159 protein-coding genes, 1 tRNA gene, 1 rRNA gene and 1 pseudogene are annotated in these 180,370 nt (G+C 74.4%); 120 read left to right on the forward strand and 42 right to left on the reverse strand.

The window, feature by feature from the left end:
* Positions 1 to 48: 48 nt before the first annotated feature.
* From ICW24_RS05010 to ICW24_RS05025, 4 genes are all read left to right on the forward strand, one after another.
* Complete coding sequence (locus ICW24_RS05010) at positions 49 to 453, forward strand: YraN family protein (protein WP_307781293.1); 405 nt, start codon at positions 49 to 51, stop codon at positions 451 to 453.
* Positions 450 to 2,027 carry a YifB family Mg chelatase-like AAA ATPase gene (locus tag ICW24_RS05015; protein ID WP_226344616.1) on the forward strand — a complete coding sequence of 526 codons (1,578 nt, stop codon included), beginning with the start codon at positions 450 to 452 and terminating at the stop codon, positions 2,025 to 2,027. Before ICW24_RS05010 ends, ICW24_RS05015 begins: the two co-directional genes overlap by 4 nt.
* Positions 2,024 to 3,319, forward strand: a complete 1,296-nt coding sequence (dprA, locus tag ICW24_RS05020; RefSeq protein WP_226344617.1) for a DNA-processing protein DprA — start codon at positions 2,024 to 2,026, stop codon at positions 3,317 to 3,319. The genes ICW24_RS05015 and dprA overlap by 4 nt, the downstream gene beginning before the upstream one ends.
* Before the next feature lie 303 nt (positions 3,320 to 3,622).
* Positions 3,623 to 4,579 carry a tyrosine recombinase gene (locus ICW24_RS05025; protein WP_372360499.1) on the forward strand — a complete coding sequence of 319 codons (957 nt, stop codon included), beginning with the start codon at positions 3,623 to 3,625 and terminating at the stop codon, positions 4,577 to 4,579.
* Positions 4,580 to 4,644: 65 nt separating this feature from the next.
* Here the strand turns inward: ICW24_RS05025 and ICW24_RS05030 are convergent, their stop codons facing one another.
* Both ICW24_RS05030 and ICW24_RS05035 read right to left on the reverse strand, forming a co-directional pair.
* A complete protein-coding gene (locus ICW24_RS05030) occupies positions 4,645 to 5,361 on the reverse strand; it encodes an alpha/beta hydrolase family protein (RefSeq protein WP_226344618.1) in 717 nt (238 codons plus the stop codon).
* Positions 5,358 to 6,197, reverse strand: a complete 840-nt coding sequence (locus tag ICW24_RS05035) for a PhzF family phenazine biosynthesis protein (protein WP_226344619.1) — start codon at positions 6,195 to 6,197, stop codon at positions 5,358 to 5,360. The genes ICW24_RS05030 and ICW24_RS05035 overlap by 4 nt, the downstream gene beginning before the upstream one ends.
* Positions 6,198 to 6,314: 117 nt before the next feature.
* Between ICW24_RS05035 and ICW24_RS05040 the strand changes: the two genes are divergently transcribed.
* The 3 genes from ICW24_RS05040 to ICW24_RS05050 all read left to right on the forward strand — a co-directional run bounded on the left by ICW24_RS05040 (position 6,315) and on the right by ICW24_RS05050 (position 8,472).
* The gene (locus ICW24_RS05040) at positions 6,315 to 6,776 is read left to right on the forward strand and encodes an NUDIX domain-containing protein (protein ID WP_226344620.1); all 462 of its coding nucleotides are present in this window, start codon (positions 6,315 to 6,317) and stop codon (positions 6,774 to 6,776) included.
* Positions 6,777 to 6,918: 142 nt separating this feature from the next.
* Positions 6,919 to 7,458 (forward strand): mycothiol transferase, encoded by a 540-nt coding sequence (locus tag ICW24_RS05045; protein ID WP_226344621.1) that lies wholly within the window; start codon positions 6,919 to 6,921, stop codon positions 7,456 to 7,458.
* A 147-nt stretch (positions 7,459 to 7,605) separates the two neighbouring features.
* On the forward strand, positions 7,606 to 8,472 hold the full coding sequence (locus tag ICW24_RS05050; RefSeq protein ID WP_226344622.1) for a DUF3152 domain-containing protein: 867 nt from the start codon (positions 7,606 to 7,608) through the stop codon (positions 8,470 to 8,472).
* A gap of 37 nt (positions 8,473 to 8,509) precedes the next feature.
* Here ICW24_RS05050 and ICW24_RS05055 read toward each other — a convergent pair whose 3' ends face one another.
* Positions 8,510 to 9,133, reverse strand: coding sequence for a murein hydrolase activator EnvC family protein (locus ICW24_RS05055; protein WP_226344623.1), 624 nt, complete (start codon positions 9,131 to 9,133; stop codon positions 8,510 to 8,512).
* A 223-nt stretch (positions 9,134 to 9,356) separates the two neighbouring features.
* On the opposite strand from ICW24_RS05055, the gene ICW24_RS05060 reads away from it, so the two are divergent.
* On the forward strand, positions 9,357 to 10,793 hold the full coding sequence (locus tag ICW24_RS05060) for an APC family permease (RefSeq protein WP_226344624.1): 1,437 nt from the start codon (positions 9,357 to 9,359) through the stop codon (positions 10,791 to 10,793).
* A 40-nt stretch (positions 10,794 to 10,833) separates the two neighbouring features.
* On the opposite strand, the gene ICW24_RS05065 is transcribed toward ICW24_RS05060, so the two are convergent.
* On the reverse strand, positions 10,834 to 12,006 hold the full coding sequence (locus tag ICW24_RS05065) for a pyridoxal phosphate-dependent aminotransferase (protein WP_226344625.1): 1,173 nt from the start codon (positions 12,004 to 12,006) through the stop codon (positions 10,834 to 10,836).
* A gap of 292 nt (positions 12,007 to 12,298) precedes the next feature.
* Here ICW24_RS05065 and rpsB point away from each other — a divergent pair, with 292 nt between their 5' ends.
* From rpsB to ICW24_RS05100, 7 genes are all read left to right on the forward strand, one after another.
* Positions 12,299 to 13,306 (forward strand): 30S ribosomal protein S2, encoded by a 1,008-nt coding sequence (rpsB, locus tag ICW24_RS05070; RefSeq protein WP_226344626.1) that lies wholly within the window; start codon positions 12,299 to 12,301, stop codon positions 13,304 to 13,306.
* Positions 13,307 to 13,435: 129 nt separating this feature from the next.
* Entirely contained in the window at positions 13,436 to 14,269 is an 834-nt protein-coding gene (gene tsf / locus ICW24_RS05075; RefSeq protein WP_226344627.1) for a translation elongation factor Ts, read from the forward strand.
* A gap of 156 nt (positions 14,270 to 14,425) precedes the next feature.
* Entirely contained in the window at positions 14,426 to 15,154 is a 729-nt protein-coding gene (pyrH, locus tag ICW24_RS05080; protein ID WP_226344628.1) for a UMP kinase, read from the forward strand.
* Between the two features lie 141 nt (positions 15,155 to 15,295).
* Positions 15,296 to 15,853: a ribosome recycling factor gene (gene frr, locus ICW24_RS05085; protein ID WP_226344629.1), complete on the forward strand. Its 558-nt coding sequence runs from the start codon at positions 15,296 to 15,298 to the stop codon at positions 15,851 to 15,853.
* 158 nt (positions 15,854 to 16,011) lie between these two features.
* A complete protein-coding gene (locus ICW24_RS05090; protein ID WP_226344630.1) occupies positions 16,012 to 16,890 on the forward strand; it encodes a phosphatidate cytidylyltransferase in 879 nt (292 codons plus the stop codon).
* Positions 16,891 to 16,984: 94 nt separating this feature from the next.
* Positions 16,985 to 18,304 carry a 23S rRNA (adenine(2503)-C(2))-methyltransferase RlmN gene (gene rlmN, locus ICW24_RS05095; RefSeq protein WP_226344631.1) on the forward strand — a complete coding sequence of 440 codons (1,320 nt, stop codon included), beginning with the start codon at positions 16,985 to 16,987 and terminating at the stop codon, positions 18,302 to 18,304.
* A gap of 59 nt (positions 18,305 to 18,363) precedes the next feature.
* The gene (locus ICW24_RS05100) at positions 18,364 to 21,267 is read left to right on the forward strand and encodes an FAD-binding and (Fe-S)-binding domain-containing protein (RefSeq protein ID WP_226344632.1); all 2,904 of its coding nucleotides are present in this window, start codon (positions 18,364 to 18,366) and stop codon (positions 21,265 to 21,267) included.
* Between the two features lie 32 nt (positions 21,268 to 21,299).
* Here the strand turns inward: ICW24_RS05100 and ICW24_RS05105 are convergent, their stop codons facing one another.
* Positions 21,300 to 22,415: an LOG family protein gene (locus tag ICW24_RS05105; RefSeq protein WP_226344633.1), complete on the reverse strand. Its 1,116-nt coding sequence runs from the start codon at positions 22,413 to 22,415 to the stop codon at positions 21,300 to 21,302.
* A gap of 232 nt (positions 22,416 to 22,647) precedes the next feature.
* Here ICW24_RS05105 and ICW24_RS05110 point away from each other — a divergent pair, with 232 nt between their 5' ends.
* Both ICW24_RS05110 and ICW24_RS05115 read left to right on the forward strand, forming a co-directional pair.
* Positions 22,648 to 23,214, forward strand: coding sequence for a hypothetical protein (locus tag ICW24_RS05110; protein ID WP_226344634.1), 567 nt, complete (start codon positions 22,648 to 22,650; stop codon positions 23,212 to 23,214).
* Positions 23,215 to 23,311: 97 nt separating this feature from the next.
* Positions 23,312 to 25,210, forward strand: a complete 1,899-nt coding sequence (locus tag ICW24_RS05115) for a propionyl-CoA synthetase (RefSeq protein ID WP_226344635.1) — start codon at positions 23,312 to 23,314, stop codon at positions 25,208 to 25,210.
* Between the two features lie 52 nt (positions 25,211 to 25,262).
* On the opposite strand, the gene ICW24_RS05120 is transcribed toward ICW24_RS05115, so the two are convergent.
* Together ICW24_RS05120 and ICW24_RS05125 are read right to left on the reverse strand one after the other, a co-directional pair.
* Complete coding sequence (locus tag ICW24_RS05120) at positions 25,263 to 25,649, reverse strand: type II toxin-antitoxin system death-on-curing family toxin (protein WP_226344636.1); 387 nt, start codon at positions 25,647 to 25,649, stop codon at positions 25,263 to 25,265.
* Positions 25,646 to 25,849 (reverse strand): CopG family transcriptional regulator, encoded by a 204-nt coding sequence (locus ICW24_RS05125; RefSeq protein ID WP_226344637.1) that lies wholly within the window; start codon positions 25,847 to 25,849, stop codon positions 25,646 to 25,648. Before ICW24_RS05125 ends, ICW24_RS05120 begins: the two co-directional genes overlap by 4 nt.
* A gap of 187 nt (positions 25,850 to 26,036) precedes the next feature.
* On the opposite strand from ICW24_RS05125, the gene ICW24_RS05130 reads away from it, so the two are divergent.
* The 5 genes from ICW24_RS05130 (at position 26,037) to ICW24_RS05150 (ending at position 31,882) form a co-directional block, all read left to right on the forward strand.
* Complete coding sequence (locus tag ICW24_RS05130) at positions 26,037 to 27,485, forward strand: gamma-aminobutyraldehyde dehydrogenase (RefSeq protein WP_226344638.1); 1,449 nt, start codon at positions 26,037 to 26,039, stop codon at positions 27,483 to 27,485.
* 218 nt (positions 27,486 to 27,703) lie between these two features.
* A complete protein-coding gene (locus ICW24_RS05135) occupies positions 27,704 to 28,930 on the forward strand; it encodes an ABC transporter substrate-binding protein (RefSeq protein WP_226344639.1) in 1,227 nt (408 codons plus the stop codon).
* Positions 28,930 to 30,132 (forward strand): ABC transporter ATP-binding protein, encoded by a 1,203-nt coding sequence (locus ICW24_RS05140; RefSeq protein ID WP_226344640.1) that lies wholly within the window; start codon positions 28,930 to 28,932, stop codon positions 30,130 to 30,132. The genes ICW24_RS05135 and ICW24_RS05140 overlap by 1 nt, the downstream gene beginning before the upstream one ends.
* A complete protein-coding gene (locus tag ICW24_RS05145; RefSeq protein ID WP_226344641.1) occupies positions 30,129 to 30,980 on the forward strand; it encodes an ABC transporter permease in 852 nt (283 codons plus the stop codon). The genes ICW24_RS05140 and ICW24_RS05145 overlap by 4 nt, the downstream gene beginning before the upstream one ends.
* Before the next feature lie 107 nt (positions 30,981 to 31,087).
* Positions 31,088 to 31,882 carry an ABC transporter permease gene (locus ICW24_RS05150; RefSeq protein WP_226344771.1) on the forward strand — a complete coding sequence of 265 codons (795 nt, stop codon included), beginning with the start codon at positions 31,088 to 31,090 and terminating at the stop codon, positions 31,880 to 31,882.
* Between the two features lie 33 nt (positions 31,883 to 31,915).
* Here ICW24_RS05150 and ICW24_RS05155 read toward each other — a convergent pair whose 3' ends face one another.
* Positions 31,916 to 32,083, reverse strand: coding sequence for a hypothetical protein (locus ICW24_RS05155; protein WP_226344642.1), 168 nt, complete (start codon positions 32,081 to 32,083; stop codon positions 31,916 to 31,918).
* Positions 32,084 to 32,246: 163 nt separating this feature from the next.
* On the opposite strand from ICW24_RS05155, the gene dxr reads away from it, so the two are divergent.
* Together dxr and ICW24_RS05165 are read left to right on the forward strand one after the other, a co-directional pair.
* Positions 32,247 to 33,503 carry a 1-deoxy-D-xylulose-5-phosphate reductoisomerase gene (gene dxr / locus ICW24_RS05160; RefSeq protein ID WP_226344643.1) on the forward strand — a complete coding sequence of 419 codons (1,257 nt, stop codon included), beginning with the start codon at positions 32,247 to 32,249 and terminating at the stop codon, positions 33,501 to 33,503.
* Complete coding sequence (locus ICW24_RS05165) at positions 33,500 to 34,870, forward strand: M50 family metallopeptidase (protein WP_226344644.1); 1,371 nt, start codon at positions 33,500 to 33,502, stop codon at positions 34,868 to 34,870. The genes dxr and ICW24_RS05165 overlap by 4 nt, the downstream gene beginning before the upstream one ends.
* Positions 34,871 to 34,915: 45 nt before the next feature.
* Here the strand turns inward: ICW24_RS05165 and ICW24_RS05170 are convergent, their stop codons facing one another.
* The 3 genes from ICW24_RS05170 to ICW24_RS05180 form a co-directional block, all read right to left on the reverse strand.
* Entirely contained in the window at positions 34,916 to 35,653 is a 738-nt protein-coding gene (locus ICW24_RS05170; RefSeq protein WP_226344645.1) for an AAA family ATPase, read from the reverse strand.
* 11 nt (positions 35,654 to 35,664) lie between these two features.
* On the reverse strand, positions 35,665 to 35,937 hold the full coding sequence (locus ICW24_RS05175) for a DUF2277 domain-containing protein (protein WP_226344646.1): 273 nt from the start codon (positions 35,935 to 35,937) through the stop codon (positions 35,665 to 35,667).
* A 244-nt stretch (positions 35,938 to 36,181) separates the two neighbouring features.
* Positions 36,182 to 36,802 (reverse strand): histidine phosphatase family protein, encoded by a 621-nt coding sequence (locus ICW24_RS05180; RefSeq protein ID WP_226344647.1) that lies wholly within the window; start codon positions 36,800 to 36,802, stop codon positions 36,182 to 36,184.
* A gap of 772 nt (positions 36,803 to 37,574) precedes the next feature.
* On the opposite strand from ICW24_RS05180, the gene yaaA reads away from it, so the two are divergent.
* On the forward strand, positions 37,575 to 38,381 hold the full coding sequence (gene yaaA, locus ICW24_RS05185; RefSeq protein ID WP_226344648.1) for a peroxide stress protein YaaA: 807 nt from the start codon (positions 37,575 to 37,577) through the stop codon (positions 38,379 to 38,381).
* Between the two features lie 578 nt (positions 38,382 to 38,959).
* On the opposite strand, the gene ICW24_RS05190 is transcribed toward yaaA, so the two are convergent.
* Entirely contained in the window at positions 38,960 to 39,691 is a 732-nt protein-coding gene (locus tag ICW24_RS05190; RefSeq protein ID WP_226344649.1) for an SDR family oxidoreductase, read from the reverse strand.
* A 111-nt stretch (positions 39,692 to 39,802) separates the two neighbouring features.
* Here ICW24_RS05190 and ICW24_RS05195 point away from each other — a divergent pair, with 111 nt between their 5' ends.
* From ICW24_RS05195 to ICW24_RS05210, 4 genes are all read left to right on the forward strand, one after another.
* Positions 39,803 to 40,513, forward strand: a complete 711-nt coding sequence (locus ICW24_RS05195) for a TetR/AcrR family transcriptional regulator (protein WP_226344650.1) — start codon at positions 39,803 to 39,805, stop codon at positions 40,511 to 40,513.
* A gap of 247 nt (positions 40,514 to 40,760) precedes the next feature.
* Positions 40,761 to 41,354 (forward strand): TetR/AcrR family transcriptional regulator, encoded by a 594-nt coding sequence (locus tag ICW24_RS05200; RefSeq protein ID WP_226344651.1) that lies wholly within the window; start codon positions 40,761 to 40,763, stop codon positions 41,352 to 41,354.
* A gap of 111 nt (positions 41,355 to 41,465) precedes the next feature.
* The gene (locus ICW24_RS05205) at positions 41,466 to 42,551 is read left to right on the forward strand and encodes a medium chain dehydrogenase/reductase family protein (RefSeq protein WP_226344652.1); all 1,086 of its coding nucleotides are present in this window, start codon (positions 41,466 to 41,468) and stop codon (positions 42,549 to 42,551) included.
* A 162-nt stretch (positions 42,552 to 42,713) separates the two neighbouring features.
* The gene (locus ICW24_RS05210) at positions 42,714 to 42,872 is read left to right on the forward strand and encodes a P-loop NTPase family protein (RefSeq protein WP_226344653.1); all 159 of its coding nucleotides are present in this window, start codon (positions 42,714 to 42,716) and stop codon (positions 42,870 to 42,872) included.
* A gap of 231 nt (positions 42,873 to 43,103) precedes the next feature.
* Here the strand turns inward: ICW24_RS05210 and ICW24_RS05215 are convergent, their stop codons facing one another.
* The gene (locus tag ICW24_RS05215; protein WP_226344654.1) at positions 43,104 to 43,322 is read right to left on the reverse strand and encodes a hypothetical protein; all 219 of its coding nucleotides are present in this window, start codon (positions 43,320 to 43,322) and stop codon (positions 43,104 to 43,106) included.
* Between the two features lie 466 nt (positions 43,323 to 43,788).
* Here ICW24_RS05215 and ispG point away from each other — a divergent pair, with 466 nt between their 5' ends.
* From ispG to ICW24_RS05230, 3 genes are all read left to right on the forward strand, one after another.
* Positions 43,789 to 44,952, forward strand: a complete 1,164-nt coding sequence (gene ispG, locus ICW24_RS05220) for a flavodoxin-dependent (E)-4-hydroxy-3-methylbut-2-enyl-diphosphate synthase (RefSeq protein ID WP_226344655.1) — start codon at positions 43,789 to 43,791, stop codon at positions 44,950 to 44,952.
* Between the two features lie 112 nt (positions 44,953 to 45,064).
* Entirely contained in the window at positions 45,065 to 45,916 is an 852-nt protein-coding gene (locus ICW24_RS05225) for a GNAT family N-acetyltransferase (RefSeq protein ID WP_226344656.1), read from the forward strand.
* A gap of 141 nt (positions 45,917 to 46,057) precedes the next feature.
* Complete coding sequence (locus ICW24_RS05230) at positions 46,058 to 47,860, forward strand: proline--tRNA ligase (protein ID WP_226344772.1); 1,803 nt, start codon at positions 46,058 to 46,060, stop codon at positions 47,858 to 47,860.
* 71 nt (positions 47,861 to 47,931) lie between these two features.
* On the opposite strand, the gene ICW24_RS05235 is transcribed toward ICW24_RS05230, so the two are convergent.
* The 4 genes from ICW24_RS05235 to ICW24_RS05250 all read right to left on the reverse strand — a co-directional run bounded on the left by ICW24_RS05235 (position 47,932) and on the right by ICW24_RS05250 (position 53,737).
* Complete coding sequence (locus ICW24_RS05235; protein WP_226344657.1) at positions 47,932 to 49,857, reverse strand: alpha-amylase family protein; 1,926 nt, start codon at positions 49,855 to 49,857, stop codon at positions 47,932 to 47,934.
* Between the two features lie 114 nt (positions 49,858 to 49,971).
* Complete coding sequence (locus tag ICW24_RS05240; RefSeq protein ID WP_226344658.1) at positions 49,972 to 52,146, reverse strand: xanthine dehydrogenase family protein molybdopterin-binding subunit; 2,175 nt, start codon at positions 52,144 to 52,146, stop codon at positions 49,972 to 49,974.
* Complete coding sequence (locus ICW24_RS05245) at positions 52,143 to 53,153, reverse strand: FAD binding domain-containing protein (RefSeq protein WP_226344659.1); 1,011 nt, start codon at positions 53,151 to 53,153, stop codon at positions 52,143 to 52,145. The genes ICW24_RS05240 and ICW24_RS05245 overlap by 4 nt, the downstream gene beginning before the upstream one ends.
* Positions 53,150 to 53,737 carry a 2Fe-2S iron-sulfur cluster-binding protein gene (locus ICW24_RS05250; protein WP_226344660.1) on the reverse strand — a complete coding sequence of 196 codons (588 nt, stop codon included), beginning with the start codon at positions 53,735 to 53,737 and terminating at the stop codon, positions 53,150 to 53,152. Before ICW24_RS05250 ends, ICW24_RS05245 begins: the two co-directional genes overlap by 4 nt.
* A 190-nt stretch (positions 53,738 to 53,927) precedes the next feature.
* Between ICW24_RS05250 and ICW24_RS05255 the strand changes: the two genes are divergently transcribed.
* Positions 53,928 to 54,296, forward strand: a complete 369-nt coding sequence (locus ICW24_RS05255) for a YidH family protein (protein ID WP_226344661.1) — start codon at positions 53,928 to 53,930, stop codon at positions 54,294 to 54,296.
* Complete coding sequence (locus ICW24_RS05260) at positions 54,296 to 54,667, forward strand: DUF202 domain-containing protein (protein ID WP_226344662.1); 372 nt, start codon at positions 54,296 to 54,298, stop codon at positions 54,665 to 54,667. Before ICW24_RS05255 ends, ICW24_RS05260 begins: the two co-directional genes overlap by 1 nt.
* 20 nt (positions 54,668 to 54,687) lie before the next feature.
* On the opposite strand, the gene ICW24_RS05265 is transcribed toward ICW24_RS05260, so the two are convergent.
* Positions 54,688 to 55,350, reverse strand: a complete 663-nt coding sequence (locus ICW24_RS05265; RefSeq protein ID WP_226344663.1) for an HAD family hydrolase — start codon at positions 55,348 to 55,350, stop codon at positions 54,688 to 54,690.
* 245 nt (positions 55,351 to 55,595) lie between these two features.
* Between ICW24_RS05265 and ICW24_RS05270 the strand changes: the two genes are divergently transcribed.
* Positions 55,596 to 58,007 (forward strand): glycoside hydrolase family 65 protein, encoded by a 2,412-nt coding sequence (locus tag ICW24_RS05270; RefSeq protein ID WP_226344664.1) that lies wholly within the window; start codon positions 55,596 to 55,598, stop codon positions 58,005 to 58,007.
* Positions 58,008 to 58,109: 102 nt separating this feature from the next.
* Here the strand turns inward: ICW24_RS05270 and ICW24_RS05275 are convergent, their stop codons facing one another.
* The gene (locus ICW24_RS05275) at positions 58,110 to 58,484 is read right to left on the reverse strand and encodes a transglycosylase family protein (protein WP_226344665.1); all 375 of its coding nucleotides are present in this window, start codon (positions 58,482 to 58,484) and stop codon (positions 58,110 to 58,112) included.
* A gap of 175 nt (positions 58,485 to 58,659) precedes the next feature.
* Between ICW24_RS05275 and ICW24_RS05280 the strand changes: the two genes are divergently transcribed.
* Positions 58,660 to 59,355: a response regulator transcription factor gene (locus ICW24_RS05280; protein ID WP_226344666.1), complete on the forward strand. Its 696-nt coding sequence runs from the start codon at positions 58,660 to 58,662 to the stop codon at positions 59,353 to 59,355.
* 58 nt (positions 59,356 to 59,413) lie between these two features.
* Here the strand turns inward: ICW24_RS05280 and poxB are convergent, their stop codons facing one another.
* The 7 genes from poxB to ICW24_RS05315 form a co-directional block, all read right to left on the reverse strand.
* The gene (gene poxB, locus ICW24_RS05285) at positions 59,414 to 61,138 is read right to left on the reverse strand and encodes a ubiquinone-dependent pyruvate dehydrogenase (protein ID WP_226344667.1); all 1,725 of its coding nucleotides are present in this window, start codon (positions 61,136 to 61,138) and stop codon (positions 59,414 to 59,416) included.
* 169 nt (positions 61,139 to 61,307) lie between these two features.
* Positions 61,308 to 63,299, reverse strand: coding sequence for a hypothetical protein (locus tag ICW24_RS05290; protein ID WP_226344668.1), 1,992 nt, complete (start codon positions 63,297 to 63,299; stop codon positions 61,308 to 61,310).
* A 300-nt stretch (positions 63,300 to 63,599) separates the two neighbouring features.
* The gene (locus ICW24_RS05295; RefSeq protein WP_226344669.1) at positions 63,600 to 64,346 is read right to left on the reverse strand and encodes an alpha/beta fold hydrolase; all 747 of its coding nucleotides are present in this window, start codon (positions 64,344 to 64,346) and stop codon (positions 63,600 to 63,602) included.
* A gap of 104 nt (positions 64,347 to 64,450) precedes the next feature.
* A complete protein-coding gene (gene tpx / locus ICW24_RS05300) occupies positions 64,451 to 64,948 on the reverse strand; it encodes a thiol peroxidase (RefSeq protein ID WP_226344670.1) in 498 nt (165 codons plus the stop codon).
* Positions 64,949 to 64,971: 23 nt separating this feature from the next.
* Positions 64,972 to 66,222, reverse strand: coding sequence for an ATP-grasp domain-containing protein (locus ICW24_RS05305; protein WP_226344671.1), 1,251 nt, complete (start codon positions 66,220 to 66,222; stop codon positions 64,972 to 64,974).
* A 40-nt stretch (positions 66,223 to 66,262) separates the two neighbouring features.
* Positions 66,263 to 67,009: an esterase family protein gene (locus tag ICW24_RS05310; protein ID WP_226344672.1), complete on the reverse strand. Its 747-nt coding sequence runs from the start codon at positions 67,007 to 67,009 to the stop codon at positions 66,263 to 66,265.
* Positions 67,009 to 68,286 carry an alpha/beta hydrolase-fold protein gene (locus ICW24_RS05315; protein WP_226344673.1) on the reverse strand — a complete coding sequence of 426 codons (1,278 nt, stop codon included), beginning with the start codon at positions 68,284 to 68,286 and terminating at the stop codon, positions 67,009 to 67,011. The genes ICW24_RS05310 and ICW24_RS05315 overlap by 1 nt, the downstream gene beginning before the upstream one ends.
* A 254-nt stretch (positions 68,287 to 68,540) precedes the next feature.
* Between ICW24_RS05315 and ICW24_RS05320 the strand changes: the two genes are divergently transcribed.
* The 4 genes from ICW24_RS05320 to ICW24_RS05335 are packed head-to-tail and all read left to right on the forward strand — an operon-like array spanning position 68,541 to position 71,330.
* Entirely contained in the window at positions 68,541 to 69,287 is a 747-nt protein-coding gene (locus ICW24_RS05320; protein ID WP_226344674.1) for an energy-coupling factor ABC transporter permease, read from the forward strand.
* A complete protein-coding gene (locus ICW24_RS05325; RefSeq protein ID WP_226344675.1) occupies positions 69,284 to 69,691 on the forward strand; it encodes an energy-coupling factor ABC transporter substrate-binding protein in 408 nt (135 codons plus the stop codon). The genes ICW24_RS05320 and ICW24_RS05325 overlap by 4 nt, the downstream gene beginning before the upstream one ends.
* Complete coding sequence (cbiQ, locus tag ICW24_RS05330; protein WP_226344676.1) at positions 69,688 to 70,470, forward strand: cobalt ECF transporter T component CbiQ; 783 nt, start codon at positions 69,688 to 69,690, stop codon at positions 70,468 to 70,470. Before ICW24_RS05325 ends, cbiQ begins: the two co-directional genes overlap by 4 nt.
* Positions 70,467 to 71,330 carry an energy-coupling factor ABC transporter ATP-binding protein gene (locus ICW24_RS05335; RefSeq protein WP_226344677.1) on the forward strand — a complete coding sequence of 288 codons (864 nt, stop codon included), beginning with the start codon at positions 70,467 to 70,469 and terminating at the stop codon, positions 71,328 to 71,330. Before cbiQ ends, ICW24_RS05335 begins: the two co-directional genes overlap by 4 nt.
* Positions 71,331 to 71,350: 20 nt before the next feature.
* Here the strand turns inward: ICW24_RS05335 and ICW24_RS05340 are convergent, their stop codons facing one another.
* Positions 71,351 to 72,241: an aminoglycoside phosphotransferase family protein gene (locus tag ICW24_RS05340; protein ID WP_226344678.1), complete on the reverse strand. Its 891-nt coding sequence runs from the start codon at positions 72,239 to 72,241 to the stop codon at positions 71,351 to 71,353.
* A 239-nt stretch (positions 72,242 to 72,480) separates the two neighbouring features.
* Between ICW24_RS05340 and ICW24_RS05345 the strand changes: the two genes are divergently transcribed.
* Positions 72,481 to 72,690, forward strand: coding sequence for a type II toxin-antitoxin system VapB family antitoxin (locus tag ICW24_RS05345; RefSeq protein WP_226344679.1), 210 nt, complete (start codon positions 72,481 to 72,483; stop codon positions 72,688 to 72,690).
* Complete coding sequence (gene vapC / locus ICW24_RS05350) at positions 72,687 to 73,094, forward strand: type II toxin-antitoxin system VapC family toxin (protein WP_226344680.1); 408 nt, start codon at positions 72,687 to 72,689, stop codon at positions 73,092 to 73,094. Before ICW24_RS05345 ends, vapC begins: the two co-directional genes overlap by 4 nt.
* Positions 73,095 to 73,179: 85 nt before the next feature.
* Here vapC and ICW24_RS05355 read toward each other — a convergent pair whose 3' ends face one another.
* Positions 73,180 to 74,229: a DUF4439 domain-containing protein gene (locus ICW24_RS05355; protein WP_226344681.1), complete on the reverse strand. Its 1,050-nt coding sequence runs from the start codon at positions 74,227 to 74,229 to the stop codon at positions 73,180 to 73,182.
* A 267-nt stretch (positions 74,230 to 74,496) separates the two neighbouring features.
* On the opposite strand from ICW24_RS05355, the gene rimP reads away from it, so the two are divergent.
* The 8 genes from rimP to ICW24_RS05395 all read left to right on the forward strand — a co-directional run bounded on the left by rimP (position 74,497) and on the right by ICW24_RS05395 (position 83,295).
* Positions 74,497 to 75,195 (forward strand): ribosome maturation factor RimP, encoded by a 699-nt coding sequence (rimP, locus tag ICW24_RS19635; RefSeq protein ID WP_226344682.1) that lies wholly within the window; start codon positions 74,497 to 74,499, stop codon positions 75,193 to 75,195.
* A gap of 1 nt (position 75,196) precedes the next feature.
* Positions 75,197 to 76,270 carry a transcription termination factor NusA gene (gene nusA / locus ICW24_RS05365; RefSeq protein ID WP_226344683.1) on the forward strand — a complete coding sequence of 358 codons (1,074 nt, stop codon included), beginning with the start codon at positions 75,197 to 75,199 and terminating at the stop codon, positions 76,268 to 76,270.
* A 152-nt stretch (positions 76,271 to 76,422) separates the two neighbouring features.
* Entirely contained in the window at positions 76,423 to 76,770 is a 348-nt protein-coding gene (locus tag ICW24_RS05370) for a YlxR family protein (RefSeq protein ID WP_226344773.1), read from the forward strand.
* Between the two features lie 60 nt (positions 76,771 to 76,830).
* Positions 76,831 to 79,848, forward strand: coding sequence for a translation initiation factor IF-2 (gene infB / locus ICW24_RS05375; protein ID WP_226344684.1), 3,018 nt, complete (start codon positions 76,831 to 76,833; stop codon positions 79,846 to 79,848).
* A 164-nt stretch (positions 79,849 to 80,012) separates the two neighbouring features.
* A complete protein-coding gene (rbfA, locus tag ICW24_RS05380; protein ID WP_226344685.1) occupies positions 80,013 to 80,546 on the forward strand; it encodes a 30S ribosome-binding factor RbfA in 534 nt (177 codons plus the stop codon).
* A gap of 12 nt (positions 80,547 to 80,558) precedes the next feature.
* Positions 80,559 to 81,560: a tRNA pseudouridine(55) synthase TruB gene (truB, locus tag ICW24_RS05385; protein WP_226344686.1), complete on the forward strand. Its 1,002-nt coding sequence runs from the start codon at positions 80,559 to 80,561 to the stop codon at positions 81,558 to 81,560.
* Between the two features lie 107 nt (positions 81,561 to 81,667).
* Entirely contained in the window at positions 81,668 to 82,204 is a 537-nt protein-coding gene (locus ICW24_RS05390) for an ASCH domain-containing protein (protein WP_226344687.1), read from the forward strand.
* Between the two features lie 11 nt (positions 82,205 to 82,215).
* Entirely contained in the window at positions 82,216 to 83,295 is a 1,080-nt protein-coding gene (locus tag ICW24_RS05395) for an alcohol dehydrogenase catalytic domain-containing protein (protein ID WP_226344774.1), read from the forward strand.
* An 85-nt stretch (positions 83,296 to 83,380) separates the two neighbouring features.
* Here ICW24_RS05395 and ICW24_RS05400 read toward each other — a convergent pair whose 3' ends face one another.
* The 3 genes from ICW24_RS05400 to ICW24_RS05410 all read right to left on the reverse strand — a co-directional run bounded on the left by ICW24_RS05400 (position 83,381) and on the right by ICW24_RS05410 (position 86,779).
* Entirely contained in the window at positions 83,381 to 84,334 is a 954-nt protein-coding gene (locus tag ICW24_RS05400) for a carbohydrate ABC transporter permease (RefSeq protein ID WP_226344688.1), read from the reverse strand.
* Positions 84,331 to 85,311 carry a carbohydrate ABC transporter permease gene (locus tag ICW24_RS05405; RefSeq protein ID WP_226344689.1) on the reverse strand — a complete coding sequence of 327 codons (981 nt, stop codon included), beginning with the start codon at positions 85,309 to 85,311 and terminating at the stop codon, positions 84,331 to 84,333. The genes ICW24_RS05400 and ICW24_RS05405 overlap by 4 nt, the downstream gene beginning before the upstream one ends.
* Positions 85,312 to 85,432: 121 nt before the next feature.
* Complete coding sequence (locus tag ICW24_RS05410; RefSeq protein ID WP_226344690.1) at positions 85,433 to 86,779, reverse strand: ABC transporter substrate-binding protein; 1,347 nt, start codon at positions 86,777 to 86,779, stop codon at positions 85,433 to 85,435.
* A 188-nt stretch (positions 86,780 to 86,967) separates the two neighbouring features.
* Here ICW24_RS05410 and ICW24_RS05415 point away from each other — a divergent pair, with 188 nt between their 5' ends.
* On the forward strand, positions 86,968 to 88,041 hold the full coding sequence (locus ICW24_RS05415) for a bifunctional riboflavin kinase/FAD synthetase (protein ID WP_226344691.1): 1,074 nt from the start codon (positions 86,968 to 86,970) through the stop codon (positions 88,039 to 88,041).
* 42 nt (positions 88,042 to 88,083) lie between these two features.
* On the forward strand, positions 88,084 to 90,099 hold the full coding sequence (locus ICW24_RS05420; protein ID WP_226344692.1) for a TIGR03960 family B12-binding radical SAM protein: 2,016 nt from the start codon (positions 88,084 to 88,086) through the stop codon (positions 90,097 to 90,099).
* A gap of 79 nt (positions 90,100 to 90,178) precedes the next feature.
* Here ICW24_RS05420 and ICW24_RS05425 read toward each other — a convergent pair whose 3' ends face one another.
* From ICW24_RS05425 to ICW24_RS05435, 3 genes are all read right to left on the reverse strand, one after another.
* The gene (locus ICW24_RS05425; RefSeq protein ID WP_226344693.1) at positions 90,179 to 90,715 is read right to left on the reverse strand and encodes a YbaK/EbsC family protein; all 537 of its coding nucleotides are present in this window, start codon (positions 90,713 to 90,715) and stop codon (positions 90,179 to 90,181) included.
* A 126-nt stretch (positions 90,716 to 90,841) separates the two neighbouring features.
* A complete protein-coding gene (locus ICW24_RS05430; RefSeq protein ID WP_226344694.1) occupies positions 90,842 to 92,155 on the reverse strand; it encodes an ABC transporter permease family protein in 1,314 nt (437 codons plus the stop codon).
* On the reverse strand, positions 92,152 to 92,982 hold the full coding sequence (locus ICW24_RS05435) for an ABC transporter ATP-binding protein (RefSeq protein WP_226344695.1): 831 nt from the start codon (positions 92,980 to 92,982) through the stop codon (positions 92,152 to 92,154). Before ICW24_RS05435 ends, ICW24_RS05430 begins: the two co-directional genes overlap by 4 nt.
* Before the next feature lie 498 nt (positions 92,983 to 93,480).
* Here ICW24_RS05435 and ICW24_RS05440 point away from each other — a divergent pair, with 498 nt between their 5' ends.
* The 4 genes and pseudogenes from ICW24_RS05440 (at position 93,481) to amaB (ending at position 98,791) form a co-directional block, all read left to right on the forward strand.
* The gene (locus ICW24_RS05440; protein ID WP_226344696.1) at positions 93,481 to 94,386 is read left to right on the forward strand and encodes a LysR family transcriptional regulator; all 906 of its coding nucleotides are present in this window, start codon (positions 93,481 to 93,483) and stop codon (positions 94,384 to 94,386) included.
* Between the two features lie 116 nt (positions 94,387 to 94,502).
* Positions 94,503 to 95,990, forward strand: a complete 1,488-nt coding sequence (hglS, locus tag ICW24_RS05445) for a 2-oxoadipate dioxygenase/decarboxylase (protein WP_226344697.1) — start codon at positions 94,503 to 94,505, stop codon at positions 95,988 to 95,990.
* A 53-nt stretch (positions 95,991 to 96,043) separates the two neighbouring features.
* A pseudogene (locus ICW24_RS05450) lies at positions 96,044 to 97,146 on the forward strand (NAD(P)/FAD-dependent oxidoreductase).
* 106 nt (positions 97,147 to 97,252) lie between these two features.
* On the forward strand, positions 97,253 to 98,791 hold the full coding sequence (gene amaB, locus ICW24_RS05455) for an L-piperidine-6-carboxylate dehydrogenase (protein WP_226344698.1): 1,539 nt from the start codon (positions 97,253 to 97,255) through the stop codon (positions 98,789 to 98,791).
* Positions 98,792 to 98,946: 155 nt separating this feature from the next.
* Here amaB and ICW24_RS05460 read toward each other — a convergent pair whose 3' ends face one another.
* Positions 98,947 to 99,186 carry a hypothetical protein gene (locus ICW24_RS05460; protein WP_226344699.1) on the reverse strand — a complete coding sequence of 80 codons (240 nt, stop codon included), beginning with the start codon at positions 99,184 to 99,186 and terminating at the stop codon, positions 98,947 to 98,949.
* A gap of 10 nt (positions 99,187 to 99,196) precedes the next feature.
* Positions 99,197 to 99,433 carry a BrnT family toxin gene (locus tag ICW24_RS05465; RefSeq protein ID WP_226344700.1) on the reverse strand — a complete coding sequence of 79 codons (237 nt, stop codon included), beginning with the start codon at positions 99,431 to 99,433 and terminating at the stop codon, positions 99,197 to 99,199.
* A 407-nt stretch (positions 99,434 to 99,840) separates the two neighbouring features.
* Here ICW24_RS05465 and ICW24_RS05470 point away from each other — a divergent pair, with 407 nt between their 5' ends.
* From ICW24_RS05470 to ICW24_RS05520, 11 genes are all read left to right on the forward strand, one after another.
* Complete coding sequence (locus ICW24_RS05470) at positions 99,841 to 100,596, forward strand: TIGR03936 family radical SAM-associated protein (protein ID WP_226344701.1); 756 nt, start codon at positions 99,841 to 99,843, stop codon at positions 100,594 to 100,596.
* A gap of 150 nt (positions 100,597 to 100,746) precedes the next feature.
* A complete protein-coding gene (locus ICW24_RS05475; RefSeq protein ID WP_226344702.1) occupies positions 100,747 to 104,304 on the forward strand; it encodes an Rne/Rng family ribonuclease in 3,558 nt (1,185 codons plus the stop codon).
* 228 nt (positions 104,305 to 104,532) lie between these two features.
* Complete coding sequence (gene rplU / locus ICW24_RS05480; protein WP_226344703.1) at positions 104,533 to 104,841, forward strand: 50S ribosomal protein L21; 309 nt, start codon at positions 104,533 to 104,535, stop codon at positions 104,839 to 104,841.
* Between the two features lie 43 nt (positions 104,842 to 104,884).
* Positions 104,885 to 105,139, forward strand: coding sequence for a 50S ribosomal protein L27 (gene rpmA, locus ICW24_RS05485; RefSeq protein ID WP_226344704.1), 255 nt, complete (start codon positions 104,885 to 104,887; stop codon positions 105,137 to 105,139).
* A 182-nt stretch (positions 105,140 to 105,321) separates the two neighbouring features.
* Positions 105,322 to 106,836: a GTPase ObgE gene (gene obgE, locus ICW24_RS05490; RefSeq protein WP_226344705.1), complete on the forward strand. Its 1,515-nt coding sequence runs from the start codon at positions 105,322 to 105,324 to the stop codon at positions 106,834 to 106,836.
* Between the two features lie 45 nt (positions 106,837 to 106,881).
* On the forward strand, positions 106,882 to 107,868 hold the full coding sequence (locus tag ICW24_RS05495; RefSeq protein WP_226344706.1) for an LLM class F420-dependent oxidoreductase: 987 nt from the start codon (positions 106,882 to 106,884) through the stop codon (positions 107,866 to 107,868).
* A gap of 166 nt (positions 107,869 to 108,034) precedes the next feature.
* Entirely contained in the window at positions 108,035 to 108,469 is a 435-nt protein-coding gene (locus ICW24_RS05500; protein ID WP_226344707.1) for a hypothetical protein, read from the forward strand.
* Positions 108,470 to 108,646: 177 nt separating this feature from the next.
* A complete protein-coding gene (gene proB, locus ICW24_RS05505; RefSeq protein WP_226344708.1) occupies positions 108,647 to 109,768 on the forward strand; it encodes a glutamate 5-kinase in 1,122 nt (373 codons plus the stop codon).
* A gap of 68 nt (positions 109,769 to 109,836) precedes the next feature.
* Positions 109,837 to 110,337, forward strand: coding sequence for a GNAT family N-acetyltransferase (locus tag ICW24_RS05510; RefSeq protein WP_226344709.1), 501 nt, complete (start codon positions 109,837 to 109,839; stop codon positions 110,335 to 110,337).
* Positions 110,338 to 110,412: 75 nt separating this feature from the next.
* Positions 110,413 to 111,726 (forward strand): glutamate-5-semialdehyde dehydrogenase, encoded by a 1,314-nt coding sequence (locus ICW24_RS05515; RefSeq protein ID WP_226344710.1) that lies wholly within the window; start codon positions 110,413 to 110,415, stop codon positions 111,724 to 111,726.
* 52 nt (positions 111,727 to 111,778) lie between these two features.
* Entirely contained in the window at positions 111,779 to 112,474 is a 696-nt protein-coding gene (locus ICW24_RS05520) for a class I SAM-dependent methyltransferase (RefSeq protein WP_226344711.1), read from the forward strand.
* Here the strand turns inward: ICW24_RS05520 and ICW24_RS05525 are convergent.
* Positions 112,411 to 113,805, reverse strand: a complete 1,395-nt coding sequence (locus tag ICW24_RS05525) for a glycosyltransferase family 2 protein (RefSeq protein ID WP_307781294.1) — start codon at positions 113,803 to 113,805, stop codon at positions 112,411 to 112,413. The genes ICW24_RS05520 and ICW24_RS05525 overlap by 64 nt on opposite strands.
* Before the next feature lie 177 nt (positions 113,806 to 113,982).
* Between ICW24_RS05525 and ICW24_RS05530 the strand changes: the two genes are divergently transcribed.
* The 7 genes from ICW24_RS05530 to ICW24_RS05560 all read left to right on the forward strand — a co-directional run bounded on the left by ICW24_RS05530 (position 113,983) and on the right by ICW24_RS05560 (position 119,467).
* The gene (locus tag ICW24_RS05530) at positions 113,983 to 114,276 is read left to right on the forward strand and encodes a hypothetical protein (RefSeq protein WP_226344712.1); all 294 of its coding nucleotides are present in this window, start codon (positions 113,983 to 113,985) and stop codon (positions 114,274 to 114,276) included.
* Between the two features lie 17 nt (positions 114,277 to 114,293).
* Positions 114,294 to 114,929, forward strand: a complete 636-nt coding sequence (gene nadD, locus ICW24_RS05535) for a nicotinate-nucleotide adenylyltransferase (RefSeq protein WP_226344713.1) — start codon at positions 114,294 to 114,296, stop codon at positions 114,927 to 114,929.
* Between the two features lie 52 nt (positions 114,930 to 114,981).
* Positions 114,982 to 115,455, forward strand: a complete 474-nt coding sequence (gene rsfS, locus ICW24_RS05540; protein ID WP_226344714.1) for a ribosome silencing factor — start codon at positions 114,982 to 114,984, stop codon at positions 115,453 to 115,455.
* Positions 115,452 to 116,141 carry a histidine phosphatase family protein gene (locus ICW24_RS05545; protein ID WP_226344715.1) on the forward strand — a complete coding sequence of 230 codons (690 nt, stop codon included), beginning with the start codon at positions 115,452 to 115,454 and terminating at the stop codon, positions 116,139 to 116,141. The genes rsfS and ICW24_RS05545 overlap by 4 nt, the downstream gene beginning before the upstream one ends.
* A 38-nt stretch (positions 116,142 to 116,179) precedes the next feature.
* Positions 116,180 to 116,252, forward strand: a tRNA-Ala gene (locus ICW24_RS05550).
* A 141-nt stretch (positions 116,253 to 116,393) separates the two neighbouring features.
* The gene (locus ICW24_RS05555; protein WP_226344716.1) at positions 116,394 to 117,176 is read left to right on the forward strand and encodes an IclR family transcriptional regulator; all 783 of its coding nucleotides are present in this window, start codon (positions 116,394 to 116,396) and stop codon (positions 117,174 to 117,176) included.
* A 161-nt stretch (positions 117,177 to 117,337) separates the two neighbouring features.
* Positions 117,338 to 119,467 (forward strand): oxidoreductase, encoded by a 2,130-nt coding sequence (locus ICW24_RS05560; protein ID WP_307781295.1) that lies wholly within the window; start codon positions 117,338 to 117,340, stop codon positions 119,465 to 119,467.
* A gap of 90 nt (positions 119,468 to 119,557) precedes the next feature.
* On the opposite strand, the gene ICW24_RS05565 is transcribed toward ICW24_RS05560, so the two are convergent.
* The 4 genes from ICW24_RS05565 to ICW24_RS05580 form a co-directional block, all read right to left on the reverse strand.
* Positions 119,558 to 120,334, reverse strand: coding sequence for an IclR family transcriptional regulator (locus tag ICW24_RS05565; protein ID WP_226344717.1), 777 nt, complete (start codon positions 120,332 to 120,334; stop codon positions 119,558 to 119,560).
* A gap of 158 nt (positions 120,335 to 120,492) precedes the next feature.
* Positions 120,493 to 122,790 (reverse strand): transglutaminase TgpA family protein, encoded by a 2,298-nt coding sequence (locus tag ICW24_RS05570; RefSeq protein WP_226344718.1) that lies wholly within the window; start codon positions 122,788 to 122,790, stop codon positions 120,493 to 120,495.
* Between the two features lie 166 nt (positions 122,791 to 122,956).
* A complete protein-coding gene (locus ICW24_RS05575; protein WP_226344719.1) occupies positions 122,957 to 124,300 on the reverse strand; it encodes a DUF58 domain-containing protein in 1,344 nt (447 codons plus the stop codon).
* A 4-nt stretch (positions 124,301 to 124,304) separates the two neighbouring features.
* Positions 124,305 to 125,363: an AAA family ATPase gene (locus tag ICW24_RS05580; protein ID WP_372360514.1), complete on the reverse strand. Its 1,059-nt coding sequence runs from the start codon at positions 125,361 to 125,363 to the stop codon at positions 124,305 to 124,307.
* A gap of 342 nt (positions 125,364 to 125,705) precedes the next feature.
* On the opposite strand from ICW24_RS05580, the gene mraZ reads away from it, so the two are divergent.
* The 22 genes from mraZ (at position 125,706) to dnaE (ending at position 152,916) form a co-directional block, all read left to right on the forward strand.
* On the forward strand, positions 125,706 to 126,137 hold the full coding sequence (mraZ, locus tag ICW24_RS05585; RefSeq protein ID WP_226344720.1) for a division/cell wall cluster transcriptional repressor MraZ: 432 nt from the start codon (positions 125,706 to 125,708) through the stop codon (positions 126,135 to 126,137).
* 576 nt (positions 126,138 to 126,713) lie between these two features.
* On the forward strand, positions 126,714 to 127,778 hold the full coding sequence (rsmH, locus tag ICW24_RS05590) for a 16S rRNA (cytosine(1402)-N(4))-methyltransferase RsmH (protein ID WP_226344721.1): 1,065 nt from the start codon (positions 126,714 to 126,716) through the stop codon (positions 127,776 to 127,778).
* Positions 127,775 to 128,335, forward strand: coding sequence for a cell division protein FtsL (gene ftsL, locus ICW24_RS05595; protein WP_226344722.1), 561 nt, complete (start codon positions 127,775 to 127,777; stop codon positions 128,333 to 128,335). The genes rsmH and ftsL overlap by 4 nt, the downstream gene beginning before the upstream one ends.
* 5 nt (positions 128,336 to 128,340) lie before the next feature.
* The gene (locus tag ICW24_RS05600) at positions 128,341 to 130,581 is read left to right on the forward strand and encodes a peptidoglycan D,D-transpeptidase FtsI family protein (protein ID WP_226344723.1); all 2,241 of its coding nucleotides are present in this window, start codon (positions 128,341 to 128,343) and stop codon (positions 130,579 to 130,581) included.
* 46 nt (positions 130,582 to 130,627) lie between these two features.
* Entirely contained in the window at positions 130,628 to 132,193 is a 1,566-nt protein-coding gene (locus ICW24_RS05605) for a UDP-N-acetylmuramoyl-L-alanyl-D-glutamate--2,6-diaminopimelate ligase (protein ID WP_226344724.1), read from the forward strand.
* On the forward strand, positions 132,190 to 133,680 hold the full coding sequence (locus ICW24_RS05610) for a UDP-N-acetylmuramoyl-tripeptide--D-alanyl-D-alanine ligase (protein ID WP_226344725.1): 1,491 nt from the start codon (positions 132,190 to 132,192) through the stop codon (positions 133,678 to 133,680). The genes ICW24_RS05605 and ICW24_RS05610 overlap by 4 nt, the downstream gene beginning before the upstream one ends.
* The gene (gene mraY, locus ICW24_RS05615) at positions 133,677 to 134,768 is read left to right on the forward strand and encodes a phospho-N-acetylmuramoyl-pentapeptide-transferase (protein WP_226344726.1); all 1,092 of its coding nucleotides are present in this window, start codon (positions 133,677 to 133,679) and stop codon (positions 134,766 to 134,768) included. Before ICW24_RS05610 ends, mraY begins: the two co-directional genes overlap by 4 nt.
* Positions 134,765 to 136,321, forward strand: a complete 1,557-nt coding sequence (gene murD / locus ICW24_RS05620; RefSeq protein ID WP_226344727.1) for a UDP-N-acetylmuramoyl-L-alanine--D-glutamate ligase — start codon at positions 134,765 to 134,767, stop codon at positions 136,319 to 136,321. Before mraY ends, murD begins: the two co-directional genes overlap by 4 nt.
* 52 nt (positions 136,322 to 136,373) lie before the next feature.
* Positions 136,374 to 137,630 carry a putative lipid II flippase FtsW gene (gene ftsW, locus ICW24_RS05625; RefSeq protein ID WP_226344728.1) on the forward strand — a complete coding sequence of 419 codons (1,257 nt, stop codon included), beginning with the start codon at positions 136,374 to 136,376 and terminating at the stop codon, positions 137,628 to 137,630.
* On the forward strand, positions 137,627 to 138,748 hold the full coding sequence (murG, locus tag ICW24_RS05630) for an undecaprenyldiphospho-muramoylpentapeptide beta-N-acetylglucosaminyltransferase (protein WP_226344729.1): 1,122 nt from the start codon (positions 137,627 to 137,629) through the stop codon (positions 138,746 to 138,748). Before ftsW ends, murG begins: the two co-directional genes overlap by 4 nt.
* Entirely contained in the window at positions 138,745 to 140,205 is a 1,461-nt protein-coding gene (murC, locus tag ICW24_RS05635; protein ID WP_226344730.1) for a UDP-N-acetylmuramate--L-alanine ligase, read from the forward strand. Before murG ends, murC begins: the two co-directional genes overlap by 4 nt.
* A 245-nt stretch (positions 140,206 to 140,450) precedes the next feature.
* On the forward strand, positions 140,451 to 141,116 hold the full coding sequence (locus tag ICW24_RS05640; protein ID WP_226344731.1) for a cell division protein FtsQ/DivIB: 666 nt from the start codon (positions 140,451 to 140,453) through the stop codon (positions 141,114 to 141,116).
* A gap of 304 nt (positions 141,117 to 141,420) precedes the next feature.
* A complete protein-coding gene (gene ftsZ, locus ICW24_RS05645) occupies positions 141,421 to 142,821 on the forward strand; it encodes a cell division protein FtsZ (protein WP_226344732.1) in 1,401 nt (466 codons plus the stop codon).
* A 239-nt stretch (positions 142,822 to 143,060) separates the two neighbouring features.
* Positions 143,061 to 143,855 (forward strand): peptidoglycan editing factor PgeF, encoded by a 795-nt coding sequence (pgeF, locus tag ICW24_RS05650; RefSeq protein ID WP_226344733.1) that lies wholly within the window; start codon positions 143,061 to 143,063, stop codon positions 143,853 to 143,855.
* A complete protein-coding gene (locus tag ICW24_RS05655) occupies positions 143,852 to 144,601 on the forward strand; it encodes a YggS family pyridoxal phosphate-dependent enzyme (RefSeq protein ID WP_226344734.1) in 750 nt (249 codons plus the stop codon). Before pgeF ends, ICW24_RS05655 begins: the two co-directional genes overlap by 4 nt.
* Before the next feature lie 144 nt (positions 144,602 to 144,745).
* Positions 144,746 to 145,402, forward strand: a complete 657-nt coding sequence (locus ICW24_RS05660) for a cell division protein SepF (protein ID WP_226344735.1) — start codon at positions 144,746 to 144,748, stop codon at positions 145,400 to 145,402.
* A 60-nt stretch (positions 145,403 to 145,462) separates the two neighbouring features.
* On the forward strand, positions 145,463 to 145,762 hold the full coding sequence (locus ICW24_RS05665; protein ID WP_226344736.1) for a YggT family protein: 300 nt from the start codon (positions 145,463 to 145,465) through the stop codon (positions 145,760 to 145,762).
* Between the two features lie 147 nt (positions 145,763 to 145,909).
* Positions 145,910 to 147,088: a DivIVA domain-containing protein gene (locus tag ICW24_RS05670; RefSeq protein ID WP_226344737.1), complete on the forward strand. Its 1,179-nt coding sequence runs from the start codon at positions 145,910 to 145,912 to the stop codon at positions 147,086 to 147,088.
* 144 nt (positions 147,089 to 147,232) lie between these two features.
* On the forward strand, positions 147,233 to 147,676 hold the full coding sequence (locus ICW24_RS05675; protein WP_226344738.1) for a TraR/DksA family transcriptional regulator: 444 nt from the start codon (positions 147,233 to 147,235) through the stop codon (positions 147,674 to 147,676).
* 125 nt (positions 147,677 to 147,801) lie between these two features.
* The gene (gene lspA, locus ICW24_RS05680) at positions 147,802 to 148,305 is read left to right on the forward strand and encodes a signal peptidase II (RefSeq protein WP_226344777.1); all 504 of its coding nucleotides are present in this window, start codon (positions 147,802 to 147,804) and stop codon (positions 148,303 to 148,305) included.
* Positions 148,302 to 149,231, forward strand: a complete 930-nt coding sequence (locus ICW24_RS05685) for an RluA family pseudouridine synthase (protein WP_226344739.1) — start codon at positions 148,302 to 148,304, stop codon at positions 149,229 to 149,231. Before lspA ends, ICW24_RS05685 begins: the two co-directional genes overlap by 4 nt.
* Before the next feature lie 97 nt (positions 149,232 to 149,328).
* The gene (gene dnaE, locus ICW24_RS05690; RefSeq protein WP_226344740.1) at positions 149,329 to 152,916 is read left to right on the forward strand and encodes a DNA polymerase III subunit alpha; all 3,588 of its coding nucleotides are present in this window, start codon (positions 149,329 to 149,331) and stop codon (positions 152,914 to 152,916) included.
* A gap of 165 nt (positions 152,917 to 153,081) precedes the next feature.
* Here dnaE and ICW24_RS05695 read toward each other — a convergent pair whose 3' ends face one another.
* Positions 153,082 to 154,677 (reverse strand): SDR family oxidoreductase, encoded by a 1,596-nt coding sequence (locus ICW24_RS05695; RefSeq protein ID WP_226344741.1) that lies wholly within the window; start codon positions 154,675 to 154,677, stop codon positions 153,082 to 153,084.
* A gap of 328 nt (positions 154,678 to 155,005) precedes the next feature.
* Between ICW24_RS05695 and ICW24_RS05700 the strand changes: the two genes are divergently transcribed.
* The 24 genes from ICW24_RS05700 to ICW24_RS05815 form a co-directional block, all read left to right on the forward strand.
* Complete coding sequence (locus tag ICW24_RS05700) at positions 155,006 to 157,216, forward strand: S9 family peptidase (RefSeq protein ID WP_226344742.1); 2,211 nt, start codon at positions 155,006 to 155,008, stop codon at positions 157,214 to 157,216.
* Between the two features lie 173 nt (positions 157,217 to 157,389).
* Positions 157,390 to 158,796: a histidinol dehydrogenase gene (gene hisD / locus ICW24_RS05705; RefSeq protein WP_226344743.1), complete on the forward strand. Its 1,407-nt coding sequence runs from the start codon at positions 157,390 to 157,392 to the stop codon at positions 158,794 to 158,796.
* On the forward strand, positions 158,793 to 160,010 hold the full coding sequence (locus ICW24_RS05710) for a histidinol-phosphate transaminase (protein WP_226344744.1): 1,218 nt from the start codon (positions 158,793 to 158,795) through the stop codon (positions 160,008 to 160,010). The genes hisD and ICW24_RS05710 overlap by 4 nt, the downstream gene beginning before the upstream one ends.
* Positions 160,007 to 160,636: an imidazoleglycerol-phosphate dehydratase HisB gene (gene hisB, locus ICW24_RS05715; protein WP_226344745.1), complete on the forward strand. Its 630-nt coding sequence runs from the start codon at positions 160,007 to 160,009 to the stop codon at positions 160,634 to 160,636. Before ICW24_RS05710 ends, hisB begins: the two co-directional genes overlap by 4 nt.
* 271 nt (positions 160,637 to 160,907) lie before the next feature.
* Positions 160,908 to 161,387: a hypothetical protein gene (locus ICW24_RS05720; protein WP_226344746.1), complete on the forward strand. Its 480-nt coding sequence runs from the start codon at positions 160,908 to 160,910 to the stop codon at positions 161,385 to 161,387.
* Between the two features lies 1 nt (position 161,388).
* Positions 161,389 to 162,069 (forward strand): imidazole glycerol phosphate synthase subunit HisH, encoded by a 681-nt coding sequence (gene hisH, locus ICW24_RS05725; protein ID WP_226344747.1) that lies wholly within the window; start codon positions 161,389 to 161,391, stop codon positions 162,067 to 162,069.
* 114 nt (positions 162,070 to 162,183) lie between these two features.
* Complete coding sequence (gene priA / locus ICW24_RS05730; RefSeq protein ID WP_226344748.1) at positions 162,184 to 162,990, forward strand: bifunctional 1-(5-phosphoribosyl)-5-((5-phosphoribosylamino)methylideneamino)imidazole-4-carboxamide isomerase/phosphoribosylanthranilate isomerase PriA; 807 nt, start codon at positions 162,184 to 162,186, stop codon at positions 162,988 to 162,990.
* Positions 162,987 to 163,784, forward strand: a complete 798-nt coding sequence (locus ICW24_RS05735; RefSeq protein WP_226344749.1) for an SseB family protein — start codon at positions 162,987 to 162,989, stop codon at positions 163,782 to 163,784. Before priA ends, ICW24_RS05735 begins: the two co-directional genes overlap by 4 nt.
* A 364-nt stretch (positions 163,785 to 164,148) precedes the next feature.
* Positions 164,149 to 164,748, forward strand: coding sequence for a translation initiation factor IF-3 (gene infC / locus ICW24_RS05740; protein ID WP_372360519.1), 600 nt, complete (start codon positions 164,149 to 164,151; stop codon positions 164,746 to 164,748).
* Positions 164,749 to 164,830: 82 nt separating this feature from the next.
* The gene (gene rpmI, locus ICW24_RS05745) at positions 164,831 to 165,025 is read left to right on the forward strand and encodes a 50S ribosomal protein L35 (protein ID WP_226344750.1); all 195 of its coding nucleotides are present in this window, start codon (positions 164,831 to 164,833) and stop codon (positions 165,023 to 165,025) included.
* A gap of 109 nt (positions 165,026 to 165,134) precedes the next feature.
* Entirely contained in the window at positions 165,135 to 165,515 is a 381-nt protein-coding gene (rplT, locus tag ICW24_RS05750; protein WP_226344751.1) for a 50S ribosomal protein L20, read from the forward strand.
* 86 nt (positions 165,516 to 165,601) lie between these two features.
* Positions 165,602 to 166,369, forward strand: coding sequence for a TrmH family RNA methyltransferase (locus ICW24_RS05755; protein ID WP_226344752.1), 768 nt, complete (start codon positions 165,602 to 165,604; stop codon positions 166,367 to 166,369).
* A gap of 188 nt (positions 166,370 to 166,557) precedes the next feature.
* Positions 166,558 to 167,646 carry a phenylalanine--tRNA ligase subunit alpha gene (gene pheS, locus ICW24_RS05760; protein ID WP_226344753.1) on the forward strand — a complete coding sequence of 363 codons (1,089 nt, stop codon included), beginning with the start codon at positions 166,558 to 166,560 and terminating at the stop codon, positions 167,644 to 167,646.
* Positions 167,646 to 170,279 (forward strand): phenylalanine--tRNA ligase subunit beta, encoded by a 2,634-nt coding sequence (gene pheT / locus ICW24_RS05765; RefSeq protein ID WP_226344754.1) that lies wholly within the window; start codon positions 167,646 to 167,648, stop codon positions 170,277 to 170,279. Before pheS ends, pheT begins: the two co-directional genes overlap by 1 nt.
* A gap of 97 nt (positions 170,280 to 170,376) precedes the next feature.
* Positions 170,377 to 171,447 (forward strand): N-acetyl-gamma-glutamyl-phosphate reductase, encoded by a 1,071-nt coding sequence (gene argC, locus ICW24_RS05770; protein WP_372360523.1) that lies wholly within the window; start codon positions 170,377 to 170,379, stop codon positions 171,445 to 171,447.
* On the forward strand, positions 171,444 to 172,010 hold the full coding sequence (locus ICW24_RS05775; RefSeq protein WP_226344755.1) for an ACT domain-containing protein: 567 nt from the start codon (positions 171,444 to 171,446) through the stop codon (positions 172,008 to 172,010). Before argC ends, ICW24_RS05775 begins: the two co-directional genes overlap by 4 nt.
* Complete coding sequence (argJ, locus tag ICW24_RS05780) at positions 172,007 to 173,158, forward strand: bifunctional glutamate N-acetyltransferase/amino-acid acetyltransferase ArgJ (protein ID WP_226344756.1); 1,152 nt, start codon at positions 172,007 to 172,009, stop codon at positions 173,156 to 173,158. Before ICW24_RS05775 ends, argJ begins: the two co-directional genes overlap by 4 nt.
* 206 nt (positions 173,159 to 173,364) lie before the next feature.
* A complete protein-coding gene (gene argB / locus ICW24_RS05785) occupies positions 173,365 to 174,363 on the forward strand; it encodes an acetylglutamate kinase (protein WP_226344780.1) in 999 nt (332 codons plus the stop codon).
* A complete protein-coding gene (locus ICW24_RS05790) occupies positions 174,360 to 175,580 on the forward strand; it encodes an acetylornithine transaminase (protein WP_226344757.1) in 1,221 nt (406 codons plus the stop codon). The genes argB and ICW24_RS05790 overlap by 4 nt, the downstream gene beginning before the upstream one ends.
* Before the next feature lie 5 nt (positions 175,581 to 175,585).
* Positions 175,586 to 176,239: an arginine repressor gene (locus tag ICW24_RS05795; RefSeq protein WP_226344758.1), complete on the forward strand. Its 654-nt coding sequence runs from the start codon at positions 175,586 to 175,588 to the stop codon at positions 176,237 to 176,239.
* Entirely contained in the window at positions 176,236 to 177,705 is a 1,470-nt protein-coding gene (argH, locus tag ICW24_RS05800; protein WP_226344759.1) for an argininosuccinate lyase, read from the forward strand. The genes ICW24_RS05795 and argH overlap by 4 nt, the downstream gene beginning before the upstream one ends.
* 7 nt (positions 177,706 to 177,712) lie before the next feature.
* Positions 177,713 to 178,408, forward strand: coding sequence for a DNA-3-methyladenine glycosylase (locus tag ICW24_RS05805; RefSeq protein WP_226344760.1), 696 nt, complete (start codon positions 177,713 to 177,715; stop codon positions 178,406 to 178,408).
* Positions 178,409 to 178,497: 89 nt separating this feature from the next.
* Positions 178,498 to 179,757: a tyrosine--tRNA ligase gene (gene tyrS, locus ICW24_RS05810; RefSeq protein WP_226344761.1), complete on the forward strand. Its 1,260-nt coding sequence runs from the start codon at positions 178,498 to 178,500 to the stop codon at positions 179,755 to 179,757.
* 507 nt (positions 179,758 to 180,264) lie between these two features.
* Positions 180,265 to 180,370 (forward strand): 16S ribosomal RNA (locus tag ICW24_RS05815); the annotation flags it as partial.

Genomic DNA, 180,370 nt, shown 5'->3' on the forward strand with positions numbered 1-180,370 from the left:
GGCACGTCAGCGTCCTGGGGGTGACGCGCTCGCCGGACGTGCCGCGCCGTGCCCACCGTCAGGGTGGGCGCGGAGGTGATCGTCATGGCGACGAACGGCAACCGCGCGCTCGGCGAGTACGGCGAGCGGATCGCGGAGAGATACCTGATCGACCAGGGGCTGCGCGTCATCGACCGCAACTGGCGCTGTCCCCAGGGGGAGATCGACATCGTCGCCCTCGAGGGGCGCTGCCTCGTCGTGTGCGAGGTGAAGACCCGGCGCACCCGGGCGTTCGGTGAGGCGGTCGAGGCGGTCGTGCCCGCCAAGCTGGCCCGGCTGCGGCGGCTCGCCGGGTGCTGGCGCGAGGCGCACCCCGAGGTCTCCGTGGACGACATGCGCATCGACGTGGTCGGGGTCCTGCGCCCCCGCTCGGGGCCCGCACGGACGACGCATCTGCGGGCGGTGGGCGCGTGAGCGTCGGACGCACGCGGACCGTCGCGCTGCACGGCATCACCGGCGAGGTCGTCGACGTCGAGGCCGACGTCGTCTCGGGACTGCCCGCGTTCACCATCGGGGGTCTGCCCGACACGGCCTGCCGGCAGTCGAGCGACCGCGTCAAGGCGGCGGCGTCGAACAGCGGGCACCCCGTCCCCGCCAACCGCATCACCGTGAACCTGTCGCCGGCCTGGCTGCCCAAGACGGGGTCGGCCCACGACCTCGCCATCGCCGTCGCCGTGCTCACCGCGACGGGCACCATCCCGGGAGCGGTGGTCGACCGGGTCGTGCACATCGGGGAGCTCGGCCTCGACGGCCGGGTCAGGCCCGTGCGCGGCGTGCTGCCGCTGGTGCTGGCCGCCGTCGACGCCGGGTACGAACGGGTCGTCGTCGCCACCGCGAACGCGCGGGAGGCGGCGCTCGTCACCGGCGCGCAGGTCACGGGCGTGCGCCACCTGCGCGAGGTCGTCGGGCGGCACGTGCTCACCGGCGGTGGCGACCCGGGGGAGGGCTGGGACGAGGACGCGACGGGTGACGACGCCGGTGACGCCGGCTCCGTCGGGCCCTCCACCGCGCCGGGGACGGCCCCGTCGACGCGGGACCTGTCGGAGGTGGCCGGTCAACCGGAGGCGCGGTTCGCCCTCGAGGTCGCGGCGGCGGGCGGGCATCACCTGTTCATGGTCGGCCCGCCCGGGGCGGGCAAGACGATGCTCGCCCAGTGCCTGCCGACCCTGCTGCCCGACCTCGACGACGCGGCGGCCCTCCAGGTCACGGCCGTCGAGTCGGTGCTCGGGCAGCTCGCGGCGGGGTCGCTCGTCCGGCGCCCGCCGTTCGTCGCCCCGCACCACAGCGCCACGCAGGCCTCGCTCATCGGGGGCGGCAGCGGCGTCATCCGACCCGGCCTCGTCTCCCGCGCCCACCGGGGCGTGCTCTTCCTCGACGAGGGTCCCGAATTTTCGAGCGCCACGCTGCAGGCGCTGCGCCAACCGCTCGAGTCGGGCCAGGTGAGCGTCGCCCGCTCACGCGGCCTGCACACGTTCCCGGCCCGGTTCCAGCTCGTCGTCGCCGCCAACCCGTGTCCGTGCGGGATGGGCCACGGGAAAGCGGCGCACTGCTCGTGCCCGCCCCGGGCGCTGCGCGACTACCTCGGGCGACTCGCCGGGCCCCTGCTCGACCGCGTCGACCTGCAGCTCCAGGTCGCGGCCGTGACGCGGGCCGCCCTCCTCGACGGCGGCGGTGAGTCCTCGGCGCAGGTCGCGGCCCGGGTGGCCGCGGCCCGGGCCGCGCAGGCCGCTCGGCTCGCCCGTACCCCGTGGCGGCTCAACGCCGACGTCCCCGGCCCCCGCCTGCGCGAGCGCGACCTGCGGCTGCCGCCCGCGGCGACGGCGGACCTGGACCAGGCCCTCGACCGGGGCATCCTCACCCTGCGCGGCTACGACCGTGCCTTGCGGATCGCCTGGACGCTCGCCGACCTGTGCGGGCGAGACCGCCCCGACCGCGACGACGTCGGCCAGGCGCTCACGCTGCGCACCCACGCGGCGGTCGCGGCATGAACCTCCGCCCGACGCCGGCCACCCTCCCGTTCGACCTCGGCGGCCCCGGGTCGCCGGCGCCTGATCGCCCGCCGACGCTGCCCGTCCAACTGCCCGTCGAGGTGCCCGTCGAGCTGCCGGTCGAGCTGGGCATCCGTGGGACCGACCACCAGCGCGACGACGTGTCCGTCGAATCGACGTCCCGACCGCCCGCGGGTCCCTCCGAGCCCGCCGCGCCGAGGGCGAGCCCCCAGGCGCGGGCCGCGCGGGCCGCGTGGAGCCGTCTGGCGGAGCCGGGCGACGCCGTCGCCCACCGCCTCATCACCGCCCTCGGCCCGATCGGGGCTCTGGAGGCGCTGCGCACGCGGGGGGAGTCGGCGCTCGACCGGTTCCGGCCCCGACTCGCGAACCTGGACGTCGAGCGTGACCTCGCCATCGCCGAGCGGGTGGGGGCCCGGATCGTCGTCCCCGGCGACCCCGACTGGCCGACCGGGCTCGACGACCTGCCCCGGCCGCCCTACTGCCTGTGGGTCCGCGGGCCCCGCGCCGCCCCGGTCGACGGCGTGGCCGTCGTCGGCGCCCGGGTGTGCACGCACTACGGGCAGACCCTCGCCGCCGACCTCGCGGCCGGGCTCGCCGGGCGGGGGCACACGGTCGTCAGCGGGGCCGCCTTCGGCATCGACGCCGCCGCCCATCGGGGGGCGCTCGCGGCACCCGGGCCGACCGTCACCGTGCTCGCCTGCGGGATCGAACGGCCCTATCCCGCGGCCCACCGCGAGCTCATCGAACGGATCGCCGCCGAGGGACTCGTGGCGACCGAGGTGCCGCCGGGGTCGGCCCCCACGAAATCACGTCTGCTGCAACGCAACCGGCTCATCGCGACGATGACCTCGGCCACGCTCGTCGTCGAGGCGGGCCTGAGGTCCGGTTCGCGGCATACGGCGGGGGTCGCGGCCGAGCACCACCGCGTCGTCCTCGCCACCCCGGGACCGGTCACGTCACGGGCGTCGGCGGGGTGCCACGAGATGATCCGCGCCGGCCTCGCGGCCCTCGTCACCGACGTCGACGAGATTCTCGAGATGATCGGCCCCGTCGGCGTCGACCTCGCAGCCCCGCGGCGCGGACCCGACCGGCTCGGGGACGACCTCGCGCCCGAGGACCGGCGGGTCTTCGAGGCCCTGGCCCGCCGCCCGCGCCCGGTGGTGCACCTCGCGCGGGTGGCCGGCCTCGGCGAACGCGAGGTGACCTCGGCCCTGGGGCGCCTGAGCCTGCGCGGGCTCGCGCACCGCGACGGAGCCGACTGGCGCCGCTGAGGGGCCGGGTCTGCGCCCGGCCGACCGTGCGGCGTGCGGGGCCCTGACCCCGGTCGGCCCCGCCGGGCGCCTTCACCTGCGTCATCCGACCCGGCCTCGTCTCCCGCGCCCAACGCGGTGTGCTCGTCCTCGACGAGGCACGCAGGATGACTGTGACATCCGGTTCTGCCGGACTGAACAGTGCCGAATCGGTGCCGAGGGCTGTGCGCCCTTCGGCGACACGGCGCTGTGGACCTGGTTGTCGAATGGCCACCCCGGCCGCGCCTGCCGGGCCGGGCCGGGCGGGCGTGGCAGCGTGGGGGCGTGGACGAGCGGGCCGGCGAGGCGTCCGCCCCGGCGGCCGGGACCGGCCTCGGGGCGGTCGGCGAGCACGCCCTGGCCGGGTTCGAGACCCACCTTCGCCTGGAACGGGATCGGTCGCCGCACACGGTCCGCGCGTACGTCCGCGACGCCCGCGACGTGCTCGCCTTCGCCGCCGGGCGCGGGCACGCCGCCCCCGAGCACGTCGACGTCGCCGACCTGCGCGCCTGGCTGGGGGCCCAGGCGGCCGCCGACGCCGCCCGTTCCTCCATGGCCCGTCGGGCCGCCTCCGCCCGCGCCTTCTTCGCCTGGGCCCACCGGGCCGGCCTCGTGCCCGCGGACCCCGCGATGCGCGTGGTCGTCCCGCGGCGCGGCCGCACGTTGCCGGGGGTCCTCAAGGCCGAGCACGCCGCCGGTCTGCTCGACGTCGCCGGCGTCCGGGCCGACGACGGCGACCCCGCCACGGCCCGCGACCGGGCGGTGCTCGAGCTGCTGTACGCGACGGGCGTGCGCGTCGGCGAGCTCGTGGGCCTCGACGTCGACGACGTCGACCTCGACGAACGCACGGCGCGCGTCATGGGCAAGGGGTCCAAGGAACGCGTCGTCCCGTTCGGCGTCCCGGCCGTCGCGGCGCTGCGCGCCTGGCTCGCCGCCCGCCCGGCCCTGGCCACCGCCCGCAGCGGGCCGGCGCTCTTCCTCGGACGCCGCGGGGGCCGGCTGGGGGACCGGGCCGTGCGCGAGCTCGTCCACGAGCTGCTCACCCACGTGCCCGACGCGCCGGACCTCGCGCCGCACGGGCTGCGCCACAGCGCGGCCACCCACCTGCTCGACGCCGGCGCCGACCTGCGGACCGTGCAGGAGCTCCTCGGGCACGCGAGTCTCGCGACCACGCAGCTCTACACCCACGTCTCGCTCGAACGGCTGCGCGCCTCCTACGAGCAGGCCCACCCGCGCGCCTGAGCCCCCTGCGTCCGAAACCTTCCGCGCGCCGACGTCGCCGGCCGACCCCGCCGTCAGCCCAGCCGTCAGCCGGGGCGACGCGGGCCGGTCACCTCGGCCAGCCAGGGCGCGACGACGTCGCGGACGGCCGCGCGCGAGGCCGCGGTCCGCAGCGCGTGGTCGCCGGGGACGAGCACGAGCCGGTGGCCCGCGGGCAGGTCCGCCGGGTCCGGATGCCCGAACGGGTCCCGCTCGCCGCAGACGACGAGGGTCGGCACGCCGGAGGCGACGAGCTCGGGCAGGCGGGTCCGCTCCGGCCCCCGTCCGGGCGGCACGGTCGGGAAGGCGAGGCAGAGGACGGCGTCGCTGCCGGTGGCGGCGGCACCCCGGCAGGCGACCCGGGCCCCGAACGAGCGGCCCCCGGTGACGAGCACCCCGTCGGGGTGGCGCCCGCGCAGGTCGGCGACGGCGGCCGCCCACGCCTCGTCGACGGCGGGGCCGCGGGGCGGGATCCGGCGCCCGGCGACCCGGTAGGCCTGCTCGAGGAGCGCGACGTGCAGGCCGGCCTCGAGGGCGAGGGCCGCGACCACCCGCAGGTCCGGGGCGTCCACGCCGCCGCCCGACCCGTGGGTGAGGACGACGAGACCGGCATCGGCACCGGCGCCGACCGCGCGGTCCCGGGACAGGGCGGGGACCGCGGGCGGCGCGAACACCCACGCGCGGGCCGGGCCGTCGGGCGTGGCGACGGTGCGCGGGGCCACGTCGGCGAGGTCGACCGCGGCCGGTCCCGCCGCCCGGGTCACGGCAGCTCCACCTCGCCGCCGACCACGGTGGTCACGGCGCCGCCGACCCAGATGGCGTCTCCCTCGCGCGACACCTCCACCCGCCCGGCCCGGCCGAGCACCGTGCCCTGGGCCGCCGTGTACCGGTCCGGGAGCACGCCCGCGCCGATGAGCCAGACGGCGAGACCCGCGTTGAGGCTCCCCGTCACCGGGTCCTCGCCGACGCCCCCCGACGGGACGAAGGCCCGGACCTCCACGTCGGCGGGACCGCCCGCGGGGTGGGCCCCGAGGACCCCGAGTTCGACGTCGCCGAGGGCGGCCAGGTCCGGGCGCAGCGACAGGACGGTGTCGGCGCTGTCGAGGCGCAGCCCCAGCCAGCCGGGACCGTTGTCGACCCACGCGGCGTCGAGGACCTGGTCGGGCCGCAGGCCGCACGCGGCGGCCACGCGCTCGACCTCGGCGGGTTCGACGGGCCCGGAGCGCAGCAGCTCGGGCGCGGCGAACGACAGGGTGCGTCCCTCGCGCCGCACCCGCACGAGACCGATCCCGCACTCCTGCACGACGGTCCCCGGGGTGTCCGAGCGGCCGCCGGCGGCCAGCCACGCGTGGGCGCTGCCGAGGGTGGGGTGACCGGCGAACGGCAGCTCGCCGCCGGGGGTGAAGATGCGGACGCGGTAGTCGGCCTCACCCGTGGTGGGCGGGAGCAGGAACGTGGTCTCGGACAGGTTCGTCCACCGCGCGAAGGCGGCCATCGTCTCCTCCGAGAGTCCCTCGGCGTCGTGCACGACGGCGAGGGGGTTTCCCCGCAGGGCCTGGGTGGAGAACACGTCGACCTGGCTGAACCGTCGCGGGATCATGGCGCTGAGTCTACGGTCGGGACAGGCCGCCGCCGAGGCCGTCACGGACCCGGGTCGTTCGGGCCGGCAGGGGCCGAGCGGCGGCGGGCGGCGCAGCGACGAGGAACGGAACGAGCCATGGCGAGGACGAGCGCGGGTCTCCTGCCGTTCCGGCACACCCCCGAGGGGATCGAGGTGTTCGTCGCCCACATGGGCGGGCCGTTCTGGGCCCGCCGGACCCGGGCCTGGTCGATCGTCAAGGGCGAGTTCGACCCGGCGACCGAGGACGGCGCCGCGGCGGCGGCCCGCGAGTTCGCCGAGGAGACCGGGGCGCCGGCGCCCCCGGCCCCCTGGCTCGACCTCGGGACGATCCGCCAGAGCGGCGGCAAGGTCGTGCACGCCTTCGCCGTCGAGGCGCCGCAGGTCGCCTTCGTCGCCTCGAACGAGATCGACATCGAGTGGCCGCCCCGATCGGGGCGGACGATGCGCGTCCCCGAGGTGGATCGCGCCGACTGGCTGGGGCTCGAGGCGGCGCGCGACGTGCTCGTCGCCGCCCAGGCAGAGCTGCTCGACCGACTCGCCGACCTGGCGGCGGGCTGACCGCGCGCGGCTGACCACGCCGGGCGTCCGGCGGGACCGGGGGGACGGACCCGCCGGCGCCCTCGGCGGTTCGCCCTGGGCGTCGAACCCCGGCGTCGCCCCCGGGTGGCCGGTCCCGCCCGGGCCGACGGATGCTGGGGGGATGACCGACATCGACGCCCGCGCGATCCTCCTCGACTCCTTCGACCGCGTCCACGAGCAGTACCCGACGCTCGTGCAGGGACGGACCCGTGCCGACCTGCTCTGGCGTCCGGACGCCGAGGCGAACTCCGTCGGCTGGCTGCTCTGGCACGGTGCCCGGGTCCAGGACGATCACCTGACCGGGCTGGCGACGGCCCTGGGCCGCCCGCGGGCCCAGGCCTGGGACGCGTTCGCCGACCGGTTCGCGCTGCCCTACGAGCACGAGGACACCGGTTACGGCCACTCCGCCGACCAGGTCGGGGCGTTCGAGGCCGTGGGCGACGATCTCGGCGAGCTGCTGCTCGGCTACCACGAGGCCGTGCACGCCCTCACGGTCGAGGTGCTCACGGCGCTGCGGCCGCAGGAGCTCCCGACGGTCGTCGACCGCTCCTTCGACCCGCCGACGACCGCGGCCACCCGCCTCGTCTCCGTCGTCGGCGACCTCCTCGCCCACCTCGGCCAGGCCGACTACGTCGCCGGCCTGCGCAACCGCGCCGCCTGAGAGCCGGCGCCCGGCCCGCGTCGGGCCGGGCGGGCCCCGGTGCGCCCCCTATCGGCGCGTGTCGGCGCCGTTGCGCGCCACGGATGCCGTGGGCGCCCGGGTGGGCTCGCTACCATCGGGTGTCGCCGTCCCCCGAGGAGATCCGCCGTGCCCGCACATCCCAGCCCCGCCGGGGAGCCGCGCCTGCGGTGGCGGTGGGGGCGACTGGCCGTGGTCGCCGGCGTCCTCGCGGCGATGCTCGTCGCGCTGGGCGCCGTCCTCACGTCGAAGACGGGATCGGACGCGACGCCCGCGGCCTCGACGTCGACCCCGGTCGCGTCCCCGGCCACGACCTCGCCGGCCGCCCCGGCCACGGGCACGTCGGGTAGCGCCACGTCGAGCAGCGCCCTGTCGGGCACAGCGCCGGCCGGCACGGACGGCACCGACGGCGACCTCGAGGTGGGCCCGATCCCGCGCACCGTGCCCCGCGCCGGCAGTGGAAGCACGACGGTCCTCCCCGTCCCGGGTACGGACTCCGACCGCGAGGGGCGCCGGGTGCGCTACACCGTGGAGATCGAGGGCGGTCTCGGCGTCTCGCCGACGTACTTCGCCGCGAAGGTCCGCGAGGTCCTCACGGACGAACGCGGCTGGGAGCCCAGGGACGGCATCCACTTCGTCAACGTCTCGCCGCAGCAGCGCGCGGCGGGCGCCGCCACCGACATCCGGATCATCCTCGGCAGCCCCGACCTCGTCGACGAGTACTGCGCCCCGCTGCGCACCGGCGGGCGGCTCTCGTGCCACGCCCGCGGCAAGGTGATGCTCAACGTCGATCGCTGGGCCCACGGCGCCGACACGTACGGCGAGGACGTGAAGAACTACCGGATCTACCAGATCAGCCACGAGGTCGGGCACGCCGTCGGCCACGGCCACCAGGGCTGCCCCGCGCCCGACGCCCCCGCCCCGGTCATGGTCCAGCAGACGAAGGACCTCTTCGGCTGCCGGCCCTGGCCCTGGCCGACGCGCCCGACCGGCTGACCCTCGCCGGGGCGCGGCCGCCGCACCGGTGGGCGACCTACGGGGGCAGCAGCACGATCTCGACGGTCCCCAGCAGGAGCAACGGGTCGACGTAGTCCCGCCCGCGCCGGGCCCCGACGTGCACCGACGACCCGGCCACGCCGTGCGCCGGCGCCGCCGCGACCCGGCCGACGACGTCGCCCCGCCGCACCGCCCGACCCGCCGGCACGTCGGCGACGACCGGCTCGAAGGTGGACCGGAGCCCGTCGGCGTGGTCGATCGAGAGGACACCGCGGCCGGCAACGACGCCGGCGAACGCCACCACCCCGTCGGCCGGCGCCCGGACGGGAGCCCCCGGCGCCGCGGCGAGGTCGACGCCGCGATGCCCGGCCGACCACCGCTGCGCCGGAGGGTCGAAGCGGCGCAGGACGCGCGGTGGCCCGCCCGAGGTCGCGGTCACCGGCCAGGACCACCTCCCGGACGCGGCCGCGGGCCGGGGCGGCGTCGGACCGCCGGGGGAGGAGGAGCCGGGGACCGCGGCTCCGGGTGGGCGGGTCTCGACCGCCGTGACGCCCCGGCCGGTCCCGAGCCCGTCCGCGGGCAGGGTCGAGGGGAGCGCCGCGGCCATGGCCGGACCGGCGGCGACCGCGAGGGTCAGGGCGAGGGCGGCGAGGGAGGGCACGCCACCAGGCCAGCACCCCGGAGGGCACCGCCGTGCCGGAGGCGCCCGAGCCGGTGGACCGCAGGCGGGGTCCCTCGGCCGCGCGACCCGGTGTGGACTCGGGCGCCTCGTGGGACACGGCACGTCACGGAGGTCGTCACCGCGCCGGTGCGTCGATTGCCGACGGTGACGCGGGTCACATACCGTGGGCCGACCGATCCGGCACGACCCAGGAGGACCCGTGGTGAGCACCGACGTCCAGGACAGGGAGGCGGCGCCCGAGTTCAAGAAGGCCCTGAGCGCCCTCGACTCCTACGCGCTGGGGTTCGGCGCGATGATCGGGTTCGGCTGGGTCGTCCTCACCGGAGGATGGATCGAGGACGGGGGCACGCTCGGGGCCGCGCTCGCCATGGTCGCGGGCGGCCTGATCATGTCCGTCGTGGGGCTGGTGTACGGCGAGATGACCGCCGCCATGCCCAAGGCCGGAGGCGAGCACCACTACCTCATGCGTGGACTCGGGGCCCGCTGGTCGTTCATCGGGTCCTGGGGCATCACGGGCGGCTACATGACCATCGTCGCGTTCGAGGCCGTCGCCCTGCCCCGCACGATCGAGTACATCGCCCCCGGCATCAGCCGGATCCCGCTGTGGAGCGTCTTCGACTCGCAGGTCACCCTCACCTGGGCCCTCATCGGCTCGGTGGCGGCCCTCGCCATCACGGCCCTCAACTACGTCGGCATCAAGGCGGCCGGTCTCACCCAGACGTTCGTCGTCCTGTTCCTGCTGCTCGTGGGGGTCGTGCTCGCGTTCGGGTCGGCCACGCGCGGGTCGATCGAGCACATGGAGCCCTTCTTCACCGACGCGCGGGGCCTGTTCACCGTGCTCATCGTCGTGCCGTTCCTCTTCGTCGGGTTCGACGTCATCCCGCAGGCGTCCGAGGAACTGCGGATGGAGCCTCGCGGTATCGGCCGGCTCATCGTCGTCTCGGTGCTCATCGCGACGCTCTGGTACGTGCTGACGATCGTGACGACGTCGTCCTCGATGCCCCTCGACCGGTTGCGCGAGTCCGACCTCGCCACCGCCGACGCGATGGGGACCCTGTTCGGCAGCCCGGTCATGGCCAACGTCCTCATCGCCGGGGGCATCGCCGGCATCCTCACGTCGTGGATCGCCATGCTCATCGGCGCCTCGCGGCTCCTGTTCGCGATGGGACGCTCGGGCATGCTGCCGAGCTGGTTCGGCCGCCTGCACCCGCGGTTCCAGACCCCGGGGAACGCGATCCTCTTCGTCGGCGCCCTGTCCATGATCGCCCCGTTCTTCGGCGAGGGGATGCTCTCGTGGCTCGTGGACTCGGGCTCGCCGAGCATCGTCCTCGCCTACCTGCTCGTGTGCGTCGTCTTCCTCGTGCTGCGTCGACGCGAACCCGGCATGGAACGCCCGTTCCTCGCCGGCCGGGGGCGGCTCGGCGTCGCCGTCGGCGTCGCCGGCGTCGTGCTCACCGCCGGACTCCTGTCGCTGTACATCCCCGGCATGCCGGCCTCGATCCACCCGGTGTCCTACCTGCTCTGCGCCCTGTGGTGGGTGCTGGGGTTCGTCTTCCTCGCCCGCATCCCGCGCGGCATCGCGCCGGGTGAGCACGCCGAGGAGGAGTTGCTCGCCGAACTCGACCGGCGTCGGCGCTGACGGGCGCCCGGCGGGAGGCGCCCGGCCCTCGACGCCGGCGTCAGCCCGCGCGGGGCGACCGGCGCAACCCCGCGAGTCGGCGCGCGGCCTCGACGAGGACGTCGTCGCGCTTGCAGAACGCGAAGCGCACGAGGGTCTCGAATCCGGGGGAGTCGCAGAACGCCGAGACCGGGACGCCGACGACGCCACAGCGGTCGGGCAGTTCCCGGCAGAACGCGGCGGCGTCGTCGGCCCCGAGGTCGGCGGCGTCGGCGACGACGAAGTAGGTCCCGGCCGGCCGGGAGACGGTCGTGCCGGCCGCGGCCAGGGCGTCGCAGAGCAGGTCGCGCTTGCGGCGCAGGTCGTCGGCGTACGCGGCGAAGACGCGGTCGGGCAGTCCGAGCCCGGCCGCGACCGCCGGCTGCAGCGGCGCGGCACCCGAGAAGGTCAGGTACTGCTTGACGGTGCGGACCGCCGCCACGAGGTCGGCGGGTCCGCTGATCCACCCGACCTTCCAGCCGGTCGCCGCGAACGTCTTGCCCGCCGAGGAGATCGTCAGGGTCCGCTCGGCCATGCCGGGCAGCGTCGCCAGGGGGACGTGCGTCGCCCCGTCGAAGGTGAGGTGCTCGTACACCTCGTCGGTGACCACGAGGAGGTCGTGCTCGACGGCGACGCGGGCCACGACCTCCAGCTCGGCGGGAGAGAACACCGTGCCGGTCGGGTTGTGCGGCGAGTTGAGCAGGAGGATCCGCGTCCTGGCGGTGACCGCGTCCCGCAGCGACGCCTCGTCGAGCGCGAAGTCGGGGAACCGGAGCGCGCTCGTGCGCCGGACCCCGCCGGCGAGCGCCACGGCCGCGGCGTACGCGTCGTAGTACGGCTCGAACATGACGACCTCGTCGCCGGCCCCGCACAGCGCGAGCATGGTCGCGGACAGGGCCTCCGTGGCCCCGAACGTGACGAGGACCTCCGCGTCCGGGTCCACCTCGAGCCCGTAGAAGCGCCGCTGGTGCGCGGCGATCGCCGCCCGCAGCCCCGGATCGCCCGCGATGGGCGGGTACTGGTTGACCCCGGAGTGCAGCGCCCGCGACGCCTCGTCGAGGAGGATCGCGGGGCCGTCCTCGTCGGGGAACCCCTGCCCGAGGTTGATCGCGCCGGAGGCCGCGGCGAGCGCGCTCATCTCGGCGAAGATCGTCGTGCCGAAGGCGGACAGGGCAGCGTTCGGGGTCGGCCGCATCGACGCAGGATATGCGCCCGCGCGCCGGCCGACCGCCCGCCGGCGGGGGCGATTCGCCGACCGTGGCCCCGCGCGCGTATCCTTGAGCGACCGCCTGAGTGCCCGCTGCCCGGAACCACGTTCCGACGCGGCGGCACGACGCGGAATTCGCGCGTCATCTCCCGTGGTCCTCGCGGGGCGGCTCGCCGGCGGTCCGACGTCACGTCGGCGGCGAGCGGTCATGACGCCAGGCGTGCCGACGCAATCCCGCGGTCGGTGCGAAGAACCGGCAACGAGCAGAAGGAGACACGGCATGGCCGTCGTCACCATGCGCCAGCTCCTCGAGAGCGGCGTCCACTTCGGGCACCAGACCCGTCGCTGGAACCCCAAGATGAAGCGCTTCATCATGACGGAGCGCAACGGCATCTACATCATCGACCTGCAGCAGTCGCTGACCTACATCAACGACGCCTACGAGTTCGTCAAGCAGACGGTCGCCCACGGCGGCACGATCCTGTTCGTCGGCACGAAGAAGCAGGCCCAGGAGCCCGTCGCCGAGCAGGCGACCCGCGTCGGGATGCCGTACGTCAACCACCGCTGGCTCGGTGGCATGCTCACCAACTTCAACACGGTGCACAAGCGGCTCGAGCGCCTCAAGGAGCTCGAGGACATCGACTTCGACGACGTGGCCGGCAGCGGTCGCACGAAGAAGGAGCTCCTCGTCCTGCGTCGCGAGAAGGACAAGCTCGAGCGCACGCTCGGCGGCATCCGCGACATGGCCCGCGTCCCCTCCGCCGTGTGGGTCGTCGACACGAAGAAGGAGCACCTCGCGGTCACCGAGGCGCGCAAGCTCGGCCTGCCGGTCATCGCGATCCTCGACACGAACTGCGACCCCGACGAGGTCGACTACAAGATCCCGGGCAACGACGACGCGATCCGCTCCGTCACGCTGCTGACCCGCGTCGTCGCCGACGCCGTGGCCGACGGCCTCGTCTCCCGCAGCCAGGGTGCCTCGGGCACCGGCGACGCCGTCGACGGCGGCGCCCCGGCCGAGCCGCTCGCCGAGTGGGAGCGCGAGCTGCTCTCCGGCGACCAGAGCGCCGGCGAGGCCGCCGCGGACGCGACCGACGTCGAGACCGGCCCGACCTCCGTCGAGCAGGCCGCCGAGGCCACGGCCATCGCCGACGTCCTCGACCCGGCCGAGCAGGCCGCCGTCGCCGAGGCGACCGAGAAGGCCGCCGCCGACGTCGCGGGGGTCGAGGAGGTGCCCGCGCAGGACGCGGCCGCCGAGTCCGACGCCGCCACCACCGAGCAGGCCTGAACGATCCGGGCGTGACACGACGGACAGGCACGGACCGCCCGGCGGGACGTGCCTGTCCGCGTGTGCACCGCACCCGGGATCCCCACGTACAGACGCGATATTCCTCCACGCGAAAGAGAGTGAGAAGCGATGGCGAACTACACCGCTGCCGACATCAAGGCCCTGCGCGAGCAGACCGGCGCCGGGATGATGGACGTGAAGAAGGCCCTCGACGAGGCCGAGGGCGACAAGGGCAAGGCCACCGAGATCCTGCGGGTCAAGGGCCTCAAGGGCGTCACGAAGCGTGAGGGCCGCTCGGCCTCCAACGGTCTCGTCGCCGCGAAGGTCGCCAACGGCATCGGCACCCTCGTCGAGGTCAACTGCGAGACCGACTTCGTCGCGAAGAACCCCCGCTTCATCGAGCTCGCCGAGAAGGTGCTCGACCAGGCCGTCACGGTCGGGGCGGGCGACGCGCAGACGCTGCTCGACTCCGAGCTCGACGGCCAGACCGTCAAGGACGTGCTCGACCAGGCGAACGCGACGATCGGCGAGAAGATCGAGGTCCGCCGGGTCGCCCGCGTCGAGGCCCCCCAGGTCGTCGCTTACCTGCACAAGACGAACCCCGACCTGCCCGCGCAGATCGGCGTCCTCTTCGGCTACACCGGCGGCGACGAGCAGGTCGGCCGCGACGTCGCGATGCACATCGCCGCGTTCAGCCCGACCGTCCTCACCCGCGACGACATCTCGGCCGACACGGTCGAGAACGAGCGCCGCATCGCCGAGGAGACGGCCAAGGAGGAGGGCAAGCCCGAGGCCGCCCTCCCGCGGATCGTCGAGGGTCGCGTCAACGGTTTCTACGCCGAGAACGTCCTCCTCGAGCAGAAGTACGCGAAGGACCAGAAGAAGCAGGTCCAGGCCGTCCTGTCCGAGGCCGGCGCGCAGGCGACGTCGTTCGCGCGGTTCCGCGTGGGCGCCTCCGCCTGAGCCGCATCGGCACGTCACGACACGGCGCCCGCCGACCCTCTCGGGGTCGGCGGGCGCCGTCGTGCGTCGTCCCGGCGAGGGTGCGTCGTTCGGCGCGGCGCCCACGCCGTGTGAGAATCGGACGACCGATCGTGTGCCCATGAAGGGGAGAACTCTGTGTCCAACGAGGCCAACCGCTCGTACCAGCGCGTCCTGCTCAAGCTGTCCGGCGAAGCGTTCGGCGGGGGCGCGGTGGGGGTCGACCCCGGCGTCGTCCGTGAGATCGCCCGGCAGATCGCGACGGCCGCCAAGGCGGGCACGCAGGTCGCCGTCGTCGTCGGCGGCGGGAACTTCTTCCGCGGCGCCGAGCTGCAGCAGCGGGGGATGGACCGGACGCGCGCCGACTACATGGGCATGCTCGGCACCGTGATGAACTGCCTGGCCCTACAGGACTTCCTCGAGAAGGAGGGCATCGACACCCGCGTGCAGAGCGCGATCGCCATGGGCCAGGTCGCCGAGCCGTACATCCCCCGCCGCGCCATCCGCCACCTCGAGAAGGGCCGCGTCGTCATCTTCGGCGCCGGCGCCGGCATGCCGTTCTTCTCGACCGACACGGTCTCGGCGCAGCGCGCGCTCGAGATCCGCTGCGACGCGGTGCTCATGAGCAAGAACGGGGTCGACGGGGTCTATGACGCCGACCCGCGCACCGACCCGTCCGCCCGCAAGCTCGACCGCGTCACGTACGCGCAGGCCCTCTCCGGCGGGCTCAAGGTCGTCGACGCCGCCGCGTTCAGCCTGTGCATGGACAACCGCCTCCCGATGGTCGTCTTCGCGATGCAGGGCGACAACACGATCACGCGGGCCCTCCAGGGCGAGCGCATCGGCACCGAGGTGTACGCGGACTGATCTCCTCCCGGCGCCGCGGCAGCGGGCCCGGCCGCTGGAGTGTGACGGGGCCGGTCGCCGGGCCGCTGGGTAGGGTGGCGACCGAGAACGTGGTCGGCGCGGGTGCGCCGGCGCGACAGACGAGCAGCGAAGGAGCGGGCGATGTTGGACGAGACGATGTTCGAGGCCGAGGAGAAGATGGACAAGGCCGTCGAGGTCGCCAAGGAGGACTTCGCCGGCATCCGCACGGGGCGGGCGACGGCGGGCATGTTCAACAAGCTCCTCGTCGACTACTACGGCGCCCCGACCCCGCTGCAGCAGCTCGCGTCGTTCCAGACGCCGGAGGCCCGGACGATCCTCATCTCGCCGTTCGACAAGTCGTCGATGAGCGCGATCGAGAAGACGCTGCGCGACTCCGACCTCGGCGTCAACCCGAGCAACGACGGCAACACCATCCGGTGCGTCCTGCCGCAGCTCACGGAGGAGCGCCGCAAGGACTACATCAAGATGGCGCAGCGCAAGGGCGAGGACGCGAAGGTGTCGATCCGGAACGTGCGCCGCTCCGCGAAGGACGCGATCGAGGCGGCCGTCAAGGACGGCGACGTCGGTGAGGACGAGGGCTCGCGTTCCGAGAAGGAGCTCGAGGCGCTGACCAAGAAGCACGTCGACGCCGTGGACGCCCTGCTCAAGGGCAAGGAGTCGGAGCTGCTGGAGGTCTGATGTCGCGACCGGACCCCGGCCGGGCCACGCCCCGCGCCGGGGCCCGCTCCCGGCGTCACCCCGGACGCGCCTCCGCGACGAGCCGAAGGTCAGGCACGAATGAACCGCACGACGACGCCCCGCAGGGCGGGAACGCGTTCGAGCAGGGACCCGCGCCGGTGAACGCGCCCACCGCGTCCCCGGCCACGCCGGCGGGCAAGGCCCCGGCGGCGGGCACGACGGGCCACGGCAAGGCCGGCCGCGACCTCCCGCTCGCCATCGGCGTCGGGCTCGGCCTCGGCGGGCTGTGCCTGGTCAGCCTCCTCGTCGTGCAGTGGGGCTGGCTGCTCGTCGTCACGCCGGCGCTCCTGCTCGGCTCCTGGGAGCTGTGTCAGGGGCTCGCGGCGGGGAAGATCCGCGTGCCCGCGCTGCCGGTGCTCGTCGGTGCCGCGGTGATGATCCCGGCGGCCTACCTCGGCGGGCCGGTCGCGCTCATGGTCGCCTTCGGGCTGACGATCCTCGCCGTCGTGTGCTGGCGTACGACGATGGGGCTGCCGGGCGCGGCCCGCGACATCGGTGGCGGCGCCTTCGTCGCGGCCTACGGCCCGTTCCTCGCCTCGTTCTCGGCGCTCATGCTCGCCGAGGACGACGGGCCGAAACGCGTCATCGCGTTCGTCCTCATCACCGTGTGCAGCGACATCGGCGGGTACGCCGCGGGTGTGCTCGCCGGGAAGCACCCCATGGCGCCGTCGGTGAGCCCGAAGAAGTCGTGGGAGGGCTTCGCCGGGTCGGCCGCCGCCTGCGTCGTCGCGGGCGCGATCACCGTGCCGCTGCTGCTGCACGGGGCGTGGTGGGCGGGGGCGATCGTCGGCCTCGCGGCCGTGCTGCTCGGCACGCTCGGCGACCTCACCGAGTCGATGCTCAAGCGCGACCTCGGCATCAAGGACCTCGGCCGGGTCCTGCCCGGCCACGGCGGCCTCATGGACCGGATCGATTCGCTCCTGCTGGCCGCACCCGTCGTCTGGTTCGTCCTGCTCGTCCTCGTCCCCGTGGCCTGAGCGACCCGACCCCGAGGCACTCGAGAGGCCCCGGCGAGGGCGGTCGTGGGCCGGGCCGTGCGTCGGGCGCGGCGTCCCTGAGAGGATGGGGTCGATGACTGAGCACCCGAGCGCCGACACACCCGCCCCCACCCCCGGCGGCGGGCCCGCGCCGCTGCGCCTGGAACGTCGCCGGCCCGGCCCGGGCCAGATCACGTTCTCGCCCCCGGGCAACCCGATGCCCCCGACGCACCTCGCCGACCTCGACGTCGCCGGTCGGCGCGCGGCCGTGGCGGAGCTCGGCCACAAGCCGTTCCGGGCGGCCCAGCTCTCGACGCACTACTTCGAGCGCCTCGAGTCCGACCCCGAGGCGATGACGGACCTCCCGAAGGCCATCCGCGGTGAGCTCGTGGCGGCCATGCTGCCCACCCTGCTCACGCCGGTGCGGCACTTGCGCGCCGACGGGGGAGCGACCGTGAAGTCGGTGTGGCGCCTGCACGACGGGGCGCTCGTCGAGTCCGTCCTCATGCGCTACCCGCGGCGCGCGACCGTGTGCATCAGCAGCCAGGCGGGCTGCGGTATGAACTGCCCGTTCTGCGCGACCGGCCAGGAGGGGTTCACCCGCAACCTGTCGACCGCCGAGATGGTCGAGCAGGTCGTCGCGGCCGGCCGGATGCTGCGCGACGGCGGCACCGGATCGGGTCCCCTGGGCCGCGCCGAGCTGCCCGCCGGTGCCGCGAGCGCGATCGAGGGGGCGGCGCCCGGGCAGGAGCACGGTCAGGAACTCGGTGGTGAGGACGACGCCGAGCCCGGCGCGGCGTCGCCGACGGATCTCGCGCGGGTGTCCAACGTCGTGTTCATGGGGATGGGCGAGGCGCTCGTCAACTACAAGCGCGCCGTGGCCGCGATCCGCCGCCTGACCGACCCGTCGCCCGCCGGACTCGGGATGTCGGCGCGCGGCATCACGATGTCGAGCGTCGGCCTCGTGCCCGGGATCGACCGGCTCGCGGGGGAGGGCATCCCCGTGACCCTGGCGCTGAGCCTGCACGCCCCCGACGACGAGCTGCGCGACGAGCTCATCCCCATCAACAACCGGTGGAAGGTCGACGAGGCGCTCGACGCGGCCTACCGCTACTACCGGGCCACGGGGCGCCGGGTCTCCATCGAGTACGCGCTCATCCGCGACATCAACGACCACGCGTGGCGCGCCGACCTGCTCGGCGAGAAGCTCAACGCCCGAGGGCGCGGTTGGGTGCACGTCAACCCGATCCCGCTCAACCCGACGCCCGGGTCGAAGTGGACGGCGTCCCGTCCCGGGGTCGAGCAGCAGTTCGTCGAGCGGCTCCGGGCCCACGGCATCCCGACGACGGTCCGCGACACCCGCGGCAGCGACATCGACGGCGCCTGCGGGCAGCTCGCCGCCGCCACCGCCTGACGAGCGGCCCCTCGCAAGGGTCCGGTAGCGTGGCGCGCCCCGGCCCCAGGAGGTTCGTCATGACCGTCGAAGTGCCCACCCACGCCGAGTTGTCGGCGCGCGCGCTCGCCGACCTGGAGGCCGCGCTCGGCCCGGACGTCGCGAGCACGCGGATGCTCGACCGACTGCGCCTGTCGCACGACGCGTCGCACTACCTGTTGCTCCCGCGCGCGGTCGTGGTCGCCCGCGACGGCGCCGACGTGGCCGCGACGGTCGCCGTGGCGGCCCGGCACGGGGTCCCCGTGACGTTCCGGTCGGGCGGCACGAGCCTGTCGGGGCAGGCCGGCACCGACGGCATCCTGCTCGACACCCGGCGCCACTTCCGCGACGTCGAGGTGCTCGACGACGGCGCGCGCGTCCGCGCCCGGCCCGGTGCCACGGTGCGGTCGGTGAACGCGCGGTTGCGCCCCCACGGCCGGGCCCTCGGCCCCGACCCGGCGAGCGAGTCGGCCTGCACGATCGGCGGCGTCGTCGCGAACAACAGCAGCGGCATGCAGTGCGGCACCACGGCGAACACGTACGCCACCCTCGACGCCCTCGAGTTCGTGCTGCCCTCGGGCACGCTCGTCGACACGGCGCGCCCCGACGCCGACGCCCGGCTGCGGGCCGCCGAGCCCCGGCTCTGGGAGGGTCTGGCGCGGCTGCGCGACCGGGTGCGATCCGACGCGGCCGCGCGGGCCCGCATCGAGCACCAGTTCTCGATGAAGAACACGATGGGCTACGGCCTCAACAGCCTGCTCGACCACGACGAGCCGGCCCAGATCCTCGCCCACCTCATGGTGGGTTCGGAGGGGACGCTGGGGTTCGTCGCGTCGGCCACGTACCGGACCGTGCCGGTCCGCCCCCACGTCGCCACCGCGCTGCTCGTGTTCGAGGGCATCGACGCCGCCACCGACGCGCTCCCGGGCCTGCTCGAGGCGGGCGCCCGGACCGCGGAGCTCATGGACGCGGCGTCGCTGCGCGTCGCGCAGGCGGGTCCGGTGCGGGTGCCGGCCCTCGACGGGCTCAGCGTGCGGGGCCACACCGCGCTGCTCGTCGAGCTCTCCGAGGACTCGCCCGAGGAGCTCGACCACGGCGTGGCGGCGATGGCCCGGGTGACGGGCGGCCTGCGGGGGCTCGCGTCGGTGCCCGAGTTCGGCCGCGACCCGGCGGTGCGGGCCGCCGCCTGGTCGGTGCGCAAGGGGCTGTACACCGCGGTCGCCGGGGCCCGGCCGGCCGGCTCGACGGCCCTGCTCGAGGACGTCGTCGTGCCGATGCCCGCGCTCACGGCGACGGTGCGCGGGATCGGCGAGCTGTGCGGCCGGTACGGCTACGACGACGCGGTAATCTTCGGGCACGCCCGCGACGCGAACCTCCACTTCATGATCAACCCCGACCTCGCGGACCCGGCCCAGGTGCGGCGCTACGCGGCCTTCACCGAGGACCTCGTCGACCTCGTCCTCGGCGCCGACGGCTCCCTCAAGGCCGAGCACGGGACGGGGCGGATCATGGCGCCGTACGTGCGGCGCCAGTACGGCGACGACCTGTACGAGGTCATGCGCGGGATCAAGGCGCTCGCCGACCCGGGCGGGGTGCTCAACCCCGGGGTGGTCGTCGGCGACGACCCGCAGGCCCACCTGCGCCACCTCAAGACGTCGGCCCTCGTCGACCCCGCCGTCGACCGGTGCGTCGAGTGCGGTTACTGCGAACCGGTGTGCCCGTCGCGGGACGTGACGACGACTCCCCGCCAGCGCATCGCCCTCCTGCGCGACCTCGCCGTAGCCACCTCGGCCCTGCGGGCGGACCTCGCGGACGAGTACGACTACGCCGCCGTCCAGACGTGCGCCGCCGACTCGCTGTGCGAGGGCGCCTGCCCCGTCGGCATCGACACCGGCGCCTTCATGAAGTCGCACCGGGCGGCCGCGCAGACGCCCGTCTCGGAAGCGGTCGGCGAGCAGCTCGCGCGGCACTGGGGCGCGGTCCTGCCGGCGCTGCGGGCCGGGGTCGGCGCCGCGCGGGTGGTCCCCGACGGGGTGCTGCCCGGGCTGACCGACGCCGCGCGGCTCCTGCTCCCCACCGACCTCGTGCCGCGCCTCGGCGACGACCTGCCCGGCCCGGGTCGCTCGCGGCGCACGCAGGCGCGCCGCGAGCCCGGCGACGTCGTGCTCTTCGCCTCGTGCCTGGGGGAGCTGTTCGGGCCGGCCGCGTCCGACGGACCGGCCGGGCCCGTGGGGCACGACGGGTCGGACGAGCGCGGCGCCGCCCTCGCCTTCCTCGCTCTGTGCGACGCGGCGGGCGTGCGGGTGCGCATCCCCGACGGGATCGAAGGCCTGTGCTGCGGAACCGTCTGGCGCAGCAAGGGACTGCGGCGCGGTGCCGCCGTGATGGCGGAGCGGACCGCCGCGGCCCTGCTCGAGGCGACGGACGGCGGCCGGATCCCGGTCGTCACGGACGCGAGCTCGTGCAGCCACGGGCTCGCCGAGCTCGGGGCGGACCTGCGCGCGGCGGGCCGGGGCGATCTCGCGGTGCGCCTCGAGGCACTGACCGTCCTCGACGCCGTCGCCCACGTCGCCGAGCACGTCGCGCCGCGCCTGCCGGACCCGCCGGCACGGCTCGAGCGCGTCGTCGTCCACCCGACGTGCTCGGACCTCCGCGCCGGCGGCGTCGACGCGCTCACCGCCCTCGCCGCCCGCTGCGCGCGGGAGGTCGTCGTGCCGCCGTCGGCCGGCTGCTGCGGCTTCGCCGGCGACCGCGGGCTGCTCCACCCGGAACTGACCGCCGGGGCCACGCGGCCCGAGGCCCGCGACGTCCGCGCCGCGGAGCAGGCAGGCCCGGTCGACGCGTACGTCTCGACCAACCGCACGTGCGAACTCGGCATGACGCGCGCCACCGCCCGCCCCTACCGGCACGTCCTCGAGGTGCTGGCGGACACGCTGTCCGTCTGACGGGTCGGCCGACCGGTGGCCCAGCGGCAGGGTCAGCGGCCGGTGCCCATGACCGCCGCCGCCTCGGCGAGGTCGTCGACGAGGTGCAGGCTGTGGCCGAGCGGGCGGTCGCGGCCGAGGGCCTGCAGGGCCGGCCACACCGGGATCTCCTGCGTCCAGTGCCGGCGCCCGACGAGGACGAGCGGTGACGTCGCGGCCGGGGTGGGCTCCGTCGTCGCCGCGTAGTAGCGCGGGGTGGCGGCCTGGAAGATCTCCTGCACGGTTCCCGCGGCGCCCGGCAGGACGACGATCCCGGCCGTGCAGCGCGCGAGGAGGCCGTCCTCCCGGACGGCGTTGGAGAAGAACTTCGCGATGCCGTCGCAGAACACGTTGGGCGGTTCGTGGCCGTAGAACCACGTGGGGATGCCGACGCTGCGCGGGGCCGGGCCCGCCGCGGCCCGGGCGGGCGCGAGCTCGGCGAGGACGTCGAGCGCGGCCCGGGCCCACGCCCCGACGTCGGGAACGAAGGACGGGGTGCCGGCGAGGCGGTCGACGGCCGCGTCGAGGGCGCGTTCGGAGGTGGCGTACGCGCCGAGGTTGGCGGCCTCCATCGCGCCGGGCCCGCCGCCGGTCGCGACGAGCAGGCCCGCGTCGGCGAGCCGATGGCCGAGGCGGGCGGCGTCGGCGTACGCGGGCTCCCCGCGGCGCACGGCGTGGCCGCCCATGACGCCGACGACGCGGTGACCGTCGACGAGCTCGTCGAGCGCGTCGTCCATGGCGACGTCGTGCGTGGCCCGGAGCACCGCGACGTACGCGTCGTGTCGCAGGTTCGCGGCGCGTTCCCACGCGTAGGCGCGGGCATCCGGTGTCGCGTCGTACCCGTGCTCGGCCAGGCCGTCGTAGAGCTCGTGAGGGGTGTACAGGTGCGCCCGGTAGGGGTCGACCGGCGCGTGCGGGGCGGGCGGCAGGACGACCGCGCCGTGCCGCGTCAGGTGCCGGCCGAGCGCCGCGGGCATCCGGCCGCCGAGGACGACGAGGCCCTCGATGTCGTCGCGGCCCGTCAGCAGGCTCGCGTGGTCGCGCAGGTCGAGCCCCTGCAGCCGCAGGCGGCCCAGTGGGACGCCGGCGTCGAGGGCCCCGGCCAGCGACTCGATCGACTCGATCTCCATGCCCACGATGATGCCGGGCCCGCGCCGGGGCGCGTCCCACGGGCCCGCGTGGGGGAGCTCCGGGTCCCCGTCGGGCGGCGTGACCGAATCGTGACCCGGCGTGGGGAACCCTCGCGGCGTCCCGGTCGTCGCACACCTCAGCGGTGGGGGGGTCCGCGGACCACGGGGGGTCCGCGGGCCGCTCCCGGCTCGGCCGGGGCACCCCGACGTGCCGCGTACAGGAGGTCTGCACATGCATTCGACCGACACATCGACCACATCGGCGACGTCGAGCACCTCGACCGTCTCGTGCGAGGCCACGCCGAACCCGCCCTCCGGCCGCCCTCGCGGCGTCCGGCGGGCGCGCATCGCCGGTGGGCTGCTCGCCGCCGGCCTGGCCACGGCGCTCGGGGTCTCGGTGGCCGGCAACGGCCCGGGCTCCGTCGCCGACGCGGACACCGCCGCACCGGCGGCCGCGACCGTCGCCCGGACCGCCGCGGTGGCCGCCTCGCCGTCCGCGACCCCCCGGGCCGTGTCCACGCGTCGGCTCGTCATCCGCGCCGTCACCGCCGAGGTCCTCGCCTCGACGGACCTGAGCGCCCGGCAGTTCTCCGTCCGCGACGTGCGGATCTCGCGGACCGACGCGCGCTGGGCCCGGGCCACCCTCGTCCCCGCGAAGGGGGTCGACCTCGACCGGGCCGACGTCCTCGTCAACCGCGCGCGCACCGGATGGGCCGTCGCGGACCTCGGGACCGCCGAGGTCGGCTGCGGCCGGGCCCCGGCCCGCGTGCTCACCTCGCTCGGTCTCGCCTGCGGCTGACCGTCGGTCCCGCTCGCGGCCCACCCGCTCCGACTCCGTCGGATCGTCGCGCTCGACTTCCACCCCACGCAGGGCCGGAGGGCGAGAGGATGGGCCCATGAGCACCGGGGCCTACCGAAGCGTCCAGCAGCGTTGCACGAGCGACCCGGAGGGGTTCTGGTCGGAGGCGGCCTCGGGGGTGACGTGGATCCGACGCCCCACCCGGGCGTTGGACGACACCCGGCCCCCGTTCTACCGGTGGTTCCCCGACGGGACGCTCAACACCTGCTACAACGCCCTCGACCGGCACGTCGTCGCGGGCCGGGCCGACCAGGCCGCCATCCACTACGAGTCGCCGGTCACCGGCACCTCACGCACCGTCACGTACGCGACGCTGCTCGAGCAGGTCGCGAAGTTCGCGGGTCTGCTGCGGTCCCTCGGCGTCGACCAGGGCGACCGCGTCGTGATCTACATGCCGATGGTGCCCGAGGCGATCGTCGCCATGCTCGCCTGCGCGCGCATCGGCGCGGTCCACTCGGTCGTCTTCGGCGGCTTCGCGCCCGCGGAGCTGGCGATCCGCATCGAGGACGCGCGCCCGAAGGTCGTCGTCGCCGCGTCGTGCGGCATCGAGCCGTCGCGGACCGTGCCCTACAAGCCGATGCTCGACGCCGCGATCGAGCGGTCGTCGCACAAGCCCGCCGCCTGCGTCATCCTGCAGCGCCCCCAGCTCCCCGCGGAGCTGGGCGAACGCGACGTCGACTGGGCCGAGGCGATGCGCTCCGACGCGGTGCCGTCGGCCGAGTGCGTGCCCGTGGCCGCGACCGACCCGCTGTACGTCCTCTACACGTCGGGGACCACGGGCCGGCCCAAGGGCATCGTCCGCGACCACGGCGGGCACGCCGTGGCCCTCACGTGGTCGATGCGCAACCTGTACGGCATCGAGCCGGGCGAGGTGTTCTGGGCGGCGAGCGACGTCGCGTGGGTCGTCGGCCACTCCTACATCGTGTACGCCCCGCTGCTCGCGGGGGCGACGACCGTGGTCTACGAGGGCAAGCCCGTCGGCACCCCCGACGCGGGCGCGTTCTGGGCCGTCGTCGAGAAGTACCGCGTCGCGTCGCTGTTCACGGCGCCCACCGCCACCCGGGCCATCAAGAAGGAGGACCCGACCGGCGCGAAGATCCGTGAACACGACCTGAGCAGCCTGCGCCGGCTGTTCCTTGCCGGTGAACGCCTCGACCCCGGCACGTACGAGTGGGCGAGCGAGCAGCTGGGCATCCCCGTCATCGACAACTGGTGGCAGACCGAGACCGGCTGGCCCATCGCGACCAACCCGGTCGGGGTGGAGGAACTGCCGATCAAGCCGGGGTCGCCCACCGTCCCGACCCCCGGCTACGACGTGCGGATCCTCGACGAACGCGGGCAGGAGGTCCCGGCGGGCACCGAGGGCGCCATCTGCATCCGCCTGCCGCTGCCGCCCGGCACGCTGCCCACCCTGTGGGAGGACGAGGACCGGTTCGTGTCGTCCTACCTGTCGGCGTTCGACGGCTACTACCTCACCGGCGACGGCGGGTACATCGACGAGGACGGCTACGTCTTCGTCATGGGCCGCACCGACGACGTCCTCAACGTGGCCGGGCACCGCCTCTCGACCGGCTCGATCGAGGCGGCCCTCGCTGGTCACCCGCAGGTCGCGGAGTGCGCCGTCATCGGGGTCGCCGACGACCTCAAGGGCCAGGTCCCGCGGGCGCTCATCGTGCTCAAGAGCGGCGTCGACCTCGACGAGGCGGGCCAGGAGCGGCTGCGGGCCCAGCTCGTGGCGCGCGTGCGCGACGAGGTCGGGGCGGTCGCGGCGCTCAAGCTCGTCGACGTCGTGCTCGCGCTGCCCAAGACCCGGTCGGGCAAGATCCTGCGCAAGACGATGCGGCAGATCGCCGACGGCCAGCAGGCCATGGTGCCGAGCACCATCGAGGACCCGTCCGTGCTCGACGACCTCGGCCCCGTCCTGCGCCGCGAGTGAGGCGCCGCGCGACGCCCGCGGCGTGGGGCGCGGGCGACTCGGGTCGTGAGGCTCAGTCGGTCCCGAACGGTGCGATCCACCCGGCGAGCACCGGCGCGAGCTCGGCGACCTCCGCCTGCCCCGTGGCCGCCGCGATGACGAGGTCGTACGCCGTGTCGGTGTCCGGCGCGCGGAGGTCGTGGCCGTTGAGGTCGCACAGGGCGACGGCCGCCATCCAGGCCAGGCGCTTGTTCCCGTCCACCAGCGCGTGGTTGCGGGCGATGGAGGACAGCAGGGCGGCAGCCTTGGTCGCCAGGTCGGGATAGGCGTCCTCGCCGAACACCGAGGCTGCGGGACGGTGGGCGGCGGAGTCGAGCAGGCCCGCATCCCGGACCGCAGGTGTGCCGAGCTCGACGGCGAGGAGGGCGAGATCCTCGACGTCGAGATAGAGGAAGGTCACTGGGCGAGCCTCTCGAGAAGCTCGGCGTCCCGCGCCTTGACGCGGGCGGCCACCCGGTGAAGGCGTTCGTTCTTGGAGTCCCGTTCGGCCGCGGCGTCGATGAGGCGCAGCACGGCCTGCTGCTTGCTGACACCCTGGGCGGCCGCGAGGGCGGTGAGCTTGGCGTCGTGGTCGTCGCTGAGGCGGAGAGTCATGGCCATGCCGCCATGGTACCGCCGCGATACCAGTCGTGCCATGGTGTCGGGGAGGGCCGACCATCGGGAGGGCGCCGAGCCGCCCAGGTCGGAATGCGGGCGTGGCCCCGGGGTCGGCGAACCCGGCGCGGGCGGCGGTCGCCGTGGCTACAGTCGAGAGGGCCGACCGGACCACCCTGCCGAGGAGACCACCGTGACGTCCAGCCCCCGCATCCTGCGCAACTTCGTCGACGGCGCGCACGTGCCGGCCCGATCGGGCGAGACGACCGACATCGTCAGCCCGGTGACCGCGCAGGTCGTGGCGCGCGCGCCCCGCTCCTCCGCCGAGGACGTCGACGCCGCGTACTCGGCCGCGGCCACCGCGTTCGAGACCTGGGGGCGGACCACGCCCTCCGAACGGCAGCAGGCGCTCCTGCGGTTCGCGGACCTCATCGAGTCGCACGCCGACGAGCTCGTGCATCTCGAGGCCGAGAACACCGGCAAGCCGTACGCGTTGACCGCGAGCGAGGAGATCCCGCCGATGGTCGACCAGCTCCGCTTCTTCGCGGGCGCGGCCCGCGTGCTCGAGGGGCGGGCGAGCGCGGAGTACCTGGCGGGGCACACGTCGTGGATCCGGCGGGAGCCGATCGGGGTCGTCGGCCAGGTCACCCCGTGGAACTACCCGATGATGATGGCGATCTGGAAGATCGGCCCCGCGCTCGCGGCGGGCAACACGGTCGTCCTCAAGCCGAGCGACACCACCCCGGAGACGACGCTCCGGCTCGCCGAGCTCGGCGCCGAGTGCCTGCCTCCCGGGGTCTTCAACGTCGTCACCGGCGACCGCGAGACCGGCCGCGCCCTCGTCGAGCACCCCACCCCGGCGCTCGTGGCCATCACCGGGTCGGTGCGGGCCGGGATGGCCGTCGCGGAGTCCGCCTCCCGGGACCTCAAGCGCGTGCACCTCGAGCTCGGGGGCAAGGCGCCGGTCATCGTCTTCGACGACGCCGACATCGAGGCCGCCGTCGAGGGGATCGCGACGGCCGGGTACTTCAACGCCGGCCAGGACTGCACGGCCGCGACCCGGGTGCTCGCCGGGGCGGGCGTGTACGACGACTTCGTCGCCGCGCTCGCGCAGTACGCGCGCGAGAACGCCGCGGTCGGCCTGCCGGACGACGAGGACGCCCTCCTCGGGCCGGTCAACAGCGCCGACCAGGCCGACCGCGTCGCCGGGTTCCTCTCCCGGCTGCCCGACCACGCCGACGTCGCCGCGGGCGGGCACCGGATCGCGCGGCTCGGCGACGGGTATTACTTCGAGCCGACGGTCGTCGCGGGGCTGGCGCAGGACGACGAGGCGGTGCAGGAGGAGATCTTCGGGCCCGTCATCACCGTCCAGCGGTTCGAGGGCGAGGACGAGGCGCTGGCCCGCGCCAACGGCGTGCGCTACGGCCTCGCGAGCAGCGTCTGGACCCGGGACTTCGGCCGCGCGATGCGGATGAGTGCGCGCCTCGACTTCGGGTGCGTGTGGATCAACACGCACATCCCGCTCGTCGCGGAGATGCCCCACGGCGGGTTCAAGCACAGCGGGTACGGCAAGGACCTGTCGATGTACGGCTTCGAGGACTACACGCGCGTCAAGCACGTCATGGCCAACACCGAGGCCTGAGGGCCGGTCGGCCCCGAGGCCGGGGCCGGGCGGGTCGGGGCAGGTCCGCCGGGTCGGCGCCGCGGCGACACCCCGAGCCCGAGCCTGCCGGGGCGCGCGGGCCGCGCGAGGGAGAATGAATCACGCCGGGACGGATGCGAGTCCGCCGGTGGGTGCGCGGATCCTCGCGGCCCTCCCGCGGCCCCCCTAGGGCCTTGATCCCTCCCGGAGGCCCGCGCGTGGACGTCCCGCTCGACCCGGCCGTGCGCGCCCTGCGCCGGGCGGCGGCCCGCAGCCTCGCGACCCGCCGAGAGGCGCTGGGTGCGGGGATGGGTCTCGCGGCCCTGGCGGCCGTCGCGGCCTGCGCCCCACCGCCGCCCCCGGCCGGCGGTGGGCTCGACATCCGGGCCCTGCCCGCCGACGTCTCGGCCCGTGATCGCACGCTGCGCTTCTCGAACTGGACCGCCTACCTCGACCTGTCCGAGGACGCGAAGACGTACCCGACCCTGGCGGCGTTCGAGAAGCGGACCGGCATCGACGTCGCCTACGCCGAGGACATCGACGACAACGACACGTACTTCACGAAGATCGCGCCCCAGCTCCGCTCCCGCCAGGACGTGGGCGCCGACCTGTTCGTGTTCACCGACTGGATGATCAACCGGCTCATCCGCGAGCGCCTCGTCGCCCCACTGGAGCTCCTGCGGATGCCGAACGCGACCCACCTGCTCGACACGATGAAGGACGCCCCGTTCGACCCGGGCCGGCACTTCTCCCTCGCCTGGCAGGGCGGCTTCGGCGGCATCGGCTACAACCGGCGCAAGCTCGGGCGGGACCTGAGGAGCATCGAGGACCTGTGGGCCGACGACCTGCGCGGCAAGGTGGTGGCGGTCTCGGAGTTCCGCGACACGGCCGGGCTCGTCATGCTCGCCCAGGGCGTCGACATCACCGGCTCGTTCGGGAAGACCGAGGTCGAGAACGCGTTCGGCGAGGTGGAGAAGAGGATCGCCGACGGGCACATCCGTCGCATCCGCGGGAACTCCTACCTGCAGGACCTCAAGAGCGGCAACGCCCTGGCCGGCCTCGTCTGGAGCGGTGACCTGTTCTCGCTGCGCGCCGAGACCGGCGACGACTCGTGGCAGTTCGTGCTGCCCGACTCCGGCGGCACCTTGTGGACCGACAACGTCGCCGTGCCCGTGACCTCCCCGCGGCGCCGGAACGCGGAGGCGCTCATGAACTACTACTACGACCCGGCCGTGGCGGCCCAGGTCGCGGCGTACGTGACCTACGTCTGCCCGGTCCGGGGCGCGCAGGAGGCGATGGAGAAGATCGACCCCGCGCTGGCGAAGAGCCCGTTCGTCTTCCCCACCGATGACTTCCTGCGCCGGCACGCCCGGGTCTTCCGGGCGCTCGACGCGGACGAGGACGCCGAATACGGAGCCCGCTGGGCGAAGGTGGTGGGCAACTGATGCGCCGGAACCGACGCAGTGCCACGGGCGGCGGGGGCGACCTGCACCTGCAGGCCCTCACCAAGCGGTTCGGGTCGTTCACCGCCGTGGACGCCCTCGACCTGCGCGTGCCCCAGGGGTCGTTCTTCGCGCTCCTCGGGCCGTCGGGGTGCGGCAAGTCGACGACGCTGCGGATGGTCGCCGGTCTCGAGACGCCGACCGCGGGCCGGATCCGCATCGGCGAGTCGGACGTGACGGCCTCCCGGCCGTTCGACCGACCGGTCAACACCGTGTTCCAGAGCTACGCCCTCTTCCCGCACCTCGACGTGCGCGGCAACGTCGAGTTCGGGCCCCGGCGGCGGAAGGTGGCCGACGCGGCCGCGCAGGCGCAGGCCGCGCTCGAGCTCGTCGCGATGGACCACCTCGCCGCCGCGCGCCCGGCGCAGCTCTCCGGCGGGCAGGCGCAGCGCGTCGCGCTCGCCCGGGCGCTGGTCAACCGGCCCGAGGTGCTCCTCCTCGACGAGCCCCTCGCGGCGCTCGACCTCACGCTGCGCCGCCGCATGCAGGGGGAGCTCAAGCGCATCCAGCACGAGGTGGGGATCACGTTCGTCCACGTCACCCACGACCAGGAGGAGGCGATGAGCCTCGCCGACACGGTCGCGGTGATGAACGCGGGCCGCATCGAGCAGATGGGGTCGCCGACCGCGCTGTACGACCTGCCCCGGACCGCCTTCGTCGCCGGCTTCCTCGGGCGGACCAACCTCGCCGACGGGACGATCCTCGGCCGGGACGGCGACTGGGTCGTCGTGCAGGTCGGGGCCCACCGGGTGTGGCTCGACCGGGCCCGCTGCGCCGAGCCCGACGCCCCCGCCCGGTCGGCCGTGCGGGTCGGGATCCGGCCCGAGAAGCTACGCCTGCACCGCGTCGCCCTCGGCGAGGAACCGCCCCGGGGCGGGTTCACCGCCGCGCTGGGTCCGGCCACGGTCGTCGACATCTCGTTCACCGGCGTGAGCACGGAGTACGCGCTCGACCTGCCGGGCATCGGCGGCTGGCGGGTGTTCGAGCAGAACCTCGACATCGAGGACGAGGACCTGCGCCCCGGCGACGAGGTCGTCGTGTCGTGGGACAGCCGGCACGCCTTCGGGCTGAGCGGCCGCGACGAGCCCGCCTCGTCGTCGGCGACGGAGGAGGACCTCGTGGGCGCGCCGGGGGTGATCCGGTGAAGAGGCGCACCTGGCTGCCGTACGTCCTCCTCGCCCCGGGGCTGGCCTGGCTCGCCGTCTTCTACCTCGCGCCCCTCGTCCAGCTCGCGTCGGTCAGCCTGCAGTCGCCGTTCCCGGGCTACCCGGGGTACTACTACCGCAACGTCGACGTCGGCAACTACGTCACCGCGCTCGGCTCGTTCGGGGCCCACTTCGGCCGCTCCGTGCTCTACGCCGCCCTCGCCACGGTGTTCGCCTTCGCGCTCGCCTACCCCCTCGCGTACGCCGTCGCGTTCAAGGCGGGGCGCTGGCGCAACCTCATGCTCGTCGCGATCATGGCGCCGTTCCTCACGTCGTTCATCCTGCGCACGATCGCGTGGCGGCAGATCCTCGCCGACGACGGGTTCGTCGCCCGCACGCTGGGCGTGCTGCACCTGCTGCCCGGGGAGCGGATCACCGAGACGTGGGTCGCCGTCGTCGCCGGGCTGACGTACACGTTCCTGCCCTTCATGGCGCTGCCCATCTACGCCGGCCTCGAGCGCGTCGACCCCCGGCTCATCGAGGCCGGAACAGACCTCTACGCCGGCGCCTTCACGACGTTCCGCACGGTGACGCTGCCGCTGAGCATGCCCGGCGTCCTCGCCGGCACGCTGCTCACCTTCATCCCGGCCGCGGGCGACTACGTCAACGCCGAGCTGCTCGGATCCGACACGGGCACGAAGATGGTCGGCAACGTCATCGAGAGCCAGTTCTTCCGCGTCCTCGGCGGCTACCCGGTCGCGGCCGCGCTCTCGATCGTGCTCATGGGCCTCATCCTCGTGCTCGTCGGCGCGTACGTGCGCCGGTTCGGGACCAAGGAACTCGTGTGAGCGGCCCCACCCACGTGCCCGGCTCCACCGGCCCGTCCGGTCCGGCCCCCGCCCCCGTGCCGCCCGCCCGGGTGCGGCTGGCGCAGTGGCTGGCCGACCGGGCCGTCATGGCGACCGCGATCGCGGTGCTCGCCTACCTCTTCCTCCCGGTGGCGTACACGTTCGCGTTCTCGTTCAACGACTACACGAAGAGCAACATCGTCTGGAACGCCCAGTCGTCGCCGACGCTCGAGCACTGGGCCGATCCCTGCGGGGCGCCCGGCGTGTGCGAGGCGCTCATCACGAGTCTGCAGGTCGGGCTCCTGTCGACGCTCGTCGCGACGGTGCTCGGGACGATGATCGCGTTCGGGCTGGTCCGGCACACGTTCGCCGGCCGGCGCGCGGCCGAGGTCCTCGTCTTCCTGCCGATGGCGACACCCGAGATCGTCCTCGGCGCCTCGCTGCTGACGATCTTCGTGCAGGGGTTCTCGCGGTTCGGGGTCGAGCTCGGGTTCGCCACCGTCGTCGCGGCCCACGTGATGTTCGCGCTGAGCTTCGTCGTCGTCACGGTGCGGGCCCGGGTGGCGAGCCTCGACCCGCGCCTGGAGGAGGCGGCGATGGACCTGTACGCGGGCCCGGTCGAGACGTTCTGGCGGGTGACGCTGCCGCTGACCGCGCCCGGCATCCTCGGGGCCGCCCTGCTCTCGTTCGCCCTCAGCTTCGACGACTTCATCATCACGAACTTCGTCTCGGGCGACACGACGACGTTCCCGGTCTTCGTCTACGTCTCCTACCTGCGCGGGATCCCCGCCCAGGCCAACGTCATCGGGTTCTCGATGTTCGTCGTCGCCGTGGTCCTCGTGCTGCTCGGGCAGGCGCTGGTCTCGGGGCGGGCGCTGCGGACGAGGCGCTCCCGCCGCTGACCCCGGGTCGCGAGCGGCGGGTGGGACCGCCGGTCAGCGCTTGCGGCGCGCTTCGGCCACCTTGGCGGCGCGCTCGGCCTGCAGGCGGGAGAGGGGATCGTTGTGGGAGCCGAGCTGGGCGGGCCCGAAGACCGTCATGACGGCCCGGCGGATGTTCCACCCGATCCGATAGCCCAGGGTCAGCCCGTCGCGGTCGGCCACGTCGTCCTCCTCGTCGTTGTGGGTGTCGCCGCCGTCCGGCCGCCACCCGTCACCTCCACAGTAGGGGGTCGGGCGCCCGCCGATCCGGGCCCTGGGTCCCGGACCCGGGGAGCCGCCCGGCCGCGCCCGGGTGCCGGCCGGGGGCGGGGTGGAGAATGGGGGCGTGACTGCCCCCCGTTCCGTGACCCTCCTCGGCTCGACCGGCTCGATCGGCACCCAGGCCCTCGACGTCATCGGTCGCAACCCGGGCCGGTTCGACGTCGTCGGGCTCGCGGCGGGCGGCTCGGACGTCGACGTCCTCGCGCGTCAGGCCGTCCGGTTCGACGTGCCCGTCGTCGGCGTCGCCCGCGGCGAGGAGGCCGCCCTGTCGGACGCGATCGCCCGCGCCGCCCGCGAGGCCGGCCGGGACGGCTACCGCCCGCGCGTGCACGCCGGCGGTGACGCGAGCACCACCCTGGCGGCGGAGGGCGCGGACGTCGTCCTCAACGGCATCACCGGATCCATCGGGCTGCGGCCCACCCTCGCGGCGCTCGAGGCCGGCAGCGTCCTCGCGCTCGCGAACAAGGAATCGCTCATCGTCGGCGGCGAACTCGTCACCGCGGCGGCGCGGCCGGGCCAGATCGTGCCCGTCGACTCCGAGCACTCGGCGCTCGCCCAGTGCCTGCGCGGCGGACGGGCCGACGAGGTGCGCCGCCTCGTCGTCACCGCCAGCGGCGGGCCGTTCCGCGGCCGTACCCGCGAGCAACTGCGCGACGTGACGCCGGCGGAGGCGCTCGCCCACCCCACGTGGGACATGGGCCGCGTCGTGACGACCAACTCGGCGACCCTCGTCAACAAGGGCCTCGAGGTGATCGAGGCCCACCTGCTCTTCGGGGTGCCGTTCGACGACATCACCGTCGTCGTCCACCCCACCTCCGACGTGCATTCGATGGTCGAGTTCACCGACGGGTCCACCCTGTTCCAGGCGAGCCCGCCGACGATGCTCATCCCCATCGCGCTCGGCCTCGGCTGGCCCGACCGGGTCCCGGGCGCGGCGCCGGCCTACGACTGGACCCGCCCGCACACGTTCGAGTTCCTCCCCCTCGACGAGGAGGCGTTCCGCGCGGTACCCCTCGCCTACCGGGTGGGCCGCGCAGGCGGCGGCTACCCGGCGGTCTACAACGCCGCCAACGAGGAGTGCGTCGAGGCCTTCCACGCCGGGGGGATCGGGTTCCTGGACATCGTCGACACCCTCGAACGGGTCGTCGACGACTGGGCGCGCGAGGGGGCCGGGAACGGAACGGCGGTCCGGAGCGTCGAGGACGTGTTGGCCGCCGAGGACTGGGCGCGCGCCCGCGCGCACGAGGTCCTCACCGACGGGGCCGCCGGCGGGGCATCCGAGGCCGACCGGCCTGCGACGAAGGGGGAGGTGAGCGCGTGACCTATCTGCTCGGTGTGCTCTTCATGATCGTCGGGATCGGCGTGTCGATCGCGCTGCACGAGATCGGCCACCTCGTTCCCGCCAAGCGCTTCGGCGTCAAGTGCACCCAGTACATGGTCGGGTTCGGCCCGACGATCTTCTCGCGCCGGCGCGGCGAGACCGAGTACGGCGTCAAGGCCGTCCCCCTCGGCGGGTACATCCGCATGATCGGCATGTTCCCGCCCAAGCCCGGCTCCGACGGCACCCTCGTCCCGTCGTCCTCCACCGGCCGCTGGGCCGCCCTCATGGACGACGCCCGCGCGCAGTCCATGGAGGAGGTGACACCGGCCGACGAGCACCGCGTCTTCTACAGGCTGAGCACGCCCAAGAAGATCGCCGTCATGCTCGGCGGGCCCCTGATGAACCTGCTCATTGCGAGCGTCCTGCTCACCGGGCTCGTCACCCTCTACGGGCAGCGCGAGGCGCAGGGCGCCGCCGTCGCCGGGGTCGTCGAGTGCGTGCGGCCGGCCGGGGCCGCGAGCGGCGCGCCGACGTCGGCGTGCACGGCCGCCGACTCCCCGTCGCCGGCCGCGGCGGCCGGGGTCCGGCCCGGCGACGTGTACGTCTCCATCGGCGGGCAGCCCGTGCACGACATGGGCGACATCGCGAGCCTCGTGCGCCCGCACGTCGGGCAGCCGCTCCCGCTCGTCGTCGACCGCGGCGGGCAGCAGGTCACCCTCGCGGTGACCCCGATCGCGAACCAGGTCGCGAAGGTCGACGCCGAGGGCGTGCCCGTGCTCGGCGCCGACGGCCGCCCCGAGACGGTGACCGCCGGCTTCATCGGCACGTCCAACCGCCCGGCCCGGATCGTCAACGTGCCCCAGCCCCTCTCGGCCGTCCCCGGCGTCATCGGCGACGGCGTCGCCCGCACCGCGGGCCTCGTCCTGCACATCCCCGAGAAGATGGTCGGGGTCTGGCAGGCGGCGTTCGGCAGCGCCGAGCGCGACGTCGAGGGGCCGGTCAGCGTCGTCGGCGTCGGGCGCATGGCGGGCGAGGTGAGCTCCGGGCAGGCGATGCCGCTGCTCGGCCTCGACTCGAGCACGTCGACCGCCGACCGGTTCGCGCTGCTCGTCGGGCTCCTCGCCAGCCTCAACATCGCGCTGTTCGTCTTCAACCTCATCCCGCTCATGCCGCTGGACGGCGGGCACGTGGCCGGCGCCCTGTGGGAGGCGCTCAAGCGGGCCGTCGCCAGGGCCACCGGACGCCCCGACCCCGGGTACGTGGACGTCGCGAAGGGCCTGCCCATCGCCTACGCGATGTCGATCGTCCTCATCGGGATGTCGGCGCTGCTCATCTACGCCGACATCGTCCGGCCCGTCGGGAGCTGAGACGGCGCCGTCGTGCCGGCGCGTCGTCGTACCGGCCGGCGGGTCTCAGTCGAGCAGGTGGCGCAGGTAGCGCCGCGGGTCGTCGAGGTAGGACCGGTAGTGGCCGACCATCTCGAGGTCGGCCCACTCCCGGCGCGCGTACCCGCTCTCGTCCAGCTCGTAGACGGCCGCGTCGGGCAGCGCCGCGAGGACGGGGGAGTGGGTGGCGAGCAGGATCTGCGCGGCGCCGCTGCCGGCGAGGTCGGCGAGCTGCCCGAGCAGCGCGAGCTGCCCCGAGAACGACAGCGCCGACTCGGGCTCGTCGAAGACGTAGAAGCCGGGGCCGTCGAACCACGTCGTCCCGAGGACGAGCTCGCGGAAGGCCTCGCCGTGGCTCATCCGGTGGAAGTCGGGGCCGTTGTTCTCGACGGAGTACGTGAAGAACCCGTGCATCGTCTCGGCGCGGACGAAGTAGCCCCACCGGCTCGCCCCGGCGCCCCGGACGATGCGCAGCGCCGCGTCCAGGCCGGACTCGCTGTCGTGCGTACGGTGCCGCGCGTGGACCGAACCGCCCTCGGGGTTGAGGCCGTAGGCGGTGGCGATCGCCTCGACGAGGGTCGACTTGCCGGTCCCGTTCTCGCCGACGAGCACGGTGGCGCCCCGCAGGTCGAGGCCGTCGCGCAGCAAGTGCGCGACCGCCGGCACGGTCGCCGGCCAGGCGTCCGGGGCGGGCGGCTGCGCCGAGGGGGAGGCCTCCACGCGGCGCACCGGCCACCGCGACAGGACGGCGTCGTCATGGGTCACCGGCGCGCGGGTCAGGCGGTGCGGCCGAAGCGGGCCGCGGATCGCGCCTTCGCCTTGGCGGCCTCCTCGTCACGGTCCTTCGGCGGGGCGCTCGTCACGAGCTCGCCGAGGAGGCGGTGCACGATCGCCCCGATCTCGTCGACGGCCCGCGCGTAGGCGGCCTCGTTGGCCTTGCTCGGGGCGCCCCCGCCGACCTTGCGGACGAACTGGAGGGCGGCCGCCTCGATCTCGGTGTCGGTGGCGGGCGGGTCGAAGTTGTGGAGCTGGCGGATGTTGCGGCACATGGCCTCAGGGTAGGCCCGTCGTCGCGGCGTCGCCCAGGGCGGCGACGCTCCCTCAGGGGAGTCCCCCGTGCCCCACCGTCGCGGAGGCCGGGCGCCCGGCCGGTGCGGGCGCGGCAGTGCGCCGTTCCGCCCCCGGCGCGTGCGTGTCCATACCCACCACAGTGACCCGCGGGGCCGCAGGTTGTCGTGACCTCCGGACTTTCCTCGGGGAGGTCTCGAGCAGGGGCGGCCCGGTCCTGGCGGGTCAGGCGGGGGCGATGGCGTTCCAGCGCAGGATGGCCGGGTTCTCGTGCTCGTGGCCGAGGACGCTGACCGAGCCGGAGGCGAGGGTAAGGTGCGCGCCGAAGCGGGGGGCCTCCTCCAGCCAGACCGCCGCGAGGACCCGGAGCAGGTGGGCGTGGGCGACGAGGACGACGTCGCCGCGGTGCAGGTCGGGCAGGGCCCGGTCGATCGCGTTGCGGGCGCGGGCCGCGACCTCCTCGACGGTCTCCCCGTTCGGGACGCCGTCGGACCACACGGTCCAGGGGTGGCCGCCGAGGCGCTCCCGGATCTCGGCGGTGGTGATGCCGTCGTAGTCGCCGTAGTCCCACTCGATGAGGTCGTCGTCGACGCGGACGTCCGCGAGGCCGGCCAGCTCGGCCGTGTGGCTCGCGCGGCGCAGGGGAGAGGTGACGGCGGCCACGACGTCGAACTCGGTGAGCAGCGTCGCCGCCCGCCGGGCCTCGTCCTCGCCGCGTTCGGTGAGGGGGATGTCGGAGCGCCCGGTGTGCTTGCGCGTGCGGGACCACTCGGTCTCGCCGTGGCGCAGCAGGATGAGGCGGCCGTCGGGCGTGCTCGGGGGCGTCGTGCTCGGCGTGGTGGTCACGGCCCCAGCGTAGGCAGGCGTGCACCCGGCGGGCCGCGGGTGCGAGATGGCGGGACGTGGCGGCGCACCGCCGGGTGACGGTGGTGCCCGGGCGGTGCGAGGCCGTCGGTCGGGTGCGCCGGCGGTCGACCGTGCGTCCGCCCGACCGGTGTTCCGGCGGTCGGCCGGTGTCGTGCCCGCGTCGAGGAGTCCTCGTCCGCGGTCCTGCTCCCCGCCCCCACCGGGTGGTGCCCCCGGCGCCCCCGTCGCCGGTCCGTGCGTGGCGCCGTGCGCCGAGTGTCACCGTCGCCCGGGATCGTCGGCCACCGACCTCCCCCGAGGCCGGGTCGTGGGTGCTGCGTGCCGCCGTCCCCCGTCGGCGTCGTCCCCCGTGTGCTGTGCTGCGTGCGTCCCGCCGCGACCGTCCCCACGATCGCGGTCCTGGACCCCGGCCCCCACCGGGTCGTACTCGGCGACCCCATCGCCGTGGTGCTCCCGGCCCCCACCGGGTCCTGCGCCGCGACCCCCATCGCCGCGTCGTGCGTCCCGGCCCCCGCCGGTGGTGCTCGGCGACCCCCATCGCCGCTTCGTGCGTCCCGGCCCCCACCGGGTGGCGTTCCGCGATCCCCATCGCGTCCTGCCGACACCAACTGTATCGACCGTCCAGGTCCTTGTTCAAGACGAATGACCTGGTCAGGCGTCCTGAACGGGTCTTCTTGCATACAACGCGCCCAATCCTGTTGCGCCCCAACACCTCGGTGTGCGGGCCGGATCGGGGCGGTAGCGTGCAGGGGTGATCGTCCTGCTCTCCCCGGCGAAGTCCCTGGACCTCGACTCGCCCCTGCCGACCCGCAAGAACAGCCGGCCGAGGATGCTTTCCGAGACCGAACGGCTCGTGGACGTGATGCGCGGCAAGAGCCCGGGGGAGCTGCGCGAGCTCATGGGCATCTCCGACGACCTGGCCCGCCTCAACGTGGAGCGCTACGCCGACTTCGCGACGCCCTTCACGACCCGCAACGCGCGGCCGGCGATCTACATGTTCGCGGGCGACGTCTACCAGGGGATCGCCGCGCGGGAGCGGTTCGACGCCCGCGACCTCACCGAGGCGCAGAAGACGATCCGCATCCTCTCCGGTCTGTACGGGCTGCTGCGCCCGCTCGACCTCATGCAGCCCTACCGCCTCGAGATGGGCACCGCGCTCGTGACCGACCGCGGCGACTCGCTCTACCGCTGGTGGGGGGACCGCATCACGAACGCCGTGCGCGCCGACCTCGCCGAGTCGCCGGGCCCGCAGGTGGTCGTCGACCTCGCCTCGCAGGAGTACAGCCGCTCGGTCGACCTCGCCGCGCTCGCGGCCGACGGCATCCGCGTCGTCACACCGCGGTTCGAGGACCAGGGCCCGCAGGGGGACTACAAGGTCGTCTCGTTCAGCGCCAAGCGGGCGCGGGGTCTCATGGCCGGGTGGCTCGTCACGCATCGCGTTCGCTCGGTGCGTCGTCTCACCGAGTTCGACGAGGCGGGGTACGCCTACGACGCGGCAGGCTCGTCGCGGGACGCGCCGGTGTTCCGACGCGCCCGCGACCGGCACGGGGCTCATTGAGTCGACGGTGACGCCGCAGGCGCCGGGCTCGCGAAGTCCTGGACGGTCGGCCCGGCAGCGCCGCCCCCCCCGGGCGCTGTGAGCTCGAGGTGAGACCACCAGAGGTCCACATCGTGTAGATCTGTCGGGGGCGAGGGTCGAGACGACAGGCGATGAGCATGGCCTCATCAGACCGGCCGGCTGCCGGCCCGCGTCGGCGTCGCTCGCTCACGCCGGAGCAGAAGGCTGACGTTGTGCGGTGGGATGAGGCGCAGTCATGGCGTCGAAGCACCTGCGTGTCGCGGTGGGCTGCGCGCACCTGGGGCGCGGACGGTGGCCGCCGGCTGGTGGTCCGCAACGGCCACCATGACGAACGGCGGGTCACTACGGAGGCCGGCGCGATCAGAGTGCGCGTGCTGCGGGTCGACGACAGCGCATTGATGGGTCAGCGGGGAACGGCGGCGGTCGGTGGCGGTACCCTGCCGCCGTGGGCGCGCGCGTCGCCGCGGATGGTCGAGGGGTTGCCCACCTCTGTCGCCCCACCTCAGGTGTGAGGGGCCCGACGTCGTCGATCGCGCATCAACGCCGGTGGATGCGCCTCAGACGGCCCCGCCGTTGGCGTAGAGGTTCTGGCCGTTGATCCAGCGGCCGGGTCCCGCCAGGAACGACACGACCTCGGCGATGTCTGTGGGCCGGCCGAGCCGTTCCAGGGGGTTCGCCTTGGCCATGGCGTCGATGGTCACGGGGTCTTTGCCGTCGAGGAAGAGCGGTGTAGCGGTCGGGCCGGGGGCGACGGTGTTGACGGTGATGTCGCGGCCGCGCAGCTCCTTGGCCAGCACCATGGTGATCGCCTCCACCGCACCCTTGCTGGCGGCGTAGCCGGCGTAGCTCGGCAGGGCCAGCTTGACCACGCTGGAGGAGAAGTTGACCAGGGCCCCGCCAGGGCGCAGCCGTTGGGCGGCAAGCTGGCTGACCACCAGGGTGCCGCGGACGTTGGTGCGCAGCATCCGGTCCAGCTCCGCGAGGTCGGCCTGGGCCAGCGGGGCCAGCACCATGATGCCCGCGCAGTTGATCACCACGTCGACACCCCCGAACTCGCGCTCGGCGACGGCGAACACCTCTCCGACCGACTGTTCGTCGGCGACGTCGGCCTGCACCATGGCAGCGCGGCCGCCGCGGCCGGTGATGTCGTCGACCACCTGTTGGGCCGTGCCGGCGTCGCGGCCGTAGGTGATCACCACGGCCTGGCCGTCGGCGGCGAGCCGTTCGGCGATCTCCCGGCCGATGCCGCCCGATCCTCCGGTGACGATGGTGACGCGTGCGTCGGTCATGGTCGTTCCCCTCTCGTTGATGTGTACGATGAGTCTACAAAATCACGATGTAGACGTCGCGTCAACATCGCGCGGTGTAGTCAACATCGCGCGGTGTGTGAGAGGAGAGGCATGAGCCCCGAGCGGGACAGCCCAGCCGTCGTCCCGGAGAGATTGAAGGCCGCGCCCCGTCCTGGGCAAGGTCGGCGACCCACCGCGCAGGTGCGCTCGGCGATCCTGGAGGCCGCGGGTCGGTTGCTGCTCGCAGAGGGAATGGCCGGCTTCACCATCGAGCGGGTGGCCGCCCTGGCCGGGGCCAGCAAGATGACCATCTACAAGATGTGGCCGTCCAAGGGAGCGCTGGCTCTGGCCGGATACTTCACCACGGTCGAGCCCGCTCTCGCCTTCCCCGACACCGATGACATCGAAGCCGACCTCATCGTTCAGCTCACCGCCTTCGTGCGGCTGCTCGACACCACCAGAGCAGGGCCGGTGATCGCCGGCCTGATCGGGCAGGCGCAAACCGACTCCGAACTGGCGGCGGCTTACCAACAGCAGTACTCCCGGCCCCGTCGCGCCGTAGCGGTCGAGGCAATCGGGCGCGCCCAGACCCGAGGTCAGATCGACCCGACGGTGGACCCTGAGGTCCTCGTCGACCAGTTGTGGGGTGCCTGCTACCACCGTCTGCTGCTACCCGATCAACCTCTGACCGAGCAGTTCGCCGTGGCCCTGGTCCACAACCTGCTGCACGGTGTGCGGCGGCGTGACGTGGAAGGATCAGAGGCTCGCGAGTCGGCCGCTTGTGCGCGAACCGGGATCGACGTGCCAGCTCGCCCGGGGTGACGTCGACCCAGCATCATCGGGCGTTCGACGTGGTCACGAGGGGCCGTCGACGATATGACAGCGGCGACACGACGACTGCGCGCTCGACGGCGGTGCTGGACGCGCTGTTGGGCGTAGCCGAGCGTCGCCACGATGATCATGGTGCGATCGCCGGGGTCGCGTAGTGCGCGACCCCGGAGCGGGGCAGAAGCCCGAGAGCCCAACGAGCCACTTGACAATGCGGAATAGTGAGTGTTCGATCAGTCACATGGTTGCCGACGTTCCCGCTCCTCGCACGACAGCAGACGCGCGCCGGGCGACGGTTCTGTCCTGTGCGATCGTCGTGTTCGCGCGGGCCGGCTACTACGCCACCCCGGTCGCCGACGTGGCAGCCGCCGCCAAGATCTCTCCCGCGTACGTGTTCCGCCTCTTCCCGAGCAAGCTGGCCCTGTTCGTCGCCGCGCTGAACGCGTGCTTCGCCCGCGTGGTGGCGGCCCTGGAGGCGGGCGCGGACGACGCCGCATGCGACGACCCGGAGAAGCGGCTGGCGGAGATGGGCGATGCCTACGCGCGGCTGATCGGTGATCGCACCCTGCTGATGTTGCAGGTTCACGCACTGTCGGCCAGTGACGTCCCTGAGGTTCGCCACGCCCTACGGCGCGGGCTCGAGCAGGTGGTCACCGTTGCCCGCACGCGCACGGGAGCGTCCCCGGCCGCCGTGCAGCAGTTCGTCGCCTACGGCCAGCTGTGCCACCTGCTCGTCGCCACGGAGCTGGTGGGCACGACGCCTGCCTGGGCGACGGCCTTGACGGCGGGGATGGCCCACCCTGACCCGCCCGCCACCGAAGAGGACGCCGACTAGGAATATCGCCACGTCCTGTCGGCACGACAGTGGCGCCCCGCCCACGTGCCCCCACCTGCAGGCTTTGGTGCCACAGCTGGTGACTGACCAATCACACACACGGAGGATCCGATGAATGACTCGTCCACAGGCCCTACCCGTCCCGCCGCGATGCTGGCGACGTACATCGAACTGCCGGGGATCGTCGAGCCCGACGGTCTGCGGTCCGCCACCCGCACCCTGCCGGAACCCGGCCGGGGTGAGGTTCTGTTGGCTGTCGAGGCCAGCGGGGTCTCCTTCGCAGAACAGCAGATGCGACGCGGCAAGTACTACGATCAGCCGCCCTTCCCCTTCGTCCCGGGTTACGACGTCGTCGGCTGCGTCATCGCCACCGGACCGGGCGACGATACGACCACGGTGGGCGGCCGCTACGCCGCCATCACCAAGACCGGTGGCTGGGCCAGCCACGTCGTCGTCGACGCCGGTGACCTCGTGCCCGTTCCCGACGGCGTGGACCCGGTCGAGGCCGAGACCCTGGTGGTGAACGGCGTGACTGCCTGGCAGATGCTGCACCGGGTCGCCAAGGTCCGGGCCGGGCAGACGGTGCTGGTGCTGGGCGCCAACGGAGGCGTCGGCTCCACCCTGGTCCAGCTGGCCCGGCTCGCCGGAGCGCGGGTCATCGGGACCGCCTCCGCCCGCCACGCCGAAGCGGTCCGCGCCCTCGGCGCCCTCCCGGTCGACTACCGCGACCCCGACGTGTCTGCCCGCATCCGCGAGCTCGCCCCGCACGGCGTCGACGCGGTCTTCGACCACGTGGGCGGGCCGGGTATCGTCGACTCCTACCGGTTGCTGGCCCGCCGCGGCACGCTCGTGGTCTACGGCACTGCCGCAACCCGGGACACCCCCGGCTCTTCCCGGCTGCCGGTGCTGACGATGGTCGCTCGTCTGCTGTGGTGGAACGCGTTGCCGGGGCACCGGGCGCACTTCTTCAACGTGTGGGCCGGCCGACGTCACCGCACCGCATTCCAGGCCCGTGTCCGTGCGGACCTCGGGCAGGTCCTTTCCCTGCTCAACGAGGGTCGGCTCATCGCACAGGTCGCCGCCCGCATTCCGCTCCACGACGTCGCCCGGGCTGTACGACTCGCCGAGTCCGGCACCGTCATCGGCAAGGTCGTCCTCGTCCCGGCGCCCACCGACGCGCAACCCGCGGGCCGCTAGACCCTCCGACAGCCGGTCACGTCCCGAAAGGGAGACGCCACGCCCGTCCCCGTGCTCGCCGCGCGCCCGGTCGCCAAGAGTTGTGGTCACGGCCGCCACCCGATTCGACGCCCTGCGCAAGGTGGTCAAGATCTTTCCCGGTGAGAGCACCACGATCGCCGGTTGGAGCGGCTCCGGCACGTCGACCTCATGCGTCTCGTCGCCCCGCTCGACGTCCCCAGCGACGGCACTGTCGAACTCGACGGCGCCGACGAGGCGTCGATGACCCGATCCGCCCTGAACCGGGCCCGCAACTCGACCTGCGGCGTGGTCTTCCAGTGATTCCTCCTCAGCCCGAGCATGACCGTGCTCGACGACGTCACGTTGCCGTTGCGCACGGGCGGCGTCCGCGGGGCCGAAGGTCTGGCGGCAAGGGATGGCGACGCTCCACCAGCTCGGTCTTCGCCGATGACGCGAAGAACGAGGCCACCGACCTCTCCGGCGGGGAGAAGCAGCGGGTCGTCATCGCCCGCGACCTGGTCACCCATCCGAGCTCCCATCTCCGCCGACGAATCAACCGGCGACCTCGACTCCGCCACCGGCCAAACGGTCGAGGACATCCTGTTCGCGCTCAACGGCACGAGAGGCATCGCCTTCATCGTGGTTACCCATGACGAGGACCTCGCCGCCCGCTGCGACCGCCGGTTGCAGATCCGTGACGGTGCCGTCAGGGGCCACGGCACCCGGATCGGACCGGCGGAGGTCCGCCGACATGAACGGGATCGAGCTCATCCGGGCCGCGCGGGACTGAACGATCACCCCACGCCAGAAGGCGTGATGGGCGTTGGGCCGGGCGGGAGGATGGTGAGGTAGTCGACGATCCGGTCTCTTCGCCGGCCGGCGCCCGGGCGGTGGAGTAACCGACGGGTCGGACCAGGACCAGCTCACCCCACGCGGCGCCCTTGCTGCCAATGGGCGTCCCCTCATAGTCCGAAGAACACCAGCAGTCTGCTCCAACCCGAACGAGCGACGCCGACGCAGGCTGCCCACCAGCCGAGCCGAACAGGTCACGGCATGGCCTGTCATCTCGGCTCTGACCCCGACCAGACCTACACGACACGAACACCTGGGGGTCTCACCCAGGGCTCACAGGGAGCCCCGGCCGGGCGGCGGGCAGCTTCTGCGGGAGAGGCTGCCCGGTGAATCTGCGCGTCTGCCCGCTCAGTCAAGGTCCAGCGGGCCGGGAGATACTGGACGAATGAGCGTCAACCTCGGTATGCCCTCCACCCCGCCTCCCGCCGTGACGTCGATCACGCCGCGCCGGAAGTCGCGGAAGATCAAGGTCGGGTCGGTCGAGGTCGGTGGGGACGCACCCGTCTCGGTGCAGTCCATGACGACGACGCCGACGACCGACATCAACGCGACGCTCCAGCAGATCGCCGAGCTCACGGCCTCCGGCTGCGACATCGTGCGCGTGGCCTGCCCGAGCCAGGACGACGCCGACGCGCTGCCGGCCATCGCGCGCAAGAGCCAGATCCCCGTCATCGCCGACATCCACTTCCAGCCCAAGTACGTGTACGCGGCCATCGACGCCGGCTGCGCGGCCGTGCGCGTCAACCCGGGCAACATCCGCAAGTTCGACGACCAGGTCAAGCAGATCGCCCGCGCGGCCAAGGACGCGGGCGTGAGCATCCGGATCGGCGTCAACGCGGGCAGCCTCGACAAGCGGCTCTACGACAAGTACGGCAAGCCCACGGCCGAGGCCCTCGTCGAGTCGGCCGTCTGGGAGGCGGGGCTCTTCGAGGAGCACGACTTCCACGACTTCAAGATCTCCGTCAAGCACAACGACCCCGTCGTCATGATGGCCGCCTACGAGATGCTCGCCGAGCGGGGTGACTGGCCGCTGCACCTCGGCGTCACCGAGGCCGGCCCGGCGTTCCAGGGCACGATCAAGTCCTCCGTCGCCTTCGGGGCGCTGCTGAGCAAGGGCATCGGCGACACGATCCGCGTCTCCCTATCGGCCCCGCCGGTCGAGGAGGTCAAGGTCGGCAACCAAATCCTCCAGAGCCTCGGCCTCAAGCCGCGTAAGCTCGAGATCGTCTCGTGCCCGAGCTGCGGGCGCGCCCAGGTCGACGTCTACACCCTCGCCGAGCAGGTCACCGCCGGTCTCGAGGGCATGAGCGTGCCGCTGCGCGTCGCCGTCATGGGCTGCGTCGTCAACGGCCCGGGCGAGGCCCGCGAGGCCGACCTCGGCGTCGCCTCCGGTAACGGCAAGGGCCAGATCTTCGTCAAGGGCGAGGTCATCAAGACCGTGCCGGAGGCCGAGATCGTCGAGACCCTGATCGAGGAGGCCATGCGCATCGCCGACGAGATGGGTGAGCCCGTCGACGGCGAAGGCGCCCCCACCGTCAGCGTGGGCTGAGCGCGCTCGGCCCTGCGCTGCGGCAGGATGCTCGCGAACGGTCTGTCGCGCTCATTGCGGCTCGCGCGCTCGCCTTCGTTCGCCGCTGGGTAGACAGGGCAGAATGCACCCCATGCTGCGGACGTCACGTGAGGTCAGGCCGTTGCGTGCGGCCGACCGCGCGGACGCCCTCGCCCTGTGCGCCCGCGACCCCGCATCGTCGGTCTACGTGGCCGCGCGCATCGGCGAGACCGACCTCGACCGCCAGCGGGGCTCCCTCGTCGGGTACTTCCGCGACGGCGGTGCGCTCGAGTCGGTGTGCTGGGTGTCGGCGAACCTCGTCCCCGTCGAGTGCACCCCGGACGCGGCGGTCGCGTTCGCTCACCGGGTCCGCCGGCAGGGTAGCCAGTTCTCGTCGATCTTCGGGCCCGTCGACGCGGTCGAACGACTGTGGTCCATCCTGCGCTCGGCCTGGCGCGACCCCCTCGACATCCGCGCGGCGCAGCCCCTCCTCGCGCTCGGGCCCGACGACCCCCTGCTCGCCGAGCCCGACCCGCGGGTGCGGCTCGCCCGCGTCGACGAGATCGACGTCCTCGGCCCGGCCGCGGCGGCGATGTTCACCGAGGAGATCGGGTACGCGCCGTTCTCCGACGCCCGCGGCCGCGACGCCTACTGGCGGGCGATCCGGACGATCGCCGGCCGCGGACACGCCTTCGTCCTCGTCCAGGACGGCCGGGTCGTCTTCAAGGCCGAGATCGGCTCCGCCGGGGTCGGCGCCTGCCAGGTCCAGGGGGTGTGGGTGGCGCCGGACCGGCGCGGGCAGGGGATCGCCGTCCCCGGCATGGCCGCCGTCACGGCGTACGCCCGCGAGCACGTCGCGCCCCTCGTGACCCTCTACGTCAACGACTACAACGCCGCCGCGCTGGCGACGTACACCCGCGTCGGTTTTCACCGGGTCGGCACGTTCGCCACCGTCCTCCTGTGACGGCCGCGCCCCGCCGCGCCCCCGCCCAGCCAGGGCGCGGGGTGCTGCCACGAGCGCGCCACCGACCCGGGCCCCGCCGGACCGGGCGATAACCTGGCCTCGCCACGCCACATCGAAGGAGACCCCGTGTCGCTCACCCGCATGTCCGCCCTGTTCCTGCGCACGCTGCGAGAGGACCCGGCCGACGCGGAGCTGCCCGGCCACAAGCTCCTCGTCCGCGCGGCCTACGTCCGCCGCGCGGCGCCCGGCATCTACTCGTGGCTCCCGCTGGGTCTGCGCGTGCTCGGCAAGGTCGAGCAGATCGTCCGCGAGGAGATGGCCGCCATCGGGGCGCAGGAGGCGCGCTTCCCCGCCCTGCTCCCGCGCGAGCCCTACGAGGCGACGAACCGCTGGACGGAGTACGGCGACAACCTGTTCCGCCTCAAGGACCGGCGCGAGGCCGACCTGCTCCTCGGCCCGACGCACGAGGAGATGTTCACCCTCACCGTCAAGGACCTGTACTCCTCGTACAAGGACCTGCCCCTGTCGCTGTACCAGATCCAGACGAAGTACCGCGACGAGGCGCGCCCCCGCGCCGGGCTGCTGCGAGGGCGCGAGTTCATCATGAAGGACTCCTACTCCTTCGACGTCGACGACGCGGGTCTGCAGGCCTCCTACGACCGGCACCGCGAGGCGTACGTCCGCATCTTCGACCGCCTCGGCTTCGACTACGTCATCGTGCAGGCGACGTCCGGCGCGATGGGCGGCAGCGCGAGCGAGGAGTTCCTCGCGACGAACCAGCACGGCGAGGACACCTACGTCGTCTGCGACGCGAGCGGGTACGCGGCCAACGTGGAGGCCGTCGAGGTGCCGCAGGCGCCGGACGTGCCCGCCGACGTCGTCGCGGGCACCCCGCCCGCCACGAACGTCGACACCCCCGACACGCCCACGATCGACACCCTCGTCGCCGTCCTCAACGAGCAGCACCCCCGCCACGACGGCCGGCCGTGGACCGCGGCCGACACGCTGAAGAACGTCGTCGTCATGCTCCGGCAACCCGGCGGCGAGCGCGAACCCCTCGTGGTCGGGCTCCCGGGCGACCGGCAGGTCGACATGAAGCGGCTCGAGGCCCAGGTCGCGCCCGCCGAGATCGAGGACTTCACCGAGGCCGACTTCACGAGCCACGTCATGCTCGTCAAGGGCTACATCGGCCCGACGTCCCTCGGACCCAACCCCGGCCTCGACGAGGGCGACGCGCGGCGCATCCGCTACCTGCTCGACCCCAGCGTCGCGCGGGGATCGGCGTGGGCGACGGGCGCGAACACCCCCGGCGTGCACGTCACCTACCTCACCTACGGCCGGGACTTCGAGGCCGACGGGATCGTCCAGGCCGCCGAGGTGCGCGACGGCGACCCCAGCCCCGACGGCGCGGGCGTGCTGCGCTCGGCCCGCGGCATCGAGATGGGGCACATCTTCCAGCTCGGCCGCAAGTACGCCGAGGCGCTCGGGCTCAAGGTGCTCGACGAGAACGGCAAGCTCGTCACGGTGACGATGGGCTCGTACGGCATCGGCGTCTCCCGCGCGGTCGCCGCCATCGCGGAGGACAACTACGACGATGCGGGGCTCGTGTGGCCGCGTCAGGTCGCGCCGTTCGACGTGCACCTCGTCGCCACCGGCAAGGACGAGGCCGTCTTCGCGGCGGCCGCGCAGCTCGCCGCCGAGCTGTCCGAGGCCGGCCTCGACGTCCTCTACGACGACCGCCGCAAGGTGAGCCCGGGCGTGAAGTTCAAGGACGCCGAGATCGTCGGGGTGCCCACCATCGTCGTCGTCGGCAAGGGCATCGCCGCCGACCCCCGCGTGGTCGAGATCAAGGACCGTCGCAGCGGGGAGCGCCGCGAGGTGGAGCTCGACGGCGCGGTCGAGGACATCCTCGCCGAGGTGGGCCTCGGCTCCGTGCCCCGCTGAGCCTGCTTTCGAGCCGGCCCCGCTCCGAGCCCGCGCCCCCGACGGTCCGACCGTCGGGGGCGCGGGCGCGTTCAGCGTTCGGGGGCCACGAGCCAGGCGGCGCCGTAGGGCGGCAGCCAGACGTGCCCGTCGTCGCCGCGGCGTACGGGGGCGCCGGTGAGCGCGTCCGTCGCGTCGGCCAGGCCGTGGTCCTCGAGCCGCCAGGACGGCCAGCTGCGCCATTCGGGAGTGACGTTGTAGAGGCCGACGAAGTCCCCGAGCGGGTGGGCGCGATGGGTGACGAGCACCCCCGGGTCGTCGGGGTCGAGCACGCGGGTGGGCACGCTCGCGTGCAGGTGCGGCAGGGCGGCGCGGACACGGGCGAGGGCGGCGAGGTCGGTGAACGCCCGCCCCGGCACGCTGTCCCGGTCGTGGCGCCGCGCGACGCGGCCCTCCTCGAGCCGGGGGCGGTGCGCCCAGCGGTTGTCGGCCTCGTGGCCCGGCTCGCTCGCCCAGTCGGGGTCGTTGGGCGCGGCCAGCTCGTCACCGCTCCAGATCACCGGCACGCCGCCCCACCCGAGCACCATGGCGTGGGCGAGGCGCAGGCCCGCCAGCGCGAGCTCCGCCTCGCCCTCCACGGGCGCGTCGGCGTCGGCGGGGACGCCGAGCAGGGAGGCGGCCGTGCCGCTGATGCGGCGGTCGCCGGTCGCGGGGTTCTCCTGGAAGACGAGCCCGTCGGCCCACGACCCGGGGAACTGCCCCGAATACCAGTCGGACAGGAAGGCGCGGTGCCCGAAACCGGACGCCCCGACGGCGGCGGCGTCCTCGTCGGAGACGGCCCAGCCGATGTCGTCGTGGCAGCGGGCGTACGTGATCCACGTGGCGGTCGACGGCGCGGGCGGCAGCGCTTGGAGGGCGTGGGTCGCGAGGCGCACGTCCTTGCATGCGAGCATCGACCAGATCTGCACCATGAGGCTGTTGTGGTAGGCGAGGTCGCTCACCTTGCCGGTGTACTTCGTCGTGCCCAGGTAGGCGATGAGCTCGCTCGGCGCGACGATGGCCTCCGCCTTGAACGCGAGGGCGGGGCAGGCGATCCGCGCCATGGCCCGCAGGACCTGGGTGATCGCGTGCACCTGGGGCCGGCCCTGGCAGTTCGTCCCGAGCTCCTTCCACATGAAGGCGATCGCGTCGAGGCGCAGCACCTCGACGCCGGCGTTCGCGAGCGCGAAGACGATGTCGACGAACTCGGCGAGGACGTCGGGGTTGCCCCAGTCGAGGTCCCACTGGAACGCGTTGAACGTCGTCCACACCCAGGCCGACATCTCGTCGTCCCACGTGAAGTTGCCGGGTGCGAAGTCGGGGAAGACCTCCGGGAGCGTCGCCTCGTAGGCGTCGGGCATGGTGCGGTCCGGGTGGACGTGGAAGTAGGCGCGGTAGCGGTCCTCGCCGGCCCGGGCCCGGCGGGCCCACTCGTGCTCGGCGGCCACGTGGTTGAGGACGAGGTCGAGCACGAGGCTGACGCCGTGCTCCCGCAGCCGCGCCGTGAGGTCGCGCAGGTCGTCCATGTCGCCGAGGTCGGGGCGGACGCTGCGGTAGTCGGCGACCGCGTACCCGCCGTCGCTGTCGCCCTCCCGGGGCGTGAGCAGCGGCATGAGGTGCAGGTAGGTGACGCCGAGGTCACCGAGGTAGCCGAGCCGGTCCTGGATCCCGCGCAGGTCACCGGCGAAGCGCTCGGTGTAGGCGGCGTAGCCGAGCATCCGCGGCGACTGCAGCCAGTCGGGCCGCAGGGAGCGACGCAGGTCGAGGCGGCGCAGCTCGGGGTCGCGCTCGGCGAAGGCGCGCCGGGCGGCAGCGAGCAGCCGCGGCGCCACCTGCGCCACCTGGGCGGGAGCGTAGATCTCGCCCAGCCCGGCGAGCACGTCGGGCCACCACCGCTCGACGCGCAGCTCGAACAGCTCGCTGCTCGCTGCGTCCAGGGGCGGGGCGTCGGCGGGGGACGAGGCGTCGATCGCGGGCATGCGAACCATCTTGGTATACCCCGACGGCCACGTCGGACACGGCCGTCACATCCTGTCGGCCCGCGCCGGATCCCGCTCGTCGGGCCGATCCGCGGGCTTACCGGTACCCGCGCGTCACGCGGACGCGTCACCGAGGACGTGATCACGCTCACGCTGGGGGAGCAGTCCGGCCAGCAGCTTGTCGGCGGTGACGGGGAGGTCGCGGACGCGCACGCCCGTGGCATCGAAGACGGCGTTGACGATCGCGGCGGGGCTGCCGACGATGCCGATCTCGCCTGCGCCGCGCGAGCCCATCGGGTTGAGGTGGGTCTCGACGTCGTCGTCGAGCCAGATCGCGTCGAGGTCGGCCACGTCGGCGTTCGCCGCGACGTGGTAGCTCGCGAGGTCCTGCGTGACGACGTGCCCGAACCGCGGGTCCCGGACGGACTCCTCGAAGAGGGCCGCCGACAGGCCCATGACCATGCCGCCGAGGAACTGCGAGCGCAGCGTCGTCGGGTTGACCGCGCGGCCCACCGAGAACACCCCGAGCATGCGCGGCACCCGGATCTGGCCCGTGTCGGCGTGCACCCTCACCTTCGCGAAGTGGGCGCCGTAGGAGTTGAGGGCGTACTCCTGCAGGTCCGGGTTGTCGGGCATGCCCGCGGTGGCGCTCGCGCCCTCGCTCGGCCGGTCGCCGTGCTGCTCCCGGAACGCGCGGGCCGCCGCGGTGATGGCGATGCCCCACGACGACAGCCCCGAGGAGCCGCCCGCCACCGACGCCGACGGGTAGCGGGTGTCGCCGATCCCGAGCCGGATCTGCTCGAGGCCGACGCCGAGCGCGTCGGCGGTCACCTGGGTCAACGACGTCCACGATCCGGTGCCGATGTCGGCGGCGCCGATCCCGACGGCGTAGCAGCCGTGCTCGAAGGTGACGGTGGCCTCGTTGCCCGGCATCGCGTTCGCGGGGTAGGTCGAGCTCGCGACGCCGGTGCCGACGAGCCAGTCGCCCTCGCGCCTGCTGAGGGGCGCTCGCGGGCCTTCCTCCCAGCCGAACCGCTCGGCTCCGCGCCGCAGGCACTCGAGCAGGCGCCGCCGCCCGAACGGGTGGCCCGTCTCGGGGTCGACGTCGGGCTCGTTGCGCACCCGCAGCTCGATGGGGTCGAGGCCGCAGCGGTGGGCGAGCTCGTCCATCGCGACCTCGTGGGCGAACATGCCGGGCATCTCGCCGGGCGCGCGCATCCAGAACGGGATCGCCACGTCGAGGCGGGCCACGCGGTGCGTCGTGCGCCGGTTGGGGGCCGCGTACATGGATCGGGTCGGCGAACCCGTCTGCTCGACGAACTCCTTGATCGCCGCGCTCTGTTCGAGGACGTCGTGCGAGATCGCCGTGAGCCGGCCGTCGGCGTCGGCGCCGAGCCGGAAGTGCTGGATCGTCGCCGTCCGATAGCCGACGAGCGCGAACATCTGCTGGCGCGTCACGGTCAGCCGCACCGGCCGGGGTGCGAGCGCCTTGGCCGCGAGCGCGGCGAGGACCACGTTGACGTGCGGGGCACCCTTGCTGCCGAAGCCCCCTCCCACGTAGGGGGCCACGACCTCGAGCCGCTCGGGTTCGATGCCGAGCACGGGGGCGAGCGAGGAGCGGACCGCGTGCACGCCCTGCGTCGAGTCGACGAGCGTGAGCACCGGGCCGTCGCCGAGCCCGGCGTCCTCCCCGTGCCAGGTGGCGATGGTCGCGTGCGGCTCCATCGGGTTGTTGTGCTCGTACGGGGTGGCGTACGTCTCGTCGACGACGTGCGTCGCCGCGGCGAGGGCGGCCTCGACGTCACCGGCGGAGGTGTCGGACTCCGACCCGTCGCTGAGCTTTTCAGGGGTGTAGAGGCGTGGGGAGTCGGGGCGCAGCCCGACCTCCGCCGGTTCCTCGTCGTACTCGACCGCCACGAGCGCCGCGGCCTCGCGGGCCACCTCGCTGCTCTCGGCGACGACGAGGGCCACCGGCTGGCGTCGGAACCACACCGTGTCGTCCTGCAACGGGGCGAACTCCCGATCCTCCCCGTCGGCGACCCGCGGCGCGTTCGTGTGGTCGAGGACCGCGAGGACGCCGGGCAGGGCGCGGGCGGCGGTGGCGTCGATGCTGCGGACACGTCCCCGGGGGACGGTCGAGGCGACCATCGCCGCTTGCGCCGCGCCCTCGGCCTCGTGCTCGACCGCGTAGGGCGCGACGCCGAGCACCTTCCGGCGCCCGTCGAGGCGCCCGACCGGCCGGCCCATCTGGACCGGGTCGAGCAGCGTGGGGCCGGTGGGCTCGCTCATCGCAGGGTCCTCTCGCCGGTGCTCAGCTCTCGCAGGGCGGCCCGTACCGTCCCCCGGAGCATGGCGCGCTTGTACGCGGTGCCCTCGCTCGTCGTGGCCGCCTCGAGTTCGAGCTCGACGGCGGCGTCGATCGCCTCGTCGGTGAGGCGGACGCCGGTCAGCGCCTCCTCGGCCCGGGTCGCCCGCCACGGCACGTGCGCCACCCCGCCGAACGCGAGGCGTACCTGCGCCGCGTCGCGGGGGTCGCCTGCGTCGCTCGGCACGAGCAGGGCCGCCACGGAGACGAGCGCGAACGCGTAGGACGCCCGGTCGCGCACCTTGACGTACGTCGAACGGGCGCCCGGGGGCGGGGCCGGGAGTTCGACGGCGGTCACGAGCTCGCCGTGGGCGAGGGTCGTGTCGCGCGAGGGGTCGTCGCCGGGCAGCCGGTGCAGCTCGCCGAACGGCAGCCGGCGCTCGCCGTCGGGGCCGAGCACGACGACGCTCGCGTCGAGCACCCGCAGCGCGACCGCGAGGTCGGAGGGGTGCGTGGCCACGCACGCAGGGGAGGCGCCGAGGATCGCGGCGTAGCGCTCGTAGCCGCCGATCGCCGAGCATCCCGAGCCGGGCTCGCGCTTGTTACACGGGGTCGTCGTGTCCTGGAAGTACACGCAGCGGGTGCGCTGGAGCAGATTGCCGGCGGTGCTCGCCTGGTGCCGGATCTGCGGCGAGGCCCCCGCGAGCAGCGCCCGCGCGAGCACGGGGTAGCGCTCGCGCACGCGCGCGTCGGCCGCGGGGTCGCTGTTGCGCACGCCCGCGCCGATGCGCAGCCCGCCGTCGCTCCCGTCCTCGATGCCCGTCAGGGCGAGGCCGGTGACGTCGACGACCTCGCCGGGCGTCGCGACGCCGAGCTTGAGGTGGTCGACGAGGTTGCTGCCGCCGGCGAGGAAGACCGCGTCGGGTCGGCCCGCGACGGCGGCCACCGCCGACGCGGGGTCGTGGGCGCGGGTGTAGGTGAAGGGGGTCACGACCCGGCCGCCTGACGCACGGCCGCGACGATGCCCGCGTAGGCGCCGCACCGGCAGAGGTTGCCGCTCATCCGTTCCCGGATCTCGGCGTCGGAGAGCTCCGGCCGGCCGGACAGGTCGTCGGTGACGTGGCTCGGTTGCCCGGCCGCGAGCTCGGCCAGGGCGCCGACCGCCGAGCACACCTGGCCCGGGGTGCAGTACCCGCACTGCAGGCCGTCGTGGTCGAGGAACGCCTGCTGCACCCGGTGCAGGGGCAGATCGGCGGGGTCCGCGCCGGGCAGGGACGGGGACGACGGTTCTGCCGTATCGGCCGGCGGCCCGGCGTCCGGCGCCTCGTCGAGGGCCGCGAGGCCGCGCGAGGTCGTCACCGTGGCACCGTCGTGCGCCACCGCCAGGCTCAGGCACGTGAGATGCCGACGACCGTCGAGGATCACCGTGCACGACCCGCACTGGCCGTGATCGCAGCCCTTCTTCGGGGCGGTGTGGCCCAGTCGTTCGCGCAGCGCGTCGAGCAGGGTCGTGCGGACGTCGATCTCGATCCGGACGGCCTCGCCGTCGACGTCGAGGCCGATGGTTCTCGTCATGGGGGGCACCTCTCGAACCTGAGCCGTGCGGCGACCGTCGACGGCGTACCTTCGCCGATGCCCCGTCGCGCGCGGGCACAAACCCCCTCCCGCAGCCCGGAGCGGACGGGCGGACCCGCGGGCCCCGGGTGACACCGCGGCCTCGGCGCGGCCACCGCGACGGGGCGGCACCGGCACGTACGATCGCGGGGTGAGCCAGCCCCCACGGAGGTGGCCGCGCCGGGTCTACGGCGTCGGCACCGAACCCGATCCGCGGTTCTCCCTGGCCAACGAGCGCACGTTCCTCGCGTGGATCCGCACGACCCTGGCGTTGCTCGCCGGCGCCGCCGCCATCGACGCCCTCGCGCTGCCCATGCCCCGGCCCGTGCAGCAGACGATCGCCGTCCTCCTCGCCCTCGCGGGGATCGGCTGCGCGATCACGGCGTGGCGCGGGTGGGCGGCCGCCGAGCGGGCCATGCGCCTCGGGCACCCGCTCCCCGGCAACGCGGCGGCCCTGCCGCTCGTGGCCGTCGTCGTCGCGGTGGCGGTCGTCGTCGCCGTGACGGCGCTCGCCGGCTGATGCCGCCCGACCCGCCCGTCGACCCGGGCCTGCAGCAGGAACGCACGGCGCTCGCCTGGCGCCGCACCGGACTCGCGCTCGTCGTCGGCGTCCTCACCGTGGGCCGGCTGTCGATGGAGGCGTTGGGGGCGATCGTCGTGCTGCCGGCCGTGCTCGCCCTCGCCGCCGCGCTGTGGGTCGTCGCGGCGTCGCTGCGCCGGGGCCGCTTCGCCGCCACCTCCGGCGTCGAGGCCGGCTTCCGCGACGTCCTGCGCGACGGCCGGCTCCCCGCGGCGATGGCCCTCGTCGTGCTCGTGCTCTGCGCGGTCGAGCTCGTCACCGCCCTCTCCGGCGCGTTCCCGCAGATCCACCTCGAGATCAGATCGCCCTGACCTCACCGACCGCGCGAGGGTCAGAGGCGCCCGAGCCGTGACTCGCCCAGGTGCGCCAGCAGGTCGGCGGGATCGGCCCACACCTCGACCGCCCCGGCCTCCCTCAGCTCCGCCTCACCGATGCCGCCGCAGGTGAGGGCGATGCACGGCACCCCGGCCCGCTCCGCCGCCTGCACGTCCCACACCGTGTCGCCGAGGGCGACCGAGCGCTTCGGGTCGAGGCCGTGGTCGTCGATCGCCACCTGGATGAGGTCGGGCGCGGGCTTCGCCTTCTCGACGTCGGCGGACGTGGACGCCCCCGACACGATGTCCTCCTCCACGCCGATCGCGGGGAGCATCCAGTCGAGGTCGTCCTTCTGGCCGCTCGTGGCGATGACGACGCGCAGGCCGCGCTCGTGGCAGGCCCGCAGGAGGTCCGCCGCCTTCGGGAACGCGCGGATGTCGTCCTGGAACGCCTCGTAGTGCGAGGTGTGGGCGCTCGAGACGGCGTCGTCCTGCCCGCCGGTGAGGTGCTCGACGAGCTCCCCGCTGGCGATGCCGATCGCGTCGTGGACCTGCTTCATGCTCACGTCGTCGTACCCCCCGTCGCGCAGGGCGCGGATCCACGCGATCGTGTGCAGGTAGTTCGTGTCGAGCATGGTGCCGTCGACGTCGACGACGACTCCGGGCGTGAGGTCGGACATGCGGTGCTCCTGGGTCGAGGGGCCGCCCCGCCGGCGGCGCCGGCGCACTCGAGCTCGTGGTCTCGGGCGGGCGGGGGATCGTGGGTCGATCCTCTCGCGCCGCGTTCGGCGTCGACGCGCCGGCACCCCGGAGTACGCCCGGACGCCCCGCCACCCCCGGCCGCCGACACCGGGCCGCCCTCCCGGGCGGGCCCGGGGTGGGGACCGTAGGTTGGGCGCACCCGCCCACGACCCGAGAGGCACCCATGCCGCACTTCACGTACGACGACCCGTGGCGCCTGCGCGAGACGCGCCTCGACCTCGACGCGCTCGGCGTCGCCGAGTCGGTCCTCGCACTGTCCAACGGCTACGTCGGCGTCCGCGGCACCCTCGACGAGGCGGACCCGGGGCACGCGCCGGGCACCTTCATGTCGGGGGTCTACGAGACGCATCCCCTCAGCTACCCCGAGGGCGGCTACGGCCACCCCGAGGAGGGGGAGGCGATGGTGAGCGTCGCCGACGGGACGCCGATCCGGCTCGAGGTCGACGGGGTGCCGCTCGACGTGCGCACGACCCCGCCCACCAGCCACGAACGCGTCCTCGACCTGCGGGCCGGCACCCTCGACCGCGAGCTCGTCGTCGCCGTCACCGGCGGCCCGCGGGTCCGCGTGCGCTCGCGCCGCGTCGTCTCCCTGACCGATCGGTCCGTGTCCGCGATCCGCTACGAGGTCGCCGCCCTCGACCGGCCGGCCCGGATCGTGCTGCGCTCGGGGCTCGTCGTCGACGAGTGCCCCGTCGAGATCGACAACGGCGACCCGCGGGTGGCGGAGGCGCTCGACCGGCCGTTCGAGGCCGTCGGCTTCGGCCGCCTCGTCGACTGCGGGGGAGCCCTCGTGCACACGACCCGCCGGTCGGGGATCACCGTCGCCGCCGCCGTCGGCCACGACGTCGTCCTGGACCGCGCGGACGACGGGGTCGAGGAGCCGACGGGCCAGGAGGCGCAGGGCACGCCGGTCGGGGGCGAGCCCCGGGTCTCGACGCGGGTCGACGACGACCGGGTCACCACGACGATCAGTGCCGACCTGGAGGCCGGGGACCGGCTCGTCCTCACCAAGTACCTCGCCCACGTCCGGGCCGACGGGTCCGGCGACACGACGCCGGAGACCCTGCGCGAGCGGGCCCTGGCGGCGCTCGAGGGTCACCGGGCGCGGGGCCTGGACGCCCTGCTGGCGAGCCAGCGCGACCACCTCGACCGGTTCTGGGCCGAGTGTGACGTCGAGGTCGACGGGGACGACGAGCTCCAGCTCGCGCTGCGCTACGCCCTCTTCCAGCTCCACGGCAGCGCGGCGTGCACGACCGGGGCGCCCGTGGGGGCGAAGGGGCTGACCGGGTCGGGGTACAGCGGCCACACGTTCTGGGACATCGAGGGCTTCGTCCTGCCGGCCCTGACGCTGCTGCGTCCGGACTCGGCCGCGCGCCTCCTGCGCTGGCGGGCCGGGACCCTCGACCAGGCCCGCGACCGCGCCCGCGTGCTCGACCTCGCGGGGGCGAGCTTCGCGTGGCGGACCATCAGCGGCACCGAGGTCTCGGCCTACTGGCCGGCGAGCACGGCGGCGATGCACGTCAACGCCGACATCGCCCGGGCCTTCGACCACTGGACCAACGTCACCGGCGAGGCGCCGGAGGCCGTCGGCGCCCTCGGGGTCCTCGTCGAGACCGCGCGCCTGTGGGCGTCGATGGCCTCGGTGGACGCCGCCGGGGAGTACCACTTCTACGGGATGACCGGCCCGGACGAGTACACGGGCGTCGTCGACGACAACGTCTTCACCAACCTCATGGCCCAGCGCAACCTGCACGTCGCGGCGCAGACCTGCGCCGACGACCCCGGGGCCGCGGCCGGCCTGGGCGTCACCGAGTCCGAGATCGGGGAGTGGCACGCGATCTCCCGCGCCATCCACGTGCCCTACGACGAGGACCGGCGGGTGCATCCCGCGAACGCGAGCTTCACCCAGTACCGCGAGTGGCCGTTCGAGGACAAGGAGGACGGCTACCCGGTCCAGGAGAACTCGCACTACGCCCTCATCTACCGCCGTCAGGTGCTCAAGCAGGCCGACCTCGTGCAGGCGCTGTGGTGGTGCCGCGACGCGTTCACCCCCGAGGAGGCGGCCGCAGACCTCGAGTACTACGAGGCGAGGACGGTGCGCGACTCGTCGCTGTCGGCCTGCGTCCAGGCCGTCGCGTGCGCCGAGGCCGACCACGTCGACCTCGCGCTGCGCTACCTGCGGGAGGCCGCGTTCGTCGACCTGCGGGACCTGCACGGCAACGCCGCCCAGGGCCTGCACCTCGCGTCCGTGGCCGGGGCCTGGCTCGCGTTCACCGCCGGACTCGGCGGCCTGCGTGAGGACCACGACACCCTCGAGCTCGCGCCGCACCTCCCGGCCGCCCTGAGCCGGACCCGGTACCACGTGCGGTGGCGCGGTTCCGTGCTGCGCGTCGAGACGACCCGGGCGGGGACGACGCTGTCGCTGCCCCGGCCGGCGGACCGCCCCGTCGAGGTCGTCATCGACCGGGACCGCGTGCTCGTCGGCCCCGACGAGCCGGTGCGGGTGCCCCTCCTCGACCCCGCCCCTCTTCGCCCCGAGCCGACCCAACCTCCCGGCCGCGCCCCGAGCTGCTGAGGTCGGGCCCGCCCGCCCGGGACGCCGACGGGCCCCCGCCACCGGGGAGGTGACGGGGGCCGGGAAGGCCGGGAGGCCAGGAGGCCGAAAGGCCGGAGCGGATCAGCCCCAGCAGTGCTTGGAGGGGTTCCAGGGGGACGTGCCCTGCTCGGCGAGCAGCTCGCGGGCGGCGGCGTCCTGGACGGCCTTCGGCGCGTGCTTGGCACGCGAGTAGCCCTCGGAGGCGTCCAGGCCGCGCCAGGTGGCGTTGATCATCTGGTACGCGCCGGAGGCGGAGGAGACCGGGTTCTGGGCCTTGTAGTCCCCACCCGACTCGCACTCGCGGATCTTCGCGAGAACGGAGCTCGAGCCGGCGGTCGACGCGTCGCGCTCGTGGGCGGAGGCGGACAGGGAGCCCCCGATCCCCATCGTCGCCAGGGCGGCGGTGGCACCCGCGGTGAGCATCGTGCGGCGGATCGTCTGTCGAGCGGTCGTCATGCGTGTCTCCTCGTTCGGGGGCGTCGGGGGTGTCCAGGACGTACGTCGCGAACACGAACTCGTCCACCCTGGCGTCGCCCGCATGACACGACGATGACGCGATGCTGGACGAAACCCGGGTAACGCCCCGGGGACCCCGGGCGCGACCTGCGGCGGAAGGGGACATGATGACGGGATGAAAGTCCTCATCTTCGACGCCGATCCCGGCGGCGGGGGCGATTCCGGGATGCGGTTGGGGGAGGCGCTCGCGCTCGAGGGCATAGCCGTCGAGGTGCTCGTCGACCCGGTCGTGGCCGCGCGGACCGTGCAGATGGCGCTGTGCGACGCCGTCGTCGTGTGCGTCACCGGCGTCGACGACCGGGTGCTCGACTGGTGCGCGCGCCTGCGCGAGGCCGAGTCCGGGGTGGCGCTCGTCGTCGTCGCCGACGAGGCCGCCCCCGAGCGGGTCGTCGCGGTCCTCGACGCGGGCGCCGACGACTGCGTGACCCGCCCGGTCCGGCTGAGCGAGATCGCGGCCCGGCTGCGGGCCGTCGAGCGCCGAGGTCGACGTCCGCGGCCGGCGGCCCTCACGGCCGGCTCGCTGACCCTCGACCCCGCGGCGCACCGGGCGTGGCGCGACGACGTCGAGCTCGAGCTCTCCGCCACCGAGTTCGCGCTGCTCGCCGTCTTCCTCCGCCGCCCGGGCGAGGCCCTGTCGCGCGCCGAGCTGCTCGACCTCGTGTGGAACCGGGTGGAGCAGGAGAGCTCGAACGTCGTGGACCGGGTCGTCGCCCGGCTCCGCCGCGTCGTCGACGAGCCGTTCGGCCGGCCCACGATCCACACGGTCCGCGGGGTCGGCTACCGCCTCGACCCCGACGAGCCGGACGAGTGAGCCTGCGGCGCCGCCGGGTGGTCTCCCCGGCGGGCCTGCCGGCCCGCTCGGCCGGGTGTCAGAGGATCTGGCGCAGGTTGGCCTTGGCGAGGTCGATGAGCTCGTCGCCGCGCCCCGACATGACGGTACGGATGGCGTACAGCGTGAAGCCCTTCGCCTGCTCGGCGTCGACGGCGGGCGGGATCGACAGCTCCTGCCGTTCGGTGACGACGTCGAGGATGCCTGGGCCGTCGTGGGCGAGGAACTCGGCCACGGCGTCGGGGAGGTCCTTGGACCGTTCGACGCGGCGTCCGTACATCCCCATCGCCCGGGCGACGGCGCCGAAGTCGGGGTTGGTCAGGCCCGTGCCGTACGTGACGAAGCCCGCCGCCTTCATCTCGAGCTCGACGAAGTTGAGCGAGCTGTTGTCGAAGACGACGACCTTCACCGGCAGACCGTTCTGCACGAGCGTGAGCAGGTCGCCGAGGCCCATCGCGAGGCCGCCGTCGCCGGCGAGGGCGATGACCTGCCGGCCCGGCTGCGCCGCCTGGGCGCCGATGCCCTGGAGGAGGGCGTTGGCCATCGAGCCGTGCGAGAACGAGCCGATGAGGCGCCGGCGACCGTTCATGCGCAGGTAGCGGGCCGCCCAGACGACGGGCGACCCGACGTCGGGGATGAAGATCGCGTCGTCGTCGGCGTGCTCGTCGACGATCCGGGCGAGGTACTGCGGGTGGATCGGGGCGTTCCGCTTCGACGGGGTCGCGAGGTCGTCGAGCCGCTCGCGCGTCTTCGCGTAGTGCGCGCGGGAGTCCTCGAGGTGGCGGCGGTCGGTCTTCGCGGTGAGCCGGGCCCGCAGGGCCGGAGCCGTGTCGGCGATCGTGCCGACGAGCCCGACGTCGACGGGGTGGCGCCGCCCGATCTGCTCCCCGCGCATGTCGACCTGCACGACCTTCGCGTGCTGCGGATAGAACTGCCGGTAGGGCAGGTCGGTCCCGAGCATGAGGAGGGTGTCGGCGCGCTCCATCGCCCGGTAGCCGGACGCGAAGCCGAGCAGGCCCGTCATGCCGACGTCGTAGGGGTTGTCGTACTCGAGGTGCTCCTTGCCGCGCAGCGCGTGCACGATCGGCGCCCCGAGGGTCTCGGCGAGGCCGATGACCTCCTCGTGCGCGCCGGCGCACCCGGCGCCGGCGAGGATCGTCACCCGCTGCCCGGCGTTCAGGATCGCCGCGGCGCGGTCGAGTTCGGCCTCGACGGGGACGACGCTCGACTGCGTGGCGCGGATGGCCACGGTCCGGTCGGTGACGGCCGGGGCGAGGGCGACGTCGCCGGGGATGACGACCACGGCCACCCCGCGACGCTGCACCGCGGTGCGCATGGCGATCTCGAGGACGTGGGGCATCTGGCTCGGCTGGGCGACGTACTCGCAGTACACGGACGCCTCGCGGAACAGCTCCTGCGGGTGCGTCTCCTGGAAGTAGTTCGTGCCGATCTCGGCGGTCGGGATGTGCGCCGCGATGGCGAGGACGGGCACCCGCGACCGGTTCGCGTCGTAGAGGCCGTTGACGAGGTGCAGGTTGCCGGGCCCGCAGCTCCCGGCCGCGACGGCCAGCTCCCCGGTGACGGCGGCCTCGGCGGACGCCGCGAAGGCGGCCGCCTCCTCGTGGCGCACGTGCACCCACTCGATCGTGCCGTCCGTGCGCAGCGCGTCGGTGAACCCGTTGAGCGAGTCGCCGGGGATGCCGTAGACCCGCTTCACCCCGCTCGCGCGGAGCGTGCCGACGATCTGTTGCGCGATCGTGCCCATGCCGTTCTCCTTCGGATCGGCGGGCCCGCGGACGTCACGACCCTGGGGCGCGCGGACTCGCGTGCGGCGCGGGAGGATCCGACGCCGCTGCCCGTCGATCCTGCCACCGCGAGAGGCAGCGACCCCGGGCCGGGGGCCCCGGCGATCGGCAGGGGCCGATCGATCAGGGTCAGCGGCGCGCGAGGCGGTACGCGTCGCGCACGACGTGGCCGGCGGGGGTGTCGCGGACGGCGCGCCAGGCCGGGGTGCGGGCGAGGCGGGCGACCAGCGACGGCGAGGTCGTCGCGGCACGGGCCGCGTCGGCCTGCGCGGTGGCGGCCGCGGAGATCTCCGCCCGCGAGGCCGGCAGGGGCCGCGCCGGCCGGTGGGGGGCGGACCCGCCCTCGACGCCGGCGAGGTGGTCGGCGAAGCTGCCGCGCCACAGCGCGCTGCGCAGCACGCGTTCCTGCCGGGCCGTGGTCTCGCCGGCGCGGGAGGCCCGCCACAGGTCGTGCACGTGCGGCACGTCGAACGCCGCGCCCCACGAGGCGCTGTCCGCGAGGAGGTGCTCGACCCGATCCGCGTCGGAGGCGTCGGCGACGCGGATGACGCGGGGCGGCGCGGCCGGCGTCGGGGCACCCGCGGCCGGCGTCACGGGGGCCGCAGATGACTCGGCGGGAAAGAACGGCACGTCCGCCCACGCGGGCACGAGGCTGCGGATGATGTCGCGGTGCAGGGTGTTGGCCTGCCGGTCCTGCGGGGTCATGGCGAGCGCGGCCTGGATGAAGGCGGGCGAGAGCAGGGGGGAGACCGTGCCGAGGCGTTCGGCGGTCGTGCCCCAGCGGCGGAGGCGTTCGCGCAGGTAGTAGACGTCGAGGACGCTCGCGCCGGTGTGGCCGCGGGCGGCGATGCCCCGCAGGACGGCGAGGACGTGCGCCACGAGCTCGGCCCGGGCGGCGTTCGTCGCGCCGGGGACCGGCGCCTGGCGGGTCACGACGGCGGCGGCGAACCTGCGCAGCCGGGTGTCTTCCGGGAGGGCGAGCAGGGCGTCGAGACCGCCCGGGTAGAAGAAGCCGTGGGCGATCTCGCCGCCGACGCCGCCCACGGCGACGTCGGTCCGCTCGTCGAGCGTGGCGGGCGGGCGGTGGCCGAGGAACGTGCAGGGACGCAGGCCCTCCGCGACGTCGTGCCAGGCGCGGGCGCGCTCGAGCGCGGCGAACGGCGGCGTCTCGACCCGGCCGCCGGTGGGCAGGTGCCGGACGCGGTGCTCGGGCGGGTCGGCGAGCAGGCCGACGAGGGTGCGGGCGCCGTCGAGGTCGCCGGGGACGGCGTCGTGGGAGTGCAGGGTGACGTCGGCGCCCGCGGCCACGAAGGAGGCCGCGACCAGGCGCGAGTCGCGCCCGCCGGAGAGGTCGACGACGGGGCGGACGTCGTAGAGCCGGGACACCGACGCGGCCACGGCGCGCAGGCTCTGCGCGGCGTCGTGCGCGAGCTCCGCCCGGTGCGCCGCGGTGGCCCCGGCGCCGGACCACGAGGCGACGATGTCGACGGCGGAGACGGACAGGCGACCCGCGCGCCCGTCCCAGTGGATCGTGCTCGCGGCGTCGACCGCGCGGACGCCCGCGTACGGGGTGGTCTCGCCGAAGAACTCGTCGGCGACGGCCGACTGCGCCCACCCGTGGGGGTCGGCGGTGGCCGGCAGGCCCGCGAAGCGGAGCGCGGCGACGGGCCGGTTCGACCAGACCCGGCCCCAGGGCGTGGTCACCTCGAAGAGGCGCCCGACGCCGAGCGCGTCGGTGTGCAGGGTGAGGGCGTCGGCCTCGGCGTGCAGGTGGGCGAGGACGAACGGCGGGGCGATCCGCAGCATGGCCGCCGGGTCCGACCGCAGCGCCTCGGCGAGCGCGAGCGGGGCGTCCGGGAGCGGGATCGCACCGACCACCCGCTCCACCCCGAGCGGGGCGTACAGGGAGGCGACCGCCCGCCCCGGCGCCTGGCTCCAGGCGGGCCAGCGCGACGGGGACTCCGCCGCCTCCCACAGGGCGAGCCCGCACGAGGGGGCGCCCGCGCTCTCGCTGCGGGGCGGGACCGCCCATCGGGGGGCGTACCTCGCCTCGACGCGCTCGCGGGCGGCGGCGAGGTCGACGCCGGCGTCGCGGCAGACGTACGCAATCAGGGTGTGCATCGGCAGCTTCGGTGTCGCGGCGGAGGTGGACTCCCAGGCTAGCGGTAGTTATGTCTGATCCGTTGCACGGCAACGATTTTGCGCGGGCCAGACGGACTCGGGCCTGCATGGCGGCGCTGCGGGTCGGAGGGCGCACCCGGGCCACGTATCGACGCCTCGCCGGCCCCCGCGGGGCCGTCGACGCGGCGACCGACGGCGAGCGTGCGAGCCGCAGCGCGCGCGACAGGACGCGTTCGCCTCAGCGGATGCGGGCGAGGAAGTCGAGGAGCGCCCGGTCGAACGCCTCCGGATCGTCGACGTTCACCGCGTGCCCGACGCCCTCGAGGACGACCGCCTCGACCAGGGGGTGGTCGTCCGCGAGGGAGGTCGCGTGCTCGGTCGGCCAGTACTGGCTGCCCGAGCCCGCCACGAGCAGCATCGGTGCCGTCGTCCGGGTGATGACGTCGCGCCGTCGGCCGCGGCGTGATCGGCGAGCAGGGGGAGGGTGACCGGGTCGGCCGCGTCGCGCATCGCGGGCATCGCCCCCGTCTCCTCGACGAGCCGCATGAGCCCGGCGGTCGTCGTGCTCGGGTCGAGGCCTCGTCCGGTCGCCGGGATCCCCGCGGCGAAGAGGGTGCCGAGGTTCTTCCGGGTGAGTCCGTAGAAGCCGTGCTCCCAGCCGTCGCCGTTGAGCATCCGCGGCGTCTGGTCGACCGAGACCATCCCCAGGCAGCGGTCGAACCCGAAGAGGTCGAGGTAGGCCCAGATCGAACTCGCGCCCATCGAACCGCCGACGAGCACGGCCGCGCTCAGGTCGAGGTGGTCGAGGAGTTCCGCGAGGTCCTTGCCGTGCCGGGACAGGCGCTGCCCGTGCGCCGGCGAGGCGGACTCGCCGTGGTTGCGCCGGTCGAACGCGACGACGCGGTAGCCGGCGCCCAGCAGGGCCCGCTGCGTGACGTGCCAGGTCGTCGCCGGCGCGGTGAACCCGGCGACGAGGACGACCGGGGTCCCCGCGCCCTCGTCGGTGTAGGCGAGGTCGACGCCGTCGGTCGTGCGGAAGCGGGGCATGAGCGGCTCCTTCGGGCGGGAGGGTCGGACGTGACGCGTCCGGACACCGCGACCGCCCCCGGGCCGGGTGGCGGCGGGGGCGGTGCGGTGGGTCCGGTCGCGACTCAGGCCAGGGCGGCCATGGCGGCGTCGTAGTCGGGCTCCTGGGCGATCTCCGGGACGAGCTCGGTGTAGGTCACGCTCCCGTCGGCGTCGAGGACGACGACGCTGCGGGCGAGCAACCCGGCGAAGGGACCGTCGGTCATCCGCACGCCGTAGTCGTCGCCGAACCCGCCGCGGAAGGAGCTCGCGGCGGTGACGTTCTCGATGCCCTCGGCGCCGCAGAAGCGCGCGAGCGCGAACGGGAGGTCGGCGGAGACGCACACGACGCTCGTGTCGTCCCGGCCCGCGGCGAGTTCGTTGAACCGGCGCACGCTCTGCGCGCACACGCCGGTGTCGACGCTCGGGAACACGTTGAGGACGACGCGGCGGCCGCGGAGCGAGTCGCTCGTCACCTCGGACAGGTCGGCGCCCACGAGCGTGAACGCGGGGGCGGGCGAGCCGAGCTCGGGCAGCTCGCCGGAGGTCTGGACGGGGGTGCCCTTCAGGGCGGTGGTGGCCATGGGTGTCTGTCTAGCACGCGCGCTCAGGCGCCGGGGACGGGACGCTGGTCGTCGACCCAGGCCCCGAGCAGCCCGCGGAAGTGCGCGAGGAAACGCTCCTGCTCGTGCGGCGGGTACGTGGCCTGGACCGTCTCGCGCAGGATGCGGTCGAACTCGGGACCGCTCACCCACTCGTGCACGGCCTCCGGGAGGTGGCGCAGGTGCTCCTCGCACCACTCCCAGTAGCGCGCCGAGTCGAGCTGGGCGTCGGCGAGCTCGAGGTAGGCCGCGATCTTCGCGTCGTAGTCGAGGGCCGGGTCGTCGGCGATGTCGAAGTACCGGCGCGTCTGCAGGTCGACGCAGCCGCGCCGGCCGGTGACGACGCAGTACGTCGACCAGCGCACGAGCGCCGTCATCGCCCACGGGAAGTAGTAGTGCAGGCTCGTCACGGCGACGTCGGGGCACGCGTTCGCGTAGTCGATCGGGTACACCTCGTCGCCGGCGACGAGCATCTCCGCGGAGTTGAACTCCCACCCGAAGAACGCGTTGACGATGCGGCTGATCGCGCCGACCTCGAACCCCGCCTTCTCCGACAGGAAGTCGTGGTTGACCTGGTAGCGCTCGTGCATGGGCTTCTCGGGGCGGAAGTCCATGACCATCGTCTCGGGGCCGATGCTCAGGGCTCGGGCGAAGACGTCGTAGTCGATCGTCGCCTGCAGGTGCATGAGCATCTCGCCGGACTCGTCGTAGGCGCGGTGCAGGTCGCTCCGGTCGTCCACCCGCGACACCCCGCGCCAACCGCCGCCGTCGAACGGCTTCATGTACAGCGGGTAGCCGAGATCGTCGGCGATCGCGTCGAGGTCGAAGTCGCGGTTGTACGTGCTGGAGGTGTACGCCCAGCGCACGTTGTCGACGGGGTTCTTGTAGGGCACGAGGATCGTCCGCGGCACCTTGAGCCCGAGGCGGAGCATGGCGCAGTAGGCGCTGTGCTTCTCCATCGACTGGAACGTGAACGGGCTGTTGAGCAGGTACGTGTCGTCGGTGAGCGCGGCCTTCTTCAGCCACTCCCGGGGGTGGTAGTACCAGTGCGCGAGCCGGTCGATGACGAGGTCGGTGCGCACGGGGTCGGTGAGGTCGAACGGCTCGATCGTCAGCCGTTCGCTCGCGAGGGTATGCATCGTCCCGTCGGGCCCGCGCACGGGGCCCACGCGCCGCAGGAGGGCCTCGAAGGCCTGCGGCCAGTCGGTCTCGGCGCCGAGGAGCAGGCCGATGAGGTGGGTGGTGCTCGCGTTCACGGGGGACCTCCTGGGCGGGACGGGGGCACTGACCGTTCGGTCAGCAGAATCGGGGGAGGTGGTGGGCGATCTGGACCCGCCACCAGTCCCAGTCGTGGGCGACGTCGGGCCCCCACACGTCGAGCTCGTGGGGGATGCCGGCCGCGGAGAGGAGGGCGTCCATCTCGTGGGCCGCGGGCAGCGAGCGGGTCGGGTGGGTCTCCCAGGCGCCCTGGCCGACGGTGAGGACGACGAAGACGCGCTCGCGCAGGCGCGCCGCGGCCTCGCCGTGCAGGTTCGGCACGTAGTCGGTGGGGTTGGTGAAGTAGGCGTCGTCGCCGCGGTCGCCCCAGCCGCCCCACGAACTCGGGTCGTAGTTGCCGGACTGGCAGATCGCCACGGGGAACAGGTCCGGGCGGGTCAGCGCGAACTGCAGGGCGTGATAGGCGCCGAGGCTGCACCCGGTGACGACGGCGTCGGTGGCGCCGGGGGAGTCCGCCCCCATCCAAGGCACGACGCCCTGGGTGATCCAGCGCTCGTACCCGCGGTGGCGGCGGGCCCGCTCCTCGGTGGAGACGCTCCGGTCCGAGAAGGTGATGTCGTCGAAGGAGTCGACGCAGTAGAGCTTGACGCGCCCCGCGTCGATGAGCGGGGCGAGCGCGTCGACCATGCCGTTGTTCTCGTAGTCCCAGGCGCGGCCCTGCTCGCTCGGGAAGACGAGGACCGGTCGGCCCCAGTGGCCGTACCGGATGACGACGCCGCGCCGGCCGAGGTCGGGCGCGTCGATCTCGCGGTGGACGCGTTCCATCAGGGCTCCTCGGGCGAACCGGTGCTGTCGGGGGTTCCGTGGGTGTCGGGGGTGCCGGTCGCCTCTGCCGCGCCCGGCCCGCCCCACGCGCGGCGCAGGAGGTCGGGCAGGGCGGGGTCGAGCAGGTCGCGCCAGGCCGTGTAGCAGTGACCGTCGCGCACGGTCGCCGTGTCGACGTCCAGGCCGAGGCGGCGCAGGTGGGCGGCCATCGCCTCGTTGTTGCCGAGGTTCTCCTCCGCGGTGCCGCACACGAGCGCGACGGGCGGCGCCGCGGGCGGCCGGTCGGCGGCGGCGACCTCCGCCGTGAAGGACGTGATCGCGTCCCAGTGCGGGAACGACGACTCGCCGGGGTCGAGGGCGGGGGTGAAGTACGACCCCGAGGCGAGGAACAGCCCGGCGAACGTCCCCGGCTGCGTCCACTCCGCGTGCAGCGCGGCGAGCGCCCCGAGGCTCGCGCCGAGCAGCACCGGGGCGCCCGGGGTCGGCCAGCGGCTCGTGAGCACGGCGGTCGCCGTCGCGAGCGTGCGCGCGTACTCGGGACGCGCCGAGTAGCGGGCGTCGCGGTCCGGGCCCGGCGAGAGGAGCGCGACCCGCACGCGCGGGGCGCGCCCGGCCGCCGCGAGGGCGTCGAGGCAGTGCACGAGGCCGCCGAGGGCGTCCATCTCGGGGCCGTCGTGGGCCATGACCATCGGGAGGGCGTCGGCCGGGCCGGTGTCGCGCGGGGAGACGACCCGCACGACGAGCTCGCCGTCGTGGGCGCCCGCCCCGTGCTCGAGGGTCCACGTCTCGACGTGGTGCTCGGCCGGGGGCGTCGCGGTCCAGACCGGCGGGGCGTACCCGGGCATCGGCAGCCACGAGTGGTCGCCGAACGCGCCGCCGACCCGCAGCGGGTTCGTCGGGTCGAGGCCGAGGTGGGTCGGGCCCGCCTCGGCGGCCGCGTCGGCCTCGCCGCCGGCGTGGCCCGCTTCGCGGATCTCCACGAGGTACTCGAGCCGGTCGAGGTCGGGGACGGGCTGCGCCAGCTCCCAGCCGCCGGGCACGGACGCGTACTCCCGCTCCAACGGCGTGCTCAGGTGGGCCCACAACCGCACCCCGGCGAGGGCGTGGTCCGGGTCGGGGAACGTGAGGACGAGCGCCCCGTCCTCGACCCGGGACGCCCGCAGCGTCGGTGCCTGCCCGGCGTCGGCCCGCTCGGCGGCCTCCGGTGCGACGGCGTCCCCGACGGAATCGTCGTCCGGCGTCGCGGGGGCGGCGGGCTCGTCGTCAGGGGCGGACACCCCCGTGACGCTATCGGCTGGGCCGGTCCCGGTCCATGCCGGGCGCGGCCGCCGTGCCGGGCTCCCGGTCGTCCGCGGGTCTAGGCCGGGGCCGCCACCGTGCCATAGTCTGACCGTCCAGCCCGCGAGTCGAGGAACCCGGTGAACAGTCCGGGGCGGTCGCGCCACTGTGAGGCCCGCGAGGGCCGAGCCAGACCCTCGTCCCGCGGTCGTCCGTTCGATGGGGGCGCGTCCACCCCCGAGGGAGTTTCGCCGTGCACATCGCCGACGGGTACCTGCCCGCCACCCACGCCGCGCTCTGGTACGCGGCCTCCGCGCCGTTCGTCGTCCACGGCGCCCGCGCCGTGGTGCTGCAGGTGCGCGAGCACCCCGAGAACCGGCTGCTCCTCGCGGCGGCGGGGGCCTTCACGTTCGTCCTGTCCGCGATCAAGCTGCCCTCGTACACGGGCAGCTCGAGCCACCCGACGGGCACCGGGCTCGGGGCCGTGCTCTTCCGGCCACCCGTCATGGCGTTCCTGTCCACGGTCGTCCTCGTCTTCCAGGCCCTGCTGCTCGCGCACGGCGGCATCACGACGCTCGGCGCGAACGTCTTCGCCATGGGCGTCGTCGGCCCGTGGGTCGGCTTCGCCTGCTGGCGGGCGCTGCGTCGCGTCAGCGCCTCGCTCGCCCTCTTCACCGCGATGGCGCTGGCCGACCTGGCGACGTACTGCGTCACGTCGGTGCAGCTCGCCCTCGCCCACCCCGACGCGGCCGGCGGGTTCGCCGCGGCGCTCGCCAAGTTCCTCGGGATCTTCGCGCTGACCCAGGTGCCCCTCGCCCTCGCCGAGGGCCTGCTCGGGCTCCTGCTCTTCCGCGTCCTGTCCGACGTCGCGGCACCCGAGCTGCGGCGGCTCGGCGTCCTGCCGCACCGCGCGGGCGGCTCCACCGACGCCGGTTCCACCACCGACGCCGCCTTCACCACGGACACCGACTCCGCCGACCCCCGGGGGGCGGCCCGATGAGGCGCCTCGTCGACGCCGCGCTGCTGGCGGGCGTGGTCGCCCTCGTCGTGCTGGGCCTCGTGCTCGGCTCACCGCGCTCGAGCGGCGGTGAGGGGGAGAAGTTCGGCGGCACCGACGCGGCGATCACGCAGGAGCTCGACGCGTCCGGGTACGAGCCGTGGTTCGAGCCGATCTTCGCCCCGAGCTCGGGTGAGGTCGAGGCCGGGCTCTTCGCCGTGCAGGCCGGTCTCGGCGCCGGGGTCCTCGGCTATTGCCTCGGCGCCCTGCGCACGCGGGCGCGGTACCGCCGCGCCGCCGACGCGACCGCCACCCCGAGCGCGCCCGCGGCCGGCGACCCGACCCGACCGGACTCCGCGACCGGTGACCGGGCCCGCCGGGACCTGCGGACCGGCGATCGCCCGTGAGCGCGGGCTTCGCGCTCGACGACGCGGCCTGGGCGAGCCGATGGCGGCATCGCCGCGTCGCCGACAAGGCGGTCCTCTCGTTCGGCCTGCTCGCCTGCGCCGTGGCGTTGCCGCCGTGGCCCGGCGCGGCGGCGACCGGGGTCGCCGCGCTCGCCGTCCTCCTGCTCGGGGCGCGGGTGCGGGCCCGCACCCTGGCCCTGGCCCTGGCCGTGCCCGCCGCGTTCATCGCCACCGGCGCGGTGCCGCTGCTGTTGACGCTCACGTGGGAGTCGGGGCCCCACGTCGGGATCAGCCCGGAGACCGTCGGGGCGGCGGCGTCCGTCGTCGTGCGGGCTCTGGCCGCGACGACGGCCGTGTTCGTCCTCGCGTCGACGACGCCGATGGTCGACGTCCTCGCCGCGCTGCGCCGGGCCCGGGTGCCCGACGCGTGCGTCGAGGTCGCCGGGCTGACCTACCGGTTCGTCTTCCTCCTGCTCGAGTCGGCCGCCACGATCCGCGAGGCCCAGGCCGCGCGCCTCGGCTACACCGACCGGCGACGGGCCCTGCGCTCGTCCGCGCAGCTCGTGGGGGCCGTGCTGCTCCGCTCGTGGGACCGCGCCCGCCGCCTCGAGGAGGGACTGGCCGGTCGCGGCGACACGACGACGTTGCGCACCTTCGACCCGCCCGCGACCTCCTCCCCGCGCTTCGTCGCGGCCTCGCTCGGTCTCGTGGCGCTCGTCGTCGTCCTCGGCCTGGCCGGACCGGCCCTCGCCTCGGCGCTCGCGGGGGTGGCGTCGTGAGCCACCTGTCGCTGACCGGCGCCGGACTGACCTTCGCCTACGACGACACCCCCGTGCTGCGCGGCGCCGACCTCACCGTCGCCGGAGGCACCCGCATCGCCCTGCTCGGCGCGAACGGGTCGGGCAAGACCACGCTCCTGCGGGTGCTGTCGGGCGCCCTGCGGCCCGACGCCGGCGAGGTGCGCGTCGGCGGCGACCTCATGCGCGGCGACCGCGCCGGGCGGCGCCGGCACCGCGAGCTCGTCCAGCTCGTCCTCCAGGACCCGGACGACCAGCTCTTCTCCGCCGACGTCCGCCGCGACGTGTCCTTCGGGCCCGTCAACCTCGGGCTGAGCGAGCGGGAGGTCGTCGCCCGCGTCGACGAGGCCCTGCACCTGCTCGGCATCGCCGACCTCGCCGACCGGCCCGTCCACCGCCTGTCGTACGGGCAACGCAAGCGGGTCGCCATCGCCGGGGCCGTCGCCATGCGGCCGTGCCTGCTCCTGCTCGACGAGCCGACGGCCGGGCTCGACCCGGTGGGCGTCGAGGAGATGCTTGCCGCCCTGGCCCGCCTCGAGGAGCACGAGACGACGGTCGTGCTCGCGACCCACGACGTCGACCTCGCCCTCGCGTGGGCGCACCAGGCGGCCGTCGTCGCGGGCGGCCTCGTCGTGCAGGGCGACCCGGTCGACGTCCTGCGCCGCGCCGACCTGCTCGCCGCCGCCCGCCTGCGCCGGCCGTGGGTGCTCGAGCTCGCCGACCGCCTCGGCCTCGACCCGGGCCCCGACGGACCCCCGCTGCGCGACCTGCCCGGCATCGCCGCCGCCCTGGGGGCGCGTCCGGTGCCGGCCCCCGCCACCCGGGCGCACCGGCGGCCGTGACGCGGGCGCCGCGCTACGTCTCAGGCGCCCGGCTGCAACGCCTTGAGCAGGGTGATCCGGTCGGTGACCAGCGACGTCGCGTCCGTGCCGCCGCCGTCGGCGAGGAGGTCGGCGGTATCGACGACGGTCCGCACGATCGCCCACGCGCGGGCGCGGTCCTCGTCGAGGCCCGCCGCCTCGCACACCCACCCGAGGCGGCACCGGGTGGTCCACGCGATCGTCGGCACGTCGTGGCCGGCCTCGTCCCACCGGTTGTGCAGCACGGGCCAGACCGCGAAGGCGGGGTCGGCGGCCAGCGGCTTGGGGTCGATGGCGACCCATTCGCCCTCGGCGCGGTCGTCGACCCCGGACAGGGCCCGCAGCACGTTGCCGTCGTGGAGGTCGGTGTGGACGAGCCGGGCGTCGATCGTGCCGGTGTCGCCCGCGAGATCGCGCGCGGCGGCGCGGGCCTGTTCGACGAACCGGCGGGGGAGACCGGGGGGCGGGGAGGCCAGCGGCCCGGCGAGCCACCCGTCCACGAGCGTCGACAGCCGGGTGAGCCGGGGGAGCGCGGGGCGGTCGAGCGTGCGCAGCAGCTCGCCGACGACCGTGCAGGCCCCCTCCTCGTCGAGCAGCGAGAGGTCGGCGTCCGCGTCGAGCCGCTCGAGCAGGAGGACGTGATGCGCGGGGTCGGCGGCGAGCAGGCGCACCGCCCCGGCCCCCGCCCAGGCCCGCAGGGCGAGATGTTCGTGCGCGGCCTCCGCGTGGGGCCACGTCACCTTGAGCGCGGCGGGCGTGCCGTCGCGGCGGCGCACGGGCACGACGAGCGCGCAGACGCCGTGCCGCGCGGGCCCGTCCAGGCGCAGCTCCCAGGCGTCGACGGCGTCGCGGACGAGGCCGGGCAGCGCGCGCAGCCAGTCGTCGCCGCTCATGCCCCGCCCGTGCGGCCCGGGTGGCGGCGCGGGGCGTCCCGCCAGGTCCCGGGCGAAGGCCGCCGGAACGAGTGCGTCGTCGATCGCCGCCACGTCGTCGTCCCCCTTCTCCCTCGCGTCACCGGCATTCCGCTACCCGACCTTCCGGCGGGGGCCACGCCGCGCGAGCAGGAGCGTCAGGTCGGCGCCCCAGCGTAGACGGACCTGAGTCGACGCGATGTCACGTGTGAACTACGTGTATGGCGAGGACGCGCACGAACATCGAGATCGAGAACGACTACGTCGACGTCATCACGGAGCGCTTCGGTGTCCGGACCAAGACCGAGGCCGTCGACCTCGCGCTACGCCACCTGGCCGGAGACCCGATGACACGGGAGGAGGCGCTGGCCATGCGCGGTGCCAACGCGATCGACGCCGTGCCCGTCGATCGCTCGACCACCGGCGCGTGATCTTGGTCGACACGTCGGCCTGGGTGGAGTTGGATCGGGCGACGGGGAGCGCCGTCGACCTCGCGCTGGCCGACCTCATCGCGACCGATGGACCGATCGCGGTGACGGAGCCGATCGTCATGGAAGTCTGTGCCGGCGCTCGGACCGACGCGCGCGAACGGGATCTGCGCCGCCTGCTCGCCCGCTGCCACTTGGCTCGGGTGGACGCCGCGGCCGACTTCAACGGTGCGGTGACCATCGACCGAACCTGCCGCCGGGCCGGGATCACTCCGCGTGGTCTCATCGACTGCGTCATCGCCGCGGTGGCCCTCCGCGGCGCCCACGAGGTGTTGGTCAGGGACGGGGATCTGGTCGGTGTCGCGAGAATCATGGAGCTGCGACTCCACCCCGCTTCTCCTCGCTGAGCGACACCGACCTGCGACCCCGCCCGCGTTCGGGCGGGGGGCCACGACCCTTCGTCCCGCTCGTCCCGGTGCGGGTCTGACCGGCTCAGCTGGGTGAGGCGGGCGGCGTCAGGGAGGCGGGGGCGGCGCCCCAGCGGGCGCGCCACGTCCAGGCCTCGAGGGCCCAGCCGGCGATCGCGCGCAGGGCGCCGGCATCGCCGGGAACGGCCGCGCACGCGGCGACGAGGTCGCGCGCGAGGTCGTGGAGCACCGCGGCGGCCAGCCGGTCCGCGGCGGCGGGGGTGGTCACGGGGAACGGCAGCCGGTAGCCCAGGGGCACCGGGGTGGGCGCGGGGCCGGCGAGCTCGTCGAGCTGGTCGCGGGCGACCGACAACGCGTCGACGGCGGCCGTCGCGGTCTCCCGTCGGGCCGGCGCGGCCTGGGCCGCCGCGACCTCGAGCCCGTAGACGGCCGGCGCGACGAGGTCGAGCAGCCTGCCCGCCACTGCGGCGGGGACGCGGGGATCGGGGGGCGCGCCGGGGACCTGCGCGCCGAGGAGGCGGGCGGCCCCCGCCCGGCCCACCCGGGCGGCGACGAGGACGGGCAGGTCGGCGGCCGCCGCCCCGGCCACCGCCGCGCTGACGACGCCGGCGCCGAGATCGGCCCGTTCGGCCGACACCACCTGCGCGGTCGCAGAGGGGCCGGCGGCGGGGTTGTCGGGGGGAGCCGAGGACGGTCTCGGGGACGACCGGGGTGACGCCGGAGGTGACGCCGGGTCCGACCCGGTGGAGGCCGGTGGGGTCGCGGCCCCGTCCGCTCCCGAGCCCACCTGCGCCAGGCGGGCGTCGAGCGCGGCGACGTCTGCGCGGTGCGTCGCCGCGAGTCGGCCGGCGAGCGTGGCCGTGAGCCGGCCGCGGGCGGGTGCCCCGGCCGGCGACCCGACGGACGAGAGGGCGACGAGCGCGGCGCGCGTGCGGTCGCGCTCGGCGCTCAGGACGTCCAGGCCCGGGTAGGGCTCGCGCGGAAGGAGCGGCAGGTCGGGGGCGTCGGACTCCCACCGCAGCCCGCAGCCCGCGAGCAGCAGACCCGCCGCGCCGAGCGCGCCCGAGGCGAGCACCTCGCGCCGCCCCGGCCGACCCGCCGGACCCGGCGACACGACCCGGCCACCCTCGCCGTCGCGGCCGCCCCGGACACGGCGTCCGCGGCGCCGGGTCCGCGACCACCCCGGGGCGACCCCGCCTGCCCCGAGGTGTCGATCCCCGCCGTCCGCCCCGCCGCCCACACCGTTCCCCACGGGGTCGATGATGTCACCGCGGGTGCGACGGCGGCCGCAGGCGCCGCGGGTAGAGTGAGGCCCGCACGCACCGGAGGGCCGCAGCGATCTCGCCGCGCCGCCGTATTCGAGAAGACGAGGAGTGGGACCGTGAACGCACCTGATCAGGGGAGCGAGGCCCTCCTCGCCGAGGTGGCGCAGGCGGCGCTCACCGGAACCGGGCTCATCGTCGACCACGTCACCGTCACCCCTGCGGGGCGCCGCAGCGTCGTCGGGGTCGCGCTCGACCGCGATCTGGCCGACCTCGCGCCCGACGACCACGCGAGCCCCGTCCCCGGCGTCGACCTCGACACCATCGCCGACGCGACCCGTCTCGTCGGAGACGCCTTCGACGGCCCCGAGGCCACCGCGGCGCTGGGGGACCGTGCCTACACCCTCGAGGTGAGCACCCCCGGCACGTCGCGCCCCCTGACCCTGCCGCGGCACTTCCGCCGCAACGTCGGCCGCCTCGTCGACCTGCGCACCGACGCCGGCGAGGAGATCACGGGCCGCATCGTCGCCGCCGACCCCGACGGCGTCACGCTCGCGCCCGAGACGCCCGGCGTCAAGGGCCGGCCCGCCAAGAAGGGCGCGCCGCGGCACCTCGCCTACGGCACGATCGCGCTCGCGGTCGTCCAGGTGGAGTTCGTCTCCGACGACGCGGCGGGCCTCGGTATCGACGACGACGACCTCGACGACCACACCCATGACCTCGACGACCACACCCATGGCCTCGACGACCACACCCATGGCCTCGACGACCACACCCATGGCCTCGACGACCACGAACCGCACGACCAGGAGGACTGAGATGGACATCGACCTCGCGGCCCTGCGGGCCCTCGAACGGGAGCGCGACATCCCGCTCGACGTCATCATCCCGGCCATCGAGCAGGCGCTCCTGCTGGCCTACCACCGCACCGAGGGCAGCTACCGCCACTCGCGCGTCGAGCTCGACCGCGGCAGCGGCCACGTCGTCGTCTGGGCGCGCGAGGACGCCCCCGTCCTCGAGGACGGCACCCGCGGCGAACCCGGCCCCGAGTTCGACGACACCCCGGCCGGGTTCGGCCGGGTCGCGGCCTCCACCGCGCGCCAGGTCATCCTCCAGCGCCTCCGCGACATCGAGGACGACGCGGTCCTCGGCGACTTCAAGGGCCGCGAGGGCGACATCGTCGCCGGCGTCATCCAGCAGAGCCAGGGCCGCGGCGTCCTCGTCGACTTCGGCACGGTGGAGGGCATGCTCTCCACCGCGGAGCAGGTGCCCGGCGAGAAGTACGGTCACGGCGAACGCCTGCGCTGCTTCGTCCTGTCGGTCAAGCGGGGGACGCACGGTCCCCAGATCGCCCTGAGCCGGACCCACCCGAATCTCGTGCGGCGCCTGTTCGCGCTCGAGGTGCCCGAGATCGCCGACGGCACGGTCCAGATCGCGGCCCTCGCCCGCGAGGCGGGGCACCGGACGAAGATCGCCGTCCACGCCAAGGCGAAGGACGTCAACGCGAAGGGCGCCTGCATCGGTCCGATGGGTCAGCGCGTCCGGGCCGTCATGGCCGAGCTGCGCGGCGAGAAGATCGACATCGTCGACTACTCCGAGGACCCGGCGACGTTCGTCGCCGCCGCCCTGTCGCCGGCGCGTGTCTCGTCCGTCGAGATCGTCGACGCCACGATCCGGTCGGCCCGGGTCGTCGTGCCCGACTACCAGCTCTCGCTCGCGATCGGCAAGGAGGGCCAGAACGCCCGTCTCGCGGCGAAGCTCACCGGCTGGCGGATCGACATCCGGCCCGACACCGCTCCGACCGACACGGCCTCGTCGTCGCAGGCCGCGGCCCCCGCGGTCAGCGCCGCGCCGACGGACCCGGCACCGGGTTCACCGGCCTCCCACGAGTGACCCGCTGGACCGGTGACACGCCCGGGGCGCTAGACTGGCAGGGATCGTCCGCCGTCCCGGCGGACCCGGTGGGCCCCCGCGTCGACGTTCGTCAGTCGGAGTGTGGGCCGTCGCCGGGTCCCGCGGCGCGACCGGAGCCGGTACGAACGTGCATCGGCTGCCGTGAGCGCGACGGGCGTTCGGCACTACTCCGCGTGGTCGCGGCGGCACCCACCGACGGCACTCGAGTCGTCCTCGTCCGCCCCGACCTCGCCCGCAGCTCCCCCGGGCGCGGCGCCTGGTTGCATCCCGTGACCGCGTGCCTCGACCGGGCCGAGAAGCGACGCGCCTTCGGGCGGGCCCTTCGCCTCACGAGTGCGTTCGACGCCTCACCGGTGCGGGCCTTCCTCGAGGCCGCGGAGCAGCACACCGCCATCGTCTCCGTCCCGGAGCCGATGGTCACCGAGAAGACCGAGAGCGGGTTTGACGCTGATGAGCATCCGATGAGTACTCAGCAATGAGCATCGCCCTGCACTAGAACGGTCCGACGCGACGCGCCCGGACCGTAGAAGAGGAGAAACGTGGCTAAGGTCCGGGTCTACGAGCTCGCGAAAGAGCTCGGAGTCGAGAGCAAGGTCTTGCTCAACCACCTGAAGGACAAGGGAGAGTTCGTCCGGTCGGCGAGCTCGACGATCGAACCCCCTGTCGTCCGCAAGATTCGTGAAGCGTTCCCCGGCGATCTCGCCGCGGGCAACGTCAAGGGTGCGGCGCCCGCCGCGGGAGGGGCCGCTGCGCCCGCTGCCGCCAAGCCCGCCGCGAGCGGGGCAGGCCCCAAGCCGGGCGGCCCCCGTCCCACCGGCGCACCGAAGCCGGGCGCGAAGCCCGGCCCCGCCGCTCCGGAGCGCCCCGCGAGCCCGGCGGCCTCGCCGGCTCCGGCCGCCCCCGAGGCTCCGGCCGCCCCGGCCGCGGAGTCCTCCGCGCCCGCGGCACCGGCCGCCTCGACGCCGACGCGGGCCGAAGGCTCGGCGCCCGCCGAGACCCCGGCCGCCTCGCCGTCGACGTCGTCCGCGCCCACCCCTGGTCCGCGCGCCCCGCGCCCCGGCCCGGCCGCTCCGGCGCGCCCCGCCGCGCGCGGCAGCGAGCGTCCCTCCGGTGGCGCCGCTGCGCGCCCGGCCGGTCAGGGTGGCCAGGGCGGTGCCCCCCGTTCGGGTGGTCCGCGTCCGTCGGCCCCTCGCCCGGGCAACAACCCGTTCGCGCCCAGCCAGGGCATGCGCTCGGGCCGCGAGGGCGGTCGCGACGGTGGTCGTGGTGCGGGCAGCGGTGCCGGCTCGCCGCGCCCCGGCAACAACCCGTTCGCGCCGAGCCAGGGCATGCCCCGGCCGCAGAACCGTTCCGGTGAGGGTGCGGGTGGCCCGCGTCCGGGCGCCCCGCGCCCCGGGGCCCCCGCCGGTGCGGGCGGTCCCCGTCCGGGTGCCCCGCGCCCCGGTGGCGCTCGCCCGAACCCGGGCATGATGCCCAACCAGACGTCGGTGCCGCGTCCGGGCGAGCGCCCGACGCGCGGCGGCCCGGGTCGCCCCGGCGGCGGTCCCGGTGGTGGCGGTCCTCGCGGTGGTGGCGGTTTCCGTCCCGGCGGCGGTCGTCCCGGCGGTCCCGGTCGCGGCGGCACGCCCGGCGCGTTCGGTCGCGGTGGCGGTCGTCCGGTCCGCGGGCGCAAGTCCAAGCGCGCGAAGCGCCAGGAGTTCGAGCAGATGCAGGCGCCGTCGGTCGGTGGCGTGCAGGTCCCCCGCGGGGACGGCTCGACCATCGTCCAGGTGCGGCGTGGCTCGTCGCTGACCGACTTCGCTGACAAGATCAACGCGAACCCGGCGAGCCTCGTCACGGTGCTGTTCCACCTCGGTGAGATGGCCACGGCGACGCAGTCTCTCGACGAGGACACGTTCCGCATCCTCGGCGAGGAGCTCGGCTACGACATCCGCGTCGTCTCCCCGGAGGAGGAGGAGCGCGAGCTCTTCGACTCCTTCAACATCGACCTCGAGTACGGGGTCGACACCGAGGAGGACGAGGACCTGCAGCCGCGTCCGCCGGTCGTCACCGTCATGGGTCACGTCGACCACGGAAAGACGCGACTGCTCGACGCGATCCGCAACGCGAACGTCATCGCGGGCGAGGCCGGCGGCATCACGCAGCACATCGGGGCCTACCAGATCGCCAAGGAGCACGAGGACGTCGAGCGCAAGATCACCTTCATCGACACCCCGGGTCACGAGGCGTTCACCGCCATGCGTGCGCGTGGTGCGAAGGTGACGGACATCGCGATCCTCGTCGTCGCCGCCGACGACGGCGTCATGCCGCAGACCATCGAGGCGCTCAACCACGCCCAGGCGGCCGACGTGCCGATCGTCGTGGCGATCAACAAGATCGACGTCGAGGGCGCCAACCCCGACAAGATCCGCCAGCAGCTCACCGAGTACAACCTCGTCGCCGAGGAGTACGGCGGCGAGACGATGTTCGTCGAGGTGTCGGCCAAGCAGGGTCAGAACATCGACTCCCTGCTCGACGCCGTGCTGCTCACCGCGGACGCGGCGCTCGACCTGCGGGCCAACCCCGACAAGGACGCGCTCGGCGTCGCGATCGAGGCCAACCTCGACCGTGGCCGCGGCGCGACCGCGACGGTGCTCGTCCAGGCCGGCACGCTGCGGGTCGGCGACGCCATCGTCGCCGGGTCGGCGCACGGCCGCGTCCGCGCCATGCTCGACGAGCACGGCCAGAACGTGGCCGAGGCGACCCCGTCGCGCCCGGTGCAGGTGCTCGGTCTGAGCTCGGTGCCGCGCGCGGGTGACACGTTCGTCGTGGCGCCCGACGACCGCACGGCCCGGCAGATCGCCGAGAAGCGCGAGGCGGCCGACCGTCAGGCGAGCCTGGCCAAGGCCCGCAAGCGCATCAGCCTCGAGGACCTCAACGAGGCGCTCGCGGCCGGCAAGGTCGAGACCCTCAACCTCATCCTCAAGGGTGACGTGTCGGGTTCGGTCGAGGCGCTCGAGGACGCGCTGCTCCAGATCGACGTCGGCGAGGAGGTCGACCTGCGGATCATCGACCGCGGCGTCGGCGCGATCACGCTGAACAACATCAACCTGGCGATGGCGTCCAACGCGGTCATCATCGGCTTCAACGTGCGGGCCGAGGGCCAGAACGCGGAGGTCGCCGAGCGCGAGGGCGTCGAGATCCGGTACTACTCGGTCATCTACCAGGCGATCGAGGAGATCGAGGCGGCCCTCAAGGGCATGCTCAAGCCGGAGTTCGAGGAGCACGAGCTGGGGTCGGCCGAGATCCGCGAGATCTTCCGGTCCAGCAAGTTCGGCAACATCGCCGGCTCGATCGTCCGCTCGGGCGAGATCCGGCGCGGCAGCAAGGCGCGCATCACCCGCAACGGGGTGGTCGTCGCCGAGAACGTCGAGGTCGCCGGGCTGCGTCGCTTCAAGGACGACGTCACCGAGGTCCGCGAGGGATACGAGTGCGGTATCAACCTGGGCTCGTACAACGACCTCCAGCTGGAGGACCTCGTGACGACGTACGAGATGCGGGAGAAGCCGCGTAGCTGACGCGGGGCGCCGGGCGGCCCCGAGCCGCCCGGTCTCCGCTCCGACGCACCCGACCCGGTCCTCACGCCCCGCGTGAGGACCGGGCGGCGCGTCGGACCCGTACCCTCCGGGTGTCGGCCCCGTCGCGGGCCGAATTCACGAACATCCACGAAAGGCTCCGGACCATGGCCGATTCCGCCCGCCCCCGCAAGGTCGCCGACCGCATCAAGGTCATCGCGGCGGAGACCATCGAGTACCGCATCAAGGACGAGCGCCTCGGGTTCGTCACGATCACCGACGTCCGGGTGACCGGGGACCTGCAGCAGGCGTCGATCTTCTACACGGTCTTCGGCTCCGAGGCCGAGCGCGAGGCCACGGCCGAGGCGCTCGCCGACAACAAAGGCCGCATCCGTTCGGCGATCGGCAAGGGGCTCGGGATCCGGCTCACGCCGTCGATCGAGTTCATCCCCGACGCCCTGCCCGAAGGGGCGGCCCACCTCGAGGAGCTCATCGCCGAGGCGAAGCGACGGGACGAGGAGGTCGCGGCCGCCGCCGCCCGGGCCGCCTACGCCGGCGAGCCCGACCCGTACCGGAAGCCCGAGGACGACGATGACGACGAGAACGAGGGGCTCGTGCCCGACGACCGTCCCGTGGGCGACGGCCCGGCCGACGCCGTCAACGACCCCGAGCCCGACGACGACGGTCGGCAGCGGGGCTGACGGGCAGCGCTGATGGCGCGAGCGATCGACCCCACGGTCGGCGACGGGCTCCTCGTCGTCGACAAGCCGGCCGGCTGGACGAGCCACGGCGTCGTCGGTGCATGCCGCCGCCTGGCCGGGACCCGCAAGGTCGGGCACGCCGGGACTCTCGACCCGATGGCGACCGGCGTGCTCGTCGTCGGCGTCAATCGGGCGACGCGGCTCCTCACCTATCTCGTCGGCGCCGACAAGGCGTACGCGGCGACCGTCCGCCTCGGACAGGTCACGGTCACCGACGACGCGGAGGGCGAGGTCACGGCCGCCGCCGAACCGGCCCTGCTGCACCGCATCGCCGACGACCCGGCCGCGGTCGCCGCCGCAGTCGCGGCCCTCACCGGCGACATCACGCAGGTGCCGAGCGCCGTGAGCGCGATCAAGATCGACGGCAGACGCTCCTACGCCCGCGTCCGCGCGGGCGAGGACGTCGAGCTCGCGGGGCGGCCCGTGCGGGTGTCGCGGTTCGACGTGCTGGCCTCGCGCCCCGCGCCCGACGGGGCGGGGATCGACCTCGACGTCGAGGTGGAGGTCAGCTCCGGCACGTACGTCCGCGCCCTGGCCCGCGACCTCGGCGCCGCCCTCGGCGTCGGCGGGCACCTCACGGCGCTGCGCCGCACCCGGGTCGGCGGCATCACGCTCGAGACGGCCCACACGATGGAGGAACTCGAGGCGGCCCGCGCGGCCGGGCCGGCCCGCCCGGAGACCCCGGAGGCGATCGCCGCGGCCGTCGCCGGGACGAGCGGCCTGCCCCTCGTCGGCCTCGCCGACGCCGCCCGCGCGGCGCTGCCCGCCCGAGAGCTCGACGAGGAGTCCGCCCGCCTCGTCGGGCACGGCGTGCGCATCCCCTCGCAGCGGCCGGGGCGGACCGGGCCCGTCGCCGCCTTCGCCCCCGACGGCACGCTGGTCGCCGTCCTCGACGAGTCCGGCGACCGCGTCATGCCCGAGGTCGTCTTCGCGCCCTCCGGCGGGGGCGCCTGACGCCGCGGCCGGCCGGTCTCGGTCGGTGGACCATGCGGGAGTGGCCGAACTGTGCCGCCGGGATGGCTCAGGCCAGGGGCGGTCGGGCGGCCACTATCGTCGTGGGCATGGACAGCACCGACGACGGCGAGCTCGACGCCTTCTGGACCGACGCGAAGATCCGGGCGGGGCTCAACCCGGCGAGCGCCTACGGCGGGCCCATCGTCGACGACACCCTGCCGCCGCCGGCGTGGTCGTTCGGCGCCGACCCCGCCCAGGCCGACCGGCTGCTCGAGCTGGTGCTCGAGGGGACGAAGACGGCCACGTCCAGCGCCCTGTGGGACTACGAGGCCGCCGACGACCCCCTGCCCGAGCCGGGCGACCTGTCCATCGTGCTCGACTCCGGCGGCCACCCCCGCGCCCTGCTGCGCACGACGCGGGTGCGCGTCGTCCCGTTCGACGAGGTGGACGCCGACCACGCGAGAGCCGAGGGCGAGGGCGACCGCTCCCTGGACTCCTGGCGCGCCGCCCACCGCGTCTTCTTCGCCGAGAACGCCGCGCACGATCGGGGCTTCGCTCCCGACATGCCCGTCGTCCTCGAGTCGTTCGAGGTGCTCGTCCCCGAGCACCTGCGCCCCACCCGGCCGCGGATGTTCGGCCGGTGACCGGTCCGTCGATGCGTGCCGTCGTCTACGACGCGGTCGGGGCGACCCCCGTCGTGCGGGACGTGCCGGTGCCGGGTCCGCCGCCCGGGGCCGCGGTCGTCGCGGTGAGCGCCACCGGGGTGTGTCGTTCCGACTGGCACGCCTGGGCGGGGCACGACCCGGTCGACCTGCCCCACGTGCCCGGCCACGAGTTCGTCGGCGTCGTCGCGGCGGTGGGGGAGGGGGTCACCCGATGGCGCGGCGGCGAACGCGTCACCGCGCCGTTCGTCTGCGGCTGCGGCGTCTGCGACGTCTGCCGCGGCGGCGACCCTCAGGTGTGCCCGGCGCAGACGCAGCCCGGGTTCACGCACCACGGGTCCTTCGCCGAGCGGGTCGTCGTCCACGCGGCGGACGCGAACCTCGTCGCCGTGCCGGACGGACTCGACGACGTCGAGGCCGCCGCGCTCGGCTGCCGGTTCGCGACCGCCTACCGCGCGCTCACCGCGCACGGCGGGGTGCGTGCCGGGCAGTGGCTCGCCGTGCACGGCGCGGGGGGCGTCGGCCTGTCCGCGGTCGTCATCGCCCGCGCCCTGGGCGCGCGGGTCGTGGCCGTCGACGTCGCCGAGCCGGCCCTGCAGCTCGCGGACCGGCTCGGCGCGGAGGCCACGCTGTCGGCCGCCGGACTCGCTCCGGCCGAGGTCGCCGCGGCCGTCCACGAGGTCACCGGGGGTGGGGCGCACGTGAGCCTCGACGCGATCGGCAACCCGGCCGTGGCCGTGGGGTCGGTGCTCTCGCTGCGCCGCCGCGGGCGGCACGTCCAGGCCGGGCTCCTGCTCGGGACCGCCTCGACCCCACCGCTGCCGATGGACCGGGTGGTCTCCTGGGAGCTGTCGATCCACGGCACCCACGGACTCGCCGCCGCCGACTACCCGGCCATGCTGGGGCTCGCGGCCGGGGTCGACCTGCGCGCCCTCGTGGGACGGGTCGTCGGCCTCGACGACGCGCCCGCGGCCCTCGTCGACATGGGTGGCCCGGTCGGCGGGGCCGGCATGACCGTCGTCGATCTCCGCGCCGGCGCCGATCCCGTCGACGCGGCGGCGGCCGGATCCTGACCGGATCCGACCGCCGCCGGCGGGGTCGCCTCGGGGGTGACCCCGGGACAGACCGGGCAGGTGCCCGGGCCGTCGGGAGCGTGCGTCAGCCCTTGACCGCCCCGGAGGTCATGCCGCGGATGAAGAACCGCTGCATGCTCAGGAAGACGAGCAGGGGCATGACCATCGTGAGGAACGCGCCCGCGGTGAGCAGGTTCCAGCCCTGGCCCTGCGACCCGAGCATGCCGGCCAGGTTGACGGTCATCACCATGTTGTCGCCCTGGCCGAGGAAGATCAGCGCGACGAACAGGTCGTTCCACACCCAGAGGAACTGGAAGATGGCGAACGACGCCAGGGCGGGGTACGACATCGGGATGATGAGGCGCCAGAACGTCGTGAAGTGACTGGCCCCGTCGATCTTGGCCGACTCGATGACCGCCATCGGCAGCGTCGACATGTAGTTGCGCAGGATGTAGACGGCCAGCGGCATCCCGAACCCTGCGTGGGCGAGCCAGACCGCGATGAACTGGCCGTTGATCCCCAACTGCCCGAACAACTGAAACAGCGGCACGAACGCGACCTGGTTCGGCACGACGAGCAGCGCGACGAGCAGGATGAAGAAGAGGTCCCGGCCCGGGAACTGCATGAACGTGAACGCGTACGCGGCGAAGGCCGCGATGAGGATGGGGATGATCGTGGCCGGCACCGCGACGACGAGGCTGTTGAGGAAGCTGTTGAGCATCGGCGTCTGACCGCTGACGAGCACCTCGCGGTAGTTGTCGATCGTCAACGACAGCGGGTTCGCGAGGGCGGTCCACCACCCGGAGTCGTTCGCGGCCGAGGGGTCCCGGAACGACGTGACGAGCAGGCCGATCGTCGGGATGAGCCAGAGCACGCAGAGGGCGGCGACGACGAGGTTGACGAGCCAGCCGGCCCGCCCCGCCTGGCCGCCGACCCGGGTGCGGTTGCGGCCGCGCCGGCCGCCCCGGTCGCCGGTGCGGTCGGCCCGGGGAGCCGCGTCGGGATCCGGGACGGCCACGGGGGTTGCGGACGTCGTCATCGGTTCGCCTCCTGCGCGCGGAACTGCTTCACCTGGTAGACCATCACCGGGATGATGGCGAGCATCAACATGACGACGATCGCGGACGCGCGGCCGTTGTCCATGTTCTTGAACATCTCGACGAAGAACGCGGCCCCGACGATGTTCGTCGAGAAGTTGCCGTTCGTCATGACGTAGACGATGTCGGCCGTCTTCATCGTCCCGATGAGCACGGTGACGAACACCGTGATGAGCGTCGGCCACACCTGCGGCACGATGATGCGGGAGAAGATCTGCCGCTCGTTGGCGCCGTCGATGCGCCCCGCCTCGATGGTGTCCTCGGGCACGCCTTTGATGGCGGCCGACAGCAGCACCATCGCGTACCCCACCTGGGTCCAGATGAACACGATCATGAGCAGGAACGTGTTGATCTTGACGTTGCTCATCTGCAGCCAGTTGACCGGATCGGCCCCGGTGGCCGTGACGACGGCGTTGAGGATGCCGATCTGGTTCTCGGCCGCCGGCCGCACCGCGTAGATGAATCCCCAGATCGCCGAGGCGCCCACCATGGAGATCGCCATCGGCATGAAGATCAGGGTCTTGCTGACCTTCTCGCCGCCCGGGGTCAGCCGGTCCGCGAGCGTGGCCACCAGCAGACCGAGGGCGACCGTCACCACGGGGACGATGAGCGTCCACATGAGTGTGTTGATCAGCGTCGTCTGGAACTCGCGGCTCGCGAGCAGCGAGGTGTAGTTGCGCAGCCCGACCCAGGCCGTGGTGTCGTCGTTCGCGAAGCTCGCGACGACGGTCTGGAAGGCCGGGTACAGCAGGAACACCGTGATGGCGAACAGGGCCGGCCCGATGAAGACGTACGGCTTGACCCGCGCCTCCCACTTGCGTGGGAGCATCTCGACGAGCTTGTTGAGCACCCAGAACAGCAGCATCGCGCCGAGCACGCCGCCGCCGATGGCGAGCAGCGCGTTGATGATCTTGATCATCCCTCATTCCTTTCCGCGACGGCGGGGCGGACCCGCGGCGACGCGCACGCGGGCCGGACCCCGACCGACCGTCAGCGGCGGCCACCGAACGGATGTCGGTGGCCGCCGCCGTCGGGATCGCTCAGCTGGTGGGCCAGGAGTCGTCGACGGACGTGAGCACCTGGTCGAGCTGGGCCTGACCGGAGGTGTAGTCGACCATCGCCTTCCAGAACGAGCCGGCGCCGACCTTGCCCGGCATCATGTCGGAGCCGTCGAAGCGGAACACCTTCGCGTTGTTCGCGATGCCCTGGATGTCCTTGAGCGTCTGGTTCGGGTAGTTGGACGCGTCGAAGTTCTTGTTCGGGGACAGGAACCCGCCGGTCTTGGCCCAGGGCCCGCCGAAGGTCGTGTCCTCGAGCATGTACTTCATGACCTTCTGCACGTCGCTGTCGTTCTTGAACGCCCCCACGAGATCGCCGCCGCCGAGGACGCGCTGCTCGCCCGCGGTGACCGGCGGCGTGACGAACACGCCGACCTTGCTGTCGAGGTTCTTGAAGATGTCGTCGGGGAAGAACCCCTTCTGGGTGATGAAGTTGCCCTGCTTGCCCGTGTAGCAACCGGGCGGGGTCTTGAACATCGGGTTGAGCGCGGTCCCGAACGCGGTCGACACGGCGGCCTTCGCTCCGCCGTACGCGTAGCCGTCGGTCATGACGAGCTTGTTGTAGACGTCGAACGCCTTGCGCGTCTCGGGGCTGTCGAACTTCACCTCGTGCTTGACCCACTTGTCGTACACCTCCGGCCCGTTGACCTGGAGCATGTAGTCCTCGATCCAGTCCGTGCCCGGCCACCCGGTGGCGGCACCCGACTCGAGCCCGATGCACAGGGGAGCGGTGCCGTCGGCCTTGATCTTGGCGAAGAGGGCCTCGAGCTCGGCCTGGGTCTTGGGGACCTGGTAGCCCTTGGCGGCGAACTGGGCCTTGTCGTACCAGTAGAGGCTCTTGACGTTCATGCCGATCGGGGCGCCGTAGACCTTGCCCTCCACGGTGGCCGCGTCGAGGATGCCCGGCAGCATCTGCCCGCGGACCTTCTCGACGTCGACGCCGAGGGCATCGAGGGCGACGATCTTCTTCTTGGCGGCGTAGCCGTTGAGGATGCCCGGCTGCGGGAACGCGGCGATGTCGGGCGGCGTGTTGCCGGCCACCTTCGTCTGGATGAGCGTGTCGAAGCTCGACGACTGCTCGTAGTTGATCTTGATGTTGTTCTGCTTGGCCCACGCATCGAGGGAGTTCTTGAACCCCTGCGTCTGGTCGTTACCGAAGCCGAACATGATGGTGACCTGGCCGTCCCCCTGGGCGGCGGCGCCGCTGGTGGCGCCCCCGCCGCCACCGCCGCCCCCACTCGAGGAGTCGGGGCTCTGGGCGAGGCATCCGCTCGTGAGGACGACGACGGCCCCGGCCATCGCGATGGCGGTGGACATGCGACGGTGCATGAGTGCTCCTTGGCGGACGGACGCAGCAGGTCAGCGGGGTGCTGAGACGCAGGTGAGGCTGGTCGGTCCCGGTACGTGTCCTGAGGGTGAGCCGGGTCCGGGCGGTTGTCAAGGGACCCCGCCGACCCACACGAGGACGGGTTCCGCCCGGGTCGGGCGGGCCGGGGACCACCGATACAGTTGACGGCGTGCAGCACTGGACCGGTACCACGCAGATCCCCGCCGACCTCGGGGGTTCCGTCGTCACGCTCGGCAACTTCGACGGCGTCCACCGTGGCCACCGGGCCGTACTCGCGGAGGTCGTCTCCCGCGCCAACGCCGAGGGGCTCGCGTCGGTCGCCGTCACCTTCGACCCCCACCCCCTCGCGGTCCTCTTCCCCGAGCGCGCGCCGCACCTCATCACGTCCGTCGACCACCGCCTCGACCTGCTGGCGGCGTCCGGCGTCGAGAACTGCCTCGTCATGGAGTTCACGCGCGAGCTCGCGTCGTGGAGCGCGCCCCGGTTCGTCGAGGAGGTCTTCGTCGACGCGCTCCGCGCCCGAGCGGTCGTCGTCGGGCAGGACACCCGGTTCGGGGCGAACAACGCCGGCGACGTCCAGACCCTCCTCGAGCTGGGGGAGCGGTTCGGGTTCGAGGTCGTCGTCATCGAGGACCAGGGCGAGGACGACGACAGCACCGACGACACCGACGTCAGTGGCGCCGGCGGCGCCGGCGACGACCCGGCCGGTGCAGCGGGCGCCCCCGTCACGCCGCGCACCCGCTGGTCCTCCAGCCAGGTGCGCGCGATGCTCGCCGAGGGTGACGTCACCGCGGCGGCCTCCGTGCTCGGTCGGCCGCACCGGGTCTCGGGCGTCGTCGTCCACGGCGATCATCGGGGCCGCGAGCTCGGCTACCCGACGGCCAACCTCGAGCAGCACTGCGCCGGTCTCGTGCCCGTCGACGGCGTCTACGCCGGCTGGCTGTCCCGGCCGCACCTGCCCGAGGGCGACCACGACCGCACCCTGCCCGCCGCGATCTCCGTCGGCACGAACCCGACGTTCGACGGCACCCAGCGTCGGGTCGAGGCGTACGTCCTCGACCGCTCCGACCTCGACCTCTACGGCGAGCCCGTGACCGTCGAGTTCGTCGAGCGCCTCCGGCCGACGCTGCGCTTCGACTCCGTCGACGAGCTCCTCACGCAGATGGCGCAGGACGTGGCCGACTGCCGGCGGATCCTGTCCACCATCGTGCCGGTCGCCCCCGCGCGGACGACGTCCGACTGAGGCGGTTGGGCGAGCCCCGGGGCCTCACCTACCCTGGGACACATGTCCGGACAGTCCCTCTTCCCTGCGCTCGAGCCCCTGCTCGAGCGCGTGAGCAAGCCGATCCAGTACGTCGGCGGTGAGCTGAACTCCCAGGTCAAGGACTGGGAGTGCGGCGGGGAGACGACCGTCCGCTGGGCGCTGATGTACCCCGACGCGTACGAGGTGGGGCTGCCCAACCAGGGCACGATGATCCTGTACGAGGTGCTCAACGAGCGCCCCGGCACCCTCGCGGAGCGCACGTACGCGGTGTGGCCCGACATGGAGGCGCTGCTGCGCGAGCACGGCGTGCCCCAGACGACGGTCGACGGGCACCGTGCCCTGGGCGACTTCGACGTCCTCGGCGTCTCGTTCTCCACCGAGCTCGGCTACACGAACATGCTCACCGCCCTCGACCTCGCGCGCATCCCGTTGCACGCCGCGGACCGCGGCGACGACGACCCGATCGTCCTCATCGGGGGGCACGCGAGCTTCAACCCCGAGCCGGTCGCTGACTTCATCGACGCCGCCGTCATCGGTGACGGCGAGGAAGCGGTGCTGGCGGTCACCGAGATCATCCGGGCGTGGAAGGCGCAGGGCCGCCCCGGCGGGCCGACCGGCAGCCCCCGCACCGAGCTGCTCCTGCGCCTGGCCCGCACCGGCGGGGTCTACGTGCCGGCGTTCTACGAGGTCGGTTACGACCCGGACACCCACGCGCTGACGGGCACCGTGCCCACGGCCCAGGCCGCGCAGCAGGGGGTGCCCGAGGTCGTCAGCAAGCACACGGTCATGGACCTCGACGCGTGGCCGTACCCGAAGCAGCCCCTCGTGCCGATCGCCGAGAGCGTCCACGAGCGGATGAGCGTCGAGATCTTCCGCGGCTGCACCCGCGGCTGCCGCTTCTGCCAGGCCGGGATGATCACGCGCCCGGTCCGCGAGCGCTCCATCACCGGCGTCGGCGAGATGGTCGAGCGGGGCCTGCAGGCCACCGGGTACGAGGAGGTCGGCCTGCTGTCGCTGTCGTCGGCGGACCACTCCGAGATCGCGGACATGACCAAGGGCCTCGCCGACCGGTACGAGGGCACGAACACGGGCCTGTCGTTGCCGAGCACGCGCGTCGACGCCTTCAACATCGATCTCGCCAACGAGCTCACCCGCAACGGGCGGCGCTCCGGCCTGACGTTCGCCCCCGAGGGCGGCTCGGAACGCATCCGCAAGGTCATCAACAAGATGGTCAGCGAGCAGGACCTCATCGACACCGTCGCCGCCGCGTACGGCGCCGGGTGGCGACAGGTCAAGCTCTACTTCATGTGCGGCCTGCCGACCGAGACCGACGAGGACGTGCTCCAGATCGCCGACCTCGCCAAGCGGGTCATCGAGACGGGCCGGAAGGTCAGCGGCCGCAAGGACATCCGCTGCACGGTGTCGATCGGCGGGTTCGTGCCCAAGCCGCACACGCCGTTCCAGTGGGCCCCCCAGCTCGGCGCGGAGGAGACCGACTCGCGCCTGCGCAAGCTCCGGGACGCCATCCGCTCCGACCGGCGGCTCGGGTCGAGCATCGGGTTCCGGTACCACGACGGCGAGCCCGGCATCGTCGAGGGCCTGCTGTCCCGCGGCGACCGGCGCGTCGGCCGCGTCATCGAGGCCGTGTGGCGCGACGGGGGCCGGTTCGACGGCTGGAGCGAGCACTTCTCCTACGAGCGCTGGATGAGCTGCGCCGCCGACGCCTTCGCCGGCCTGACCGGCGACGAGGCCGGCGTGGACGTCGCGTGGTACACGACGCGCGAGCGGGCCGAGGACGAGACCCTGCCGTGGGACCACCTCGACTCCGGCCTCGACAAGGCGTGGCTGTGGGACGACTGGCAGGACGCCCTCGACGAGCGCGAGCAGGACGACTGCCGCTGGACCCCCTGCTTCGACTGCGGTGTGTGCCCGCAGATGGGCACCGACATCGAGATCGGCCCCACGGGCAAGACGCTCCTCCCGCTGACCGTCCTCGGCGCGGGCAAGGACGCGATGCTCGAGCGGCCGACGGGCTGACCGGGAGGGTGCCGGACCGGGTCGTCGATCAACGGCGGGCGAGCCGACGGATCGTTCGGCAGTCTCCTGGGTGTGATGTCTAGGCGCGGGGCAGAGCGAGGGGCAGGACGCGCGCGTTCGGGAGGGCCGCGAGGGCGGCGCCGGTCAGGAGGATCTTCGCGTCCCGCACCCCGCCGCCGATGACGACGGGGCCGGCGTCGACGACGGCCTGGTCGACGAGGATCGGCCAGCCGTCGGGAAGCCCGACGGGCGTGATCCCGCCCTGGAGCATCCCGGTCCGCTCCTGCGCGTCGGCCTGGTCGGCGAAGCTCACCTTGCGCACGTCGAGCTCCTTGCGGACGGTCTTGTTGACGTCCGCCCGGTCGGTGGCGAGCACCATGACGGCCGCGTACGTCTCCCGCTCCCCGCGCCGGCCGTGGACGACGACGCAGTTCGCCGACGCCTCCGGCGCGACGTCGTAGGCCTCGCAGAACGCCGCGGTGTCGGCGAGCGACGGGTCGATCCGGGCGACGCGGGCGTCGGGGACGAGGTCCGCCGCGGCGGCGACGGGCGGTGCCACGAGGTCGGTCGCCTCGGCGAGTGGGATCCAGGTGAGTCGTCCTTGCGGGCTCTGCATGGCGCCCACGCTAACGCGGCGTCCCGCGGGACCGCGCGCCTGTCGACCCCCGCCCCGGGTGAGCGGGGCCCGGCCGGCCGGCCGGCCGCCGGCGCCTCGGCGCGCGGCGGGCCGGTGGAGGATCCCTCACAGCCGCACGGCCTCCCGCACGAGCGGCCGGGACGCGGCGAGGGCGGCGACGGTGAGCGCGGCCGCGGCCGCGATCGCGACCACGGTGCGCACGAGCAGGCCGATCCCGGCGAGGTCGGCGAACGGCACGAGGACCAGCAGGGGCAAGACACTGCCGAGCACGATCGTGGCGCCGAGCGGGATCGTCACCTCCCGCAGCCGGGCCCGGTGCAGGAACGGGATCGGGGCACCGGCGAGGGCGAGCGCCCGGTACTGCGGGCCCTGGTCGATGACGCGCGCCGCCTGGACGACACCGGTGGACGTCGCCGCGACGACGGAGACGATGACGAGGGCGACGAGGGATCCCGTCGCGATGTCGGCCCCGAGCACGGCGCCCGCGGGGTCGGCGCCGGCGTCGCCGGCGATGACCGTCCCGACGGAGGACAGCGCCGCGAGCGCGACCCCGAGGCCCAGGGCGCTCACCGACCGCCACGTGCTGCGCGGGTCGTCGACGATGCGGCGGGCCGCGAGCAGCGTCTCGGGTCCGCGCGCGAGACGGGCCACCGCCAGCCCCGAGAGCATGACGACGTAGGGGCCGAGCACGTTGATCGTCGCGACCACGGCGGCGAGCACCCCGAGGGTGACCGCCATCCCGACCTGCTGGGTGAGCTGCCCCACGACGAACCACGCGAGCACGACGCACCCGACGACGAGCACCCGGACCGCGCTGAGCCGGACGGGGGTCGTCCGCGCCGCGACCCCGAGCGGTCCGACGACGACGCGCAGCAGGCCGCCGACCCCCGACGCCACCGACAGGAGCACCACCCCGGCCACCACCGCGGCGACGAGCGGGAGGCCCAACCACAGCTCGTCGACCCCGAGGCGGCGCCCCTGGAACGCCAGGAGCGAGAGGGGGGCGAGCGCCAGCGCGTACCCGAGCGCCCCGAGGATCGCCCCGGCGAAGGCCTGGGCGGCGCACTCGGCGAGGGTCATGAGCCCGACCTGCCGGGACGTCGCTCCCGCGAGCCGCAGGGTCGCGAGGCGGGCGTGACGTCGAGCGACGCCGAGCCGGGCGGCCACGCCCCCGAGGGTGAGGATCGGCACGACGAGCAGCGCGCACGCGACGAGGGCGAGCACGACGTAGATCGGCGCGTACTCGTCCCCGGGCGGGGCGACGGCGGCCCGGTCGACGAACGCGTGCGTCCCGCCGAGGCTGACGAGCAGCGCGGTCGTCGAGACCGCGAAGGCGAGCACGGCGAGCAGCGTGGGACGCCGGTCGTGGGCGGCCTCCCGGCGCTGGAGCCCCCACCACAGACCCAGCGCGGCCCTCATCGGGCCCACACCGTCTGCTCGTCGCGCGACCGGGCGGCGGCGTCGCGCGGGGTGGGCGGCGTACCGCGGTCGGAGGTGTTGGGCGTCCCGGTCGCGAGGTCGGGCCGGTCGGGCGTCGCGGGGCGCTCGATCCGGCCGTCCCGCACGCGCAGGGTGCGCCCGCACCAGCCGGCGACCTGGGCGTCGTGGGTGACGACGACGAGCGCGGCCCCCTCCTGCGCGCAGCGCCGCGTGAGTTCGCCCATGACCTCGGCGGAGGTCTGCTGGTCGAGGGCCCCGGTGGGTTCGTCGGCGAAGACGACGCCCGGCCGCCCGACGAGGGCGCGGGCGATCGCGACGCGCTGGCTCTGGCCCCCGGAGAGCTCGCCGGGCCGGCGCCGCTCGAGGCCCCCCAGACCCAGGGTGGCGAGCACCGCCGCGGCGCGCCCGGCGGCCTCGCGCCGGGGCACGCCCGCGAGCATGAGGGGCAGGGCGACGTTCTCGAGGGCGGGCAGCTCGCCGAGCAGGTGCCCGGTCTGGAACACGAACCCGAAGTCGGTGCGGCGCAGCGCGGTCCGCGCGGCGTCCCCCATCCGGGCGAGGTCGCGGCCCCGCCAGTGCACGGACCCGGACGTCGGTGTGAGGATGCCGGCGAGCACGTGCAGCAGCGTCGTCTTCCCGGACCCGGACGGGCCCATCACGGCGACGCTCTCGCCGGGCGAGACGGTCACGTCGACCCCGCGCAGCGCGGGGACGGCGTCGACGCCGGGGTAGGTCTTGACGAGGTCGCGGGCGACGAGGGCGTCGCCGGTGTCGGGCGCGGTGACCGCGGTGGGATGAGGTCTCATGGCTCCACCGTCCGCGCCGACGCGCTACGCCGGCATCGGCCCGGGGGATGATCCGCGCCTACGACCCGGACCGGCGGACGACGAGGTGGTTCCCCGCCATCGCCGGCCGCGAGGCACGGCATCGTCCGGGCCGGCCCGACCGTCAGGCGCCGTCCGCACCGCCGTCGTTCCGCCGGTCGCGGCGCCGCCCTCTCCCGGCACGTCGAACCATTCGGGCCGGGTCGATGACTCGGCCCGCGAGCGGCCGAGGCGCTGACCTGCGGTGACGTCCTGGGGCCCGCCGGCCGGGGGCGATCGACCCGGCCCGAATGGTTCTTCCGTCCGGCATTTCGTCCGCGGCGACCCTCGCCGCGGCGGGAGCGGACACCGCCCGGCGGCCCGTTCCGCGGCCCGAGGCGTCGTCGGGACGACCCCGACGGCCGCCGACGGCGTCCCCCCGGCCCCCGCGGCGGCCGCCCCGGCAATACTGAAGGGCCCGGACCGGACTCAGGAGGACGCGTGCTCAGCCCGACGCATCTGCGCACCCTCGTCACCGTGGTACGGCTGGGCTCGTTCGCCGACGCCGCCCGGCACCTGGGCTACACCCCGTCGGCGGTCTCGCAGCAGGTGGCGACGCTCGAGCGGCAGATCCGGACGCCGCTGTTCGAGCGGCAGGCCCACGCGGTCCGCCCGACCCCGACGGCCCTGGCCCTCGCCGACCGCGCGATCGCGGTCCTGGCGGAGGTGACGAGCCTGGCCGAGGACCTGCCGGCGCTCACGTCGGGGGAGGCGGGTCGGCTGCGGGTCGGCAGCTTCCCCACGGCGTCCCGGCGCCTCGTGCCGGACTGGTTCGCGCGCCTGCGCGACACCCACCCCGACCTGCAGGTCGTCCTCGACGAGGACGAGCCCGAGCCGCTGCTCGAGAGGCTCCGCACGGGCGAGCTCGACGTCGCGCTGGCCTACGGCTACGACCTCGTGCCGACCCGGTGGCCGGCCGGGCTGCGTCGGACCCCGCTCGTCGACGAGCCGTTCGTGCTCGTCCTGCCGCAGGGCCATCCGCTGGCGGACGCCGAGACGATCGCGCTGGCGGACCTCGCCGAGCAGACGTGGGTCGCCCCGCGGGAGCAGACCGCGGGGGCCAGGGCCCAACGCCGGGCCTGCGCGGTCGTCGGCTTCGACCAGCGGGTCGGCTTCCGCAGCAACGACTACGGGGTCGTCTGCCGACTCGTGCGGGCGGGTCTGGGCATCGCCGTCGTCCCGGCCCTCGGCGTGGAGGACACGACGGGGCTCGTGACGCGGTCGATCGTCGACCTCACGTCGCAGCGGCACACGGTCGCGCTGCACCGCGCGGCGAGCGCCCGCCCCGGGCTCGACGCGATCCTCGCCCAGCTCGTCGCCGCCGCGGCCGGGCCGGGCGGGGCGTAAGCGATCCTGGTGCCGGGGCGAGCGATCCGCGCGCTCGCGGGCTGGCCCTGGCGACGTCGCAGCGGCGAGGCTGGGGCTGTCGCGCGGTCCCGCGCAGAAGGAGGAACGGTTCGGCGATGTCGACGCTCGTCCCCACGTGGGAGCTGCGCGCCCGGTTCGCGCAGCGCCTGTCCGACCTCTACGGTCAGGAGGTCCCGGCCTACCGCACGCTCGTCGAGGTCTCGACGCAGGTCAACCAGCGGGTCCTGGCCCGCTTCGGGCGCGCCGCGGAGCGCTTCGGCTCCATCGACCGCGTCACGGCGGAACGGCACGGCGCGATCCGGGTCGGGTCCCCGCGGGAGCTGGCCCAGGTTGCGACGGTGTTCACCGCCGTGGGCATGCACCCCACGGGCTTCTACGACCTGCGCGACGCGATGCCCCAGCCGATCCCCGTCGTGTCGACGGCCTTCCGCCCGCACGCGCCCGACGAGCTGGCCCGCAATCCCTTCCGGGTCTTCACGTCGATGCTCGTCCCCGGCGACCGGCGCTTCTTCGCCGCCGAGCTGGAGGCCCGACTCGTCGAGTTCATCGAGGGCCGGGAGCTGTTCGCCCCCGAGCTGCTCGAGCTCGCGGCGGAGGCCGAGGCGGGCGGCGGGCTGAGCGAGACCCAGGCGCAGCGGTTCCTCGACCTCGCGGCACGGTCGTTCGCGCTCTCGGACGAGCCCGTCGACGAGGCGTGGTACGCGACGCTCTCGGCGATCTCCGGGGTGGCCGCCGACATCGGCGGGGTCCGCAGCACCCACATCAACCACCTCACCCCGCGGGTCCTCGACATCGACGACCTCTACGCGAGCATGAGCGCCCGCGGCATCGAGATGATCGACGAGATCCAGGGCCCACCCGGCTGGGAGGGCCCCGACGTCCTCCTGCGCCAGACGAGTTTCCGTGCCCTCGCCGAGCCGCGGCTCTTCCGGACCGCCGACGGCAGCCTGACGCAGGGCGAGCTGCGGGTCCGCTTCGGCGAGGTCGAACAGCGCGGCATCGCGCTCACGCCCGCCGGGCGGTCACTCTTCGACGATCTCGTCGGGCGGACCGACGCGCGCCTCGCGGAGGCCGCCGAGCGTGGGGGCGACGACGCGGCCCCACCGGTGCGCACCGACGTCGCCCGCGACGTCTGGCGCGAGCACCTGCCCGCCGACGAGCGCGAGCTGGACCGGGCCGGGCTGGCGTTCTGCACCTACACGGTCGTCGAGTCCGCGACCCTGGCGCCCGGGGTGCCGACCGACCTCGACGCGCTCCTCGACGCCGGCGTGCTGCGGGCGGAGCCCATCGTCTACGAGGACTTCCTGCCGCGTTCGGCGGCGGGCATCTTCGCCTCCAACCTGGCCGACCGGGGGCGGCGCGACGACGCCGCGGAGGGCGAGCAGCGCGACCTCGCGTGGCTCGCCGAGGCGATGGGGCGGCCGATCGCCGTGCCCGAGGAGCTGTACGCGGCGCAGCGCGCGGCCTCCCTCGAGCGGGCCGCCGCGCGCCTGGGGCTGGAACGGATCGACATCGACCGGCCCGGCGTCGACCACGCCGCCGGTCGCGCGGCGACGGCCCACGCGGCCGAGGGGGCGTCGTGAGCGCCCGGACGGTGCCCGGCTCGGCCGGGGTGGTCGTCATCGGCGGCGGCATCATGGGCGTCGCGTGCGCCTACGAGCTCGCCAAGGCCGGGGTGCGCGACGTCGTCCTCCTCGAGCGGGACGCGCTGGGGGAGGGGTCGACGTCCAAGGCCGCCGGCGGGGTGCGGGCGCAGTTCTCCGACCGGCTCAACGTCGCGCTCGGCGCCCGCAGCCTGGAGACCTTCGAGAACTTCGCGGCGATCTTCGACACGGAGATCGACCTGCACCAGTCGGCTACCTCTTCCTGCTCGAGACCCCGGAGGCCGTCGCGACGTTCGAGGAGAGCGCCCGCCTCCAACGCGAGCTCGGCCTCGTCAGCGAGATCATCACGCCCGCGGAGGCGCAGGCGAGGTCGCCGTTCATCTCGACCGAGGGCCTGCTGGCGGCGGCCTGGACGCCCCGCGACGGTCACTGCACACCCGAGTCGGTCGTCGCCGGGTACGCCCGCGCGGCGCGGCGTCACGGCGCGACCCTGCTCACCGGCACCCCCGCCACCGGCATCGACGTCCGCGACGGACGCATCCGCGCCGTGCAGACCCCCGGCGGCCGCATCGAGACCGACACGGTCGTGTGCGCGGCCGGGGCCTGGTCGGCGGAGGTGGGCCGGTGGGTGGGCGTCGACCTGCCCGTCGAGCCGATGCGCCGGCAGATCCTCCTCACCGACGCCGTCCCGGGCCTGCGCCCCGACACGCCGTTCACGATCGACCTCGCGACGTCCTTCTACTTCCACAACGAGGGCCGCGGCCTGCTCCTCGGGATGTCGTGGCGGGACGAGACGCCGGGCTTCCGGCTCGGCCGCTCGGACGAGTGGACGGCCGATCTCGCGGAGGTCATGGAGCGGCGGGTACCGTCGCTCACCGACCTGTGCGTCCGTTCCGGCTGGGCCGGCCTGTACGAGAACACCCCCGACCACAACGCCCTCATCGGCGAGGCGCGCGGGCTCGACCGCTTCCTCTACGCGACGGGTTTCTCCGGCCACGGTTTCCTGCAGGGCCCGGCGGTCGGCGAGGTGATGCGCGACCTCGTGCTCGGCGCGCAGCCGTTCGTCGACGTCGCGGCCCTGTCCGCCGATCGGTTCGCCGCCGCGGACGTGCGCCCGGAGTTCAACATCGTCTGACGGGCCCCACGACCCACGCGCACGCCCGGCGGAGCACCCGGACCGTCACCCCGACACGACCACAACCGACACGAACCCCCACGACGATCACCACAGGAAGGCCCCCATGCCGCAGCCGCAGCACCTGCCCACCCGGACCGAGCTCACCGACCGCGCCCGCGCGGCCGCGACCGCGTGCGGCGTCGACCTGGACGCCGTCGCGGGCGCTCACGAGGTCGTCTCGCCGATCAACGGCGAGCCGATCGCGAGCCTCGCCCACGTCGACGCGGACGCCGTCGACGCTGCGGTGACCTCGGCGCACGAGGCCTACCTGCAGTGGCGCACGGTGCCGGCGCCGGTGCGCGGCGCCCTCGTCAAGCGGCTCGGCGAGCTGCTCGTCGCCCACAAGTCGGACCTAGCCGCGCTCGTCTCGCTCGAGGCGGGCAAGATCACCTCCGAGGCGGCCGGTGAGGTCCAGGAGATGATCGACATCTGCGAGTTCGCCGTCGGCCTGTCCCGGCAGCTCTACGGCCGGACGATGACGAGCGAACGCCCCGGCCACCGCCTGGCCGAGACGTGGCACCCGCTCGGCGTCGTGGGCGTCATCAGCGCCTTCAACTTCCCCGTCGCGGTGTGGAGCTGGAACACCGCGCTCGCGCTCGTCTGCGGCGACCCGGTCGTGTGGAAGCCGTCGGAGAAGACACCGCTGTGCGGCCTCGCGAGTGCCGCCCTGCTGCGCCGCGCCATCGCCGACGTCGGCGCCCCCGAGGGCCTGGCCCACGTCCTCGTCGGCGGTCCCGAGGTGGGGGAGGCGCTCGTCGACCACCCGCGCGTCGCCCTCCTCTCGGCCACGGGGTCGACCCGGATGGGCCGCGCCGTCGGCCCCCGCGTCGCCGACCGCTTCGGCCGCAGCCTGCTCGAGCTCGGCGGCAACAACGCGGCGATCGTCGCGGAGAGCGCCGACCTCGACCTCGCCGTCCGCGGCATCGTCTTCTCCGCCGCCGGGACCGCCGGGCAGCGCTGCACGACGCTGCGCCGCGTCATCGCGCACTCCGGCGTCGCCGACGAGCTGACCGCCCGCCTGGCGCAGGCCTACGAACGGCTCCCGATCGGCGACCCGATCGCCGACGGCACGCTCGTCGGACCCCTCGTCGACGCCGCCTCCTTCGCCCGCTTCGAGGCCGCGCTCGACACGGCGCGGGAGCAGGGCGGCGAGGTCGTCGTCGGCGGCGGGCGCCGGCTCGCCGACGCGGCGTCGGGCGCCTACTACGTCGAGCCCGCGATCGTCACCATGCCGGCCCAGAGCGACATCGTCCGCACCGAGACGTTCGCGCCGATCGTCTACGTCCTGCGCTACGACGACATCCGGGAGGCCATCGCCCTCAACAACGACGTGCCGCAGGGGCTGTCGTCGGCGATCTTCACGAACGACCAGGCCGAGGCCGAGTTGTTCTGCTCGGCGGAGGGCTCCGACTGCGGGATCGTCAACGTCAACATCGGCACGTCCGGGGCCGAGATCGGCGGCGCGTTCGGCGGCGAGAAGGAGACCGGCGGCGGGCGCGAGTCCGGCTCCGACGCCTGGAAGGCGTACATGCGGCGGGCGACGAACACGGTCAACTACTCCGGGTCGCTGCCGCTGGCCCAGGGCGTCGACTTCAGCGTCTGAGCGCTACGCCGCGAGACGGTGAACTCCCACCGGCTCGGCGACGCGAGGGCCGCACCGACCGGGTCGGTGCGGCCCCGCCGGTGTCGGGGCGGGTGGCGGGCGACGACGAAGATCGACCCTCCGCCCGAGACGACGCCCGCTCCTGCCACCGATGGTCAGTCGCGACCGAAACGCTGGTAGGCGGCCTGGCGCGTGGTGTCGAGCGCGGCACCGATGATGGTCCAGGAGTCCCCAGCTTTTCGGGCTGCGCTCACTGCGTCGCGGAGTTCCTGCTCGGCGTCCGCAACGGCCTTGCGGGCAGCAAGGATTCGTCGGAAGTGGACCGCGTCGCGAGCCGGGTGCGCGCCGACCTCGAGCTGGTCCAGTCCAACGGAGTCGTCGTGCGTGACCGTCATCACTTTCACCTCATCTCAGGTAGTCGTAGAACGCCGGTCTCAGCAGGTCGGCGTGGATGACTCGGGTTGGTTCGTCGGCGGGCACTGCCACGAGTTCGAGCAGCCGGCCGTGCTGGTCGGCTCCGATCACCAGGAGGCGATCCTCCCCGTCGTACTCGTACTCGACGACTCTCATTGCGTGGTGCCATGCGTGTTCGACCGCGGCGTCCGTGATCCCGTGCTTGCGCGCTGAATCGCGAATCTCCACCCGTAAAGGGTACCTTTACGGGTACGGAGCGTCAAGCTTGCCTTTACGCACCCTCTTGCCGCGATCCATGCAATCGTGGTCGAACCATTCGGGCCGGGTCGATGCCTGGCCGTTGCGACCGGGGGCATCAGGTGTGCAGGTCAGAGCGTTGCGGTCGCGAGCCTGCGTCGATCGACCCGGCCCGAATGGTTCGTCCGCTCGAACGGCGGCGCCCGGGAAGGCCTGGGGTGGGCGTCGTGAGCGGTCTCGCGTCCGATGCGGCGCGTGGGTCGGCGGGGGCGACCCGAGGTCCGAGGCGTGGCGGTCACCCTGGCCACCCACGATCCGCCGCGCCGCGTCGCCGCGGTGTCGCGGGGCGCGGTGTCGCGGTGTCGGTGCCGCCGAGCGCGGCACGTAGCCTTCGGTGCATGGCTCGTCAGCGCGTCCCCGAGGGTCCCCCCGCCGTCCCGCCCGTGCAGAAGCTGCGGATCCGGTACGCCAAGCGGGGCCGGCTCCGGTTCACGTCCACGCGCGACTTCCAGCGCTCGCTCGAGCGTGCCCTGCGCCGCGCGGGCGTGCCCATGGCGTTCTCGGCGGGCTTCCACCCGCACCCGAAGATCAGCTACGCCAACGCGGCCCCCACGGGGACCGCGAGCGAGGCGGAGTACGTGGAGATCTCGCTCGTCGAGCGCGTCGACTGCGACGCGGTCCGCGAGGCCCTCGACACGGCCCTGCCCGACGGCCTCGATGTCGTCGACGTCGTCGAGGCCACGCCCGGGTCGCTCGCCGACCGGCTGCAGGCGTCCGTGTGGCGCATGGAGTTCTCGTGCGGGACGACCGACGTGCGGGACGCGCTCGAGGCCTTCCTGGCCCGCGACCGGGTGGAGGTGACCCGGGTGATGAAGAACGGGCCCCGCACGTTCGACGTGCGCGAGGCCGTTGTCGACGTCGACCTCCGGGAGTCGGAGGACGGCTGTGCGATACTGCAGGTGGTCGTGCGACACACCACACCGGTCGTGCGCCCCGACGACGTCCTGACCGCGCTGAGCTCGGTGGCCGCCTTCGCGCCCGCTCGGTCGCCCCTGGTGACCCGGCTGGCGCAGGGCCCCCTCCTGGGCCCCGGCGCGGGGGTGGCCGATCCCTTGGCCCACGACAGGGACGCCGTCGCCGGTCCCGGTCGGTGACGCGCGAGCGCGCGAGCCGCCCAGGTCACGGAACTACCGACTTCCGTCGCGTCGGAGGAACGACGCGGCGATCACGACCGCAGCCGCGGCCGTCGGCGGGATCGTCCCGGGTGTGGTCGGCGTCCCGGCCCGACGGAAGGAACGCCGCTCGTGGCTTCCCAGGATTCGCAGCACTCCGACACCTCCTCGACCGATGAGCAGGCCGCGCCGAGCGATCGGGGCCCTGTGGGCCCTCACGGCTCGGACGCCGGCCCCGACACCGGTTCCGACCCCGGGGCGGCGCCGGCTCCCAAGACCCGCAAGCGCGCCTCACGGCGGGCTTCGGCGCCTGCCGCGGCGGCCCCCGCCCGGCCGGCCGGTGAGATCGCCGCCGCGTCGCAGCCCCCCGCGGACACCCCGCAGGCCGCGGTCACTCCCGAGGCCACGGACACTCCTCAGGCCGCCGACGCCATCGCCCCCGCGCCCGCCGTCAAGGCGCCGCGCAAGCGGGCCTCGCGGGCCAAGGCCGCCGCGCCGCAGCAGGCGCCCGCCGCGGCGTCGCCGCAGGTCGAGGCCCCGCAGGCCGACACGCCGCAGGCCCAGAGCCCGCAGCCGGACATCACGCCGGCCGAGACCCCGCAGACCGGCGGCGCGACATCGCCGGTCGACCCGGCCGGACCGGTCGCCGCTCTCGAGGTCCTCGCCGAGGTGGACCTCGACGCAGACCCCGACCCGACGGACGACGAGACGAGCGAGCCCGCGGCCCCGTTCGCTCCCGTCGCCCCGTCCGCTCCGGTCGGCCCGCCCGCCACCTTCGGCCTGCTCTTCCAGGCGCCCGACATCGCGTCGCTGCCCGTCCGTGACGAGGCGCGTCCCGCGCGGCCCGAGCCGGACGAGCCCGACGACGACGGCGCCGAGCAGGACGACAGTGCCGAGCAGGACGACACGACCGGGCGCGGCGACAGGGACGACCGTGACGGCGACCGCGACGACGACGACTCGCCCCGCCGCTCGCGTCGCCGTGGTCGCGGCCGGGGTCGGTCGGCCGGCTCCGACCCGGCCCGCGCCGAGCGGCCGGATCGCGACGACGACGCCGCCACCGGAGACGACACCACCGACGGCTCCGGAGCGGACGACGCGGACCGGGGCGACGGAAGCGAGGACTCCTCCGACGACTCGGGTGACGGCGGGCGCCGACGGCGCCGCCGCGGGGGCCGCGGCCGCCGCCGCGAGGACGGCGACACCGGCGACGAGTCGGGTGACGCGAGGCCGGGCGGGTCCGACGACGCCGACGACGAGGGCGGCTCGCAGGACGACCGCGGCGACGAGAACGGCGCCGACGGCGACGACGGTGACGACGGGGGCCCGTCGAACGGACGCAAGCGCACCCGTCGCCGCCGGCGCAGCGGCGCCTCCGGTGGCACCGACGACCCGCCCGGCACCGTCACCAAGGTGCGGGAGCCGCGGCAGGAACGCGACGAGGCCACCGGCATCAAGGGGTCCACGCGGCTCGAGGCCAAGCGCCAGCGCCGCCGCGAGGGGCGCGAGGCAGGCCGCCGTCGCACGATCATCACCGAGGCCGAGTTCCTCGCCCGCCGCGAGAGCGTGCAGCGCGTCATGGTGGTCCGCGAACAGGGCGCCATGACGCAGATCGGCGTCCTCGAGGACGGCGTCCTCGTCGAGCACTACATCTCGGGTCCGGGCAGCACGAGTCACGTCGCGGGCAGCTCGATGGCGGGCAACGTCTACCTCGGCCGCGTCCAGAACGTCCTGCCGAGCATGGAGGCCGCGTTCGTCGACATCGGCAAGGGCCGCAACGCCGTCCTCTACGCCGGCGAGGTGAACTGGGACGCGGCCGGGCTCGAGCAGCACAAGGCGCGCCGCATCGAGAACGCGCTCAAGGGCGGCCAGTCCGTCCTCGTCCAGGTGACGAAGGACCCGATCGGCCACAAGGGCGCCCGGCTCACCTCCCAGGTCTCTCTGCCCGGCCGCTACCTTGTCTACGTGCCCGACGGCTCCATGACGGGCATCTCCCGCAAGCTGCCCGAGCCCGAGCGGGCCCGCCTCAAGAAGATCCTCAAGGAGGTCGTCCCCGCCGACGCGGGCGTCATCGTGCGCACCGCGGCCGAGGGCGCCTCCGAGAAGGAGCTCCGCTCCGACGTGGAGCGCCTCCAGAAGGACTGGGAGCGCATCCAGAAGAAGGCCGCGAAGGGCGGCGCCCCGGCGCTCCTGCACGGCGAGCCCGACCTCACGGTCCGCGTCGTCCGCGACGTGTTCAACGAGGACTTCACCTCCCTCGTCGTCGCCGGCGACGGGGCCTGGGACCAGGTCAGCGACTACGTCGACTCCGTGGCCCCCGACCTCGCCCCCCGGGTGTCGCGCTGGACCGGCGAGCGGGACGTCTTCTCGCACTACCGGATCGACGAGCAGCTCGCGAAGGCCATGGACCGCAAGGTGTGGCTCCCGAGCGGCGGCTCGCTCGTCATCGACCGCACCGAGGCGATGACCGTCGTCGACGTCAACACCGGCAAGTTCACCGGGGCCGGCGGCAACCTCGAGGAGACGGTCACCAAGAACAACATCGAGGCGGCCGAGGAGATCGTCCGGCAGCTCCGGCTGCGCGACGTCGGCGGCATCATCGTCATCGACTTCATCGACATGGTCCTCGAGAGCAACCGGGACCTCGTCGTGCGGCGCCTGCTCGAGTGCCTCGGGCGGGACCGGACGAAGCATCAGGTCGCGGAGGTCACGTCGCTCGGGCTCGTCCAGATGACCCGCAAGCGCGTCGGCGCCGGTCTCATCGAGGTCTTCTCCGAGCCCTGCGAGCACTGCAGCGGCCGGGGTCTCGTCGTGCACGACGACCCGGTCGACCGGTCGACGGCGGACTCCGCCGCGGATTCCGGCCGCGGTGGCCGGGGCCGCAAGGGCCGGGGCAAGGACACCGGCCGCGACGGCGGACGCGCCGAGGCGCCCCCCGCACCCGCGCCGAGCGGCCCCACCCCCGCTCAGATCGCGGCGGCCGCGTACGCCGCGGCGTTGCAGTCGCACGCCGACGACGACGCCGGCGAACCGGCCGACCTCGACGTCGAGACCGCCTCCGCCCGCGTCACGCAGGCCCTCGAGGCGTCGTTGGCCGAGGCGTCCGACGTGGCGGCGGCGGGTGAGACCCGCCCGTCGTCGTCGACCGCCGCGTCGTCGACCGCCGCGTCGTCGCCCGCGCCGGCGTCGGCGCCCGAGGCGTCGGCCGAGCCGGCGACCCGACCGACGGGCCGGGTGCGGCGCCGCGCCGGATCCGCGACGACGGCGCCGCCGAGCGCGGCCTCGCCGTCCGCGACGTCCACCGACGTCCCCGAGCCGGCCGTCGACTCGCCCGCCCCGCCGGTCCCGCCCACCGAGCCGCCCGTGGCTCCGGAGACCGAGCCGGCCGCCGCCCCGCCGGCCCGGCGGCGCGGATCGCGTCGCGCCGGCACGTCGGGGGCCACGACCACCGCCGATCCCGGCGCGGGCGTCTTCACCGTCGCGCCCGCCCCGGGCGGCAACAGCGACGTCGCCGCCGCCCTCGGCGCGACGGGCACCGCCTCGTCCTCCTCGTCCTCCCCCTCCCCGGCAACGACGGAGGCGACGGAGCCCACCGCCCCGGCGAGCCCCGCCCCGGCCCGCCGCAAGCGGGCCCGGGTCGTCGCGCCCGCCGGGCCGCCCACCGGCCTCGGCGACGACGACGGCGCCTGACGCCGATCACCGTCGCCGTCGCGGCGCCCCGAGCGATTTGGGTCGGGGCGCCGCGAGCCGGTATTCTGATGAGTCGGTGCGCCCACCGAGATCCGTGCCTCGTGTTCCTCCCCGGTCCTGATCTGTCCGGCCGACGTCGTCGGCCGCAGGTCCGGACGCCAGGAGGCCGTTGCTACGGGCCGGTCAGAAGAGGTGCTTCGTCCCCGAGCATGAGCAGGAGAATCAAACGTGTATGCGATCGTCCGCGCCGGCGGCCGTCAGGAGAAGGTGTCCGTCGGTGACGTCCTCATCGTCGACAAGGTGAAGGGTGAGCCCGGTGACTCCGTCGACCTCCAGCCTCTGCTCCTGGTGGACGGCACCACCGTCACCTCCGATGCCGCCGCCCTCGCCAAGGTGTCCGTGAAGGCCGAGGTCGTCAAGCCGACCAAGGGCCCGAAGATCACGATCCTCAAGTACAAGAACAAGACGGGTTACCGCAAGCGTCAGGGGCACCGCCAGCACTCGACGCAGGTCAAGATCACCGCGATCGACGCCTGAGCGTCCGCGGACCCATCACGAGCGAAACCAGGTAGGTAGCGACATGGCACACAAGAAGGGTGCGTCCTCGACGCGCAACGGGCGCGACTCGAACGCGCAGTACCTCGGCGTGAAGCGCTTCGGCGGCCAGGCCGTCAACGCCGGCGAGATCCTCGTCCGTCAGCGCGGCACGCACTTCCACCCCGGCGACAACGTCGGCCGTGGCGGCGACGACACGCTGTTCGCCCTCGCCGCCGGCGCCGTGCAGTTCGGCACCAAGCGCGGCCGCAAGACCGTGAACATCGTCCCGGCCGGCTGACACGCCCGCACAGGAACACACAGCAGCACCACACAGGCGGGGGGTGAGCCGAGCCGGCTCGCCCCCCGCCTGCGTCGTCCCCGCCCACGAGGCGGGTCGACGCCCCGCACGACGCACGAGACGACCTCCGGTCCGACCCCGGGTGTCGCCCCCTCGCACACCACCCCCTGGAGAGTGACCACATGCCGGCCTTCGTCGATCGATGCGTCCTGACCGTCGCCGCCGGCAACGGGGGGCACGGGTGCGCCTCGGTGCACCGCGAGAAGTTCAAGCCCCTCGGTGGCCCCGACGGGGGGAACGGTGGGCACGGCGGCGACGTCGTCGTCCGCGTCGACCCGCAGGTGACGACCCTGCTCGACTACCACCACAGCCCCTACCGGCGCGCCGCGAACGGCCGCCCCGGCGAGGGGGAGGAGCGCAACGGCGCCCAGGGCGAGGACCTCGTCCTCGGCGTCCCCGAGGGCACGGTCGTCAAGGACCGCGCGGGCCGGGTGCTCGCCGACCTCGTCGGCGAGGGCACCGAGGTCGTCCTCGTCCGCGGTGGGCGCGGCGGCCTCGGCAACCGGGCCCTCGCGAGCAAGCGCCGCAAGGCGCCCGGCTTCGCCCTGCTCGGCGAGCCGGGGGAGTCCCTCGAGGTCGTCCTCGAGCTGAAGACGTTGGCCGACGTCGCGTTGATCGGCTTCCCGTCCGCGGGCAAGTCGAGCCTCGTCTCCGTCATCTCGGCGGCGCGGCCGAAGATCGCCGACTACCCCTTCACGACGCTCGTGCCCAACCTCGGGGTCGTCACCGCCGGCGACGAGCGCTTCACGGTGGCCGACGTGCCCGGTCTCATCCCCGGCGCCGCGCAGGGCCGCGGCCTGGGCCTGGAGTTCCTCCGCCACGTCGAGCGGTGCTCGGTGCTCGTGCACGTCGTCGACTGCGCCACCCTCGACCCGGGCCGCGACCCCCTCTCGGACCTGCACGCCATCGAGGACGAGCTGCGCCAGTACGTGCCCGACGAGGCCCTCGGGGGCCGCCCCCTCGCCGAGCGCACCCGCATCGTCGTCCTCAACAAGGCCGACGTCCCCGAGGCCGCGGAACTCGCCGAGTTCGTCCGCCCCGAGCTCGAGGCCCAGGGCCTCGAGGTCCACGTCGTGTCCACCGTCGCCCACACCGGGCTGCGGGCGCTGACGTTCGCCCTCGCCAAGCACGTCGCCGCCGCCCGCGCCGACCAGGCGGAGGCCGAGCGGGAGGTCGCCCGCCAACGCGTCGTCGTGCGCCCGGTGGCCGTCGACGACGAGGGCTTCCGCGTGCGTCGGGAGGACGGCCCCGACGGGGAGCTGTTCCGCGTCGTCGGCGAGAAGCCCGCCCGCTGGGTGCGCCAGACCGACTTCTCCAACGACGAGGCCGTCGGCTACCTCGCCGACCGCCTCGCCCGGGCGGGCGTCGAGGACGCGCTGTTCAAGGCGGGGGCGGTGGCCGGCGCGACCGTCGTCATCGGCCCGGAGGACGACGCCGTCGTCTTCGACTGGGAACCGACCCTGTCGGGTGCGGCGGGAACGGGCCCCCGGGGCTCCGACGTCCGGCTCGAGGACCACCACCGCCCGACCCGCGTCGAGAAGCGCGAGACCTACGACGAGCGCCGCGCCGCCAAGCGCGCCGCCCGCGAGGAGCTCGCCTCCGAGCGCAAGGCGGGGTTCTGGACCGACGACGAGTGACCCCAGCGGTCGCCGGTTCCCGCGCCTGAGAGCAGAATCCGTCGCATGACGCGATTCGGCTACACCCTCATGACCGAGCAGAGCGGCCCGAAGGACCTCGTGCGGCACGCCGGCGTCGCGGAGGACGTCGGCTTCGACTTCGAGGTGATGAGCGACCACTACTTCCCGTGGCTGTCGGCGCAGGGGCACGCGCCGTACGCGTGGTCGGTGCTCGGCGCGGTCGCGCACGTCACCTCGAGCGTCGAGCTGATGACCTACGTCACCTGCCCGACGATCCGGTACCACCCCGCCGTCGTCGCGCAGAAGGCCGCGACGGTCCAGCTCCTCGCCGACGGCCGGTTCACCCTCGGGCTCGGCTCCGGCGAAAACCTCAACGAGCACGTCGTCGGGGAGGGCTGGCCGGCCCTCGACGCGCGTCAGGACATGCTCGTCGAGGCGATCGAGATCATCCGCGAGCTGCACACCGGTGAGCTCGTCACGTACGACGGCGAGTACTTCCGCGTCGACTCGGCCCGAATCTGGGACTGCCCGGACGGCGGCGTCCCGATCGGCGTCGCGGCGGGCGGGCCCAAGGCGGTCGCGCGCTTCGCGCCCCTGGCCGACCACCTCGTCGCGACCGAGCCCGAGTCCGAGCTGGTGCAGGCGTGGAACGGTGCCCCCGGCGCTCCCCGGATCGGGGCGGACGCCCGCGCGATCGGGCAGATCCCGATCTGTTGGGACCCCGACCGCGACGCGGCGATCGAGCGCGCCCACGACCAGTTCCGGTGGTTCGCCGGTGGCTGGGCCGTCAACGCCGACCTCCCGACGACGGCCGGGTTCGCGGGGGCCACGACGTTCGTCCGGCCGGAGGACGTCGCCGCCCAGATCCCCTGCGGCCCCGACCTCGACGCGATCGTCGAGGCGGTCCGCCCCTACTGGGAGGCCGGCTTCACCGACGTCGCCCTCGTCCAGGTCGGCGGCGACGGCCTCGACGACTTCCTCGACCGGGCGGCCGGCCCGCTCCTGGAGAAGCTGCGCGCCGCCTCGGCGTGAGGCGAGGCGCCGGTCGACGGGCCGGGCGCGGATCCCCTGGTCAGGGGCGGTTTCTCGCCGTACCATCGGAGCATCCCCTCCGCCGCGGTGCGGCGCCCGTGCTGTCACCCGTGCTCTGTGTCGGTCGCGCCTGCGTGCCGAGTGCGGCCGATCTCGAGGGGGAGTCATGTGGGTCCAGGACGTGCGGCTGCCGCCGCAGCCCGCGGTGCCGGTCGTCGCGACCCCGGGCGACCAGATGTCGGCCACGCTCTCGGCCCACACACCGGCCGACGCGCTCTATCGCCGCACCGGACCCCAGGGGCGGCGCCGCGCCGCCGACCGGTTCACCCCCGGCGACATCGACCTCATCCACGCCGTGACCGGCGAGTCGGTGTGGTCCGACGACGACACGACGCTCAGCCCCTTCGCCGCCCGGATCGCGGGGGATCGGCGGCGGGGGGTGCTCGCCGCCGGGCGGGAGGCCGACGCGCGGTACCTGCTCGGCACCGGCCGGGCGCTCGCCGAGGCGGGGCGACCCAACCCGTTCAGCGGAGTCGCGCTCGACCGCGCCCTCGCCCACCTGGCGCTCGGCGGCCAGGGTCGGGTCGACGTGAGCTGCTGACGCGCCGGGACAGGGGAGCGTGGCCCGGGCGCGCCGCCCGCCTCCGCGGCGCCGGCCGCGCAGAGCCGGGGCCGATCAGCACCCCGTCCCGCCGCCCCGCGCCGCACCGGCCGGGCTCGCGTGCCGGGCGCCGACACGCCGCGCGGCGCCCCTGACCGACCCGGATATCGTGGTCGGGTGCAGCCCGACCCCCGCGACGTCATCACCTCGGCCCGTCGCCTCGTCGTCAAGGTCGGCTCGAGTTCCCTGACCGACGGCGCCGGCGGCGTCCTCGACGTGGCCCGCCTCGACGCTCTCGTCGACGCGTTGGCCGCCCGCCGCACCGCCGGGACCCACGTCGTCCTCGTGTCCTCCGGCGCCATCGCCTCGGGGCTGAGCCCGCTCGGGCTCGACCGGCGCCCCCGCGACCTCGCCACTCAGCAGGCGGCCGCGAGCGTGGGCCAGGGCGCGCTGGTGGCCGCGTACACCACCGCGTTCGGTCGGCACGGGCTGACGGTCGGCCAGGTGCTGCTCACCTCCGACGACCTCGTCCGCCGCCAGCACTACGCCAACGCGCGCCGCGCGGTGGGCCGCCTCCTGCGGCTCGGGGTCGTCCCGGTCGTCAACGAGAACGACGCCGTCGCGACCGACGAGATCCGCTTCGGCGACAACGACCGCCTGGCCGCCCTCGTCGCCCACCTCGTGCACGCCGACGCGCTCGTGCTGCTCACCGACGTCGACGCGCTCTACGACGGGCCCCCGAGCGAGCCCGGCAGCTCCCGTGTCGCCCACGTCGCCTCCCCGGCCGACCTGGCCCACGTCCGCATCGGCGGCGTCGGCTCCCGGGTCGGCACCGGGGGCATGGTCACGAAGGTCGAGGCGGCGCGCATCGCGACCGGGGCCGGGATCCCGACGCTGCTCGCGTCGGCGCCCGACGTGGGCCGTGTCCTCGCCGGAGAGGACGTCGGCACCCTCTTCTCGGCGGTCGGGGCCCGGCCGGCCTCGCGGATGCTCTGGCTGGCGCACGCGACCGATCCCGCCGGACGGCTCGTCGTCGACGCCGGCGCCGCCCGCGCCCTCACGCAACGCGGCGCGTCGCTGCTCCCGGCCGGCATCGTCGCCGTCGAGGGCGTGTTCGCCGAGGGGGCGCCCGTCGAGATCGTCTCGGTCGACGGCACCACCGTCGGCCGCGGGCTCGTGGCCTACGGCAGCGACGAGTTGCCGCGGTTGCTCGGCCGCAGCACCGGCTGGATCGGCGACGTCTTCGGCCCGCGGTACGCCCGTGAGGTCGTGCACCGCGACCACCTCGCGCTCCTGTGACCTCCGGTGGGCCCGCGTGCGCGACGCGCGGTTGCCGTGGGCCGGGAGGGGCTCGCTACCGTGACGCCATGGCCGTCACCATCCAGCGCGCGCACGCCCGCGACCTCAACCTCGTCAAACCCCTGTGGAAGGCGATGGTCAAGGCCTACGCCGACATGTCGGAGGGGGTCTGGGCCGTCCACGAGCCCCGCGAGGCGTGGGGTCGGCGCCACCAGGAGTACCTCACCTGGGCCAACGACGCCTCCGGCGTGGTGTTCATCGCCGTCGACACCGCCACCGAGGAGTCGGTCGGGTACGCCGCCCTGCACTTCATCGAGTCCGGCCCGGCCTTCGACTTCGGCGAGAGCTTCGCCGAGCTGGAGTCGCTCGTCGTCGCGCCCGACCGTCAGGGCGAGGGCATCGGGGGGCAGCTGCTCGCGGCCTGCCGCAAGGAGATGACGCGCCGCGAGATCACCGTGTGCACGACGACGACCGTCACGCGCAACGCCGGCGCGATGCGCCTGCTCGAGCGGCACGGCTTCGTCCCGTTCATGACCCGCTTCCTGCAGCGCGTCGACGACGACGAGTAGGCCGGGCCGTCCGCCGTTCGGGCCGCCCCCGGACGGTCAGGACGGGACGAGGTCCGGCGAACCTAGGCTGGGACCATGACCACCGCCACCACGCCCCCCTCCGCCACCTCGGCCGGCGAGGAAGACCGGGCCACCGACGCCGTCGTCGCCGACGCCGCCCGCCGCGCGCGGGTCGCCGGCCGGGTGCTCGCCCAGCTCTCGCGCGCGCAGAAGGACGCGGCCCTCGGCGTCCTCGCCGACGCCCTCGAGGCGGAGCGCGGCACGGTCCTCGCCGCCAACGCGCAGGACCTCGCACGCGGGCGCGAGAACGGCCTCGCCGCGGGTCTGCTCGACCGACTCCGGCTCGACGACGCGCGCCTGGCCGACATCGCGGGCGCGTTGCGGCACCTGGGTACCCTGCCCGATCCGGTGGGGGAGGTCGTGCGCGGCTCGGTGCTGCCCAACGGGCTGCAGATCCGCCAGGTGCGCGTCCCCCTGGGGGTCGTCGGGATGATCTACGAGGCGCGCCCGAACGTCACGGTCGATGCCGCCGGTCTCGCGCTCAAGAGCGGGAACGCCGTGCTGCTGCGCGGCGGGTCGGCCGCGGCGTCGAGCAACGCGGCCCTCGTCGGCGTGCTGCGTCGGGCGCTGGAGTCGATCGGGCTGCCCGCCGACGCGGTCGCGACGGTCGACGCCGGCGGCCGGGCCGCGGCGCGGGCGCTCATGCGGGCCCACGGGCTCGTCGACGTCATCATCCCGCGCGGGGGAGCCGACCTCATCGCGACGGTCGTGCGGGAGTCGATCGTCCCCGTCATCGAGACCGGCAGCGGCAACGTGCACGTCTACGTGGACGCCGCCGCCGACCTCGACATGGCCCTGCAGATCGTGCTCAACGCGAAGACCCACCGGCCGAGCGTGTGCAACGCGGCCGAGACGCTGCTCGTCCACGCGGACGTCGCGCCGGCGTTCCTCCCGCAGGTGACGAGCGCGCTCGCGGACGCCGGGGTGCGGCTGTACGGCGACACGCGCACCCGCGATATCCTGCCCGAGGCGGGGCTGGGGGAGGCCACCGACGAGCTCTTCGACACGGAGTTCCACGACCTCGCGATGACGGTGGGCGTCGTGGCCGACCTCGACGGCGCCCTCGAGCACGTCCGGCGGTTCTCGACGGGGCACACGGAGGTCGTCGTCACCGACGACCGTCGCGCCGCCCGGCGCTGGACCGCCGAGGTCGACGCCGCGGTCGTCATGGTCAACGCCTCGTCGCGATTCACCGACGGCGGCGAGTTCGGGTTCGGCGCCGAGATCGGCATCAGCACCCAGAAGCTGCACGCCCGGGGGCCCATGGCGTTGCCCGAGCTGACGACGACGAAGTGGATCGTGGAGGGCGACGGCCAGGTCCGATCCTGAGGCGGCGAGCGGGTGCGTCCGCGGGGCCGGGGATCTGGCAGGATCGGCTCTCATGGAAGGTACTGAGGTCCGCAAGCTCGCCGCACTCGAGGACAAGCACTGGTGGTACAAGGAGCGCCGCCATCTGCTCGCCCAGATGCTCAAGGGGCGAACCCCCGGGAAGGCGCTCGACATCGGCGCGGCCGGCGGTGGCAACACGCGCGTCCTGCGCGATCACGGGTGGCAGGCGAGCCCCCTGGAGTACGGGGCGGACGGCGCCGAGGTGGCGCACGAGCGCGGGCTGCCCGTCATGCGGGCCGACGCGACGAAGCTCCCGCTCGCGGACGCCTCGCTCGACCTCGTCGTCGCCTTCGACGTCCTCGAGCACCTCGTCGACGACGACGCCTGCGTGCGTGAGGTCGCCCGGGTCCTGCGGCCCGGCGGCGCGTTCCTCGTCGCGGTGCCCTGCGACCCCAAGCTGTGGTCGGCCCACGACGACGCGGTGGACCACGTGCGCCGGTACACGCGTCAGACGCTGCACGCCGTGCTCGAGCGCGACGGCATGCACGTGGAGTCGATGGACTCGTGGAACGTGCTCCTGCGCCCAGTCGTCGCCCTGCGGCGCAAGAAGAGCTCCGGCAGCGACCTCGACGACATGCACCCCGTCGTCAACTTCGGGCTGCAGACCATCGTCGCGATCGAGCGTCACCTGCCGGTGAAGTCGCTCCCGGGGGTCACCTTGTTCGCCGAGGTGCGACGCACCGCCTGACGCTGTTCGGCGTCCACGACGACGGGTCCGCGGTGCCGCACCGCGGACCCGTTCTCGTGCGCGCGCTCGCCCGCGTCGGCGTGCCGGACTGCGCCGCCGACGCCCGCGGACGCGGCGCCCGACGCGGACGTGGCGCCCGACGCCACGGGCACGGGCGTCTCCACCTCGGCGTCGTGGGAGCCGTCGAGGGCGGGGGAGGGCGACACGTGGGCGACGTGGGCGGTGGACCCGGAACCGACCGGGATCCGGGCGGCCGTCGACGAGGCGTCGGAGGCGGACGGGGCCGCGGGAGCCGAGGGGGGCGGGACGGGGTTGCTGTCCCACTCGACGACCTCGTCCTCGTCGGCGAGGTGCGCGAGCTCCTGGCCGCCCTCGGTGGCGAAGACCTCCCGGCGCCGCGGGGCCGGGTCGGTGTCGTGCGCGACGAAGTACGTGGGGCGGCCCTGCATCATCGTGTACATCCGCCCGACGTACTCACCGAGCAGGCCGAGGCAGATGAGCTGGACGGCGCCGACCGAGGACACCGCGGCCACCGTCGAGGTCCAGCCGGCGACCGCCCGTCCCGTGAACTGCGACACGAGCGCGTAGGCGAGGATGAGCAGCGCGAACGCCCCGCCGATGAGGCCGAACCACGTCGCGAGCCGCAGCGGGGCCATCGAGTGGCTCGTCAGGCTGTCGAGCGACAGCTTGATCATCTTCGAGAGCGGGTACTTCGAGCTGCCCGCCGCGCGCTCCTCCCGGCGGTAGGTGACCTGCGCGGAGGGGAAGCCGAGGGCCGGGACGACGAGGCGCAGGACCCGGTGATGCTCGGGCAGCGCGTTGACCGCGTCGACCGTGGCGCGCGACATGAGGCGGAAGTCGCCGGCGTCGGCGGGCGCGCTCGTGCGCGACAGGGCGCGCATCGTCGCGTAGAACGCGCGGGCCGTGCCGCGCTTGAAGGCGGTGTCGGTCGAGCGGTCGGCGCGGACGCCGTAGACGACGTCGATCCGGTCCCGCCGGGCGATCTCGAGCATCTCGGCGATGACCTCGGGCGGGTCCTGCAGGTCGGCGTCGATGGTCACCATGTAGTCGCCGAAGGCGCGGGCCAGGCCGGCCGAGATCGCGGCCTGGTGCCCGGCGTTGGCGCGCAGGCGGATGACCCGCACCTGCGGCCACTCGTGCCGGATGCGCTGCAGCACCACCGCGGAGGCGTCGGTGCTGCCGTCGTCGACGGCGACGACCTCGTACGCCACGCCGATCCCGTCGAGCACCGGTCGGAGGCGCTCCACGAGAAGGGGGAGCACGTCCTCCTCGTTGTAGACGGGGACGACGACAGACAGCACCGGATCCATGGGGCCACCCTACGGGCGCGCCCCGTGCGTCCGCTGGACGCGCGACCGGCTCCTTCGCCGGTGGCGGGCTCGGTCACGAGCTCGGCGGCGGGCCTCGTCGCGGCCCGGACGCGAACCGGGCGGTTCGGCGCGCGGGCGAGGAGCCGTCGGCGGTCGCCGCGCCGCTAAGCTGGGCCCATGTCGACGACGTCCTCCGTTCTCCTGTACGCCCCGATGGCCGAGGAGGCCACACGCCACCTGCCGATGCCGGCGTGGGCCTACGGGGCCATCGCGCTCGGCGTCGTCCTCGCCCTCCTCGGCCTCGTGTGGATGTTCCGTCGCACGGCCCAGGTCGCGATGGACGGCCACCCGCGCCGCCCGGAGCGTCACGGTGACGCCCACCACGGCCACGCCGACCTGCACGACGAGCACGGCTACGCCTACGCCGACCGCAAGGACGACCACGGCGCCGCACGCGGGACGGGTCACTGACCTTGCGTCTGGGGGTCATGGGCGGGACGTTCGACCCCATCCACCACGGCCACCTCGTCGCCGCGAGCGAGGTGCGGTCCCGGTTCGGCCTCGACGAGGTCGTCTTCGTCCCCACCGGGGAGCCCTGGCAGAAGAGCGAACTCGCGGTCTCCCCGGCCGAGCACCGTTACCTCATGACGGTCATCGCCACCGCGTCGAACCCGGCCTTCACCGTGAGCCGGGTCGACATCGACCGCCCCGGGCCGACGTACACGATCGACACCCTGCGGGACCTGCACGCCTCACGGCCGGACGCGGAACTGTTCTTCATCACGGGCGCCGACGCCCTCGCGCAGATCCTGTCGTGGAAGGACGTCGACGAGTTGTGGGACCTCGCCCACTTTGTCGGCGTGACCCGGCCCGGGCACCCGCTGAGCAACGCGGGGCTGCCGGAGGAGGACGTCACCCTCGCGGAGGTCCCCGCGATGGCCATCAGCTCCACCGACTGCCGCGCCCGGGTCGCCGCGGGGGACCCGGTCTGGTACCTCGTGCCCGACGGCGTGGTGCAGTACATCGGCAAGTACCGTCTGTACCTGCCCCGATCCGAGAACAGCGAGGCCGCCGTCGCCGGCGTCGACCCCGTCGTCCTCGAGGCGGTCCCGCCTCCGGGGTGAGTCCTGCCCGACCGCTCGACCGACGGCCGCACCCGGCCCGAGAAGGAGACCCGTGACCGCTTCCGCGGGAGCCCTGGACCTGGCCCAGAGGGCCGCCGGCGCCGCCGAGGACAAGCTCGCCGTCGACATCGTCGCGCTCGACGTGACCGGCCGCTTCCCCCTCTCCGACGTCTTCGTCGTCGCCACCGCCGAGACCGAGCGTCAGGTGGGCGCCGTCGTCGACGCCGTCGAGGACGCACTGCGCGAGGCGGGCTGCCGGCTCGTGCGGCGCGAGGGCGAGAAGTCGGGGCGCTGGGTGCTGCTCGACTTCGGCGCCATCGTCGTGCACGTCCAGCACGAGGACGAGCGCAAGTTCTACCAGCTCGAACGGCTGTGGAAGGACTGCCCGCGCGTCCCGCTGCGGCTCGGTCCGGGGGCCGCGCCCGCGGAGCCGGCTGGCGCCGACGGTGGCGAGCCCGGCGACCGCGCCCACGATGCCGAGGCGCCGGCGGAGCCCGGGGACGCCGCCCACGACGACGGGCCGTGACCGGCGCGGACCTCGCCGGCCGACCCGCCGACCCGGACGCCCCCGTGCGCCGGGTCGTCGTCGTCCGGCACGGGCAGACCGGTCACAACGCCGCCGGCATCTGGCAGGGGCGGCTCGACACGGAGCTGTCGGAGTTCGGGCGCGAGCAGGCCCGGCGCGCGGCGCCGGCGCTCGCGGCCCTGCGGCCCGGCCTGCTCCTCTCCAGCGATCAGCGCCGCGCGGCCGACACGGCCGACGTGCTCGCCGCCGCCTGCGGCCTGCCCGTCCGTCTCGACGCGCGCCTGCGCGAGGTGCACGTCGGCCGGTGGCAGGGGATGAGCCGGGCGGAGGCGGCGCGGCTCCACCCCGACGACACGGCCGCCCTCCTCGCCGGGCACGACGTGGCCCACGGCGTCGACGGGGAGCGCGTGCGCGATGTCGTGGCGCGGGTCGCGCCGGTCTGGGCCGAGCTCGTCGCCGAGCTGGCCCCCGCGGGCACGGCACTCGTCGTCACCCACGGCGTCACGGCCCGCGCGCTCGTGGCGGGCGCCGTCGGTCTCGACGTCGCCGTGCTGCGCCGCAGCGTGCTCGGCCTCGCGAACGCACACTGGGCGGTCCTCGCCGAGGACGGCGGCGCCTGGTGCCTCGAGTCGTGGAACGTCGGCGTCGGCTCACTCGATTTGGGATTGGGCGTCGCCGCTGGTTAAACTCGTCCAGTCCTCGCGGCTCGCCGCAGGAACGGTTCGGGGCTGTAGCGCAGCTGGTAGCGCACCTCCATGGCATGGAGGGGGTCAGGGGTTCGAGTCCCCTCAGCTCCACCGAGAATTCCGACGACACATCGACGAAGGCCCCGCCCCGGCGGGGCCTTCGTCGTCGTCCGGGAGGGCCCCGGGAGCGCTCCGGTCCGGCTGATCTCCGGCCGAGGCGGGCCTCGGCCCGGGCCGTCTATCGTGTTGCGCATGGTGAACGAACCCGCGGGCCGGGACACGTCGGTGCAGTCGGTGGACCGGGCCGTCTCCATCCTGCAGGTCCTGGCGCGGCACGGATCGGCGCGGGTCACGGACATCGCCGCCGAGCTCGACGTCCACAAGTCGACGGTGTCGCGGCTGCTCGCGACGCTCGAGGCGCGGGGACTCGTCGAGCAGAGCTCGGCGCGGGGGAACTACGTCCTCGGCGACGGCGTCACGGCCATCGCGGCGGGTGCCGCCCGGCGGCACGACCTCGCGCTCGTCAGCCGCCCCGTCTGCGCGGAGCTCGCCGAGGCCGTCGGCGAGACCGTCACCGTGACGATCCCGGACGGGGACGCGGTCCTCTCGATCGGGCAGGTCATGGGCTCGGCCGTCGTGACGACCGTCAACTGGCTCGGTCGCCGCTCGCCCCTGCACGCGACGTCCTCGGGCAAGCTCTTCCTCGCCGCCTGGCCGCCCGAGCGGTCGCGGGCCGTCCTCGACGGGGACCTGCCCGCCTACACCGAGCGGACCATGACCGACCCGGGCGTCCTCGCGCGCGAACTCGATCGCGTCCGCGAACTCGGCTACGCGACGACGAGCGAGGAACAGGAGGTGGGTTTGTGCGCCGTCTCGGCACCGATCCGCGACCTCGACGCGGAGGTCGTCGCCGCCCTCACCGTCTCGGGGCCGTCCTTCCGCGTGACCCCGGAGGCCGTCGAGGCGCTCCTGCCCCGGCTGCTCACCGCCGCCGCGAGGATCTCCGAACGCAACGGCTACCCGAAACCCGGCTGACGCACTCGGTCTTTGTCCCGCTGTGCGCAACAACGACGCGATGCGCGCCGAAAGTCCACCGAATCCCTTGACGGCGGCCCTCGCAGCACTGTTTCGTGGTGCACAACCGACGCGCTCCTCGCATCAGGTGGGGCGCGGTTGACGCACCTCCAGGAGCACCCGTGAGCCTCACCGACGCCGCCCGTCCCGGCGACACCACCGGCCCCCGCGACGCCCACGGCAGCGGCCGCGCCCCGGGCCCCGGCGACCTCACCGGCCTCGACCCGCTCCTGCAGTCTTTCGAGCTCGGGCCCCTCACGCTGCGCAACCGCGTCGTGAGCACCTCGCACGAACCGGCGTACGGGCAGGACGGGATGCCCAAGGAGCGCTACCGGCTCTACCACCGCGAGAAGGCGAAGGGCGGCGTCGCGCTGACGATGATCGGCGGCTCGGCGATCATCGCGCCGGACAGCCCGCCGGCGTTCGGCAACCTCCTGCTCTACCGGGACGAGATCGTGCCCTGGTTCCGCGAGCTGGCCGACGACGTCCACGAGCACGGAGCGGCGGTCATGTGTCAGGTCACGCACCTCGGGCGGCGCACGTCGAACTTCACCGGCGACTGGCTACCGACCGTCTCGGCGTCCCCCCGCCGGGAGCCCGCCCATCGCGCCTTCCCCAAGGAGGCCGAGGCGTGGGACCTCGACCGCATCGTCGACGACTACGTGAGTGCCGCCCTGCGCTGCCGCGCCGGCGGTCTCGACGGCATCGAGATCCAGGCCTACGGGCACCTGTTCGACAGCTTCCTCTCGCCGTGGACGAACCGCCGAGAGGACGAGTACGGCGGAACCCCCGAGAACCGGATGCGCTTCCCGCGGCGGGTGCTCCGGGCCGTGCGCGAGGCCGTCGGGCCGGACTTCGTCGTCGGGCTGCGGATGTCGATCGAGGACGACCGGCTCGGAGCCCTCCCGCGCGAGGAGGGCATGGCGGCGCTGCGGGCCTTCGTCGACGACGGCATCGACGTCGTGTCGACGATCAAGGGCTCGATCGAGTCGGACCACACGCTCGCGCAGGTCATCCCGTCGATGGGGACGCCGTCGGCGCCGTTCCTCGAATGGTCGGGGCGGATCAAGGCGGAGCTGTCGATCCCCGTCATGCACGCGTCCCGGATCGCCGACGTGCCCACCGCCCGGTACGCGATCCGGGAGGGCCTCACCGACCTCATCGGCATGACGCGGGCCCAGATCGCCGACCCCTACCTCGTCGCCAAGCTGGCGCGCGGGCGGGAGGACCGGATCCGCCCGTGCGTCGGCGCCAACTACTGCCTCGACGCGATCTACGCCTCCGGTGACGCCAAGTGCGTGCACAACCCGGCCGCCGGCCGCGAGGCCCAGCTGCCCCACGAGATCACGCAGCAGGCGCCGACCCGGCGCCGCGCCGTCGTCGTCGGCGCCGGGCCGGCCGGGCTCGAGGCCGCGCGCGTCCTCGGCGCCCGCGGGCACGACGTCACACTGTTCGAGGCCGCCGACCGGGTGGGCGGACAGATCGCCCTGCTCGCCGGATCGCGTCACCGCGGCGACCTCGTCGGGATCGTCGACTGGCGACTCGCCGAGGCCCGCCTCCACGGGGTCGACGTCCGCCTCGGCGTGTTCGCCGAGCCCGACGACGTCCTCGCCCTCGACCCCGACGTGGTCGTCGTCGCGACGGGCGGGCTGCCGAACACCGAGTTCCTCGAGCAGGGGGCGTCGCTCGTCCGCGACACGTGGGACGTGCTGTCCGGCGACCTGCGGGCCCGCGGCGACGTCCTCGTCTTCGACGACCACGGCGGCCACCAGGCGTTGGACGCCGTCGAGACCCTCCTGGCCCAGGGGTGCCGGGTCGAGTACGTGACGCCCGAGCGGACGGTGGGCGTCGACGTCGGCTCGATGAACTCCCCGGCCTACCTGGCGGCGTTCGCCGAGCACGACGTGCGCGTCACCCTGCCCTTCTACCTGCGCGCCGTCCGCCGCGCCGAGAACGGACGGTTGGTCGCCACCCTGTGGAACGAGTACGCCGACACGCAGGTGGCGCGCGAGGTCGACCACGTCGTCGTCGAGCACGGCACGCTGCCCGTGGCCGACCTGTACGAGGCGCTCGTGCCGGGCTCGGTCAACGAGGGCGCGGTGGATCACGAAGCGCTCCTCGCCGGCCGCCCGCAGGAGGTCGTCCGCAACCCCGGTGGCGGCTACCGCCTGTACCGGATCGGCGACGCCGTGAGCAGCCGCAACATCCACGCGGCGATCTACGACGCGCTGCGCCTGTCGATGGCCGTCTGAGCCGAGGATCGTCCGAGCCGATGACCGTCCGAGACCATGACCGTCCGAGACTCGGACGTCCCCCGACGGCGTCCGGTCGGACGACCCGGCTCAGGTCGTGCGGTGCAGGGCGGCCTCGACGCGCCGGGCGGCCGCGACCAGGTGCCCGGCGGCTTCGCGCCCGCGCAGGCGGTCGAGACGCTGGGTGGGACCGCTCGCGGTGAGGACGGCGAGCAGGTCCCCGGACTGCCCGTACACGCCGGACGCGACGCCGGTGAGGCCCTCCTCCTCCTCGTCGCTCGCGACGGCGTACCCCTGGTCGCGGACCTGCCCGAGCTCCGCGTCGAGGTGGGCGGGGTCGGTGACGGTCGCGCCGGTGAACCGCTGCAGCGGCTCGGTGAGCACGACCCGCCGACGGGCCCCGTCGAGGGAGGCGAGCAGCACCTTGCCGCTCGCGCTCGCGTGGAGGGGGAACCGCTGCCCCAGCCAGGAGCGGGGACGCAACTGAGCAGGGGCGTCGACCTGGTCGAGCAGGTCGAGGCCGCCGTCGGGACCGACGACGCTGAAGGTCACGGTCTCGCGGATCGTCTCGACGAGGTCGACGACGACGGGCCGGGCCACGTCCGCGAGCACGGCCTGGGCGTCCGTGCCCCGCGCGAGCCGCACGAGCTCCGGTCCGAGCAGGACCCGGTCGTCGCCGGGGTTGCGCAGCAGGAAGCCCTCGTGTTCGAGGGTCCGGACGAGCCGGAGCGCCGTGGCGCGGGGGAGGTCGCAGGCGCGGGCGAGGGTGGAGACGTTCGCGCCCCCGTGCTCGACCGTGGCCCGCAGCAGCGCGAGTGCCTTGACGACCGACTGATTGAGACCCGTCCCCTGCTCGGCGTCCGACATGCGTTCACCCTAACGATGCCCTGCCGCTGCTCGAGGCTCCCACGTCGATGCTGGTCAGAGGCCCGGGTGTTTTCCCACTGCCCCCGCGTCCGCGCCCAGGTCGTGAGAGGTCACCTGGAACCGTGCATGTCCGAACATCTCCGGTCACTCGTGCGATCTCACGATGTGGAGGTGGGGTGTCGGGGGCGGACGCGGCCGAGCAGGGCCGCCCGGCCGGAGGCGGGGAACACGGTGCTCACGAGCCGGTCGCGCAGCGCCCGTGAGGACCGCGCGGCCGACCGGACGAGGCGTTCGTCCGACTCCGACCACGCGGGAGGGTCCGCGGGCAGGTACCGGGCCGCCTCGACCGTGGCGGCGAGCCGGTCGAGCGCCGCCTCGGGTTCCGGGTCGAACAACCCGGCCCCGGCGAGGTCGCGCGCCTGACCGCGCAGAGGCAGCGCCGCCTCCGACCGCAGCCCGAGGTCGCCGAGCCGGTCGAGCAGGCCCTCCCATCGGGCCTCGACGACGTCCCGCGCGTCGTCGCCCGCCTCGCGCACCCGGCGGCGGCGGGCCGCGGCGGCCGCCAGCGGCAACACCGAGGCGGCCGCGAGGAGCAGCAGGGCGACGAGCGCCGGGACGAGGACCGCGGGGCGCAGCAGGCCGCCCGCCGGCTCCGAGGCGCCCGAGCCGGCGCCCGCGTCCACGTCGGGCCGCTCGCGGCGGCTCGACGTCGTGGGGGCCGAGGGGGTCGGCTCGCTCGGTTCCGCCGTCGGTGCCGCGGACGTCGGCGCGGGCGTGGCGGGGCCGGAGGGCTCCGAGTAGCCGGGGGCGGCTCCCGTGCGGGCGCCCGGGGTCGGCTCGAAGCGGACCCAGCCGGCCCCGTCGACGAACACCTCCGGCCACGCGTGGGCGTCCGACGGGAGGACCGTGTAGCGCCCGTCGGCGCCGCGTGAGCCGGGGAGGAAGCCGGTCGCCATGCGGGCCGTCAGGCCGCGCGAGCGGGCCATCATGACGAAGGCCGTCGTGAACTGGACGCAGTAGCCCTGCCTGTCGGTCAGGAAGCGCTCGACCGCGGTGTCGGCGGCCTCCTGCTCGCTCATGCCGGCCGGCGGGGGGACGACGTCGAGGCTGTACGTGAAGTCCCCGGTCCGGAAGTACGCCTGCAGGGCGGCCGCGACCTCGAGGGTGGAGGAGGCCTGTGCCGTCACCCGTTCGGCCTCGGCGGCGACGGCCGGCGGCGCGGGATCCCACGGCCCGTTTCCGGCGGCCGGCTCCGGGGCATCGGGCGTGCGCGCCGCCGCGGTGGGGTCGACGTCCAGGTACGTCATCCGGTAGGTCGGCGGGGTGCGGTCGACGGCGAGGGTGCCGGTCCGGGGGTCCATGCCCCAGCGCGCGCCGGTGACGGTGCCCTGGACCACGACGGGAGGGGCGGCCAGGTACGGCGCGGCGAGCCGGTTGTCCTCCACCTCGACGGTGCGGTTCGGGGTGTCGCGGGGCACGACCAGTCCGCGGGCGGGGGAGAGGGTCGGCGAGGTCGACACGTCGACGTCGTTCGGCGGTGCCGCCCACGTCCCGCCCTCGTACCGGGAGGTGACCCCGACCCGCAGGGGCGCCACGTCGGGGTCGTCGGTGGTGTAGGTGAAGACGGGGTCGCCGTCGGTGCTGCGTAGGCTCGCGAGCATGTCGGACGTGGGTGAGTAGCCCACCGTGCCGCGGCCCGTGCCCGCGGTGCCGTACCCGTCGGCGAGGTAGCGCACCGGCAGCCGGGGCACGCCGATCCCGGCGGCGAGCGCGAGCGACCCGGCGGCCAGCGCGGCGCAGGTCCCGACGACGAGCCGGTGCCGGCGGGCCCGGCCGGTCGGGTCGGCCGCGCCCAGCAGTCGGGCGTGCTCGCCCCAGCCGCACGTGAGCAACAGGGCCAGCCAGGCCGCGGCGACGAGGACGAACGACGTCCAGGGCAGCTCACCGTCGCTGTTGGCGACCGCGGTGAGGTACGGGGTGAGCAGCGGGAGCCCGGCGAGGGCGGGCTGGCGCAGGGTGACCGCCAGGGCGTCGGTCGCCCAGGCCACGGCGCCGAGGGCCAGGCAGACGAGCAGGGCGACGCCGGGGTTGGGCGGGACGGGTGGGGCGCTCGTGGCGAGGACCTCGCCGGCCTGGCGCAGCAGGTCGACGACGCGCCCGGGCGTGCGTGTCGTGGGCACGAGGCCGGCGAACATCGAGTCCGAGCACCACATCCACACGGGCACCGCCACGGCGAGCGCGAACTGGGCGGCGACGACGACGCCCACCGGCCGGGCCCAGGCCCGCAGGAGCACGCCCGCGAGGGCGACGGCGCCGACCGTGAGCGCCGTCGAGGGGAGCCAGTGCGACGAGGCGAAGAGACCCTGCAGGGGCCAGGCGGCGGCGGCGACCCCTGCCGCGGCCACGAGGGCGGGCAGCAGGCGCGCCTGGTCGGGGACGGCGCCGGTGGTCGTCATGGGCGGCCTCCTGCTCGGGTGTCCAGGGTCGGCGGTGAGGACGAGGGGGGCGTTTTCGAGGGGCCCCGGTTCGACGCGTCCGGTGGGCCGACCGGTGCCGGCGCGAGGGCCGGGGGAGCTGACGTGGTCCGCCCGTGGCCGGCGGCCGGCCCGATCGGCGGGGGCGTCATCGGCTCACCTCGGCCACGAGGGAGGCCCACGTCTGCGGCACCGAACCGTCGCGGCCGACGACCCGGGCGTGCCACCCGCCGGCCACGGCGTCGGCGGCGAGCACCTCCGCCGATCCCGATCCGGCGCGTCCGGCGAACGACGCCGTGTCGAGGACGAGCAGGAGCCCGAGCGTCGCGGCGGGCAGGGACCCGAGGAGCTCGTGGGCGGCGCGGGGGTCCGCGTCCGTCGTGGCCGCGACGAGGAGGCCCCCGTCGCCCGCGACCTCCCGGGCGGCGACGACCGCCGGGCGCTCCACGCTGGCCGAGGCCCCGGACCGGGGACCGGAGTTCGACGACGCGAATCGCGGCGACGCCGCGGACGCCGACGAGGACGACGCCGACGAGGACGACGCCGTCGAGGGCGGGCCGGCGTCGACGACGGCGAGGGTCCGGACGGCGTCGGCGCCCGAGATGAGATCCGGCGCGTGCCCCGTCGCGGCCCGGTCGGGGGTGACGAGGTGCAGGGCGTACCCGAGGCCGTCGAGGTGGGTGGCCACCGACGCGAGGGCCTCGACCGCCCAGTCGAGCGCGCGGTCGCCCGGCCCGCCGGCGTCGGCGGGCGGGTCGAGCACGAGGACGGCCCGGCGCCGGCTCGGGGCGGCGTCCTCCCGGACCATGAGCTCACCCCGGTGGGCCGTCACCGGCCAGTGGATGCGCCGGAGGTCGTCGCCCGCCCGATAGCCCCGGATCGACTGGTCGGCGGCCCCGAGGGTCACGGTGCGGTGCGTCGGGTCGCCCCCTCCGCCCGTGCCCGAGGTCACGTCGCGCACGGGGTCGAGGTCGTGCAGGCGGGGCAGGACGACGACGTCGACGGTCTCGGTGCCGCGCTGCACGAGCCGGCCGAGGCCGAACGGATCGGAGTACGTCAGCACGACGGGACCGATGCGGCCCCGCCCCCGCCGGTCGGGCCGGAGCCGGTACTCGAGGACGGAGGCGCTCCCGGCGGCGCACGAGGCGACGAGGAAGCGGGGCGTGGCGCCGAGCCCGGGCGAGAGGAGGTCCTCCCCGAGATAGGGCGGGGTGCCGCGGACGCCGCGGTTGACGAACCGGACCCTGACCGTCGAGTCCTCGTCGACGGTCAGGGTGTCGTGCGGGATGCCCCGGTGAATCTCCAGTCGAGGTCGAGACCGCGTGACAACGACGGCGCACGCGGCCACGAGCCCCACGCACAGCGCGCCGATGCGGACGAGATCGACGAAGCCCAGGGCCATGCCGGAGGCGACGAGCGTGGCGCCGGCCGCCAGGAGCGCCCGGCCGCGGTCGCCGAGGGGCCCCGAGCGCCGGGAGCGGCGCGCCGCCATCGCCTCAGGCCTGCCCGTGGGGTGTGCGCGGGTGGGCGCGCAGCGGCACCGTGGCCACGAGGTCGGCGATGACGTCGGCGGCGCCGACCCGGGCGAGCCGGGACTCGCCGCTGAGCAGGACGCGGTGGGTGAGGATCGGCCCCGCGAGGGCGGTGACGTCGTCGGGCAGGACGTGATCGCGCCCCGCCATCGCGGCCCGGGCGCGGGCGGCGCGCAGCAGATGCAGGGAAGCGCGGGGCGAGGCGCCCAGGCGCAGGGCCGGGCTCATCCGTGTCGCGGCGACGAGGTCGACGAGATAGGCGCGCAACGCGGGGCTCGCGTGCACCCCACGGACCTGGTGGGCCGCGCGGACGAGGGCGGCGGCGTCGGTCACCGGCTCGAGGTCCTCGAGGGGGTCGACCCGCCCCCGGTCCTCGAGCATCGCCGTCTCGGCGGCGGCGTCGGGATACCCCATCGACACCCGGGCCATGAAGCGGTCGCGCTGGGCCTCGGGCAGCGGGTACGTGCCCTCCATCTCGAGGGGGTTCTGCGTGGCGATGACGAGGAACGGTGCCCCCAGCGGGTGCGTCGTCCCGTCGATCGTCACCTGCGACTCCTCCATGGCCTCGAGGACGGCCGACTGCGTCTTGGGGGAGGCGCGGTTGATCTCGTCGCAGACGACGACGTTGGCGAAGATCGCCCCCGGGCGGAAGACGAACTCGCCCGAGTCCCGGTCGTAGACGTTGACCCCGGTGATGTCGCTCGGCAGCAGGTCCGGCGTGAACTGGATGCGACGCATGGGCGCGCCGATCGCGCGGGACAGCGCCTTGGCCAGGGTGGTCTTGCCGACCCCCGGCACGTCCTCGAGCAGCAGGTGGCCGCCGGCGAGGAGGACGACGAGCGCCGTCTCGACGACGGAGTCCTTGCCCTGGACCACGCTGCAGACCGCCGTCCGTAGGCGGGCTGCGAGCCCGGCGATGTCGTCGTCCCGGCCCGGGCGGGCGGTCGTCGGCCCGGCCGCGCCGGCGTCGGTGGCGCGCTGCGGCGCGGCGGTCCGGTCGGCGGACGGCGTCGAGGATGGCACGGTCGATCCCTTCGGTCGGCTCCCGACATCGTCCCCCACATCCCTCCACCGCGGGTGCCCGACCCTCGGGGGCGAGGCCCGCCGGATCGGCGGCGACGCAGTTCAGGGCCCGTGCAGGCGGCGATTCTCCCGCTGCGGGTGGTCCGGATCGCGACGGAACGGTCGCGTCCACCCCCCTGGGCCCCACCGACACTCCACTTCTCCCCACCGCGTCTGACCTGGGCTGTTGCCGACATCAGCGACTCGCGTCGCCCCAGAAGTCGTTGACGGGGGTGGAAAGTGGGTTAATGTGGAGGACATAGGGGCACCATGGGGACGGTGTCGCGGGGAGGAGGTGCCGAGATGTTCCTCGGTACGCACACCCCGCGACTCGACGACAAGGGCCGACTGATCCTTCCCGCGAAGTTCCGGGAGCGACTCGCGTCGGGCCTCGTCGTCACCCGTGGCCAGGAACGGTGTCTCTACGTCTTCCCGATGGACGAGTTCGTCAAGGTCGCCGACGACCTCCGTGCGGCGCCCGTGACGAGCAAGGCCGTCCGGGACTACCTCCGCGTCTTCCTGTCCGGGGCCTTCGACGAGATCCCGGACAAGCAGGGGCGGGTCACGATTCCGGCCGGGCTGCGCGCCTACGCCGGGTTGGACCGCGATTGCACGGTCATCGGGGCCGGCTCGCGGGTCGAGGTGTGGGACACGGCGTCGTGGACCGCCTACCTCGAGAGCACGGAGCAGGCCTTCGCCGACCAGGCGGAGGAGGTCATCCCGGGTCTCCTGTGAGACGGGGGCGAACGGCAGCAGGACCACAGCACGGCAAGAACCACCAGCACGACCAGCACACGCACCACGAACGGTGGGCACGGGCCACCGGGGCCGTCGACGACGTCGGTCCCGCGCTCCCCGCCTTCCGGTCTCCACACCGCTCGTCCGGCTCCCGGGTCACTTCCCGGATCCGGGGCCGACGACGACGGCGGGCACTTCCCGGCCCGTCGTCGCAGCTCGCACGCGCCACCCGGGACACTTCCCCGGTCCCGGTGGGCGCGCACGAACCGGCGACGCGGTGGGGGACCGGAGGGCGGGGCGGAGGACACCGGCCGACCCGTCCCACCGGCGACGACGATGCTCGACCTCTCCTGGAGGTCGAAGCTCGTCTCACGCTCGTCATGACCGTCAGAGTTGCCGCGTCCGGGCGCGGCCGGGAGGCTTGCGCCACCCGATCCCGCCCACCCCCTGTCGAGCCGGAACGCGCTCACTGCGGCTCGCAGGCTCGCCCGCGTCCGCAGATCGCACGACGAACCCACGTGACCGACGCCTCGCCCCCGCGGGGAGGCCCTCGACCCGGACGGAGGACACCCGATGGCGGCGACGCGTGAGGGTTCCGACGCTCACGTGCCGGTCATGCTCGACCGCTGCGTCGAGATCCTCGCCCCCGCGCTGACCCGCCGCGATCCGTCCGCGCCGGCCCCGGTGTTCGTCGACGGGACCCTCGGCATGGGGGGCCACACCGAGGCGATCCTGCTCGCCTGCCCGGACGCGGTCGCGATCGGGATCGACCGCGACCCCCAGGCGCTCGAGATCGCCTCGCGACGCCTGGCGCGGTTCGGCGACCGCTTCCGCCCGGCCCGGGCCGTCTACGACGAGATCGGCGACGTCGTCGCCGACGCCGGCTTCGCGCACGCCGACGCGATCCTCCTCGACCTCGGCGTGTCCTCGCTGCAGCTCGACGAAGCCGACCGGGGATTCGCCTACAGTCGGCCCGCTCCGCTCGACATGCGCATGGACACCGACGGCGGGCTCACCGCCGCGGACGTCCTCAACACCTACGCCCACGGCGACCTCGCCCGCATCCTGCGCGACTACGGCGAGGAGCGGTTCGCCGGTCGCATCGCCTCCGCCGTCGTCGCCGAGCGGGAGGCCGAGCCCTTCACCGGGTCGGCCCGGCTCGTCGAGCTGCTGTACCGGGTGATCCCGGCCGCCTCCCGGCGGACCGGCGGACACCCGGCCAAGCGCACCTTCCAGGCGCTGCGGATCGAGGTCAACGGCGAACTCGACTCCCTCGCCGCGGCGATCCCGGCCGCGCTGCACACTCTCGGGGTCGGAGGGCGTGTCGCTGTCCTCAGTTACCACTCCCTGGAGGACAGGATGGTGAAGCGGGCGCTCGCGGCCGCCTCGACCGGCACTGCTCCGCCCGGCTTTCCCGTCGAGCTCCCGGAGCACGCTCCGGAGCTGCGGCTGCTCACCCGCGGCGGGGAGGAGCCGGGGGAGGCGGAGGTCGGGACCAATCCCCGGGCGGCCTCGGCCCGGCTCCGGGCGGCCGAACGCATCCGACCTGCGACCGGGCGCACCCGCACGACGAAGACCCGCACGACGAGCAGCACCACCACGAAGAACAGCACCACCACGAAGGGACGCCCCCGATGAGCCAGATGCCCGCCGCCGCGCGGACTGCGACCCGGGCGCCCCGCCGCATCGAACCGGCCCGCCCGCACCTGCGGGTCGTGCCCGCCGTCCCCACGCGGCCGCGTCGGCTCCCGTTCGTCGTCCTCTGCTCGTTCCTGCTCACCGCGGGTCTCCTGCTGCTGCTCTTCCTCAACATGTCGCTCGCCCAGGGGGCCTACGACTGGCACCGCCTCGCCGACGAGTCGCAGCTCATGCGCGAGAAGCAGCAGGCCCTCGAGGCCGACGTCCGGCAGTCCCGTTCGCCCGCGGTGCTCGCCGAGCGCGCCCGCGAGCTCGGCATGGTCGAGGGCGTCTCGCCCGCGTTCCTGCGGCTGCCCGACGGGCAGGTCCTCGGGATCCCGCAGGCCGCCGCTCCCGCACCGACCGCCTCCGGCGACGCCACGCCCGCGCCGTCGTCCACGGCCTCCCCGTCGAGTTCCGGGTCGGCGTCCCCGTCCACCCGGTCGGGCGAAGCGTCCTCGCCGTCCTCCGCCCGCGCGTCCTCCTCGCCGTCCGGCGAGGCCTCGGCCGACCGGTGAGCCCGATGGACCGCACGCGCGGGCCGCGCCGCGACGGCGCGACGGCCGTGAGCGAGGGCGGCAAGAAGCGATCGACCGCGGCCCGCGCCGGTCGCGTCGGCGAGTCCGAGCGTCCGCGCGCCTCGGCGTACGCGACGTCCCGCGACCGCTCCGACCGGGACGGCCGCGGCCCGGCGCGCCGGGCCGGGGGCGCCGGGGGAGCCGGTCGGCGCGACGGCTCCGGCGGTGGCCGGGGCGGGGGTCGACCCCTGCGCGTCGGCCTCGCGAACCCGCGGCGCCGCGTGCGCGCGATGTTCCTCGTCGCCTGCTTCGTCTTCACCGTGTTCGCCGCGCAGCTCGTCCGGCTGCAGGGCATCGAGGCGGGCGCGCTGTCCGAGCGGGCGACCCTGAGCCGCACCCGCGAGTTCCCGATCGCCGCCCAGCGCGGGTCGATCCTCGACCGCAGCGGCACGCCGCTCGCCGTCGACGAGGAACGCCGCGACATCGTGGCCGACCCCGAGATCATCGCGGGCTGGACCCGCACGGACCGAAGGACGAAGAAGACCGAGAAGCCGGGGGCCCGGGGCGCCGCGAGGATCCTCGCCCCGGCGCTCGACATGCCCGTGGGCGAGCTGGAGACCCTGCTGCGCGGCACCCCCGCCTCGCCGAAGTACGCCCGCCTCGCGGTCGCGGTGAAGCCCGAGACGTGGCGCGCCGTCGAGAAGCTCGACGTCCCGGGGCTCGCCGGCGTCAAGGCGTCGCGGCGGACCTACCCGGCCGGCCCCGCGGCCGCCCCCATCGTCGGCTTCGTCGGCCCCGACGGGCGCGCGGCCGACGGCACCGGCAGCGGCCTCGAGTACCTGCTCGACGACCAGCTCGCCGGCAAGCCGGGCAAGACGATCCGCGAGGTCTCCGCCGACGGGCGGATCATCCCGATGGGCGTCGACGACACCTCGCCGGCCACGCCCGGACGGGCCGTGCGCCTCACCCTCGACAACGACCTCAACTGGTACGCCCACCAGGCCATCGAGGCCAAGGTGAAGGAGACCAAGGCCGAGTCGGGGATGGCCGTCGTCATGGACCGCAAGGGCCGACTGCTCGCCGTCGCCCAGTCGCCCGGGTTCGACCCGGCGAAGCCGGGGGCCACGGGCAGCGTGACCTCGTCGCTGCCGTTCCAGGAGGTGTTCGAGCCCGGCTCGACCGCCAAGGTCATGTCGATCGGCACCGCGCTCGAGGAGGGTGTGCACACCCCGACGAGCCCGTTCACCGTGGACGACAAGATCGAGCGCGCCTCGACGACCCTCAACGACTCCCACGAGCACCCCGTCGAGCGGCTCACGCTCGCGGGCATCCTCGCGCAGTCGTCCAACGTCGGCACGATCCTCGCCACCGAGCAGATCGCCCCGGCCACCATCGAGAAGTACTACCGCGCGTTCGGGGTGGGCGCGCCCAGCGGCGTCGGCTTCCCCGGGGAGTCCCGCGGCATCTTCGCCCCGTCGGAGGAGTGGGAGCACCAGCAGCGCTGGACCATCCTCTACGGCCAGTCCGTCGCGACGACCGCGATCCAGGCCACGGGGGTCTTCCAGACCATCGCCAACCAGGGCGTCCGCGTGCCGCCCACGCTCGTCGACGCCGTCGCGGCCGACGACGGCACGCTCACCCCGAAGGCCCTGCCGGAGGGCCGGCGGGTCGTGTCCGAGAAGACGGCCGCCGAGATGACGCTGATGCTCGAGAGCGTCGTCGGCGAGAACGGCACGGCGGCGCAGGCGGGCATCACCGGGGTGCCGGTCGCCGGCAAGACCGGCACCGCGAACCGCTACTCCGGGACCGGCGGCATGATGGCCTCGTTCGTCGGGTTCGCTCCCGCGGACAAGCCCCAGTTCGTCGTCGGCGTGTTCGTGGCCAACCCCAAGGGCGGCCACTACGGCGGCAGCGTCGCCGGGCCGGTGTTCCAGAAGGTCATGAGCTACGCGCTGGAGAAGTACGGCGTCGCGCCCACGGGCGAGAAGCGGACGCCCTACCCCCTCTACGTCGGGCAGAAGACCGGGCCGAGCGCCGGCCAGGTCGACCCCGGCTCCATCCCCGACCGCGGCGCCCCGACCGCCCGCTCGCCGCGTTCGTCGTCCCCCTCGAGCTCGTCGACGTCGACGAGGTCCACCACGCCCTCGTCGTCGTCCTCCGCGTCGTCCTCGTCGTCGTCCTCCGCGTCGGAGTCCGACGCGGAGTCCGGGGTCGACGACTCGTCCACGACGACCGGCAACGGGTAGCGTCCAGGTCGTGCCAGCCAGTCTCCGACCCCCTCACGTCACGCCGGTGCCACTGTCCGATCTCCTCGCCGCCGTCGCCGGGATCCGGCTCGGTGCGGGGGTGGATCCCGCTGGAGTGGCCCTCACCGGGGTGGCCCTCGACAACCGCGCCGTGCTCCCCGGCGACCTGTACGCGGCGCTGCCCGGGGCCAACGTCCACGGGGCCCGCTTCGCCGCCGCCGCCCTGCAGGCGGGCGCGGTGGCGGTCCTCACCGATCCCGCCGGGGCGGCGCTGCTCGCCGAGCAGCCCGGGGCGTCGCCGGCGACGGTCCTCGTCGCGGACGACCCGCGGGCCGTGCTCGGGGGCGTGTCCGCGCGGGTCTACGGCACCGACCGCCCCGGCGGCGCGCCGCGCATCGTGGGCATCACGGGCACGAACGGCAAGACGACGACGGCCTACCTGCTCGAGGCCGCCCTGCGCGGCGCGGGCCTGAGCACGGGCCTCATCGGCACGATCGAGACGCGCGTCGCGGGCCGGAGCGTCCCCAGTGCGCGCACGACCCCCGAATCCCCGGACCTGCACGGCCTGCTCGCGCTCATGGCGGCCGAGGGGGTCGACGTGTGCGTCATGGAGGTCTCGAGCCACGCCCTCGCCCTGCATCGGGTCGACGGGGTCGTCTACGACGCCGCGGCGTTCACGAACCTCAGCCAGGACCACCTCGACTTCCACGGCTCGATGGAGGCGTACTACGCCGCGAAGGCGTCGCTGTTCACGCGGCAGCGCTCCCGCGCCGGCGTCGTCGTCGTCGACGACGCGTGGGGGCGCCGCCTCGCCGACGAGGCCGAGGTGCCCGTGACCACGCTGTCCTCCCGCGCGGACGTCGAGGCCGACCGGCACGTTGCGCTCGACGTCCCCGCCGGCGCGCCCGTCGTCCTCACCGGGGCGTCGGGGCCGGAGGGCGACCTCGTGGTCCGGCAGGCGCTGCCGGGCGGGCACAACCGGATCAACGCGGCGGTCGCCGCCCTCCTCCTGCGCCTGCTCGGGGTCGAGGACGTCACCGCCGCCACCGACGCGGACGTCACCGTCCCCGGGCGGATGGAGCACGTCGACCTCGGCCCCGGCGCCCCGGACGTCTACGTCGACTTCGCCCACACGCCCGAGGCCATCACCGCGACCCTGTCGGCCCTGTCGGCGCAGGCGGCGCGGTCGTCCCCGGGTTCGCCGGTCGTGGCCCTGCTCGGCGCGGGGGGCGACCGTGACGCCGGCAAGCGTCCCCTCATGGGCGCGGCCGCCGCCCGCGGGGCCGACGTCGTCGTCGTCACCGACGACAACCCGCGCCGCGACGACCCGGCCCGGATCCGCGCCGCCGTCCTGCGCGGGGCCCGCGAGGCCGCGGGCGCGCCCGGCGCCGCCGCCCCCGACGCGTGCTACGACGTCCCGGGCCGCGAGGCGGGCATCGAACGGGCCCTGACCGAGGCGGGCGCCGACGGCGTCGTCGCGCTGCTCGGCAAGGGGCACGAACGCACGCAGACCATCGGCGAGCAGGTGACGCCGTTCGACGACCGCGAGGTGGCGCGCCGGGCCTGGGCCCGGCGCTCCGCCCGGCTCGCCCGGCCCGGGGAGGCCCGATGATCCCGCTCACTCTCACGCGGATCGCCGACGTCGTCGGCGGCCGCCTGCACGGCGCCGACGCCCTCGTCGACGGGCCGGTCGTCACCGACTCCCGCGAGGCCGGCCCGGGCTCCCTCTACGTCGCCCGCGTGGGCGAGCGGGCCGACGGCCACGACTTCGCGGCCGCGGCGGCGGCGGCGGGCGCCGTCGGCGCCCTGACCACCCGCCCTCTGCCCGACCTGCCCTGCGTCGTCGTCGACGACGTGCAGGAGGCCTTCGCGGCGCTCGCGAGCGAGGTCATCGCCTGCGTCCCCGGCCTCACCGTCGTCGGGGTCACCGGGTCGTCGGGGAAGACCACGACCAAGGACCTGCTCGCGGCGGTGCTGGCTCGGCACGGCGAGACCGTCGCCAACGTCGGCTCCCTCAACTCCGAGGTCGGCGTCCCGCTCACGGTCTGCCGCGTCACCCCCACCACCCGTGTCCTCGTCCTCGAGATGGGCGCGCGCGGTCTCGGCCACCTCACGTACCTCACCGACATGACGCACCCGCGGATCGGCGTCGTCCTCAACGTCGGGTCCGCCCACGTGGGCGAGTTCGGCTCGCGCGACAACATCGCCCGCGCCAAGGGCGAACTCGTCGCGGCCCTGCCCGCCGGCGGCCTCGCCGTCCTCAACGGTGACGACCCCCTCGTGGCGGCCATGCCCGTGCCCGACGGCGTCCGCACGGTGTTCACCGGGCGCGGGTCGGGCCCCGCCGAGGGCGGCGACGAGGCCAACCCGGACCGGTCGGGCCGGGTCACCGCGGCCGATGTCCGGGTCGACGACCTCGGCGCCGCCTCGTTCACGCTGCGCGCCGGCGGACCGGACGGGACCGGCGTCCCCGTGACGCTCGGCGTGCTCGGCGAACACCAGGTCGACAACGCCCTCGCCGTCGCCGCGGTCGCCCTCGAGGTGGGCATGGCGCTTCCCGACGTCGCCGCCGCCCTCGGGCAGGCCCGACTCGCGAGCCGGTGGCGCATGGAGCGGCACGAGCGCGCCGACGGCGTGAGCGTCGTCAACGACGCCTACAACGCCAACCCCGAGTCCATGGCCGGCGCCCTGCGCACGCTCGCCCGCATGGGAGGCGCGCGCCGGACGTGGGCCGTGCTCGGGGCCATGCTGGAACTCGGACCCTCGGGTCCCGACCTGCACCGCGAGATCGGTAGTCTCGCCCACGACCTCGGGATCGACGAGGTCCTGGCCGTCGGGGCGGACGCCCGGCCGGTGCAGGACGGGGCCGCCGCGGGCAGGACCCCGACACGGGCCCGCTGGGTCCGGGACACGCAGGAGGCGTACGCGGTGCTGGAGGACGAGTTGCGCGCGGGAGACGTCGTGCTGGTCAAGTCGAGTCGGGACGCGGGCCTGCGGGACCTCGGCGACCGCCTCGTCGAGTCCGGGGGGCGGGGCGGGCGCGACGACCGGACCGCTCGCCCGGCCGGTCGGGCCGCCCAGGACGAGGTGGCCTCGTGACCGCCGTCCTCGTGGCCGTGTCCGTCTCGCTGCTCGTCGGCCTGTTCGGCACCCCGCTGTACATCAAGTTCCTCGTGCGCCGCGGGTACGGGCAGTTCGTCCGCGACGACGGGCCGACGACCCACCACACCAAGCGCGGCACCCCGACGATGGGCGGCGCCGTCATCATCGCCGGCTGCGTGCTCGGCTACCTGCTCGCCCACCTCTCGACCCGCACCCCGATCAGCGCGAGCGCCCTGCTCGTCCTCTTCCTCATGGGCGGCCTCGGCCTCGTCGGCTGGCTCGACGACTACATCAAGATCTCGAAGGCCCGCAGCCTCGGCCTGCGGTCGTGGCAGAAGCTCGTCGGCCAGCTGCTCGTCGGCACGGTCTTCGCGGTCCTCGTGCTGCGCTTCCCCGACGCCCACGGCGCGACCCCGGCGTCCACCTCGATCTCGTTCGTCCGGGACACCTCGCTCAACTGGCTGACGTTCGGCCCCGTCGTCGGGCTGCTGCTCTTCGTGCTCTGGATCAACCTCATGATCGCGGGGACGAGCAACGGGGTGAACCTCACCGACGGGCTCGACGGCCTCGCCACGGGCGCGACGGTCCTCGTCTCCGCGGCCTACATCCTCATCAACACGTGGCAGTTCAACCAGAACTGCCAGCGGGCGAGCGGGCTGACCGCGAACTGCTACCCGACCCCGCACAGCCACGACCTCGCCATCCTGTCGGCCGCCCTCATGGGCGCGTGCATCGGCTTCCTGTGGTGGAACGCCTCGCCGGCCAAGATCTTCATGGGCGACACCGGATCGCTCGCCCTCGGCGGGGCGCTCGCCGGCCTCGCCATCACGAGCCGCACCGAGCTGCTCATCGTCATCCTCGGCGGGCTGTTCGTCATCATCACGCTGTCCGTCATCATCCAGGTGGCGTCGTTCAAGATGACCCGCAAGCGCGTCTTCCGGATGGCGCCCCTACAGCACCACTTCGAACTCGTCGGCTGGAACGAGGTCACCATCGTCATCCGCTTCTGGATCGTCGCCGGCCTGTGCGTCGGCCTCGGGCTCGGCCTCTTCTACGCGGAGTGGGCCGTCGGGAGCGGGCAGTGACCGCCCCGGCCCCGCGCGAGGGGCTCGACCACGGGGGAGCGGACTGGGCGGGCCTGCGGGTGCTCGTCACCGGACTCGGCGTCAGCGGCTTCGCCGCCGCCGACGCGCTGCTCGAACGCGGCTGCGAGGTCCGGGCCGTCGACGCCGGCTCCGCCCCGGCCATGACCGAGCGGGCCCGGATCCTCGAGATCCTCGGCGCCGAGCTCCTGCTCGGTGAGTCCGGCGCGGCCGCCGGCGCCGACGAGGCGGCCCGGGAGCGCACGCTGCGCGGCATCGACCTCGTCGTGACGTCCCCCGGTTGGCGCCCCGACACCCCCCTGCTCGTCGCCGCGGCCGAGGGCGGGATCCCCGTGTGGGGCGAGGTCGAGCTCGCCTGGCGGATGCGTCCCCGCGAGAACCCGGCGCCGTGGCTCACCGTCACCGGCACGAACGGCAAGACGACCGTCGTGACGATGCTGGCCACCATCCTGCGCGCGGCCGGCCTGCGCGCCACCGCCGCCGGGAACGTCGGCACCCCGCTGCTCGAGGCCGTGCTGCACCCCGACCCCTACGACGTCATCGCCGTCGAGCTGAGCAGCTTCCAGCTGCACTGGCAGGAGTCCGTCTCGCCGCTGGCCTCCGCGTGCCTCAACATCGCGCCCGACCACCTCGACTGGCACGGCGGGGCCCAGGCCTACCGGGCCGCGAAGGGGCGCGTCTACGCCCGTACCCAGGTCGCGTGCGTCTACAACGAGCAGGACCCGGACACGATGCACCTCGTCGAGGAGGCTGAGGTCGTCGAAGGCTGCCGCGCGGTCGGGTTCACCCTCGGCGTGCCCGCCCGGTCGATGGTCGGCCTCGTCGAGGACGTCCTCGCCGACCGCGCGTTCGTGGAGGAACGCGCGACGAGCGCCGCCGAGATCGGCACCCTCGCCGACCTGGAACGGGCGGGCGTTCCGGCCGCGCCCCACGTCGTCGCCGACGCGCTCGCCGCCGCGGCGCTCGCGCGGGCCGCCGGGGTGCCCCCGGCCGCCGTGCGGAACGGGTTGCGCGCGTACGAGGCCGAGCCGCACCGCATCGCGACGGTCGCGCGCCACGCCGACGTGACGTGGGTCGACGACTCCAAGGCCACGAACACCCATGCCGCGGCCGCCTCGCTCGCGACGTACGAACGCGTCGTGTGGATCGCCGGCGGGCTGCTCAAGGGGGCCGAGGTCGACGACCTCGTCGCCGACGTCGTCCCTCGGCTGCGCGGGGCCGTCCTGCTCGGCGCGGACCGGGACCGGATCGCCGCGGCTCTGGCCCGACACGCGCCCGATCTCCCCGTGATCGACGTGACCCGGACCGACACTGGGGCGATGGACGAGGTCGTCGCCCGGGCAGCCACGCTCGCGCGGCCCGGCGACGTCGTCCTGCTCGCGCCGGCCGCCGCGTCGATGGACATGTTCCCGAACTACGGCGCGCGCGGGGACGCGTTCGCCGCCGCGGTCCACCGCCACGTGGCCTCCTCGGGCGGCCCGGGCGGCTCGGACGGCACTGGCGGCACGGGCCCGAGCGAGGCCCCGCGGGAGTGAGGCGGCGCGGACCGGCAGCACGAACGACGACGCGAAAGGGGTGCGACGCCCGGTGAGCACGACATCCGAGCGCCCGGCGCGGGTCCGGCCCCCGGCGGGCAGCGGCCCGCCCGAGCCGCACCCGGTCTGGCAGCGGCTCGAATCGCCCCTGTCGACGTACTACCTGCTCGTCTCCGTCATCGGCATCCTGCTGTTCATCGGACTCGTCATGGTGCTGTCGGCCTCGTCCGTCACGAGCATCCGCCGCGGTGACGCGTCCTACGCCGTCTTCCTCAAGCAGGCCCAGTTCGCCGTCATCGGCCTCGTCGGCGCGTTCGTGGCGAGCCGACTGCCGATCCGCGCGTGGCGCCGCCTGTCCCTGCCCGCCCTCGTGGCCGCGATCTCGCTGCAGCTGCTCGTCTTCAGCCCGCTCGGCAAGGAGGTCAACGGCAACCGCAACTGGATCGAGGTCGGGTCCATCGGCGTGCAGCCGTCCGAGCTGGGCAAGCTCGCCCTCGTCCTCTTCGGGGCGACGATCCTCGCGAACAAGCGGCGCCTCCTGCACCGGTGGCGGCACGCGATCGTCCCCCTCATCGTGCCCGCCGGCGGATTGCTCGTCGGCCTGGTGCTGCAAGGGCACGACCTCGGCACCGCGCTCGTCCTCATCGCCGTGCTCGCCGGGATGATGTGGGCGGCGGGGATCTCTGGTCGCCTGTTCGCCCTCGCCGGCGCGGTCGGAGCCGCTCTGGCCGGCGCGATGGTGCTCGTCAGCGGCAACCGCATGGATCGCATCGACCAGTGGCTGTCGTGCTCGGACGTGCAGCAGTGCTGGCAGAGCACCCACGGGCAGTGGGCCCTCGCCGACGGGGGGCTCGGCGGGCTCGGCCTCGGTGGCAGCCGCGAGAAGTGGCAGTGGCTCCCCGAGCCGCACAACGACTTCATCTTCGCGATCATCGGCGAGGAGCTCGGTATCGGCGGCACGCTCATGGTGCTGGTCCTCTTCGCGCTCCTCGCGCTCGCCTGCTACCGCATCGTCATCCGGACCAACGACCCGTTCGTCCGCGTCGCGACGGCCGGCGTCATGACGTGGATCCTCGTGCAGGCGACGATCAACATCGGCGCCGTCATCGGACTTCTCCCGGTCATCGGCCTCCCGTTGCCACTCGTGTCCTCGGGCGGGTCGGCCCTCGTCACGACCCTCACCGCGCTGGGCATGGTCGTCTCCTTCGCCCGCAACGAACCCGCCTGCCGTCGCGCGCTCGACGCCCGCCCGGGGGTGCTCGACCGCTCGTTCGCCGCTCTCACCGCACGCCGAAGGGCCCGCCGATGACCACCGCGCCGTCCGACCCCGGACCGGGCCTGCGTTCCGTCCTCCTCGCGGGCGGCGGGTCGGCCGGTCACGTCTCGCCGCTCCTCGCCCTCGCCGACGCCTTGCGACGCGACGATCCGAGCACGACCGTGACCGCGCTCGGCACCTCCGCCGGACTCGAGGCGCGCCTCGTGCCGGAGCGCGGCTACGAGCTGCGCACGCTCCGCAAGGTCGTGTTCCCGCGGCGCGTGTCCGGCGCGGCGCTGCGCCTCCCGCGAGACCTCGCCGCGGCCGTGGCGGAGGCCGGGCGCGCCATCGACGAGACGGGCGCGCAGGTCGTCGTCGGCTTCGGCGGCTACGTCAGCTCGCCCGCCTACCTCGCCGCGGCGCGGCGCGGCCTCCCGATCGTCGTCCACGAGCAGAACGCGCGGCCCGGGCTCGCGAACCGGCTCGGGGCCACGCTGACGCGGCGCGTCGCCACGACGTTCGCCTCGACCCGGCTGCCGCACGCGCGGGTCGTCGGGATGCCGCTGCGGGCCGAGATCGCCGGGCTGGACCGGGCCCGCGAACGCGCCGCGGCGCGCGCCGGGTTCGGCCTCGAGCCGGATCGACCGACGCTGCTCGTCACCGGCGGGTCGCTCGGCGCCGCCCGCCTCAATTCCGCCTTCGGGGCCGCCGCGGCCGACCTCGTCGCCGCCGGGGTGCAGGTCCTGCACCTGACCGGCGCCGGGAAGGAGTTCACCCCCGACGTGCCGGCGGGCGCGGGGTACGTCACCCGCGCCTACGCCGACCGGATGGATCTCGCGTACGCGGCCGCCGATCTCGTCGTGGCCCGCTCCGGCGCGAACACCGTCTGCGAGCTGACAGCGGTCGGCCTCCCGGCGATTTTCGTCCCGCTGCCGATCGGCAACGGCGAACAGCGGCTCAACGCGGCCGGGGTCGTGCAGGCCGGGGGAGCGCTGCTCGTCGAGGACGCCGACGTCGACGCCGCCTGGGTGGGTCGGGAGGTCGTCCCGTTGCTGTCCGACCCCGACCGCGTGGCGGCCATGGCCGCCGCGTCGGCCGGGCAGGGGCGCCCGGGCGCCGACGAGGCGCTCGCCGCGATGGTCCGCGAGGCGGCCCGGGGCGGCCGACGATGACGCTCCCCCAGACCCGATACGACGTCACCGCCGAGCCGATCCCGGTCGGCGACCTGGGGCGCGTGCACGTGCTCGCCGCGGGCGGGGCCGGCATGTCGGCGGTCGTCCGGCTCCTGCTCGACGCGGGGCTGTCCGTGAGCGGCTCGGACGCCGCCGACTCGCCCCTGCTGGAGGCGCTGCGCGCCCGCGGGGCACGCATCGACGTCGGGCACGACCCCGCGCACGTCGCGGGCGTCGACACGCTCGTCGTCTCCTCCGCGATCCGCGACGACAACGTCGAGCTCGTCGCCGCCCGCGCCGCCGGGGTGCGCGTCCTGCACCGCGCCTCCGCCCTCGCCTGCCTCATGGTGGGTCGTCGCGGCGTCGCCGTCGCGGGGGCGAACGGCAAGACGACGACGACGTCGATGCTCACCGTCGCGCTCCTGGAGGCCGGCGTCGACCCGTCGTTCGCCATCGGCGGCGAGCTCGCGGCCCTGGGCACGAACGCGCGGCTCGGGGACGGCGACGTCTTCGTCGTCGAGGCCGACGAGTCCGACGGCTCGTTCCTCGCCTACCGGCCCGCGGTGGCCGTCGTCACCAACGTCCAGCCCGATCACCTCGACCACTACGGCACGTACGAGGTCGTGCAGGAGGCGTACGCGGCGTTCGCGCACAGCGTCGACGCCGACGGCCTCGTCGTCGTGTGCGCCGACGACCCGGGTTCGGCCCGGTTGGGCGGCCGGCTGCGCGACGCGGGTCGTCGCGTCGTCACGTACGGCACGTCCGGGTCGGCCGACCTACGCCTGACCGACCTGCACTGGGAGGGCCTCACCGGGCGCGCCACCCTCTCCGGCCCGCTGGCGCCGGCGGGGGCCGGGCCGCGGCTGACGGTCCGGCTGCCGGGCGAGCACAACCTGCTCAACGCCGCCGGCGCCTACCTCGCCGCCGTGGCCGGCCTGGGCGCCGACCCGGCCCGGGTGCTCGCGGGGCTGTCCGCCTATTCGGGGACCCGCCGCCGCTTCGAGTTCCGGGGCGAGGTCGAGGGCATCCAGGTGTTCGACGACTACGCGCACAACGCGGGCAAGGTGGCCGCGGTGATGTCCGCCGCGCGGCGCCTCGCCGGCGGACGCCGCCTCGTCGCCGTGTTCCAGCCGCACCTGTACTCGCGCACCGCCGATTTCGCGGCGGAGTTCGGCCGCGGTCTGTCGGTCGCCGACGTCGTCGTCGTCCTCGACGTCTACGGCGCCCGCGAGGACCCGGTGCCGGGCGTCACCGGTGAGCTCGTCGCGGAGGCCGCCCGCAGCGCCGGCACGACCGCGCAGGTGCACTTCGTCCCGGAGCGCGCGCGGGCCGCGGCGGCCGTCGCCGCCCTGCTGCGCCCCGGCGACCTCGTCCTGACGGTCGGTGCCGGGGACGTCACCGCCATAGGGCCGCAGATCCTCGACCTCGTGGGGAAGAACGGGTCGAGTCCGTCGTAGAGGGGAAGGTCGTCATGGGGAGTCGTCAGGCGGGGGTCGCCGGGACGTCGGGGGGAAGGGTCGTCGCCGATCTCGCGCGCCGTGCCCGTGGGGCGAGGGCCGGGGCACGCACGGTCGCGGCGTCGTCGCGCGGCGTTCCGGCGTCCGGTGCGCGTCGGGCCGGGGCGGCCCGGCGTGGCGGGGCCGCGCTGCGGGCCGCGGCCCTCCGGGCCCTGGGGTGGCCGTGCCGGGAACCGCGGAAGGCCGTGGCGGTCGGCGCCTCGTTCACGGCGGTGGCGGGCGCCTGTGTCTGGGCGGTGTGGTCGGCCCCCTTCCTGCGGGTCTCCGACTACGACCTCGAGGCAGTCCCGGCGTCCGAGCGGACCGCCGTGGGCCGCCTCCTGGCGGACGTGAAGGGTCAACCTCTGATTGAGGTCGACGTCGAGGGCTGGTCCTCGCGCATCGCGTCGGCGGGTCTGGTCCGGGACGTCGTCGTGGTCCGGCAGTGGCCCGCCACCGTGGCCGTGGCGGCGGCGCCGCTCGACCCTGTGATCGCCGTCCCCAAGCCTGGACGTCGAGTCGAACTCGTGACCGCCGACGGCGCCACCTTCGAGCGCGCGGGCGCCGCCCCGAAGGGGGTGCCGACCCTCGACGTCACCGGCGCCGTCACGGCCCAGGCGCGGGCCTCCGCCGTCGCCGCGTCGGCCGCTCTCTCCGCAGCTCGGCGCGCCGAGGTGGACTCCCTGACCGTGGACGGATCGGGGTCGGCGCGACTCCGGTTCGGCGACATCGGGGTGCTCTGGGGCGACGGCGAGGACGCCCGACTCAAGGCGGCGGTCGTGGACGCACTCCTCGGCACGCCGGGGGTCGCCACCATCGACGTGAGTGCCCCGCTCACCCCCGCGACGACGACGCGCGACGGTCGGTCCTGACCGGGGCGCGTCGGTCGGCCTCACGTCGAGGTCGAGACTTACCGAACACTGACCCGGGCTAACTGGACCTGCCCGGTCCGTCGCGTAGGATGAGCGCGAAAGTCGAGACGTCACAGCAACAGACGCGGTCCCTCCACCGTCGCTCGAGGTTGCGGGTTCTCGCAGGTGTCGCCCGGTGTCGGCGATCGTGCTCCCGGGGCTCCCGGGCGCGGTCCGCTCCGGAGGGCGTCTCGCGCGGGGCCGGCCCACGGTGCGATCGGGAAGGGGCGGCCCAGACCCATTCGTCCCAGGAAAGGCCCCCAAGGTGGCAGCACCACAGAACTACTTGGCCGTCATCAAGGTCGTCGGCATCGGCGGCGGTGGGGTCAACGCGATCAACCGCATGATCGAGGTCGGCCTCAAGGGCGTCGAGTTCATCGCGATCAACACCGACGCGCAGGCGCTGCTCATGAGCGACGCCGACCTCAAGCTCGACGTCGGCCGCGAGCTCACCCGGGGGCTGGGGGCCGGCGCCGACCCCGAGGTCGGCAAGAAGGCCGCCGAGGACCACGCCGAGGAGATCGAGGAGGCCCTGCGCGGGGCCGACATGGTCTTCGTCACGGCGGGCGAGGGCGGTGGCACCGGCACCGGTGGCGCGCCCGTCGTCGCCAAGATCGCCAAGTCGCTCGGAGCCCTGACGATCGGCGTCGTCACGCGCCCGTTCACGTTCGAGGGCCGTCGCCGCGCCAACCAGGCCGAGTCGGGGATCGGCGCCCTGCGGGAAGAGGTCGACACCCTCATCGTCATCCCCAACGATCGGCTCCTGTCGATCAGCGACCGCGCCGTCAGCATGCTCGACGCCTTCCGCAGCGCCGACCAGGTGCTGCTCTCGGGTGTGCAGGGGATCACCGACCTCATCACGACCCCCGGCCTCATCAACCTCGACTTCGCCGACGTCAAGTCGGTCATGCAGGGTGCGGGATCGGCCCTCATGGGCATCGGCTCCGCCCGCGGCGATGACCGCGCGGTCCAGGCGGCCGAGCTCGCCATCAGCAGCCCGCTGCTCGAGGCGAGCATCGACGGTGCCCACGGCGTCCTGCTCTCCATCCAGGGCGGCTCCGACCTCGGCCTGTTCGAGATCAACGAGGCCGCCCGCCTCGTCCAGGAGGCCGCCCACCCCGAGGCCAACATCATCTTCGGCGCGGTCATCGACGACGCCCTCGGCGACGAGGTGCGCGTCACCGTCATCGCGGCCGGCTTCGACGCGGGCGGTCCCCACCGGCGTGGTGAGGACCGCGGGCAGGCGCCGGCCCCGGAGCAGCGCCGCGCGCCGGCCGGCGGTGCGGCCCCGCAGCAGCAGCGTCCGGTTCCGGGCGGCGGGCCGAGCCAGGGCCAGTACGGCGGTCAGCAGTTCGGTGGTCCGGGGTCCTACGGCGGGCAGCGCCCGCCGGCGGCCGAGCCCGCCGTCCAGCGCCTCGCCCCGCCGGAGCGCGAGCCCGAGCCCGAGCCGCGTCGTCCGCGCCCCGAGCAGGTCCCGGCCGGTCAGGGCTTCCGCCCGCAGCAGGGCGACCGGTCCGGGCGGGGTGGGGCCGAGCAGACTCCGGCCCGCGGGGACGCCGTCGAGAGCGAGACCCCGGGGCGCCCGGCCACGCCGGTCACCCGCCCCCCGCGGACGGTCACGTTCGACGAGGGCGACGACCTCGACGTGCCCGACTTCCTGAAGTAGGCCCGCCGCCCGACGCCGGATGCGGCCCGGTCCGGTAGGTCCGGGCAGCTCAGGTGAGTCAGGCGGGCCCGCACACGGTCACGGCCTTCCCGACGGGGCCGACGGTCGCCACGGCGACCGTCGGCCCCGTCGGCGTCCCCGGCCCGGTCCACCCCCGGGTCGGAGGCCGGGCCGCGGCGCCGGGCCGCTCGCCCGGTGCGTCCCGGGCGGGGCCCGGTCCCCGGTCGTAGGGTGAGGCGGTGTTCTTCTGGCGCGAGCAGATCGAGGGTGGCGACCGACCGGGGCCGGCGGGCGCGCCCCCGCCCGGGGGTCACCCCGGGCCGGCGCACGGGTCCGGCGTCGACTGGGGGTTCACGTCGACCGGCCGGGGCGCGGGCCGCGGGGAGTACGGCGCGTTCAACCTCGGCGGTCACGTCGGCGACGACGCCGGCGCGGTCGAGTCGAACCGGTCCGAGCTCGCGCGGGCCGTCGGGGTGCCGCGGTCGCGGCTGCTCTTCATGAACCAGGTGCACGGCACGGACGTCGTGCGCGTCGACGGTCCGTGGGACGGGGCGGCGCCGGCGGCCGACGGGCTCGTGACGACCGACCCCGACCTCGCGCTCGCCGTCCTCGTCGCCGACTGCGTCCCGGTCCTGCTCGCCGACGTCGGGCGCGGCGTCGTGGGGGTGTTGCACGCCGGGCGGCCGGGCATGATCGGCGGCATCGTCGCGCGCGGGCTGAAGGCCATGGCGCAGGCCGGGGCGCGCGACGTCCGGGCCGCCGTCGGCCCCTCGATCTGCGCCCGCTGCTACGAGGTGCCGGCGTCGATGCGCGACGAGGCCGCCGCGGTGAGCCCCGCGAGCGCGGCCGTGTCCTGGACCGGCACGCCGGCGATCGACGTCGGCGCCGGCGTGGTCGACCAGCTCGCCCGCGAGGGCGTGCCGCTGACCTGGGTCCCCGGGTGCACGCGGGAGACCCCCCACCTGTACTCCTATCGTCGCGCCGCCCGGACGGGCCGGTTCGCGGGGGTGGTCCGCGCGTGGAGCGCCGCGTGAGCGCCGACGCCGGGACGGTCACGCCCGCCCGGCGCGCCGAACTCGCCGACGGCCTGGCCCGGGTCCGCGACCGTGTCGCGGCGGCCGAGCGTGCCGCCGGCCGCCCCCCGGGCGACGTCCGGCTCGTCGTCGTCACGAAGTTCTTCCCGGTCTCCGACGTCGTCGCCCTGCTCGAGCTCGGGGTGGACGACATCGGCGAGAGCCGGGACGACGAGGCGGCGGCCAAGGTCGCGTCCCTCGCCGAGATCGGCGCGCGTCCGAGCGTGCACTTCGTCGGCCAGGTCCAGTCCCGCAAGGCGGCTTCGGTCGCCGGCTACGCCGACCTGGTCCACTCGGTGGACCGCGCCAAGCTCGTCACCGCCCTGGACCGGGGCGCGCAGGGGGCCGACCGGGTCCTGCCGGTCCTCGTCCAGGTCGACCTCGACCCGCCGACGCCCGACGCGGGCGACGGCTCGCCGTCCCGCGGCGGAGTCTCTCCGCAGGGGGCTCGTGCCCTCGCCGACGCGGTGGCGCAGGCGCGGGGGCTGCGGCTGCGGGGCGTCATGGGCATCGCGCCCCTCGGCGCGCCGCCCGCGCCGGCCTTCGCCCGGCTCGCGGAACTCGGGCGCGAGATCGCCGCCGACCACCCCGGCGCGGACGTCGTGTCGGCCGGAATGAGCGGCGACCTCGAGGACGCCGTCGCGGCCGGCGCGACTCTTGTGCGTGTCGGCAGTGCAATCCTCGGGCCGCGTCCCCCGCGTGGTTAAGTGTGGGGGCATGGCCGTGTCCGGTGCCGGGCCGGAGCTCGGCAGGGTCCGCCACAGTGACGTGCGAGGGCTGCGAGTGCTCCGAGAACGGCAACGGCGGCCACGGCGGACCACGTACGACAGATATCGAGCAAGGAGCGCGTGATGGCTGGGGCCCTGCGCAAGACGATGGTGTACCTCGGGCTGGCCGAGGAGGACGACCGTTACGAGCGTTACGACGACGAGGAGTCCGATGCGCGCGACCGGCACGTCGCGTCGACGTCGACGGCGACGCAGCGCGATCGGGTCGAGCCCATCGTCCGGTCCGAGCCCCGCACCGAGCGCATCGTGCGCGAGGAGCCCGCGCCCGAGGCGCGCCACGACGGCGAGCCCGCGCCGGCCAAGGTGCGCGGCGGGGCCCACGTTGCGCGCGTGGCGCCGGCCCGCGAGGATGAGGCGCCCGCCCGGCGCGCGGAGGTCACCCCCCTGCCGCGTCGTACGCCGGTCGCAGAGGTCGTCGACGACGTGGAGGTCACGGGAGTGCATCGCATCACCACCATTCACCCGCGCACGTACAACGAGGCGAAGAACATCGGTGAGAGCTTCCGCGACGGCACGCCGGTCATCATGAACCTCAGCGACCTCGACGACGCCGACGCCAAGCGTCTCGTCGACTTCGCGGCGGGTCTCGTGTTCGGGCTCCAGGGCACGATCGAGCGCGTCACCAGCAAGGTGTTCCTGCTCTCGCCCGCCGACGTCGAGGTCACCTCGCACGGCAACGACCCGAAGAACACCGGCCGGGGCCTGTTCAACCAGAGCTGATTCGGGCCGGCGGCGCGCCGACCCAGGTGCCCCCCAGCCTGTACCCGCATACTTTCTCGCATGTCGGTTCTGTTCAGTGTCCTCGCCGTGGCCGGTCAGGTGTACATCTGGGTGCTCATCGCCCGCCTCGTCATCGAGTGGATCCAGGTGTTCGCCCGCGACTGGCGACCCAGCGGCCCGCTCCTCGTCGTGTGCGAGGGGATCTACTCGGCCACCGATCCGCCCCTGCGGGCCCTCCGCAAGGTCATCCCGTCCCTGCGGCTCGGCAGCATCGCGCTCGACCTCTCGTTCGTCGTTCTCCTGCTCGGGTTGTCGCTGCTGGTAAGCTTTTTGAACAGACTTGCGTTGTCCGTCGCCTGATCGCCGGCCAGAGGACGAGCCCCATCGGGCGTCCTCGGAGGGGGCTCCTTGTGGTGATCGGTGCGGACACGCTGCCGGGGGGCAGTCGGGTCACATTCGCAGGGGCGGCACCGCGTGCGGGCCGCTGTCGATCGATGAGGGGACGAGATGGCGCTCACGCCTGAAGACGTTCTGAACAAGAACTTCACGGCCACGCAGTTCCGCCGGGGATACGACGAGCAGGAGGTCGACGACTTCCTCGACGAGGTCGTCGCCGAACTGCGTCGCCTCGGTGCCGAGAACGCCGACCTGCGGCGCGACGGCGGTGCACCGGACGCGTCCGCCGCCGCCGGGGTCGTGGCCGTGCCGGCCGACGACGCGGACGAGGCGGAGCGGTCCCGGCGCGTCGAGGAGGCGGAGCGGGAGGCGGCGGAACGCATCACGCGCGCCAAGGCCGACGCCGAGAAGATCGAGCGCGAGGCGGAGCAGCGCATCACGGCCGCGAAGGCCGAGGCCGAGAAGACCGAGGCCGAGCTCGCGCAGCGGGTCTCGGCGGCGGAGGAACGGGCCGCGCAGGCGGAGTCCGCCGCGCAGGAGCAGGCGGCGTCGGCCGCGCAGCAACAGCAGGTGGCGGCCACCGGGCAGCAGGCCGCCGCGCAGCCGGCCCCGAGCGGGGCGCAGGACGCCGCCGCGGTCATCGCCCTGGCCCAGCGGCTCCACGACGAGTACGTCTCGCAGGGTCAGGCGGAGCACGACCGGCTCGTCGGCCTGGGCGCGCAGCAGCGCGACAAGCTCATCGGCGACGCGCAGGCGCGCCACGACGAGCTGATCCGCACGGGCGAGGCCCGACACGGCGAACTCGTCAACGGCGCCCAGGAGCAGCACGACCGCCTCGTCGGCCAGGCCAAGGCCGAGCACGACCGCATGATCACGGAGGCCCGGGAGCGGTCCACGGGGATGCTCGCCGAGGCGCAGCAGCGCAAGCAGGTCGTCGTCGGCGAGCTCGAGCGCGAGCGGGCCGACCTCGATCGGTCCATCAGCGAGATGCGCACCTTCGAGCGCGACTACCGCGGTCGCCTGCGGGGGTTCATCGAGGGGCAGCTCGAGCACCTGTCGTCGACGGCCCCCATCGTCCCGGACGCCGCAGACGCGACCGACGCCGACGTGCCGCCCGCCCAGTGTGGGGACGCCGAGACGGAGCAGGCCGACCGGTCGACCCCCGTCGAGCAGGGCGAGCAGCCGGAACAGGTCGAGCAGGCCCCTGAGGGGGACACGGGCGACGACCGCCACGTCGACCGGGTCGACCGGGACCACCACGACGAGCAGGACGGACACCACCAGGGCTGAGGCCCGGTCCGGCCCGATCGGGGTGCCTCCCTTCCGGGGCGGCGCCCCGTTCGGGTTCCGTGCAGCTCGCGTCCTGCCACGGCGGCCCCCCGGGGTCTATCCTTCACCCACCACCAGCCCGCCCCCGAACGATCGGACGACACGATGACCACCACGAGCCCGTCCCAGCCCGGCGTCGGTGACGACGTCACGCCCGGCGACCTGCCCGTCCGCGCCGGCGAGGACGCCTGGACCACGGACGAACTCGCGGAGGTCAGAGCAGAGCTCGAGTCCGACGCCTCGCGGATCGCGGCCGAGCTCGAGGTCTCGCAGGCCGATCTCGACCACCTCATGCGCGACGACGGCAGCGGCTCGGGCGACGACTCGGCCGACACCGGCGGCAAGGTGCTCGAGCGGGAGCAGGGCCTGACCCTCACGCACAATTCCCGCGTGCTGCTCGCGCAGAGCCAGCGGGCGTTGGCGCGGATCGACGCGGGCACGTACGGTCGGTGCGAGTCGTGCGACCAGCCGATCGGCAAGGCGCGCCTCCAGGCCTTCCCCCGAGCCACCCTGTGCGTGGCGTGCAAGCAGAAGCAGGAGCGTCGCTGATTTCCGCTTCTCGAACGCCCGCCCCCGACCCGGCCGCCGCAGGTGCGTCCGGGTCGGCGCCCTCCGGCCGCGAGGCCCGTCGCGTCCGTCGGCCGGCTCTCACGGCCCTTCTCCTCGGGATCGGCCTGACGGTCTGGGTCCTCGACCGCGTGACGAAGAACTGGGCGCTGGGAACGCTGACCCCGGGGATCCGTGAGCCCCTGCTCGGGGAGGTCCTGCAGCTCAACCTCCTGTTCAACCCGGGGGCGGCCTTCTCGCTCGGGACGGGGATCACCCCCGTCTTCGCCTTCGTCCAGTTCGCGGTGTCGCTGCTCGTCGTCCTCGCCGCGTTCCGGGTGGGCTCGACGGCCTGGGCGGTCGCCCTGGGGCTCGTCCTCGGCGGGGCGTCGGGCAACCTGTTCGACCGGTTGACGCGTCCTCCCGGCTTCGCCCGGGGGCACGTCGTCGACTTCCTCGAGCTGCCGAACTGGCCCGTCTTCAACGTCGCCGACTCGGCGATCTGTTGCGCGGCCGTGCTCGTCGCGATCACGGCGTTCGCCGGGATCGGGTTCGACGGCACCCGCGAGGGCGGCGACGAGCGATCCGCGACCGACCCGGCCCCCCGTCCGGACTCCGGGTCGTCGTCGTGAGCGAGTCCCGCAGCCTCTTCGTCCCGGACGGCCTCGAGGGAGAGCGCGTCGACGCCGCGCTGGCGCGGCTCTTCGGCCTCTCCCGCACGAAGGCCGCCCAGCTCGCCGCGGACGGGCACGCCCTCCTCGACCGCGTCCCGGCGGGCAAGTCCGACCGCGTGCACGCGGGCGCCTGGCTGGAGGTGACGTTGCCCGACGCCGCCGCGCCCACGGGGCTGGAGGTCATCGCGGAGCCGGTCCCCGGCATGCGCATCGTCCACGACGACGACGATCTCGTCGTCGTCGACAAGCCCGTGGGGGTGGCCGCGCACCCGAGCGTGGGGTGGACCGGGCCGACCGTCGTCGGCGGACTCGCCGCGGCGGGCTACCGCATCGCCACGTCGGGGGCGAGCGAGCGGCAGGGCATCGTCTCGCGGCTCGACGTCGGCACGAGCGGCCTCATGGTCGTCGCCAAGAGCGAGTACGCCTACAGCCAGCTCAAGCGCGCGTTCCGGGACCGCCGGGTCGACAAGACCTACCACGCGCTCGTCCAGGGACTGCCCGACCCGCTCGTCGGCACCGTCGACGCGCCGATCGGCCGCCATCCCGCCTACGACTACAAGTACGCGGTGATGAGTTCGGGAAAGCCGAGCGTGACCCACTACGAGGTCGTCGAGGCCTACGGGCGCGCGTCGTTGCTCGGGATCCACCTCGAGACGGGTCGGACGCACCAGATCCGCGTCCACATGGCCGCGATCCGGCACCCGTGCGCCGGCGACCCCGTGTACGGGGCCGACCCGGTACTGGCGAGGTCGTTGGACCTCGACCGGCAGTGGCTGCACGCCGTCGGCCTCGGGTTCGAGCACCCGGGGACGGGGGAGTACGCCTCGTTCTCCAGCGACTACCCCGCCGATCTCGCCCGCGCGCTGGAGCTGCTCGCGCCCTGACGCCCCGGCGCGACGCGCGGCGGGCGCGCCGACCCTGTCAGGGGCCGGTCGTAGGATGCTCTAGTCCCCTCCACCGCCGTCGAAAGGCCCCCCGAACGTGTCGTCGGTTCCCGGCAAGTCGGACTCCTTCGTCCACCTGCACTGCCACACCGAGTACTCGATGCTCGACGGGGCGGCGCGCATCGACGACCTCTTCGAGTCGGCCGCGCAGATGGGGATGCCGGCGGTCGCGACCACCGACCACGGCTTCATCTTCGGCGCGTACGAGTTCTGGAAGAAGTCGACCACGTACGGCGTCAAGCCGATCGTCGGCATCGAGGGCTACGTCACCCCGGGGACGCACCGCACCGACAAGACGCGGGTCAAGTTCGGCGACGGCGGGAGGGACGACGTCTCCGGTTCCGGGGCCTACACCCACATGACCCTGCTCGCGCAGGACAACGTGGGCATGCACAACCTCTTTCGCATGTGCTCGCTGGCCTCCCTCGAGGGCTACTACTTCAAGCCGCGCATGGACCGCGAGCTGCTGGAGACGTACGGCAAGGGCCTCATCGCGACGACGGGGTGTCCGTCGGGCGAGGTCCAGACCCGGCTGCGGCTCGGCCAGTACGAGCAGGCCCGGCAGGCCGCGAGCGACTTCCGCGACATCTTCGGGGCCGAGAACTACTACTGCGAGCTCATGGACCACGGCCTCGACATCGAGCGCCGCGTCCAGAAGGACCTCCTGCGGCTCGCGCGCGAGCTCGGGCTGCCGCTGCTCGCGACGAACGACCTGCACTACACCAAGGCCGAGGACGCGAAGGCGCACTCGGCGCTGTTGTGCGTGCAGTCGGGGTCGACGCTCATGGACCCCAACCGGTTCAAGTTCGACGCCGACAGCTTCTACCTCAAGTCGCCGGAGGAGATGCGTCACCTGTGGCGCGAGCTGCCCGAGGCCTGCGACAACACGCTCGAGATCGCGGAGCGCTGCAACGTCTCGTTCGTCGAGGGCGAGGGGCGTTACATGCCCCGCTTCCCCTGCCCGGAGGGCGAGGACGAGACGAGCTGGTTCGTCAAGGAGGTCGAGTCGGGCCTGCACGAGCGCTTTCCCGACGGCGTCCCCGACTACGCCCGCAAGCAGGCCGAGTTCGAGACCGAGGTCATCGTCGGTAAGGGCTACCCGGGCTACTTCCTCGTCGTCGCCGACTTCATCAACTGGGCCAAGAGCCAGGGGATCCGCGTCGGCCCCGGCCGAGGCTCGGGTGCGGGGTCGATGTGCGCCTACGCGATGAAGATCACCGACCTCGATCCCATCCCGCACGGGCTCATCTTCGAGCGGTTCCTCAACCCCGAGCGCAAGTCGATGCCCGACTTCGACGTCGACTTCGACGAGCGCCGCCGCGGCGAGGTCATCAAGTACGTGACGAGCAAGTACGGCGAGGAGCGCGTCGCGCAGATCGTCACGTACGGCACGATCAAGGCGAAGCAGGCCCTCAAGGACGCGAGCCGCGTCATGGGCTTCCCGTTCGCCATGGGCGAGAAGCTGACGAAGGCGATGCCGCCCGACGTCATGGGCAAGGGCATCCCGCTCGCCGGCGTCTTCGACCCCGCGCACAAGCGGTACGCCGAGGCGGTGGAGTTCCGCCAGCTCCACGACGAGGACAGCCAGGCCCGGGAGGTCGTGGGGACGGCGCTCGGCCTCGAGGGCCTCAAGCGGCAGTGGGGCGTGCACGCGGCCGGCGTCATCATGAGCTCCGAGCCGCTCATCGACGTCATCCCGATCATGCGCCGCGAGCAGGACGGCCAGATCATCACGCAGTTCGACTACCCCACGTGCGAGGCGCTCGGCCTCGTCAAGATGGACTTCCTCGGCCTGCGCAACCTGACGATCCTCGACGACGCCATCGAGAACGTCCGCATGAACCGCGAGGAGGAGATCGACCTCGACGCGCTGAGCAAGCACCTCGACGACGCGAAGACGTACGACCTCCTCGGCCGGGGCGACACCCTCGGCGTGTTCCAGCTCGACGGCGGCGGGATGCGCACCCTGCTGCGCCTCATGCGACCCGACAACTTCGAGGACATCTCGGCGGCGCTCGCGCTCTACCGTCCGGGGCCGATGGGCGTGGACGCGCACACGAACTTCGCGCTGCGCAAGAACGGGCGCCAGGCGATCATCCCGCTCGACCCGCGCCTCGAGGGCAAGCTCGAGCAGAAGATGATCGACGCGCTCGAGCCCATCCTCGGGACGACCTACGGCCTGGTGATCTACCAGGAGCAGGTCATGGAGATCGCCCAGAAGCTCGCCGGGTACACCCTCGGCAACGCCGACCTCCTCCGCCGCGCGATGGGCAAGAAGAAGCGCGAGGTGCTCGACGCCGAGTTCGTCAACTTCGAGAAGGGCATGCTCGACTCGGGGTTCTCGGCCGCCTCCGTCAAGGCGCTGTGGGACGTCCTCGTGCCGTTCTCCGACTACGCGTTCAACAAGGCGCACACCGCGGCCTACGGCCTCGTCTCGTACTGGACCGGGTACCTCAAGGCCAACTACCCCGGCGAGTACATGGCGGCGCTGCTGACCAGCGTGCGCGACGACAAGGACAAGTCGGCGCTCTACCTCAACGAGTGCCGACGCATGGGCATCCAGGTCCTCCCGCCCGACGTCAACGAGTCGGTCGCGAACTTCGCCGCGGTCGGCACCGACATCCGCTTCGGGCTCGCCGCGATCCGCAACGTCGGCACGAACGTCGTCGAGGCCGTCGTCAAGGCGCGCCAGGAGAAGGGCGCGTTCACGAGCTTCTCCGACTTCCTGTCCAAGGTGCCGGCGGTGGTGTGCAACAAGCGGACGATCGAGTCCCTCGTCAAGGCGGGGGCCTTCGACTCCCTGGGGCACGAGCGGCAGGGGCTCGTCCGCGTCCACGAGCAGTACGTCGACGCGCTCGTCGACGTCAAGCGCAAGGAGGCGGTGGGGCAGGACTCGCTCTTCGGGGCCTTCTCCATGGGCGACGACACCGACGAGCCGTCCGGGGTCGCCGGACTCGACGGCCTGCCCCCGATCCCGCCGGGGGAGTGGGACAAGCAGACCCTGCTCAGCTTCGAGCGCGAGATGCTCGGGCTCTACGTCTCGGACCACCCGTTGTTCGGGATCGAGCACATCCTGTCCCAGCACGCCGACACGTCCATCGCCTCCCTGACCGCCGAGGAGGGCGGGCGGCCCGACGGGTCGACCGTCACCGTCGCGGGGCTCATCACGGGGCTGCAGCTCAAGCGGACCAAGAAGGGCGACCTCTGGGCCATCGTCACCGTCGAGGACCTCGAGGGTGCCGTCGAGTGCCTCTTCTTCCCCTCCTCGTACATGACGGTGAGCACGATGCTGTCCACGGACGTCGTGTGCGCCGTCCGGGGCCGGGTCAACCGCCGCGACGACCAGGTCTCGCTGTACGCGCAGGAACTCACGTTGCCCGACATCACCGAGGGCCCCCGCGGACCGGTCGTGTTGTCGATGCCGCTGACCCGGGCGACGAACGGGGTCGCCCAACGGCTCAAGGACGTGCTGCACGAGCACCCCGGGGCGACCGAGGTGCACGTCAAGCTCACCCAACCCGGCCGGTCGGTGCTGATGCGCCTCGACGACTCGCTGCGGGTGACCGCGTCGCCGGCGCTCTTCGGTGACCTCAAGGCCCTGCTCGGCCCCGCCTGCCTCTCCTGACGGGCCGCAGCCGGGGCCCCGGACACCGAGCCGGCGCCCCACACGCCGACGAGGGGCCCGGCCGCGTCCGCGGCCGGGCCCCTCGTCGTGGCTCCTCGTGGCGTGTCGTGGGGTGTCCTTGGGCGTCCCGTGTCGACCGGGACCGTCGGGACGCTCGGACCTCCCTCAGGCGGTGGCGCGGGGCGCGGCGACCCCGCGGCCCCGTCGGGCTCGCTCCGCGGCGAGGCGGGCGACCTCGCGCTCGTCGCCCTCGAGCGCCTGCGCCCCGGAGCCGACCCGCTTGACCGGGCGGGGGGCCCGGCGGCGGGCGGCCGGGCGCGGCGGGCGGCCCCGCATGAGGCCGACGACGGCGGGCAGGTGGCTGCCGCGCAGGTAGGCCGACCAGTCGATGTCACCCACGCGCCAGTCCGCGCCGTCGGCGTGCAGGGCCCTCGTGTTCGTGTCGTCGTAGACCGTGCTCGCGCACGTGTACGGGGCGTAGATCTCGACGAGGTGATTCATGGTCTCGAGGCGGTGCTGGAGGGTGTCGAGCCGCTCCAGGCTGCGCCGCGCCGGGATGCGGACCCGGCGCAGCGCGCCGGCCGCGCCGCCGACGACGCCCAGCCCCCGGTGCAGGCGCCGGGTGATCGTTCCCGGGTCGCCGAACTCCCACGGCGTCGCGCGGACGACGACGCCGTCCCGGCGCACCCACGGCTGGGCGGAGAAGTAGCCCTGCACGTGTCGGCGCAGCTCGGCCAGGCTCAGGGGATTGCTCGTGCTGCTGCCCACCTGCAGGTACCGGCACGCACGCGCGTCGGGCGCGCTGACCGCCGCGGCGAGGATCGTCGCGACGACCTGGTCGACCGGGACGATGTCGAGGACCGCCTCCGCGCGCCCCGGGAAGCCGGTGAGGTGCCCGCGGGCGTAGGCCGCGATGAGGGGGTCGGCGACCTTGAAGCCGTCGATCCAGCCCGGGAAGGGCGTGCTCAGCGCGCTCTCGATGATCGTCGGGCGGACGATCGTCAGCCGGTGACCCCGGCCGGCCCACTCCTGCTCGGCGACGCGCTCGCCGAGCGCCTTCGTCATCGTGTACACGTCGGTCCAGCCGTGGCGTCGCGCCCGCTCACGCCCGGCCACCCGCATCCGGGTGTCCACCTCGTGCTCGCCGTGCGAGGCGACGACGCGGTCCCGCTCCCGTAGGACGTCGGTGAGTTCGGCGCGCCAGTCGAGATCGTGATCCACGGGCCGCTCGCGGCCGACGTCGGTCCGTCCGGTCCAGACGTAGGCCGTCGAGACGTGGACGACGTGCGGGTCGCCGCCGGCGGCGCCGAGGGCGCGGTACAGGGCGGCGGGACCGCCGACGTTGGTCCGGAACGCGCGGTCGGCGGGCTCGTCGAACGTGACCGACGACGCCGAGTGCAGGACGAGGTCGAGGTCCGCGGGCAGCGCGGGGACGTCGCGCAGATCGCCCTCGAGGACGGTGACGCGAGAGCGGACGACCTCGGCGAGCGCCTCGGCCCCGATCTCGTTCTCCCAGGCGGCGAAGACCGACTTGCGCAGGAGCGCTCGGATCCGGTCGGCGCCGGGCCGTGGTCCGCGGGGGCGGACGAGGACCCAGACGTGGGCTTGGCCGGTCCGCAGCAGGCGTTCCAGCAGGGCCTGTCCCACGAAGCCGGTGGCCCCCGTGAGAAGGACCCGCTGGGGGTCGGACGGGAGGGCGGGGGTGAGGGGATGACCCGGCAACGTTGTCTCCAAGGCGATGATGACCGTCGCGTCCGACATGTCGGGAGGGACGACCGTGTGGTGGCTAGTGCCCAGTCGGCGCCCCGTTTCGCCGTCTGAGTCAAACGTCTTGAAATGCTACGGATTCGAGGTCGCGTCCTCCACGTCCGTGAGGCCGTGGCGCGCCGAACGTGACATAAGCCACGCCGAACGGTCCACGGAGTAGCCACGTCGACGCGCGAGGACGCGAACGCGGCCACGGACTTTGGGCCTTCGCGTCCCGAATTTCCTTGGCCCACAGTGGGGTCGGTCTGTCGCCCCGGTCTCTCGAGCCCCGGTGTCGGCCGGGTTCCGGTCGAGGTCGACACGGAGCCTAGAGTCGACCTCCATGCGCACCCCGCCGGTCATCCCCACCCGCCCGCAGGTCCGCTCCCACCACGGGGACGACGTGCTGGACCCCTACGCCTGGCTCGCCGACGCCGACGACCCCGGCGTCCGCGCCGTCGTCGACGCCGAGAACGCGTACGCCGAGGAGATGACGGCGCACCTCCGACCCCTGCGCGAGGCCGTCTACGCGGAGATCGGGGAGCGTACGCGTCAGACCGATCTGTCGGTCCCCGTCGCCGACCGCGGCTGGTGGTACTTCACCCGCACCGTCGCCGGCCGGCAGTACCCGGAGCACTGCCGGGCGCCGGGGGTTCCCGGCGCCGGCCGACCCGAGCCGGAGCTCGGAGCGGATCCCGACACCCCGCCCGCAAGGTTGCCGGGCGAGCAGGTGCTCCTCGACGAGGAGGCGGAGGCGCAGGGCCACGACTACTTCGCCCTCGGCGGGTTCGCCGTCGACGTCGCGGGCGAGCGGCTCGCCTACCTCGTCGACACGGCCGGGGACGAGCGTTTCGCCCTGCGGGTCCGCGACATCGCCACGGGCGCGACCCTCGACGACGCCGTGGCGGGCGCCGGGTACGGCGTCGTCTGGTCGGCCGACGGCCGGTACCTCTTCTACGTGCGCCCCGACGAGGCGTGGCGCCCGCACGAGGTGTGGCGGCACGAGGTGGGGACGCCCGCGAACGCCGACGAGCTCGTGCACGCCGAGCCCGACGAGCGGTTCTGGCTCGGCATCGGCTCGTCACGCGACGAGCGGCACCTCGTCGTCGCCATGGGCTCGAAGTCGACGTCGGAGACGTGGCTCGGCGACCTGGCCGACCCGCTGGCCCCGCTCCGGCTCGTGGCACCGCGGGTCGACGGGGTGGAGTACGACGTCGAGCCGGCCGGCGACGTGATCTTCGTCGTGCACAACCGCGACCGGGCCGACTTCGACCTCGCCTGGGCGCCGATCGTCGCGACCTCCTCGCAGGACTGGCGCCCCGTCGTCGCCGCGGGGGAGCGCGAGCGGATCGTCGACGTCGACGCCTTCGCGACCCACGCCGTCGTGTCGTTGCGCAGCGGCGGTCTCCCGCGGCTGCGCGTCGTGCCCTACGCGGTCCGCCCGAGCGAGCAGGGGGGCGAAGGTGGCGCGACGCTCGAGACCGGGCCGGTGCTCGACGTCGAGGTCGAGGAGGAGTTGTTCTCCATCTCGCTCGCCGCCAACCCGGAATGGGACACCCGCCGGCTGCTCGTCGAGCTCGAGTCCTTCGTCACGCCGCGCACGATCCTCGAGTACGACCTCGAGGGGGGCGTGGGGCCGGACGCGGCGACGGTCGTGCGCCGGCAGCCCGTGCTCGGCGGGTACGACCCGGCCGACTACGTGCAGCGGCGGGAGTGGGTGACCGCCGCCGACGGGGAGGCGATCCCGGTGTCGGTCGTCGCCCGGGCGGACGTCCCCGCGGACGGCACGGCCCCCGGCCTGCTCACGGGGTACGGGGCCTACGACATCGCGCTCGACCCCTACTTCTCCATCCCGCGCCTGAGCCTGCTCGACCGGGGGGTCGTCGTCGCCGTGGCCCACGTGCGCGGCGGCGGGGAGCTCGGGCGGGCCTGGTACGAGGGCGGCCGACTCGAGCACAAGGAGAACAGCTTCACCGACCTCGTCGCCTGCGCCGACCACCTCGTCGACACGGGCCTCGTGGCCCCGGACCGCCTCGGCGTCGAGGGGGGCTCGGCCGGGGGCCTGCTCGTCGGCGCGGCCCTCAACCTGGCCCCGCACCGGTTCGCGGTCGCGCTCGCCGAGGTGCCGTTCGTCGACGCCCTGACGACGATCCTCGACCCCGAGGCGCCGCTGACGGTCACCGAGTGGGAGGAGTGGGGCGACCCGCTGCACGACCCGGCCGTCTACGCGCGCATGAAAGGGTACACCCCGTACGAGAACGTGCGGGCGGTCGACTATCCCGCGATCCTCGCCACCACGTCGCTCAACGACACCCGGGTCTCGTTCGCGGAGCCCGCGAAGTGGGTCGCCCGGCTGCGGGAGACGGTCACCCAGGACCTGGCCCGTCGTCCCGTCCTCCTGCGGACCGACACCGTCGCGGGGCACGGCGGGGTGAGCGGCCGGTACCACGCCTGGCGCCGGTACGCGTGGGAGATGGCGTTCGTGCTCGACCGGCTCGGCGCGACGGCGGTGCTCCCGGCCGCCGGCGACGCCGCCTCGACGACCGAGACGTGACATCGGGGGCGCCCATCCATCCGGTCCGGCGGGTCGGGCGGCGGACGCCAGGCCCGGCGGGTGCCGGAGGAGTCGAGCGCGGCCAGGGCGCCGGCCGGGGTGAGACCGGGCGGTCGCGCGGCGCGGTGCCCCGGCCGCCGGGGCGGGCACCCGCGCGCACCTAGACTGGCCCGGTGATCTCTCGTCTCGACCTGCGCGGCACCGACCTCGACCCCCGGGCGCTGCGCGAGCGGCTCCCGCGCGCCGAGTTCGATCTCGAGGACGTCCTCGAGGTCGTGGCGCCGATCCTCGCGCAGGTGCGCGAGCGCGGGGCGGAGGCGGTGCTCGAGCTCGGGGAACGCTTCGACGGGGTGCGGCCGCCGCGCCTGCGCGTGCCGGCGGCGGTCTGCGCCCTCGCCCTCGACCGGCTCGACCCCGCGGTCCGGGCCGCCCTGCAGGAGTGCGCCGATCGCGCCCGCCTCGTCCACGCCGCGCAGCGGCCGAGCGAGCACACGACCACCCTCCCGGGCGGCGGGACGGTGGCCCAGCGGTGGATCCCCGTCGGCCGGGTCGGCCTGTACGTCCCCGGCGGGCTCGCGGTCTATCCGAGCAGCGTCGTCATGAACGTCGTCCCGGCGCAGGTGGCGGGGGTCGGGTCCGTCGCCGTGACGAGCCCGCCCCAACGCGACAACGTCGGCGAGTTCGCGGGCTACCCCCACCCCACGATCCTTGCCGCCTGCGCCCTGCTCGGGGTCGACGAGGTCTACGCCGCCGGTGGGGCCCAGGCGGTCGCGATGCTGGCCCACGGCGCCCGCGACGCGTCGGGGGAGTGGGTGTGCCGGCCCGTCGACGTCGTCACCGGTCCCGGCAACGTCTACGTGGCCGCCGCCAAGCGCGCCGTCCGCGGGCTCGTCGGGATCGACGCCGAGGCGGGCCCCACCGAGATCGCCGTCGTCGCCGACGACAGCGCCGACCCGCGCCACGTCGCGGCCGACCTCGTGTCGCAGGCCGAGCACGACCCGCTCGCCGCGTCCGTCCTCATCACCCCCGACGAGGCGTTCGCCGCCCGGGTCGAGGCCGCCCTCGAGCAGGTGGTGGCCGCGACGAAGCACGTCGAGCGCGTCCGGGTGGCCCTGTCGGGCCGCCAGTCGGCGGTCGTCGTCGTCGACGACCTCGACGCGGCCGTGGCCGTCGCCGACGCCTACGGCGCCGAGCACCTCGAGATCCAGACGCGCGACGCCGCCGCGGTCGCCGCCCGGATCTCCACCGCGGGCGCGATCTTCGTCGGCCCCTGGTCCCCCGTGAGCCTCGGCGACTACTGTGCGGGCTCCAACCACGTCCTGCCCACGAGCGGGACCGCGGCCTTCGGCGGCGGCTTGTCCGTCCACGCCTTCCTCAAGGGGGTGCAGGTCATCGACTACGACCGCGCCGCCCTCGCCGGCGCCGCGCGCAGCGTCGTCGACCTCGCCCGGGCCGAGGACCTGCCCGGCCACGCCGACGCCGTCCTCGCGCGCGTCGACCCCGACGACATCCCGACCGACCCGACCAGCACTTCGCACGAGACGACCGCGGCCCCGGCCGCCCAGGAGAGGGTCCGATGAGCACCACCGGCCGGCCGGGCGCCACGCCCGCCGCACGCGAGATCGACCTCCTGCTGCGCAGCGACCTGCGCGGCGGGACGCCGTACGGGGCGCCGCAGCTCGACGTCGACGTCGCCCTCAACACCAACGAGAACTCCTACGCCGTCCCCGACGAGGTCGCGCAGGCGATCGTCCGCGAGGTCGGCGCGATCGCGGGGGGCCTCAACCGTTACCCGGACCGCGAGTTCACGGCACTGAGGGCCGACCTCGCGCGCTACCTGCGGGGGCGGACCGGCGTCGACCTCGCGCCCGAGCAGATCTGGGCGGCCAACGGTTCCAACGAGGTGCTCCTGCACCTGCTCCAGGCCTTCGGCGGGCCCGGCCGCGTCGCGCTCGGGTTCACGCCGTCGTACTCGATGCACCCGATCATCACGCGCACCACCGGCACGACGTGGATCGACGGCCGCCGCGGTCGGTCCGGCGACGACGCGGGCGCCGCCTACGACCTCACCGTCGACGGTGTCGTCGCGCAGGTCCAGCGCCACAACCCGCACATCGTCTTCCTGTGCTCCCCGAACAACCCCACGGGCACGGCGCTCGGGCTCGACGTGGTCCTCGCCGTCCACGACGCGGCGCCGTCCGCGCTCGTCGTCGTCGACGAGGCCTACGCCGAGTTCGCCCGGCCGGGCACGGCGAGCGCCGTGACCCTGCTGCGCGACCGCCCCCGCCTCGTCGTGTCCCGCACGATGAGCAAGGCGTTCGCGCTCGCGGGGGCCCGGGTCGGCTACCTCGCCGCGGACCCGGCGCTCACCGACGCGCTCCGGCTCGTGCGGATGCCCTACCACCTGTCGAGCACGACACAGGCCGTCGCCCGCGCGGCCCTCGCGCACGCCGACGTGCTGCTCGGCGTCGTCGACGCCATCAAGGCCGAACGCGACCGGATCGTCGAGGGCATCGAGGCGCTCGGCCTGCCCGCGGTGCCCAGCGACGCGAACTTCGTCCTCTTCGGCGGGCTCGACGGCGCCCCGGCCACGTGGGCGGCGCTGCTCGGGCACGGGGTGCTCGTGCGCGACGTCGGGCTCCCCGGGCACCTGCGCGTGACCGCGGGCACCCCGGCGGAGACGACCGCGTTCCTCGACGCCCTGCGCGCGGTGCTCGCCGACCCGCCGGCGCGCCCGTCCGATCACGACCACCCGTCCGACCCGTCCGCGACGGCGGGACAGGAGACCTCATGACCCAGCCGACCCAGCCGACCCGACCGGCCCCGCGCACCGCGGAACTGACCCGCGAGACCTCCGAGAGCCGGGTCCGCCTGCGGCTCGACCTCGACGGCACCGGCGCCTCGTCCGTGTCGACCGGAGTCCGCTTCTACGACCACATGCTGGCCAGCTTCGCCAAGCACAGCCTGGTCGACCTCGACGTCGACGCGACGGGCGACCTCGACGTCGACGGCCACCACACCGTCGAGGACGTCGCCATCGTCCTCGGTGACGCCATCGCCCTCGCGCTCGGCGACAAGCGCGGGATCCGGCGCTTCGGTGACGCGACGGTGCCGCTCGACGAGGCGCTCGCGCTCGCGGTCGTCGACGTGGCCGGCCGCCCCTACGCCGTCCACACCGGGGAGCCGGCCGGCCAGGAGTACGTCATCATCGGCGGGCAGTACGCGGGGTCGATGACGCGGCACGTCATCGAGACGCTCGCGCACCACGCCGGCCTGGCCATCCACGTGCGCGTCCTCGCCGGGCGCGACCCGCACCACATCGTCGAGGCCCAGTTCAAGGCCCTGGCCCGGGCCTTCCGGGCCGCGGTCGAGCCCGACCCCCGGGTCACCGGTGTCCCGAGTGCCAAGGGCAGCCTCTGAGGCCGGGTCTCCTCGCCGCCGGCCGAGTGGTCCGAGCGCCGGGGAGACCCGTTCGCGCCGGATCCTCGCCCGTTTCACCGGGGCCCGTTCCGCCCCGTCGTCCGCCGGGAGTGCGCTGGGCCGCGGGATCGTCCTGTCGGCGTGCCGCCCGTCGGCGGCCCACCGGTGGGCCCGCCGGGGGATCGGCCCGGTCGTCGTCGGTCAGCTCGAGGGCTGGACGGTCGTCGTCCCCACGGGCCCCGCGGCGGCCCGACACCCCTACGACGACGCCGTGCGTTCCCTCGCCGGCCGGCCCGTGGGGCTCTCGATGCGCCCCGCCCTCGGGGTGTTCCACGTCGGTCGGCAGGTCGTGCTCACCGTGCACCCGGCGCGTTGGCGGGCCCCGCAACGGTGGCTCATCTGGACCCCGCGCGACGGCAGCGTGCCGCCCGACGGGCTACCGCCCGCGAGCGTGGACGACGTCGTCGCCGTGGCCGGGGGGCGGTCGGGGACCCACGCCCGCGCCGACGAGTCGGTGCGCCGCGCCCTGCGCGACGTGCTCGACGACGGCTCCCTGCAGCCGAGGACGGTGCTGGCCGAGATCTTCGGCATCCTGTCGCTGCCCGGCCTCGCCCTCGTGAGCGGACCCGGGACCGACGCGCTCGCCGACCTGCCCGGCGCCCGAGAGATCCACCCGTCTCCCCGTGCGGCGCGCGCGTTCGACCGCGTCGTCGGCGAAGAGGCGCGACACCTCGACGAGATGGAGATGTGAGTTGAGCCAGCCCTCATCCGCCCCCGCGAGCACGGGCTCCGCCCGCCCCCGCGTGGTCGTGCTCGACTACGGCAGCGGCAACGTCCGGTCCGCCGTGCGGATGCTCGAGCGCGTGGGCGCCGACGTCGAGCTCACGGCCGACCGGGAGCGGGCCCTCGCGGCCGACGGTCTCCTCGTCCCCGGGGTCGGCAACTTCCACGCGTGCGTCGACGGGCTCCGGGCGGTCGACGGCGAGTACCTCGTCGAGATGCGGCTCGCCGGCGGCCGGCCCGTGCTCGGCATCTGCGTCGGCATGCAGGTGATGTTCGAGACCTCGACGGAGCCGAGCGCCTCCGGGCCCCGCGAGGGACTCGGGCAGTGGCCGGGGGTCGTCGATCGGCTGCCGGCACAGGTCGTGCCGCACATGGGCTGGAACACCGTCGACGTGCCGGCCGGGTCGGCGCTCTTCGCCGGCGTCGAGGACGAGCGCTTCTACTTCGTCCACTCGTTCGCGGCGCAGGACTGGACCCTGCAGCCGACGCCCCCGTTCGACGCCGTCGCGCCGCTGGTCACCTACGCGGAGCACGGCGCTCGCTTCGTCGCGGCCGTCGAGAACGGCCCGCTGTGGGCCACCCAGTTCCACCCCGAGAAGTCCGGTGACGCCGGCGCCAGGCTGCTGCGCAACTGGCTCGACGTCCTCTGACGTTCGCGGCGGCCCGTCCTGCGGGCCGCGCCGCCGCCGGGCCGGACGGCGGTCCGGCGGTCCGGTACCGATTCCCCCTGATGTTCCCCGATCCCCCCGCGAGAGGACACCTCGATGACCGACCCCACGCCCGCGCCCACCCCCGACCCCGCCGCCGGGAGCGGGACCCGCCAGGCCGGCCCGGTCGGCTCCCGCCCGGTCCTCGAGCTGCTGCCCGCCGTCGACGTCGTCGGCGGCCGCGCCGTCCAGCTCGTGCAGGGCGTGGCCGGCACGGGCGGGGAGTACGGCGACCCCTTCGAGGCGGCCCTCGCCTGGCAGAACGCGGGCGCACGCTGGCTGCACCTCGTCGACCTCGACGCCGCGTTCGGCCGGGGCTCCAATCACGAGCTCCTCGCGTCGATCGTGGGACGGCTCGACCTGCAGGTCGAGCTGTCCGGGGGCATCCGCGACGCCCGCGGCCTCGAGGCGGCGCTCGCGACGGGCGCGCGGCGGGTCAACGTCGGCACGGCCGCGCTGGAGGACCCGGAGTGGACCGCCGCCGCCGTCGCCGAGTACGGCGACCGCATCGCCGTCGGGCTCGACGTGCGCGGCACGACGCTCGCGGCGCGCGGCTGGACGAAGGAGGGCGGTGACCTGTGGGAGACCCTCGCCCGCCTCGACGCGGACGGATGCGCCCGCTACGTGGTCACCGACGTCGCCAAGGACGGCATGCTCGCCGGCCCGAACCTCGAGCTCCTGCGCGAGGTGTGCGCCCGGACCGACCGCCCCGTCGTCGCGTCCGGGGGCGTCTCGACCCTCGACGACCTCGCCGCGCTGCGCGACCTCGTCCCGCTCGGCGTCGAGGGCGCCATCATCGGATCTGCGCTCTACCGCGGCGCGTTCACGCTCCCCGAGGCCCTCGACGTCGCCGGTCGCCCGTGACCTCCGCGGAGCCCTCCCGGCGCTTCGCCGGCCACGACCCGGCGCGGGGTCGCGACACGGCACGCATGCCGTGGGCCGGCCGCGAGGTCACCCCCTCCCCGTTCGCCGCCGACGACGGTCGCGCCGACGAGGCCGTCCGGCGGGCGCTGGCCCGGGTCGTCGCCTCGGCCCCGGCCGACGCCGCGGCGGCGGAGGCGGACGCCCTCGCCGTGCTGGCCGGCTCCCGCCTGCTCATGCCGATCGTCGCCGAGGCCGCCGCGTCGCAGGGGAGGGTCGCCGACGACGCCGACAGCGACATGGCCTCCATCGTGCTCAACGCGCCCGACGGCCGCCGCGGAATGCCGGCGTTCACGGGGATCGACACCCTGACCGCGTGGGAGCCCTCCGCCCGGCCGGTGCCGGTGCGCGTCGCCGACGCGGCCCGCGCCGCATTGGAGGACGGCTGCGAGGCGATGCCCCTCGACCTCGGTGCTCCGCATGCGGTCGTGCTGCGCCTCTCGCACCTGTGGGCCCTGGGCCAGGAGCGCCCGTGGGTGCCGCCCGCCGACGACCCGGTCGTCGCCGAGGCGCTGGCCCGCGTGACCGCCGCCCACGGGGCGATCACCGGCGTCGAGGCGCAGGACGCCTCCGACCGCGCTCCGGGCCTCGTGCGGCTCGTGCTCACCCTCGTCCCCGGCCTGGCGGCCCCCGACATCCAGCGCCTCGTCGGTGCGGTCGGGGAGGCGCTCGCCGGCGACCCGGACGTGCGGGTGCGCGTGGACGACGTCACGGTCCAGGTCCGCCCCGGAGTCTGAACTCGGCGGCCTCTCCGGACGCTGCTATGCTGATACGTGAACGGTTGCGTGTGACGTGTGCCCCGGTCTCTTCCCGATGGGACAGGGCCGGAGTTCACCTCGTGCGCCGCCCCCAAGAGAAGCCCGCCACGCTTCCACCCAGGTCGACCTCCGGGTCGCCGGGTCCAGGGCACCGCACCGCGGTGTCCCCTCGGCGTTCTCCGGCTCGGCCGGGGCGCCGCGGTCGGTGGCTGTGGGCTTCTCGTGGGTGTCTTCCGCGAGGAGCCCTTTTCTCGTGGTCGGCCGTCCGCACGAGAGATCACCAGGATCGAAGGAGTCTGACATCAGCGAAACCCGTATCAACGACCGCATCCGAGTCCCCAAGGTGCGTCTCGTCGGGCCCAACGGCGAACAGGTCGGCATCGTCCTCATCGACGAGGCCCTCCGGCTGGCCGGGGAGGTGGACCTCGATCTCGTCGAGGTCGCGCCCATGGCCAATCCGCCGGTCGCGAAGCTCATGGACTTCGGCAAGTTCAAGTACGAAGCCGCACTCAAGGCGCGCGAGTCCCGCAAGAACCAGGTCAACACGGTCATCAAGGAGATCAAGCTCCGACCGAAGATCGACCCGCACGACTACGCGACGAAGAAGGGCCACGTGGTCCGCTTCCTGTCGGCCGGCGACAAGGTCAAGGTCACGATCATGTTCCGGGGCCGCGAGCAGTCGCGTCCGGAACTCGGGTTCCGCCTGCTCCAGCGCCTCGCCGAGGACGTCGCCGAACTCGGCTTCGTCGAGAGCGCGCCGAAGCAGGACGGCCGCAACATGATCATGGTGCTCGGGCCCACCAAGAAGAAGGCCGACGCCAAGGCCGAGCAGCGCCGTCGCCGCGACGACGCGGCCAGGCCGGCATCGGAGGCGTCGGACGAGTCCGCGCCGTCCGACGACGCCACCGCGCCGGCCGAGACCGAGGAGGCCGCGTCGGCCTGACGCGCCCTCGGCCCTGCGCCACCAGCTTTTCCGCAACGGCGGCCCCGGGCCGCCACCGCACACGACGAAGGAGATCGGCCCCATGCCGAAGAACAAGACCCACAGCGGGGCCAAGAAGCGCTTCCGACTCACCGGCACCGGCAAGGTCATGCGCGAGCAGGCGAACGGTCGCCACCTGCTCGAGCACAAGTCGAGCAAGTACACCCGCAGCATCGCGGGCGACGTCGAGCTCGCCAAGCCGGACGCCAAGAAGATCAAGAAGCTGCTCGGCAAGTAAGCCGACCCCCACCGCAGAACATCCGCCGTCCGACGCGGGCGCCCCTGGCGCCGCGTGAGGGCACGCGCACCGGCGCGGCCCGGCGGCACGACGAAGAAGGAGTACTCACGTGGCACGCGTGAAGCGGGCGGTCAACGCCCAGAAGAAGCGCCGGGTCGTCCTCGAGCGGGCGAGCGGCTACCGCGGTCAGCGGTCCCGCCTGTACCGCAAGGCCAAGGAGCAGGTCACCCACTCCCTCGGCTACGCCTACCGCGACCGCAAGGCGCGCAAGGGCGACTTCCGCCGCCTGTGGATCCAGCGGATCAACGCCGGCGCCCGCGCCAACGGCATGACGTACAACCGCTTCATCCAGGGCCTCAAGGAGGCCGGGGTCGAGGTCGACCGCCGCATGCTCGCCGAGCTGGCCGTCAACGACGCCGCCGCCTTCACCGCGCTCGTCGAGATCGCTCGCGCGAACGTGCCCGCCGCCTCCACCGAGTCCGCGGCCTGAGCACGCCACCCGCACGCCGAGAACGCCGCCCCGGGCGGGCCACCGGCGCGCACCCCGAACCGCTGACGCATCCGCGGTCGGACAAGGTGCGCGCGGTGGCCGCCCTCGGGCGGCGTTCCGTGCGTGAGCGCGAGGGCCTGTTCCTCGCCGAGGGCCCCCAGGCGGTCCGCGAGGCCGTCCGGTTCCGCCCCGACCTCGTCGACGAGATCTTCGTCGAGACCGCCGCCGCGACCCGGCACGCCGACGTCGTCGCCACGGCCCGGGACGCCGGCCTGGCGGTCCGCGAGGTGACCGCCGACGTCCTCGCGGCGATGTGCGACACGACGGCTCCGCAGGGTCTCCTCGCGACCTGTCGCCCGCTCGACGTCCCCCTGGCCGACGTCGACCTGTCGGCCGTCCGGCTCGTCGTCGTCCTCACCCACGTCCGCGACCCCGGCAACGCCGGCACCGTCCTGCGCGGCGCCGACGCCGTCGGCGCCGACCTCGTCGTGTTCAGCAGCGGCAGCGTCGACGCCTACAACCCCAAGGTCGTCCGGTCCACGGTCGGCTCCCTGTTCCACCTGCCCGTCGTCGTGGGGGTCGACGTCCCCGACATCCTCGCCGCGCTCGGGCGGGCGGGGATCACCCGCCTCGCGGCCGACGGCGGCGGGGACGTGACCCTGCCGCAGGTCGACCTGGACCGCCCGCACGCCTGGATCATGGGCAACGAGGCGTGGGGCCTGCCGGCGCAGATCCGCGACGCGTGCGACGAGGTCGTCTCGGTGCCCATCCCCGGGCACGCCGAATCGCTCAACCTCGCCATGGCGGCGACCGTCTGCCTCTACGCCTCCGCCGGGGTCCTGCGCGCTCCGTGAGCCGGCGCGACCCGGGGGTGGGCCGGCGGTGAGGCGGCCGGCGAGCCGACGGTGAGCCGACGTCGAGCACGGCGCCGGAGGTGCCCGATCCGGCTGCTGATATCCGGTGTCGCCGCCGCGAACGCCCCAACTACGCTGGTGGCGCCAGGGCAGCCTCGTGCGGCCGTGCCGACCGTGAAGTGGAAGCGATGTCCGGACCCAACACGCAGTACGACCCCGTCGAGGTGAGCGCCCTCTCGCCGGAAGCCGTCGACGCGGCGGTGGCCCAGGCGCTCACCGCCGTCGCCGCGGCCGCCGACCTCGACGCGCTCAAGGCCGCCCGCCTCGCCCACGCGGGCGAGAAGAGCCCCCTCGCGCTCGCCAACCGCGAGATCGGGGCCCTCCCGCCGAGCGCCAAGGCGGAGGCGGGCAAGCGCGTAGGGGCCGCCAAGGGGCGGGTCGCGCGGGCGCTCGCCGAGCGGCAGGATGCCCTCGAGGCCGAGCGCGACGAGCGGATCCTGCTCGACGAGACGATCGACGTCACGGTCGCCGACCCGCGCCGGCGGCTGGGTGCGAGGCACCCCCTCTCGCTGCTCACCGAGCGCGTGCAGGACATCTTCGTCGGCATGGGGTGGGAGATCGCGGAGGGCCCTGAGGTCGAGGCCGAGTGGTTCAACTTCGACGCCCTCAACTTCGCCCCCGACCACCCGGCCCGGCAGATGCAGGACACGTTCTTCGTCGCCCCGGCCGACTCGGGCCTCGTACTGCGCACGCACACCTCGCCGGTGCAGGCCCGCGCGATGCTCCTGCTCGACAGCAGCGACCTGCAGCGGGAGCTGCCGTTGTACGTCGCGGCCCCGGGCCGGGTCTACCGCACCGACGAACTCGACGCCACGCACACGCCGGTCTTCCACCAGGTGGAGGGTCTCGCCGTCGACCGCGGCCTGACGATGGCCCACCTCAAGGGCACGCTCGACCACCTCGCCCGGGCCATGTTCGGCCCCGAGGCGACCACGCGGCTGCGGCCCTCGTTCTTCCCCTTCACCGAGCCGAGCGCCGAGATGGACCTGTGGTTCCCCCAGAAGAAGGGCGGCGCGGGTTGGATCGAATGGGGTGGTTGCGGGATGGTCAACCGCAACGTCCTCCTCGCCGCCGGGATCGACCCCGACGAGTACACGGGGTTCGCGTTCGGGATGGGGATCGACCGGGCCGTCATGCTGCGGCACGGGGTGAGCGACATGCACGACATCGTCGAGGGTGACGCCCGGTTCTCCGAGGCGTTCGGGATGGGGATCTGATGCGGGCGCCGGTGACCTGGCTCCAGGAGATCGTCGGGCAGACCGAGCCCGTGAGCGGGGAGGACGTCGCGGCCGCCCTCGTGCGGGTCGGGCTCGAGGAGGAGGGCCTGCACGGCGGGGACCTCACCGGCCCCCTCGTCGTCGGGCGGGTCCTGAGCAAGACCGACGAGCCGCAGAAGAACGGGAAGACGATCCACTTCTGCACCGTCGACGTCGGCGACCACGGCCAGCGCGCCGCGGCGGGCGGCGACCCGGCGGTGGTCCAGGAGATCGTCTGCGGCGCCCACAACTTCGACGTCGGCGACCTCGTCGTCGTCGTCCTGCCCGGGGCGGTGCTCCCCGGCGGGTTCGCCATCTCGGCGCGCAAGACCTACGGGCACCTCAGCAACGGGATGATCTGCGCCGAGGACGAGATCGGCCTCGGCACGGACCACGCCGGGATCATCGTGCTGTCCGAGTACCTCGCCGACGACCCCGACACGCTCGCGCGCATCCGGCCCGGCGACGACGCGATCGCCCTGCTCGGCCTCGACGAGGAGGTCGTCGAGGTCAACGTCACGCCCGATCGCGGCTACTGCTTCTCCCTGCGCGGCATCGCCCGGGAGTACGCCCTCAGCACGGGCCTGTCGGGCTTCGTCGACCCCGTGTCGGCCGGCGACGACCCGGAACCGAACGACGCGGGCCCGCCGGTGCGCCTGCAGGACGACGCGCCCCTCCGCGGCCGGGTGGGCTGCGACCGGTACGTCGCGCGCGTCGTGCGGGGGATCGACCCGAGTGCCCCGACGCCGCGCTGGATGGTCCGGCGCCTCGAGCAGATGGGCATGCGGTCCATCTCGTTGGCCGTCGACGTGACGAACTACCTCATGCTCCTCACGGGGCAGCCGCTGCACGCGTTCGACCTGCACACCCTCTCGGGGGCGATCGAGGTCCGGCGCGCGCGCGCCGGCGAGACCCTCACCACCCTCGACGACGTGGAGCGGACGCTGTCGGTCGAGGACCTGCTCATCACCGACGGCGGCACGACGCCGCTCGCGATCGCCGGCGTCATGGGCGGGGAGACCTCCGAGGTGGGCCCGACCACGACGGACGTGCTCGTCGAGTCGGCGCACTTCGACCCCGTCTCGGTGGCCCGTTCCTCGCGCCGTCACAAGCTCTCGACCGAGGCGAGCCGTCGCTACGAGCGGGGCGTCGACCCGCAGATCGCCGGCCGGGTCGCGGCCCTCGCGGTGGCGATGCTCGCGCGCTTCGGCGGGGGGACGATCGACCCCGGCGTCACCGACGTCCGGGCCGGCGCCGCCGAGGCCGTGACCATCGAGTTCGACACGGCCTCCGCCTGGGCGCTCGTGCAGCCCGCGTCGGCCACAAACGGGCAGGTCCCGGACGGGCTCGACCACGCCGGCGTCGTCGCGACGCTGCGGGCCCTCGGGTGCACGGTGTCGCAGGACGCCGGCGACTCGTCCGCGGCGGACGCCGCCGACCGGGCGCCGGGCTTCGCCCGGGTGCACGTCGTCCCGCCGTCCTGGCGGCCCGACCTGCGCACCGGGCCGGACCTGATCGAGGAGGTCGCGCGCATCCGCGGGTACGAACACATCCCGTCGATCCTGCCGACCGCACCCGGCGGGCGCGGGCTCACGCCCGGTCAGCGGTCGGCGCGGCTCGCGTCGGCCGTGCTCGCCGGGCTCGGCGCGATCGAGGTGTGGTCGTACCCGTTCGTCGCGGAGGACCTCGTCGACCGACTCGGCTACCCGGCCGGTGACCCGCGCCGTCGCGCGGTGCGCATCCTCAACCCGCTCTCGGACGAGGCGCCGCTCATGCGGACGAGCCTGCTCGACACGCTCCTGTCCACGTTGCGGCTCAACGTCGGCCGCGGCCGACGCGACGCGCTCCTGTTCGAGGTCGGCCTCGTGGCCCGCCCGGAGGGGGACGCGGCCGCGCCGGTCCCGCCCGTCGGGGCCCGCCCCGACGACGCGACCCTCGCGGCCGTCGCCGCGGCGGTCCCGCCCCAGCCGCGCCACGTCGCGTTCGTCGCGGCCGGGGACGCGGTCCCCGCCGGGCCCGCCGGCCCGGCGGTCCGGCACGACGCGGCCGGCGTGATCTCCACCGCGATCGAGCTGGGCGCCGCGCTCGGCGTCGACCTGACGCCCGTGGCGGCCCAGGAGGCGCCGTGGCATCCGGGTCGGTGCGCCGCCCTCACGCTGCCCGACGGCCGGGTCGCCGGGTACGCGGGGGAGCTGCACCCCAAGGTGGCGGCGACCCTCGAGCTGCCGGCGCGCACGTGCGCCGCGGAGCTCGACCTCGACCTGCTGCGGGCGGCCGGCCGCGACATCCCGCAGGTCGGCACCCTGTCGACGTACCCGGTGGCGACGAGCGACGTCGCCCTCGTGGTCGACGAGGCCGTGGCCGCCGGTGACGTGGCCCGGCACCTGCGCGAGGGTGCGGGGGCCGACCTCGAGGCGCTCACCCTCTTCGACGTCTACCGGGGCGACCAGGTGGGGCCGCAACGCAAGTCGCTCGCCTTCCGGCTCACCTTCCGGTCCGCGGGGGCGACCCTGACGACCGAGCAGGTGAGCGGGTTGCGCGACGCGGCCGTGGACCGTGCCGCTGCGGCCCTGGGGGCGTTCCAGCGCGCCTGAGGCCGCGTGGCGGCCGCCGACCCGGTGGCCGCCACGGCACGGCCCGCCGGATCCGGCGGGGGCCCGCAGTTCGCATACTTTTGCAGACCACTGTAAATTGATCCACGTGATGAGAGCTGCCGTCGCCGGCGCGAGCGGGTACGCCGGGGGAGAGATCCTCCGGCTGCTGCTCGCACATCCCGACCTCGAGGTGGGCGCCGTGTGCGCCTCGAGCAACGCGGGGTCCGCGCTGGGATCGATCCACCCGCACCTCCACGCCCTGGCCGACCGCGAACTCGCCCCCACGACGCCCGAGACGCTCGCGGGTCACGACGTCGTCTTCCTCGCCCTGCCGCACGGCGCGTCCGCCGATCTGGCGGGCCGGCTGGGGGAGGACACGGTCGTCGTCGACTGCGGCGCCGACTTCCGTCTCGCGGACGCCGGCGACTGGGAGACGTTCTACGGCACCCCGCACGCGGGCACGTGGCCCTACGGCCTCCCGGAGCTCGCCCACGCCGGCGGCGGCCGGGGCCGCGACGCCCTCGTCGGCGCCCGCCGGATCGCCGTGCCCGGGTGCTATCCCACCGCGGTGACCCTCGCGCTCGCCCCCGCGCTCGCGGCGGGCGTGGCCGCGCCCCACGACCTCGTCGTCGTCGCGGCCAGCGGTACGTCGGGCGCGGGTCGCAGCCTCAAGCCGCACCTGCTCGGGGCGGAGGTCATGGGCTCGATGAGCCCGTACGGCGTCGGTGGTGGTCACCGGCACACCCCCGAGATCGCCCAGAACCTCGCCTCCGCCGCGGGGATCGCCGTCGGTGAGGTCACCATCTCGTTCACCCCGACCCTCGCGCCGATGCCGCGCGGCATCCTCGCGACGTGCACGGCCCGCCTCGCCGACGGGGTCGGGGCCGACGCCCCGGCCGCCGTGCGGAGCGCCTACGCCGCCGCCTACGACGACGAGCCGTTCGTGCGGCTGCTGCCGGAGGGGTCCTGGCCGCAGACGAAGGCCGTTCTCGGCTCCAACGTCGCGACGGTCGGGGTGACCGTCGACCTCCGCGCCGGACGCCTCGTCGCGGTGGCCGCCGTCGACAACCTCACCAAGGGCACCGCCGGGGCGGCGGTGCAGTGCGCCAACCTCGCCCTGGGCCTGCCCGAGGGGGCCGGCCTGCCGACGACGGGAGTCTCGCCGTGACCGATCCGCACACCGATCCGACCGGGACGGTCCCCCCGACCGGTCCGACCGGTCCGACCGACCCGGTCGACGCGGCGGACGACGCCCGGTGGCACCTCGTCCTGCACTCCGAACCGCTGCGCATCGCCCGGCTCCCCCCGGGCTCCGCGGTTCCGGAGTGGTCGAGGCGCCCGTCCCCGCTGTCGTCGGTGACGTGGAACGCGCACGAGACGTCCGTCATCGCCGCGGCCCGGTACGTCCCCGTCGGCGCCGACCAGGCCGGGCCGTTCCGCGCCTTCGAGATCCAGGGGCCGCTCGACTTCACGCTCGTCGGTGTGCTGCGGGGCCTGCTGACCCCTCTGGCCGATCACGACGTGAGCGTCATCACCACGTCGACCTTCGACACCGACTGGATCCTCGTGCCGGTCGAACAGGTCGCCGTCGCCGTCGCCGCCTGGCGCGCGCGGGGCCACGTCGTCGAGACACCCGACGAGGACGCCACGGGTGCCGCGGGCGCCCCAGGTGCCCCAGGCGCCCCAGGTGCCCCGGCTACCCCGGACACCCCAGGTCAGGAGCGGTCGTGAGCATCACCGGACCATCGGGCTTCCGCGCCGCGGGCGTGACCGCCGGGCTGAAGCCCAGCGGCCGCGACGACGTCGCGCTCGTCGTCAACGACGGGCCCGACCACCACGCCGCCGCCGTGTTCACGACCAACCGCGTCGAGGCGGCGCCCGTCACGTGGAGCAGGCAGGTCGTCGGCGACGGCCGGATCGACGCCGTCCTGCTCAACTCCGGCGGCGCCAACGCCTGCACGGGACCCGAGGGGTTCGTCGACACCCACCGCAGCGCCGAGCACGCGGCGTCGGTCGTCGGTGTCGACGCCGGCGACGTCGCCGTCTGCTCGACGGGGCTCATCGGCGAACGGCTCGACCTCGACGCTCTGCTGCGGGGCGTCGATCTGGCGGCGGCGGCCCTCTCGCCGACGGGCGGGCCCGACGCGGCCCGGGCGATCATGACGACCGACACCGTCCCCAAGGAGGCCCTGGTCCGCGGCGACGGGTGGTCCGTCGGCGGAATGGCCAAGGGCGCGGGGATGCTTGCGCCGGCGCTCGCGACGATGCTCGTCGTCGTGACGACCGACGCGGTCGCCGACCCGGAGGAGCTCGACGCCGCCCTGCGCGCCGCCTGCGCCGGCACGTTCGACCGGGTCGACTCCGACGGCTGCATGTCGACCAACGACACCGTCCTCCTCCTCTCGTCCGGGGCCTCCGGCGTCCGTCCGGCGTCCGCCGAGCTGGCCGCGGCCGTGCACGAGGTGTGCGCCCGCCTCGCCCGGGCGCTCGTCGCCGACGCCGAGGGCGCCCGGCACGACATCGCCGTCGAGGTCGTCGGGGCCGCCGACGAGGCCGACGCCCTCGAGGTCGCGCGGGCCATCGCCCGCAACAACCTGGTCAAGTGCGCCGTCTTCGGCGGCGACCCCAACTGGGGCCGCATCGTCGCCGCCGTGGGCACGACCCGCGCCGCCTTCGAGCCCCGCGACCTCGACGTGACGATCAACGGCGTCCAGGTGTGCCGGTCCTGCGGGGTCGGCGACGACCGCGCCGGCGTGGACCTCTCCGGACGCGAGGTGCACGTCCTCGTCGACCTGCACGCCGGTCCGGCGTCGGCGACGGTGTGGACGAACGACCTCACCCACGACTACGTCCACGAGAACTCGGCGTACAGCACATGAGCCACGACGGCCCGATCGAGGGGATGACCGAGCAGATGACGGACGGCGTGACGGGCGCGGCGAGCGGGGCCACCGCGCCGCGCGGAACCCACGGCCCGGGACTCACCCCCAGCGGCGCGGCGCCGATCGTCTCCGACGCCGAGATCGCCGCCCGGTTCGCGGCGGCCGGCGCCGGCGGCGGGCTGGACCGGGCCAAGGTCGACGGGTTGCGCCGCCACGTCCGCCGCCTACGGGCCGACTCGGGGCTGAGCAGCGCCGCCGCGAAGGCGGGCACGCTGGTGGAGGCCCTCCCGTGGCTCGAGCGGTTCCGCGGCGCCCTCGTCGTCGTCAAGTACGGCGGCAACGCGATGCTCGACGACGACCTCAAGGCCGCTTTCGCCCAGGACATCGCCTTCCTCCGCTACGCGGGTCTGCGCCCGGTCGTCGTCCACGGCGGCGGCCCTCAGATCGCCGCGATGCTCACCCGGCTCGGCCTGACCAGCGAGTTCCGGGGCGGCCTGCGCGTGACGACCCCGCAGGTCATGGACGTCGTCCGGATGGTGCTCGTCGGCCAGGTCGGGCGCGAGCTCGTCGGGCTGCTCAACCAGCACGGACCCATCGCGGTCGGCCTGTCCGGGGAGGACGCGCACCTGTTCGGGGCCCGGCGCCGCGGCACGGTCGTCGACGGCGAGGACGTCGACCTCGGCCTCGTCGGTGACGTCGTCACGGTCGACCCGTCCGCCGTGCTCGACCTGCTCGAGGCGGGCCGCGTCCCCGTCGTCTCGACGGTCGCGCCCGACCTCGACGCGCCCGGGCAGGTCCTCAACGTCAACGCCGACACCGCGGCCGCCGCGTTGGCCGTCGCGCTCGGCGCGAGGAAGCTCGTCGTCCTCACCGACGTCGAGGGCGTCTACGCGGACTGGCCGGACCGCGCCTCGCTCCTGTCGCAGCTCGCGGCCGCGGACGCGGAGGACCTCGTCACTCGGGTCGACGCCGGCATGGTGCCGAAGCTGGAGGCCTGCGTCCGCGCCGTGCGCGGCGGGGTCGACGAGGCGCACGTCGTCGACGGGCGAGTGCCGCACACGCTTCTGCTCGAGGTGTTCACCGACGAGGGCGTCGGGACGATGATCGTGCCCGACGACGACGGAGCATCCCGTCCCCGACCCGATGTGGCACCGCCGACGTCCCGTCCCGTCCCCGACCAACACGAGGAGAGCCGCGCATGAGCACCACGACCGAGACGACCGGCAGCGCGGCCACGCTCGAGCGCTACGCGTCCTCCCTGCTGGGCGTGTTCGGCGCCCCCAAGCTCGCCCTCGTGCGCGGCCAGGGCAGCTACGTGTGGGACGCCGACGGGCGCCGCTACCTCGACCTCCTCGGCGGGATCGCCGTCAACTGCCTGGGCCACGCGCACCCGGGCGTCGCCGAGGCGCTGGCGCGGCAGGCCGGGACCCTCATCCACACGTCGAACTTCTTCACCACCCCCCAGCAGGTCGAGCTCGCCGAGCGCCTGCTCGCCGTGGCCCAGGCCCCGGCCGGGTCGGCCGTCTTCTTCGCCAACTCGGGATCCGAGGCCAACGAGGCCGCCATCAAGCTCGCCCGCCGCACCGGGCGACCCGGCCTGCTCGCCGCGGAGGACGCCTTCCACGGGCGCACGTGCGGGGCGGTCTCGCTCACGCACAAGCCCGCCTACCGCGAGCCGTTCCTGCCCCTGCTGCCGGGGGTGCTCCCGCACGTCCCCTTCGGTGACGCGCAGGCCCTGCGGGCCGCGTTCGCCGAGCACGGCGATCGCCTCGGCGCGCTGTTCCTCGAGCCCGTGCAGGGCGAGGCGGGGGTCGTCCCCGCTCCGGAGGGCTACCTGCGGCTCGCGCGGGACCTCACCCGCGAGCACGGTGCCCTCCTCGTCCTCGACGAGGTGCAGTCGGGGATCGGCCGGACCGGCCGGTGGTTCGCCCACCAGGAGTCCGGGGTCGTGCCCGACGCGATCACGGTCGCCAAGGGGCTCGGGGGCGGCATGCCCATCGGCGCGCTCGTCACGATGGGCCCGGAGGTGACCGGCCTCCTCACGGCCGGCCAGCACGGCACGACCTTCGGGGGCAACCCGCTGGCGTGCGCCGCCGGCCTCGCCGTGCTGCGCACCATCGAGTCCCAGGGCGTCCTGGATCGGGTCCGCGAGACCTCGGCGTGGTTCGCGGAGGCGCTCGCCGGCTGCGCCGAGCAGGTCACCGAGGTGCGGGCGGCCGGTCTGCTCGTGGGGATCACCCTGTCGGGACCGTTCGCCGCCCGCGCCGCGCAACTCGCCCAGGAGGAGGGGTTCATCGTCAACCCCGTCCGCCCCGACACCCTTCGTCTCGCGCCCAGCCTCCTCGCGACCCGCGAGGAGCTGGGGTCGTTCGTCGACGCCCTGCCCGGCCTCCTGGCACGGGCGGCGCGGGAGGGGTGAGCCCCGTGGCCATCGCCTCGTCGCGCACGGCGCGGCACGGCCGGATCGTCGACATCCTCTCGAGGGTGCAGGTGCGCAGCCAGTCGGAGCTGCTCGCGCTGCTCGCGCGCGACGGCCACGCCGTGACGCAGGCGACGCTGTCGCGCGACCTCGTCGAGCTCGGCGCCGTCAAGGTGCGCGCCGGCCGCGATCTCGTCTACGCCGTGCCCGCCGAGGGCGGCGACATGACGCCGAGGCCGGCGGGCTCCACCGAGGAGCACGACGCCCGCCTGCGTCGCCTCTGCGAGGAACTGCTCGTGACCGCGGTGAGCTCGGGCAACCTCGTCATCCTGCGGACGCCGCCGGGGGCCGCCAACTACCTGGCCTCCGCGATCGACCGGACCGCGATCTCGATCGCCGGTGGCATCATCGGCACGGTCGCCGGGGACGACACGGTCCTCGTCGTCACGGCAGACGTCGACGGCGGTGCCGAGGTCGCGAGGCGTCTCCTCGCGCTCGCGGGCGGCACGAGCGAGGAGCCCGACACGCCTCGACCCGGCACCGACCCGGAGTCCGCCCGACCCGCCGGATCCGAGCACGCGCAGGCCCCCGCAGGGGCCGACCAGACCGACCAGATCGACGACACCGCCCTCGGGGCGAAAGGGGACCAGCTCACGTGAGCCACGACGACGCCGACCGCACGGACGCACCGCAGGAAAGGGCGCCGTCACTGGCGCTCTGGGGCGGCCGCTTCGCCTCGGGCCCCGCCCAGGCGCTCGCGGCGCTGTCGAAGTCGACGCACTTCGACTGGCGCCTCGCGCCGTACGACCTCGCGGGTTCCCGCGCCCACGCGCGGGTCCTGCACCGGGCCGGCATCCTCGACGACGCGACCCTGGAGGCGATGCTCACGGGCCTGCGCGTGCTCGGCGAGGACGTGGCCTCCGGCGCGTTCGTCCCGGCGCCCGGCGACGAGGACGTGCACACGGCGCTCGAGCGGGGCCTCATCGAGCGGGCCGGGGCGGACGTCGGCGGGCGGCTGCGGGCCGGTCGCTCCCGCAACGACCAGGTGGCCACCCTGTTCCGCATGTACCTGCGGGACCACGCGCGCATCGACGCCGGGCTCGTGCTCGACGTCGTCGACGCGCTCGTGGCGCAGGCGGAGGCGCACCTCGACGTGCCCATGCCGGGCCGCACCCACCTCCAGCACGCGCAGCCCGTGCTCCTCGCCCATCACCTCCTCGCGCACGCCTGGGCGCTGCTGCGCGACGTCGAGCGCTGGCGCGACTGGGACGCGCGGACCGCGGTCTCGCCGTATGGTTCCGGCGCGCTCGCCGGCAGCTCGCTCGGCCTCGACCCCGAGCTCGTCGCTGCGGACCTCGGCTTCGACGGGGCGGTCGAGAACTCCATCGACGGGACGGCGAGCCGCGACTTCGTCGCCGAGTTCTGCTTCGTCGCGGCGATGAGCGCCGTCGACGTCTCGCGCCTGGCCGAGGAGGTCATCCTCTGGGCGACGAAGGAGTTCGGCTTCGTGCGCCTCGACGACGCGTTCTCGACGGGGTCGAGCATCATGCCGCAGAAGAAGAACCCCGACGTCGCAGAGCTCGCGCGCGGCAAGGCCGGGCGCCTCGTCGGGGACCTCGCGGGACTCCTCACGACGCTCAAGGCCCTGCCGCTGGCCTACAACCGTGACCTGCAGGAGGACAAGGAGCCGGTCTTCGACGCCTGCGACTCGCTGGAGGTCCTCCTCCCGGCGTTCGCCGGCATGGTCGCCACGCTGACGTTCGACACCGAGCGCCTCGGTTCCCTCGCGCCCCAGGGGTTCTCGCTGGCCACGGACGTGGCCGAATGGCTCGTCCGCCACCAGGTGCCCTTCCGCGTGGCCCACGAGGTGGCGGGGGCCTGCGTCCGCGTGTGCGAGGAGCGCGGGATCGAGCTGTGGGATCTCACCGACGAGGACCTCGCCGGGATCTCGCCCCACCTCACGCCCGGGGTGCGCGAAGTCCTCTCGGTGTCGGGGTCGTTGGGGTCGCGGGACGGCAAGGGCGGTACCGCCCCCGCCCGCGTGGCCGAGCAGCTCACCAAGGTGGCCCAGGTTGCGGCCTGGCAGCGTGACTGGGCGAACGGTCGCCCGCGCGTGCGGGACTGACCGGCGCGTGTCACGACCGCTCGAGGACACGACGCCGCGGCTGGGCGCGGACTTCTTCGACCGCCCGGTGCTCGAGGTGGCGCCCGACCTGCTGGGGTGCGTCGTCACGCACGCGGGGGTCTCGGTGCGCCTCAGCGAGGTCGAGGCCTACGACGGGGCGCGCGACCCCGGTTCCCACGCCTACAAGGGCCCGACCCGCCGGAACGCCACGATGTTCGGAGCCCCGGGCGGGCTGTACGTCTACTTCACCTACGGCATGCACCACTGCGCGAACCTCGTGTGCCGGGAGCCCGGCTGGGGCGCCGGGTGCCTCCTACGGGCGGGCGAGGTCGTGGCCGGCCTCGATACCGCCCGCGAACGGGCGACCCGCCCGCGGCGCGGCGCCGACGAGGCGGCCCCGCGGCGCGTCGTGCCCGACCGGGACCTCGCGCGGGGCCCGGCGCGCCTCGCTCGGGCCCTGGGCCTCGGCCCCGAGCACGACGGGGTGCGTCCGGTGGAGGAGGACTGTCCGGTGCGCGTGAACGGACGTCAGGTCGTGCTCGACCCGGCCCGCGTGCGGACCGGACCGAGGGTGGGCCTGTCCGGGCCCGGCGGCGACGGGACGGACTACCCGTGGCGGTTCTGGATCGACGGCGACCCCACCGTCTCGGTCTATCGCCCGGCGGTGCGCCGCCGGCGGCGCGCGGCCCCGCCGGTTCCATGAGGCAAGCTGGGACGCGCCCGTTCGCGCCGGCGACCGCCGGGCCGGCGGACGGCGACGGGAGCGACGACGAACGGATGAGGAGAACAGACGTGACCGATGTCCTCGACGAGCTGCGATGGCGTGGCCTCGTGGCCCAGACCACCGACGAGGAGGCGCTGCAGGAGGCCCTGTCCGCGGGGCCGGTCACCGTCTACTGCGGCTTCGACCCGACCGCGCCGAGCCTGCACTTCGGCAACCTCGTGCAACTCATCGTGCTGCGCCATCTCCAGCGGGCCGGGCATCGGGTCATCGGACTGGTCGGCGGCTCGACGGGCCTGATCGGCGACCCGCGCCCCAGCAGCGAACGGGTCCTCAAGACCAAGGAGCAGACGGCGGCGGACGTCGAGCGGATCGCCGTGCAGGTGCGGCGCATCCTGCTCGACGACGACGGCAGCGCGCCCATGTTCGTCAACAACCTCGACTGGACGGAGCCGATCTCGGCCCTCGACTTCCTGCGCGAGTACGGCAAGCACTTCCGCGTCAACCAGATGATCAAGAAGGACGCGGTCGCGGCCCGGCTCAACTCGGAGGAGGGGATCAGCTACACCGAGTTCAGCTACCAGATCCTCCAGGCGCTGGACTTCCTGCAGCTCTACCGCGAGTACGGGTGCACCCTGCAGACGGGGGGAGCCGATCAGTGGGGCAACCTCACGGCCGGGGTCGACCTCATCCACCGGGTCGAGGGCGGCACGGCCCACGTGCTCACGACGCCGCTGCTCACGGACGCGTCGGGGGAGAAGTTCGGGAAGTCGCTCGGCAACAGCGTGTGGCTCGACCCCGGCATGACCTCGCCGTACGCCTTCTACCAGTACTTCCTCAACATCGAGGACGCCTCTGTCGTCAAGCTGCTCAAGGTGTTCACGTGGCGCACGCGCGACGAGATCGACGAGCTCGCCGCCCAGGTGGCCGACGAGCCGTTCCGCCGGAGCGCCCAACGTGCGCTCGCGAGCGACATCACGACCCTCGTCCACGGGGCGGCGGCGACGGCGGCGGTGCAGGCGGCCTCCGAGGCGCTGTTCGGCAAGGGGGATCTCCCGTCACTCGACGTGGGCACGCTGACGGACGCGACGGCCGAGCTGCCCGGGGCCGACGTCGCCCCGGGGGACGAGCTCGTCGACGCGATGGTCGCGTGCGGGCTCGCCGAGTCGCGGAAGGCGGCGCGTCGCACCATCGACGAGGGCGGTGCCTCGCTCAACAACGTCAAGATCACCGAGGCCGATCGACGGCTGGTCGAGGACGACTTCCTGCACGGGCGGGTGGCGGTGCTCAAGCGAGGCCGCCGGCACCAGGCGGCGTTGCGTCGGTCCTGACGGCCCGGCCTGCGGGCGCCTTCGGACCGGGAGAGCGCCTCGCAGCCCGTTGACCAGCGGATTTGTATGTTCACGGGAACGTTGCCTAGAGTTCTACTCGTTCGCCCGGCAGGGAGGAACGGACGGGCCAGGCGCAAGCCGAGGCCGGGCCGGTCCCCCGGAGCGAACCGAGATCTACCGCAACGCCTCCGCGGACACCGTCCGCGTGAGAGCCGCTCAGCCCGTCGGGTTGAGACCGGGCAGAACGCCTGGTACAGTAGATAGCCGATCACGACGCAGCACGGAGTACGGCTCCGGGCGGTCGGGTCGACACACCAGCCGCGACAACAGCGTCAACACGCTGACGTCGTCGTGCGTCCGATGTTTGAGAACTCAACAGCGTGCCAAAAATCGATGCCAATTGTTTGTTGGTTGAAGTCAATTCGCAGCCTGTGATGGGTTGCATTGTTTCAGCCAGGATTTTCGGGTGTGTCTGCGTCTTTGGGCGTGGGCGTGCCTGGTTCTGCATTTATGGAGAGTTTGATCCTGGCTCAGGACGAACGCTGGCGGCGTGCTTAACACATGCAAGTCGAACGATGATGCCTAGCTTGCTGGGTTGATTAGTGGCGAACGG

Origin of the sequence: Agilicoccus flavus (assembly GCF_014857905.1) — a bacterium.
Lineage (GTDB): Bacteria > Actinomycetota > Actinomycetes > Actinomycetales > Dermatophilaceae > Agilicoccus > Agilicoccus flavus.

Coding starts and splice junctions, on each gene's coding strand:
- dprA (WP_226344617.1), top strand. CDS start 2,024: ATGAACCTCCGCCCGACGCCGGCCACCCTCCCGTTCGACCTCGGCGGC.
- ICW24_RS05035 (WP_226344619.1), bottom strand. CDS start 6,197: ATGATCCCGCGACGGTTCAGCCAGGTCGACGTGTTCTCCACCCAGGCC.
- ICW24_RS05040 (WP_226344620.1), top strand. CDS start 6,315: ATGGCGAGGACGAGCGCGGGTCTCCTGCCGTTCCGGCACACCCCCGAG.
- ICW24_RS05045 (WP_226344621.1), top strand. CDS start 6,919: ATGACCGACATCGACGCCCGCGCGATCCTCCTCGACTCCTTCGACCGC.
- ICW24_RS05065 (WP_226344625.1), bottom strand. CDS start 12,006: ATGCGGCCGACCCCGAACGCTGCCCTGTCCGCCTTCGGCACGACGATC.
- rpsB (WP_226344626.1), top strand. CDS start 12,299: ATGGCCGTCGTCACCATGCGCCAGCTCCTCGAGAGCGGCGTCCACTTC.
- tsf (WP_226344627.1), top strand. CDS start 13,436: ATGGCGAACTACACCGCTGCCGACATCAAGGCCCTGCGCGAGCAGACC.
- frr (WP_226344629.1), top strand. CDS start 15,296: ATGTTGGACGAGACGATGTTCGAGGCCGAGGAGAAGATGGACAAGGCC.
- rlmN (WP_226344631.1), top strand. CDS start 16,985: ATGACTGAGCACCCGAGCGCCGACACACCCGCCCCCACCCCCGGCGGC.
- ICW24_RS05100 (WP_226344632.1), top strand. CDS start 18,364: ATGACCGTCGAAGTGCCCACCCACGCCGAGTTGTCGGCGCGCGCGCTC.
- ICW24_RS05105 (WP_226344633.1), bottom strand. CDS start 22,415: ATGGAGATCGAGTCGATCGAGTCGCTGGCCGGGGCCCTCGACGCCGGC.
- ICW24_RS05110 (WP_226344634.1), top strand. CDS start 22,648: ATGCATTCGACCGACACATCGACCACATCGGCGACGTCGAGCACCTCG.
- ICW24_RS05115 (WP_226344635.1), top strand. CDS start 23,312: ATGAGCACCGGGGCCTACCGAAGCGTCCAGCAGCGTTGCACGAGCGAC.
- ICW24_RS05125 (WP_226344637.1), bottom strand. CDS start 25,849: ATGGCCATGACTCTCCGCCTCAGCGACGACCACGACGCCAAGCTCACC.
- ICW24_RS05140 (WP_226344640.1), top strand. CDS start 28,930: ATGCGCCGGAACCGACGCAGTGCCACGGGCGGCGGGGGCGACCTGCAC.
- ICW24_RS05150 (WP_226344771.1), top strand. CDS start 31,088: ATGGCGACCGCGATCGCGGTGCTCGCCTACCTCTTCCTCCCGGTGGCG.
- ICW24_RS05175 (WP_226344646.1), bottom strand. CDS start 35,937: ATGTGCCGCAACATCCGCCAGCTCCACAACTTCGACCCGCCCGCCACC.
- ICW24_RS05190 (WP_226344649.1), bottom strand. CDS start 39,691: ATGACCGACGCACGCGTCACCATCGTCACCGGAGGATCGGGCGGCATC.
- ICW24_RS05195 (WP_226344650.1), top strand. CDS start 39,803: ATGAGCCCCGAGCGGGACAGCCCAGCCGTCGTCCCGGAGAGATTGAAG.
- ICW24_RS05200 (WP_226344651.1), top strand. CDS start 40,761: ATGGTTGCCGACGTTCCCGCTCCTCGCACGACAGCAGACGCGCGCCGG.
- ICW24_RS05205 (WP_226344652.1), top strand. CDS start 41,466: ATGAATGACTCGTCCACAGGCCCTACCCGTCCCGCCGCGATGCTGGCG.
- ICW24_RS05215 (WP_226344654.1), bottom strand. CDS start 43,322: ATGAGCTCGATCCCGTTCATGTCGGCGGACCTCCGCCGGTCCGATCCG.
- ispG (WP_226344655.1), top strand. CDS start 43,789: ATGAGCGTCAACCTCGGTATGCCCTCCACCCCGCCTCCCGCCGTGACG.
- ICW24_RS05225 (WP_226344656.1), top strand. CDS start 45,065: ATGCTGCGGACGTCACGTGAGGTCAGGCCGTTGCGTGCGGCCGACCGC.
- ICW24_RS05230 (WP_226344772.1), top strand. CDS start 46,058: ATGTCCGCCCTGTTCCTGCGCACGCTGCGAGAGGACCCGGCCGACGCG.
- ICW24_RS05235 (WP_226344657.1), bottom strand. CDS start 49,857: ATGCCCGCGATCGACGCCTCGTCCCCCGCCGACGCCCCGCCCCTGGAC.
- ICW24_RS05240 (WP_226344658.1), bottom strand. CDS start 52,146: ATGAGCGAGCCCACCGGCCCCACGCTGCTCGACCCGGTCCAGATGGGC.
- ICW24_RS05250 (WP_226344660.1), bottom strand. CDS start 53,737: ATGACGAGAACCATCGGCCTCGACGTCGACGGCGAGGCCGTCCGGATC.
- ICW24_RS05260 (WP_226344662.1), top strand. CDS start 54,296: ATGCCGCCCGACCCGCCCGTCGACCCGGGCCTGCAGCAGGAACGCACG.
- ICW24_RS05265 (WP_226344663.1), bottom strand. CDS start 55,350: ATGTCCGACCTCACGCCCGGAGTCGTCGTCGACGTCGACGGCACCATG.
- ICW24_RS05270 (WP_226344664.1), top strand. CDS start 55,596: ATGCCGCACTTCACGTACGACGACCCGTGGCGCCTGCGCGAGACGCGC.
- ICW24_RS05275 (WP_226344665.1), bottom strand. CDS start 58,484: ATGACGACCGCTCGACAGACGATCCGCCGCACGATGCTCACCGCGGGT.
- ICW24_RS05280 (WP_226344666.1), top strand. CDS start 58,660: ATGAAAGTCCTCATCTTCGACGCCGATCCCGGCGGCGGGGGCGATTCC.
- poxB (WP_226344667.1), bottom strand. CDS start 61,138: ATGGGCACGATCGCGCAACAGATCGTCGGCACGCTCCGCGCGAGCGGG.
- ICW24_RS05290 (WP_226344668.1), bottom strand. CDS start 63,299: ATGCACACCCTGATTGCGTACGTCTGCCGCGACGCCGGCGTCGACCTC.
- ICW24_RS05295 (WP_226344669.1), bottom strand. CDS start 64,346: ATGCCCCGCTTCCGCACGACCGACGGCGTCGACCTCGCCTACACCGAC.
- tpx (WP_226344670.1), bottom strand. CDS start 64,948: ATGGCCACCACCGCCCTGAAGGGCACCCCCGTCCAGACCTCCGGCGAG.
- ICW24_RS05310 (WP_226344672.1), bottom strand. CDS start 67,009: ATGGAACGCGTCCACCGCGAGATCGACGCGCCCGACCTCGGCCGGCGC.
- ICW24_RS05325 (WP_226344675.1), top strand. CDS start 69,284: ATGAGGCGCCTCGTCGACGCCGCGCTGCTGGCGGGCGTGGTCGCCCTC.
- ICW24_RS05340 (WP_226344678.1), bottom strand. CDS start 72,241: ATGAGCGGCGACGACTGGCTGCGCGCGCTGCCCGGCCTCGTCCGCGAC.
- ICW24_RS05345 (WP_226344679.1), top strand. CDS start 72,481: ATGGCGAGGACGCGCACGAACATCGAGATCGAGAACGACTACGTCGAC.
- nusA (WP_226344683.1), top strand. CDS start 75,197: ATGGACATCGACCTCGCGGCCCTGCGGGCCCTCGAACGGGAGCGCGAC.
- rbfA (WP_226344685.1), top strand. CDS start 80,013: ATGGCCGATTCCGCCCGCCCCCGCAAGGTCGCCGACCGCATCAAGGTC.
- truB (WP_226344686.1), top strand. CDS start 80,559: ATGGCGCGAGCGATCGACCCCACGGTCGGCGACGGGCTCCTCGTCGTC.
- ICW24_RS05390 (WP_226344687.1), top strand. CDS start 81,668: ATGGACAGCACCGACGACGGCGAGCTCGACGCCTTCTGGACCGACGCG.
- ICW24_RS05395 (WP_226344774.1), top strand. CDS start 82,216: ATGCGTGCCGTCGTCTACGACGCGGTCGGGGCGACCCCCGTCGTGCGG.
- ICW24_RS05400 (WP_226344688.1), bottom strand. CDS start 84,334: ATGACGACGTCCGCAACCCCCGTGGCCGTCCCGGATCCCGACGCGGCT.
- ICW24_RS05405 (WP_226344689.1), bottom strand. CDS start 85,311: ATGATCAAGATCATCAACGCGCTGCTCGCCATCGGCGGCGGCGTGCTC.
- ICW24_RS05410 (WP_226344690.1), bottom strand. CDS start 86,779: ATGCACCGTCGCATGTCCACCGCCATCGCGATGGCCGGGGCCGTCGTC.
- ICW24_RS05420 (WP_226344692.1), top strand. CDS start 88,084: ATGTCCGGACAGTCCCTCTTCCCTGCGCTCGAGCCCCTGCTCGAGCGC.
- ICW24_RS05425 (WP_226344693.1), bottom strand. CDS start 90,715: ATGCAGAGCCCGCAAGGACGACTCACCTGGATCCCACTCGCCGAGGCG.
- ICW24_RS05430 (WP_226344694.1), bottom strand. CDS start 92,155: ATGAGGGCCGCGCTGGGTCTGTGGTGGGGGCTCCAGCGCCGGGAGGCC.
- ICW24_RS05435 (WP_226344695.1), bottom strand. CDS start 92,982: ATGAGACCTCATCCCACCGCGGTCACCGCGCCCGACACCGGCGACGCC.
- hglS (WP_226344697.1), top strand. CDS start 94,503: ATGTCGACGCTCGTCCCCACGTGGGAGCTGCGCGCCCGGTTCGCGCAG.
- amaB (WP_226344698.1), top strand. CDS start 97,253: ATGCCGCAGCCGCAGCACCTGCCCACCCGGACCGAGCTCACCGACCGC.
- ICW24_RS05460 (WP_226344699.1), bottom strand. CDS start 99,186: ATGACGGTCACGCACGACGACTCCGTTGGACTGGACCAGCTCGAGGTC.
- ICW24_RS05470 (WP_226344701.1), top strand. CDS start 99,841: ATGGCTCGTCAGCGCGTCCCCGAGGGTCCCCCCGCCGTCCCGCCCGTG.
- rpmA (WP_226344704.1), top strand. CDS start 104,885: ATGGCACACAAGAAGGGTGCGTCCTCGACGCGCAACGGGCGCGACTCG.
- obgE (WP_226344705.1), top strand. CDS start 105,322: ATGCCGGCCTTCGTCGATCGATGCGTCCTGACCGTCGCCGCCGGCAAC.
- ICW24_RS05495 (WP_226344706.1), top strand. CDS start 106,882: ATGACGCGATTCGGCTACACCCTCATGACCGAGCAGAGCGGCCCGAAG.
- ICW24_RS05500 (WP_226344707.1), top strand. CDS start 108,035: ATGTGGGTCCAGGACGTGCGGCTGCCGCCGCAGCCCGCGGTGCCGGTC.
- ICW24_RS05510 (WP_226344709.1), top strand. CDS start 109,837: ATGGCCGTCACCATCCAGCGCGCGCACGCCCGCGACCTCAACCTCGTC.
- ICW24_RS05515 (WP_226344710.1), top strand. CDS start 110,413: ATGACCACCGCCACCACGCCCCCCTCCGCCACCTCGGCCGGCGAGGAA.
- ICW24_RS05520 (WP_226344711.1), top strand. CDS start 111,779: ATGGAAGGTACTGAGGTCCGCAAGCTCGCCGCACTCGAGGACAAGCAC.
- ICW24_RS05525 (WP_307781294.1), bottom strand. CDS start 113,805: ATGGATCCGGTGCTGTCTGTCGTCGTCCCCGTCTACAACGAGGAGGAC.
- ICW24_RS05530 (WP_226344712.1), top strand. CDS start 113,983: ATGTCGACGACGTCCTCCGTTCTCCTGTACGCCCCGATGGCCGAGGAG.
- nadD (WP_226344713.1), top strand. CDS start 114,294: ATGGGCGGGACGTTCGACCCCATCCACCACGGCCACCTCGTCGCCGCG.
- ICW24_RS05555 (WP_226344716.1), top strand. CDS start 116,394: ATGGTGAACGAACCCGCGGGCCGGGACACGTCGGTGCAGTCGGTGGAC.
- ICW24_RS05565 (WP_226344717.1), bottom strand. CDS start 120,334: ATGTCGGACGCCGAGCAGGGGACGGGTCTCAATCAGTCGGTCGTCAAG.
- ICW24_RS05570 (WP_226344718.1), bottom strand. CDS start 122,790: ATGACGACCACCGGCGCCGTCCCCGACCAGGCGCGCCTGCTGCCCGCC.
- ICW24_RS05575 (WP_226344719.1), bottom strand. CDS start 124,300: ATGGCGGCGCGCCGCTCCCGGCGCTCGGGGCCCCTCGGCGACCGCGGC.
- mraZ (WP_226344720.1), top strand. CDS start 125,706: ATGTTCCTCGGTACGCACACCCCGCGACTCGACGACAAGGGCCGACTG.
- rsmH (WP_226344721.1), top strand. CDS start 126,714: ATGGCGGCGACGCGTGAGGGTTCCGACGCTCACGTGCCGGTCATGCTC.
- ftsL (WP_226344722.1), top strand. CDS start 127,775: ATGAGCCAGATGCCCGCCGCCGCGCGGACTGCGACCCGGGCGCCCCGC.
- ICW24_RS05600 (WP_226344723.1), top strand. CDS start 128,341: ATGGACCGCACGCGCGGGCCGCGCCGCGACGGCGCGACGGCCGTGAGC.
- ICW24_RS05610 (WP_226344725.1), top strand. CDS start 132,190: ATGATCCCGCTCACTCTCACGCGGATCGCCGACGTCGTCGGCGGCCGC.
- murG (WP_226344729.1), top strand. CDS start 137,627: ATGACCACCGCGCCGTCCGACCCCGGACCGGGCCTGCGTTCCGTCCTC.
- murC (WP_226344730.1), top strand. CDS start 138,745: ATGACGCTCCCCCAGACCCGATACGACGTCACCGCCGAGCCGATCCCG.
- ICW24_RS05660 (WP_226344735.1), top strand. CDS start 144,746: ATGGCTGGGGCCCTGCGCAAGACGATGGTGTACCTCGGGCTGGCCGAG.
- ICW24_RS05665 (WP_226344736.1), top strand. CDS start 145,463: ATGTCGGTTCTGTTCAGTGTCCTCGCCGTGGCCGGTCAGGTGTACATC.
- ICW24_RS05670 (WP_226344737.1), top strand. CDS start 145,910: ATGGCGCTCACGCCTGAAGACGTTCTGAACAAGAACTTCACGGCCACG.
- ICW24_RS05675 (WP_226344738.1), top strand. CDS start 147,233: ATGACCACCACGAGCCCGTCCCAGCCCGGCGTCGGTGACGACGTCACG.
- ICW24_RS05695 (WP_226344741.1), bottom strand. CDS start 154,677: ATGTCGGACGCGACGGTCATCATCGCCTTGGAGACAACGTTGCCGGGT.
- ICW24_RS05700 (WP_226344742.1), top strand. CDS start 155,006: ATGCGCACCCCGCCGGTCATCCCCACCCGCCCGCAGGTCCGCTCCCAC.
- ICW24_RS05710 (WP_226344744.1), top strand. CDS start 158,793: ATGAGCACCACCGGCCGGCCGGGCGCCACGCCCGCCGCACGCGAGATC.
- hisB (WP_226344745.1), top strand. CDS start 160,007: ATGACCCAGCCGACCCAGCCGACCCGACCGGCCCCGCGCACCGCGGAA.
- priA (WP_226344748.1), top strand. CDS start 162,184: ATGACCGACCCCACGCCCGCGCCCACCCCCGACCCCGCCGCCGGGAGC.
- rpmI (WP_226344750.1), top strand. CDS start 164,831: ATGCCGAAGAACAAGACCCACAGCGGGGCCAAGAAGCGCTTCCGACTC.
- pheS (WP_226344753.1), top strand. CDS start 166,558: ATGTCCGGACCCAACACGCAGTACGACCCCGTCGAGGTGAGCGCCCTC.
- pheT (WP_226344754.1), top strand. CDS start 167,646: ATGCGGGCGCCGGTGACCTGGCTCCAGGAGATCGTCGGGCAGACCGAG.
- ICW24_RS05790 (WP_226344757.1), top strand. CDS start 174,360: ATGAGCACCACGACCGAGACGACCGGCAGCGCGGCCACGCTCGAGCGC.